This is a genomic window from Nonomuraea sp. NPDC049028, from assembly GCF_043197735.1.
In the GTDB taxonomy this organism is placed as follows: domain Bacteria; phylum Actinomycetota; class Actinomycetes; order Streptosporangiales; family Streptosporangiaceae; genus Nonomuraea.
This window is the reverse complement of sequence record NZ_JBICTR010000001.1, coordinates 1,087,458-1,309,520: the sequence shown is the minus strand read 5'-3', so window position 1 is coordinate 1,309,520 and position 222,063 is coordinate 1,087,458. Positions and strand designations below refer to the sequence as shown.

General features: G+C 69.6%; 215 protein-coding genes, 9 tRNA genes and 3 pseudogenes (2 of these 227 running past the window's edge). 117 read left to right on the top strand and 110 right to left on the bottom strand.

Going from position 1 to position 222,063, the window contains the following annotated elements:
• The 3 genes in view from ACGFJ2_RS05890 to ACGFJ2_RS05880 are tightly spaced (at most 18 nt apart) and all read left to right on the top strand, a layout consistent with a single transcriptional unit that may run on beyond the window.
• Positions 1–1,108 carry the 3' portion of a cytochrome P450 gene (locus tag ACGFJ2_RS05890; RefSeq protein ID WP_357955624.1) on the top strand. It extends 62 nt beyond the left edge of the window, so the window shows 1,108 of its 1,170 coding nt (coding positions 63–1,170); its start codon lies beyond the left edge, outside the window; its stop codon occupies positions 1,106–1,108.
• A gap of 18 nt (positions 1,109–1,126) precedes the next feature.
• A complete protein-coding gene (locus tag ACGFJ2_RS05885; RefSeq protein WP_393465116.1) occupies positions 1,127–1,879 on the top strand; it encodes an HAD family hydrolase in 753 nt (250 codons plus the stop codon).
• Complete coding sequence (locus tag ACGFJ2_RS05880) at positions 1,876–2,139, top strand: DUF4031 domain-containing protein (RefSeq protein ID WP_357955629.1); 264 nt, start codon at positions 1,876–1,878, stop codon at positions 2,137–2,139. Before ACGFJ2_RS05885 ends, ACGFJ2_RS05880 begins: the two co-directional genes overlap by 4 nt.
• Here ACGFJ2_RS05880 and ACGFJ2_RS05875 read toward each other — a convergent pair.
• Positions 2,089–2,724: a metal-dependent phosphohydrolase gene (locus ACGFJ2_RS05875; protein WP_393465113.1), complete on the bottom strand. Its 636-nt coding sequence runs from the start codon at positions 2,722–2,724 to the stop codon at positions 2,089–2,091. The two genes, ACGFJ2_RS05880 and ACGFJ2_RS05875, sit on opposite strands and share 51 nt — an antisense overlap.
• Before the next feature lie 142 nt (positions 2,725–2,866).
• Between ACGFJ2_RS05875 and ACGFJ2_RS05870 the strand changes: the two genes are divergently transcribed.
• From ACGFJ2_RS05870 to ACGFJ2_RS05830, 9 genes are all read left to right on the top strand, one after another.
• Positions 2,867–4,093 carry an alpha-hydroxy acid oxidase gene (locus ACGFJ2_RS05870; RefSeq protein ID WP_358187294.1) on the top strand — a complete coding sequence of 409 codons (1,227 nt, stop codon included), beginning with the start codon at positions 2,867–2,869 and terminating at the stop codon, positions 4,091–4,093.
• 105 nt (positions 4,094–4,198) lie between these two features.
• Positions 4,199–6,094 (top strand): glycoside hydrolase family 127 protein, encoded by a 1,896-nt coding sequence (locus tag ACGFJ2_RS05865; protein ID WP_393465110.1) that lies wholly within the window; start codon positions 4,199–4,201, stop codon positions 6,092–6,094.
• 36 nt (positions 6,095–6,130) lie between these two features.
• The gene (locus ACGFJ2_RS05860) at positions 6,131–7,822 is read left to right on the top strand and encodes an ABC transporter substrate-binding protein (RefSeq protein ID WP_393465107.1); all 1,692 of its coding nucleotides are present in this window, start codon (positions 6,131–6,133) and stop codon (positions 7,820–7,822) included.
• A 6-nt stretch (positions 7,823–7,828) separates the two neighbouring features.
• Positions 7,829–8,767 carry an ABC transporter permease gene (locus ACGFJ2_RS05855; protein ID WP_393465104.1) on the top strand — a complete coding sequence of 313 codons (939 nt, stop codon included), beginning with the start codon at positions 7,829–7,831 and terminating at the stop codon, positions 8,765–8,767.
• Positions 8,767–9,762, top strand: coding sequence for an ABC transporter permease (locus ACGFJ2_RS05850; protein ID WP_357955641.1), 996 nt, complete (start codon positions 8,767–8,769; stop codon positions 9,760–9,762). The genes ACGFJ2_RS05855 and ACGFJ2_RS05850 overlap by 1 nt, the downstream gene beginning before the upstream one ends.
• On the top strand, positions 9,759–10,571 hold the full coding sequence (locus tag ACGFJ2_RS05845; protein ID WP_357955643.1) for an ABC transporter ATP-binding protein: 813 nt from the start codon (positions 9,759–9,761) through the stop codon (positions 10,569–10,571). Before ACGFJ2_RS05850 ends, ACGFJ2_RS05845 begins: the two co-directional genes overlap by 4 nt.
• On the top strand, positions 10,568–11,392 hold the full coding sequence (locus tag ACGFJ2_RS05840) for an ABC transporter ATP-binding protein (RefSeq protein WP_393465100.1): 825 nt from the start codon (positions 10,568–10,570) through the stop codon (positions 11,390–11,392). Before ACGFJ2_RS05845 ends, ACGFJ2_RS05840 begins: the two co-directional genes overlap by 4 nt.
• On the top strand, positions 11,389–12,672 hold the full coding sequence (locus ACGFJ2_RS05835) for an alpha/beta fold hydrolase (protein WP_393465097.1): 1,284 nt from the start codon (positions 11,389–11,391) through the stop codon (positions 12,670–12,672). Before ACGFJ2_RS05840 ends, ACGFJ2_RS05835 begins: the two co-directional genes overlap by 4 nt.
• The gene (locus ACGFJ2_RS05830) at positions 12,665–13,978 is read left to right on the top strand and encodes an aminopeptidase P family protein (RefSeq protein WP_358187319.1); all 1,314 of its coding nucleotides are present in this window, start codon (positions 12,665–12,667) and stop codon (positions 13,976–13,978) included. The genes ACGFJ2_RS05835 and ACGFJ2_RS05830 overlap by 8 nt, the downstream gene beginning before the upstream one ends.
• A 21-nt stretch (positions 13,979–13,999) precedes the next feature.
• Here the strand turns inward: ACGFJ2_RS05830 and ACGFJ2_RS05825 are convergent, their stop codons facing one another.
• From ACGFJ2_RS05825 to ACGFJ2_RS05810, 4 genes are all read right to left on the bottom strand, one after another.
• Positions 14,000–15,649 (bottom strand): RecQ family ATP-dependent DNA helicase, encoded by a 1,650-nt coding sequence (locus tag ACGFJ2_RS05825; RefSeq protein ID WP_393465093.1) that lies wholly within the window; start codon positions 15,647–15,649, stop codon positions 14,000–14,002.
• 65 nt (positions 15,650–15,714) lie between these two features.
• Positions 15,715–16,170, bottom strand: coding sequence for a DUF6221 family protein (locus ACGFJ2_RS05820; RefSeq protein WP_357955653.1), 456 nt, complete (start codon positions 16,168–16,170; stop codon positions 15,715–15,717).
• Positions 16,171–16,179: 9 nt separating this feature from the next.
• Positions 16,180–16,587, bottom strand: coding sequence for a YchJ family protein (locus ACGFJ2_RS05815; RefSeq protein WP_393465090.1), 408 nt, complete (start codon positions 16,585–16,587; stop codon positions 16,180–16,182).
• A 20-nt stretch (positions 16,588–16,607) separates the two neighbouring features.
• On the bottom strand, positions 16,608–17,297 hold the full coding sequence (locus ACGFJ2_RS05810) for a sulfotransferase family protein (protein ID WP_393465087.1): 690 nt from the start codon (positions 17,295–17,297) through the stop codon (positions 16,608–16,610).
• A gap of 115 nt (positions 17,298–17,412) precedes the next feature.
• Here ACGFJ2_RS05810 and ACGFJ2_RS05805 point away from each other — a divergent pair, with 115 nt between their 5' ends.
• The 6 genes from ACGFJ2_RS05805 to ACGFJ2_RS05780 all read left to right on the top strand — a co-directional run bounded on the left by ACGFJ2_RS05805 (position 17,413) and on the right by ACGFJ2_RS05780 (position 25,446).
• Complete coding sequence (locus tag ACGFJ2_RS05805) at positions 17,413–18,897, top strand: class I adenylate-forming enzyme family protein (RefSeq protein WP_393465084.1); 1,485 nt, start codon at positions 17,413–17,415, stop codon at positions 18,895–18,897.
• Positions 18,898–19,001: 104 nt separating this feature from the next.
• Positions 19,002–20,570: an NAD(P)-binding domain-containing protein gene (locus ACGFJ2_RS05800; RefSeq protein ID WP_393465081.1), complete on the top strand. Its 1,569-nt coding sequence runs from the start codon at positions 19,002–19,004 to the stop codon at positions 20,568–20,570.
• Complete coding sequence (locus ACGFJ2_RS05795) at positions 20,570–21,640, top strand: alpha-hydroxy acid oxidase (protein ID WP_393465314.1); 1,071 nt, start codon at positions 20,570–20,572, stop codon at positions 21,638–21,640. The genes ACGFJ2_RS05800 and ACGFJ2_RS05795 overlap by 1 nt, the downstream gene beginning before the upstream one ends.
• Positions 21,637–23,142, top strand: coding sequence for a cytochrome P450 (locus ACGFJ2_RS05790; RefSeq protein ID WP_393465078.1), 1,506 nt, complete (start codon positions 21,637–21,639; stop codon positions 23,140–23,142). Before ACGFJ2_RS05795 ends, ACGFJ2_RS05790 begins: the two co-directional genes overlap by 4 nt.
• 277 nt (positions 23,143–23,419) lie before the next feature.
• Positions 23,420–24,109 carry a response regulator transcription factor gene (locus tag ACGFJ2_RS05785; protein ID WP_358187363.1) on the top strand — a complete coding sequence of 230 codons (690 nt, stop codon included), beginning with the start codon at positions 23,420–23,422 and terminating at the stop codon, positions 24,107–24,109.
• Positions 24,106–25,446 (top strand): sensor histidine kinase, encoded by a 1,341-nt coding sequence (locus tag ACGFJ2_RS05780; RefSeq protein ID WP_393465073.1) that lies wholly within the window; start codon positions 24,106–24,108, stop codon positions 25,444–25,446. The genes ACGFJ2_RS05785 and ACGFJ2_RS05780 overlap by 4 nt, the downstream gene beginning before the upstream one ends.
• A 47-nt stretch (positions 25,447–25,493) precedes the next feature.
• Here the strand turns inward: ACGFJ2_RS05780 and ACGFJ2_RS05775 are convergent, their stop codons facing one another.
• From ACGFJ2_RS05775 to ACGFJ2_RS05765, 3 genes are all read right to left on the bottom strand, one after another.
• Positions 25,494–27,152, bottom strand: coding sequence for a TROVE domain-containing protein (locus ACGFJ2_RS05775; protein WP_393465071.1), 1,659 nt, complete (start codon positions 27,150–27,152; stop codon positions 25,494–25,496).
• Positions 27,153–27,269: 117 nt separating this feature from the next.
• A tRNA-Leu gene (locus ACGFJ2_RS05770) sits at positions 27,270–27,414 on the bottom strand.
• 7 nt (positions 27,415–27,421) lie between these two features.
• Positions 27,422–27,522, bottom strand: a tRNA-Ser gene (locus ACGFJ2_RS05765).
• A 356-nt stretch (positions 27,523–27,878) separates the two neighbouring features.
• On the opposite strand from ACGFJ2_RS05765, the gene ACGFJ2_RS05760 reads away from it, so the two are divergent.
• The 6 genes from ACGFJ2_RS05760 to ACGFJ2_RS05735 all read left to right on the top strand — a co-directional run bounded on the left by ACGFJ2_RS05760 (position 27,879) and on the right by ACGFJ2_RS05735 (position 31,461).
• Complete coding sequence (locus tag ACGFJ2_RS05760) at positions 27,879–28,067, top strand: hypothetical protein (RefSeq protein ID WP_393465069.1); 189 nt, start codon at positions 27,879–27,881, stop codon at positions 28,065–28,067.
• On the top strand, positions 28,051–28,587 hold the full coding sequence (locus tag ACGFJ2_RS05755) for a DUF6879 family protein (protein ID WP_393465066.1): 537 nt from the start codon (positions 28,051–28,053) through the stop codon (positions 28,585–28,587). The genes ACGFJ2_RS05760 and ACGFJ2_RS05755 overlap by 17 nt, the downstream gene beginning before the upstream one ends.
• Positions 28,571–29,410: a helix-turn-helix domain-containing protein gene (locus tag ACGFJ2_RS05750; RefSeq protein WP_393465063.1), complete on the top strand. Its 840-nt coding sequence runs from the start codon at positions 28,571–28,573 to the stop codon at positions 29,408–29,410. The genes ACGFJ2_RS05755 and ACGFJ2_RS05750 overlap by 17 nt, the downstream gene beginning before the upstream one ends.
• A 108-nt stretch (positions 29,411–29,518) precedes the next feature.
• Positions 29,519–29,854 carry a hypothetical protein gene (locus tag ACGFJ2_RS05745; protein ID WP_393465060.1) on the top strand — a complete coding sequence of 112 codons (336 nt, stop codon included), beginning with the start codon at positions 29,519–29,521 and terminating at the stop codon, positions 29,852–29,854.
• 2 nt (positions 29,855–29,856) lie between these two features.
• Entirely contained in the window at positions 29,857–30,063 is a 207-nt protein-coding gene (locus ACGFJ2_RS05740) for a hypothetical protein (protein ID WP_357955667.1), read from the top strand.
• A gap of 168 nt (positions 30,064–30,231) precedes the next feature.
• Entirely contained in the window at positions 30,232–31,461 is a 1,230-nt protein-coding gene (locus ACGFJ2_RS05735) for an RNA-guided endonuclease InsQ/TnpB family protein (RefSeq protein WP_393465057.1), read from the top strand.
• Here the strand turns inward: ACGFJ2_RS05735 and ACGFJ2_RS05730 are convergent.
• Positions 31,444–31,605, bottom strand: coding sequence for a hypothetical protein (locus tag ACGFJ2_RS05730; RefSeq protein ID WP_357955670.1), 162 nt, complete (start codon positions 31,603–31,605; stop codon positions 31,444–31,446). The two genes, ACGFJ2_RS05735 and ACGFJ2_RS05730, sit on opposite strands and share 18 nt — an antisense overlap.
• A gap of 218 nt (positions 31,606–31,823) precedes the next feature.
• Here ACGFJ2_RS05730 and ACGFJ2_RS05725 point away from each other — a divergent pair, with 218 nt between their 5' ends.
• Entirely contained in the window at positions 31,824–33,995 is a 2,172-nt protein-coding gene (locus ACGFJ2_RS05725; RefSeq protein WP_393465054.1) for a hypothetical protein, read from the top strand.
• A 75-nt stretch (positions 33,996–34,070) separates the two neighbouring features.
• On the opposite strand, the gene ACGFJ2_RS05720 is transcribed toward ACGFJ2_RS05725, so the two are convergent.
• Entirely contained in the window at positions 34,071–34,898 is an 828-nt protein-coding gene (locus tag ACGFJ2_RS05720) for a hypothetical protein (RefSeq protein ID WP_393465051.1), read from the bottom strand.
• A gap of 246 nt (positions 34,899–35,144) precedes the next feature.
• On the opposite strand from ACGFJ2_RS05720, the gene ACGFJ2_RS05715 reads away from it, so the two are divergent.
• Positions 35,145–35,369: a hypothetical protein gene (locus tag ACGFJ2_RS05715; protein WP_357955675.1), complete on the top strand. Its 225-nt coding sequence runs from the start codon at positions 35,145–35,147 to the stop codon at positions 35,367–35,369.
• A 122-nt stretch (positions 35,370–35,491) separates the two neighbouring features.
• On the opposite strand, the gene ACGFJ2_RS05710 is transcribed toward ACGFJ2_RS05715, so the two are convergent.
• Positions 35,492–35,566: transfer RNA gene (locus ACGFJ2_RS05710), tRNA-Val, on the bottom strand.
• Between the two features lie 428 nt (positions 35,567–35,994).
• Here ACGFJ2_RS05710 and ACGFJ2_RS05705 point away from each other — a divergent pair.
• On the top strand, positions 35,995–36,411 hold the full coding sequence (locus tag ACGFJ2_RS05705; RefSeq protein ID WP_020547189.1) for an SsgA family sporulation/cell division regulator: 417 nt from the start codon (positions 35,995–35,997) through the stop codon (positions 36,409–36,411).
• A gap of 263 nt (positions 36,412–36,674) precedes the next feature.
• Here ACGFJ2_RS05705 and ACGFJ2_RS05700 read toward each other — a convergent pair whose 3' ends face one another.
• Positions 36,675–37,292 (bottom strand): DUF305 domain-containing protein, encoded by a 618-nt coding sequence (locus ACGFJ2_RS05700; protein WP_393465048.1) that lies wholly within the window; start codon positions 37,290–37,292, stop codon positions 36,675–36,677.
• Between the two features lie 78 nt (positions 37,293–37,370).
• On the opposite strand from ACGFJ2_RS05700, the gene ACGFJ2_RS05695 reads away from it, so the two are divergent.
• Positions 37,371–38,723 carry an LVIVD repeat-containing protein gene (locus ACGFJ2_RS05695; protein WP_393465045.1) on the top strand — a complete coding sequence of 451 codons (1,353 nt, stop codon included), beginning with the start codon at positions 37,371–37,373 and terminating at the stop codon, positions 38,721–38,723.
• Here ACGFJ2_RS05695 and ACGFJ2_RS05690 read toward each other — a convergent pair.
• Genes ACGFJ2_RS05690 through ACGFJ2_RS05675 form a run of 4 tightly spaced genes read right to left on the bottom strand, consistent with a single transcriptional unit; the run spans position 38,717 to position 43,131 of the window.
• On the bottom strand, positions 38,717–40,402 hold the full coding sequence (locus tag ACGFJ2_RS05690; RefSeq protein ID WP_393465042.1) for a serine/threonine-protein kinase: 1,686 nt from the start codon (positions 40,400–40,402) through the stop codon (positions 38,717–38,719). The two genes, ACGFJ2_RS05695 and ACGFJ2_RS05690, sit on opposite strands and share 7 nt — an antisense overlap.
• 4 nt (positions 40,403–40,406) lie before the next feature.
• Positions 40,407–41,237, bottom strand: coding sequence for an aminotransferase class IV (locus ACGFJ2_RS05685; protein WP_364003440.1), 831 nt, complete (start codon positions 41,235–41,237; stop codon positions 40,407–40,409).
• Entirely contained in the window at positions 41,234–42,247 is a 1,014-nt protein-coding gene (locus ACGFJ2_RS05680; RefSeq protein ID WP_393465038.1) for a chorismate-binding protein, read from the bottom strand. Before ACGFJ2_RS05680 ends, ACGFJ2_RS05685 begins: the two co-directional genes overlap by 4 nt.
• Positions 42,214–43,131: a LysR family transcriptional regulator gene (locus ACGFJ2_RS05675; protein WP_357955688.1), complete on the bottom strand. Its 918-nt coding sequence runs from the start codon at positions 43,129–43,131 to the stop codon at positions 42,214–42,216. The genes ACGFJ2_RS05680 and ACGFJ2_RS05675 overlap by 34 nt, the downstream gene beginning before the upstream one ends.
• A gap of 58 nt (positions 43,132–43,189) precedes the next feature.
• On the opposite strand from ACGFJ2_RS05675, the gene ACGFJ2_RS05670 reads away from it, so the two are divergent.
• The gene (locus ACGFJ2_RS05670; protein WP_393465034.1) at positions 43,190–44,344 is read left to right on the top strand and encodes a Rid family hydrolase; all 1,155 of its coding nucleotides are present in this window, start codon (positions 43,190–43,192) and stop codon (positions 44,342–44,344) included.
• Positions 44,345–44,415: 71 nt separating this feature from the next.
• Here the strand turns inward: ACGFJ2_RS05670 and hutH are convergent, their stop codons facing one another.
• Both hutH and ACGFJ2_RS05660 read right to left on the bottom strand, forming a co-directional pair.
• Positions 44,416–45,966 carry a histidine ammonia-lyase gene (gene hutH, locus ACGFJ2_RS05665; RefSeq protein WP_393465032.1) on the bottom strand — a complete coding sequence of 517 codons (1,551 nt, stop codon included), beginning with the start codon at positions 45,964–45,966 and terminating at the stop codon, positions 44,416–44,418.
• Between the two features lie 16 nt (positions 45,967–45,982).
• A complete protein-coding gene (locus ACGFJ2_RS05660; protein WP_393465029.1) occupies positions 45,983–46,753 on the bottom strand; it encodes an ArsR/SmtB family transcription factor in 771 nt (256 codons plus the stop codon).
• A 104-nt stretch (positions 46,754–46,857) separates the two neighbouring features.
• Between ACGFJ2_RS05660 and ACGFJ2_RS05655 the strand changes: the two genes are divergently transcribed.
• The 5 genes from ACGFJ2_RS05655 (at position 46,858) to ACGFJ2_RS05635 (ending at position 48,659) form a co-directional block, all read left to right on the top strand.
• On the top strand, positions 46,858–47,688 hold the full coding sequence (locus ACGFJ2_RS05655) for an SDR family NAD(P)-dependent oxidoreductase (protein ID WP_393465026.1): 831 nt from the start codon (positions 46,858–46,860) through the stop codon (positions 47,686–47,688).
• A 220-nt stretch (positions 47,689–47,908) separates the two neighbouring features.
• Entirely contained in the window at positions 47,909–48,388 is a 480-nt protein-coding gene (locus tag ACGFJ2_RS05650) for a hypothetical protein (RefSeq protein WP_393465023.1), read from the top strand.
• Between the two features lie 34 nt (positions 48,389–48,422).
• A tRNA-Gly gene (locus tag ACGFJ2_RS05645) sits at positions 48,423–48,494 on the top strand.
• A 15-nt stretch (positions 48,495–48,509) separates the two neighbouring features.
• Positions 48,510–48,580 (top strand) — tRNA-Cys (locus tag ACGFJ2_RS05640).
• Between the two features lie 4 nt (positions 48,581–48,584).
• Positions 48,585–48,659, top strand: a tRNA-Val gene (locus ACGFJ2_RS05635).
• 337 nt (positions 48,660–48,996) lie between these two features.
• Here ACGFJ2_RS05635 and ACGFJ2_RS05630 read toward each other — a convergent pair.
• From ACGFJ2_RS05630 to ACGFJ2_RS05615, 4 genes are all read right to left on the bottom strand, one after another.
• Positions 48,997–49,479: a GNAT family N-acetyltransferase gene (locus ACGFJ2_RS05630; protein ID WP_393465020.1), complete on the bottom strand. Its 483-nt coding sequence runs from the start codon at positions 49,477–49,479 to the stop codon at positions 48,997–48,999.
• An 807-nt stretch (positions 49,480–50,286) separates the two neighbouring features.
• Positions 50,287–51,741: a S1 family peptidase gene (locus tag ACGFJ2_RS05625; protein WP_393465017.1), complete on the bottom strand. Its 1,455-nt coding sequence runs from the start codon at positions 51,739–51,741 to the stop codon at positions 50,287–50,289.
• 172 nt (positions 51,742–51,913) lie between these two features.
• On the bottom strand, positions 51,914–52,108 hold the full coding sequence (locus ACGFJ2_RS05620; protein ID WP_393465014.1) for an AMP-binding protein: 195 nt from the start codon (positions 52,106–52,108) through the stop codon (positions 51,914–51,916).
• On the bottom strand, positions 52,105–52,254 hold the full coding sequence (locus ACGFJ2_RS05615; RefSeq protein WP_358187433.1) for a hypothetical protein: 150 nt from the start codon (positions 52,252–52,254) through the stop codon (positions 52,105–52,107). Before ACGFJ2_RS05615 ends, ACGFJ2_RS05620 begins: the two co-directional genes overlap by 4 nt.
• A 423-nt stretch (positions 52,255–52,677) precedes the next feature.
• Between ACGFJ2_RS05615 and ACGFJ2_RS05610 the strand changes: the two genes are divergently transcribed.
• Both ACGFJ2_RS05610 and ACGFJ2_RS05605 read left to right on the top strand, forming a co-directional pair.
• Positions 52,678–54,552 carry a glycoside hydrolase family 97 catalytic domain-containing protein gene (locus ACGFJ2_RS05610; protein WP_393465010.1) on the top strand — a complete coding sequence of 625 codons (1,875 nt, stop codon included), beginning with the start codon at positions 52,678–52,680 and terminating at the stop codon, positions 54,550–54,552.
• Between the two features lie 49 nt (positions 54,553–54,601).
• A complete protein-coding gene (locus tag ACGFJ2_RS05605) occupies positions 54,602–57,028 on the top strand; it encodes a glycoside hydrolase N-terminal domain-containing protein (protein WP_393465007.1) in 2,427 nt (808 codons plus the stop codon).
• On the opposite strand, the gene ACGFJ2_RS05600 is transcribed toward ACGFJ2_RS05605, so the two are convergent.
• Positions 57,015–57,857, bottom strand: a complete 843-nt coding sequence (locus ACGFJ2_RS05600; protein ID WP_357955713.1) for an SAM-dependent methyltransferase — start codon at positions 57,855–57,857, stop codon at positions 57,015–57,017. The genes ACGFJ2_RS05605 and ACGFJ2_RS05600 overlap by 14 nt on opposite strands.
• A gap of 190 nt (positions 57,858–58,047) precedes the next feature.
• Here ACGFJ2_RS05600 and ACGFJ2_RS05595 point away from each other — a divergent pair, with 190 nt between their 5' ends.
• Positions 58,048–59,643, top strand: coding sequence for a Coagulation factor 5/8 type domain-containing protein (locus ACGFJ2_RS05595; protein ID WP_393465004.1), 1,596 nt, complete (start codon positions 58,048–58,050; stop codon positions 59,641–59,643).
• Between the two features lie 5 nt (positions 59,644–59,648).
• Here the strand turns inward: ACGFJ2_RS05595 and ACGFJ2_RS05590 are convergent, their stop codons facing one another.
• From ACGFJ2_RS05590 to ACGFJ2_RS05580, 3 genes are all read right to left on the bottom strand, one after another.
• A complete protein-coding gene (locus ACGFJ2_RS05590; RefSeq protein ID WP_357955717.1) occupies positions 59,649–60,212 on the bottom strand; it encodes a dihydrofolate reductase family protein in 564 nt (187 codons plus the stop codon).
• Between the two features lie 108 nt (positions 60,213–60,320).
• Positions 60,321–60,947: a TetR/AcrR family transcriptional regulator gene (locus ACGFJ2_RS05585; protein ID WP_393465001.1), complete on the bottom strand. Its 627-nt coding sequence runs from the start codon at positions 60,945–60,947 to the stop codon at positions 60,321–60,323.
• A 240-nt stretch (positions 60,948–61,187) separates the two neighbouring features.
• Positions 61,188–64,436, bottom strand: a complete 3,249-nt coding sequence (locus tag ACGFJ2_RS05580) for a BTAD domain-containing putative transcriptional regulator (protein WP_393465311.1) — start codon at positions 64,434–64,436, stop codon at positions 61,188–61,190.
• Between the two features lie 101 nt (positions 64,437–64,537).
• Between ACGFJ2_RS05580 and ACGFJ2_RS05575 the strand changes: the two genes are divergently transcribed.
• Together ACGFJ2_RS05575 and ACGFJ2_RS05570 are read left to right on the top strand one after the other, a co-directional pair.
• Positions 64,538–65,851: a hemolysin family protein gene (locus tag ACGFJ2_RS05575; RefSeq protein WP_393464998.1), complete on the top strand. Its 1,314-nt coding sequence runs from the start codon at positions 64,538–64,540 to the stop codon at positions 65,849–65,851.
• Positions 65,848–66,867, top strand: a complete 1,020-nt coding sequence (locus tag ACGFJ2_RS05570) for a hemolysin family protein (protein ID WP_358187465.1) — start codon at positions 65,848–65,850, stop codon at positions 66,865–66,867. The genes ACGFJ2_RS05575 and ACGFJ2_RS05570 overlap by 4 nt, the downstream gene beginning before the upstream one ends.
• Before the next feature lie 6 nt (positions 66,868–66,873).
• Here the strand turns inward: ACGFJ2_RS05570 and ACGFJ2_RS05565 are convergent, their stop codons facing one another.
• The 6 genes from ACGFJ2_RS05565 to ACGFJ2_RS05540 all read right to left on the bottom strand — a co-directional run bounded on the left by ACGFJ2_RS05565 (position 66,874) and on the right by ACGFJ2_RS05540 (position 73,861).
• Positions 66,874–67,332, bottom strand: a complete 459-nt coding sequence (locus tag ACGFJ2_RS05565; RefSeq protein WP_357955724.1) for a hypothetical protein — start codon at positions 67,330–67,332, stop codon at positions 66,874–66,876.
• 159 nt (positions 67,333–67,491) lie between these two features.
• Positions 67,492–68,745 (bottom strand): amidohydrolase family protein, encoded by a 1,254-nt coding sequence (locus ACGFJ2_RS05560; protein WP_393464994.1) that lies wholly within the window; start codon positions 68,743–68,745, stop codon positions 67,492–67,494.
• Entirely contained in the window at positions 68,742–69,551 is an 810-nt protein-coding gene (locus tag ACGFJ2_RS05555; protein ID WP_393464991.1) for an ABC transporter ATP-binding protein, read from the bottom strand. Before ACGFJ2_RS05555 ends, ACGFJ2_RS05560 begins: the two co-directional genes overlap by 4 nt.
• The gene (locus ACGFJ2_RS05550; RefSeq protein ID WP_393464988.1) at positions 69,544–71,250 is read right to left on the bottom strand and encodes a dipeptide/oligopeptide/nickel ABC transporter permease/ATP-binding protein; all 1,707 of its coding nucleotides are present in this window, start codon (positions 71,248–71,250) and stop codon (positions 69,544–69,546) included. The genes ACGFJ2_RS05555 and ACGFJ2_RS05550 overlap by 8 nt, the downstream gene beginning before the upstream one ends.
• Positions 71,237–72,292 (bottom strand): ABC transporter permease, encoded by a 1,056-nt coding sequence (locus tag ACGFJ2_RS05545; protein ID WP_393464985.1) that lies wholly within the window; start codon positions 72,290–72,292, stop codon positions 71,237–71,239. Before ACGFJ2_RS05545 ends, ACGFJ2_RS05550 begins: the two co-directional genes overlap by 14 nt.
• 27 nt (positions 72,293–72,319) lie before the next feature.
• Positions 72,320–73,861 (bottom strand): ABC transporter substrate-binding protein, encoded by a 1,542-nt coding sequence (locus ACGFJ2_RS05540; RefSeq protein WP_358187490.1) that lies wholly within the window; start codon positions 73,859–73,861, stop codon positions 72,320–72,322.
• A gap of 251 nt (positions 73,862–74,112) precedes the next feature.
• On the opposite strand from ACGFJ2_RS05540, the pseudogene ACGFJ2_RS05535 reads away from it, so the two are divergent.
• The 4 genes and pseudogenes from ACGFJ2_RS05535 to ACGFJ2_RS05520 form a co-directional block, all read left to right on the top strand.
• Positions 74,113–74,226: pseudogene (locus ACGFJ2_RS05535) on the top strand (AsnC family protein); the annotation flags it as partial.
• 27 nt (positions 74,227–74,253) lie between these two features.
• Entirely contained in the window at positions 74,254–75,123 is an 870-nt protein-coding gene (locus ACGFJ2_RS05530; protein ID WP_357955871.1) for an Lrp/AsnC ligand binding domain-containing protein, read from the top strand.
• Between the two features lie 144 nt (positions 75,124–75,267).
• Positions 75,268–76,521: an amidohydrolase gene (locus ACGFJ2_RS05525; protein WP_358187494.1), complete on the top strand. Its 1,254-nt coding sequence runs from the start codon at positions 75,268–75,270 to the stop codon at positions 76,519–76,521.
• A 286-nt stretch (positions 76,522–76,807) separates the two neighbouring features.
• On the top strand, positions 76,808–77,629 hold the full coding sequence (locus ACGFJ2_RS05520; protein WP_357955739.1) for an SAM-dependent methyltransferase: 822 nt from the start codon (positions 76,808–76,810) through the stop codon (positions 77,627–77,629).
• 2 nt (positions 77,630–77,631) lie between these two features.
• Here the strand turns inward: ACGFJ2_RS05520 and ACGFJ2_RS05515 are convergent, their stop codons facing one another.
• The gene (locus ACGFJ2_RS05515) at positions 77,632–78,474 is read right to left on the bottom strand and encodes a helix-turn-helix domain-containing protein (RefSeq protein ID WP_393464980.1); all 843 of its coding nucleotides are present in this window, start codon (positions 78,472–78,474) and stop codon (positions 77,632–77,634) included.
• Positions 78,475–78,766: 292 nt separating this feature from the next.
• Here ACGFJ2_RS05515 and ACGFJ2_RS05510 point away from each other — a divergent pair, with 292 nt between their 5' ends.
• The 5 genes from ACGFJ2_RS05510 to ACGFJ2_RS05490 all read left to right on the top strand — a co-directional run bounded on the left by ACGFJ2_RS05510 (position 78,767) and on the right by ACGFJ2_RS05490 (position 83,187).
• Positions 78,767–79,423, top strand: coding sequence for an NAD-dependent epimerase/dehydratase family protein (locus tag ACGFJ2_RS05510; protein WP_393464977.1), 657 nt, complete (start codon positions 78,767–78,769; stop codon positions 79,421–79,423).
• Between the two features lie 76 nt (positions 79,424–79,499).
• On the top strand, positions 79,500–80,573 hold the full coding sequence (locus ACGFJ2_RS05505) for an LLM class flavin-dependent oxidoreductase (protein WP_357955873.1): 1,074 nt from the start codon (positions 79,500–79,502) through the stop codon (positions 80,571–80,573).
• A gap of 30 nt (positions 80,574–80,603) precedes the next feature.
• On the top strand, positions 80,604–81,290 hold the full coding sequence (locus ACGFJ2_RS05500; protein WP_393464974.1) for an FMN reductase: 687 nt from the start codon (positions 80,604–80,606) through the stop codon (positions 81,288–81,290).
• A 91-nt stretch (positions 81,291–81,381) separates the two neighbouring features.
• A complete protein-coding gene (locus ACGFJ2_RS05495; RefSeq protein ID WP_393464971.1) occupies positions 81,382–82,167 on the top strand; it encodes a chitosanase in 786 nt (261 codons plus the stop codon).
• A gap of 36 nt (positions 82,168–82,203) precedes the next feature.
• On the top strand, positions 82,204–83,187 hold the full coding sequence (locus ACGFJ2_RS05490; RefSeq protein WP_393464968.1) for an SDR family NAD(P)-dependent oxidoreductase: 984 nt from the start codon (positions 82,204–82,206) through the stop codon (positions 83,185–83,187).
• Positions 83,188–83,209: 22 nt separating this feature from the next.
• Here ACGFJ2_RS05490 and ACGFJ2_RS05485 read toward each other — a convergent pair whose 3' ends face one another.
• The gene (locus tag ACGFJ2_RS05485; protein WP_393464965.1) at positions 83,210–85,399 is read right to left on the bottom strand and encodes a glycogen debranching N-terminal domain-containing protein; all 2,190 of its coding nucleotides are present in this window, start codon (positions 85,397–85,399) and stop codon (positions 83,210–83,212) included.
• 123 nt (positions 85,400–85,522) lie between these two features.
• Between ACGFJ2_RS05485 and ACGFJ2_RS05480 the strand changes: the two genes are divergently transcribed.
• The 6 genes from ACGFJ2_RS05480 (at position 85,523) to ACGFJ2_RS05455 (ending at position 90,685) form a co-directional block, all read left to right on the top strand.
• Positions 85,523–86,551: a LacI family DNA-binding transcriptional regulator gene (locus ACGFJ2_RS05480; protein ID WP_393464962.1), complete on the top strand. Its 1,029-nt coding sequence runs from the start codon at positions 85,523–85,525 to the stop codon at positions 86,549–86,551.
• A gap of 11 nt (positions 86,552–86,562) precedes the next feature.
• Complete coding sequence (locus ACGFJ2_RS05475) at positions 86,563–87,789, top strand: extracellular solute-binding protein (RefSeq protein WP_393464959.1); 1,227 nt, start codon at positions 86,563–86,565, stop codon at positions 87,787–87,789.
• Positions 87,789–88,796, top strand: coding sequence for a carbohydrate ABC transporter permease (locus ACGFJ2_RS05470; RefSeq protein ID WP_393465307.1), 1,008 nt, complete (start codon positions 87,789–87,791; stop codon positions 88,794–88,796). Before ACGFJ2_RS05475 ends, ACGFJ2_RS05470 begins: the two co-directional genes overlap by 1 nt.
• Before the next feature lie 44 nt (positions 88,797–88,840).
• On the top strand, positions 88,841–89,671 hold the full coding sequence (locus ACGFJ2_RS05465; protein ID WP_358187531.1) for a carbohydrate ABC transporter permease: 831 nt from the start codon (positions 88,841–88,843) through the stop codon (positions 89,669–89,671).
• 202 nt (positions 89,672–89,873) lie between these two features.
• Positions 89,874–90,197, top strand: coding sequence for a PadR family transcriptional regulator (locus ACGFJ2_RS05460; RefSeq protein ID WP_357955760.1), 324 nt, complete (start codon positions 89,874–89,876; stop codon positions 90,195–90,197).
• Positions 90,194–90,685 (top strand): hypothetical protein, encoded by a 492-nt coding sequence (locus ACGFJ2_RS05455; protein WP_393464955.1) that lies wholly within the window; start codon positions 90,194–90,196, stop codon positions 90,683–90,685. The genes ACGFJ2_RS05460 and ACGFJ2_RS05455 overlap by 4 nt, the downstream gene beginning before the upstream one ends.
• 6 nt (positions 90,686–90,691) lie before the next feature.
• Here ACGFJ2_RS05455 and ACGFJ2_RS05450 read toward each other — a convergent pair whose 3' ends face one another.
• Genes ACGFJ2_RS05450 through ACGFJ2_RS05440 form a run of 3 tightly spaced genes read right to left on the bottom strand, consistent with a single transcriptional unit; the run spans position 90,692 to position 92,270 of the window.
• Positions 90,692–91,474 (bottom strand): DUF899 domain-containing protein, encoded by a 783-nt coding sequence (locus ACGFJ2_RS05450; RefSeq protein ID WP_393464952.1) that lies wholly within the window; start codon positions 91,472–91,474, stop codon positions 90,692–90,694.
• A gap of 42 nt (positions 91,475–91,516) precedes the next feature.
• On the bottom strand, positions 91,517–91,849 hold the full coding sequence (locus ACGFJ2_RS05445; protein ID WP_358187549.1) for a metalloregulator ArsR/SmtB family transcription factor: 333 nt from the start codon (positions 91,847–91,849) through the stop codon (positions 91,517–91,519).
• Positions 91,836–92,270 (bottom strand): SRPBCC domain-containing protein, encoded by a 435-nt coding sequence (locus ACGFJ2_RS05440; protein WP_393464948.1) that lies wholly within the window; start codon positions 92,268–92,270, stop codon positions 91,836–91,838. Before ACGFJ2_RS05440 ends, ACGFJ2_RS05445 begins: the two co-directional genes overlap by 14 nt.
• 126 nt (positions 92,271–92,396) lie before the next feature.
• Between ACGFJ2_RS05440 and ACGFJ2_RS05435 the strand changes: the two genes are divergently transcribed.
• Positions 92,397–93,851 carry a carboxylesterase/lipase family protein gene (locus tag ACGFJ2_RS05435; RefSeq protein WP_393464945.1) on the top strand — a complete coding sequence of 485 codons (1,455 nt, stop codon included), beginning with the start codon at positions 92,397–92,399 and terminating at the stop codon, positions 93,849–93,851.
• An 86-nt stretch (positions 93,852–93,937) separates the two neighbouring features.
• Here the strand turns inward: ACGFJ2_RS05435 and ACGFJ2_RS05430 are convergent, their stop codons facing one another.
• From ACGFJ2_RS05430 to ACGFJ2_RS05410, 5 genes are all read right to left on the bottom strand, one after another.
• Complete coding sequence (locus ACGFJ2_RS05430; protein WP_357955771.1) at positions 93,938–94,237, bottom strand: helix-turn-helix transcriptional regulator; 300 nt, start codon at positions 94,235–94,237, stop codon at positions 93,938–93,940.
• Position 94,238: 1 nt separating this feature from the next.
• Positions 94,239–94,586: a type II toxin-antitoxin system RelE/ParE family toxin gene (locus tag ACGFJ2_RS05425; protein ID WP_393464941.1), complete on the bottom strand. Its 348-nt coding sequence runs from the start codon at positions 94,584–94,586 to the stop codon at positions 94,239–94,241.
• A 127-nt stretch (positions 94,587–94,713) separates the two neighbouring features.
• Positions 94,714–95,418 (bottom strand): hypothetical protein, encoded by a 705-nt coding sequence (locus tag ACGFJ2_RS05420; RefSeq protein WP_393464938.1) that lies wholly within the window; start codon positions 95,416–95,418, stop codon positions 94,714–94,716.
• Between the two features lie 98 nt (positions 95,419–95,516).
• Positions 95,517–97,004 carry a hypothetical protein gene (locus ACGFJ2_RS05415; RefSeq protein WP_393464935.1) on the bottom strand — a complete coding sequence of 496 codons (1,488 nt, stop codon included), beginning with the start codon at positions 97,002–97,004 and terminating at the stop codon, positions 95,517–95,519.
• A 207-nt stretch (positions 97,005–97,211) separates the two neighbouring features.
• Positions 97,212–98,033 carry a helix-turn-helix domain-containing protein gene (locus tag ACGFJ2_RS05410; RefSeq protein WP_393464932.1) on the bottom strand — a complete coding sequence of 274 codons (822 nt, stop codon included), beginning with the start codon at positions 98,031–98,033 and terminating at the stop codon, positions 97,212–97,214.
• Positions 98,034–98,218: 185 nt separating this feature from the next.
• Between ACGFJ2_RS05410 and ACGFJ2_RS05405 the strand changes: the two genes are divergently transcribed.
• Positions 98,219–98,944 (top strand): alpha/beta fold hydrolase, encoded by a 726-nt coding sequence (locus tag ACGFJ2_RS05405; RefSeq protein ID WP_393464929.1) that lies wholly within the window; start codon positions 98,219–98,221, stop codon positions 98,942–98,944.
• 43 nt (positions 98,945–98,987) lie between these two features.
• On the opposite strand, the gene ACGFJ2_RS05400 is transcribed toward ACGFJ2_RS05405, so the two are convergent.
• Complete coding sequence (locus ACGFJ2_RS05400; protein ID WP_357955783.1) at positions 98,988–99,956, bottom strand: HD domain-containing protein; 969 nt, start codon at positions 99,954–99,956, stop codon at positions 98,988–98,990.
• Positions 99,953–100,282: a helix-turn-helix transcriptional regulator gene (locus ACGFJ2_RS05395; protein ID WP_357955785.1), complete on the bottom strand. Its 330-nt coding sequence runs from the start codon at positions 100,280–100,282 to the stop codon at positions 99,953–99,955. Before ACGFJ2_RS05395 ends, ACGFJ2_RS05400 begins: the two co-directional genes overlap by 4 nt.
• Positions 100,283–100,526: 244 nt before the next feature.
• Between ACGFJ2_RS05395 and ACGFJ2_RS05390 the strand changes: the two genes are divergently transcribed.
• The gene (locus ACGFJ2_RS05390; protein WP_393464925.1) at positions 100,527–101,093 is read left to right on the top strand and encodes a DoxX family protein; all 567 of its coding nucleotides are present in this window, start codon (positions 100,527–100,529) and stop codon (positions 101,091–101,093) included.
• Between the two features lie 21 nt (positions 101,094–101,114).
• On the opposite strand, the gene ACGFJ2_RS05385 is transcribed toward ACGFJ2_RS05390, so the two are convergent.
• A complete protein-coding gene (locus ACGFJ2_RS05385; RefSeq protein WP_393464922.1) occupies positions 101,115–101,912 on the bottom strand; it encodes an NAD(P)H-binding protein in 798 nt (265 codons plus the stop codon).
• A 77-nt stretch (positions 101,913–101,989) separates the two neighbouring features.
• On the opposite strand from ACGFJ2_RS05385, the gene ACGFJ2_RS05380 reads away from it, so the two are divergent.
• Positions 101,990–102,499, top strand: coding sequence for a TetR/AcrR family transcriptional regulator (locus tag ACGFJ2_RS05380; RefSeq protein ID WP_393464919.1), 510 nt, complete (start codon positions 101,990–101,992; stop codon positions 102,497–102,499).
• Here ACGFJ2_RS05380 and ACGFJ2_RS05375 read toward each other — a convergent pair.
• The gene (locus ACGFJ2_RS05375) at positions 102,496–102,882 is read right to left on the bottom strand and encodes a hypothetical protein (protein ID WP_393464916.1); all 387 of its coding nucleotides are present in this window, start codon (positions 102,880–102,882) and stop codon (positions 102,496–102,498) included. The genes ACGFJ2_RS05380 and ACGFJ2_RS05375 overlap by 4 nt on opposite strands.
• A 254-nt stretch (positions 102,883–103,136) precedes the next feature.
• Between ACGFJ2_RS05375 and ACGFJ2_RS05370 the strand changes: the two genes are divergently transcribed.
• Positions 103,137–105,209, top strand: coding sequence for a zinc ribbon domain-containing protein (locus ACGFJ2_RS05370; protein WP_393464913.1), 2,073 nt, complete (start codon positions 103,137–103,139; stop codon positions 105,207–105,209).
• On the opposite strand, the gene ACGFJ2_RS05365 is transcribed toward ACGFJ2_RS05370, so the two are convergent.
• The 3 genes from ACGFJ2_RS05365 to ACGFJ2_RS05355 all read right to left on the bottom strand — a co-directional run bounded on the left by ACGFJ2_RS05365 (position 105,109) and on the right by ACGFJ2_RS05355 (position 107,626).
• Positions 105,109–106,059 carry a hypothetical protein gene (locus ACGFJ2_RS05365; protein ID WP_393464910.1) on the bottom strand — a complete coding sequence of 317 codons (951 nt, stop codon included), beginning with the start codon at positions 106,057–106,059 and terminating at the stop codon, positions 105,109–105,111. The genes ACGFJ2_RS05370 and ACGFJ2_RS05365 overlap by 101 nt on opposite strands.
• Positions 106,060–106,175: 116 nt before the next feature.
• Positions 106,176–106,979, bottom strand: coding sequence for an SAM-dependent methyltransferase (locus ACGFJ2_RS05360; RefSeq protein WP_393464907.1), 804 nt, complete (start codon positions 106,977–106,979; stop codon positions 106,176–106,178).
• 302 nt (positions 106,980–107,281) lie between these two features.
• Positions 107,282–107,626, bottom strand: a complete 345-nt coding sequence (locus tag ACGFJ2_RS05355; RefSeq protein ID WP_393464904.1) for a hypothetical protein — start codon at positions 107,624–107,626, stop codon at positions 107,282–107,284.
• On the opposite strand from ACGFJ2_RS05355, the gene ACGFJ2_RS05350 reads away from it, so the two are divergent.
• Positions 107,625–107,912, top strand: coding sequence for a hypothetical protein (locus tag ACGFJ2_RS05350; RefSeq protein WP_393464901.1), 288 nt, complete (start codon positions 107,625–107,627; stop codon positions 107,910–107,912). The genes ACGFJ2_RS05355 and ACGFJ2_RS05350 overlap by 2 nt on opposite strands.
• A 64-nt stretch (positions 107,913–107,976) precedes the next feature.
• Positions 107,977–108,903 (top strand): 5'-nucleotidase, encoded by a 927-nt coding sequence (locus ACGFJ2_RS05345; RefSeq protein ID WP_357955804.1) that lies wholly within the window; start codon positions 107,977–107,979, stop codon positions 108,901–108,903.
• 41 nt (positions 108,904–108,944) lie between these two features.
• On the opposite strand, the gene ACGFJ2_RS05340 is transcribed toward ACGFJ2_RS05345, so the two are convergent.
• The 9 genes from ACGFJ2_RS05340 to ACGFJ2_RS05300 all read right to left on the bottom strand — a co-directional run bounded on the left by ACGFJ2_RS05340 (position 108,945) and on the right by ACGFJ2_RS05300 (position 119,730).
• Positions 108,945–109,913: an SMP-30/gluconolactonase/LRE family protein gene (locus ACGFJ2_RS05340; RefSeq protein WP_393464898.1), complete on the bottom strand. Its 969-nt coding sequence runs from the start codon at positions 109,911–109,913 to the stop codon at positions 108,945–108,947.
• 85 nt (positions 109,914–109,998) lie between these two features.
• On the bottom strand, positions 109,999–111,414 hold the full coding sequence (locus tag ACGFJ2_RS05335; protein WP_225297993.1) for an L-fucose/L-arabinose isomerase family protein: 1,416 nt from the start codon (positions 111,412–111,414) through the stop codon (positions 109,999–110,001).
• Positions 111,415–111,535: 121 nt separating this feature from the next.
• Positions 111,536–113,578 carry a bifunctional aldolase/short-chain dehydrogenase gene (locus ACGFJ2_RS05330; RefSeq protein WP_357955807.1) on the bottom strand — a complete coding sequence of 681 codons (2,043 nt, stop codon included), beginning with the start codon at positions 113,576–113,578 and terminating at the stop codon, positions 111,536–111,538.
• Positions 113,578–114,723, bottom strand: coding sequence for an L-rhamnose isomerase (rhaI, locus tag ACGFJ2_RS05325; RefSeq protein WP_357955808.1), 1,146 nt, complete (start codon positions 114,721–114,723; stop codon positions 113,578–113,580). The genes ACGFJ2_RS05330 and rhaI overlap by 1 nt, the downstream gene beginning before the upstream one ends.
• A 27-nt stretch (positions 114,724–114,750) precedes the next feature.
• On the bottom strand, positions 114,751–115,062 hold the full coding sequence (locus ACGFJ2_RS05320; RefSeq protein WP_357955810.1) for an L-rhamnose mutarotase: 312 nt from the start codon (positions 115,060–115,062) through the stop codon (positions 114,751–114,753).
• 98 nt (positions 115,063–115,160) lie between these two features.
• A complete protein-coding gene (gene rhaS / locus ACGFJ2_RS05315) occupies positions 115,161–116,234 on the bottom strand; it encodes a rhamnose ABC transporter substrate-binding protein (protein ID WP_357955812.1) in 1,074 nt (357 codons plus the stop codon).
• Complete coding sequence (locus ACGFJ2_RS05310; protein WP_357955813.1) at positions 116,231–117,187, bottom strand: ABC transporter permease; 957 nt, start codon at positions 117,185–117,187, stop codon at positions 116,231–116,233. The genes rhaS and ACGFJ2_RS05310 overlap by 4 nt, the downstream gene beginning before the upstream one ends.
• Positions 117,180–118,211, bottom strand: coding sequence for an ABC transporter permease (locus ACGFJ2_RS05305; protein ID WP_357955815.1), 1,032 nt, complete (start codon positions 118,209–118,211; stop codon positions 117,180–117,182). The genes ACGFJ2_RS05310 and ACGFJ2_RS05305 overlap by 8 nt, the downstream gene beginning before the upstream one ends.
• 22 nt (positions 118,212–118,233) lie before the next feature.
• Positions 118,234–119,730 carry a sugar ABC transporter ATP-binding protein gene (locus ACGFJ2_RS05300; protein ID WP_393464891.1) on the bottom strand — a complete coding sequence of 499 codons (1,497 nt, stop codon included), beginning with the start codon at positions 119,728–119,730 and terminating at the stop codon, positions 118,234–118,236.
• Between the two features lie 168 nt (positions 119,731–119,898).
• On the opposite strand from ACGFJ2_RS05300, the gene ACGFJ2_RS05295 reads away from it, so the two are divergent.
• From ACGFJ2_RS05295 to ACGFJ2_RS05265, 7 genes are all read left to right on the top strand, one after another.
• Positions 119,899–121,200: a rhamnulokinase family protein gene (locus ACGFJ2_RS05295; RefSeq protein WP_393465304.1), complete on the top strand. Its 1,302-nt coding sequence runs from the start codon at positions 119,899–119,901 to the stop codon at positions 121,198–121,200.
• A 45-nt stretch (positions 121,201–121,245) separates the two neighbouring features.
• A complete protein-coding gene (locus ACGFJ2_RS05290; protein ID WP_357955821.1) occupies positions 121,246–122,250 on the top strand; it encodes a LacI family DNA-binding transcriptional regulator in 1,005 nt (334 codons plus the stop codon).
• 32 nt (positions 122,251–122,282) lie between these two features.
• Positions 122,283–122,777, top strand: coding sequence for a hypothetical protein (locus tag ACGFJ2_RS05285; RefSeq protein ID WP_357955824.1), 495 nt, complete (start codon positions 122,283–122,285; stop codon positions 122,775–122,777).
• Positions 122,778–122,811: 34 nt separating this feature from the next.
• Entirely contained in the window at positions 122,812–123,420 is a 609-nt protein-coding gene (locus ACGFJ2_RS05280) for a cyclodeaminase/cyclohydrolase family protein (protein ID WP_357955827.1), read from the top strand.
• Between the two features lie 129 nt (positions 123,421–123,549).
• The gene (locus tag ACGFJ2_RS05275; protein WP_393464886.1) at positions 123,550–124,377 is read left to right on the top strand and encodes a bifunctional 5,10-methylenetetrahydrofolate dehydrogenase/5,10-methenyltetrahydrofolate cyclohydrolase; all 828 of its coding nucleotides are present in this window, start codon (positions 123,550–123,552) and stop codon (positions 124,375–124,377) included.
• A 164-nt stretch (positions 124,378–124,541) separates the two neighbouring features.
• The gene (locus ACGFJ2_RS05270) at positions 124,542–125,219 is read left to right on the top strand and encodes a type 1 glutamine amidotransferase (RefSeq protein WP_393464883.1); all 678 of its coding nucleotides are present in this window, start codon (positions 124,542–124,544) and stop codon (positions 125,217–125,219) included.
• The gene (locus tag ACGFJ2_RS05265) at positions 125,216–125,749 is read left to right on the top strand and encodes a 2'-5' RNA ligase family protein (RefSeq protein WP_393464880.1); all 534 of its coding nucleotides are present in this window, start codon (positions 125,216–125,218) and stop codon (positions 125,747–125,749) included. Before ACGFJ2_RS05270 ends, ACGFJ2_RS05265 begins: the two co-directional genes overlap by 4 nt.
• A gap of 123 nt (positions 125,750–125,872) precedes the next feature.
• Here ACGFJ2_RS05265 and ACGFJ2_RS05260 read toward each other — a convergent pair whose 3' ends face one another.
• The gene (locus tag ACGFJ2_RS05260) at positions 125,873–126,625 is read right to left on the bottom strand and encodes an SDR family NAD(P)-dependent oxidoreductase (RefSeq protein ID WP_393464877.1); all 753 of its coding nucleotides are present in this window, start codon (positions 126,623–126,625) and stop codon (positions 125,873–125,875) included.
• 122 nt (positions 126,626–126,747) lie between these two features.
• Here ACGFJ2_RS05260 and ACGFJ2_RS05255 point away from each other — a divergent pair, with 122 nt between their 5' ends.
• Positions 126,748–127,725, top strand: a complete 978-nt coding sequence (locus ACGFJ2_RS05255) for an AraC family transcriptional regulator (protein ID WP_393464874.1) — start codon at positions 126,748–126,750, stop codon at positions 127,723–127,725.
• Positions 127,712–127,819, top strand: a pseudogene (locus ACGFJ2_RS05250) (MerR family DNA-binding transcriptional regulator); the annotation flags it as partial. The gene ACGFJ2_RS05255 and the pseudogene ACGFJ2_RS05250, both read left to right, overlap by 14 nt.
• Before the next feature lie 374 nt (positions 127,820–128,193).
• On the opposite strand, the gene ACGFJ2_RS05245 reads toward ACGFJ2_RS05250, so the two are convergent.
• The 5 genes from ACGFJ2_RS05245 to ACGFJ2_RS05225 form a co-directional block, all read right to left on the bottom strand.
• Positions 128,194–128,997: a maleylpyruvate isomerase N-terminal domain-containing protein gene (locus tag ACGFJ2_RS05245; protein ID WP_393464871.1), complete on the bottom strand. Its 804-nt coding sequence runs from the start codon at positions 128,995–128,997 to the stop codon at positions 128,194–128,196.
• Positions 128,998–129,438: 441 nt separating this feature from the next.
• Positions 129,439–130,161 (bottom strand): pyridoxamine 5'-phosphate oxidase family protein, encoded by a 723-nt coding sequence (locus ACGFJ2_RS05240; RefSeq protein WP_393465301.1) that lies wholly within the window; start codon positions 130,159–130,161, stop codon positions 129,439–129,441.
• A gap of 98 nt (positions 130,162–130,259) precedes the next feature.
• Positions 130,260–131,411: a GDSL-type esterase/lipase family protein gene (locus ACGFJ2_RS05235; protein ID WP_393464868.1), complete on the bottom strand. Its 1,152-nt coding sequence runs from the start codon at positions 131,409–131,411 to the stop codon at positions 130,260–130,262.
• A gap of 30 nt (positions 131,412–131,441) precedes the next feature.
• Positions 131,442–131,663 carry a WHG domain-containing protein gene (locus tag ACGFJ2_RS05230; RefSeq protein WP_393464865.1) on the bottom strand — a complete coding sequence of 74 codons (222 nt, stop codon included), beginning with the start codon at positions 131,661–131,663 and terminating at the stop codon, positions 131,442–131,444.
• Positions 131,664–131,820: 157 nt separating this feature from the next.
• On the bottom strand, positions 131,821–132,729 hold the full coding sequence (locus ACGFJ2_RS05225; RefSeq protein WP_393464862.1) for an alpha/beta hydrolase: 909 nt from the start codon (positions 132,727–132,729) through the stop codon (positions 131,821–131,823).
• A 110-nt stretch (positions 132,730–132,839) separates the two neighbouring features.
• On the opposite strand from ACGFJ2_RS05225, the gene ACGFJ2_RS05220 reads away from it, so the two are divergent.
• Complete coding sequence (locus tag ACGFJ2_RS05220; RefSeq protein ID WP_393464859.1) at positions 132,840–133,256, top strand: MarR family winged helix-turn-helix transcriptional regulator; 417 nt, start codon at positions 132,840–132,842, stop codon at positions 133,254–133,256.
• A 650-nt stretch (positions 133,257–133,906) separates the two neighbouring features.
• Here the strand turns inward: ACGFJ2_RS05220 and ACGFJ2_RS05215 are convergent.
• The 7 genes from ACGFJ2_RS05215 to ACGFJ2_RS05185 form a co-directional block, all read right to left on the bottom strand.
• Positions 133,907–134,746 (bottom strand): alpha/beta fold hydrolase, encoded by an 840-nt coding sequence (locus ACGFJ2_RS05215; RefSeq protein ID WP_393464856.1) that lies wholly within the window; start codon positions 134,744–134,746, stop codon positions 133,907–133,909.
• Positions 134,728–135,084 carry a hypothetical protein gene (locus ACGFJ2_RS05210; RefSeq protein WP_393464853.1) on the bottom strand — a complete coding sequence of 119 codons (357 nt, stop codon included), beginning with the start codon at positions 135,082–135,084 and terminating at the stop codon, positions 134,728–134,730. Before ACGFJ2_RS05210 ends, ACGFJ2_RS05215 begins: the two co-directional genes overlap by 19 nt.
• A gap of 220 nt (positions 135,085–135,304) precedes the next feature.
• Positions 135,305–135,748: an alcohol dehydrogenase catalytic domain-containing protein gene (locus tag ACGFJ2_RS05205; RefSeq protein WP_393464850.1), complete on the bottom strand. Its 444-nt coding sequence runs from the start codon at positions 135,746–135,748 to the stop codon at positions 135,305–135,307.
• Positions 135,749–135,796: 48 nt separating this feature from the next.
• Positions 135,797–136,219, bottom strand: a complete 423-nt coding sequence (locus ACGFJ2_RS05200) for a (4Fe-4S)-binding protein (protein WP_393464847.1) — start codon at positions 136,217–136,219, stop codon at positions 135,797–135,799.
• A gap of 30 nt (positions 136,220–136,249) precedes the next feature.
• Positions 136,250–136,558 (bottom strand): GNAT family N-acetyltransferase, encoded by a 309-nt coding sequence (locus ACGFJ2_RS05195; RefSeq protein ID WP_393464844.1) that lies wholly within the window; start codon positions 136,556–136,558, stop codon positions 136,250–136,252.
• 258 nt (positions 136,559–136,816) lie between these two features.
• Positions 136,817–138,010 carry an amino acid ABC transporter substrate-binding protein gene (locus tag ACGFJ2_RS05190; protein ID WP_393464841.1) on the bottom strand — a complete coding sequence of 398 codons (1,194 nt, stop codon included), beginning with the start codon at positions 138,008–138,010 and terminating at the stop codon, positions 136,817–136,819.
• A 1-nt stretch (position 138,011) separates the two neighbouring features.
• Positions 138,012–138,323: a hypothetical protein gene (locus tag ACGFJ2_RS05185; protein WP_393464838.1), complete on the bottom strand. Its 312-nt coding sequence runs from the start codon at positions 138,321–138,323 to the stop codon at positions 138,012–138,014.
• A gap of 352 nt (positions 138,324–138,675) precedes the next feature.
• Here ACGFJ2_RS05185 and ACGFJ2_RS05180 point away from each other — a divergent pair, with 352 nt between their 5' ends.
• The 4 genes and pseudogenes from ACGFJ2_RS05180 (at position 138,676) to ACGFJ2_RS05165 (ending at position 143,440) form a co-directional block, all read left to right on the top strand.
• Positions 138,676–139,143 carry a MarR family winged helix-turn-helix transcriptional regulator gene (locus ACGFJ2_RS05180; protein ID WP_393464835.1) on the top strand — a complete coding sequence of 156 codons (468 nt, stop codon included), beginning with the start codon at positions 138,676–138,678 and terminating at the stop codon, positions 139,141–139,143.
• Between the two features lie 724 nt (positions 139,144–139,867).
• The gene (locus tag ACGFJ2_RS05175) at positions 139,868–140,998 is read left to right on the top strand and encodes a sensor histidine kinase (RefSeq protein WP_393464832.1); all 1,131 of its coding nucleotides are present in this window, start codon (positions 139,868–139,870) and stop codon (positions 140,996–140,998) included.
• An 8-nt stretch (positions 140,999–141,006) separates the two neighbouring features.
• Positions 141,007–141,216 (top strand): annotated as a pseudogene (locus tag ACGFJ2_RS05170) (DNA-binding response regulator); the annotation flags it as partial.
• Between the two features lie 763 nt (positions 141,217–141,979).
• Positions 141,980–143,440: an alpha/beta hydrolase gene (locus ACGFJ2_RS05165; protein ID WP_393464829.1), complete on the top strand. Its 1,461-nt coding sequence runs from the start codon at positions 141,980–141,982 to the stop codon at positions 143,438–143,440.
• 383 nt (positions 143,441–143,823) lie between these two features.
• On the opposite strand, the gene ACGFJ2_RS05160 is transcribed toward ACGFJ2_RS05165, so the two are convergent.
• Complete coding sequence (locus tag ACGFJ2_RS05160) at positions 143,824–144,288, bottom strand: MarR family winged helix-turn-helix transcriptional regulator (RefSeq protein ID WP_393464826.1); 465 nt, start codon at positions 144,286–144,288, stop codon at positions 143,824–143,826.
• Entirely contained in the window at positions 144,281–144,787 is a 507-nt protein-coding gene (locus tag ACGFJ2_RS05155; protein WP_393464823.1) for a hypothetical protein, read from the bottom strand. The genes ACGFJ2_RS05160 and ACGFJ2_RS05155 overlap by 8 nt, the downstream gene beginning before the upstream one ends.
• A gap of 583 nt (positions 144,788–145,370) precedes the next feature.
• On the opposite strand from ACGFJ2_RS05155, the gene ACGFJ2_RS05150 reads away from it, so the two are divergent.
• From ACGFJ2_RS05150 to ACGFJ2_RS05125, 6 genes are all read left to right on the top strand, one after another.
• On the top strand, positions 145,371–146,033 hold the full coding sequence (locus ACGFJ2_RS05150; RefSeq protein WP_393464820.1) for a hydrolase: 663 nt from the start codon (positions 145,371–145,373) through the stop codon (positions 146,031–146,033).
• Positions 146,034–146,164: 131 nt separating this feature from the next.
• A complete protein-coding gene (locus ACGFJ2_RS05145) occupies positions 146,165–147,202 on the top strand; it encodes an LLM class flavin-dependent oxidoreductase (RefSeq protein WP_364000958.1) in 1,038 nt (345 codons plus the stop codon).
• Positions 147,199–147,909: an NADPH-dependent F420 reductase gene (locus ACGFJ2_RS05140; RefSeq protein ID WP_393464816.1), complete on the top strand. Its 711-nt coding sequence runs from the start codon at positions 147,199–147,201 to the stop codon at positions 147,907–147,909. The genes ACGFJ2_RS05145 and ACGFJ2_RS05140 overlap by 4 nt, the downstream gene beginning before the upstream one ends.
• Before the next feature lie 198 nt (positions 147,910–148,107).
• Positions 148,108–148,833, top strand: coding sequence for a flavodoxin family protein (locus ACGFJ2_RS05135; protein ID WP_393464814.1), 726 nt, complete (start codon positions 148,108–148,110; stop codon positions 148,831–148,833).
• A 296-nt stretch (positions 148,834–149,129) separates the two neighbouring features.
• Positions 149,130–150,089 carry a DUF5996 family protein gene (locus ACGFJ2_RS05130; protein ID WP_393464811.1) on the top strand — a complete coding sequence of 320 codons (960 nt, stop codon included), beginning with the start codon at positions 149,130–149,132 and terminating at the stop codon, positions 150,087–150,089.
• Positions 150,090–150,407: 318 nt separating this feature from the next.
• Positions 150,408–151,283, top strand: a complete 876-nt coding sequence (locus ACGFJ2_RS05125) for an alpha/beta fold hydrolase (RefSeq protein WP_393464808.1) — start codon at positions 150,408–150,410, stop codon at positions 151,281–151,283.
• 500 nt (positions 151,284–151,783) lie between these two features.
• Here the strand turns inward: ACGFJ2_RS05125 and ACGFJ2_RS05120 are convergent, their stop codons facing one another.
• Both ACGFJ2_RS05120 and ACGFJ2_RS05115 read right to left on the bottom strand, forming a co-directional pair.
• The gene (locus ACGFJ2_RS05120; protein WP_393464805.1) at positions 151,784–152,503 is read right to left on the bottom strand and encodes an ABC transporter permease; all 720 of its coding nucleotides are present in this window, start codon (positions 152,501–152,503) and stop codon (positions 151,784–151,786) included.
• 23 nt (positions 152,504–152,526) lie between these two features.
• Positions 152,527–153,423: an ABC transporter ATP-binding protein gene (locus ACGFJ2_RS05115; RefSeq protein WP_393464802.1), complete on the bottom strand. Its 897-nt coding sequence runs from the start codon at positions 153,421–153,423 to the stop codon at positions 152,527–152,529.
• 547 nt (positions 153,424–153,970) lie between these two features.
• Between ACGFJ2_RS05115 and ACGFJ2_RS05110 the strand changes: the two genes are divergently transcribed.
• The 4 genes from ACGFJ2_RS05110 (at position 153,971) to ACGFJ2_RS05095 (ending at position 156,935) form a co-directional block, all read left to right on the top strand.
• Positions 153,971–154,573 carry a DNA-binding response regulator gene (locus ACGFJ2_RS05110; protein WP_393464799.1) on the top strand — a complete coding sequence of 201 codons (603 nt, stop codon included), beginning with the start codon at positions 153,971–153,973 and terminating at the stop codon, positions 154,571–154,573.
• A 484-nt stretch (positions 154,574–155,057) separates the two neighbouring features.
• On the top strand, positions 155,058–155,882 hold the full coding sequence (locus ACGFJ2_RS05105; RefSeq protein ID WP_393464796.1) for a CPBP family intramembrane glutamic endopeptidase: 825 nt from the start codon (positions 155,058–155,060) through the stop codon (positions 155,880–155,882).
• Positions 155,883–155,913: 31 nt separating this feature from the next.
• Entirely contained in the window at positions 155,914–156,645 is a 732-nt protein-coding gene (locus ACGFJ2_RS05100; protein ID WP_393464794.1) for a MerR family transcriptional regulator, read from the top strand.
• Positions 156,642–156,935: a hypothetical protein gene (locus tag ACGFJ2_RS05095; protein ID WP_393464791.1), complete on the top strand. Its 294-nt coding sequence runs from the start codon at positions 156,642–156,644 to the stop codon at positions 156,933–156,935. Before ACGFJ2_RS05100 ends, ACGFJ2_RS05095 begins: the two co-directional genes overlap by 4 nt.
• Here the strand turns inward: ACGFJ2_RS05095 and ACGFJ2_RS05090 are convergent.
• Positions 156,881–157,858, bottom strand: a complete 978-nt coding sequence (locus ACGFJ2_RS05090) for a hypothetical protein (RefSeq protein WP_393464788.1) — start codon at positions 157,856–157,858, stop codon at positions 156,881–156,883. The genes ACGFJ2_RS05095 and ACGFJ2_RS05090 overlap by 55 nt on opposite strands.
• 515 nt (positions 157,859–158,373) lie before the next feature.
• On the opposite strand from ACGFJ2_RS05090, the gene ACGFJ2_RS05085 reads away from it, so the two are divergent.
• A complete protein-coding gene (locus tag ACGFJ2_RS05085; RefSeq protein WP_364000910.1) occupies positions 158,374–158,670 on the top strand; it encodes a hypothetical protein in 297 nt (98 codons plus the stop codon).
• A 625-nt stretch (positions 158,671–159,295) separates the two neighbouring features.
• Positions 159,296–160,783, top strand: coding sequence for an ATP-binding protein (locus tag ACGFJ2_RS05080; protein ID WP_393464785.1), 1,488 nt, complete (start codon positions 159,296–159,298; stop codon positions 160,781–160,783).
• A 50-nt stretch (positions 160,784–160,833) separates the two neighbouring features.
• On the opposite strand, the gene ACGFJ2_RS05075 is transcribed toward ACGFJ2_RS05080, so the two are convergent.
• From ACGFJ2_RS05075 to ACGFJ2_RS05060, 4 genes are all read right to left on the bottom strand, one after another.
• Entirely contained in the window at positions 160,834–161,574 is a 741-nt protein-coding gene (locus ACGFJ2_RS05075; protein WP_357959534.1) for a sulfite exporter TauE/SafE family protein, read from the bottom strand.
• Positions 161,575–161,673: 99 nt separating this feature from the next.
• Positions 161,674–163,281: an AMP-binding protein gene (locus tag ACGFJ2_RS05070; RefSeq protein WP_357959588.1), complete on the bottom strand. Its 1,608-nt coding sequence runs from the start codon at positions 163,279–163,281 to the stop codon at positions 161,674–161,676.
• Between the two features lie 119 nt (positions 163,282–163,400).
• A complete protein-coding gene (locus ACGFJ2_RS05065) occupies positions 163,401–163,775 on the bottom strand; it encodes a hypothetical protein (protein WP_393464782.1) in 375 nt (124 codons plus the stop codon).
• A 52-nt stretch (positions 163,776–163,827) separates the two neighbouring features.
• Positions 163,828–164,244 carry a hypothetical protein gene (locus ACGFJ2_RS05060; RefSeq protein ID WP_393464779.1) on the bottom strand — a complete coding sequence of 139 codons (417 nt, stop codon included), beginning with the start codon at positions 164,242–164,244 and terminating at the stop codon, positions 163,828–163,830.
• Positions 164,245–164,486: 242 nt separating this feature from the next.
• Between ACGFJ2_RS05060 and ACGFJ2_RS05055 the strand changes: the two genes are divergently transcribed.
• Positions 164,487–165,467: a hypothetical protein gene (locus ACGFJ2_RS05055; RefSeq protein WP_393464776.1), complete on the top strand. Its 981-nt coding sequence runs from the start codon at positions 164,487–164,489 to the stop codon at positions 165,465–165,467.
• 8 nt (positions 165,468–165,475) lie between these two features.
• Here the strand turns inward: ACGFJ2_RS05055 and ACGFJ2_RS05050 are convergent, their stop codons facing one another.
• Positions 165,476–166,561 carry an alpha/beta hydrolase gene (locus tag ACGFJ2_RS05050; RefSeq protein WP_393464773.1) on the bottom strand — a complete coding sequence of 362 codons (1,086 nt, stop codon included), beginning with the start codon at positions 166,559–166,561 and terminating at the stop codon, positions 165,476–165,478.
• A 170-nt stretch (positions 166,562–166,731) separates the two neighbouring features.
• Positions 166,732–167,001, bottom strand: coding sequence for a helix-turn-helix transcriptional regulator (locus tag ACGFJ2_RS05045; protein WP_357959521.1), 270 nt, complete (start codon positions 166,999–167,001; stop codon positions 166,732–166,734).
• Positions 167,002–167,089: 88 nt separating this feature from the next.
• Here ACGFJ2_RS05045 and map point away from each other — a divergent pair, with 88 nt between their 5' ends.
• Together map and ACGFJ2_RS05035 are read left to right on the top strand one after the other, a co-directional pair.
• Positions 167,090–167,869, top strand: a complete 780-nt coding sequence (gene map, locus ACGFJ2_RS05040) for a type I methionyl aminopeptidase (RefSeq protein ID WP_358201436.1) — start codon at positions 167,090–167,092, stop codon at positions 167,867–167,869.
• 87 nt (positions 167,870–167,956) lie between these two features.
• Positions 167,957–168,655, top strand: coding sequence for an endonuclease V (locus tag ACGFJ2_RS05035; protein WP_358201432.1), 699 nt, complete (start codon positions 167,957–167,959; stop codon positions 168,653–168,655).
• Positions 168,656–168,677: 22 nt separating this feature from the next.
• Here the strand turns inward: ACGFJ2_RS05035 and ACGFJ2_RS05030 are convergent, their stop codons facing one another.
• Complete coding sequence (locus tag ACGFJ2_RS05030) at positions 168,678–169,049, bottom strand: hypothetical protein (protein WP_393464770.1); 372 nt, start codon at positions 169,047–169,049, stop codon at positions 168,678–168,680.
• Positions 169,050–169,318: 269 nt separating this feature from the next.
• Here ACGFJ2_RS05030 and ACGFJ2_RS05025 point away from each other — a divergent pair, with 269 nt between their 5' ends.
• The gene (locus ACGFJ2_RS05025; protein ID WP_393464767.1) at positions 169,319–171,553 is read left to right on the top strand and encodes a hypothetical protein; all 2,235 of its coding nucleotides are present in this window, start codon (positions 169,319–169,321) and stop codon (positions 171,551–171,553) included.
• Between the two features lie 92 nt (positions 171,554–171,645).
• Here ACGFJ2_RS05025 and ACGFJ2_RS05020 read toward each other — a convergent pair whose 3' ends face one another.
• Positions 171,646–172,443: an HAD-IIB family hydrolase gene (locus ACGFJ2_RS05020; RefSeq protein ID WP_358201415.1), complete on the bottom strand. Its 798-nt coding sequence runs from the start codon at positions 172,441–172,443 to the stop codon at positions 171,646–171,648.
• Positions 172,444–172,509: 66 nt separating this feature from the next.
• Here ACGFJ2_RS05020 and ACGFJ2_RS05015 point away from each other — a divergent pair, with 66 nt between their 5' ends.
• The gene (locus ACGFJ2_RS05015; RefSeq protein WP_393464764.1) at positions 172,510–173,523 is read left to right on the top strand and encodes a LacI family DNA-binding transcriptional regulator; all 1,014 of its coding nucleotides are present in this window, start codon (positions 172,510–172,512) and stop codon (positions 173,521–173,523) included.
• 13 nt (positions 173,524–173,536) lie between these two features.
• On the opposite strand, the gene ACGFJ2_RS05010 is transcribed toward ACGFJ2_RS05015, so the two are convergent.
• Positions 173,537–174,013, bottom strand: a complete 477-nt coding sequence (locus ACGFJ2_RS05010) for a DUF2283 domain-containing protein (RefSeq protein WP_357959500.1) — start codon at positions 174,011–174,013, stop codon at positions 173,537–173,539.
• 136 nt (positions 174,014–174,149) lie between these two features.
• On the opposite strand from ACGFJ2_RS05010, the gene pyrF reads away from it, so the two are divergent.
• The gene (gene pyrF / locus ACGFJ2_RS05005) at positions 174,150–174,956 is read left to right on the top strand and encodes an orotidine-5'-phosphate decarboxylase (RefSeq protein WP_358201402.1); all 807 of its coding nucleotides are present in this window, start codon (positions 174,150–174,152) and stop codon (positions 174,954–174,956) included.
• A 146-nt stretch (positions 174,957–175,102) separates the two neighbouring features.
• Complete coding sequence (locus ACGFJ2_RS05000) at positions 175,103–176,002, top strand: hypothetical protein (protein ID WP_358201395.1); 900 nt, start codon at positions 175,103–175,105, stop codon at positions 176,000–176,002.
• On the opposite strand, the gene leuA is transcribed toward ACGFJ2_RS05000, so the two are convergent.
• A complete protein-coding gene (gene leuA, locus ACGFJ2_RS04995; protein WP_393465298.1) occupies positions 175,999–177,675 on the bottom strand; it encodes a 2-isopropylmalate synthase in 1,677 nt (558 codons plus the stop codon). The two genes, ACGFJ2_RS05000 and leuA, sit on opposite strands and share 4 nt — an antisense overlap.
• Before the next feature lie 207 nt (positions 177,676–177,882).
• Between leuA and ACGFJ2_RS04990 the strand changes: the two genes are divergently transcribed.
• Positions 177,883–178,578, top strand: a complete 696-nt coding sequence (locus tag ACGFJ2_RS04990; protein ID WP_393464759.1) for a FadR/GntR family transcriptional regulator — start codon at positions 177,883–177,885, stop codon at positions 178,576–178,578.
• 169 nt (positions 178,579–178,747) lie between these two features.
• Positions 178,748–180,019 (top strand): esterase-like activity of phytase family protein, encoded by a 1,272-nt coding sequence (locus tag ACGFJ2_RS04985; RefSeq protein ID WP_393464756.1) that lies wholly within the window; start codon positions 178,748–178,750, stop codon positions 180,017–180,019.
• 45 nt (positions 180,020–180,064) lie between these two features.
• On the opposite strand, the gene ACGFJ2_RS04980 is transcribed toward ACGFJ2_RS04985, so the two are convergent.
• Together ACGFJ2_RS04980 and ACGFJ2_RS04975 are read right to left on the bottom strand one after the other, a co-directional pair.
• On the bottom strand, positions 180,065–180,289 hold the full coding sequence (locus ACGFJ2_RS04980; protein WP_393464753.1) for a DUF397 domain-containing protein: 225 nt from the start codon (positions 180,287–180,289) through the stop codon (positions 180,065–180,067).
• A complete protein-coding gene (locus ACGFJ2_RS04975; RefSeq protein ID WP_393464750.1) occupies positions 180,276–181,097 on the bottom strand; it encodes a Scr1 family TA system antitoxin-like transcriptional regulator in 822 nt (273 codons plus the stop codon). The genes ACGFJ2_RS04980 and ACGFJ2_RS04975 overlap by 14 nt, the downstream gene beginning before the upstream one ends.
• A gap of 238 nt (positions 181,098–181,335) precedes the next feature.
• On the opposite strand from ACGFJ2_RS04975, the gene ACGFJ2_RS04970 reads away from it, so the two are divergent.
• The gene (locus ACGFJ2_RS04970; RefSeq protein WP_393464747.1) at positions 181,336–181,746 is read left to right on the top strand and encodes a hypothetical protein; all 411 of its coding nucleotides are present in this window, start codon (positions 181,336–181,338) and stop codon (positions 181,744–181,746) included.
• 53 nt (positions 181,747–181,799) lie between these two features.
• Here the strand turns inward: ACGFJ2_RS04970 and ACGFJ2_RS04965 are convergent, their stop codons facing one another.
• The 11 genes from ACGFJ2_RS04965 to ACGFJ2_RS04915 form a co-directional block, all read right to left on the bottom strand.
• Entirely contained in the window at positions 181,800–182,075 is a 276-nt protein-coding gene (locus ACGFJ2_RS04965; RefSeq protein ID WP_357959476.1) for a hypothetical protein, read from the bottom strand.
• A gap of 19 nt (positions 182,076–182,094) precedes the next feature.
• Positions 182,095–182,979, bottom strand: coding sequence for a ribokinase (rbsK, locus tag ACGFJ2_RS04960; protein WP_393464744.1), 885 nt, complete (start codon positions 182,977–182,979; stop codon positions 182,095–182,097).
• Positions 182,976–184,310 (bottom strand): ADP-ribosylglycohydrolase family protein, encoded by a 1,335-nt coding sequence (locus ACGFJ2_RS04955; RefSeq protein WP_393464741.1) that lies wholly within the window; start codon positions 184,308–184,310, stop codon positions 182,976–182,978. The genes rbsK and ACGFJ2_RS04955 overlap by 4 nt, the downstream gene beginning before the upstream one ends.
• A gap of 40 nt (positions 184,311–184,350) precedes the next feature.
• The gene (locus ACGFJ2_RS04950) at positions 184,351–185,490 is read right to left on the bottom strand and encodes an ADP-ribosylglycohydrolase family protein (protein ID WP_357959468.1); all 1,140 of its coding nucleotides are present in this window, start codon (positions 185,488–185,490) and stop codon (positions 184,351–184,353) included.
• The gene (locus ACGFJ2_RS04945) at positions 185,487–186,455 is read right to left on the bottom strand and encodes an ADP-ribosylglycohydrolase family protein (RefSeq protein ID WP_357959465.1); all 969 of its coding nucleotides are present in this window, start codon (positions 186,453–186,455) and stop codon (positions 185,487–185,489) included. Before ACGFJ2_RS04945 ends, ACGFJ2_RS04950 begins: the two co-directional genes overlap by 4 nt.
• Before the next feature lie 6 nt (positions 186,456–186,461).
• Positions 186,462–187,424, bottom strand: coding sequence for an ADP-ribosylglycohydrolase family protein (locus ACGFJ2_RS04940; protein ID WP_393464737.1), 963 nt, complete (start codon positions 187,422–187,424; stop codon positions 186,462–186,464).
• Positions 187,421–188,734 carry an ABC transporter substrate-binding protein gene (locus ACGFJ2_RS04935; protein ID WP_393464734.1) on the bottom strand — a complete coding sequence of 438 codons (1,314 nt, stop codon included), beginning with the start codon at positions 188,732–188,734 and terminating at the stop codon, positions 187,421–187,423. The genes ACGFJ2_RS04940 and ACGFJ2_RS04935 overlap by 4 nt, the downstream gene beginning before the upstream one ends.
• Positions 188,735–188,743: 9 nt before the next feature.
• Positions 188,744–189,562, bottom strand: coding sequence for a carbohydrate ABC transporter permease (locus tag ACGFJ2_RS04930; RefSeq protein WP_357656572.1), 819 nt, complete (start codon positions 189,560–189,562; stop codon positions 188,744–188,746).
• Entirely contained in the window at positions 189,559–190,467 is a 909-nt protein-coding gene (locus tag ACGFJ2_RS04925) for a sugar ABC transporter permease (RefSeq protein ID WP_357959456.1), read from the bottom strand. The genes ACGFJ2_RS04930 and ACGFJ2_RS04925 overlap by 4 nt, the downstream gene beginning before the upstream one ends.
• Entirely contained in the window at positions 190,464–191,492 is a 1,029-nt protein-coding gene (locus ACGFJ2_RS04920) for a LacI family DNA-binding transcriptional regulator (protein ID WP_393464730.1), read from the bottom strand. Before ACGFJ2_RS04920 ends, ACGFJ2_RS04925 begins: the two co-directional genes overlap by 4 nt.
• Positions 191,493–191,717: 225 nt before the next feature.
• The gene (locus ACGFJ2_RS04915) at positions 191,718–192,923 is read right to left on the bottom strand and encodes an MFS transporter (RefSeq protein ID WP_357959450.1); all 1,206 of its coding nucleotides are present in this window, start codon (positions 192,921–192,923) and stop codon (positions 191,718–191,720) included.
• 41 nt (positions 192,924–192,964) lie between these two features.
• Between ACGFJ2_RS04915 and ACGFJ2_RS04910 the strand changes: the two genes are divergently transcribed.
• The 3 genes from ACGFJ2_RS04910 to mihF all read left to right on the top strand — a co-directional run bounded on the left by ACGFJ2_RS04910 (position 192,965) and on the right by mihF (position 195,183).
• Positions 192,965–194,266, top strand: coding sequence for an ROK family protein (locus ACGFJ2_RS04910; protein WP_393464727.1), 1,302 nt, complete (start codon positions 192,965–192,967; stop codon positions 194,264–194,266).
• Between the two features lie 250 nt (positions 194,267–194,516).
• Positions 194,517–194,774 carry a hypothetical protein gene (locus ACGFJ2_RS04905; protein WP_357959444.1) on the top strand — a complete coding sequence of 86 codons (258 nt, stop codon included), beginning with the start codon at positions 194,517–194,519 and terminating at the stop codon, positions 194,772–194,774.
• Between the two features lie 103 nt (positions 194,775–194,877).
• The gene (mihF, locus tag ACGFJ2_RS04900) at positions 194,878–195,183 is read left to right on the top strand and encodes an integration host factor, actinobacterial type (protein WP_225301079.1); all 306 of its coding nucleotides are present in this window, start codon (positions 194,878–194,880) and stop codon (positions 195,181–195,183) included.
• Between the two features lie 128 nt (positions 195,184–195,311).
• Here mihF and ACGFJ2_RS04895 read toward each other — a convergent pair whose 3' ends face one another.
• A complete protein-coding gene (locus tag ACGFJ2_RS04895; protein WP_357959441.1) occupies positions 195,312–195,959 on the bottom strand; it encodes a response regulator transcription factor in 648 nt (215 codons plus the stop codon).
• A complete protein-coding gene (locus tag ACGFJ2_RS04890) occupies positions 195,950–197,185 on the bottom strand; it encodes a sensor domain-containing protein (RefSeq protein WP_357959439.1) in 1,236 nt (411 codons plus the stop codon). The genes ACGFJ2_RS04895 and ACGFJ2_RS04890 overlap by 10 nt, the downstream gene beginning before the upstream one ends.
• Before the next feature lie 208 nt (positions 197,186–197,393).
• On the opposite strand from ACGFJ2_RS04890, the gene ACGFJ2_RS04885 reads away from it, so the two are divergent.
• The 4 genes from ACGFJ2_RS04885 to ACGFJ2_RS04870 all read left to right on the top strand — a co-directional run bounded on the left by ACGFJ2_RS04885 (position 197,394) and on the right by ACGFJ2_RS04870 (position 202,475).
• On the top strand, positions 197,394–198,677 hold the full coding sequence (locus ACGFJ2_RS04885) for an acyltransferase (RefSeq protein ID WP_393464722.1): 1,284 nt from the start codon (positions 197,394–197,396) through the stop codon (positions 198,675–198,677).
• 59 nt (positions 198,678–198,736) lie between these two features.
• The gene (locus ACGFJ2_RS04880) at positions 198,737–199,237 is read left to right on the top strand and encodes a GNAT family N-acetyltransferase (protein ID WP_393464719.1); all 501 of its coding nucleotides are present in this window, start codon (positions 198,737–198,739) and stop codon (positions 199,235–199,237) included.
• Positions 199,238–199,299: 62 nt separating this feature from the next.
• Entirely contained in the window at positions 199,300–201,807 is a 2,508-nt protein-coding gene (locus tag ACGFJ2_RS04875; RefSeq protein WP_393465295.1) for a DEAD/DEAH box helicase, read from the top strand.
• Between the two features lie 170 nt (positions 201,808–201,977).
• Positions 201,978–202,475, top strand: a complete 498-nt coding sequence (locus tag ACGFJ2_RS04870) for a DUF2087 domain-containing protein (protein WP_358201309.1) — start codon at positions 201,978–201,980, stop codon at positions 202,473–202,475.
• On the opposite strand, the gene ACGFJ2_RS04865 is transcribed toward ACGFJ2_RS04870, so the two are convergent.
• Genes ACGFJ2_RS04865 through ACGFJ2_RS04835 form a run of 7 tightly spaced genes read right to left on the bottom strand, consistent with a single transcriptional unit; the run spans position 202,472 to position 211,910 of the window.
• The gene (locus ACGFJ2_RS04865) at positions 202,472–204,076 is read right to left on the bottom strand and encodes a beta-N-acetylhexosaminidase (RefSeq protein ID WP_393464716.1); all 1,605 of its coding nucleotides are present in this window, start codon (positions 204,074–204,076) and stop codon (positions 202,472–202,474) included. The genes ACGFJ2_RS04870 and ACGFJ2_RS04865 overlap by 4 nt on opposite strands.
• An 11-nt stretch (positions 204,077–204,087) precedes the next feature.
• On the bottom strand, positions 204,088–206,025 hold the full coding sequence (locus ACGFJ2_RS04860) for an NPCBM/NEW2 domain-containing protein (RefSeq protein WP_393464713.1): 1,938 nt from the start codon (positions 206,023–206,025) through the stop codon (positions 204,088–204,090).
• Between the two features lie 10 nt (positions 206,026–206,035).
• The gene (locus tag ACGFJ2_RS04855; protein WP_393464710.1) at positions 206,036–207,580 is read right to left on the bottom strand and encodes an alkaline phosphatase D family protein; all 1,545 of its coding nucleotides are present in this window, start codon (positions 207,578–207,580) and stop codon (positions 206,036–206,038) included.
• Complete coding sequence (locus ACGFJ2_RS04850; protein WP_393464707.1) at positions 207,577–208,905, bottom strand: ABC transporter substrate-binding protein; 1,329 nt, start codon at positions 208,903–208,905, stop codon at positions 207,577–207,579. The genes ACGFJ2_RS04855 and ACGFJ2_RS04850 overlap by 4 nt, the downstream gene beginning before the upstream one ends.
• A 10-nt stretch (positions 208,906–208,915) precedes the next feature.
• Positions 208,916–209,725: a carbohydrate ABC transporter permease gene (locus tag ACGFJ2_RS04845; RefSeq protein WP_393464704.1), complete on the bottom strand. Its 810-nt coding sequence runs from the start codon at positions 209,723–209,725 to the stop codon at positions 208,916–208,918.
• A gap of 8 nt (positions 209,726–209,733) precedes the next feature.
• Positions 209,734–210,615, bottom strand: coding sequence for a sugar ABC transporter permease (locus ACGFJ2_RS04840; RefSeq protein ID WP_357959414.1), 882 nt, complete (start codon positions 210,613–210,615; stop codon positions 209,734–209,736).
• Positions 210,612–211,910 carry a glycoside hydrolase family 36 protein gene (locus ACGFJ2_RS04835; RefSeq protein ID WP_393464701.1) on the bottom strand — a complete coding sequence of 433 codons (1,299 nt, stop codon included), beginning with the start codon at positions 211,908–211,910 and terminating at the stop codon, positions 210,612–210,614. The genes ACGFJ2_RS04840 and ACGFJ2_RS04835 overlap by 4 nt, the downstream gene beginning before the upstream one ends.
• Positions 211,911–212,076: 166 nt before the next feature.
• On the opposite strand from ACGFJ2_RS04835, the gene ACGFJ2_RS04830 reads away from it, so the two are divergent.
• On the top strand, positions 212,077–213,228 hold the full coding sequence (locus tag ACGFJ2_RS04830; protein ID WP_393464698.1) for an ROK family protein: 1,152 nt from the start codon (positions 212,077–212,079) through the stop codon (positions 213,226–213,228).
• Between the two features lie 21 nt (positions 213,229–213,249).
• Here ACGFJ2_RS04830 and ACGFJ2_RS04825 read toward each other — a convergent pair whose 3' ends face one another.
• Entirely contained in the window at positions 213,250–214,227 is a 978-nt protein-coding gene (locus ACGFJ2_RS04825; protein WP_393465292.1) for a helix-turn-helix domain-containing protein, read from the bottom strand.
• A gap of 34 nt (positions 214,228–214,261) precedes the next feature.
• Between ACGFJ2_RS04825 and ACGFJ2_RS04820 the strand changes: the two genes are divergently transcribed.
• Entirely contained in the window at positions 214,262–215,041 is a 780-nt protein-coding gene (locus tag ACGFJ2_RS04820; RefSeq protein ID WP_393464695.1) for a phytanoyl-CoA dioxygenase family protein, read from the top strand.
• 9 nt (positions 215,042–215,050) lie between these two features.
• Here the strand turns inward: ACGFJ2_RS04820 and dusB are convergent, their stop codons facing one another.
• Positions 215,051–216,160, bottom strand: a complete 1,110-nt coding sequence (gene dusB, locus ACGFJ2_RS04815; RefSeq protein WP_357959401.1) for a tRNA dihydrouridine synthase DusB — start codon at positions 216,158–216,160, stop codon at positions 215,051–215,053.
• Positions 216,161–216,241: 81 nt separating this feature from the next.
• On the opposite strand from dusB, the gene ACGFJ2_RS04810 reads away from it, so the two are divergent.
• From ACGFJ2_RS04810 to ACGFJ2_RS04760, 11 genes are all read left to right on the top strand, one after another.
• Positions 216,242–216,877: an ACT domain-containing protein gene (locus ACGFJ2_RS04810; RefSeq protein WP_357959398.1), complete on the top strand. Its 636-nt coding sequence runs from the start codon at positions 216,242–216,244 to the stop codon at positions 216,875–216,877.
• A 38-nt stretch (positions 216,878–216,915) separates the two neighbouring features.
• Positions 216,916–216,987: transfer RNA gene (locus ACGFJ2_RS04805), tRNA-Gly, on the top strand.
• Between the two features lie 14 nt (positions 216,988–217,001).
• Positions 217,002–217,075: transfer RNA gene (locus ACGFJ2_RS04800), tRNA-Cys, on the top strand.
• 1 nt (position 217,076) lies between these two features.
• A tRNA-Val gene (locus ACGFJ2_RS04795) sits at positions 217,077–217,151 on the top strand.
• Positions 217,152–217,382: 231 nt separating this feature from the next.
• Positions 217,383–217,658 (top strand): hypothetical protein, encoded by a 276-nt coding sequence (locus tag ACGFJ2_RS04790; protein ID WP_364000756.1) that lies wholly within the window; start codon positions 217,383–217,385, stop codon positions 217,656–217,658.
• Entirely contained in the window at positions 217,627–218,145 is a 519-nt protein-coding gene (locus tag ACGFJ2_RS04785; protein WP_393464690.1) for a DUF6879 family protein, read from the top strand. The genes ACGFJ2_RS04790 and ACGFJ2_RS04785 overlap by 32 nt, the downstream gene beginning before the upstream one ends.
• Positions 218,146–218,158: 13 nt before the next feature.
• Positions 218,159–219,016, top strand: coding sequence for a helix-turn-helix domain-containing protein (locus ACGFJ2_RS04780; protein WP_393464687.1), 858 nt, complete (start codon positions 218,159–218,161; stop codon positions 219,014–219,016).
• A gap of 33 nt (positions 219,017–219,049) precedes the next feature.
• A complete protein-coding gene (locus ACGFJ2_RS04775) occupies positions 219,050–219,430 on the top strand; it encodes a hypothetical protein (RefSeq protein ID WP_393464684.1) in 381 nt (126 codons plus the stop codon).
• Positions 219,427–220,050, top strand: coding sequence for a hypothetical protein (locus ACGFJ2_RS04770; protein ID WP_393464681.1), 624 nt, complete (start codon positions 219,427–219,429; stop codon positions 220,048–220,050). The genes ACGFJ2_RS04775 and ACGFJ2_RS04770 overlap by 4 nt, the downstream gene beginning before the upstream one ends.
• A gap of 235 nt (positions 220,051–220,285) precedes the next feature.
• Complete coding sequence (locus tag ACGFJ2_RS04765) at positions 220,286–220,681, top strand: hypothetical protein (RefSeq protein WP_393464678.1); 396 nt, start codon at positions 220,286–220,288, stop codon at positions 220,679–220,681.
• A gap of 397 nt (positions 220,682–221,078) precedes the next feature.
• Positions 221,079–222,063 carry the 5' end (the start) of a DEAD/DEAH box helicase gene (locus ACGFJ2_RS04760; protein ID WP_393464675.1) on the top strand. Its footprint extends 4,145 nt past the window's final position, so the window shows 985 of its 5,130 coding nt (coding positions 1–985); its start codon is at positions 221,079–221,081; its stop codon lies beyond the right edge, outside the window.

Genomic DNA, 222,063 nt, shown 5'->3' with positions numbered 1-222,063 from the left:
GCTCGGCCGCATCCGCACCGAGCAGCCGGTGTTCCCGATGTCGATCCCGGGAGACCAGACGGTCTATCTGGTCACCCGCTACGACGACGTGCGCAGCGTGCTCGCCGACCATGAACGGTTCAGCAACGACTTCGGCAACGTGATCGGTCTGGGCACCAACCAGGAGGATCCGGGCGGCCTCGGCTTCCGCGACCCGCCTGAGCACACCAGACTGCGCAAGTACCTGACGCCGGAGTTCACCATGCACCGCCTGCGCAGGCTGGTGCCGCGCATCGAGGCCCTGGTCGAGGAGTGCCTGGACCGGATGGCGGCCAACGGGTCGCCCGCTGATCTGGTGGAGGCGTTCGCGCTGCCGATCCCCTCTCTGGTCGTGTGCGAACTGCTGGGTGTGCCGTACGAGGAACGGTCCGAATTCCTGAAGATCAGCACGAACCGCTTCGACCTCACCGCCGGGCCCGAGGCGTCCCTCCAGGCGATCAACGACGCGATGGCGTACCTGACGGACCTGGTCGCCCGCGAACGGCTGAACCCCGGCGAGGGCCTGCTCGGGGAGTTGCTGCGCGAGCACGGCGACGACCTCGACGACCGGACGCTGGCCAGCATGGCCGACGGCCTGCTCACCGGCGGCCACGACACCAGCACGAGCATGCTCGCGCTGGGCACGCTCTGGCTGCTGGAGAACCCCGAGCAGGCCGCCCGGGTACGCGAGGACGACCGCTACGCCGAGCAGATGGTCGAGGAGCTGCTGCGCTACATGACCGTGGTGCAGGTGGCCTTCCCCCGCTTCGCCCGCGAGGACCTGGAGCTGTTCGGCCACTCGATCAAGAAGGGCGAGATGGTGCTCTGCTCGCTCACGGCGGCCAACCGCGACCCCCACCTCGGCGAGGGGATCGAGGAGGTCCGGCCGGAGCGCCCGACGGCGGGCTCGCACCTGGCCTTCGGGCACGGCATCCACCGCTGCGTCGGGGCGCCCCTGGCGCAGATGGAGATGCGGATCGCCTTCCCCGCGCTGCTGCGGCGTTTCCCGGGGCTCCGGGTGGCGGGTGAGGTGCCGTTCAGAAAGCTCGCCATCGTCTATGGCGTGGAGAAGCTACCCGTAGCGTGGTAGAGCGGTTACGTTCACAGAGTGAACGAGCCCGTCATCGACCTGGCCGCGATCAGTGCCGTCGTGTTCGACACCGACGGCGTGGTCACCGACACCGCTCGGGGGCACGCGGCCGCCTGGAAGCACGTCTTCGACGCGTTCCTGCGCGGCCGCTCGGCGCCTTTCGACATCCGCGACGACTACCTGCGGCATGTCGACGGCCGTCCGCGTCTGGACGGCGTCCGCACCTTCCTCGCCTCACGCGGCATCACACTGCCGGAGGGCGCCCCCGACGACGAGGCGGGGGCGCTCACCGTGCACGGCCTGGGCCTGGCCAAGGACCGGCTGTTCATGTCGCAAGTCGACAAGTACGGGGTGGCCGCCTTCCCCTCGACCGTGGCGCTGCTGCACGAGCTGCGCCAGCGGGGCGCGCGCACGGCGGCCGTCTCCGCCAGCCTGCACGGCCGCCGGCTGGTCGGCTCGGCGGGTGTGCTGCACCTGTTCGACGTGCTGGTCGACGGCAACGACGCGGCCCTGATGAACCTGCCGGGCAAGCCGGACCCCGCGCTGTTCCTGGAGGCGGTGCGCCGTCTGGCGCTGCCAGCGCCCAAGGCGGCCCTGGTGGAGGCCACCCTGCTGGGGATCGAGGCGGGCCGCAAGGGCGGCTTCGGGCTCGTCGTCGCCGTCGACCGGCACGGCGAGACCACCGAGCTGAGCGCGCAGGGCGCCGACGTGGTGGTGAAGGACCTCGCCGAGCTGGCCGTGCGCGGCAGGGTCCTACCCTTTACTTCGTGACGGTGCTCATCGATCCCCCCGCCTGGCCGGGGCCGCGCGGCCTCATGTGGTCGCATCTGGTCAGCGACAGCTCCCTGGAGGAGCTGCACGCCTTCGCGCTCCGGCTCGGCGTGCCGGAGCGGGCCTTCGACCGGGACCACTACGACGTGCCGGAGACCGTGCACGCCCGTGCCGTGGAGCTGGGCGCGGAGGCGGTCAGCTCGCGCGAGCTACTGCGCCGCCTCATCGCCGGCGGCCTGCGCCGCCGCAAGCGCCACTAGCTCGGCGCTCATGTTGGCCCGTGCGCGCGCCTCCCACAGCGCGTACGCCTCGTCCGTGCGATAGAGCCGGGGTACGGCCAGGAGCCTGCGCAGGACCGCGGCCCGCCCCTGGCGGAAGAGCTCGTCGGGCACGTGCGCGTACTCCTGACGGATCCGCGTCGTGTAGGGCTCGTAGTCCGGACCGCCCAGGACCGCCAGGTCGGCGTCGCACAGGACGGCGCCGTCGCGGTCGCCCTCGGCCAGCGTGTCGTGCGCGGCCGTCAGCCGCACCAGCCTGGCCACCTCGGCGACCCGGTCGGCGGGCACCCCGCAGCGGGGCAGCCGCGCCTGGGCCAGCTGAGCGCTGCGCTCCTCGTCCCAGCCCGGCCGCCCGTCGTAGACGGCGTCGTGGAACCAGGCGGCCAGCCGTACCGCGACGGGGTCGGCGGCGGCGTCGGCGAGCCGGTCGATGGCGGCGAGCACGGCGGCGAGATGGGCGAGCGTGTGGTAGCGGCGGTGCGGCTCGGCCCAGCGGGCGACCAGCTCCGCGCCGGTGGCCCTGGCCGCCGCGGAGTCCGCCACCAGGGTGAGCCAGTCCTCGCGCATGGAGACCACCGTAGATCACCCCATCCGGCTACTCGCGAGCGCGGTGCCGCGCGGGAGGCCGGCGAGCGGGGGCGCGCACTCATTGGGAGCACGTGTGTGCGGGCTGTATACCGAGATATACCGGCTTGATAGCGTTCTTGACATGGAGCCGACGGCGAGGGATCCCCGGCGCCTGCCCCGTTGGCAGGACCTGCGTGCCGTACTCCCGCCCCGGCCACGGCCGTTCCCGTCGCGGGAGCGCCGGCTGGCGGCGGTGGCCGATCTGGCGGACATGCGGCGGCTGGCGTGGCGGCGCGCCCCACGGGTGGTGTTCGACTACGTCGACGGCGCGGCCGAGGCGGAGCGGTCGCTGGCCAGGTCGGTCGCGGCCTTCGCGCGGGCCGAGCTGCGGCCACGGGTGCTGCGGGACGTCTCCGAGGCGCCCACGGCGGTGGAGGTGCTCGGCAAGCGGATCTCGATGCCGGTCGTGCTCGCGCCCACCGGGTTCACCCGGATGATGCACCGCGAGGGCGAGCGGGCCGTGGCCAGGGCGGCGGCGCGGGCGGCGGTGCCGTACACGCTGTCCACGATGGGGACCACCACGCCCGAGGAGGTGGTGGCGGCGGCGCCGGACGGCTGGAACTGGTTCCAGCTCTACGTCGTGCGCGACCGGGGGCGCAGCCAGGAGACGCTCGACCGGGCCCGTGAGGCGGGCATGGACGTGCTGGTCGTCACCGTGGACGTGCCGGTGGCGGGGGCGCGGCTGCGTGACGTGCGGCACGGCATGACGATGCCGCCCGCTCTGCGCTGGCGTGGCGTCCTGCAGGCGCTGAGCCGTCCGGCCTGGTGGTTCGACTTCATCACCAGCGAGCCGCTGCGCTTCGCCACGGTCGACGGCGCGCCGGACGACCTGGCGGGGATCACGAACCTGATGTTCGATCCGACGGTGACGCTGCGAGACCTGGAGTGGATCCGATCGGTCTGGCCGGGCCGGCTGCTGGTCAAGGGCGTGCAGCGGGTGGACGACGCCAAGGATCTGGCGGCCGTGGGAGTGGACGGGCTGGTCGTCTCCAACCACGGCGGGCGCCAGCTGGACCGCGCCCCCACCCCGCTGGAGCTGCTGCCCGAGGTGGTGGCCGCGGTCGGCGACCGCACGGAGGTGTTCCTGGACGGCGGGGTACGCAGCGGCGCGGACATCGCCATCGCGGTGGCGCTGGGCGCGCGGGCCTGCTTCGTCGGCCGGGCCTACCTGTACGGGCTGATGGCGGGCGGTGAGCCCGGCGTGGACCGGGTGCTGGCCATGCTGCGCGCCGAGCTGGTCCGCACGCTGCAACTGCTGGGTGTGGGCGGCGTCGAGGGGCTCGACCCCGACTGCGTACGCCTGCGGTAAGCAACGCGGACAGACCCTTTCCCGGTTTACGGTCTGGTTACGGCGAATGAATTCCTCGCCGTAACCCTTGGCAGTCAACCCGCCAGACACCTATCGTTCAGTGCAATGCCACACATTACTGATGAAGAGCTGGTGTCCGAGCACGTCAAGCCGGTCGCCGTCCGCATCGTGGGCGGCCTGCTGCATGCCTGGCAGCTCAGGAACAGCGCGGCCACGGTCCCCCACGCCATCGAGCGGCTGCGCGCCGCCGGGAACGTGGACAACCTCAGCCGCCTGCTGATGGACGACCCGCCCCCGTACCGGGGCCGCTACCCGTTCCTCGACACCGACCTGTACAAGACGCTCGAGGGGCTGGCGTACGAGCTGGCCACGGGCACCGCGGCCGAGCCCGTACGGGAGTTCTACGAGGAGGTCGTCGGCCTGCTGGAGCGGGTCCAGGCGGACGACGGCTACCTGAACTCCTTCTTCCAGGACCCGGCCGCCGCCAAGAAGCCATGGGAGGACCTGGCCTGGGGGCACGAGCTGTACAACCTGGGCCACCTCATCCAGGCCGCCGTCGCCGCCGCCCGGCACCTGGGCGACCGGCGGTTGCTCGCGGTGGCGGTCAAGTTCGCCGACCTGGTCGTGTCCCGCTACGGCGAGGGCCGCGAGGAGGCCGTCTGCGGTCATCCGGAAGTGGAGATGGCGCTGGTCGAGCTGTTCAGGGAGACGGGTGAGCGCGCCTACCTCACCCAGGCCCGGCTGTTCGTCGACCGGCGCGGCCACGGGCACCTGAAGCACAGCATCTTTACCGCCGAGTACTTCCAGGACCATCTGCCCTTCCGCGACCTGCCCTCGGTGACCGGCCACGCCGTGCGCATGGCCTACCTGGCCGCCGGCGCGACCGACGTGTACCTCGAGACGGGGGACCGCTCCCTGTTCGAGGCGCTGGAGCGGCTGTGGGACGACATGGTGGCCACCAAGCTCTACATCACCGGCGGGCTGGGCAGCCGTCACTCCGACGAGGCCATCGGCGACCGGTACGAACTGCCGTCCGAACGCGCCTACAGCGAGACCTGCGCGGCCATCGGCACCATGCAGTGGGCGTGGCGGATGTTCCTGGCCACCGGCGGCGCCAAGTACCTCGACGTGTTCGAGCGGATCCAGTACAACGCCTACGCCGTGGGGCTGTCGGCCGAGGGCACCGCGTTCTTCTACGACAACCCGCTCCAGCGCCGCCCCGACCACGAGCAGCGCAGCGGCGCGGAGGACGGCGGCGACCCGCTGCGCCGGCCGTGGTTCGGCTGCCCCTGCTGCCCGCCGAACATCGTGCGCTGGATGACCCAGCTCGGCGACCACATGGCCGCCGAACGCGAGGGCGCGCTGCTGATCGCCGCCTACGCCGGGGCCAGGATCGACACCGAGGCGCTCGGGCTGACGATAGAGAGCGACTATCCGTGGGACGGCGACGTGCGCCTGGTCCTGGACCGGGCGCCTGACGGGCCGTACACGATCATGCTGCGCGTGCCGGGCTGGGCCAAGAACGTGACGGTCACCGTCAACGGCGCGGCGGCCGACGCCACCGCGCGGGACGGGTGGCTGAGCGTCGAGCGGGTCTGGCAGGCGGGCGACGAGGTACGCCTGAGCCTGCCGATGCCGGTCAGGGCGCACGGCTCGCATCCCCACCTCGACGCCACCCGGGGCGCGGCCAGCCTGGCGCGCGGCCCGCTGGTGTACTGCGTCGAACAGCAGGACTGCCCTGTGGACGTGGACGACCTGGTCCTACCACGGCTTGTTAACGCCAACATCGCCAAATCCACCGCCGACATCGCCACCTCGGAAGGCGCGGTCGTCCTCCAGGTGGAGGCGGCCACGGCACCGCCGCCGTCCGCGGAGCTCTACCCCGAGCTGCCGCAGGAGCCGGCGTTCCCGGAGACGACGGTCACCACGACCTTCGTCCCGTACTTCATGTGGGGCAACCGTAGCCCCATGGCCATGCGGGTGTGGGTCCGCAATGCGTGACGCCCACCCAATGGATTGATTCAGAAAGAAGGCGACATGAGGAGATCGGCTGCGCTTTCGGGCGTCGCGGTGAGCGCCATGCTGGCGCTCGCGGCCTGCGGGGGCGGCGGCGCCGCCCCCTCCAACTCCACCGGATCCGGCTCGTCCGGCTCGTCCGCGAAGCCCGCCACCGGTGGCACTGTGCACTTCCTGACGAAGGCGGACTTCTCCCACCTGGATCCCGCCCGCGGCTGGGACGGCGGCGTCAACAACTTCTACCGGCTCATCTACCGGAACCTGACCACCTTCGGCGCGGCCCCCGGCGCGGAGAGCACGAAGATCGTGCCCGACCTCGCCACCGACACGGGCAAACCGTCCGACGGCGCCAAGACCTGGACCTTCACCCTCAAGGACAACCTGTTCTTCGAGGACGGCACGCCGATCAACAGCGAGGCGGTGAAGTTCGGCGCCACGCGCGGCTTCGACCCCGAGGCCGGGATCGGCTCACCGTACGCCAAGCTGCTCCTCGACGCGCCCAAGGACTACAAGGGCCCGTACGTCTCCGGCGACCTCGACACGATCGAGACCCCTGACGCCAAGACCATCGTCTTCCACCTCAAGAAGCCCTTCGCCGACTTCCCCAGCGCCCTGGCCATGGCCAACTTCATCCCCTTCCCCAAGGGCACCGGCGCCGCGGCCGCGTTCGACACCAAGCCGATCGCGTCGGGGCCGTACAAGGTGGCCAGTTACAACCGCGGCTCCTCGCTCAAGCTGGTGCGCAACCCGCAGTGGAAGGCCGAGACCGACAGCGTCAGGTCGGCCAAGCCGGACGCCTGGGAGTGGACGTTCGGGCTGGACCCGGCCACCATCGACGAGCGCATGCTGGCCGGTCAGGGCGCCGACGCCGACGCCGTCGCGGGCACGATCCAGGCGGCGACCGTGGCGCGGGTGCAGACTCCGCAGCTCAAGGCGCGCTCGCTGAGCGGGCTCAACGGCTGCACCACCTACATGGGCCTGAACACCACCAAGAAGCCGCTCGACGACGTGCGGGTGCGCCAGGCGATCAACTACGCCATCAACAAGGACACCGTGGTGGCCGGGATGGGCGGTTCGAGCCTGGCGGCCAAGGGCACCTCCATCCAGCCGCCGACGGTCGCCGGCCGGGTCGACTACGACCCCTATCCCACCGACGTCGAGGCGGCCCGCAAGCTGCTCGCCGAGGCGGGCCAGGCCAACGGCTTCACCCTCACCCTCGACACCCGGCCGGACCCGAAGATGGCGGCGGTCGCCGTGGCCATCCAGGAGGCGCTCAAGGCGGTGAAGATCGACGTCAAGATCAACAACATCGACACCTCCACTTACTACGAGGTGATCGGCACACCCGCGCAGCAGCACGACGCCGCCGTCACCGGCTGGTGCCCCGACTGGGCGTCCGGCGCGACGTTCCTGCCGCCGCTGTTCGACGGCCGCAACATCACCGCCAAGGGCAACGCGAACCTCGCCCAGATCAACGACAAGGCGATCAACAAGCGCATCGACGAGATCGCCGCGATGCCCGACGTCACGGCCGCGAACGCCGCCTACGGGGAACTGGACAAGGAGATCATGAAGCTGGCGCCGATCGTGCCGCTGGCCTATGAGAAGTACGTCATCGTCTATGGCGCCAACATCGCCGGCGCGTACCAGTCCGCCTCGTTCTCCGGGGGTATCGACCTGGTATCCGTCGGGCTGGCCAAGCCGGGCAAGTAGCCGAAGATGACCACCACCACTGCCCTCCCACCGGCGGGTGCCCCCGTGGCGCCCGCCACCTCGGCCCGGCGGGTCGCCGGCGCGCTGCTGCACGACTGGGCGGCCGTGCTCAGCACGGCCTTCCTCGTGCTGGTCCTGCTGATGGCGATCTGCGCGCCGCTGATCTCCGCGATCACCGGCCACGGGCCGAACGACTTCGACAGCGCCGCCATCGACACCGACCTCGGCGGGCTGCCGCGCGGCTCGCTGGGCGGGATCGGCGCCGACCACCTGCTCGGCGTGGAGCCGCAGAACGGCCGCGACATCCTGGCGCGCATCGCGTACGGCGCGCGCGTCTCGCTGCTGATCGCGGCCGCCGCCACCGTGCTCACCACCCTGCTCGGGGTGGTGCTCGGCATGCTGGCCGGCTTCTACCACGGCTGGGTCGACCAGGTGATCTGCCGGATCATGGACTTCCTGATGGCCTTCCCCGCCCTCATCTTCATGATCGCGATCCTGTCCTCGCTGCCGACGGGCAACCGGTCGGTGCTGCTGGTGGTGGTGATCAGCGTCTTCGGCTGGCCGTACCTCGCCCGTGTGGTGCGCGGCCAGACGCTGACGCTGGTGAACAGGGAGTTCGTCGAGGCCGCCCGAGTGTCGGGCGCCTCGACGGGCGTCCTGGTGTTCAGGGAGATCCTGCCGAACCTGCGCAGCTCGCTGATCGTGATGACCACGCTGGCCGTGCCCGGCTACGTCGGCACCGAAGCGGGGCTGTCGTTCCTGGGCGTCGGCGTGGCCCCGCCGACACCGTCCTGGGGGCAGATGATCTCCAGCTCGGTCGGCTGGTACGCCGTGGACCCGATGTACTTCGCGGTGCCCGGCGCCTTCCTGTTCTGCACCGTGCTGTCCCTGACCGTGCTCGGGGACCGTCTACGTGCCGCCTTCGACGCCGGGGAGGCCTCCTGATGGCGCGTTATGTCGCCGGGCGGTTCGCCGGCATCGTGGTGATCCTGTTCCTGGTCTGCCTGTTCACCTTCATCATCTTCTTCACGCTGTCGCCGGATCCGGCGCTGATGATCTGCGGGAAGACGTGCACGCCCGAGCGGATCGACCAGATCCGCGGGGTGCTCGGGCTCGACCAGCCGTTCTTCACCCAGTTCTGGACGTTCCTGGCGGCCATCTTCGTCGGCCGGGACTACGGCTCGGGGGCCAACCTGATCCACTGCGCGGCCCCGTGCCTGGGCTACAGCTTCCAGACCAATCAGTCGGTCTGGGAGATGGTCGTGGACCGGCTGCCGGTCAGCGCCACCGTCGCGATCGGCGCCGCGGTGCTCTGGCTGCTGATCGGCATCCTGGCCGGGCTGCTCAGCGCGGTGAAGGAGGGCACCTGGTGGGACCGTACCGCGATGGGGCTGGCCCTCGGCGGGTCGAGCATCCCCAACTACGTGCTGGCGCTGGCGCTGCAGTACGTGCTGGTGGTGTGGCTGCAGATCCTGCCCTTCCCGTCGGCGGTCTCCTTCTCCGACGGGCCGGTGCTGTGGTTCCAGTCGTACCTGATGCCCTGGGTCGTGCTGGCCACCGGCTACGCCTGCCTCTACGCGCGGCTGACCAGGGCCAACGTGATCGACACGCTGGCGGAGAACTTCATGCGCACGGCGCGGGCCAAGGGCCTGCCGCCCATGCTCACCATGCGGCGGCACGCGCTGCGGCCCGCGCTCACCCCGATCGCCACCATCTTCGGCATGGACTTCGCGGCCCTGCTGGGCGGCGCGCTCATCACCGAGACGGTCTTCGGCCTCAACGGGGTGGGCAAGATGGCCGCCGACTCGATCGCCAAGAACGACCAGCCGGTGATCATGGCGGTGACGCTTCTCGCCGCGTTCTTCGTGGTGGTGGGCAACCTGGTGGTCGATCTCGTCTACACCACGCTGGACCCGAGAGTGAGGATCACCGCGAAATGAGTGACCTGCTTGTCGTGGAGGACCTCACCGTCACCTTCCCCACCACGCGGGGGCCGGTGGACGTCGTCAAGGACGTCTGCTTCACCGTCGGGAGCGACGAGACCGTCGGCATCGTCGGCGAGTCCGGTTCGGGCAAGTCGATGACCAGCCTCGCGATCATGGGGCTGCTGCCCCGGGGGGCGGTGACCCGGGGCAGCATCCGGCTGGACGGCACCGAGCTGCTCGGCCGCACCGACAAGGACATGCGCCGGATCAGGGGGGACCGGATCTCGATGGTCTTCCAGGACCCGCTGTCGTCGCTGAACCCGTACTACACCGTGGGCCTGCAGATCGAGGAGGTCTACCGGGCCCATCGGGGCCGCTCGCGCAAGGCCGCGCGCAAGGTCGCGATCGAGGCGCTGGAGCAGGTGGGCCTCCCCGACCCGGAGCGGCGGGTGGACTACTACCCGCACCAGTTCTCCGGCGGGCAGCGGCAGCGCGTCATGATCGCGATGGCGCTGGTCTGCTCCCCCGCCCTGCTCATCGCCGACGAGCCGACCACCGCGCTCGACGTGACCGTCCAGGCGCAGATCCTGCGCCTGCTCGCCGACCTGCGGCGGCAGAGCGGCACCGGGATGGTGTTCATCACGCACGACCTCGCGGTGATCAGCTCGATCGCCACGCGCGTCCTGGTGATGTGCCGGGGCGAGCAGGTCGAGTACGACACCGCCGAGCAGGTCTTCTCCGATCCGCGGCACGACTACACCCGCATGCTGCTGGACAGCGTCCCGCGCATCGACGACTCCCCCATCGACGAGGTGATGTCATGAGCGAGCCCCTGCTGCGGGCGAACGAGCTGACCAAGCGGTTCGTCACCCGCGGGCCGCTGGGCGCCAAGGCCGAGTTCGTCGCGGTCGACGGCGTCAGTTTCGACGTACGGCCGGGCGAGACGCTGGCCGTGGTGGGCGAGTCGGGCAGCGGCAAGTCGACGACCGCCCGCATGGTGGCCAGGCTGACGGAGCCGAGCGCGGGCACCCTGGAGTTCGAGGGCGAGGACATCACCGTCGCCAAGGGGGCCGCACTGGCCCGCTACCGCGCCAACGTACAGGTCGTCTTCCAGGACCCGTTCTCCTCGCTCAACCCCCGCCACACGGTCGAACGCATCCTGATGGCGCCCCTGGTGTACCAGGGGATCCCCCCGACGGGCGGGAAGCGGGCGCACGCCAGGGAGCTGATGGAGCGGGTCGGGCTGAACCCGGACCACTCCCAGCGCTACCCCGCGCAGTTCTCCGGCGGTCAGGCGCAGCGGATCGGCATCGCCCGCGCGCTGGCCGTGCACCCCAAGCTGGTCATCTGCGACGAGGCGGTGTCCGCCCTGGACGTCTCCGTGCAGGCCCAGGTCATCGAGCTGCTGCGGCGGCTGCAGGCGGAGAGCGGCTTCAGCTACATCTTCATCGCCCACGACCTGGCCGTCGTCCGGCAGATCGCCCATCGGGTGGCGGTCATGAGCAAGGGCAGGATCGTCGAGCAGGGCCCGGTCGAGAGCGTCTTCGGCGACCCCCAGGACCCGTACACCCGTACGCTCCTGGCCGCCATCCCCCGCATCAACCCCGAATGGGACCGCAGGCGCCGTGAAGGGAGCCCCCGTTGACCACGTACACGATTCCCGGGATGCGCGTGCGCGACCACGTGGTGGAGGTGCCGCTCGACTGGTCCGCGCCCGATGGGGACACGATCACGGTGTTCGCCCGGGAACTGGCCGATCCGGTGCGGGCGACCGAGGACCTGCCGTGCCTGCTCTATCTACAGGGCGGTCCCGGCGGCAAGGGCCCGCGCCCGGTCGGCACGAACGGCTGGCTCGGCCAGGCGCTCAAGACGCACCGGGTGATCCTGCTCGACCAGCGCGGCACCGGCCGCAGCTCGCGGATCGACGGGCGGGTCATGAGCTCGTTCGGGAGCGCGCGAGAGGCCGCTGACTACCTCACCCACTTCCGCGCCGACTCGATCGTCGCCGACGCCGAGCACCTGCGTACGACCGTCTTCGGCGGCCGTCGCTGGGAGACGCTGGGCCAGAGCTACGGCGGGTTCCTCACGCTGACGTACCTGTCGCGGGCTCCACAGGGGCTGCGCGCCTGCTACGTCACCGGAGGGCTGCCCGGCCTGGACCCGGACGCGGCGGAGGTCTACCGGCGCACCTATCCCCGCGTCGCGGCCAAGAACGCCGAGTTCTACCGCCGCTACCCGCACCACGTGGAGACCGTCGGCCGCCTGGCCGACCGGCTGGCCGCGCAGGACGTCCGGCTGCCCGACGGCGACGTGCTCACGGTACGGCGGCTGCAGTCGCTCGGCATCGACTTCGGCATGAAGCCGGGCTACGAGCGCATGCACTGGCTGCTCGACGAGGCGCTCGACGGCGAGCACGTGACGGACACCTTCCTGCAGCAGGTGCTGGCCCGCTCCTCGTACAGCGACAACCCGCTGTTCGCCGCGCTCCAGGAGAGCATCTACGGCTCGGGCCCCGGAGCCACCGGCTGGGCGGCCGAGCGCGAGCGGGCCCATCACCCGGCCTTCGCCGAGTCGGCCCGGCCGCTGCTGTTCACCGGGGAGATGATGTACCCCTGGATGTTCGCGGAGATCCGGGTGTTGCGCCCGTTCCGCGCGGCCGTGGAGCTGCTGGCCGAGCGGGCGGACTGGCCGCCGCTCTATGACCCGGTACGCCTGGCCGCCAACGAGGTTCCGCTGGCCGCCGCCGTGTATTACGACGACATGTACGTAGATTCCGGCCTGCAACTGGACACCGCCGCTCGTATCGGCAACGCCCAGGCGTGGGTCACCAACGAGTACGAGCACGACGGCCTGGGCGAGGAGCGCGTCTTCGCCCGGCTGACCGAACTGGTGCGTGACATCGGAGGAGGCATCACAGGTGACTGACGGCAGGCCCCCGAAACTGCTGGACATTCCCGCGTTCACTGACTACATCGGCAAAGGCTGGGACATCCCCGACCGCACCCCGACCGTGGTCGCCGGTGCCGCCGAGGCCGCCGCCGCGCACCGGGCCCGGCTCGGCGCGGCGCTCCCCGGCCGGACCGTCGTGGTGGCGGCCGGCCAGGCGCCGGTGCGCAGCAACGACACCTCCTACGACTTCCGTCCCGGCAGCGACTTCTACTGGCTGACCGGCTGCGTGGCCGAGGACGCCGTGGCGGTGATCAGGGACGGCGACGCGGTCGTCTACCTGCCCGTCCCCGCCTATCCCGGCGAGCCGGGCTTCTTCGCCGACGCCGCCCACGGGGAGCTGTGGGTGGGCGCCGCCCCCGGACTGGCCGAGTGGTCGGCGGCGCTGGGCGTGCCGGTCAGGCCACTGACCGACTTCGACGGCACGGTCTCCACCGACGACGAGCTCGCCCGGGTGCTGGCCGAGCTGCGCATGATCAAGGACGACTGGGAGATCGGCCAGCTGCGGGAGGCCGTGGACCGGACGGTCGAGGGGTTCGCCGCCGTGCTCGCCGAGATCCCGACCGCCGTGGCCGGGCCGGGTGAGCGCTGGCTGCAGGGCACCTTCGACCGGTACGCCAGGGCGTACGGCAACGGCCCCGGCTACGCCTCGATCGTGGGCAGCGGCCCGCACGCCCCGACCCTGCACTGGGTGCGCTGCGACGGCCCGGTGCTGCCGGACGAGCTGCTGCTGCTCGACATGGGCGTGGAGGTACGCAGCCACTACACCGCAGACGTCACCCGCACCTTCCCCGCCTCCGGCACCTTCTCCCCCGCCCAGCGCCAGGTGCACGACCTGGTGGAGCGGGCGCACCGGGCGGCGCTGGCGCAGGTCGCCCCCGGCCGCCGCTTCACCGACTTCCACCACGCCGCGATGGAGGTCATCGCGCGCGGGCTGGACGACTGGGGGATGCTGCCGGTCTCGGTGGACGAGGCACTGTCGGAGCGCGGCCAGCACCACCGCCGCTACCTGATCTGCGGCATCGGCCACCACCTCGGCCTGGACGTGCACGACTGCGCCAAGGCCGCGCCCGAGGCCTACCAGGGGGCGCTCATCGAGCCGGGCATGGTGTTCACCGTGGAGCCCGGCCTGTACTTCCACGCCCACGACCTGACCGTGCCGCCCGAGCTGCGCGGGATCGGCGCGCGCATCGAGGACGACCTGCTGGTGACGGCGGACGGCATCGACGTGCTCTCGGCGCAGCTGCCCTTGTCGGCGAGCGGCCTGGAGGACTGGATGAAGTGACCCTGACCTACGACCCCTGACCTACGACGCGTCGTCCGCGCGTCGCAGAACGCCCTCCACGGCGGCCAGGGCGAGTGTCTTGTAGCCCACCGAGTCGAACAGGACCGTGATCCGGTCCGGCTCGCGGCGCATGACCGTGCCCCGCCCCCATGCCTGGTGCTCGACCTTGGCGTGCAGCGGGTACGGTCCCTCCCCGGTCGCGATGGGCTCCTGGCCGTCCTGGCAGGTGTCGCAGGTCCGGCAGGCCGTGTCGTACGGCTCGCCGAAGTACTCCAGCAGAAAGCGGCGGCGGCATCCGGTCGTCTCCGCGTAGCCGCGCATCATGTCGATGCGCGAGTCGTCGACGCGGTGCCGGATCTCGTCGAGTTCCACCGCCCGCGCGGCGGCCTGCTCCGGCGGCGGGCCGCCCGGCGCGTAGCGCAGGTCGCCGGAGTCGGTGACGGTCAGCGCCTCGGCCTGCTCCAGCAGGTTGACCAGGCTCGTCAGCTGGGAGGCGCCCACCTCCAGCAGGGCCCGCAGCTCGGTGACGGGCACGGTGCCGCCGTGCTCCTTCACCAGGGTCGCCACCCGCAGCAACGCCTCGGCGTCCGCCCGGCCGCTGGCGAAGAAGCGGCGCAGGCCCAGATCCTCCGGCCGGTAGAACAGCACGGCGCGGGCGGGCCCGCCGTCCCGGCCCGCCCGGCCGATCTCCTGGTAGTAGGCGTCGGGCGACTCCGGCGGCGACGCGTGCAGCACGTAGCGGACATCGGGCCGGTCGATCCCCATCCCGAACGCCGACGTGGCCACCACCGTGTCCACCTCGCCCGCCGTGAAGAGCGCGTGCACACGCGTCCGCTCGGCCGCCCGCATCCCGGCGTGGTACGGCTCCGCGTGGCGGCCCATCCCGGTCAGCAGCGCGGCGTACTCCTCGGCCTCGCGCCGGGTGGCGACATAGACCAGGCCGAGCCCGTCGAGGGAGGCGGCGTGCTCGGCCAGGGCCCGGCTCTTGTCGTCGTCGCCGACGAACCGGCGTACCTCCAGCCGGATGTTGGGCCGGTCGAACCCGCGGACGATCTGCACCGGGTCCTTCAACCCGAGGGAGCGGACGATCTCCTCCCGGACGTTCGGCGCCGCTGTGGCGGTCATCGCCACCACCGGCGGATGCCCCAGGCGCTCGATCACCTTGCCCAGCCGCAGGTAGTCGGGGCGGAAGTCATGCCCCCATGACGAGACGCAGTGGGCCTCGTCGACCGCGATGAGCGACGGCTCGGCCTTGGCCAGCTGGGTGACGACGTCGGGCTTGGCCAGCTGCTCGGGCGACAGGAACACGAACTCCGCCTCCCCCGCCGTGACCTTCTCCAGCCCCGCCTTGACCGAGGAGGTGGAGTTGACCGCGACGGCCCCGCCCGCGTCGGCCTTCTCCAGGCCGAGCACCTGGTCGCGCTGCAGCGCGATGAGCGGCGAGACGACCACGGTGGGGCCGTCACGCAGCTGCGCGGGCACCTGGTAGACCGCCGACTTGCCGGCGCCGGTCGGCATGACCAGCAGCACGTCGCGCCCGTCGAGCAGGTGTTCCATCGCCTCCTGCTGGCCCGGCCGCAGGTCCTTCCAGTCGAAGGTCTGCCGGGCCGTTGCCCGCAGCCGCCGTCCCTTCCGCCCGAACCGGCTGTTGAGCCTCGCCCGTAATCCCATACGCCCCTCCTGGTAGTGGGCGGCCAGTACCCGCTGCCGCGCTCACCGAACGCCGGCCGTCGAACTCAGCGTGGCGCCCACTCGGGCAGCCAGCCGGGACGATGGCGGTAGCCGTAGGCGAGGAGCCGCAGTGTGTCGCAGGGCCCCTCGTCTGCGTGCCCTTCTCCGTCCGCGCGCCCGGCTTCGTCTCCGTCCCCGGCGCCGTGTCCGTGCGCGGCGATCAGGCGCAGCTCGGCGGCGCAGCGGGCCATGACGTCACGGGGATCGTGGCGGGCGATGTGCACGGCGTCCCTCATGGACGGCGCGTGACCGGCGTCGCCGGTGATGCAGACCGCGCCACGGAAGGCCGACGGGTCGCCGAAGCCGACGAACTCCTGCCCGTTGGTCATGGTGACGAAGTCGTCGCCGTCGTACCACTCCCTGGTGGGGTCGTAGGACCACGGGCCGGGAGTCGCCGCCTCGGCCGTCGCGTTGTCGCCCTCGATCGTGGCGCGCAGCCAGGACAACAGGTCGTAGGTCAACGCTCTCCCTCAGTCGGCCCCGGCATAGGTCCAGGCGCCCTCGTGCCGGACGAAGCGGCTGTGCTCTTCCATGCAGCCCGCCTCGCCGTTGTCGGTGTAGTGGGCCCGGAAGCGGACGGTGCCCTCGGTGGAGACGACGCTGCCCCCGGTGGTCTCCAGGATCTCCAGCCGGGTCCAGCGTGTCCCCCGCTCGAGGTCGAGCCGGGCCGGGCGGGCCGCCGGGTGCCAGGTGCGCAGCAGATATCCGGCGTCGCCGACACTGAAGGCGCTGAACCGGGACCGCATGAGCGCCTCGGCCGTGGGCGCGGCGGCGAGGCCGCGATGCAGCCGCCCGCAGCACTCCCGGTAGGTCGCCGGCAGCCCGCACGGGCATGGGGCTGAGGCGGATTTCGAGTCACGTCGCGGCACGCCTCTCATTCTGCCCGGTGCGGGGACCGTCAGCGCCCGCGCAGGATCAGGCGCAGCTGCCTGCCGGTCCGCTTGCGCCGGAACGCCTCGCGTTCGTTGACCTGAGCGAAGGGCTCGTCCGGTACGGGCGTCCCAAGGAAGGCGCACAGCGGCTCCCATCCCTCCCGCACGTCGAAGACCAGCAGCCGCGCGGCCGGGATCGTCGCCTGGACCTCGGCGAGGTGCCGTTCGTAGACCTTCATGACGTACGCGGGATCGTCGACGCGGCCGTCGAAGATCCGGTCCATGACCGTCGCCCTGGCCATGCGCGGGTAGAGGGCGAAGTCCGGTGCCCGGCGCGCGACCAGCCACCGGATGATGCGGCGGCGGATCGGCATCGGGCGGCGTTCGGCCAGGGCGCCGGCGAAGATGGTCTCGCTGACGCTGTCGTACCACCGGCGCGGGTCGCGGACGGTGAGGATGACCTTCGCGTCGGGATAGTGCTCGGCCAGCTCCCGCCAGTAGGAGGCGGCGGGCCAGTCCACCGCCGATGGGAAGCCGGTGAACACCTCGTCCCAGTCGCGGGCGCGGCCCTCCCCGACGTCGAGCCACTGGCGGACCCGGTACGGCTCCGCTATGACCGTCGACATGTGGTAGCAGGGGCCGTACCCCAGCAGTTCCAGCGCCGCCTTCAGCGACCCCGTCCCCGTTCTGCCGAACCCCGCGCCGATCACCTTCACCTCGCGCTCCCTCCCGCCTCTGATCGGCCTCTGATCCGCGATCCCTAACGTGACAACTGGGTTATATGACCAGATACATGTCGCAGCCGACCGCCGCAATGGTGAGGAGCCGACCATGCTGTTCCCGCTTCCCCTTCTCGACGCGCTGCGGGACTCGCCCGGCGGCGTGGCATTCGAGCACGGGTCCCGGACCGTCTCACGGGGTGAGCTGCTGGAGATGATCCGGCGGCTGGCCGGCGCGCTGGCCGATGCCGGGCTCGGGCCCGGCCGGGGTGTCGCCATCCGGACCGCCGTCTCGCCGGAGGCGTTCGCGGCGCACATGGCCGCGCACGCGCTGGGCTGCCGCGTCGTGGGCGTCCGGCCCGGCTACCCGGCCGCGCAACTCGCCCACGTGCTCGCGATGGGGGTCGACGCCCTGCTGGTCGACCGGTCGAGCGCGGTGCCTGAGGGGCCGCTTCCCGTGCTGTCCTTGGCGGAGCTGCTGGCGCGCGCCGACGACGGCCGCCCCCTCGCCGTCACGGCGCGGCCCGACGGCGTGGCCGCCCTGACCTTCACCAGCGGCAGCACCGGGCGGCCCAAGGGCTGCGCGATCACCTACCGCGCGCTGAGCGAGCACTGGGCGTGGCAGCCCCGCGTCTGGGGTCCGGTCGCGGCGGCGCTCGCCGAGTCGTTCGGGCGCTACCTGCTGTTCGGCACCCTGGCCAGCATGGTCGTCATGGAGTTCCTGGCGCCGTGCCTGCTGGGCGGCGGGACGGCGGTGATCCCGGAGGACGACGGGCGGCCGGTCTTCCCGTACGCGATCGAGCGCCACCGGATCACCGGCTCCATCATCACCGTGCCCCGGCTGTACCAGATGCTCCGTCTGCTCAAGGACGACCCGGTCGACGTCGGCAGCCTGCGCGCGCTGATGGTCTCCGGCTCCCCGCTCAGCCCGTCCCGGCTGGCGGCGGCGGTGGAACGGCTCGGCCCGGTCGTCTACCAGGGCTACGGCCAGACCGAGGCGGGCAACATCGCGATGCTCACGCCCGCCGACATCGCCCGGGGCAACGTGGCCTCGGTGGGCCGTCCGCATCCGGGGGTCGAGATCAGCGTCCGGGACGAGGCGGACCGGGAGGTGGCCGCGGGAGAGACCGGCGAGATCCACGTACGCAGCCCGTACCTGATGTCCGGCTACTGGGGGCAGCCGGAGGAGAGCCGCGACACGCTGCGGGACGGCCGGCTGCGCACCCGCGACCTGGGCTACGTGGACGAGGACGGCTTCCTGTACCTGGTCGGCCGGACCCGGGATGTGATCATGGTCAACGCGGTGGTGGTGTACGCGGGTCCGATCGAGCGGGTGCTGGCCGCTCATTCCGACGTGGACGAGGCGTACGTGGCCGGGGCGCCGGACGAGCTGACCGGCGAGGCCGTACACGCGTTCGTGGTGCCCGCCGCCGGGCGGACCCCGGACCGCGACGCGCTGACCGCCCTGGTACGCGCCGAACTCGGCGACGACAGCGTGCCCCGGACGATCACGGTGGTGTCGGCCGTCCCGGTCGCCGCCAGCGGCAAACCGGACAAGCGCGCCCTGCTGGACCAGCCCGGCGGGCGGATGCTCTGAGCATTCTCTGAGAATCGCCCGCCAACACTGAGGTCGTCCGTTTCATGACATCGCTCGTTTCATGACATCGCTCGTTTCATGACATCGCTGTGACGGAGGCCTACGTGCCGGACAACGCCCTCGACTACCTGGTGATCGGCGCCGGCCCGGCGGGGCTGCAACTCGGATATTTCCTCGAAAAAGCGGGCCGGTCGTACCTGATCCTGGAAGCCGGTCCCACGCCGGGCATGTTCTTCCGCACCTTCCCGCGCCATCGCACGCTCATCTCGATCAACAAGAGGTACAACGGAACCTCCGACCCGGAGCTCAACCTCCGGATGGACTGGAACTCCCTGCTGTCGGACGACCCGGACCTGCTGTTCACCCGCTACAGCGACCGCTACTTCCCCGCCGCCGACGACATGGTCCGCTACCTCGCCGACTACGCCGCCGCGTGCGGCCTGCGGATCGTCCACGACGCCCGCGCCGTCCACATCACCCGCGCGCCCGGCATGGGCCCCTTCCGGGTGACCGACGAGCGCGGCCGGACGTACGAGGCGAAGCGCCTGATCGTGGCGACCGGGGTCAGCCAGCCCAACATCCCGGAGATACCGGGCATCGAGACCGCCGAGCTCTACGGCACGGCCGCCACCGACCCATCTGATTACGTGAACCAGCGGGTGCTCGTCATCGGCAAGGGCAACTCGGCCTTCGAGACGGCGGACAACCTGGTCGAGACCGCCGCGGTGATCCACGTCGCGGGCCCGAACTCCGTACGCATGGCGTGGCGCACCCACTTCGTCGGCCACCTGCGCGCGGTCAACAACAACTTCCTCGACACCTACCAGCTCAAATCGCAGAACGCGGTGCTGGACGGCTCGGTCAAGCGGATCGAGCAGCAAGCCGACGACTCGTACCTGGTGACGGTGAGCTTCGCCCGCGCCGACGAGGTCACCAAGGACATCCCGTACGACCGGGTGATCGTCTGCACCGGCTTCCGGTTCGACGCCTCGATCTTCGACGACGGGTGCCGTCCTGAGCTGATGATCCAGGACCGGTTCCCGGCGCTCACCCCCGCCTACGAGTCGGTCAATGTGCCCGGCCTCTACTTCGCCGGGACGCTGACGCAGTCCCGGGACTTCAAGCGCGGCACCAGCGGGTTCATCCACGGCTTCAGGTACGGCACGCGCTCGCTGCACCGCGTCCTGGAGCACAGGTACCACGGCGTCCCGTGGCTCTGCCGCGAGCTCGCGGCAGAGCCGGAGGCCATGGCGGCGGCGGTGCTCGACCGGGTCAACCGCTCCTCGGCGCTGTGGCAGCAGTTCGGGCTGCTGGCCGACGTCATCGTCCCCGACGGCCAGGGTGGGGCCCGCTACCTGGAGGAGCTGCCGGTCGATCTGGAGGACCCGCCGATCGGCGACGCCGGCCATTTCGCGATCACCCTGGAGTACGGGCCGGAACACGACACGGTCGACCCCTTCGACATCGCCGTCGGCCGGATCCGGCAGAGCGACTCCGCGCGCGCCCACGAGGGCCACTACCTGCACCCGGTGGTACGGCATCACCGGCCCGGCGCGCCGGCCGCCGTCCACCACATCACCGAGAACCTGGAGAACGACTGGACCTCCCCGGAGGTGCACGTCGCGCCGCTGCGAGCCTTCTTCGCCCGCCAGGCCGCCTCGGTGCCGGCGTGATGGACCCGCTGGGCGAGTTCGAGACCGGCGAGATGGACACGCTCGGCGGGTTCGAGGCCGCCGCCCGCGCGCGTCTCGACCCCGCGCACTACGACTACTTCGCCGGCGGGACCGGTGACGAGGTCACGCTGCGGGCCAACGAGGCGGCGTTCGACCGGCTGGCGCTGGTGCCGCGGGTGCTGCGCGGCGCCGGGAAGCTCCAGCTCGGCGTCACCCTGCTGGGCAGCCGCGCGGCCATGCCCGTGCTGGTGGCGCCGACCGCGTTCCACCGGCTGGCCGACCCCGAGGGCGAGCGGGCCACGGCCCGGGCCGCCGCCACCGCCGAGACGATCATGATCGTCTCGATGGCGTCCACGGTCGCCGTCGAGGACGTGGCCGCGGCGGCGCCTGGGGCCAAGCTCTGGTTCCAGCTCTACATCCAGCCGGACCTGGCCTTCACCGAGACCATCGTCCGGCGCGCCGAGGCGGCCGGCTGCACGGCGCTGGTCGTCACGGTGGACTCCCCCACCCTGGGAGCGCGGCCCCGGGACCGGCGCAACGGCTTCAACGACCTGCCCGAGGGCCTGCGCTGCGAGAACCTGCGCGACGGCGCGCGGGTGCGGCCGATCGTCATGTCACCGGAGATCTCCTGGGCGCACCTCGACCGGCTCAGGGAGATGACGGCGCTGCCGATCGCGCTCAAGGGCGTCGCCCATCCCGCCGACGTACGCCTGGCGCTCGACCACGGCGTCTCGGCGCTGGTGGTCTCCAACCACGGCGGCCGGCAGCTCGACACGGTCCCGGCCGCCGTGGAACTGCTGCCGGACATCGTGGCCGCCGTCGGCGGAACCGTCCCGGTGCTGCTGGACGGGGGTGTGCGGCGCGGCACCGACGTGCTGAAGGCGCTGGCGCTGGGCGCCGCCGCGGTCGCGGTGGGCCGCCCGGTGATCTGGGGGCTGGCGGCGGACGGGGAGCGGGGCGCGGGCCGGGTGCTCAGCCTCTTGCGTACCGAGGTCGAGCGGGCGCTCACCCTGTGCGGCTGCGCGTCGATCGACGAGCTCGAACCGGGGATGGTGCGACGGCCGTGGTGACCGGAGCTTTGACCGCAGTGGCCACGGCGCTCGCCGTCGTCGCGGTGCTGAGCCTGCCGTGGTGGCTGCCGGGCCGGGTCGTGGCGCTGCGTGTACGGGTCTTCAACCGGGTCAACGGGGACGAGGGCATCCCGGTGCCCGGCGATCTGGTGGGGATCGAGCGGTTCAAGGAGGTCTACTCCCATCCGGCGGCCGGCGGCCGGAGCAAGGGCGCCGCCCTGTCGGACCTGTTCTGGTACTGGCTGGCGCCCGGCCCCGAGATGCACCAGGAGCACCTGGAGGCGGGCGAACGGTATGACGCCGTCGCCCGGGCCACGCGCGGCTTTCTGTCCATCCCGCGTACGGAAGCGGAGGAGCTGACCCGCCGCTGCGTCACCCGCACGCTGCGGGAGGCGGGCGGGCTGGTCCGGCTGCGCGACCTGATGATGCCGCTCTGGGCGGAGTTCTCGTACGAGCTGGTCTTCGGCAGGCCATGCCCGCGCACGGCCCGCGACCTGATCGCCGGCAACGCGAACGACGTCGTCACCTCGCTCAAGTGCTGCGGGCTGCGGCACATGGACCGGCGCGACCGGCTGACCCGGTATCTCATGGACCGGCTGCCCCTGGTGCGGCAGCCGCTCCCCGAGGGGTTGTCGGCCAGGGAACAGGCGCTCTATCTGCAAGGGGCCTTCTTCAACACCGCGGTCGTCCAGCTGTCGGAGGCCATGGCCCACCTGCTGATGGTCCTCGCGCAGCACCCGGACGTACAGGCCAGGGCGTTGACGGGCGGTCCGCGCTACCTGGACCAGGTGATCGCGGAGACGCTGCGGCTCTACCCGCTCTTCGGCATCGCCCACCGCGTCACCACCGGCGACATCCCGCTGGACGAGCACACGGTGATCCCGGCGGGCTCGGTGCTGTGCTTCAACTACCCGGAGTTCCACCGCGCGGGCTTCACCGACCCCGACCACTTCGACCCCAGCCGCTTCGGCCCCGACCGGTCCGACCCGGCTCGCCTCCACCCCGACCGCCTCGACCCGGTCCAATCCCAGCCTGACCACTTCAGCCCGGCCCAATCCCACCCTGACCACTTCGACCCGGGCCGCTCCCACGCCGACCGGTTCGACCAGGCCCACCCCCGCCCTCACCGAACGGCGGTCCGTGAGCTCAACCACATCCCGTTCGGCGTCGCCGCGAACCGGCCGTGCCCGGCCTGGCGGCTGGCGCCGATCGCCATGCGGGTCGCGGCGGAGGAGATCCTGCGCCTGTACGCCCTGGACTCCACCGCCTCCCACACCCGGTCCCTGCCCAACCGGGGGCCGTGCCTGCTCACCCCGCGCTACGCCCGCAGGAGTGCCGCCCGCCGGCCGCTGCTGCTGTTCGTGCGATTCAGGGACCGCTGGGAGGACGTCTGGCGCAGCCTGGTCCAGCTCGTCCTCGGCACGTACATGGTCTGGGACGCGCGCAGGCAGCGGCTGTGCGAGCGCCACTTCGCGGATGACGGCCAGCCGGTCGCCCACTGACCATCCCGCCCAGCCGATCACCCGCTGATCGTCCCAGCCGACCGGTCACCCAACCGATTGTGCTGATTGTCTGGATTGCGAGCGGAGGAATGGTATGCCGACGATGGCGCTGGTCGCCGCCGGTGACCCGAACGCCTCGAGCAGGCCGGGAGAACCGACCCCGAACAGCCCCGCCCTCTGGAGAAGCAGACAGCCGCCGCCCAGCCCACCATTTCCTGAAATGTCAACACTTGTCGGGACCCTGGTAATTCTGCGGCGGTGATGCAACGGTTGATCCGTGGCTGGGACATCGAGTACAGCCGGCGCCCCCGCCCGTCGGCTGCTGCTCGTGGAGGATGACCGCGAGCTCGGGGGCATGTTGGTGGACCTGTTCACCGACGAGGGCTACACGGTCGACCTGGCCCTGGAGGGGCAGCGTGGCCTGCACCTGGGCCTGAGCCGCGCCTACGACGCCATGATCGTCGACCGGGGCCTGCCGGTGGTCGACGGCATCGACCTGCTGCGGCGGCTGCGCAGGCAGGCCGTCACTGTGCCGGTACTCGTCCTCAGCGCCTTCGGCACGGTCGCCGACCGGGTCACCGGGCTCGACGCGGGCGCCGAGGACTACCTGGTCAAGCCGTTCGAGATCGACGAGCTGCTGGCCAGGGTACGGGCGCTGCACCGCAGGAACCTGGACCAGGCAGGGCTGCTGCCCGTCGGCGCCGGCTGGCTGGATCCGGAGGCCCACACCGTACGGCTGCCGACCGGCGAACAGGTGACCCTGTCCGGCCAGGAGGCGCGGCTGCTGCACGCGCTGGCGATCCGGCCGCGGCAGGTGCACACACGCGCCTCGCTGCGGCAGCGGGTCTTCGACGGCGCCCGCACCGATGCGATCGTGGACACCTACGTCTACTACCTGCGCGGCAAGCTGGGGGCGGGCATCGTCAGCACCGTACGAGGCGTGGGCTACCGCCTGGGTGAGCTGTGAGGGGGCAACTGGCCGCCGATCCGGATCGGCGTCTGCTGAACCGGGCCCGCCGGCGGGTCACCGTGCAGGTGGCGGGCGCGATCTCGGTGGTGCTCGCGCTCTTCGGGGTGATGGTCTACTGCGTCACCGTGAGCGACCAGAGCGCCTCCGCACGGCGTGACCTGGCCGCCGCGACCCAGCACGGCTCCGTCGCTCACCCTCCCCCCTGCATGTGGCTGTTCGAACTACGCGACGGCACCGTACAGGCCTCTCCCGGCGCACCGGCGGCGCTCCCCCTGCGCACCGCGCTGTACCTGGCCGCCGCCGGCGGCGGCCCGCAGGTCACCCAGGCCGAGCTGGCCGGGCAGAGCTATCTCGTACGCACCGAGCGGCGCGGTGACGTGGCGACTCAGGCGGTGATCGACCTTCGCTACCAGGCCGCCGAACGGCAACGCCTGCTGCGCACGATCGCCGCCGCCGAGCTCGCCGGGCTGCTGGCCGCGCTGCTGATCGGCCAGGTCCTCGCCCGCCGGGCGATCGCGCCGCTGGGCGAGGCCCTGGCCCGCCAGCGCAGGTTCGCCGCCGACGTCAGCCACGAGCTACGGACCCCGCTGACCCGCCTGCACACCCGCGCCCAGCTCGTGGCCCGCCAGCTGCGGCGCGGCACCGACCCGATCCTGGTCATCGACGAGGCCGACCAGCTGGTCACCGGCAGCCGCCAGCTGGGCGAGGTGGTCGAGGACCTGCTGGTGTCGGCCCAGTTCAGGCAGCTTCGCCGGCCGTTCGTCCCCGTCGACCTGGCGGCGCTGGCCGAGGAACTGGCCGTCGCCGAGGCGGCCCGCGCCGCCGCGCACGGCGTGACGATCGAGGTACACCGCCAGGGCCTCGACGCCCACACCGTGCGCGGGGCGCAGTCGGCACTCCGCCGGGTGATCTCCGCCCTGCTGGACAACGCGCTCGGCCACACGAGTGCGGGCGGGCACATCTGGATGACGATCGTCGGCGGCCCGGAGGTGGTGGAGCTCACGGTGCGGGACGACGGGGTGGGCCTGGATCCGGCCGACTCCGAGCGGCTGTTCACCCGGTTCGTCGGCCAGGGCTTCGGGCTGGGGCTGGCCCTCGTACGGGAGGTGGTGGACGGGCACGGCGGCACGATCACGGCGGACGGGCGGCTGGGCGCGGGCGCGGTGTTCACCGTCCGCCTCCCGGCGGATCCCACCGCCGCCCCGCACCGCCCGCCCCCCGGAGATGAGCCCGCCGAACCCACCGAACCCGCCGACCACTCCGACCGTTCCGGCCACTCCGACCGCCTCGACGGCTCTGGCCGCTCCGACCGCGAACCTGAGCGGCGATTCTGACCCGCGCTCTCAGGATCCGGTCAGCGGTACGAAGCTTTCAGGATCGGTCAGCGTACAAAGCCGTTGACGATCAGCGGCAGAGACGCGTCCAACCCGGCGACGTTGAGCACACCCGCGTCCCCGGGCTCGCCGATCGAGTAACCGGCGGCGGTCATCGCCACGACCACCACGCGGGCGTCCCGGTTGACCCGCCGGCGGTAGCCGTCGAGCGCCTGCGTCGGGTGGGAGCGGCCGGCCCATGTCTCGTTGTCGGTCAAAACGATGATCCCGTCCACGTTCATCCGCTCCTTGGCGGCCCAGGTGAACGGCAGCGACAGGTCGGTGCCCCCACCCGACGGCTCCCAGGAGGCGAGCTCCCGCAGGTTGGTGCGCGGCGTCACCTTGGAGGCGTGCACGGCGGTGTCCACGTCGATGACGTGCACGTCCTCCTCCATGCGAGCCAGCATGACGGCCATCGCGCACCCGACCTCGTACGGCGACCCGACCGGCGACCCGCCAACGGTGACGCGGTTGGCCCAGCTCATCGACCCGGACGAGTCCACGGCGACCAGCAGCCGCTTCCCGGTCGGTTCGACGTTGCCGAAGGACAGCTCGTACGTCTGCTCCAACGCGTCCAGGATCGCCGGGACCGGCGTCCACGTCTGGACGTCGGCGCGTGGGTTGGGCTGGGCCCGGCCGGAGGCGTAGACGCGCATGGCGAGCCAGGCGTCCATCGGGTGGATGCGGGCACGCAGCAGCGCCGCCCGGTCGGTCAGCCGGGCCACGGCGCACCGGGTGGCCTCGCCGAGCGGCGTCAGCGTGCCGAGACGGGTCATGCGGGCCAGGTTGCGGATGAGCGCGGTCATGCCGATCGTGTCGATCAGGGCTTCCCACACCTTCGGCTCACGCAGCATCGCGTCCGGCAGGAACTCCCACGGCACCCGCGACTCGTTCACCACCCGGATCGCCTCGTCGGCGCCGGTGACCGCCTTCGCCGTGAGGAACCGGTCCACGGCGGGCAGCACCTCGCGAGCCCGCTCGTCGGCGACGTTCCCGGCGATCCACCCGAACAACGTCTTGCGCTGCTCGTCGTCGGCGACCGGATGGGCCACCCGCAGCACATCGCGCAGGCTGAACGCCTCACCCTGCGGCGTCCGGCGCTGGGCGGCCTTGCACGCCTTGAACGCGACGTCGTCGGCGCTCCCGGTGAGGAACCAGGAGCCGAGCGCCGTCCGCAGCGACCGGCCCACCACAGGCGAGGTGCCACGCCCGGTCGTCTTGCCGCCCAGGTTCTTGTAGTAGCCGAAGAACTGGGCCAGATGGTCGGTCGTGCGCGCGACCTTCGCGAGCGCCGTCTTCGCCGCCTGCCTGGTGTCAGGGTCGCCCTTCGCGTAGGCCGCGGCCAGAGCGAACAGTACGGGCCGCTGCTTCGGCGCGCGCGGCGGCCGGGCGGTCGAGATCGCGGTGAGCAGGGCGACGACGCGCGGGCCGTCCTCGGCGATCGCCTGGAACAGCACGTCGGCGTTCTCCGCCGTCAGCTTGCTCTCGCCGACGTAATAGGTGCCGCCCGTGGTGCCGAGGATCAGGAAGTCCTCCAGCTTGTTCCACAGGTCCTTGTCGAAGACGTAGCCGCCGGCGGCGTTGGGCACCTGGTCGGTGCGGCCGGGGATGCGCCGCGACTGCGGAGTGGCGATCGCGGAGACCGCGGCGAGGGGATCACGGGCCATGGTGCGCTCCTTCCGTTCGACCCGCCCGAAGGCGGATATGCGAAAGGGGAGCGGATGTGGTGATGATCGCCGGGTTAAGACAGATGCGCTATCCGGACCGCGCCACCTCCCGACCAGCCGGGAGGGCAGGATTTGAACCTGCGACCTTCTGTGCCCGATAACCGACGACCTTCGACCCGCTCCCCTTGCTCATCAGGTCTGGAACCGGCACGGATGTGGGGATGCCCACCGGTGTTCAGGTGCTCTACCAGCTGAGCTACCGAAGCCGAAGCCCCGGGCAGGACTCGAACCTGCGACAACCCCATTATGAGTGGATAACCGACAGGACTTCGATCCGTGCCGGCACCAGACCTGACCAGTTCACCGGGCCGGGAGACGACGCGGATGTGGAGACGGGCACCGGTGTGATCTGGTTCGAAGAGATGACCGACGCCCTTCGACCCGTGTCCTCTCCAGGTCCGATGAACTGGTTCCCACGCTACCGATCAACGTGCCGCGCCACACCCGATTATCGGGACGGGTGGCGGAGCGGAACTGCCCATCGCGGAGCTCAGGAGGTTCCGCCCCGGCCCGTGAGCAGTCGCTCGATCTCCAAGGCACGTGGCAGATTCTCCGCGGCATGATGTGCCGCCCCGGTATTCCAACTCACGAATATTCCGGATCACATTGACCGCGAGGAATCCTCGACTTAGTTTTTGAGTGATCAGTCGAACACAAGGGGTCACCATGGAGCTGGTAAAGATCGCGGGCGGCGATTGCGGCCGGGATGACTGCCCGACCGTCTTCGCGACGCCCGACAGCGGCGTGGTGGCCGTTCAGGGCTACACCGTCGATCGGGCGACACCCGAAGGAGAGTCGATCGTGAGTATTCCGACCACGGTCCTCCTGGAGGCCGCACGTGCGCTTGGAGGGTGACGCCTGGCGCGAGTTCTTCGACGGCTTCCAGACCTCGGCCTGGCGGTTGGAGACTCGGGCGCTGTACTCCATGCCTGGCGAGCGGGAGGAGTTCACCTCCTTTCTGGCCACGGGACGACTGCACATCCCGGACGACGACGCGTGGCTGGCCCGAGTGCGTGACTTCAAGGCTTCAGGACGCACGATAGGTAGAGTCCACGCTCTCACCCGACCGCTCTCCGATTACCTGCGTTATGAGTTCGCGGTGTACAGCCACACATCACGAGCCGGCGAAGATGTCAGAATTGCGGACCTCACTGACACTCCCCATCCAGGAATACCGGATTTCGATTTCTGGATGTTCGACGAAAAGCATGTGGTTCTCATGGAGTACGACCCGGACGGTGTCCAGGTGGGGCGTGAACTATTGGACCGTCCAGACATCGCCCGTTTCATCGAATACCGAGATATGGCCATGTGCCACTCGGTGCCTTTCCATCAGTATCAGGCTGGGCTGAGGAGCGGTGTTCGAGCCGAGTGAACTGGGCCTGCGGCGCGACGATTTGGCCACCGCGCTACGCGAACTGCGGAGAGCATCGGGCCTGACCGGAGATCGACTGGCCGCTCGAAGCGGCATCAGCCAGAGCAAGATCTCCAAGATCGAGACAGGCAAAGTCCTGCCCTCCGCAGTCGACGTCGAGCGCATCCTGCGCGCCCTGAACGCTTCACCTGAGATGATCGAGGAGATCACCTCTCTCACGCGACTGGCGAACACGCAGTTCCAAGACTGGCGCTCTACCCTTCGGCGCGGCCTACATCATCGTCAGCGCGAGTTGGCCGCCATCGAAGCGGACTCGACCGAACTGCGCTACTTCCTACCGACCATGATCACTGGCCTCCTGCACACGCCTGAGTACGCTCGGGCCAGCCTGGCCGGCAACCCCGGCGACCTCACCCAGGCGATCGCCAAGCGCCTGGAGCGGCAGGCCGTCCTGTACGACCGGAGCAAGAGCTTCACCTTCATCCTCACCGAGGCGGCAGTGCGCTGGCCTCTGTGCCCGGCGGATGTCATGGCGGTCCAACTTGGTCGTCTTGCGTCGCTGGCGGTCCTTCCCAACATCCGGTTAGGCGTCATCCCCGTGGCTCAACCGCACCTGCCAGAGGGGCCGCTGAGCACGTTCACGGTCTACGACAGTCGACTGGCCACTGCGGAGGTGTTCTCCGGAGCGATAATCATGCGCGACCCCCGGGATATCGCCTACCACCGGGAGCTGTTCTCGCTGTTCGTGAGTTATGCGCGGTTCGGAGACGAAGCCATCGCACTACTCACCCAATGGGCCGAAGAATTCCGCCACGGAAGCTAGCGGTTATTCCAACTCGCGATTTATTCCACGACTCGAATATGCTGCCCACCCCCAGTTTTTCTTCATAGTGTGGAGGCACCTTCGAACCTGCGGACAAAGGAATGCATCGTGGCGACACGCGCACCGCAACTCGCCGGCGTTTCGCCGATCGTCGCGGCTGACCATCTACGGCAGGCACTCGCGCAAGAGGGCATCGCCGCCGATGTGCACGGCGGGTACGGCTTGGCGCTGGTTTCCGTATGGGTTGACCTGGTGGTCTGGTCGGACGGGCTTCGCTTTTGGTGGCGTGTCGGCTGGAACGGAGAACATCCGAGACCCGTCTACGCGTGGCATCCATCGGCGGACCCGACGCGCGCCGGCCGCCGCGTGGCGCTCCGCTATGCGGACCTTCGCGCCACGCACCCGCCTTCCGAGGCGACCCCCGGTGCGTATCCATGGGTGTGAACTTGCGCGAATTGATCAGCGCGTTCCCCGGCTGGGACATCTCAGACGCGGCCGGCGGGGGCTGGTACGCGGTCCGCATCGCCACGGTCCCCGCACACAGCGGGCTCTCCAATGTCCGGTGTGGAGCCACCTTGGACGAGCTGCGTAAGCACCTGGAGCTGGAAGCTCAACGCGCGCGCCGCCCTGCCCGGCTGCGAGGTGCGGCCTGACCTGCCGCCCCGTCTATCAGGGACGCTTCATCTGAATTGTGGCGTGGAGACCCGGTCCTTCAGGGCCGGGAGGAAGCGCCACCCCTCCTCTCGAAAACAGTGTGGAAAGACTCGGTCACGTTCGGTAATATGTGCGGTGGGTGAGGCCGGAGTGACAGGAGGTGCGTGATGGCGATCCGCCGCTCCGCCACCAAACGCCACGGCCTGCCCACGGTCGTGCAACTGCGGCTCACACCCGCACCGGCCCAAGCCGACGCCCTGGCCGCAGCGGTGCTGCTGTGCAATCAGGCGGCCACCGTCGTCTCCCGCCTGGCCTGGCAGCACCGTGTCTTCGCTGTGGTGGAGTTGCATCGGCTGGCCTATTACGAGGTGCGGGCGCAGGTGGCCGGGCTGGGCGCGCAAGCGGCCGTGCGGGCCATCGCCCGGGTCGCCGGCGCCTACGCCAACCGGCGCGCCACCAAGAAACGCGCCCACATCTTCCGCCCGCACGGCGCCGTCCCCTACGACGCCCGGCTGATGAGCTTCAACCGGGACGCCCGCACCGTGTCGCTGTGGACCTCCAGCGGCCGCATCACCCTCCCCTACACCGGCCGTACGGAAGACCTCAAAGCCGTGGACACGCTGCCGCTCGGCGAGGCAGACCTGATCTGCCGACGCGGCGTGTGGCTGCTGCAGGTCGCCCTCACCCTGCCCAAGCCGGCGGTGCGCGAGCCGGTTCACGGCTTTGTGGGGGTTGATCAAGAGGTGGCCAACCTGGCGGTCACCTCCGACCGGGCAGTGCTGCCCGGCCCCGCCCTGCCGGGGCCGATCGGCGGCAACGACCACGTCCGCACCCTGCGCGAGCGACGCCATCGCCAACGCCGACGGCTGCAGAAGAAAGGCACGTCTGCGGCGCGGCGGGTACTGCGCCGCCTGTCCGGCCGTGAACACCGGATGATGACCGACCTCAACCACCAAATCAGCAAATACGTGGTGCGCGAAGCCGAACGCACCGGCCGCGGCATAGCCCTGGAAGACCTTCAGGGCATCCGCGGCCGGGTAAGGGCTCACCGGCTCCAGCGGCGCACCCTGCACAACTGGGCCTTCGCCCAGCAGATCACCCTCACCTGCTACAAGGCCGCCCGCGCCGGGATCGCCTTCCTGCTGGTCGACCCCGCCTACACCTCCCAGGCCTGCCTGGAATGCGGGCACGTCAGCAGGGCGAACCGTCCGGCGCGGGGCCGGTTCGTCTGCGAAAGGTGTGGCCTCGCTGGGCACGCCGATCACATCGCGGCCCGCAACATCGCCGTACGCGGCGTTGCGGGCTGGGCTGCCATCAACCAGCCACACGCTACCGGCCTCCCTTCACCCAGACGGGACCGTGAGAGCAAACCACCGGCTTCAGTCGGTGGTAGTTGATTCTTGCCTGCTCTCCGCACTGAGCAGCAGACCGAAAAGCGCGCCTTGCGCGGTTTGAGTACGGAACGCGTCCAGCGGCGGGTTCGATCCGATGCCGAAGAGGTCTTCGGCATCCTTCACGGACGGCGCGGAATCTAGGCTCACGGCCATCCCCTGTCCTGCTGGAGGCCTCCATGTCCGGGCCTGATCAACTGTTCGCCAAGCTGCGGGCCAGGCCGGCGCGGGCCCGCGTCTGGGTGCAGACGCTGATTCTGCTCGTACGCCCTGGATCTTCGGGTCGCGGGGGTGGGAGCGAAACATCTCCTCACAGAGCCCGCCCAGGATCGGTTTCACCTGCGGCGGCGGAACAGGCAACGAGCCGGTTGACCGGTGAGCGCCCCGAGGGCGATAGTGCGGACGGGCGCCGCCGGCACGCCCGGGACGAGTTACGGCGGGGCGGCGTCGTCTGGCTGGCCTATGCCACCGCGGTGCGGCACCTGATCCGGCTCGCGGTGCCCGCCGCGGCGGTATTCCTGCCGATCGGCCTGCTTGCGGCGTCGGCGCTGGTCTTGCTCGCGGACGGGTCCGCGGCGGTGGTCAACGGCGACTTCGAGCTGATCGGCACGCCTGATACGTCCTTGCTGGCGTGGTCGGCGGCGGTGCTGGTCGTCTTGGGGGCCGGACAGGCGGTGGCGCTGCCCGCGACGGTGATGCTCGCCACCGGGCGGCTGGTCGGCAAGGACGTCTCGGCCTCCGACGCGATGCGGGCCGCGGCCCGGCGCTGGCCCGCGATGGCGCTACTCGTCCTGGTCGGCGTGTTGGCGTTCACGGCTGCTCTGGTGGCCGGGCTCGGCATTCTCATGTGGACCGGGGCGCAGGTCACGGCTTACGCCGTCATGACGGTCCTGGCCCTGTCCGCGATGCCGTGCCTGCTGGCCGTGGCGCCCATGGTCCTGGAGGGCCGGTCCGCGAGGGGCTCGCTCGCTCGCGCCTACCGACTGACGGCCGGCGCCTCCTGGGCAACAACGCTCACGCTGGCCTTCGGCGTCGTGCTCTTGCCCGCGCTGGCCGCGCAGGCGGTGAACTGGGCGGTGTCCGGGCTGCCCATCGTGCCGGCCGTGGCCGGCTCCGTACTGGCGCTGGTCACCGTGCCGTTCCAGGCGGCCGTGATCGCCCGCCTGTTCCTGCACCGCTTGGACATCAAGGGGACGATCGCTGAGTTCAAGGAGGTCGTCGACGGTCTGCCGGCGAGCACGCCACGCCCGGTCAGGCGCGTGCCGGTGCTCGCGGCGCTGCTCCTGCCCGGCCTGCTGTACGGCGGCGCGGTGCTGATCAACCCGCTCGGCTGGCTGGAGGTCTCCGAGACGGCCGTCACAGAGAACTGGTCACGCGAGTCGGACTCCGAGGTTTCTGAGGAGGACGGGCGTCCAAAGCCGCAACTCCATGCGTCGGACTTGCAAGCCCTGCACGCGGGGCAGGGCGGGCGCATGGTCATGCTCCTCGACGACTCCGCCGAGGCGAAGCTGCTGACCTGCATGGACAGCAGCTGCACTCAAACCCGGTTCACCTGGGCCGAACCGGTCGGCGTCGTCGGCGGGTACACAGCGGCCAGCGCCCGGCTGGCGGACGGCCGTCTCGTCGTGTCGACGTGGACGCAGGAGGGCGCGGACGAAGACGGGCTGATCCTGGACTACGACAAATGGCGCGCCCGGCTCGGGCTGCTGATCTGCGACGCGACGGCCTGCGTCCCGGCCCCTGGCGGCAAGACCATCACGGAGGTGACATCGTCCACGCAGGACAGGGCGGTCGCTCTCGCGGCACGGCCTGGCGGCGGTCTGCTGGTCGCCCAGCTCCACCAGCTCCCGTTGAGTGAAAGTGACATCGCCGAGGAAGGGCTCTCGATCACCACCTGCGACGATCCGGCCTGCACCCATCCACGCACCAAGCAGATCGCCAAGCTTCCCGTCCACAGATACCGGGACAACGATCGCGGCCTCATCGCCGGCGTAGGCCCCGACGACCGGCCCGTTGTGCTGCGGTTCGACCGCGAAACCGGCTCGGTCTTCGTGATCTCCTGCGACGACCCCGCCTGCGCCCGGGCACGCACGGGGCAGCCCGTCCAAGATTCGACCGATTACTCCGACGGCCAAGCCGGCGCTGCCATGCTGGTCCGGGCCAACGGCCGGCCGCTGATCGCCTACCGGGATGTGACCGACGGCGCGATCAAACTGCTCGACTGCCACACCCGCGAATGCTCAAAGGCCGGCACCATCACGCTGTCCGAACCCGGTCACAACACGGCGCCGGCGACGGTGCTGTCCCGGGACGGGCGGGCTCTGGTGGCCTATCAAGACCTCGACCGCAAACGGGTCGTCATCGCCGCCTGCACGGGAACGCACTGCACGCGCACTCCGATCACGACGATCCGGCGCCGCGGTAGTGATGGCCTGGCCATGGCGTTGAACGGCCAGGGCCGACCCATGATCGCCTGGATGGACGTCGGGGGATGGCACGACTGGGACCTTGTCGTCACCACGCCGCTCAACCTGCCCTGACCCAACTGGTTCCCGCGCTACCGATCAACGTGCCGCGCCACACCTGATCATCGGGCACGAGCGCTCGCAAGGAGCTCAAGGCGTTCCGTCCAAGCCCGCGAGCAATCGCTCGATCTCCGAGGCATCAGGCAGACTCTCCACCACCGGCGGTAGAACCGGAACGGCGTCTCGCTCATCGACTGCCGCAAGGTGTGCGACACCAGGCGGCACCACGGAGCGGATCGCCTCTACGCAGCGGGTTTCGGCCTCAGCGCGGATGCTGATCGCCTTCAGGGCGGAGCGTTTGGCCTCCTGCCGTTCTTCTTCCCACTCGCGGGCCTCTCGGGCGACCTCGACGGATCGTTCTCTCCTGTACGGATCGGACAGATCGCGGATGAGCTCTTCCGCCATGAACTCGTCCAAGGCGCGCCAGTCACCGCCCGGCGCATCCGGCGCCGAAGCCAGGATACGGAAGCTCCGGACGGCCCGGCTGTGCGCCTCTCGCGCGTTCTCCGCCCAGGACCGCGCGCCGGATGCCTGTGTCCTGGCCAACTCCACGCTGTCGGCGAAGTCCGACAGCGCCTCGGCGCAGGCACGATAGGCGATCGCGAGTCTGGTCGTCTCCGCGTGGATCTCCGTCATGATCTCATGGAAGTCGGCATCATCACCGTCTCGCACCCGGGCGCCGCCGACCGGCCGGGCGTAGTCGGTGGACATCGAGGAGAACCAGCCCTGTCGATGGGCCGAGTGCTTGGCCGCCCGCTCCAGCAGCACCCGCTCACGGCGCGACACGCTCCCGTCCAAGGCCCGCAGCACCAGGTCGGCCACGTCCTCGGGCCGGTAGCGACGATCCAGCGAGCCGTGCAGCTCCACCAGGGCTTCCCTGCGGGCTGGAACGCGGCCGTCCGCCTCGCGGAACTCCATGCCCCCATCATTCACGTCCGCGCCATCGCGCCTCAAACGATTTGCCGGCGCGGGCCGAACCCGATGTCCGCCAAGCCCTGACCGTGTGACCGGAGGTCGTCCGCCACCGGTTCCAGCGATTCGGCAAGCCACTCTCATGACCAGGAAAGGTGACCGGGTCGTTCCAGGGCGGATCACGACAAGGCTGAAAACCTCCCTGTGGGAGATGCGGTGACCCGCAGTCCGATCACCACACGGAGGTGCGCCATGACGATCAACGCCAATCTCGACAAGCTGCTCGACAAGGCATTCGAGAAGTACGAGCTGGAGAAGCTGCCCGCCGCCCCGGTGAGCGCGCTCGCCGGGGTGAGCGACGCCGACGCCGAGTCGCTGGCCAAGGCGTTCAACATCAAGACCATCGGCGATCTCGGCCGCAACAAGCACTTCCGCGCCGCGGTGGCCATCGTCAACCTCGTCGACGCCGCCAAGTAGCAGCGCACCGCTAAGACGCCCTGTCCATCGTGGGCGCGGGCGGGGCGTCTCGGCAGCGACGCACGCATGAGAAGAGGCCCGTTCCTCATGACGAGTAACGAGCCTCTGACCTGCGACGAGCGTGGTGGGCGATACTGGGATCGAACCAGTGACCTCTTCGGTGTGAACGAAGCGCTCTCCCGCTGAGCTAATCGCCCGCCCTGCGGCCCCTTGCGGCGCCGACGGGAAAACCATACCGCACTCCGGGACCAGGTGGCGAAGCGGCGGGAGGCGCGGAGGGTGATTCGGGGAAAGGGTGCGGTTGCCCATCGGCGTGACGGCTCGTTGGCATACCATCGTCGTGTTCCGGTAGGTGCCGATCGTGATCTTTTCTCAAGGAACGTTCTTGGTGGGCTCCCCGGAACAGGCTCCACGAACACGCAAAACCCTTGTAAATACGACCCGATTGATGCCGTTTAGCCAGGTAGATGCCTAAATGTCCAGCTGTGATGTGCGTTACAGAAGGGCCTAGGAGCGGAATCTTTCCTACAGGTTTCTTCGTTCCGCGTGATAGCTCAGGACGAAGTCCCGTCAGAGCAGTGATAGCCCCGAAGAGGGGACCTTCGACGAAAAGGTTTGGCTGACGATGAACAGCACCACCGTCTCCGCCGAGCTTGGCCTTCGGCTTGTGGTCCCCGACCGTACTACCGTCCCCCTGCTCGCCGGACTGAGTTACACGGCCGACGACCCGTACGCCATCCGCATGGCCTTCCACGTAGGGAACGACGAACCGGTCGAGTGGATCTTTGCCCGTGAGTTGCTGACAGTTGGCATCGTGAGACGCGTCGGCGACGGCGACGTGCAGGTATGGCCCGCACGCGCCGACGGCGAACGCACCCTGCACATCAGTTTGACCTCGCCGTTCGGCCAGGCACTGTTCGAGGTGCCGCTGGCGCCGCTGACCGAGTTCCTCCACCGCACCTACGAGAAGGTGCCCGCCGGCCGCGAGACCGACTTCATGGACCTCGACGCCGAACTCACCAATATGCTCTGGCCGAGCTGACCTCTTTTCGATCTTTTACGGCAGAGCACGGTGAGCCCCAGACGCCGCACAGGGCTGGGGTCTGTCCAGGGACACGCTCCTCCGGTGGAGGTGGCCGGGCGCCGTGACGTGCGCATTCTTGACCCCGGTCCGGGGATTGGGCCGGGGTCTCATGATTTGCGCGGGACCGCCCGGGGTCTGATCATTAGGCCGGGGTCCCGGTGAACGCGTGCCCGAGGTCCGCGCCATAGACGGTATGTCGGGTTCCTGATGGTTTGCTGAGATTATTGGTTGATCTCGGTCAGAGCCGCTTTCATTCTCGTAATCTCGATGCTCTGGCCCGAGTAGACGTCTCTCGCCATGCGCCTCATCGGCTGGTCCGTGCCGGCGGCGAGCTCTTCGCCGGCCATCTTCAGGGCGCCCCCGTGGTGTCTGACCATGAGTTGCAGGAACAGGCGGTCGAAGGCGGCCGCGCGGGCCGCCCGCAGGGCGTTCATCTCCTCCAGGGTGGCCATGCCGTAGCCCTCGGGGCCGTGCGAGTGGTCGCCGGGGACCGGGCGGCCGAGGGAGGCGAGCCAGGAGGACATGACGGTGATCTCGGGACGCTGCGCACTGGCGATCTGCTCGGCGAAGCGGCGTACGGCCGGTGTCGTCGTACGGTCCTTGACCAGGCCGGTCATCTCCAGCGCCTGCCGGTGGTGCGGGATCATGCCTTCGGCGAAGCGCACGTCGGCGGCGGCCGGGGCGGGCGGCGGCTGGCCGAGACGTTCGCCGGGCGTGGCCGTGCGGGCGGGGCTGCCCGGGCCCTGTGGGACGATCACCGGAGCGTCGGTGCCGATCGCGGACGGCCGCTCCGCCTCCTGGGCGCACGCCGACAGCACGGGCAGCACGAGTGCCGCCAAGACTGCGGGAATGAGCGCACGCGATCGGGACCTTTCTGACATAGCTTCCATAGTGACCCAGGAACGAGAGGGAAGTGCGTGATCTTCGGAAAGGTACGGGTGGCGGCGGCGTGCGCGGCACTCCTGCTGATGGCCGCGTGCAGCGCCGGTTCGCGAGGGGAGGATCCCTCCGGAGACGGGGGTGAGCCCCTCACCACCGCCCAGCCGACCGGTGACGCGAAGACGAGCCCGAACGTCAAGCGGGTCGCCCACGTGCCCCGCACGGCTCCGCTCAACGGCGCCATGGATTGGAACACCGACCTGGCCTTCCAGGGCGACTACGCGTACGTGGGCAACTTCGGCGGGTTCTCGATCTACGACATCAGCGACCCGACCAAGCCCAAGACCGTCAGCCAGGTCGCCTGCCCGGCGCAGCAGAACGACGTCTCGATCTACGGCGACCTGCTGATCCTGTCGATCGACGAGCCGCGCAGCGACGAGAGCTGCGCCTCCACGACGAAGAGCCAGGCCTGGGAAGGGCTGCGGATCTTCGACGTCAGCGACAAGAAGAACCCGAAGTACGTCTCGGCCGTCGCGACCGACTGCGGATCGCACACGCACACGATGATCCCCGACGGGGAGACGCTGTACGTGTACGTGTCGTCGCCCGGCCCAGAGCCGGAGTCGGACACGTGCCCGCCGCCGCACGAACTCCTCCAGGTCGTGGAGATCCCCACCAAGGATCCCAAGGCCGCCAAGGTCGTGGCAAGGCCGAACTTCTTCCCGGACCGCGAGGAGACGGGCGCCGGGTGCCACGACATCACGGCGTTCCCGGAGAAGAAGCTGGCCGCGGCCGCCTGCTTCGGTGACGGCGTGCTGCTCGACATCTCCGACCCGGTCAACCCGAAGCTGCTCCAGCGGATACGGGACGAGGAGAACTTCCAGCTCTGGCATTCGGCGACGTTCAACAACGACGCGACCAAGGTGGTGTTCAGCGACGAGCTGGGCGGCGGCTCCGCGCCGACCTGCGACCGGAACACGCCGCGGACCAAGGGCGCGGACGCGATCTACGACCTCACGAACGGGCAGCTGGAGCGGCGCGGCTACTTCAAGATCCCGCGCGAGCAGGAGCAGGACGAGAACTGCGTAGCCCACAACGGCTCGCTCCTCCCGGTGCCGGGCAAGGACATCATGGTCCAGTCGTGGTATCAGGGCGGCGTGTCGATCTGGGACTTCACCGACTCCGCCAACGCCAAGGAGATCGGCTACTTCGATCCGCCCCCGTTCGACGGCGTCGCGGGGTCCTGGTCCGCCTACTACTACAACGGCTACATCTACTCCAGTGACATCCGGGGCGGCCTGGACGTCATCGAGATCAAGGATCCGCTGACGGACCCGGCCAAGCAGGTCAAGATGGACGACTTCAACGTCCAGACCCAGAAGTCCTACTGAGGTGCCGTGATGGTCCCCGCCCGCCAGTTGCTGTAGGTGGTGGCGAAGGAGGAGGCCAGCCGGATGTTGGCGTTGAGCGCGCGCCAGGACAGGTCGAAGAAGACCGGCCTGTCGCGCGGGTCCAGCTTGAGCTTCCAGGTGAGCTGGGTGTCGGCGAGGTCGTCGGCGGTCCACCCGCCGGTGATCTCCGAGATCTTGTCCTGGAGCGCCCGCGGGCCCTTGCTGGTCACCAGGGAGCCGGAGTAGGACCGTCCCTCCGCGCTGATCCGCGGCGTCAGGCTGATCACGTCGAGCAGGGCGCCGATCCCCGCGGTCACGGGAAGCATCTCGGCGAAGTAGAGCGACGCCGACGCCTCCTTGCCCTTCACCGGCTTGCCGTCCAGGTAGACCGTCGGCGTGTCGGAGCTCTCTATGACGACCACCTGGCGGCTGTCGCCGACCGACTCGACCCGCATGTCGAAGTCCGTGGTGGTGTCGTCGCTCGCGCCGAACACGAGCCGGCCCCGGGCCTGGCCGGCGTACGCGCTCTCGCTCAGGCCGCCCGAGTAGGTGAAGTCGGCCAGCGGCGTCACGATGGTCGCCGCCTCCACGGCCGCGACCAGCTCCGCGCGCTTGGCCGGCGGCGGGGGGACCACGGACTCGGCCGCGCCGGTGGTCGTCGATGACGGTGTACCGGTGGCGGCGGCCGATGTGATGGGTGCGCGGCCGGCCGCCCGCTCCCAGAGCAGCACCCCGCTGACCAGCAGCGCCGTCGCCGCGAGGCCCGCCCCGGCGAGCATCTTCCTGCGCGCCAGCAGCGCCCGCACGGGGTGGATGGGCGGCAGCGGCCCGGCCACCAAGGTGTCGGCCGCCGCCAGCGCGCCCTGTTCGAGCACGTCGGCCTCTTCCGAGCGCCGGTCCTCACCGAGCAGTTCCAGCAGGACGCCGCGCGCCGTGGGACGGGCCGCGGGGTCCTTGGCCAGGCAGCGGGCCACGATCCCGCGCAGCGGCTCGGCCAGATCGCCCAGGTCGGGCTCGCCCTGCAGGATCCGGTAGGCGACCGCGGCGATCGTGTCCCCGCCGAACGGCGCCTGCCCGGTGGCCGCGTACGCCATCGTGGAGCCCCAGGCGAACACGTCGGCCGGCGGCCCGACGGGCCCGTCGCCGAACTGCTCGGGCGCCATGTAGCGCGGTGTCCCGGCCAGCCCGCTCTTGGTCGCGGTGAGCCCCGAGAGCCGGGCGATGCCGAAGTCGATGACCCGCGGCCCGTCCTGGGCCATCAGCACGTTGCCCGGCTTGAAGTCGCGGTGCACCACGCCCGCCCGATGGATGGCGGTCAGCGCGGTGACCGTACCGATGGCCAGGCGGGTGAGAGACGTGCCGCGCAGGGGTGCGACCTCCTCCAGAGAGGGGCCGTCGATGTACTCGCTCACGACGTAGGGCGGGTCGTGGTCGAGGTCGGCGGTGATCACCCGGGCCGTGCAGAACTCGGCGACCTGCCTGGCGGCGGCGAGCTCCCGCTGCGCCGTGCGATCGACGCCGCCCGCCACGCCGCCCGCCATCAGCTTGATCGCCACTCGCTCGCCACCCGGCTTCTCGGCCAGGTAGACCACGCCCTGCCCGCCCTGACCGAGCCGGCCCAGGATCAGATAGCCGCCGAGCCGCAGCGGGTCGCCCGGCCGGGGTGTATCGACGGCCATCTGCTCAGGGGTTGAGGTCGGCGGCGGCGTGCTCGGCGAAGATCCGCATCGCCTTCGCGGTGATCGGCCCCGGGGCCACCGGCAACTCGGTCTCGTCGACGAGCCTGATCGGCTGGATGTCGCGGGTGGTGGAGGTCAGGAACGCCTCCTCGGCGGTGTAGAGGGCGGACAGCGGTACGTCGGCCTCCTCGCCGCCGCACCATTGGAGCACCAGCGCCCTGGTGACGCCGGCCAGGCAGCCCGACTCGAGGGTCGGGGTGAGCAGCCGCCCGTCGCGGACGATGAAGATGTTGGAGCCGGTGCCCTCGCACAGGTTGCCGGCGAGGTTGCCGAAGATGGCCTCGCCGCCGCCGCGCGCCTTGGCGTGGGCCAGGGCCTTGGCGTTGTCGCCGTAGGAGGTGCTCTTGACGCCGGCCAGGGCGCCGTTCTCGTTGCGCGGCCAGGGGACGACGGTGACGTTGGCGGTGCCGGGGAACGGCTTCTGCTCGTCGACGATCACGATCGAGGTGGTGCCCTGGTCGCCGCGGTCGGAGCCGAGAGGGCCCGGGCCGCTGGTGTAGGTGATGCGGATGCGGCCGAGCGGCCAGTCGGGGGCGGCGGCCAGGCACTTGCCGACGCCGTCTTCGATGGCCCCGAGGTCGGGCTCGGGCAGGTCCATGCGCTGGGCCGACAGCGCGAGCCGGTCGAGGTGCCTGGTGAGCGCGAACGCCTCGCCGTGCACGATCTTGATGGTCTCGAAGACTCCGTCGCCGACCATCAGCCCATGGTCGAACACCGAGACGGTCGCCTGCGCGGGGTCGATCAGTTCCCCGTTGACCCAGACAGGGATGGTCATCTATTTCCTCCTGAGGATGCCAGTGCGATGAGCCTGGACGCCTTCAGCTCGGTCTCGAGCCATTCACGCCGGGGATCGCTGCCCCAGGTTATGCCCGCGCCCGTGCCGAAGCGGATCTCGCCTGCTTCGATCCAGAACGTACGGATGCCCACAGCCAGCGCCGCCCGTCGACGGTCGGCGTCGACCCAGCCCACGGCCCCACAGTACGGCCCGCGCGGCTCCGGTTCGAGCTCATTGATGATGCGCAACGCGGACGACTTGGGCGCGCCGGTGACCGAGCCGGGCGGGAAGGTCGCCGCGAACAGCTCCGGCCAGCCCGCTCCGGGCGCCAGCCTGGCCCGTACGGTCGACACGAGGTGGACCAGCCCGGGATGCTCCTCGACGGCGCAGAGCGACGGCACCTCGACGGAGCCGACGGCGGCGATCCGGCCGAGGTCGTTGCGGACCAAGTCGACGATCATGACATTCTCAGCGTAGTCCTTCTCCAGCAGGTCGTCCGCCGTGGCGCCGGTGCCCTTGATCGGTCTTGACTCGATCAGGTCCCCTTCGCGCGACAAATACAGCTCGGGCGAGGCCGACACCACGCTCAGTCCGGGCACCTGGACGACGGCCGCGTAAGGGGCCGGGTTGCCGGTGGCCAGGCGGGCGGCCAGGGCCAGCGGGTCGGCGTCGTGGGGCAGCGGCGCGGTCAGGACGCGGCAGAGGTTGGCCTGGTAGACCTCGCCCCGCTCGATGTAGTCGCGGATGGCCTGGACGCCGCGCTCGTAGGCGGCCTGGTCGAGGGAGCTGTGCCACCGGTCGGGGGCTGGGCCGTGCCACGGGCTCCTGGGGGTGGGCAGGGGCGCCTGGCGTACGTGGTCGAAGCGGGCGCACGTCACCTTGCCTTCGTAGTCGACCACCACCGCCCACCAGCCGTCGCCGTCGAGCGCGGCCAGGTCGGTCGTCAGGTCGCGCAGGCCGGTGGCGAGGAGGTTGCCTACGGAGGCGAAGCCGTCGTACACACCTGCCATTCTCCCAGCAATCGGACGAACTCCCGCGCGGACGGCAGCGGCACTTCGGGCAGGGCCGCGTACACCTTGCGTGCAGGGACCAACCCCCTCAGGGGCCGCAACACCAGATCGGCGGGTACGGCCCGCGCCGCGAGCTCCGGCACCAGCGTCACCCCGAGCCCGGCGGCGACGCAGCCGAACTTGCCCGTCCATTCGGCCACCCGCAGCCCGCTGCGCGGCGTGAACCCGGCCGCGGCGCAGGCGGTGACGAGCAATGTCGGCTGTCCGCGCGGCGCGGCCTCGATCCACGTCTCGTCGGCCAGGTCGCGCAGGTCCACGTCGGGTTCGGCGGCCAGCCGGTGCGCCCGCGGCAGCGCCACCAGCAGCCGGTCCTCGCGCAGCGGCACGATCCGGCCGCCGTCGGCGGGCAGCCCGGCGGGATAGTCGCTGATCACCGCGACGTCCAGCGCGCCCGCCTGCAGCCGCTCCATCAGCCGCGTCGTCAGCCCCTCGACCAGCCGCAGCCCGACCTCCGGCCGGCGCTCGGCGAACCGCTTGAGCGTCACGGGCACGAGATCGACGTTGGCCGTGGCGAACGCGCCCACCCGCAGCGTGCCGCCGCTGCCGCCGTGGATCGCGGTCAGCTCCTCGCACGCGCGGTCGAGCCGGTCGAGCACGGCGACGGCGTGCCGGTGCAGCGCCACTCCCGCCGGTGTCAGACGTACGCCCCTGGCCAGCCGCTCGAACAGCGGCCCGCCGGTGGCCCGCTCAAGGGCGGCGATCCGCCGCGAGACGGCCGACTGGGTGTATCCGAGCAACTCGGCGGCGGCGGTGAACGAGCCGCTCTTGGCCACCTCGTCGAAGAGGCGGAGCGCGACGGTGTCGAAGGTATTCGTGTCTGTCATGGCTGACATGCAATCTAGTCGGTGGTGGAATGCCTCGCATGTCAGTTAACTGGGGAACGTGATTGCATTTCTCGGACAGGGACGCATGGGCGTCCCCATGGCCCGGCGGCTCAGCGAGGCCGGGCATCAGGTGACGACATGGCGGCGCGGGACCGGTGTCCCGGTCGCCGAGGCGGTCGACGGGGCGGATCTGGTTCTCACGATGCTGCGGGACCCGGCCGCTGTGCGTGAGGTACTGACGGGCGCCCTGCCGGGGCTGCGGCCCGGCGCGACGGTGGTGGAGATGTCCACGATCGGGCCGGAGGCGGTGCGGGAGCTGCGCGCGCTGCTGCCCGCCTCCGTGAAGCTGGTGGACGCGCCCGTCCTGGGCAGCGTCGGTCCCGCGGCCGAGGGCACGCTGACCGTGTTGGCGGGCGGGGATCTTGCGGGGGTGCGTGACGTGCTGTCGGTGTTCGGCACGGTGCGCGAGTGCGGGCCGGTGGGGGCGGGCGCGGCGATGAAGCTCGCCGTCATGAGCGCCCTGGTGCCGGCCCAGGTGCTGCTGGCGGAGACGTACGCGTACGGGGAGGCGCACGGGGTGGACCGCGACGCCCTGGCCGAGGTGCTGTCGGGCACCCCGCTGGGCGTCCTGGCCGAACGCCTGCGCACGCCCGCCCCCGAGACCCGCTACGCGCTCGGCCTGGCGGCCAAGGACCTGACGCTGGCGGCCTGGCCGGGTGCCACCCTGGCCACCGCGGCCCGCGCGCGCCTGCAGGAGGCCGAGGCGGCCGGGCTCGGCGACCACGACGTGACGGCCATCGCCGCCCACGTCGGCGGGCGGCCCGCGCACCGGGCCGTGCCGATCAACCCCGCGACCGTGCCGGCCACGAACGGCTTCTACTCCCATGCCGTACGAGTGGGCGACATGCTGTACGTCTCCGGGCAGGCGGCCTTCGACTCGAACGGGCAACTCGTCGGGGAGGGGGACATGGCGGCTCAGGCCGAGCACGTGTTCCAGTGTCTGGGGCGGATTCTCGCCGATCAGGGGGCGGGGTTCGAGGACGTGGCGTTCCTCCGGACGTACCTGACGAACATGGACGATCGGGTGGCGTACGGGCAGGTGCGCCGCAAGTACTTCCCGGGGACGCCGCCCGCGAGCACCACCGTGGAGGTGTCGAAGCTGTTCATGCCGGGGCTGCTGCTGGAGATGGACGCGATCGTCGCGCTGCCGTAGCGCGGGCGGGGCCCGCGCCACGACGGCACCGGACGGCTGGCGGCCGAAATATGGCGAAAAATGCCGAAAAATTACGCCAGGCGGCCCGTGACGGACTCGGCGGCGGCGACCACGCCGCCGTCGGCGACCAGGCGGACGGCGTACTCGATCTCCGGCGCCAGGAAGCGGTCGGGGCCGGGCCCCGGGACGGTCTCGCGCAGCGCCTTGACCACCGCGCCGGTGGCGGGCGCCGGCTCCAGCGGGGCGCGCAGGTCGAGGGCGCGGGCGGCGGTGAGCACCTCGACGGCCAGCACCCGGGTGAGGCCGTCGACCGACTTGCGCAGCTTGCGGGCCGCCGACCAGCCCATGGAGACGTGGTCCTCCTGCATGGCGGAGCTGGGGATCGAGTCCACGCTGGCGGGCGCGGCGAGCCGCTTGAGCTCGGAGACGATGGCCGCCTGGGTGTACTGGGCGATCATGTGGCCGGAGTCCACGCCGGGGTCGTCGGCCAGGAACGCGGGCAGGCCGTGGTTGCGCGCCACGTCCAGGAAGCGGTCGGTGCGGCGTTCGGACATCGAGGCCAGGTCGGCGGCGACGATGGCCAGGAAGTCCAGTACGTAGGCGACGGGGGCGCCGTGGAAGTTGCCGTTGGACTCGACGCGGCCGTCGGAGAGCACGGCGGGGTTGTCCACGGCGCTTGCCAGCTCCCAGGTGGCGACGTTCGCGGCGTGGGCGATCGTGTCGCGGGCGGCGCCGGCCACCTGGGGGGCGCAGCGCAGGGAGTAGGCGTCCTGGACGCGGGTGCAGGCGGCCGGGTCGCGGTGGCTCGCCATGATGCCCGATTGATCCAGAATTTTCGTCATATTGGCGGCGGAGAGCGCCTGGCCGGGCTGCGGTCGGAGCGCCTGCAGTTCGGGGGCGAAGACGCGGTCGGTGCCCAGCAGCCCCTCGACGCTCATCGCGGCGCTCACGTCGGCGGTCCTGACGAGCATGGTCAGGTCGTCGATGGCCAGGATGAGCATGCCGAGCATGCCGTCCGTGCCGTTGATGAGCGCGAGGCCCTCCTTGGCGGCCAGCTCGACGGGCTCGATGCCCGCCTGCTTGAGCGCCTCTTCCGCTGCGGTGATATTTCCGGACTCATCCCGTACGACGCCCTCGCCCATCAGCGTGAGCGCCACGTGCGCCAGCGGCGCCAGATCGCCCGAGCAGCCGAGGCTGCCATACTCGTGCACGACCGGCGTGATGCCCGCGCTGATGAGCGCGGCCAGCGTCTTCGCGGTGGTCGGCCGGATGCCGGTGTGCCCGGTGGCCAGCGTGTGCAGGCGCAGCAGCATGAGCGCGCGCACCACCTCGGTCTCGACCTCGGGACCGTTGCCCGCGGCGTGGCTGCGGACCAGCGAGCGCTGGAGCTGGGCGCGCAGAGCCGGGTCGATGTGCCGCGTGGCCAGGGCCCCGAACCCGGTCGAGATCCCATAGGCGGGCACCGGGCTCTCGGCCAGCTCGTCGACCAGCTGCCGAGCCGCGGAGATGGCGGCGATGGCGTCGTCCGTGAGCCGTACGGCGGCGCCGTGACGGGCCACCCGGATGACGTCGTCGAAGGTGAGGGGCTCTGGACCGACGTTCACGACTCCGTTGTCGCGCATGATGTGACTCTCCCGCTTAGGTAACCGGCGTATGTGATGTTAGCTCCTTACCGGAGAACGAGGTGGCCCGCCCTTCCCTGGCCTCATCACTGGAGAACAGGGCATCACCGGAGAACAGGGCGGCCAGCCCTTCTCTGCCCTCATCCGTCAACACCACCGCCCGGGGAACGGGGCTCTGCCGGTACCAGCCGCGCTCGAGCAGCGCCCCGGTCACCGCCGCGCCGAGAGCCCCGCCGAGGTGGGCCCGGCGCTCGGTCCAGTCCAGGCATTCCGGGGCGAACCGCCGCCTGGCCTTCCGTACCCCCGCGACGTCCACCCCGAGCCCCGCCAGCAGCCGCTCCCCCTTGTCCGTGACCTCCTGGTTCACCAGGAAACCGCCCTGGACCAGCTGGTCGAACAGCGCCACACCGGCCCGCCCGGCCAGGTGGTCGTAGCACGTACGCGCCTCCTCCAGTTGCCTGGCCTGGCGCGACTGGCGCAGGGACCGGATGGGCGGCCGGGTGCTCACCCTGGCGAGCACCTCCAGCACCTCGGCGACCTCGTGACCGGCCAGGCGGTAGTAGCGGTGGCGGCCTTGCCGTACGACGTCGACGAGCCGCCCGTCGAGCAGGCGGGACAGGTGCGCGCTCGCCGTGGCGGCGCTCACGCCGGAGAGCCTGGCCAGCTCCCCGGCGGCCAGCGCGCGACCGCCCAGCAGCGCGGTGAGGATGGCCGCCCTGGTGGGATCGGCTATGAGCGCCGCGACGGGCGCGATGTCGGAGTCGTGGGCGATGTATTCGGCGGCCATACTTGACGCTACCCCACGGACATTTCGCCGCCCGCCGAAGCATGGCCTCTTCGCCGCGCCCGGCGCCCGGTTAGGCTGCGGGTGAGCCTAACCAGGGAGTTCCGTTGGCAGTCCCGTCGACCCCGTCGACCCCGTCGACAGCAGGAACCGGCGTCTCGACAGGAGAAGCCGACGCCTCGGCCGCCTCGGCCGCAGGAGCCGGCGTCGCGCTCGTCACCGGAGCGTCCCGCGGCCTGGGCGCCGTGATCGCCCGCAGGTTAGGCGCCGACGGCCGCACCGTGGCCGTCAATTATCACTCCGACCACGAGAACGCCCACCGGGTGGCCGCCGACATCCGCGCCGCCGGTGGATCCGCCGAGGCGTTCGCGGGGGACGTCACCGACGAGGCCGCGACGGCCGAACTGGTCGCCCAGGTCACCGACCGGCTGGGCCCCGTAGAGGCGCTGGTCCTCAACGCGACCGGCTCCCAGCCGAAGGTCGCGTTCGAGGATCTCACCTGGCAGACGCACCTGGACCAGCTCCACTTCTTCGTGAAGAGCCCCACGCTCCTCATCCAGGCGGCCCTGCCGGGCATGAAGGCACGGGGCCGGGGCCGCGTGATCCAGATCGGCTCGGACATCGTGGACCGCGCCCTACCCGGCATGTCCGCCTACATCGCCGCAAAGGCCGCCCAGCACGAGCTCACCCGGGCATGGGCACGCGAGCTGGGACCGTACGGCGTCACGGTGAACCTCGTCGCGCCCGGCTTCATCCCCGTCGAACGGCACGCCGAGATCGGCGCTGAGGACCTGGCGGCGTACCGGGCGCATGTCCCACTCGGCCGGATGGGCACGCCTGACGACGTGGCGGGCGCGGTGTCCTTCCTGGCCTCGGAGGCGGCGGCGTTCGTTACGGGAGAACGCATCACCGTCAACGGCGGCCACACCATCGGCTGACCCGAAACCCGAGACTCGGAGACAGCGGCGCCCGGAAACAGCGGTGTCCTGAGACGGCGGCGCCCAGAAACAGTGATGCCCGGAGACGGCGGCGCCCGATGACAGCGGCGAGCCCCACGGCTCGGCTCCCATGCGCCGGGCCGTCGCGACCTCGCGACGGCCCGACCACGCGACCACGCTTAGACGCCGCCCCAACCATTCCACGGCCACGATCGACCCCATGACAGACAACGCCACCAACCCCGCACTCCTCGTCGCCGAAGCCGTCGACCGGTGCCTCACCATCGCCGAGACCTGGCTCGCCTGGGACGGCACCCCCATCGTGACCGACGGGGCCAACCTGTGGACCCCGGCGAAAGCCGTACGCCGCATCCAGGACCACCTCATCGACCACCTCGCCGAAGTCGAGGCGCTCCTGGCCGGCGCCACCCCGCAGGACGACCACTGGCACGGCCGGATGGTGACGCTGGAGGCCGACTGGGCCCGCTTCACGGAGCTGGACCTGGCGGAGGCCCGCTCCCGCTGGACCCGCCTGGGCCAGTCCTACGTGAACCGCTACACCACCGCTCCGGACGCCTGGGATCTGCCGCGCTCCCCCAACTGGACCCTGCGCGGGATCGCCGAGCACGTGTCCGAGATCACCTGGTACGCCGAACAGGTGGGAACCCTCCGGTTTGGGGACTCGGCCAGGATTCGCTAGAGTTCTCTCGTCACCGCACACCAGCGGAGACAACGCGGAAGTGGCTCAGTGGTAGAGCATCACCTTGCCAAGGTGAGGGTCGCGGGTTCGAATCCCGTCTTCCGCTCGGAGCTTCCGGCTCGGTGGAGTGGCCGAGAGGCGAGGCAACGGCCTGCAAAGCCGTCTACACGGGTTCAAATCCCGTCTCCACCTCCCAGGACGATTAGCTCAGCGGGAGAGCACTTCCCTGACACGGAAGGGGTCACTGGTTCAATCCCAGTATCGTCCACCACATTTCAGGTCAAGCAGGAGTTATAGCCCCAGCTCACGGCACATGCCGGGAGTCTGGGGCTTCTTGTTGTTCCCGGCCGCGACCGTCAACCCGTGGGTGATGGTGTGGCGCACCCCGCAGGCCGAACGGCTGGGACTTCGAGCTTGGACGGTGGAAACGAAGCCTGCTGCCGAACTTGACCACCTGGCCAGCTGTCCGTCTTCCTCAGCAGAACCAACCCGGCTGGCCGTGCCTATCCCTGGCGACGCCGTCTCCGGATGACGTCCATGCCGGCAACCGGCCTCGCCACAGACTGTGCCGCCGTTGACGTACCGGCTCACGAGGGTGACCTACACCGCTACAACGGCTGTTCCAACCAATGCCGCATGGGCGCGAGACCTGAGGCTCCGAAGAAGGCCAACGCGCGCTTGTTGAAGTCCCACACGTCGGTGAGAAGGCTTGAACAGCCCGCTTCCTTGCCGGCCACGCGAACTGACTCGACCAAGGCGGAACCCACTCCAGTACGAGCCATGGCAGGGTCGACGGCGATGTGTTCCACGAAGACAAAGCTCCGGGGCTGCGTGAGCGCGTCACCTGGGCGCTTGTGCATGGTCGCCATGACATAGCCGACAGGACCTTCCGAAGAGTCTGCGATGAACGCAAGAGCGTTCTCGCGCGCCAGGAAGGAGCTGAAGAGGGACACTAACTCTTCAGCCGATGAGGGCGGGCGGAAGATATCAGGTCGCTCGTTGACGTGAAGGGTATGAACGAAGTCGTTCAGCTGCGTCAACGTGGCCGCGTCATCTGGCGTCGCGGGGCGGACCCGTACTGATTTGGTCATGGAGGGGATAGTGGCCTCGATCCACACGGAGCGCCAACCGGCCGGCAAGCTCACTGACACCGGCTTGGTCGGGACGCTCCCGGAGATCGAGTTTCTGAGACCCGCCTGCGAAGCCGTGGCATCACAGCCGAGGTGAGGCCCGATGTCGTCGTGTAGGGAAGGAGTCGTCTCGGGCCGATTTGCTACACCCTTGCGCCGCTCCCTTTCGCTCAGGACCGGACCGTAATGCCTGAGGGGTCGATAGCGAAGAACCCATCATGCGCGCCGCAGTTTCCGGGTGGCGGCCCGGCTTGAGAGTAGGCGGGATGCGTTTGGGGAAGCGGAGTCCCGCCCCCGCTGAAGGTGCGCCCGTCGAATATCTTTCCCACGCCGGGGATCGCGACTCCGCGTCTCCCGTCCCGGGCCCGGAGCGGTGATGTGCCTTTCGGCCACAGGGGAATGAGCACCTTGGATCCGTGGGTGCGCACCAGGGCAAGGCACGATTCCTTCTCGATCCATGTGAGCCGGGCGGTCAGGAACATCAGATCGCTCCACCCTTGATCGTGCACGAGAATGGCGGGATCGGTACCAACCGTCCAGTGGCAGACGGCTGTTGAGCAGGACGTCGGGGCGGGTGCACGGGTGGCGGCAGTTTGAGCGCTGGGACGCGCAGACGTGCAGCCTTGCAGGCCGAATATCCCGATCAGCATGACGACGACGGCTACTCGCCTCATGAGGAGCGCACCTCCGTGAAGGCGGAACCAGGATCGAGGCTGGGCCGCCGTGGGCACTTCAGTACGTGCGTGCCATCGGCGACCCAGCGAAAGCCTAGCGAGTCCAGACGTAGTATTTCGCTCCGTTGTAAAATCGGTTTACCGGCGTGAAGGCGCAGAATGAACCTTCCACCAGCGTCGCAGCGCCCTTAAGGACGCCATATGCCTCTGCGTCGCGATAGAAGGGCCCACCGCTGTCCCCGAACCAGCATGTCGTGTCCGTGGCACGAATGGTGGTCACGACCTGGCCGCCGACATCGCCGATGGTGTGGTTGAGTTTGGTAACGGTACCGCAGTCCCGTCCGGTTGCCTGCCCATACTTGCAAACAGCGTCGCCTATGGCCGGGCCGGCGGATCGGGCGTCAGCGTAGCGTTTGGCGCCGTCGTCCCAGTAGAACGTCCGGGTCGCGGTCATCGCGCCGTGGTCGTACATGCCGATGTCACCGCCGGAACCGATGTACACCCACTTCGCGACTACGACACTGCTGCCGCCATCAGCCACGTCGTTGTGGTAGACCGCTTCTCCCTCCTCCACACAGTGCCCTGCCGTACCGTGCCGCTTGGTGGCTCCGCTCTCGGAGATCAGATTGAAGTTCGAGGTGCAGAACCCGTCGGCATATCCCAGTCTTCCTCCGCCCCGGATGTAGTTGTCATAATCGGCGCCCAACGGCCCTTCGCCGATGGACACCTTGACCTGGATGTTCGGATCAGCCACCGCTGGAACAGCGGCCTCACGCAGCTTGTCGGCCGTCAGCGTGGCTCTCGCACGTGAGGATGGCACCACCAGGGCTTCCACGGCGCCGAGCCGAGGGTCGTACCAAGTTGCGATGTCTGCCACGTCGGGATTGCCGCGTAGCGCCTTGTGCAACTGCTTCTGCGCGACAGGCAGATCGGCTTCGGTGTAGCCAAGGTTGCCACGCAGCTCGACCTGTACGGGAAGCGTCTTGGCAAGCGCGATGGCTCGGGGCGGGATCGCGCCCTTGAAGCCGATCCAGACGCTACCGTCGTCTTCGTTCGCGAACCCTGAAAGCTCTTTGGGGAAATTCGCCGACAGTTTGTGGGCCATGGGTGAGGTGTACTTCTGATAGCCGTACCGTTCGATCGCATCCTCCAGCGAGGTCTGCTTGGCCTCAGCCATTCCCTGCAGGTCGATGAGCTGTACAGCCGACAAATCGTCGATCATGACGTCAGGGGTTGAGACAGGACCATCGGGCCAGTTGGCGGTCGCGGCGGGATCTGTTCTGGCGATGTTCGCGACGTAATCCGCGATGACATCCTTCAGCGGGATGCCCTTCGACGCGGCCGTCGCCTTGAGGCGATTTAGCTTAGGGCGCTGTACCTTCGGTTGTTTCTGGGCGGTCAGCGTGACGATCGTCGGATCGGCGGCGTTGGCTGTGGGGGTCGAGGCAGTCGCAGGCGCTGCCATGATCCCGCCCGGCAAGCCCAAGATGGGCAAGGCGAGCAGAGCAAGCGTTTTCCCGCGTTTGGTGTGACCGATAGGTAAGTGCACCCGTTTCCTCCGATGGCCGTAAGGATCACTGCTTACGGTTGCAGTCAAGCCTCGCAATGCCGTACGGCAAAGGCGCGGAGGCAATCTGTGTCAGCCTCGTTATCTGGTAACGCTGCCGTCTCCCTCACCACAGCAATTCACCGCTCGAAAATAAGGCCATAAACATTTCGGGTCATCCCGAGCAGCGGGGTAGGTGAGGCGGCCGCCGAAGGTCTCCTGGGCTGCGCTCGGGTTTGCGCCAGTAGCCGCGCGCCACATTGGGGCCGTGCAGCCAGATCTCGCCGATCCGGTCATCGGGTAGTTCCGCGCAGGTCTCGGGGTCGACGATGACGACGTACTGGCCGGCGGGGCTGCCGCACGAGATCATCCCGACGGCGCGGCGGACCGGCGCAGCCGGGCGGCCGTCGAGGACGCTCGCGCGTGTGTCTCGGCCCAGGTCAACGTGGTTTTGCGGCCATCACGGTGGCTGCCGTAGTCGACGAAGGTGTACGCCGGCGTGTCGGGCCGCTCCACGGCCCACCTGAGAACCAGATCGGCCAGTGGTTCCCCGTCTAATGCCTCGGTTGAGCGATCACCCAGAGCCATTCCACTCCCCCGCCAATGGGCCGGCGCGACCGTGTCGGCTAATTGCATTTACCTAGTCGCCGATTAATAGCGCCATTCGAGAGGATAGGCTCACCTCGGCTCGCTCCATGGACATATTTTCCATCCCTATCTATATATGGTATTAAACTGGACATTTCTTATGCCGGGAGCAGCGGGCGATTTCTATCTCGGTCCTTTTTATCTGCTTTCCGGATATAAGGGATTGGCTTTCCGGCTGAATCGCGGGATCTGACACGCGGGAGACAGGTCCGATCTTGGCCCTGGTCAAACGGATCTGCACGGGTTACCATCCGGGAACACATCCGATGTATGTGGCCCTCAGGAGCTGTCATGCCGACCGCCACACCGATACGTCTGTGCGCCGCCCTCCTCCTGTGCCTCTTCCTCCTGCCCGCCCTGCCCGCCTCTGCCGCCTCGGCCACAAGCTGGACGATCTCCGCCTTACCCGGCGGTCCGGCGGCGGAGCTCTCGCTCGACCCCCAGGCGGGTACCCTCACCTTCGCCGCGACGCGCCGCGGCGTCCGGGTCCTGGAGCCGAGCCCGGTCGGCATCGTCACCGAACGGGCCGACCTGTCCCAGGGATTGCGCTTCCTGCATCGCCGCGACCGTCTGGTGACCGAGCACTACACCACCACGGTGGGCAAGCGGCTCAAGCGGTCGGCGCTCATGCGCGAGGCGACGTTCACCTTCGCGAACGCCACCGGCGCCCGGCTCGACCTGGTCGTCAGGGTCGCGCGGGACGGCGTCGCCTACAGGTACCGGCTGCCGGCCGACTACGGTCCCGTCCTGCGCGAGACGTCCGCGTACACGCCGCCCCAGAACGCCACCGCCTGGCTGGCCCTGCACCGGCGCGACTACGAGAACCCGTTCGTCCAGTACACGGCCCTGACCGCGCCCACGGGCGACTACATGGTGCCCGCGCTGTTCGAGACCGGCGGCGACTACCTCCTGATCACCGAGTCCGGCCTCGACGGCGGCTACTCCGGGCCGCGACTGGCGCACGAGGAGGGCACCGGCACCTACAGCCTGCGGCTATGGGATGAAAAAGTGCAGGCCGGCGAGACCCCATGGCGGGTGCTGATCGCCGGGGATCTGGCCACGGTCACCGAGTCCACGCTGGTGGACGACCTCGCGCCCGATTCCCGGGTCCGCGACACCTCCTGGATCGCGCCGGGCCAGGTGCTGTGGACGTGGCTCGCGGGCGGCAGGGAGGCGGGGCAGAGCCTGGAGAAGCAGCAGGCGTTCGTCGACTACGCCTCGGCGCGCGGCTGGCCGTACGTGGCGGTGGACGCCGGGTGGTATTTCCTCAAGGACCAATGGGACGTCACCGATCCGAACTGGCCGACCACCAGCTGGATGCCGAAGCTCGTGGAGTACGGGCGGGCCAAGGGCGTGGGGATCATCGTCTGGATCCACTTCCGCGACCTGGACACGCCGGAGGAACGCGCCCTGTGGCTGCCCACCCTGAGCCGCTGGGGCGTGCGCGGCGTCAAGATCGACTTCATGGACTCCGAGTCGCAGGAGCGGCTGCGCTGGTACGACGAGATCCTCCCGGCGACCGCGGCGAACCGGCTCCTGGTCAACTTCCACGGCTCGACCATCCCCAAGGGCATCCACCGCACCTGGCCGCACGTAATGACCATGGAGGGCGTGCACGGCGGCGAGAAGCGCACGCTCACCACCGCCCACATCACCACCCTGCCCTTCACCAGGAACGTCGTCGGCTCGATGGACCACACGCCCATGGCCTTCCACCGGGCGGGCCGGCCCACCTCCGACGCGCACGAACTGGGCCTGGCGGTGACGTACGAGTCCGGCCTGCAGGATCTGGCCGGCACCGTCGAGTCCTACCAGGCCAGGCCGGAGGCTGAACGCTTCCTCGAGCAGGTGCCCACCGCCTGGGACGAGACGCGATTGCTGTCCGGCCGCCCGGCCGACCACGTGGTGCTGGCCCGGCGCAGCGGCGACCGCTGGTTCGTGGGGGCCGGGATCTCGGGCGCGGCGCGCACGCTCGACGTGCCGCTGAGCATGCTGCGCGGCCGATGGCTGGTCGAGGTCGTCCGTGACGGCCCGACCGGCCTGGTACGCGAGAGCCACGTGGTCGACGGGCCCCGTGGCCGGCTGTCGGTGCCGGTGCCGGACGAGGGCGGATACGCCGCCATCGCCTGCCGCTGGCATCCCCGGATCACGACCTGCGACCGCTAGACCTCCGATCAGCGCTCCACCCACACCTCCGATGTATAGGTGCATTTTGATGAGAAGACGGTTTCTGGCAGGGCCGATTGTCCTGGTTCTCGGCGCGGCGCTGACCGTGGTCCCGGCCGTACAGGCGCAGGCTCGTGAGCCCGCCGCAATGCCGTACACGCTGTGGTACGACGAGCCCGCCCCCGACACGAACGAGGGCTGGGAGACGCGGTCGCTGCCGATCGGCAACGGGGCCATGGGCGCGACCGTGTTCGGCGGGGTGAGAGCGGAGCGGCTGCAGTTCAACGACAAGACCCTGTGGACCGGCGGCCCCGGTGTGGCCGACTACAACTTCGGCAATTGGGACGCCCCGCGGCCCGGCGCGCTGGAGGGCATCAGGGAGCGGATCTGGAAGGAGGGCGGTATCCCGCCCGAGGACGTCCTGGCCGCGCTCGGGCTGAAGTCGGACACGCCGCGCCAGCGCCGGTTCGGCGCGTACCAGAGCTTCGGCGATCTGCGTCTGGCCTTCCCCGGCCTGCCCGAGCAGACCGGCGACTACCGCAGGCGGCTCGACCTCGCACGCGGCGTGGCGGGCGTGTCGTTCACGGCCGGCGACGTCCGCCACAGCCGCGAGTACTTCGCGTCCGCGCCCGCGGGCGTGATCGTGGCCCGGCTCGCCACCGACCGGCCCGGCGGCGTGACCTTCACCGCCGGCATCGCCGTGCCGGCCAACCGCACGGTGAGCGCCACGGCCGAGCGCGGCAGGCTGACCGTCAAGGGGGCGCTGACCAGCAACGGGATGGCGTACGAGGCCCAGCTGCGGGTGCTCAACCAAGGCGGGAGCCGGACCGACAACCCCGACGGCACCATCACCGTGACCGGCGCGGACTCGGTGGTCCTCATCCTCGGCACCGGCACCGACTACGCCGCCGACTACCCCACCTACAAGGGCGAGGACCCGCACGCCAAGCTCACGGCGCGGGTCGACGCCGCCGCGCGCCAGGGGTACGCCAGGCTGCTGGCCGCGCACCGGGCCGACCACGCCGCGCTGTTCGACCGGGTACGGCTGGATCTGGGGGGAAGCCTGCCCGCCATCCCCACCGACGAGCTGCTCGCCCAGTACGGCAACGGCGCGTCCCCGGCCGCCGACCGGGCGCTGGAGCAGCTCTTCTACCAGTACGGGCGCTACCTGCTCATCGCCTCCTCCCGCCCCGGTTCGCTGCCCGCCAACCTCCAGGGCGTGTGGAACCTCCAGGAGGCCCCGCCGTGGCAGTCGGACTACCACCTCAACATCAACCTGCAGATGAACTACTGGCCCGCCGAGATGACCAACCTGGCCGAGCTGGCCCGGCCGCTGCACGACTACGTGAACGGGCTGCGCGAACCAGGCCGGGTCACCGCCAAGCAGATGTACGGGGCGCGCGGCTGGGTCGCCCACCACGCCTCGAACATCTTCGGCCAGACCGGCGCCTGGGACCACCCCGCCTACTTCTTCCCCGAATCGGGGGCCTGGCTGTCCGAGCAGCTCTACGACCACTACCGCTTCACGCTGGACGAGCGCTTCCTGAAGCGGACCGCGTACCCGATCATGAAGGAGACCGCCCAGTTCTGGCTCGACTTCCTGCGGACCGACCCCAGAGACGGCAAGCTCGTCGCCGTCCCCAGCCGCTCCCCCGAGCTCGGCCCGGCCACCGCCGGAGCGTCGATGTCGCAGGAGATCCTCTTCCAGCTGTTCACCGACCTGCGTGAAGCCGCGGGGCTGGTGGGCGACCGGCAGCAGGCGGCCGCGGCCGCCGACGTGCTGGCCAAGCTGGATCCCGGCCTGCGGGTCGGCCGGTGGGGGCAGCTCCAGGAGTGGAAGGAGGACATCGACGACCCGGCGGAGACCCACCGGCACGTCTCCCACCTGTTCGCGGTGCATCCGGGGCGGCAGATCTCCCCGCGTACGACGCCGGAGCTCGCGGCGGCGGCCAAGGTCTCACTCAACGCCCGTACCGACGTGGGCACCGGCTGGAGCAAGGCGTGGAAGATCAACTTCTGGGCCCGGCTGCTCGACGGCGACCGCGCGCACAAACTGCTGCGCGACCAGCTCCAGACCAGCACACTGGCCAACCTGTGGGACACCCACCCGCCGTTCCAGATCGACGGGAACTTCGGCGCGACCTCCGGCATGACGGAGATGCTGCTGCAGAGCCACCTGGGAGCGATCGACCTGCTCCCTGCGCTGCCCGCCGCGTGGGCGGCCGGCCGGGTGACGGGCCTGCGCGCCCGCGGCGCCCACACGGTGGGGCTGACCTGGGCGTCCGGGCGGCTGTCGGAGGCCCGCCTGACCTCCGACCAGGGCGGCGAGGTCAAGCTCCGTAACGACGCGTTCCGGGGCGGGGTGCGGGTCACGGCGGGGCACGGTCGTCCGGTCGCGTACAGGGTGGACGGAGACACGGTGACGTTCCGGGCGCGGGCCGGTGATGACTACCGAATCGGCGTCATCGGCCGATAACGGGCTCCAGGGGCGGGGGCCCGGCCTTGCGGCCGACGCCGACCATCACCCACGCCTTCTCCGGTCTCTCGGACTGGAAAGGGCTGTCGGGCCGCCACTCCCGGACGTACACCAGCCCGGGTTCGACCAGTTCGAGCCCGTCGAAGAAGGGCAGCACCGTCTCGCGCGTACGGGCGCCGCCTTCGGCGTGGCCCAGCATCCTCCGGTAGAGGGCGACGATCGGCTCCGCCACCTCCGGGCGGGAGTCGAAGACGACGTGCGTGATGACGATGTGGCTGCCGGCCGGCAACGCGTCACGCAGTTCGGCCACGTGCCGGAAGGGCTCGTGGCCGTCCGGGATGTACTGCAGGACGCCTAACAGCAGCACCGCCACCGGCTGGTCGAGGTCGATGACCGCCCGCAGGTCGGGGTCGGCCAGCAGCTCGGCGGGATGCAGGATGTCGCCCTTGACGACGCCGGTCCCGGCGCCCCGGGCCAGGATCGCGCGGGCGTGCGCGAGCACCACCGGGTCGTTGTCCACGTAGGCCACGCGGGCGTCGGGGGCGAGGGATCGGGCCAGTTCGTGGGTGTTGGCCTCGCTGGGGAGCCCCGAGCCCAGGGTGATGAACTGGGTGATGCCCTGCTCCACGAGAAACGGGATCACCCGTCCCTGGAACGCCTGGTGCTCCTGCGCCATGACCCGGACCTCCGGCGCGGTGGCCAGCACGGCCTCGGCCGCCTCCCGGTCCACGGCGAAGTTGTCCTTGCCCCCGATGAAGTAATCGTGCATCCGGGCGAGGTTCGGTGTGCTGGAGTCGATTCCTGCGATCCACCGGGCCTCGTCACTCATGCGGCGTCTCCTCCACGTGTCGAATAGCTCTTTGATTATGCCCAACGACAGCAAGCTACGCCCAACCCGTAAAGACCGGACATAGCGCATCTAACAGCGGTGATGAGATGGGCTCACGTTTGGGCCTTGTTGGAGTGGCGCGGGCGGCGGATGCTGACGGCAGGCCCCCCAGCCGTGTGAGGTGTCCGTGATGCGCCGCCGATCCATCGCCATCGTCCTCCTCCTTCTGACCGCCTTACTGGCGCCGCCGGGGGGCCGGTCGTCGGCGGTCGCGGCGGAAAGCAGGTCGGCGGCGGCCTCCGATGTGCGTGGGTTCGTCGACGCGCACAGCCACCTGTTCTCCTACGAGGCGTTCGGCGGCATGCTGCTGTGCGGGAAGCCGTTCGACCCCGGCGGCATCTCCCGCGCCCTGGCGGACTGCCCCGATCACTATCCCCATGGCGAGCTGGCCTGGTTCGAGAACTTCACCCGCACCGGCTCAGCGACCGGCACCCACGACCCGGTGGGCTGGCCCACGTTCCGCGACTGGCCGGCGCACGACTCGCTGACCCACCAGCAGGCGTACTACACGTGGGTGGAGCGGGCCTGGCGCGGCGGGCTCCGGATCATGGTCAACGACCTGGTGGCCAACCGCCAGCTGTGCGCGATCTACCCGCTGAAGAAGAACTCCTGCGACGAGATGACCACGATCAGGCTGGAGGCGCAGCGGGCCCGAGAGCTGCAGGACTACATCGACACCCAGTACGGCGGGCCCGGACGAGGCTGGTTCAGGATCGTGCTCGACCCGGCCGAGGCCAGGCGGACGGTCGAGGCGGGCAAACTCGCCGTCGTTCTGGGCATCGAGACCTCCGAGCCGTTCGGCTGCCGCCAGATCCTCGTCATCCCGCAGTGCACCCAGGGGCAGATCGACCGCGGGCTGGACGAGATGTACGCGCTCGGCGTACGGAGCATGTTCGTCTGCCACAAGTACGACAACGCCCTGTGCGGCGTGCGCTTCGACTCCGGCACCCAGGGCGCCATCGTCAACCTGGGCAACCTGCTCAGCACCGGCTCCTTCTGGCAGGCGCGTACCTGCACCGGGCCCGAGCACGACAATCCGATCGATCCCGGCGGAGTCCTGCCCGACCAGCTGGCCGCGCTGCTGCCACCGGGCGTCTCCCTGCCGATCTATCCCCCGGCGCCGCACTGCAACACCAGGGGGCTGACCGCCCTGGGCGAGTACATGGTCAAGGGGATGATCCGCCGGGGCATGCTGGTGGAGCTCGACCACATGAGCGCGAAGGCCGCCGGCAGTACGCTCGCCATCCTCGAGGCGGCCGGCTACCCGGGCGTGATCTCCTCCCACAGCTGGGCCGATCCGAGCTACTTCGACCGGATCTACGCCCTTGGCGGGATGATCACGCAGTACGGGCACGACGCGCGGGACTTCGTCGCCGAGTGGCGGCGTACCCAGCCGCTCAGGCAGGCGCACCAGATCCCCGGCTACGGCTACGGCCTGGACGTCAACGGCCTGGGCCGGCTGCCCGCGCCTCGTACCGGCAACGCCGCGAACCCGGTGACGTACCCCTTCACGTCCTTCGACGGAAGCGTGTCCCTGGACCGGCTGCGTACCGGCGATCGGGTCTGGGACGTCAACACGGACGGCGTCGCCAACTACGGCCTGGTGCCCGACTGGATCGAGGACATGCGGATCATCGCCGGACCGGACATCGTGCGGGACATGGCCGCGGGCGCCGAGTCCTACCTGCGCACCTGGACGGCCGCCGCGGCCCGCCGCATCCCCTAGCCCTGTTACCGGGTGCGGTCGTAGCGCATCACCACCACGCGGGAGTCGCAGGTGCGCGAGTCGGCGAGCCGCAGGTTGATCCGGTCCTCGCGGGGCACGAACAGCGGCTTGCCGCCGCCCAGCACGACGGGATGCACCGCGACGTGGTACTCGTCGATCAGGCCGTGGTCGGTCAGGGCGGCGGCCAGGCGGGAGCCGCCGGTCAGCAGCAGGTCCTTGCCGGGCTGCCGCTTGAGCTCGGCGACCTCCTCAGCGAGGTTCTCGCCGATGACCCTGGTGGCCCATTCGGTCTCCTTCAGCGTGGTCGAGAAGACGATCTTCGGGGTGTCCCGCCAGATGGGCGCGAACCTGAGGACGTGCGGGTGGTCCGACATCGACTCGGCGTTCGGCCAGAAGCTCGCCATCCCCTCCCACACGCCACGCCCGTACAGGAAGGTGTCGGATCTGTCGGTCAGCGCGTCGGAGTACGCCGACAGCTCCTCGCCCATCTCGGGCCAGTCGAACTCGCCCTTCGGCCCGTCGATGTGGCCGTCGATCGACGCGTGCACCCAGTAGATGATCTTGCGCATGTCCCGCTCCTTCACTCGGCGTTCTTCGCTTTCGTGGTGGAGTCGGAGCCGCGCCGCCGTTCTCTACATCCGGCCGGAAGTTTTTCCTGAATTCTGCGAGCCAGGGCTTCAGGCCAGGAGTTCGCGGGCCAGGGCCTCGCTCCACCACTGCTGGACCCGATCCGGCGCCCAGCCGCGTTCGATCGTGAGCGTGGTGTAGACGTCGATGGTGCACAGGGCCGCGTAGATGTCGACGGCCGACCGCACGTCCAGCCCGTCCCGCAGCACCCCGGCCGGCCAGGAGGAGAACACCTGGACCCGGGTCTCGTCGCCCCGCCGGCGGGCGTCGCGGTAGGCCGCGGCCAGTTCGGGCTCGGTGCGGCCGGCCTCGCGCACCAGCGTGATGACATCGCCCGCGCGCTCGAACAGCCGCCGGTCGTAGGCGGCCATCGCCGCCAGTTGCCGCCGGGGGTCCGTCGCCGCGGCTTCCAGCTCGGCGAGCTCCTGAGCGACGTCGGCCGACAGGTCGGCGGCGTCGGCGAGGGCCTGGGTCAGCCCCGCCTTGTTCCCGTACACCGCGTAGACCGTCGGTACGGAGACTCCCGCCTCGCGTGCCACGTCGCGGACGGTCGTCGCCGCCCACCCTTGGGAGACGAAGAGCCGGCGAGCGGCCCCGGCGATCTCGGCCCGCGTCTCCCGCGCCTGCGTCGCCCGGCGCAACGAGTCGTAGCGGCGCGGTCCCGGCTCTGCACTCATGATTCCCCCGACTTTCCGCTGTTCATAATGAATATATGACACGAATCGCGAAGGACAGCGTGGCGAGGCACCTCGTGGCAGAGGTCCCCAGGAGGGAGACGGTCCGTCACAGCAGGGCCCCTGCGGGGACACCCCTCCAGAGGGAGAGGTCCCCAGGAAGGAGACGGTCTGTCACGGCAGGGGTTCCTGCGGGGACACCCCCTCCGCGGGGAGAGGCGGCGAACGGTCGCGGACATCGCGCTAGTGGCCGCGTACGGCCTGGATCGCGGCGTCACGTGTGAGTGCGGCGCCGCGGTCGTAGGCCGTGGTGAAGGCCGCCTCGCCGAGCAGGGCGCGGGCGCGTTCGGTGGGTCGCAGCAGGTTGTCGAAGCCGCTCAGGTCCGTCGTCCCCCGTAGCGCGGTCGCCAGGCCGAGCAGGTGGGCGGCGCGCGTGGGCTCGGCGTCGGCCAGGGCGAGCGCGGCGCGCAGGTGTGCCGCGCCGGCCAGGGTCGGCATGTCCACCGCGTCGGCGGCCAGCTCGATCGCGGTGTCGAGCAGCGGCCGGGCGCCGTCGGCGTCGCCGTCGAGCAGGGCGGCCATGGCCCGGTAGCAGCCGGCCGACGCCCGAACCGGAGAGTGGAGAGCCATGGCCTCCACCGCATCGAGCTCGCGCCGGGCAGCCGCCCGATCGCCGCTTCTGAGCAGGACCTCGGCCCGCGCCAGCCGGATGTACTCGATGCCTTCCTGCTTGCGCAGCTGCTCGGCGAAGTCCCAGGCCGCGAGCATGTCGCTCTGTGCCTGGTCGAGCTCGCCCAGCCGCGCGCGGGTGATCGCGAGGCCGGCCAGGATGGCCGCCTGATCTTCGAGGATGCCGAGCTCGCCGGCCAGGCGGAGCGCCTCCAGCCGCGCGTCGATCGTGGCGCTCAGGTCGCCCTGGCGGGCGTGGTGCTCGGCCAGTACGCGTAACGCCGAGGACAGGGCCCAGCGTTCGCCGAGGGCCTCCAGTTCTCGGCGGGCCTCGTCCAGGAGGGTAAAGGCGTGAGCGACCTCGCCCTCGTACTCCGCCACGATCGACTGCGTCATCAGCGTCGTCGCGCGCTCCCAGCCGGTGAGGCGCGGCAGCAGCCGATCGGCCGAACGCGCGGCGCCTGCGGGATCGCCCAGCCAGATCGGCGCGAAGAGCAGCAGAACCCACCCGGACACCCCATCGCCCAGCCGGTCGCGCAGCTCCAGGCCGGTGTTCATCGCCTGCCGGGCCGCCTCGACCGCACCGAGCCCGTGGTGGGCGAACGCCTCCAGCACCAGCCGCACCGGGCGCTGGGCCTCGGGCAGCTCGCCGGGCAGGTCGAGGACGCCGCGCGCCCAGTGCATGCCCTCGAGGGACCTGCCCTCCAGGTACCAGAACCACCAGACTGCCGCGAGGAGCCGTACGCCCAGCTCCGCGTCCCCGACCTCGGCCGCGAGCCTCATCGCGGCCAGGAGATTGTCGTCCTCGGCCCGCAGCCGCGCCAGCCAGTGGAGCTGGTCCGCCTTGCGCAGCTCGGGGTCGGCGGTCTCGGCGAACCGGAGGAAGTAGCGGGCGTGCCGGTCACGGACGGCCCGGTCCTGCCCGGCCTCGGTCAGCCGCGCCATCCCGTACGACCGGACGGTCTCCTGCATGCGGTAGCGCTCACCGGACGGCTCGACCAGGGACTTGTCCACCAGGGCAGTGAGGACGGCCAGCACGTCGGCGGCATGCGGTCCGCTGGCCCCTTGGGGGGTGTCGGCGGCATGTCCGCCAACCGTTTCGAGCGCGTCGAGGGTGGCGCCGCCGGGGAAGGCGGCCAGGAGCATCGCGAGTTCGCGTTCGCGGCCGGACAGCAGGTCCCAGCTCCAGTCCACGACCGCCTGCAAGGTCTGATGCCGGGGCAGCGCCGTACGGCTGCCGCTGCTGAGCAGGCGGAACCGGTCGTCGAGCTTGGCGGCGATCTGCTCGACGCTCAACGCGCGCATCCGCGCGGCGGCCAGCTCGATGGCCAGTGGCATCCCGTCGAGCCGTCCGCAGATCTCGACGACCGTACTGGTGTTGTTCTCGTTCAGTACGAAGCCGGGGCGGACCAAGGCCGCGCGTTCGACGAAGAGCCGCACGGCCGGATAGGACTGCGGATCGCGCACCGCGGCCGCCGGCCACTCCAGGGGCGGGATGGGATAGAGACTCTCCCCCGCGATGGCCATCGACTCCCGGCTCGTCGCCAGGACGCGCAGGTCGGGACAGGCACCGAGCAGCCGGTCGGCCAAGTGCGCGACGGCCCACACGACGTGCTCGCAGTTGTCCAGGACGAGCAGCACCCGCCGGCCGTCCAACTCCTCGGACAGCCGGTCCAGCGCCTCTGCCAGCCGGTCCATGACGTCACGAGCCGGGGCGTCGCGGTCCGGGGCGTCAGGGTCCAGGGCGTCGCGGTCCGGGGTGTCACGTACCAGGGCGTCACGGTCCGGGGCGTCGCGAGCCGCGATGCCGCGAGCCGGGGTGCCGTCGGCGGGCGCGGGCTCGAACCAGCCGGAGTCTCTGGCGCCGATCGCCGTGAGCACGGCGTGGGCGACGTCGAGCGGCTCCGTCACCGCCGCCAGCTCGACCAGCCAGACGCCGTCGGGGGCGAGCTCGGCGGAACGCTGGGCGACCTCGATGGCCAGCCGGGTCTTGCCCGCGCCGCCCGGCCCGACGACGGTGACCAGGCGGGCGGCTTCCAGCGCCTTGGCCAGCTGCGCCAGCTCCTCCTCCCGGCCGACGAAGCTGGTCACCTGAGCGCGCAGATTGGTCCGCCGGGTCCGGCGCCGGGGCTGGTGCCGAGGGTCGTGCCGGAGAAGGCTCAGGTGGACCTCGGCCAGCTCCGCCGACGGGTCGACACCCAGCTCGTCGGCCAGCGTGCGCCGGGTCCGCTCGTAGGCGTCCAGCGCGTCCGCCTGCCGGCCGGCCGCGTAGAGCGCGCGCATCAGCAGGCCCTGCAGGCGCTCGCGCAAGGGATGGGCGGCGGCCAGTGGGCGCAGCTCGGCGAGGACGTCGGCGCCTTCGGCGAGTTCGAGCTCCAGGCGTTGTTCGGCGGCCGACAGGCGCAGCTCGGCCAGGCGTACTCCCTCGTGAGCGGCGAACGGCAGGTCGGCGAACTCCGCGAACGCGGGCCCGCGCCACAGGCGTTCGGCCGCGCGCAGCGCCGCGAGGTCGCCGACGCTCACCAGCTTCTCGAAGCGCGTGACGTCGACCTCGGCGGGCTCGATCGCCAGCCGGTAGCCGGGCGGCTGCGACTCGATCGTCGCGGCGCCGACCAACCGGCGAGTGCGGGAGACCAGGGCCTGCAGAGCGTTGGCGCTGCCCGCCGGCGGCTCATCGCCCCAGATGGCCGCGATGAGAACCTCCACCGGCACGACCCGGCCCGCCTCCAGCGCGAGCCTGGCCAGCAGCGCGCGCAACTTCGTGCCCGGGATCTCGATCGGCCGGCCGTCGTCGGCCCGCGTCTCGAACGGACCCAGCAGCATCACACGCACGCCCCAAGCTTCCCACCCGCCGGCTTACGCCGGTGCCGGTCGTCGCGCCGCGTTGGCTTCCACCAGTCCTTCGCCGGTGCTAGCTTTCGCCCGTGATCCTGAATATGGTCTTCCTGCTCGGGGCGCTGGCCTTGATCGTGGCCAACGGGATCTTCGTCGCGGCGGAGTTCTCCCTGGTGACGGTCGAGCGCGTACGGGTCCATCAGCTGGCGGAGTCCGGAGACCGGGGCGCGCAGGGGATCGAGGCCGCGGTGCGGCGGCTGTCGTTCCACCTGTCCGGGGCGCAGCTGGGCATCACCGTCACGTCGCTGCTGCTCGGCGTCGTGTCCGAGCCCGCCATCGCCGGCCTGCTGGAGCCGCTTCTGGGTAGCGTCCCCGCCGCTCCCGGCGTCGCCGTCGCCCTGGCGATCGTCATCTCCACGGTGGCGCAGATGGTCCTGGGCGAGCTGGTGCCCAAGAACGCCGCCCTGTCGAGGCCGATGGCCGTGGCCAGGGTGGCGACGCCGCCGCAGCGGGTGTTCTCCGCCGCGTTCGGGCCGCTGATCAAGCTGTGCAACGCGGTGGCCAACGGCATCGTCCGGTGGCTGGGGGCCGAGCCGCAGGAGGAGCTCGCCTCGGCCCGCTCCCCCGAGGAGCTGAGCCTGCTCGTACGCCTGTCGGCGGAGGCGGGGGCGCTCCAGCCGAGCACCGCCGCCATGCTCCAGCGGGCCCTGCGCTTCGGCGGCAAGAACGCGGCGGAGGCGATGACCCCTCGTACGGACTGCGTGACCATAGCCGGATCCACCAGCGTCGCCGAGTTCCTCAGGCTGGCCCGCCGCACCCGGCATCTGCGCATCCCCGTATGCGGCACGGAACTGGACGACATCCTGGGCGTGGCGAGCGTGCCGCGCGCGTGCGCCGTGCCGGAGCAGGAGCGGGAGCGGACGCCGGTGTCCGCGATCGTCCGGCCGGCGGTCCAGGTGCCCGAGTCGGTGAGCCTGGAGGTGGTCCAGGAACGGCTCAGCTCGACGGGCGTCGAGATGGCCGTGGTGATCGACGAGTACGGCGGCTTCGCGGGCGTCGTCACCGCGGAGGACCTGGTGGAGGAGCTGATCGGCGACATCGCCGACGAGTACGACCTGCCGGAGGAGGAGTCGGCGGAGCCCAAGGCCGCGCTGCTCGCGCCGGGCGCCTCGGTGAGCGTGCCGGCCGTGCTGACGGCGGACGAGGTCGAGGAACGTACCGGCTTCCGCATGCCTGAAGGGCCCTACGAGACGCTCGCGGGGCTGGTGCTGGCCCGGCTCGGCCGCATCCCCGATCCAGGCGACGAGGTGGAGGTGGGCGGGTGGAGGCTCCGGGTGGAGGCCATGCGTAGCCGGCGCGTCGAGCAGGTCACTCTCACCGCGCCGAGGCGGGAGCATCCGTGACCATCGGCGACGGCTTGGCCCTGGTGCTGCTTCTGGCGGTCAACGGGTTCTTCGTGGGCGCCGAGTTCGCCCTCATCTCGGCGCGCCATACCCAGGTCGAGCCGCAGGCGCGGGCGGGTTCGCGCCGGGCGCAGGCGGTGCTCGCCGCCATGAACACGGTGCCCAAGATGCTCGCCGCGGCCCAGCTGGGCGTGACGCTGGCCTCGCTGATGCTCGGCGCGTTCGGCGAACCCGTGGTTTCGCGGGCGGTGGAGCCGCTGTTCGCGGCCGTGGGACTGCCCGAGGAGATGGTGCATCCGGTCGCCTTCACGCTGGCGCTGCTCCTGGTGGTGTCCGCGCACGTGATCATCGGCGAGATGGTGCCGAAGAACCTGGCGCTGTCCGGCCCGGACACGGCGGCGCTGTGGCTGGTGCCCCCGTTGTTCGTTCTGGCCCGGGCGATCGGCCCGGTGCTCACGTTGATCCAGGCCATGGCGGGCGCGGCGCTGCGGTTGCTGCGGATCCCGCCGGCCGACGAGATCCACACCGTCTACACCTCGGCGGAGCTGCCGGTGCTGATCGAGGAGTCCCGCCGGCACAAACTGCTGCGGCAGGACGAGCGGGACCGGATGATCGCCACGCTCGCGCTGCACGCCCGGCCGGTCCGGACGGTCATGGTGCCCATCGGCGAGGTGGTGAGCGTCCCCGCGACGATCGACAGCCTCGGACTGCAGGAATACTCGGGCCGCCACGGGCACTCCCGCTTCCCCGTGCACGGTGACAGTCCCGCCGAGCTGCGGGGCTACCTGCACGTCCTGGACGCGCTCAACGGGCACGGAACCCGTCAGCCGCTGCCGATCCGCGCCCTGCCGCTGATCGCCGGCACGGCGACGCTCGCGGACGTCCTGGCGACCATGCGTCAGCGCCGCGCCCAGCTCGCCGCCGTGACCGGCGACAAGGGGCAGGTGCTCGGCGTGGTCACCCTGGACGACGTGCTCAGCGGGATAGTTCGCCAGCCTTCCAGAGGCCCTTCATGACGGTATTCAGGGCATCTTGTACTCCGCGGCCTTGCCGCAGTAGCTGACCCCGATCGGCGAACTGCTGAACCGGCACACCTGTACGACCACGCGATCGATGGCGGCGACCCCCGCCGGATCCGACAGCGAGAAGGAGAGCGGGACCTGGGCGTCGTCCGCCTTGTAGGTCTCCGAGTCGACGAGGGTGGTGCCGTTGTAGGCGTTGAAGACGGCGCTGGAGTACATGCCGTCCCGAGAGCAGGGCGAGAGGGCGGCGTCATCGGACAGGTACCCGTCGACCTTGACGGTCGGCCGGATCACCGGCCCCGCCGTCCAGTCCAGCGTCCCTTCGGTGATCCCGCGAAAGCATGAGTCGCCGGAGTCGGCGTGGAACCTCACCGCCGCCTGGGCCGACGCCACGGACTGGACCGTCAGCAGAGCGGCGGCGACCAGGGCGCCCAGCGCCAGGTGAACAGGTAAACGCATGCGATTTGACCCTTCCCTGTCATGGTGATCCGAGCCCTCATCGTGAACGACGGATCCGGGCTGCGCCACCCCTGACGGTGGAACCCCAGCTCGCCGAGCTCAAAGCGCACCCCTTGCCGTTGGATGACCCGTCCGGCCCCCGACTTCCACTCGGCGGAGTCAGCCGGCCGTCCCGAGCTTATTCATGACGTCGTCCTTCATGACGACGCCCGCCTGCATCACGATCTCGATGTGCGCGGGATCGGCCAGCGCGTGGATGTCGCGCAGCGGATCGGCGTCGGTGACCACGAGGTCGGCGAGCTTGCCCGTCTCCAGCGTGCCCACCTCGTCGGAGATGCCGAGCGCCTCGGCCCCGGTCCGGGTGCCGGCGACGAGGGCGTCCATCGGGGACATGCCGAGCTCGACGAGATGGCCGAGCTCGCGCAGGTTCTGGCCGTGCGGGCACACCCCCGCATCCGTGCCCAAGGCGATCTTGGCCTTGCGCGCGATCGCGTGACCGATGTTCTTCTTGGTGATCTCGGACCACTTCACCTTCTTGGCGTAGTGGTAGGGCTGCATCTTCTCCTTGTCGATCGCGAACACGGTCGACAGGGTCGGGACGAGGAAGGCGCCGCGCTCCTCCAGGAGATCGAGTCCTTCGTCGTCGATGCCGTACCCGTGCTCGACGCTGGTCACCCCGCCCCGCAGGGCGGTCAGGATCCCCACGCGCCCCTGCGCGTGGGCGGCGATCGGCTTGCCGCCGTGCCGGTCGAGCTCGTCGACGATCGCCCGTACCTCGTCCAGGCGCAGGCCCTCGTCGTCGGGATGGTCGTGCCTGCTGCCCATGCCACCGCTGGTGCAGATCTTGACGAGGTCGGCCCCCTGGCGGAGTACCCGGCGCGTCGCCCGGCGGGCCTCCTCCACGGTGTCGGCCAGCTCGATCAGCTCGGGGACGGTGTAGGCGACCTCTCCGCCGGGCACATGGAAGTCCCCGTGGCCCGCGGTGTGACTGATCGGGCTCACCGCCAGCTTCAGCCGGGGTCCGGCGATCAGCCCGCGCTCGATCGCCTCGCGGAAGCCCATGGACAGCCCGCCGAGATCGCGCGCGCTGGTGATGCCCGCCTCGAGCGTCTCCCGGATCCGCGCGGCGGACTCCAGGTGGATCAGGGCCGGGTCGTTCTGGAGGCGGTGATACGGCCCGTTCGCCAGGGCGAACCCCAGATGCACATGACAGTCGACGAATCCGGGCAGAAGCGTCCGGCCCCGCAGATCGCGTACGTCCGCGTCGCGGCCGTCCGGGGCCTCGGCCGCCCTGCCGACGAACCCGATGACGCCGTCCGAGGTCACCTCCAGCACGCCGTCCTCGATGGGCGGGCCTCCGGTGCCGTCGATGATCCTGACGTTGGTGAGCCGAAGTTTTCGCTGCAGCCTCAAGAGGCGTCCTTCCGTGGCCTGGGCCGGATGTCGAAGCCTGGTGCGCCCGGCACCGAGTCGAGCAGGGTGCGCGTGTACTCGTGCCGCGGGCGCTGATAAAGATCCGCCGCCGGGGCCTGTTCGACGATGTCGCCGTGGTAGAGCACCACGACCTCGTCGCTCACGTGCCGGATGACGGCGAGGTTGTGCGAGATGAACACCATGGTCAGATCGAGTTCGCGGCGCAGGCTCGCGAGGAGGTTGAGGATCTCCGCCTGGACCGAGACGTCGAGCGCGGAGGTGATCTCGTCGGCGATCACCACCTCGGGCCGGATCATCAGGCCGCGGGCGATGGCGACCCGTTGCCGCTGTCCTCCGGAGCACTCGTGGGGATAGCGGTCGATGGTGTCGGCCGGCATCCTGACGGTCTCGAGCCAGTGGACGATCTCGTCCCGGTGCGTCTTCACCTTCGCCCGGCGCGGGTCCACGGCCTCGGCGAGTGCCTCGCCGATCGTGCGGCGGGGATCAAGTGAGGAGTAGGGGTCCTGCGGGATCATCTGGACCTTCCGCCGCATCGCCCGGCGGTCCGCGCCGCGTGCGGAGGACACGTGCACGCCGCCGACCTTGACGCTGCCCGCCGACGGCCGGACGAGCCCGACCAGCGCCTTGGCCAGCGTCGACTTGCCCGATCCTGACTCTCCGACGATGCCGACCGTACGGCCCCTGGGGACGTCCATCGTGATGCCGTGCAGGATGCGCGTCGCGTTGCCGCCCCAGCCGTAGCCCACCTCGAGGTCGCGCACCTCGACGGCGATCGCCTCATCCATGCGAGTGCTCCTTCGCGTGCTCCGGGTCGCTGGGCCGGCCGCCCACGGGGCCGTCGATGTCGGGTGCGGCTTCCAGGAGTTTCTTCGTGTACGGGTGGCGGACGGTCTCCACGGCGAGGTCCACCGCGGCGATCTCCTCCACGATCTCCCCGTGGTACATCACGAGGACGCGGTCGCACAGCGCGCGTACCACCCCGATGTCGTGCGAGATGAACACGATCGAGGCGCCGAACTCGCTGTTGACCCGCTTGAGCTCGCGCAGGATCTCGGCCTGGACGGTCACGTCCAGGGCCGTCGTCGGCTCGTCGGCGATGATCAGGCGCGGCTCGACGGCCAGCGCGGTCGCGATCATCGCGCGCTGCCGCATGCCGCCGGAGAGCTCGTGCGGGTGCTGCTTCATGCGGTGTTCCGGCCTGGTCATCTGGACCACCTTGAGCGCGTCGAGCACGCGCTGCCTGGCCGCCTGCGCGCCGAGGCCCTTGTGGGTACGCAGCACCTCGGTGAGCTGACCGCCCATGCGGAGCGCGGGATTGAACGTCGAGCCCGGATCCTGGTAGATCAGGCTGACCGCCTCCGCCATGAGCGCCGGCGCGACGGGCCGGCGCAGGTCCAGATCGCCGATGGCCATGCGGCCGGCCGTCGAGGTCAGGCCGTCCGGCAGCAGCTGTGCGAGCGACATCGCGGTGAGGGTCTTGCCCGAGCCGCTCTCGCCCACGATGCCGACGATCTCTCCCCGCCTGATGCCGAAGGAGATGCCCTTGACCAGCGGTTGGTCGCCCGAGTGGATCCACAGGTCGCGGACGTCGGCGAGGTGGTCGCTCTCCGGCACCGCCTCGTCCTGGCGGGCGGGAGGTGCTGTGCTCCGGCTCGCTGCCGTGCGCCCCCGAGGGTTCGCCGCCGCCGCGAGCCCGTCGCCGATCAGGACCGCGCCCAGCCCGGTCAGGATGACCAGGGCCGCCGAGCCCGCCATCTGGAAGGGCCGGCCCGCCAGGAGCGACGGCAGGGCCTCGTTCAGCAGCTTGCCCCAGTCGTAGGAGGGCGACTGGACGCCGAGGCCCACGAACGACAGCGCGGAGATCGCCGTGAGCGTGGCCGCGAACGTCGAGGCCGACAGCACGAGCAGCGGCTCGGCCATGTTGGGCAGCATGTGACGGATCGCGATCCGGCCGTGGCTCACGCCCAGGAGGCGGGCGGTCGAGACGTACTCCTGCTGGGAGACCTTCGCGGCGAGGTTCGCGGTCAGGCGCGCGAAGTAGGGGATGCCGGACAGGCCGATGGCGATCACCGCGGAGGAGCCGCCCGCGCCGAGCACGGCCGCCACGACGAGCGCGAGCAGGAGCCCGGGGAAGGCCACCATCGCGTCGATCACCCGCAGGCAGATCTCCCTGACCCGGGGCGGTACGAGCCAGACGCCCGTACCCAGGACGACACCGAGGACGACCGCTATGGCCGTCGCGCCGACCGTCATCAGCAGGGTGAGGCGGGTGGCGACCAGGCTGCGCAGCAGGACGTCGTGGCCGGCCGCGTCGGTGCCGAGCGGGTGATCCGACGAGGGCGCGGCGAACCGCGGGCCCAGCGCGTTCGCCTGGCCGGCGAAAAGGATCGGGGCCAGTACGGCGATCAGCACGACGCAGCCCAGCACGCCCAGGCCGAGCACGAGCCCGGGGTTCCAGCGGCGCGAACGGCTACGCGGAGACATGTGACCCCCCGAGGGTCCGTGGGTCGATCAGTCCGAGCAGGACGTCTACGAGGAGGTTGATGATCGCGGTGATCATGCCGATGACGAGGACCATGCCTTGGATGACCGGATAGTCGCGGTCGAGGATGGCCTTGATGATGCCGCTGCCGAGGCCCGGCAGCGCGAACACCGATTCGATGATGATCGCGCCGCCGACCATGCCGGTCAGGATCAGCCCGCTCAGGGTGAGCGTGGTGGTGAGCAGGTTCGGCAGCGCCCAGCGGACGTGACGCCGCAGGGCCGGCAGCCGCCAGCCACGGGCCGTCCGCATGTAGTCGGTCTCCAGCACGACCGCCATCTCGCGACGGACGACACGGGAGATGGTGCAGATCGGGCCGATCGCGATGGCCACCACCGGGAGCACGAACGACGCGGCCCCGAAGCGGGGCGTGTAGGCCGGAGGGAACAGCGGCACCAGCCCGATGCCGAGCGCGAACGTCACGACCAGGAACGAGGCCATGATGTAGCCGGGAATCGAATCCAGGAAACCGGTGACCATACCGAAGGCCACGTCCAGCCACTTGCGCCGGCCGCCGCGCGTGAGCACCCCGATGACCATGCCCAGCGGGACCGAGATCACCAGGACCAGGACGATGCCGGTCACCGCGATGGTCGCGGTGAAGGGCAGGCGGTTCACGATGAGTGACGACACCGGCTGCCGGTACATGAAGGACGTACCGAGGTCCCCGGTGAAGACACCGCCCACGTGGTCGAGGAATCGCTCCCAGATCGGGCGATCGAGTCCCAGCTCTCCCCTGATGCGCTGGATGTCGGCGAGGTCGGCGTTGGCGCCGGCGATGCCGACCGCCGGATCACCGGGGATGAGCTGGACGATCAGGAACGACACGACCAGCAGCGCGACGAAGATCACCACCAGGCTGGCGAGCCGCCGCACGGCGAATCGGAGCCAGGCGGAGGAGATCCGCGCCGGACGCTGCCGCGCTCCGGTCAGGGGGTCCGGTGGGGGGACCCCCAGAGCACGCGTGGAATCGAGAGAAGCCATGACTGACGCGCCTTCCGGCTATTGGAGCTACTTGACGATGCGGAGCGTGGCGGGGTCGAGGTAGTCGTCGAAGGTCCGGATGTCGAACCCGGCGGCGGCGACCGTGGTGGCGGGCAGGGTCGCCAGCGGAATCGCGTCCACCCGCTCCAGGAACGACTTCTGCGCGGACTGGAGGGCCGAGCACTGCGCGTTGCGGTCGATCTCACTCATCGCCTTGGTGACGAAGCCGTACCCCTCCTTGTTGAGCTCGCCCGTCTTGTTGCGGCCGCCGTCCTCGGTGGCCGGGCCCATCACCCGCAGCAGGGAGGAGGTGAGGACGCCCAGCTGGTTGTTGTCGCCCTGGACGTTGATGTCCCAGTCCTTGCCGCCGGCCGTGGTCAGCGTGGCCCAGTTGGCGTTGTCGAGCGAGTCGACGGTCACGGTGGCGCCGGCGTTGCGCAGCGCCTCGGCGATGTAGTCGTTGCCGCCCTGCAGCAGGGTGGTGCCGACGATGCGGAAGCGGAGCCCGGTCAGCTTCTTGGTGGCGGCGGCGAGATCCTGGGCGACCAGCAGCGACTTGTCGGTGTTGACACAGGCCAGCTTGGCCGACCCGACCGACAGGGTCGTGCTGCCGCGCTTGCCGCTGATGATGTCGCTGAAGGCCTTCGCGTCGATGGCCTGGGCCACCGCGGTGCGCAGCTCCGGCTTGTCCGCGAACACCGTCCCGGGACGCTCGTTGAACAGCAGGTACGTCGTGGTGTTCGAGGCGACCGACGAGGTGAACCCCTTGTTGCCGTCGAAGCGGGCCACGTTCTCGTCGCTGATCGTCCCGACGTCCAGGCTGCCGGCCAGCAGCTGGGTGGCGATCGTCGCGTAGTCGGTGATCGGCGTGAGGGTCACCTGCTTGGCGGCCACGCCCGTCAGCGGCTTGGCGAACTTCGGCCAGGCCGCATAACCCTCGCGCAGCGACAGCTGGTAGGACACCGCGGGCTGCGAGGCGGTCAGGGAGTAGGGGCCGGAGAACGCCCCGGCGACCTTGCCCGCCGCGAGTCCCTTGGTGTCCTTCAGGCCCGCCGGGCACACGATCCCGGCCTGCGGCAGGGTCAGCCCGGTGAGGAAGTCGGACCACGGAGCCGACAACTCGGCTTTCACCGTGCCCGCCTTGTCATCGGGCGTGAACGTCGCGGTGGCCCCGCCCAGGGCCAGCGTACGGCCCGAGGAACCCGTCTCCTTGGCCGCGAACCGCGTCAGTGAGGCCGCCACCACGGTCGGCGTGATCGGCGTACCGTCCGAGCAGTTCAGTCCGTTGCGGATGGTGAGCGTGTAGTGCGCGGCGTCCTCGGCGGTCCACGAGGACGCGACCCCACCCGCGAGGGTGTTGCCCGCGTCCTTGCGCACCACCGTGTCGAACAGCAGTCGCGCCACGGTGAAGTCGTCGCCGCCCTTGGCGAGCGCCGGGTCGAAGGTCGCCGGATCGGTGTTCAGCGACATATTGATGGTGTCGGTGGTTCCCCCACCGGCACCACAGCCGACCGCGCCCAGCGCGACCGCGGCCGTCACCGACAGCGCAAGAATCGATTTGCGATACACCAATCCTCCAGGTCCAACCGCGAAAGGAATGGCGTGAGCTTAGGTTCTGCGTGCTACCTGGCGGGTTTTCCCGACCCACTTTGCACGGAATTGCGGGATAAGGCGGGTCGGGTGCACGATCCTTCCGGAAAGGCTGCCTACCGCAGGTTTCCCGCATGTTACCGGCACACGACGCTTAATTGATCTTGTGGTGACATCTGCGCAGGTGCCCGATTGCGGGGAGGACCTGGCCTTTCCTGCATGATGGACGGATGGTGGACGGGCTGGACTTTCAGATCATCAACGCGCTCCAGATCCACCCTCGGGTCACTTGGGCGCAACTAGGGAGGATTCTTAGGGTTGATCCTTCGACGATTTCTCGTCGCTGGTCGGCACTCACCCACGAGCGGCAGGTGTGGACGAGTTGCTTCGAGGCCGACGGGCAGCGGTCCCATGGGCGAGAGATCTCGGCTCTGGTCGAGATCCGGTGCGCTCCCGGCCGACGCGTCGACGTGATCGCCGAACTCGGCCGGCAGGGACCCATTTTCAGCGTGCACTGCACCTCTGGTCCCCGCGATCTCTACATCATGGTCTCGACGCACACTCTGCTGTCCATGGACCGCTACATCGACGAGCACATCGCGGTGATCCCCGGCATCGTCGGCACCCAGACGCACTATCTGCGGCGCATCTTTCTCGAAGGATCGGGCTGGCGGCTCAACGCGCTGTCCGACCAGCAGGTCGAGGCGTTGCGCCTGCTCCGGCCGTCCGAACCCCCCGAACACCGCAAACCCACCCACCGCGAGGTGATCACCGCGCTCAGCACGGACGTGCGCCGGACGGCCGCCGACATGCAGCGAGAGCTGGGCCGCTCGATCTCGGTGATCTCCCGGGACATCGACGCGCTGCTCGCGGCGGACTGGGTCAGATGGCGCGTCGACTTCGCGCACACCCTCATGGGCTGGTCGGCCGCGGCGGTGCTGTGGCTCGACGTCCAGCACTCCGAGATGGAACGCCTCGTCTCCATGCTCCGGTCGCTGGAGAATGTACGGATGTGCGCGTCGGTGACCGGCGCCACCAATCTGGCGGTCTTCCTCTGGTTGCGCGATCTCCAGGAGCTGGACGAGATCGAGGGCAAGCTGGCCTCGCTGTTCCCGAAGGCGCCGATCAAGGACCGATGGATCGTGCCAAGGATCGCCAAGCGCACCGGCTACATCCTCGACCTCGACAGCCGGCGCCTGCGTTACGTGCCGGTCGGCGGTCAGCCGGTATTCGAGGACTAGCTCGACGCGACTTCGTGCGGACCATGCTCGGAAATTTGGTGTTTCGTGCAGAATCGCGCGCGATCGACCCCGCTCCGCGGTGCCTTCCCTAGCCTGAGCGAGGCGGCCGCCCGGCCGTCGATCATCGTGGTGAGAAGGAGTCTTGTGGACTTCGAGCAGCTCAGGGCGCTTCGGCGAGAAGTGCACCGCAATCCGGAACCCGCGTTCGTGGAGATCGGGACAGCGGCCCGGATCAAACAGGCCATCGACGGCCTGCCGGTGCGGGTCCTGACCGGGAAGGACGCCCACGACCTCTCCCCCGTCGTGAACTACCCGTCACCGCAAACGCTCGACGAGTGGGAGGCTCGCGCGGTCGCGTCCGGCGTTCCCGCCGAAAGTGCCAGGTACTTCCGGGAGAACGGCACCGCGATGGTCGTCGATCTGGCCGGCGACCGGCCGGGCCCGCGATGGGGCCTGCGGATCGACATCGACGCGCTGCCGATGCGCGAATCAGACGATCCCGCTCACTTCCCGGTCGCGAACGGCTTCGCCGCGACGAACGGCGCGATGCACGCGTGCGGCCATGACGCGAACGTCGCCATGGGCGTGGGCCTGCTGCACCGTCTCGCCGACCGCGACTTCGCGGGCTCGCTGCGGATCCTGTTCCAGCCCGCGGAAGAGGGCGTACGGGGCGCGCAGACGATGATCGACGCCGGGGTCGCGGACCCGATCGACACCATGCTCGCCGTGCACATGGCGGGCGACTTGGCCGTCGGCTCGGTCGTGGGCAGTTTCACCGGCGGCATGGCCACCCGCAAGCTGAAGGTCGACTTCACCGGCAAGGCCTCCCACGCCGCCGGTTCGCCGGAGACGGGTCGCAACGCGCTGCTCGCCGCCGCCATGGCCGCGCTGGGGATCATGGCGATCCCGCGCTTCAGCTCCGCGGACACCCGGCTCAACGTCGGCACGCTCGTCGCCGGTGACGGAGTGAACATCGTGCCGTCCGCGGCGGTGCTGACCTGCGAGGCGCGCGCCACGGATGACGAGGTCGTCGATGAGTTGGTGGACCGGATCCGGGCCATCGTGGAGGGAGCCGCCCGCACACAGGGCGTCGAGGTGGCGCTCGCCGTGATGGGCCAGTCCTCGACCGTGTCCCCTGACGACGAGGTGATCGACCGCATCGTCGAGGTGGCCGGCGCGCTGCCCGAGGTGGCGGAGGTCATCAGGACGCAGGCGTTCGCCGGGAGCGACGACGCCAACCTGCTCATCCGGCACGTGCAGCGGCGCAACGGTAAGGGCGCGTACCTGATGATCGGCGGCGCCAGCCCCGGGCCGCACCACAGCGCGAACTTCGACGTGGTGGAGGAGGCGATCCCGATCGGCATCGACATCCTCGCCTCGCTGATCCGCCAGAATTGAGCGTCGCCTCCCTGACGTACGGGTTGTGCCGTCTGGCCCGCGGGCCCGGCGGCACCTGACTGAGTGCCTCGCGCGGCGTGTAACAGTTGCGCCAACCCCCGGGAATCAGTCAAGATCAGTTCATCTGCGCACGGTTCTGGGCAGAAAGCGCCAACCAGACATCCGTCTTAAGCGGCAATTTTTTATCTGGAAGGTTAGGAGATCCCGCTTTAAGGCGTGACAGCGCGACGAGACGCCAGGACACTCAGCTTAGAGCCATATATGCGATAAAAGAGGAGACGATGTCGTGGCGGATGAATCCTTCGACAACGATCCCGCACTCCCCTCCAAGATCGACGCCAGCAAGCCGCATCAGGCCCGGGTGTGGAACTATTGGCTGGGCGGAAAGGACAACTACCCGGTAGATCGCGAACACGCCGAGCAACTCCGGCAGATCTATCCGGGAATGGAGGATATCGCCCGCCACGCCCGCGCGTTCCTGGGCCGCGCCGTCCGCTATCTGGCGGAGGACGCCGGCATCCGGCAATTCCTGGACATCGGCACCGGACTGCCGACGGTCGACAACACCCATGAGGTCGCTCAGCGGGTGGACCCGTCCTGCCGCGTCGTCTATGTCGACAACGATCCCCTGGTGCTGGTACACGCCCAGGCTCTCCTGGCCAGCGACCCTCGGGGGGCCTGCGACTACATCGAGGCCGATGTACGCGAGCCGGCCGCCATCCTGGAGTTCGCGGCCAAGACGCTGGACTTCAGCCGGCCGACCGCCCTCATGCTCCTCGGCGTGATGGGCACGATCTTCGACGACGACCAGGCGCACGCGCTGACGCGGCAACTGCTGGACGCTCTGCCGTCGGGCAGCTACCTGGTGTTCGAAGACGGTACGAACACCATCAAGCCCGACGCGGCCGCGGAGGCCGGACGGCTCCACGACGAGGAGCAGTCGTACTCCTACCGCCTGCGCACCCCGGACGAGATCGCCCGGTTCTTCGACGGCCTGGAACTGGTGGATCCGGGCGTCGTCTCCGTCTCCCGGTGGCGGGTGGAGTCCTCGGTGTTCGGCGTGCCCGACGAGGTGGACGCCTTCTGCGCCGTGGCCCGCAAACCGTAGCCCTACGGGGTGCCGTCGATCTCCTCGTCGATCTCGTCGATGATCTTGTTGATGATCGCCGGAGTCGCGGCCGACGGCTGCGCGTGGATGCCCAGCTCGTCCATCAGGTGCTGGTACGGGTGCACGTCGGAGGCCCTGGTGAGATACTGCGCGCTGGCGATCTGCTCGAGGTAGACCACGTCGTCGAGCTCGGCCTGGGCGAAGCGCAGCATGGTGATGGGGCCGACCCCGCCGATGTGGCCGCAGTAGCTGAACGGAAGCACCTGGATGGTGACGTGCGGCAGCTTCGCCATCTCCTTGAGGTGCTCGAGTTGCCCGCGCATCGTGGGGCCGTCGCCGACCCGGCGGCGCAGGGCCGCCTCGTCCAGCACCACCCAGAGCTTGGGCGCCATGGGCCGCGTGAGGATCCGCCGGCGGCGCATCCGGAGCGCGAGCCGGCGCTCGATCGCCTCGGGCGGGCAGCCATGGTGTCCGCAGGTGATCACCGCGCGGGCGTAGTCCTCGGTCTGGAGCAGGCCAGGGATGTATTGGACCTCGTACGTACGGATCATCGCCGCGTCCTGCTCCAGCCCGAGGTAGTCCTCGAACCAGTCGGGCACCACCTCGCGGTATTCGTGCCACCAGCCGGGCGCGTTGGCCTGCTTGGTCAGCGAGAGCACGGCCTCGCGCTCGGCCTCCTCGACCACGCCGTAGAGGGTGAGCAGGTCGGCCACGTCGCGCAGCTTGAAACTGGTCCGCCCGCATTCCAGGCGGCTGATTTTGGAATGCGAACCCCGGATGGCGTATCCCGCGGCTTCACGCGTGATCTCCCGCGACTCACGCAGCCGGCGTAGTTGCCTCCCCACCAATATCCGCAGCGCTGTCGGCCCGGACTGACGAGTCTCCCAACCTGGAATTTCGGTCAGGTCGTCAATATTCCGAGCATTCGGCATATACGCTCCTAGGTCGGAAACTGTGGCAGTCTGACGCGCAGACAATCCTGCCACGCTAGCCAGCTCCGCCGCCACGAGCCAGGTTAATAGCGGAAATACCAGGTCACGGGATGGGCACAGCGCTTGACCGCCGCTTGACCACCGTCTGACTGCTTCCGATCTGGCTCCGATCTGCTGCCGATCGGGCGATAACATTTGGGTTGGCATGAAAGTCATCATCTTCGGCGCCACCGGCATGGTCGGGCAGGGCGTACTCCGGGAATGCCTGGCCGACGACCGGGTGACGGCCGTGCTCACGGTCGGCCGCACCCCCACCGGGCGTACCCATGACAAGCTGCGCGAGCTCGCGCACCCGGATCTGCTCGACCTCACACCGATCGAGGCCGAGCTGTCCGGCTACGACGCGTGCTTCTTCTGCCTCGGTGTCTCCTCGGCGGGCATGAGCGAGAAGGACTACCGGCGCGTCACGTACGACTTCACGCTGGCGGCCGGCGAGACGCTGGCCAGGCTCAACCCCGGCTCGACGTTCGTCTACGTGTCCGGGGTGGGCACCGACGAGCACGGGCGGGCGATGTGGGCCCGGGTCAAGGGCCAGACCGAGAACGCGCTGCTGGCCCTGCCGTTGGAGGCGTACATGTTCCGGCCCGGCTACATCCAGCCCATGCACGGCGTCACCTCGCGGACGACCTGGTATCGGCTGGCGTACGTGGTGACGGCGCCTTTCTACCCGATACTGCGGCTGCTCTTCCCCACGGCGGTGACCACGACGGAGCGGATCGGCCAGGCCATGATCACCGTGGCGGACCGCGGCGCGCCCAAGCGGATCCTCGGACCGCTGGAGATCAACGCCCTCCAAGGCTGACCCGCGCGGAATAACCTCGGACCGTTCGCTGCTTGGGTGGTCGTTGAACTTTCAATAGTAAGAGGTGATGAACGATATGCAGTTCGGGATCTTCAGTGTGGGCGACGTGACCACGGACCCCACCACCGGCAGGACTCCGACGGAGCATGAGCGCATCAAGGCGATGGTGGCCATCGCGGTCAAGGCCGAGGAGGTGGGGCTGGACGTGTTCGCGACCGGCGAGCATCACAACCCGCCGTTCGTGCCGTCCTCCCCCACCACCATGCTGGGCTACATCGCGGCCAAGACCGAGCGGCTCACGCTGTCCACGGCCACGACGCTGATCACGACCAACGACCCGGTCAAGATCGCCGAAGACTTCGCGATGCTGCAGCATCTGGCCGACGGCCGGGTCGACCTGATGCTGGGCCGGGGCAACACCGGGCCCGTCTACCCGTGGTTCGGGCAGGACATCCGGCAGGGCATCCCGCTGGCCGTCGAGAACTACGCGCTGCTCCACCGGCTCTGGCGCGAGGACGTCGTCGACTGGGAGGGCCGTTTCCGCACGCCGCTGCAGGGCTTCACCGCCACGCCCCGGCCGCTGAACGGAGTGCCGCCCTTCGTGTGGCACGGCTCGATCCGCAGCCCGGAGATCGCCGAGCAGGCCGCCTACTACGGTGACGGGTTCTTCGCCAACAACATCTTCTGGCCGAAGGAGCACTTCATCCGGCTGATCACCCTCTACCGCCAGCGGTACGCCCATTACGGGCACGGCACGCCCGAGCAGGCCATCGTGGGGCTCGGCGGGCAGGTGTTCATGCGGAAGAACTCGCAGGACGCGGTGCGCGAGTTCCGTCCGTACTTCGACAACGCCCCCGTGTACGGGCACGGCCCGTCGCTGGAGGAGTTCACCGAGGAGACGCCGCTGACGGTGGGCAGCCCGCAGCAGGTCATCGACCGGACGCTGACGTTCCGGGAGTCGTTCGGCGACTACCAGCGGCAGTTGTTCCTGATGGACCACGCGGGGCTGCCGCTGAAGACGGTCCTGGAGCAGCTGGACATCCTCGGGGAGGAGGTTGTGCCGGTGCTGCGCCGGGAGTTCGCGGCGAACCGGCCGGCCGACGTGCCCGACGGTCCTGTCCACACCACCCGCGACCGTCTGACCGCCTGACCGCTGCACATGGAGTTCGGAGGAGTGTTCATGAAGCTCGTCGTCGTCACGGCGGGTCTGACCCAGCCGTCGTCCACCCGCCTGCTCGCCGACCGCCTGACGGAGGCGACCGTGCGGCGGCTCACCGACCGGCCGACCGAGGTGACTGTGCGGGTGATCGAGTTGCGCGATCTCGCCGTCGACATCGCGAACAACTTCGTCACCGGCTTCCCCGGCGCCCGGCTGCGCGCGGCGATCGAGGCGGTGACGGAGGCCGACGGCCTGATCGCGGTCACGCCCGTCTTCAGCGCCTCCTACAGCGGCCTGTTCAAGTCGTTCTTCGACGTCGTGGAGCCCACCGCGCTGGCGGGCAAGCCGACGCTCATCGCGGCGACCGGCGGCACGCCACGGCACTCGCTGGCATTGGAGCACGCGCTGCGGCCGCTGTTCGCGTACCTGAGGGCCATGGTGGCGCCGACCGCCGTCTACGCGGCGTCGGAGGACTGGGGCGGCGGGGGTGACGGCTTCGCGGACGGCCTGGCGGAGCGGATCGACCGCGCCGCGACCGAACTGGCCGACCTGCTGCGCGGCCGTACTCCGGCGCCCGCTGAGGCCGGGCTCGGAGACGCGGCCGGCAGCAGGCCGGGCCGAGAGCCGGGCCGCCAGCCGGAGCTGGAGCCGGAGCCGGAGCTGGATGTCGTGCCGTTCGAGCAGCAACTCGCCGCACTACGCCGGTAAGGGGCCCAATTTCACAACAAAAGCCCCGAACGTTGACTCCTGTGAGTATGGTTCGTTAGGAAGCTTTCCTAACGAAGAGCAGGAGATCACGTTGCTCCGAACCACTCTCGTCTCACTGGTCGCCTTAGCCACCACTCTCGCGCTCACGGGCACCAGCCAGGCCGCGGTCGACCTCACCGATCCGCACAAGAAGGACATCGCCATGCAGCTGGTGTCCAGTGCCGAGAACTCCACACTCGACTGGAAGTCCCAGTACGGCTACATCGAGGACATCGACGACGGCCGCGGCTACACGGCCGGGATCATCGGCTTCTGCTCCGGCACCAGCGACATGCTGGCGCTCGTCGAGCTCTACACCAGCCGCAAGCCGGGCAACGTCCTGGCCAAATACCTGCCCGCGCTCCGCAAGGTCAACGGCAGCGACTCGCACGCGGGCCTCGACCCGAACTTCACCAAGGACTGGAAGACCGCCGCCAAGGACACCGTCTTCCAGACGGCGCAGAACGACGAGCGCGACCGCGTCTACTTCAACCCGTCGGTCAGCCAGGCCAAGACGGACGGACTGCGGGCGCTGGGCCAGTTCATCTACTACGACGCGATCGTCATGCACGGCCCCGGCACCGACAAGCTCAGCTTCGGCGGCATCAGGAAGACCGCGATGTCCAAGGCCAAGACCCCCGCGCAGGGCGGCAACGAGACGACGTACCTCAACGCGTTCCTGGACGCCCGCAAGGCCGCGATGAAGGCCGAGGAGGCGCACGAGGACACCACCCGCGTCGACACCGAGCAGCGGGTCTTCCTCAAGAACGGCAACCTCGACCTGAACCCGCCGCTGACCTGGAAGGTGTACGGCGACAGCTACACGATCAAGAGCTAATAGACGTACGGCCCGCGCCTCTGCCACGCTCTGATCATGACCCGTGCTGGGACGATCTTATTGACAGGGGCGACGGGCGGCATCGGCTCGGCCATCGCCACGACGCTGCTGGACGCGGGCTACCGGGTCCTGGCCCTGGTCCGCGACCCGGCCCGCCTGAGCGAACTCGCCGCCTCAGGCGGGCTCGCCACATCGGGTGAACTCGCCACGCCGGGCGGGGTCGCCACGTCCGGCGGGCTCGCCACCGTGGACCGACCGGTCGGGCCCGGTGCCATGGATGGGATCGCCGGGCTGGGCGAGATCACCCCGGTCGCGGCGAATCTCCCGTGGCCGGAGATCATGACTCCGGCCGTACCGTCCGCCGCCGTCGCCGCGGCCGGTAGCGCCCCCGCAGCGGCCATACCCACGGTCACGCCCGCCGAAGTCAGGCCCACCACCGTCACGCACCTCGATGTGACGCCCGCCGGTTTCACGCCCGGCAGTGTGATCGCCATCGTGGCGGACCTGGCCCGGCCGGAGACGCTGGCCGCCGCGCTGCCGCCCATCGGGGAGTTAGACGCGTTCGTACACTGCGCGGCCATCGCCGAGGTGACCACGACCGCGGACAGCACGGTGGAGCTGTGGCGCGACACGTTGAATGTCAACGTCGCCTCGGCCGCCGAGCTGCTGCGCCTCCTCCTGCCCGCCCTGCGCAGAAGCCGCGGCCGGGTGATCCTCATCAACGCCGCGCCCGGCCTGAGCCCCCAGGGCTGGCCCGCCTACGCGGCCAGCAAGGCCGCACTGCGCGAGCTGGGCGACGCCGTACGGGACGAGGAACAACCCCATGGCATCCGGGTCACCACGATCTACCCGGGCGCCACGGCCACCGAACTGCTGCGCAAGGTCCGGACCGGCTTCGGCTCGCCGTACAACCCCGACAGGTGCCTACCCCCGGCCGCGGTCGCCTCCATGGTCCTGACGGCCCTCACCGCCCCACCGCAAGCCCACCTCGCAGAGCTCTCCGTCCTCCCGGCCCCCTGACCTCCCCGGGCCCGCTGATCTCTCACAGCCCCCCGACCGGCAGGCCGGGCTCGGTGACTTCGACCGGCAGGTCGGGGTCGGCCACCTCGACCGACAGGCCAGGTGGGAGGCCCGTCACCTGGACTCCGCCCGACCGGTCGATCGACACGGTGACGTCGGCGCCCGCCACCCGCAGGCCGCGTACCGTGACCGCGCCGAGCGGGGCTCCCGCCAGAGGACGCACCAGGACCTTGCCGCCCGGTACGTCCGGATACAGGCCCACAGCCGTGTGCAGTAGCGTCACGGCGGCGGCGGCCGACCACGCCTGGGGACGGCAGGCGGCCGGGTAGGCCACCGGGCGCCCGACCGTGTCCCGGTCGTCGCCCGCGTGCAGCTCGGGCAGGCGGTAGTCGAAGCCCTCCGCCGCCGTCAGCAGGCCCCGCGCCAGCTCCGCCGCCAGGCGGCCATGACCGGTCCTGGCGAGTCCGGCGATGACGATGGCGGTGTCGTGCGACCAGACGGACCCGCAGTGGTAGGACAGCGGGCTGAACGCGCCGTCGTCCGCCGACATCGTCCGCAGCCCGAAGGCACCGGACATCGCCGGGGTGCCCAGCAGCTCCGCCACCCTCGCCTCCTCCCCCTGCGACAGCAGTCCCGTGCCGAGGAGGTGGCCGATGTTGCTGGTCAGCGAGTCGACCGGCCGCTTGTCGCGGTCAAGGGCCAGCGCCGGAAAACCGCTCTCCCGATCGGTGACCGGTGCGGGATGGGTGACCCAGAAGCGGGCGCGGAAGCGGTCGGCCATCGTGCCCGCGTAGTCCAGCCACCGCTCAGCCCCCTCCCGCCCGAACGCCGCAAGCAGAGCGGCCCCCTGGTGGGCGGCGGCGCAGGCGTACCCCTGGACCTCAGCCAGCGCGATGGGCGGCTCCGCCTGGCGGCCGTCGCGGAAGCGGACCGCGTCGCCCGAGTCCTTCCACCCCTGGTTGGCCAGGCCGTGGCCGGTGGAGTCGATGTACTCCAGGAAGCCGTCCCCGTCCGGGTCCGCGTGGTCGCCGAGCCAGCCGAGCGCCGCCTCCAGGGCGGGGAGCAGGGGCTCGATCTGGGCGGCGGGCATGCCCCAGCGCCAGGCGTCGTGCAGCAGCCCGATCCAGAGGGGGGTGGCGTCGATGGTGCCGTAGTAGGCGGCGGGCAGTCGCAGGTCGCCGCCGCTGTGCTCGTGACGGCGCAACTCGTGCATGATCTTGCCGGGCGCCTCACCGGTGGCCGGGTCGACGTGGGTGCCCTGTCGTCTGGCCAGTACGCGCAGAGTGCTCGCCGCCAGGTCGGTGCCCAGAGGCAGGAGCATCCTGGCGGCCCAGAGGCTGTCCCGCCCGAACAGCGTCAGGAACCACGGCACCCCCGCCCCCAGGAACGTGTCCCCCGGCTCACCGGTCTCGGCCAGCCGGAGGGAGCGCAGGTCCTCGAGCGAGCGGGCCGCCAGCCGTACGAGGCGGGCGTCGTCGGCCGTCACCTGCGGGACGCTCCACTCCAGCGGCTTGGCCGGCGCGGTCACCACCGCCTCGGGGTCGTCGATCACGACGGCCCACCGCAGTGTGACGCGCTCGCCGGGCGCCAGCGCGACATCCCACCGAAACCGCCCTGCGGTCTCCGGCTCGACCGCCACATTCTCGCCGGCCACCCGCACGGGGTGCCCCACGAGCTCGGCCGTGGCGTTCTCGGCGGTCGCCCGTACGCGGATGCGGCCGGACCGCCACTCCAGGCATGCGCCATCGGTGGACGAGCCGGGCGTGACGGCGGCCGGAGAGGCGCTGCCACCGGACTTCACCAGCTCGATCGGGGCGAAGTCGCAGCTCAGGTCGAGGGTGACGGTGGCCGTCACCGGGCGGGTGGCGGTGGAGGTGATCTCGATGAGCTCCGCCATCCGTCCGGGCGCGACCTCCCGCGTACGGTCGACGCGGACCGTGGGGTCCGCGATCGGGTCGCCCAGCCAGCGGACCAGCGACACGAACCTGGTACGGCCGGCGGCCTGCACGGCGTGCCCCACCGCCTCCGGTTCCCTGCCGTCCACGGCCAGCTTCACCTGCGACAACGCTCGCGCGTCCGCGTGGAAGAGGCCCTGCACCCCGGCCGCCCTGATCTGCCCGTCGGTCCCGCTCAGCGCGGTCGTCGGTGCCAGGACGGTGCTGACGAGGTCGTGCAACAGCGGTTGCAGGCGGTGCGTGGCTTGGTCGAGCACGAGCGGCCCCCAAAATCTTGACAGGCGAATCATCCAAGGGAGATAGTGCGTAACACTCCGTTTACTTGAACGATCCAATCCTGCCATACCTCCGTTTGAACGTTCAAACCCTTAGAAAGCGACATGATGCCCGAAAAGGTGACGATCGCCGACGTCGCGCGGCGTGCCAGCGTCTCCCGGCAGACCGTCTCGAACGTCCTGAACTCCCCCGACCTCGTCCGCGAGGAGACGCGTGAGCGCGTACGGCAGGCGGTCGAGGAGCTCGGCTACCGGGTGAACCAGGCGGCGCGCCGCATGCGGACCGGCCGGTCACGGCTCCTGGCCGTACGGATCGAGCAGACCCAGGATGGCATGAACGTGTTCGACCGGTTCCTGCACGGGCTGACCGAGTCGGCGGCCAAGGCGGGGTACCGGGTGATCCTCTACTCGGCCGACGACGACCAATCGGAGATCGCCACCTTCGACGACCTGCTCGGGGCGTACGAACCGGATGCGTTCGTCCTGACCGGCACCCATTACGGCGATGTGCGCACCTCGTGGCTGGCCGAGCGGGAGCTGGCATTCGTCACGTTCGGGCGGCCGTGGGGCATGCCGGAGGGCGGCGACCATCCATGGGTGGACGTGGACGGCGCGGCCGGTACGGCCGCCGCCACCCGGCACCTGCTCGACGCGGGTCACCGGCGGATCGGGTTCATCGGCTGGCCCGAGGGCTCCGGCGTCGGCGACGACCGCAGGAGCGGCTGGGTCAGGACGCTCGAAGCCGCGGGCCTGACGCCGCGCGCGAAAAACGGCGAAGCTCGCACGAATGACGCCGAAGGCGGCGAGGCGGGTGCGCTTGAGCGGCGGACCGATGGGTCGGCGGCCGAGGGTGAGGCCGCGGCGCGGGAGCTGATCGCCGCCGGCGCCACCGCCCTGGTGTGCGTGAGCGACTCCGTCGCCCTGGGCGCCATGCAGGCCGGGCCGGTGCCCGTGATCGGGTTCGACGACACGCCCGTGGCGGCCGCGATCGGCCTGACCAGTCTGAGCCAGCCGCTGTCGGACGCCGCCGTGCGCTGTGTCCGGGTGCTGACCCGGCTGCTCGAAGACGACAGCCCGGACAAGCCGGATCACGTACTGCTTCAACCCTCCCTGGTCATCCGGCGTACAGCGTGAAAGGAAACGTGATGAAACACCTCCCCCTGGCGGCGCTCTCCGTACTGGCGCTGGCCGCGACCGCGTGCGGCAGCGGCTTCGAGGACAAGCCGTCGGCCGCGCCGCAGAGCAGCGGCCCGGCCTCGCTGCGGATTCTCATCGCCTCCTCCGGCGACCCGGAGACGACGGCGGTCAAGCAGGCCGCGGACGCGTGGGCGAAGGCGAGCGGCAACCAGGCCACGGTCACCCCGGCGCAGGACATCCACCAGCAGCTCGGCCAGGCGTTCGCGGGCGGCACCCCGCCCGACGTCTTCTACGTGGACGCCTCGCGGTTCGCCGACTACGCCAGCGTCGGCGCGCTGGAGCCGTACGGGGACAAGATCTCGAACCCGGACGACTTCTACCCGAGCCTGCGCACCACCTTCACCCGCGACGGCAAGTTCTACTGCGCGCCGAAGGACTTCTCCACGCTGGCGCTGATCGTCAACGACGGCCTGTGGAAGAAGGCGGGCCTGACGGCGGACGACGTACCGACCACGTGGGAGCAGCTCACCGCGACGGCCGGCAAGCTCAAGGCCAAGGGCATCACGCCGCTGGCGATCGGCGACACCCGCGACCGGATCGGCGCGTTCATGGTGCAGGCGGGCGGCTGGATCACCAGCGCCGACGGCAAGCAGGCCACCGGCGACAGCCCCGAGAACCTCAAGGCCCTGGAGTACGTCAAGACCCTGGTCAAGGACAAGCTGGCCCAGTACCCCAAGCAGCTCGGCGCGGAGTGGGCCGGTGAGGCGTTCGGCAAGGGCAAGGCCGCGATGACGATCGAGGGCAACTGGATCAAGGGCGCGCTGAAGGCCGACTACCCCGACATCCAGTACACGGCCCACCCGCTGCCCGCCGGGGCCAAGCAGGGCACGCTGTCGTTCACGAACTGCTGGGGCATCGCGGCCAAGAGCGCCAACAAGACGGCGGCGATCGCCTTCGTCGAGGCGATGACCAAGGCCGACCAGCAGCTCACGTTCGCCAAGGCGTTCGGGGTCATGCCGTCGCGGCAGTCGGCCAAGGACGCCTACGTCAAGGAGTTCCCCGCGGACACGGCGTTCGTGGACGGCGCCGCCTACGCCCAGGGCCCGGTGAACGCCGCCAAGATGGACAGCGTCCTGTCCGACTTCGACGCCGGGCTCCAGCAGCTCACCTCGCAGGACCCGAAGGCGCTGCTGGCCAGGCTGCAGAAGAACACGCAGTCCGCGCTGGGCGAGTGATGCGCCGCAGCCGGGCCAGGGACGACGTGACGGGGTGGCTGTTCGTCGCGCCGGTCGTGGTCATCCTCGGGGTGTTCCTGCTGCTGCCGATCCTGATGGCGATGTGGGTCAGCCTCACCTCGTGGAACGGCCAGGGCAGCCCGTTCAAGAGCGGCGTGCCGTTCGTCGGGCTGGAGAACTACGGCCGGCTGTTCACCCGTGACGACCTGGCCCGCGAGAACTTCATGATCAGCGTCCGGAACAACGCCTACTACGTGGCGATCGTCGTACCCCTGCAGACGGCACTGGCGCTGGGCCTGGCCCTGATCGTGAACAGCCGCCTGCTCAAGGGCAAGTCGTTCTTCAGGAGCGCGTTCTACTTCCCGTCGGTCACCAGCTCGGTGGCGATCAGCGTGGTGTTCCTGTTCATCTTCAGCAACTCCGGGGCGCTCACGCAGCTGCTGGGCTTCTTCGGCATCCAGGGGCCGCAGTGGTTCTCCGACGCCAGAGGCGTCATCCACCTGCTGCTCGGCATGGACACGCCGCCGTCGGCACTCGCCGGGGCGGGGCCGTTCGGCCTGTCGTGGTGGGAGTGGCTGTCCGGGCCGAGCGTGGCGATGTGCGCGATCATCGCGCTGGTCGTGTGGACGACGTCGGGCACGTTCATGCTGATGTTCCTGGCGGCGTTGCAGGACATCCCGGTGACGCTGGAGGAGGCGGCCGTGCTCGACGGGGCGGGGCGGTGGCAGCGCTTCCGGTACGTGACGCTGCCCATGCTCAGGCCGACGATGTTCCTGGTGCTGACGCTCGGGATGATCGGGAGCTGGCAGGTGTTCGACCAGATCTACGTCATGAGCAAGGGCGCTCCGGCCAAGACCACGCTGACTCCGGCGTTCCTGTCGTACCAGACGGCGTTCCGGGACTTCGACTATGGGGCGGGGACGGCGATCTCGTTCGTGCTGTTCCTCATCATCGTGCTGCTGACGCTGTTCCAGCGGCGCGTGATGCGGGAGAGGAGGAGCTCGTGACGCACCCGACGCTCTCAACGCGGGACAGGACGGCGGGAGGTGGGGTGCGCAGGCTCGCGAGCACCTTCACCGGCTACGCCATCCTGATCTTCTTCGCGCTGGTGTTCATCTACCCGTTCGTCATCCAGGTCGCGAACTCGTTCAAGACCGAGCCGGACGCGGCCGCCTCACCGCTCTCGCCCATCCCGCAGCCGGGGACGCTGGCGGGGTTCGAGCGGGTGTTCAGCGGGACCGACATGCCGCTGTGGCTGGGCAACTCGCTGCTGGTGACGCTTGTGCTGACGGCCGGGCGGGTCTTCCTCGACTCGCTGGCCGGGTACGCGCTGTCCAGGCTGCGCTTCCGCGGGCGGTCGGCGCTGTTCGGGGCGGTCATCGCGGTGATGGCCGTGCCGGGCGTAGTCCTCTTTATCCCGAAATTTCTGGTCCTCAATCAGTTGGGGATGTATGACAGCTATCTGGCGTTGATCCTGCCGGTCCTCGTGGACGCGGCGGGGGTGTTCATCATGAAGCAGTTCTTCGACTCGATCCCGGCGGGGGTGGAGGAGGCGGCCCGGATCGACGGGGCGGGCGCGTTCCGTACGTTCTGGTCGGTAGTGCTGCCGATGGCGCGGCCGGCGCTGATCACGCTGACGATCATCTCGTTCCAGAGCGCGTGGAACGAGTTCCCGCACACGCTGGTGGCCGTCCAGAGCCCGGCGCTGTTCACGCTGCCCCGGGGGCTGGCCGACCTGGTCAGCGGGTCGCTGGGGGGTGGCACGCAGTACCCGCTCAAGCTGGGGGCGGCGCTGCTCGCGACGATCCCGGTGGCGGTGATCTTCGTGATATTCCAGCGCAGGTTCGTCCGCGGCGCCAACGAGGGCAGCGACAAGGGGTGATCAATTTTCTTGTACGGCACAGCCGCCCCCACCGCCACCCGCCGCACGGGGCTCAGGACCTCCAGGAATACGGCCGCTGAACCCGCACGGAGCCGGGCGCCGTTACGCGCGCACGGGCACCGTCTGGGTGGGTTGTCCGCACCCCTTCACATACTTCGCCGTCCGATATATCGTCGCCCGTATGGTTAAAAGATCGCCAGTGATGAGCGAGCCCACGTACTTCGTACTGACCGCGTTACTCGATGGGCCTTCGCACGGCTACGGGATCATTAAGCGCGCCGAGGAGCAGTCCGATGGGCGGGTGCGGCTCGCCGTCGGCACCCTTTACGGCGCGCTGGACCGGTTGGCGGGCGACGGGCTGATCGCCGTGGACCGCGAGGAGACCGTCCAGGGCCGCCCCCGCCGCTACTACCGGCTGACCGAGGACGGCCGTGCGGCTGTCATCAAGGAGGCGGCGCGGATGGAGCAGGCCGCCCGGGTCGTCACGGGACGGATCGCCCCGGCGTTGGGGACGGCACGGGCATGAGCGAGGCGTTCACCGAAAGCTGGTACCGGCTGTTCCTGCGGGCCTTCCCGTCCGGCCACCGTGCCGAATACGGCGCCGAGATCCTCGGCACGCTGATGAACGACTCGCCGCGCCGTGTCCCCTCGCCGCGGGAGACGGCCGCCCTCGTCACGGCGGGCTTCGCCGCCAGAGCCCGTAAGGCCGCCGAGGGACCCGCACCGTGGTGGGCCGACGGCCTACATCTCGGCCTCCTGACGCTGGCCCTGGCGAATCTGTCGTACAACATCGCCGACCACGCCTCCCCCTGGTGGCTGGCCGCTTCGGCGGCGCTGGTGGTCGCGCTGCTGCGCGGCTGGGCGCTGGCGGCGGCGATCTACGTCCTGCCGGGCTTGGCGTCCGCGCTCACCAACCCACCGGCGAGCCTGCGGTACACAGCCTACTGGGCGACTCTTGCGGCGCTCCTGCTGATCATGGCCGCGACGGGCTGGAGGCGCGCGGCCAAAGACTGAGAGTGATCACTGGCTGTCGTACTCGTCGTGGCGGCGCCACCAGAAGCCGGTCTCGTTGCGGCCGAGCGGCGCGCGGTCGAGCCACTGGAACATGCCCCAGAGCCCGTCCACCCCACGCTCGTACGTCGAGTAGGTGTGATAAACGACGTCATCCTCATCCTCGTCAACCTCGAGCGCGAACGCGCTCATGCCGGGCCCTTGCTGCCGGTACGTCGGCCAGTCCGTGCCCACGCTCGACGCGAACTCGACGAGGACGGGATTCTCCTCACCCGACTCCGGCGGCCGGACGTCCATCGAGCGGAAGTTGTACTCGACGACTCCCGACTGCCACTCCTCCTTGGTGTGCGTCACCCGGAAGTCGTAGTTGAAATCGCTTCCGAACGATGAGGCCCAGGGGAAGCTCCAGCCCATCCGCCGCTTGTACGCCTGCAGTTTGGCGAGCGGGGCCTGCGACACCGCGCAGAGCGTGACGTCGTGGTTGGCGAGGTGGACGACGGAGCCGTTGAAGCCGTCGGCGATCGCCGAGCAGGACGGACATCCCGCCTCGTAGTCAGGCCCGAACATGAAGTGGTAGATGAGCAGCTGCGAGCGTCCCTCGAAGAGGTCGGCGAGGGACGCGGTGCCCTCGTCGGTCTCGAAGCGGTATTCCTTGTCGACGCGGACCCAGGGCAGCTCCTGCCGCTGCCGCGCCACTCGGTCGCCCTGCCGCGTCAGGGCCTTCTCGGCCTCGAGCAGCTCCAGCCGGGCCGCGAGCCACTCTTCACGCGTTCCGGTCTTGTGATCGATCATTGTCTTCTCCTTGTCGTATTAGGTCACGACTCCCCCTGCCCCTCACGTACCCAGATGCCGCCTGAGGGCGTCGAGACTGGAGTCCCAGTCACGGGCCAGCGCGGCGAGGAACTGCTGCGCGACCTGGATGGGGGCCGACTGGAGCCGGTAGCGGACGCGACGCCGCTCGCCGGGCTCGGCGATGACCAGCCCGGCCTCGGCGAGCAAGCCGAGGTGCTTGGCGATCGCCTGCCGGGTGATCGGCAGGCCGGCCGCCAGGTCCGTCGCCGTGGCCGGCCCGCGGGACGCGAGCGCGGCCAGGATGCTCCGCCGGCTGGGATCGGCCAGCGCGGCGAAGACCTCTTCCGCGACGGCCTCCGGCTCACGCTCGGGCATCGAGGTATTCGACGAGCTCGTCCAGCTCGCTCTGCCATCCCTTGACGTTGCCGCCGTACGCGCCGGAGTAGAGGTCGTCGGGCAGTTGCGCGAAGCCGGATTCGACCACGGTGAGCCGGGTCCCTCCGGCCTCCGGCTCAAGGGTGAACTCGACGTAGGTACGGCGCGTATCGTCGGCCGGCAGGCCGTTGATGCCCCAGGTGTAGCCGAACACGTGCGGCGGCTCGAGGCGCTCGATGCGCAGGTAGGCGTTATGCCCGCCCTCGAAGGTCAGTTGGGCGAGGCCGCCGACACGCAGGTCGACGGTCGCCTTGTGACCGAACCACGTGCCCAATCCCTCAGCCGTCGTGATCGCTTCCCACACCTTCGCGGGCGGGTGGGCGACGCTGATGCTGCGCTCGATGCGATCGGGAAAACCCATGACACACCTCCATCTGTTGCAACCATTCGGTTGCCACAACACTATGGCAACCATTCGGTTGCGTCAACCGGTCGGTAGGGTGGGCCGACCTCCGGCGGTCCTTCGTGGGCTGCTATGAAGGTCGCCGTGACCCTTGTTGAGACTCGTGCTGGTACGGTCCGTGGCGTCGATCTCGGCGATGTGCTCGTCTGGCAGGGAATCCCCTATGCCGCTCCCCCTGTGGGCAAGCTCCGATTGCGCCCGCCGCAGCCGCCGGCGCCCTGGCAGGGGGTGCGGGAAGCCACCGCGCCGGGGAACGCGGCCATGCAGTCCGTCCTGCCCGGCCTACCGGCCCCGGCCATGGACGAGGACTGCCTGTACGCGAACGTGGCGGCGCCTCCCCCGGACGGCCGGTTGAGGCCGGTGCTGGTGTGGATACACGGAGGTGGCTATCTCACTGGCAGCGGCACCGACATGTACGGCGACGGGGCGCTCTTCGCCCGCACCCATGATCTGGTCGTGGTCAGCTTCAACTACCGGCTGGGCAGCCTGGGCTTCCTCGACATCGGCGACTCATCAGGCGTCTCAGGACTGCTTGACCAAGTTCAGGCGTTGCGCTGGGTGCGGGAGAACATCGCGGCGTTCGGCGGAGATCCGAAGCGGGTCACCCTGTACGGTCTGTCCGCCGGCGCCAAGAGCGTGGCCAACCTGCTGGCCACCCCGCTCACCCGAGGACTGATCCACCGGGCCGCGTCCAGCAGCGGCGGCGGTGACCACGTCGCCACCCCGGCGCAGGCCAAGGCCGTGACCGTACGGTTCCTTCGGGAGCTCGGCGTGAGCGCCGACCGGGTGCGCGAAGTGCCCGCCGCCGAGATGCTCGCGGCACAGGACGCCATCGCCACCGGCGCGAAGGCCCTCTGGATCTGGCGGCCCGTCATCGACGGGACCGTGCTGTCCGGCAGGCCCATCGACGCCATCGCCGCGGGTGCCGCCGCCGGTATCCCACTGCTCGCCCAGACCTGCGGGAACGAGGGCGGCACCTTCCAAATGCTGGACGCCAGTACGGCCGCACAGGCGCCGAGGGTGCTGGCCGAACTGTTCGGCACGGCCGAGGCGGACACGATACTGGCCGCGTACCGCGAGAGCCGACCCGAACTCGACGACACCGCGCTCGGCCTGGCCGTCCTGAGTGACGAGCGGTACGGCATCCCCACAACCCGGCTGGCCGAAGCACAGGCACGACACGCCCCGGTGTGGCGATCCTGCTACGACGGCCCCTTTCCCGGGGTACCCGCCACGACTCCCCTGGGCAGGCTGCTACGGGGTGGGCACAGCGCGGACGGGCCGATGATCTGGCAGTCGACCCCACTCACCGAGCCCGCCGACCGGGCGCTGTCGGCAGAACTGCACGACACCTGGGGACACTTCGCCCGGGGTGCCGCGCCCAGTTGGGCACCCTACGACACCGAACACCGCCAGACCATGATCTTCGACGCCGGCCAGAGCCGAGTCGAACCCGATCCCCGACCGCTCGAGCGCCGCGCCTGGAACGGCCGCACCTGGCCCTCAGGCACCTGGTGGCACCTCGACGGCCTCACCTGAGACGGCCTTCACCTGAACAGCCCGGCCAGGCGGCGGCAGAGCAGACCCGATCAGGTCAGTAGCGGCGTGGCGTACCTCAAGAAGGCTCAGCTGGCTTCGCGAAGGGGTTGGAACTGGACGGTGAGACGTAGGCCGAGGGCTTCGGCGAAGCGTTCCAGCATGGGGATTGTCGGCATGGTGCCGCCGGCTTCGAACCGGGCCACCGCCGGCTGCTGAAGACCTGCGCGCTCGGCCAGCTCCAACTGGGTCAAGCCAAGCTCTTCGCGGCGCAGCCGTACGGCCTCACCCAGCTCGAAGCGGATCCGAGCGGCTTCGTAAGCGGCTCCGGCTCCCGGACGGCTCATGATTTCGGCGCGCTTGTCGGTCCATGCCTTGCGCTCGCTCATGTCACTCATCCTCATCCGCCGTGTGAGCCTCGGCGATGCACCGGTTCATAGCTCGCACAGCTCGTTTGACCTCGGCCGTCTCGCGCATCCGCTGCTTGCAGAACACCGTCAGCAGAATGATCCGTCTGCCTGATGCGATCCAGTATGTAACGCGCACAGCCTCTTGAGAGAGATAGAACCGAAGCTCCCTGAGCTTGCCATGCAGTTGCCTGGTGTACGGCTCGTCGAGCAGCACTCCACGCCACGCCAGCAAATCGACATAGAAGACCACCGTTTCCTGATCCTCCTGGCTGAGCGAGTCGAACCACTTGTCGATCTCAGGCTCCAACTCCACCTCTCCCCAATTCATAACACGGACGTTATAGCGCAGGCAAGCGCGGTGTCCCTGAAATGAGAAATAAGCCCAGGTCACCGGCTACGCTCGCCTATTTTGGCGGAGCGATCTCATCCGACCCAGCGCCAATGGACGACGCCTGTCAGCGGCCGTACTCGGTGGACCAGTTGCTCGGGACTCCATGGGCCCGCAGGCGCGCGGGCGCGTGCCGGACCAGCCAGGCGGACAGTGTGGCGCGCTTGTTCTCCCCGTCGTCCCAGGCATCCCAAGGGAGCCGGTCGGCCAGCAAGTCGGACTCCCAGTGGGCCACCGCTTCAGACAGGCGCTGGTCGGCGACGGGGTGGGCCACCGCCTCCCAAGCGGCCAGCCACGGATCGAGCGTGCCAGACGCCTCGGTGCACAGCACGAGCACCTCATGCGCGGGCACGGCGATCTCGGATGTGGTGAGGCTGTACGTCCACCACGCGTGCAGGAATGCCCAGATCTCCGATACCTGCTCCGCGGGCCAATCCCGCCACTGACCACGAACGAATGAGCGACCAATCTCCTCCATGCCGGACAAATTCTCCACGTAACCGTCGACGAGGTCGGACGCCAGCTGGGGCAGGATGCGGCGCAGCACCGATCCGTGGTCATCCCAGTCGGTGGCCCTCAAGGTGCGCCCCAGAAGGTCGAGGCTCAGCCACACGTCCGGCACCTTCAGACGAGCGAGGTCTTCCGCGCTGCCCCAATGGCACTCGCAGTTGCGCTCGTCGGGGCGGGCGGTCATGCCACGGAAGGTGGTGGCCACGCCCTTCAGCGCTGCGTCGAGACGAAGACCGGTGAGCGTCTGGGAGAGGTGCTTCATGGGCGTACGCCTTTGAGGGCTCCGGAAGCATGAGCCAGCCGAAGATCCCTACCTTACTCTCCCGACAAGAGCCGCTCTCGGACGGCCCTTCGTCGGATTCAGAGGAGGAACGGATCCGCCCGCCAGGCGTAGTCGTCGGGTAGGTGGAAGTCGGTCAAGGGGATCACTCGGCTGGTGGGCGAGGTGCCGCGCGAGGTGACCGGTCTCAGCCGTTTCTGGCACAGCGCGGTCGGGGGTTGCCTGAGGACGAGGCTGGTGTAGCCCTCTTTCCGCAGTTCGAAGCAGAGCGCCTTGATCAGCCGAGCGGACAGCTCCGCATGGCGGGGCTCGACCAGGTGGATATAGCGGAGTTCGCAGGCGTCAGGGGTCGGATGCCCCAGAACGGCGCCGATGACACCGAACAGCTCGCGCCGATGGTCCTGATCGAGGACCAGCAGGAGGCGCTGCTTGCCGGTGCCGGTGTTCTGGAAGATTTGATGGCGTAGTTCAGCCACGCTGCGCAAGCCGGTCAGCTCGGTCACCAACGGTTCGTCGTAGGGCTCGTAGTCGCGGACGCGGTCTGCCCAGCGCAGGTGGAGATCCAGGTACTCCTCGTGCGCGCAGGGCATCATCCACCCGTGCTTACGCGTGCAGCCGGGGTCCCAGTGGTAGGCGTAGTGGATAAGAGAGGCGGCCAGGTCGGGGTGGGCACTAGCCCAGATGTCGTCGAAGATGTACCAGGGCCGATGGCCGTTGAAGTCCGTGTGAAGGGCCATCTGCGCCAGGTGCTCGCCGACCTGGATGAGTGTCCGCTCGGGCAGACGACCGTTGTCGGGGGTGAAGCTGCGCAGGTGTTCCAGCGCCGTCTGGTGCGCCTGGTCGTGCGGCTCAGGGAAATCTCTGGCTTCGCCGGCGAAACGGTTGAGACGTTCGAGGGCAGGTGCGATGCCGTCTTCGTCCGGGGCTACCAATGCTCTGAGATCGAGGAGGTGGCCGGGCCAGGTGTCCAGATTCTGGATGGGCCGGCGCAGTGCGGCGCCGAGTTGAGGCAGTCGCACACCGGGAAAGGCGTAAGTCCGATCCCAGCCAAGGGTGTCGTGCCTGGCATTTAGAGCAGTGAACAGCAAGTAGGTGGTGCCAACATCGCCGGCTGTTGAGGTGGCGAGCTCCGCGCAGGGGAAGGGCGCGACGAACGGCGTCGGGCCGGGAGCAACGGCGTCGGGCAGCGGCCAAGAGGGGTGGACGGGGTAGGCCCAGCGGTCCGGCTGCTCAGCGACACGGGCGTCGTCGACGAAGTAGAACGCTTCTTCCAGATTCGTGCCCATACTGCTGATGCGGATGCTGTGGGCATCGATGTGCAGCTCATTGTCGGCCCACAGCTGCATCCGAATCCGGCGGCGTAGTTCGACCATGTCCTCAGGAGGAGTGTCGCCGCATTCCCTCAGCCGTTCCAACTCGTAGGGTGCGTCGTTCAGGTCGGAGTGCGCCCGATCGAGGCCGTCCGGCTCCCACAAGCGGCGAAACCACTCAAGGACGGTGAGGCCGGGCACGTGCCGGACTCTCTTGCACAGCGGCCCAGCTTCCCAGTCGCGATGGATGAAGTACATCAGATGTGGACCCCTGAGGTGATGACGCCGTGGCTGGCCATGTCACTACCGTCGCGCACACGAGTACGGAGCAGGACGCACGGTAGCGCAGAAAACATCGGACAAACTGATGCTTAACCGTCCTCTGCCCAGATTCCCGGAATCCCAGGACGTCCGTGCGGAAAGTGGCATCACCTGCGCCCGGCCGAGCGGCTGGGCATGGGCGGGTCATGGCCGCATGACGGACGCGAGGAGCGCCAGCTTGTCGGCGCTGTCGGTGCCGGGGTCCGGGTGGAGGACGACTAGTGTCTGGCCTGTCGCGCCGCTGACGGCCAGTCTCTCCCGGTTCAGCCACAGGCCACCGAGCTGGGGGTGGTCGATGTGCTTGGGTGTGCCTTCGCACGTGTTCACGTCATGGCGGGCCCAGAGCCTGCTGAAGCGAGGGCTGGCGAGGGAGAGCTCGCCGACGAGTTCGATGAATCGGGGGTCGTCCGTGTCGGTGCCGACGGACTCGCGGAAGCCGGCGACCATGCCCTGCGCGGCGTCCTCCCAGTCTGGGTAGAGGGCCTGCTCGGCGGGGTCGAGGAACACGTCCCGCAGGCGGTTGCCCCCCGCCACGAGTCGCGGCGACAGAGCGGTCGCCAGTGCGTTGGCGGCGAGGACGTCGAAGTAGCGGCCCTCCACGTACGCGGGGAGCGCAAGCGTGACGACGAGCTTGGCGACGCCCGGAGGGACGGTCTCCTTCCGGGAGCGCCGCCGACGCCGCCGGGGCTTGTCCGCCCCGAGGCGTAGCAGGTAGGCCGTCGCGTCGTCGTCGAGTTGCAGCACGCGGGCGAGCGACTCGAGGACCTGCGTGGAGGGGTTGCGGTCGCGGCCCTGCTCCAGGCGCAGGTAGTAGTCGGCGCTGATGCCGGCGAGCATCGCGACCTCCTCCCGGCGCAGGCCCGACACGCGCCGTACGCCCACCGAGGGGATGCCGGCCTGTTCAGGAGTGACGAGCTCTCGGCGGGCGCGTACGTAATCGCCAAGAAGGTTGGATTCGTCGCTCATGTCCCCACGGTAGTTCGCGCACCTTCGTGCGTGCCTGGTCCTGTCACCCCCAGGATCGCGGGGGCGATGGCTCCGTCAGCGGATGAGCGGAAATCTCACTTCCGGCACGAACACCGGATCTCACCTCCGGCACGAACACCGGCGATCTCGGCCGGTGGTCCCTTTCGCGAGCAAGGAGCTACACCATGTCAACATATTTGCTGGTACACGGGGCCTGGCACAGCGGGCAATGCTGGGAGCGGGTGGTCCCGTTGCTGGCATCGGCCGGGCATCGGGTGGTCGCGCCGTCGCTGACCGGCTTCGGCGACAAGGCGCATCTGCTCGGCCCCGAGGTGGGGCTGGACACGCACGTCGACGACATCGTCAGGCTGATCGTCGAGGAGGGCCTCACCGACGTGATCCTGGTGGGCCACAGCTACGCCGGGCTGGTCATCTCGTCCGCCGCCAATCGGATCCCGGATCGGATCACCCATCTGGTCTATCTCGACGCGATGGTCCCGGAGGACGGCGAGAGCGCGCTGGATGTGCATCCCATGACCCAGACCCTCATCGACCGCGCCGCGGAGTCCGGTGTCGGGTGGCGGATCCCGCCGATGCCCGAGTTGCCGCCGCCCCTGGGTCTGTTCGGGGTCACCGAACCGGCGGACGTGGCGTGGCTGCGGACGATGTTGTCGGATCAGCCGGTGCTCTGCTTCCGGCAACGGGTCCGGCTGGACAATCCGGCCGTACGCACGATCGCGCGGACGCACATTCACTGCGTCGCCCGCGCACCGGAGGGCATCAAGCGGCGGCCCGTCCCAGCGATCCAGCCCAACGGCAGCCCGGCACAGGTGTGGGAACTGGAGACGGGCCACGACTGCATGATCACCATGCCGGCCGAGCTCACCGAACTGCTGCTCAAGCTCGGCTGACCCGCCCCGCAGACGGTAGACGCGGGCAGAGCGATAACCGCCCTCAGGTGGGCTCGGCTGGTTGATCAAGACCGAGCTTCGTGCGTAGGCGGGTGACGCCGGCGTGGAGGGCGGGAGGCACCGTGATCAGGATGGCTATGGCGGCGCCGAGGCTGTTCCGGACGGTTTCCACGATCATCCAGCCGAGCAAGACGGTCAGTGGGGTCCAGGTGCGCAGGTCCGTCCGTAGGATCCAACGGAGAACGGACAGCAGATGATCGGCCGGCATGTGCCGTATGGGGCGGCGCAGGGTCAGAGCCAGAGCGGGCATGCCGAGAGCCAGCCTGAGCGCGAAGCGGGTGCGGGCCCGCGGGTCCCCCAGCACGTCGAGCTCGCCGAGCCATTCGTCCACATAGCTCGCTCTCACCGCCGCCGGGAGAAGCAGCGCGCTGAGGACGAGCACCTGGTACCTCGCGCCGGTGTCCCCGAGCAGGTGGGTCAGGCGGCCGCGGGCGATCGATTCGAGTTCGTCCGCGATGGCGCGCAGGCCGAGGTGCCCGGCGAGCGGTGCGATGATGTCCAGCGTCTGCTTGCTCTTCAGCCGCTGTTTGTCCTGGTCGAGGTGCTGGATGGTGCGCATGTTGTGCAGCCGGTCGAGCACCTTCAGGGCGAGGACGCGGTTGTCCGCGGCGTCGATGGCCGCCTGATCGTGCCTGTGGTCGAGCTCGGTCATGCTCTGGACCAGCGTGGTGATCTCGTCGCCGAACTCCGCGCGGAGCTGTGCGGCGTCACATCCGGTGTCCTCGATGACATCGTGGAGCAGGGCGGCGCAGACAGTGGCGCAGTCCAGACCGGCGTCGATCGCGATCTCCGCCACGGCGACGGGGTGGGTGATGTACGGGTCACCGCTCTTGCGCACCTGGCCCTCATGGCAACGGGCGGCGAACTCGTAAGCACGCTGAATCCGGCCACGCTCCACAGCCGTCGATTCGGCGGGCAGCCGAGCCAGCAGCGGCTCCAGCAAGCCGGTCATGACGTCACCGGCCGGAGGTTCACGGCGGGTCCGCGGGACCGCTCGGCTCGCTCGAGGGCGGCGCGAGCCCGGAGAGCGCCCTCCTCGGTCAGCGTGTAGTAGTAGCGGGCGCGGCGGCCCTGCGCCAGGTGCTCGGCCGCGGACTCCTTGTGGCGCTCGATCCAGCCGAATTCGCGCTCCAGCCTGGCCAGGATCGGGTAGATGGTGCCGCTGGGCTGAGCGGTCTTCTCACACAGTTCCAGCCCGTAGCGGCGCTTGGTCGGGTCGGACAGCATCTCTTCCAGCACGAGCATCGTCTGCAGGGTCATCCGCGGACCATTCGTCATGTGTAGAACTCTAGATATCCAGCACGGACTGTGACATTACCTCGCGGGTGACAACCATGTACCGCGCGCCACGAGAGCCGTCCCAGCCCGCGGCCACGGCACAAATTCCTGTTTTCGCAGCTGGACCGCATCTCGCGTGTCCCACCGTGTCCCACGGACGCCGCGCGCGACCTTGCCGCGGTGGTCGGATGAGTCCTGTCACCACGTACCAGCACCAACCCGATGAGAAAGGCAGTGACAGGACATGGGCCAGCACGTAAGCGACAGCGTCAAGGACATTCAGCAGCAACCCAAGGGGCGCGGAATGAGGTTCACGCTCAACGGCGCACTCTGGTCGCTTCAAGCGTTGTTCGGCTTCTTCTTCGCCGGCAGCGGTTTCGGCAAAGTGCTGCTGTACGACGGAGCCCTGTATGCGGCGGCGCCCCGGGCCGTGGCTTGGTACGCCGCCGTGCCGCAGCCCCTGATCGTCTTCATCGGGGTCTGTGAGGTACTGGGCGGCGTCGGCCTGATCCTGCCGGCGATGACGGGAGTCAAACCGAAGCTGACGCCGCTCGCCGCCGCGGGCCTGGCACTGACGATGATCCTCGCGGCTGGTTTTCACATCAGCCGCGGCGAATACGCATTGGTGCCGGCGAATGTCTTGCTGGGCGGCGTCGCGGCGTTCATCGCGGTCGGACGGTGGAAGCTGAGGCCCATCGCGCCCGCGACCATCACCACCTCACGCGTACTCAAGTCGTCGGCGGTCCTCGGCGTGCTGGCCCTGCTGGCTTTCGCTCCGACGTGGTACACGATGACCAACGTCCAGTTCTGATCACTCCGCCGGCGCGCACGGCTACCCGAGGAACTCCCGGAGCGAACGCGGTTCGCGGCCCAGGATGTCGGCCACGGTCGTGGTCGTGCTCGCCCAGCGCCCGTCCCCGATCTGGGCCATGAGTTCGGCCAGGTCACGGGCCGCTTGGGCGGGCATGCCGCGCTTCTCCAGGTGAACGGCGGCGTCCTCGACCAACTGGTCCACGTAACGTACGGTCCGGCCGAGTGCCCGGGTGAGCTCGGCGGCGATCTCGTCGTGCGTAGGCGCCACCGGGCCGGTGAGCTCGTACGTGGCGTCGGCGCCGACGGGACGCGTGAGCAACACGGCCGCCACCGCCGCGATGTCCCGCGCGTCGATGTAGCCGACCCTGCCTCTGCCGTACGAGCCGAAGATCCGCCCCTCCTGGTCGACGTCGCCCGCGAGATTCTGCATGAAGCCGACGGGCGCCAGGATCGACCACGGCACCCCCGACGCCTTAAGATGCTCGTCGACCTGCCCGTGCATGCCGAACCCGAGCAGGCTGCTCGACGTCACGCCGCGCACGGACACGGTCACCACCTGCGCCACTCCCGTGGCCGCCGCGTGATCGACGACCGCCTTGTGCGCTGCCACGAAGCCCGGCCACAGCGCGCTGTTGAGGAAGAGCCTGTCACCCGGCTCGATCGGGATGCTCTCCGGCCGTTCCAGGTCGCCGACCACGTACTCGCATCTCAGTTCCTCGCCCTGTTCCGCGCGCCGCACGACGGCTCGCACCGCACCGCCGAGTTCCTCGACCAACGCGCGCCCGATCGTGCCCGTCGCACCCGTCACCACGATCACCGCAACCTCCTAAGTGGAATATCAGCTTCCGGTTGTATACTAAGCGGAAGCCTGCCGTCCACTTCAATGGGAGTTCAATGCGCGCCGATGCCCGCCGCAACCGGGACAGAATCCTGGAGGCGGCCCGCGACGCTGTGGCCGAGCGCGGCGCGGACGCGCCGATGGAGCTGATCGCCCGCCGGGCCGGGGTCGGCGTCGGCACGCTCTACCGCCGCTTCCCCGACCGCGGCGCGCTCCTCGCGGCCCTGGCGGAGCAGTATGTTCACGAGCTCATGGACGCCCTCGACCGCGCCGTGGCAGCCGAGCCTGACGCGTGGTCGGCCATTCGCACCTTCGTCGTCTACAGCGTGGAGAAGGGCCGCGGCGCCATCGCGGCCGCGCTGGCCGGGACCACCGCGCCGCAGGCGAGGCAGGCGCTGGTGCGTCGGCTTGATGAGCTGGTACGGCTGGCGCAGGCGGACGGCGCGCTGCGGTCAGATGTCGGTACGGACGACCTCATGGAGCTGCTCACCGTGTTCGCCTGCCACCCGGATGTCATCCCGAAGCGCTTCCTCCCGCTCATGCTCGACGGCCTCGACCGGCGTTAGCCTTGCCGCCGCGGTTGGCGATCGGGGGCGGCGACGCGGGTCGTGAGTGCGAAGATCTTGACGTTCGGCGCCACGGGGCTGGTGAACGAGACCGCCTCGCGGATCGCGTCGGCGGCTACCGACACCCGCCAGATGGTCACCTTGCGGCCGTTGACGTTGTAGCGGGTGTCGGCCGTGAGTGCCGCCTCCTCGCCGAAGTGGGGTGCGGCGCCGGCCCAGTCGGTCACCTTGAGCGGGGCCGTGGAGGTTGTGCCGTCCGCGTAGGTGATCGTGAGCTCGATCTGCTGGTCGCCGTTCACGGCCGTGACCAGCAGGTCGAGGGCCTGGTAGCGGCCTGGCGTGAGGTAGGTGCGCTGGCCGCGCAGTGTTGAACCGTTCTTCATATTCGCTGCGAAAGCCTGGGATTCTGTTCTGGGTTCGTGGTCCGTGCTGTGTGCGTGGAATGTGATCCGCGGGATGGATCGGCATCCGGCGGGCGTGTATCGCTCAAGTGTTCTACCCAAAGTCGTCAACTCTTGGTAGCGTTACGGTCACATATTGTGGCGGCGGGGGGTGGGCGGGGTGCAGGTTGGGCTCCAGGTAGTGCGGTACACGCGTCGATGCCGCCTGGTCACCCCTGTCCTGATGGGGGCGGTGGGTGAGTAGGCTCACCGCGACCGCTCCCTGCACCGTCCGTGCCGCCGTGGTGGAGGCGAGTGGTGAGGTCGTCGCGCAGGCGCTGCTGGTGCGGCGGGCGGCCTGGCTGGCCGCTCTGGCATGCGATGTGACCGCCCGTTTGGTGGTGGCCCGGTGGAATGCGGCTGATCTGGACTCTTTGGGGTCCGGGGTGGGGCTGGACGGGCGGGTGTTGCCATCGAAGGGCTGGATGGCTGTTCGGCGGCTGGGCTGGGGTGTGGGCCCGCCCTTGGGCGTGTACGTCGGTGATCGGGTGCTGCGGTGCGCCCAGGAGCAGGCCGCTCGCTTGTTGCGGCTGGCGCTGCACCGGCGCCGTCTGGTGGCGGCGATCGTGGCCACCTGGCCGCACGACCCGGGTGCACGTACGGGCGTCGAATGGGACGCGTTGCGTGCGCTGCTGCCGGACGGGGTGACGGCGGCCGACATCCGGAACCGGACCCGGCAGGTTCGCGCCTACCTCGACGCGCATGGCGCGTTCCCAGCCGATCTGACCGAACTGGAGGAGCCGCCGAACGTTGCGGCGCAGGTCGTGCTGGCGGCGGCCGACCGGCAACTGCTCACCCTGGAGCGCACCGACGGCCGCAGCGCCCGGCTGTGGGTGCGGCTTCCGCTGGTCGAGTTCCCCGCCTCCGGTCGGGACTGGGCGTGGCATGTGCTGCCGGTCGCGCTGCCGCCGACCGTCCCGGCGGAGGCTTCGTTGTGCGCTCCCACCGTGCGGGTGAGCAAGGGCCGGGTGCGCGTCGATCTGCCGTTCCAGATCCCGGTCGGCTTCGCGCCCGCTACCGGTCATCGGGTCGGGTGCGGCTTCGACTGGGGCCTCAACGGGCTGCTGGTCGGCGTGACGGGGCGTCTGGCCGACGGCCGAGTGATCAGTGATGGGCGGCCGCTGGTCTACGATGCGAGCGGTGTGTCGGCCAAGCTGCACCGGCTGCGCGGCGAGCGTGAACACCTGGCCGCCAAGCACCGGCACCTGCAAAGGCTCCTAGCCGGGATCACGCCCGCCGATCCCCGCTACGCCGCGTCGCGTACGGCCTGCCAGAGCCTCAATGTCGAGCATGAGCGGCTGTGCGCCCGTATCCGCAATCTGAACAAGGCACTGGCCTGGTCGGCGGCGCGGTGGGCGGTCGATCAGGCCGCCGCCGCGGGGGCGACGGTCATTTATGTGGAGGATCTGGCCACCTTGGAGGCGCGCGGGTGCCGGGCCAGGGTGAACGCGCGCCTGTCGGGGCAGGTGCGCGGGCGGATCGTCGAGGCGATCCGGCATCTGGCGGCCAAGTACGCCATCGCGGTGGTCACGGTCGCGGCGCGTGGGACTTCCCGGTACTGCCCCCGGTGCGGGGAGGGCACGTCGGTGCTCCGGCATTGCCCGGCTCCGGACCGACTCGGCGAGCGGGGCTGGAGGTGGGCTTACTGCCCGGCCTGTGGCCTGTCGTGTGATCGGGACTGGGCAGCGGCCGAGCGGATCGTCTCCCGTGGCCTGCTCGGCCAGAAGGCTACCCGCACCCACCGTTCCACCGGGGTGCGCACCATCCACGCCATCGTGGAGGGCAACGTGGCCCGCGCCCGCCGAACGCGCAGGCCCACCCGGGCGGCCCGCCGCGCCCGCCGCACCCGAACCGATCTGCACCCCCGACCGGCAGCGCGGGACAGAGCCAAGAGGCGTCCCACCCCGAAACGGCCCACCCGCGCCTCAGCCACCGCACGAAACAACTCGATGACGTCCAGCCGTGTGCCCGACCGGCGCACGGTGCCCGCCCCACCGCCCATCGGCGGTGGACAGCGTCCGGCGGGCCATGCACCCAAGCCGGGACGGCACCAGCCGTACCGGACAGGTCATGTCAGGAATTCTCACCATCGGACCGGCTTCCACCACGCTAAAGCCACCCCCGTGCTCATGCACATCGAGCACGGGAACGGCCCAGGCCAGGCCACGCCTATCCGAGTTGCCGGATTCCTCCAGGGAACCACAGAGAATTCAAGACGCTGGTGTAGGAGATGCCGATCTTCATGCGGACATCGGCGTCGGCGAAGGTGACGTACCCGCCGGAGCCGCGGCCGGCCCGGTCGGCGCCGGTGGCGTAGCCCTCGCCGCCGGCGGCCGTCGTGGTGCCGGGGCGCAGGTCGCCGTTCACCCAGGTGCCGGTGCCGGAGAAGGCGCGGTCGAAGGAGGCCGCGAAGTGCAGCCGGTAGTAGCTCTTGCGGTTGTTGACGCCGCCGTTGGCCCTGCGGCCGCAGAAGGCGCCGGTCAGCACCGAGCCGGTGACCGCACGGGTGGCGGGGTCGATCGTGATCTCGGCGTTCTCGCTGCCGTTGTGTGAGTTGGACACCCGGAACAGCAGGCTGGCGGGTGAGCCTTTGGGGAAGGTGAACTCGCCCATACCCGCGCGGGTGGTGACCGCGAGGTCGGTCTTGACGCCGGAGTCCAGCGTGACCGTGTATCGGCCGGGCCGTGCGCTCTCGTTGTCGTGGCTGAAGGTGCTCGCGTAGATCGCGTCTGTCGTGTCCGCGGTCGGTGAGGACGTGATCGGGCCGGCGAACGGCATGATCGGGACGTCGCCCGCGGCCCCCGGATGGCACCCCGCGCCGTTGACGTGGGTGAGTGCGAAGCCTCTCACGCGGGGGGTGTTGTAGGAGTAGCCGTTGGCGCCTGCGGCGTTGGTCTGGTCGCCCGCCGTGTTGGTCGGGCTCCACGAGATCATCCCGAACGGCAGGACGGCGCCGGGGTAGGTGTTGCCGCCGTTGGCCGATCCGATCAGCGGATCGACGTGGCGTACGGGATCGGTGACCTTGGCGGGAGAGGAGGTTGCGCCGGCCGGGACGGCGATGGCCGTACTGAGCACGGCGCCGATGAGCGCGGCGGCTAGCCACGAACGGGGAGAGAACACCTCGTGATCACACCGGCTCACACTAACCGAGCCATGAACGCTCACGTAAGCCTAGAAGTCCGGACAGATAATCCCGGGGCGGAAGCACGGTGATGCGCTCAGGCCGCGATCACGGGTTACGGCTTGCGGCCGACGCCCCCATAGAGCCATCGCGTGGCCTCGGGGGCCAGGTCGTCCGGGTCGGGGTGCCAGGTGTCGATGGTGACCAGGCCGGGAGGCACCAGCTCGAATCCCTCGAAGAAGCGTGCGACCTCCGCGTGCTCACGGAAGTAGATCGGCGTCGGCGTGGCCGCGTAAACAGCCTCGATCGCGGCCACCGCATCCGCCAGGTGACCGTCGCGGGTGACGTGGGTCATCGTGAGATAGCTGCCGGACGGCAGGGAGTCGCGCAGCTGGGTCATGACCGCGTCCCGCTCGTCCATGGTCAGGAAGTGCACCATAGCGATCATCAGGACGCCTATCGGCTGGCTGAAGTCGAGGAGCTTGACGGTATGCGGGTGTTCGAGGACCTCGGCGGGGCGCCGCATGTCGGCGGCGGCCACGGTGGTGTTCTGGTCGGTCGCGAGCAGGGCGCGGCCGTGTTGCAGCACGACGGGGTCGTTGTCGACGTAGACGACACGGGCGTCGGGGATGATCTCCTGGGCGATCTCGTGCGTGTTGCCGACCGTGGGCAGGCCGGACCCGATGTCGATGAACTGCCGAATACCCTGCCTTGCCATGTGGCGTACCGCACGGCGCAGGAACGCCCGGTTCTCCAGGGCCAGCTGGCGGACCTCTGGCATGGCCTTCTCGACCCGGCGTACGGCTTCCCGGTCGATCTCGAAGTTGTCCTTGCCCCCTAAGTAGTAGTCGTACATCCGGGCGACGCTCGGCCTGGTGACGTCGATGCCGCTAGGTCCGCTTGCGCCGTGCTCCGTCATGAACGGCCTCCATCTCCTAGATCATTTCCCTGAAATTAGCGCAAACATCGACAGAGCGCGCCAAGCGCTGGTCGACCGGCGAGTCCACCGAAGCATATCGATCTTCTCGACCAGGACGCATAGGACATTGACCAATATCTTTACACGGCACACGCGAATCTAGTCAGAAGCTTCAGCCGTCTCGCTGAGATCGCCAGGTCGATCCCACCCGCCGCCCGCCGCCCGGGCGCCGTCGGCAGAACCGTCGAGACGGCCCGCTGTCCATTTCAGCGGCGTTCCGCTGTTCCAGAACGCGTCTGCCATCAGGGAAGATCTGAGCGCTGTCGTTGACCACGAAGTCTCTCCAGCGCGGCCGCGACCTCCCGAACCTGCTCAGGCTGCCGGGTGCACCAATCGGAGACATCATCGAACCATCGGTTCCAAATGGAGCTGACAGCATCAGCGGTGATCTTCTCTCCACCACGCACGAGAGCGGCGAGATCACCCACCTCGGGGTCGTATTCGTCTTCAGGCGCCCCCATGCCCAGCAGTCCTTCGGGGTCGTATCGATTGATCAAAGCACGGACAGCCGCAGCCACCTGATCACCAGTCATGACCCCAGCATGTCCCAGCACGGCCGAACTTCGGCTGCGATCACCGTCGGTCATGTCTCCACTCGATGACTCCACCGGTGAGGCAGCGGCCGCCATCGGGGACATCGCCACTTGGGGGCTGGCGCGCGAGAATGATCTCGATATAGTGTTCGATTTAATGGCTGATCGCATCCACAAGTGTGTCGGTTTCGTGCCTGGTAGGGAAAGTGTGCTCGACTCCCATGTCGGCTTCGACATCCTCAACCGCCTTCGCGTGACGGCGCCCGGCCATCGTGATTCTGCGAAGGCGTGGACGATCAAGCCCGCGACACATGTCGCTTGTCCGCTACGAAGATCATGAGAAGGGAATGCCTGTGGGTTTATGGACTTCGGCAGGACGTCGTCTCGGGGGGCTGGTGGCCGTCGTGGCTCTGGTTCTCGGCGTCCTCGCCACGGGGGCACCAGCCGCCTCGGCCGCCACGACGAACGTGGTGAGCAAGCTGGACATCGTCTTCGAGCGCACCACCGCGTCGAAGTGCCCGGTCACCTTCGACGTCCACGGCTACTTCGAGGGGCTGCCCGCGGGCGCGCAGACGATCGAGTATCGCCTCGTCGGCGCCCAGGAGTGGAAGACGCTCGTCATACCCGCCGAACGCGGCGCCGTCTACCAGGCCGTGCTGGAGACCGTCACGTGGGAATGGGCGCCGGACTCGCGTGACTACGCGGTCCAGATCGAGATCAACCAGCCTGACGGCCTGCGGTCCAACGCCCTCTACTACTTCAAGTGCGGCACTCCGCCAGACGGGGAGACGTTCGGCGTCGCCGCCGAGGACATCACCCGCACGGCGAGCGGCGGCCCGCTGGCCGAACTGGCGGCCGACGCGCAGCTCGAGTCGGTGCGGGCCAGGTCCGGCGCGCAGGTCGCGCTCGTCAACAGGTACGTCGTCAAAGCGGACCTGCCCGCCGGACCGATCGGCTTCGAGCAGTTGTGGAACGCGCAACCCGCCGGGCTGGCCATCAACGTGCAGACGATGACCGGCGGCCAGCTCAAGAAGCTGCTGGCCACACCCAACCCGGCGGGCACCGTGCTGACCCCGTCGGCCGGGCTGCGCTACACCCTCGGTAGCGGGAAGGTCCTGTCGATGACGCTCGACGGGGTTCCGGTGACCGCCACGCAGGAGATCAAGGTCGCGGGCGGCTGGAGCCTCATCGCCGGCTTCGACGGCTGGCCGCGCTGGGAGGGGACGACCACGTACACGAGCGGTGCCGACGACACCGGGGCGCTCGCGTCCTACCTGGTCGCCCATTCGCCGGTGACGGCGCCACTGGGCGACCGCGTCACCGTCCGCTAGCCAGGAGGCCTGGCCGTGCACCGGCAGCGCGCACGGCCAGGTCAGTGGTTGCGTGGGGCCGTGATCGCGTTCACCGTGTACGTCGTGTCGGGGGCGGGAGTCGTGGTGAAGCGGGCGTTGGGCAGGTAGAGCCGGTTGCCGAACGACGCCACGGTGCTGGGGACGTCGAAGCGCGGGTCCGTCAGCCGGTTCACGACCTGGCCGGACGAGCCGTCGGCGGTCAGGCGGATGACGGTGACCGTGTTGAGCCGATTCTGCACCACGTACAGTGTCCGGCCGTCCAGCAGCAGGCCGTCGCCGTTGACCAGGGACTCGCCGCCCAGGTTCACCTCCGTGGTGACGCCGGTGGCGGGGTCGGTCTTGAAGAGCTTGCCGACGTTGGACTGGACGATGAGCAGGCTCTCGCGGTCGGGGGTCGGGGCTATGCCGTTGGCGTTGTTGCCGGTCGTGTACTGGATGGCGCCCGTGAGCGGCACCGATACCGCCTGGTCGGGCAGTGCGCCGTGCCGGCCGAGCGGCACCTTGTACAGGACGGGGTTGGTGGAGTCGGTGAACCAGGCCGCGTCCCGCGTGAGCACGACGTCGTTGACGAACGACGCCCCGGTGGCCAGCGGGTACGACTTGAGCACCGCTCCGGTACGGACGTCGATCACCCGGGCGTTCCCGGCGGTGCCACCGGAGACGAACAGGCGGTTACGCGAGTCGAGCTTGAGCCCGACCGAAGGGGTGCCGGGGCCCTTGCTGACGACGGCGCCCTGGCCGGTGCGCAGGTCGGCGCGGTAGATGTCGCCGTTCGCCAGGGAGCCGAGGTAGGCCACGGGCCGACTGCCGATCGCTATCCCCTCAGGCCGGAAGCCGTTGGGGAGCGCGATCGTGTCAGGCAGCGTCATAGCGTCAGGCCGTGTGGCCGCCTGCGCCATCGCGCCGGGCGGCGTGGCCGCCGACGCGGGCGTGCCGGGCAAGGTGGCGAGCAGGGCGCAGAGCGCGGTCGTGAGGATCGCTGATCTCATGCGGCCCACGATGCCCTCGCCCCCCAGCCCGGCAAAGGCCCAAAGAGCCGGTTCACAGCTATTTCTGAGGAAATAGTGCGAAATGTCAGACTTCGACTACTTCCACGCCCATGAGGTCGGCCAGAGCACGCAGTTCGGCGGCGCGGTGGCCAGTACCGAGGGACCAGTGGTGGGAGATGCCGGTGGCGCTCCAGTCGTCCGTCCACTCCCCCGGATCGCGGCCGAAGTCGACGCGCGACGTGGTGTTGCCGATCTTGAGGTGCGGCCCGTCCACGGTCTCACCCTCCGACACGGCGAAGCCGAACCGCCCGTCACGCCGCTGGAGCAGCCCGAACGCCGTCACCGGCCCATGCGCGACGTCGAACTCGACCGACACGCCCCACCCGCGCTTGCCATGGAAGACGCCCAGGCCGCGCAGCAGCGGCTTGCGCGAGCTGATCGCCAGGTGGGCGGGCCCGTCGTGGCCCATCTCGACATGACCGCGCAGGAAGTCGAGCGCCTGCAGCTCGGTGAACGAGCCGCCGCCGCCCAGCCGGTCCATGATCAGCATGGCCAGCGAGGTCCGCAGCTCGTACTCCCCCGCCGCCGGGACGCCCCGCGCGGTGAGCAGTGAGGAGCCGAGGATCATGCCCGCGCCAAGCCGTTCGTGGATCTCGCCGTCGAGCCCGCGGTGGTAGTAGGCGAGGCTGTCCAGCTCGAAGTCGGCCACCAGCTGGTCCAGCCCGGCCGAGACGCGGGCCGCCCACTCGAAGTCCTCGGGCACGACCGTGTCGGCCAGCTCGAACACCTCCCGCGCGAGCTCCATCCGCTCCTTGACCTGGGTGTCGGTGACCTTCTCGACGCGTACGCGCAGGTCGTCGAACTCCAGCACCTCCACGTGCCCGCCCAGATTGACCGGCACCAGCGTCAGGTCGGTGGCGACGTCGAGCATGCCCGGGTAGAGGTGGCCCATCAGCCCGTGCCGCCCGTCGCGCAGCGTGGCCCGTACGCCCGCCGCCTTCACCCACCGCTCGATCCGCGCCCAGGCCCGCTCGTCCTCCAGGTAGCCGGACACCGATCGGAACGGGATCCCGGCCCTGGTGAAGGTGTTGGCCATCTCCGGCAGCGGGCACGCGCCGCAGTAGGCCAGCCACTGCCCGGTGTCGAACGTCTCGTGGTCCATCGACTCCGACGGCTGCAGGTTGATCAGCAGCACCGGAGCGCCGCTGCGCTGGGCGATCGGCAGCAGCATGGTGGCGGTCATGTAGGTGGTGAGGAAGCCGACGATCAGGTCGCAGCCCGCCTCCCGCAGCCGTTCGGCCGCGGCCGCGCCCTGCTGGGCGTCGGAGATGAAGCCGACGTCGACCACTTCGCAGCCGAGCGTGCCCATGCGCTCGGAGACGCGCGCGGACGAGCGCTCCAGCTGGGGCAGGAGGTCGGGGAACTGCGGCCAGTACGCGCCGAGCCCGCCCGCCACGAGCCCGACCTTGGTGGGCCGCGCGGGGATCCGTTCGAGCGTCATGTCTTCTTGATCTCCTCTTCCGGTCTTTCGGTCGTGGGCGGGGTATGCCGCCGTGACAGGTCGGGGCTTCGGCGGGAACGCGCCCCCAGAGCGGAGGGGGCGCATTCCCGGCGTACGAGCGTCAGCGCAGGAAGGCGGCGGCCACTCCCGCGTCGACCGGGATGTGCAGCCCGGTCGTCAGCGACAGTTCCCCGCCCGTGAGCGCGAACACCGCCGCGGCCACGTGCTCCGGCAGTACCTCCTGCTTGAGCAGCGTGCGCTGGGCGTAGAACTCGCCCAGGCGCTCCTCCTCGACCCCGTAGACGGCCGCCCGGTTGGCGCCCCAGCCGGAGGCGAAGATCCCCGAGCCGCGTACGACGCCGTCGGGGTTGACGCCGTTGACCCGGATGCCGTGCGGGCCCAGCTCGGCCGCGAGCAGGCGTACCTGGTGGGCCTGGTCGGCCTTGGCCGCGCCGTAGGCGACGTTGTTCGGCCCGGCGAAGACGGCGTTCTTGGAGGAGATGTAGACGATGTCGCCGCCCATGCCCTGGCTCAGCAGGACCCGCGCGGCCTCCCTGGAGACCAGGAACGAGCCGCGGGCCATCACGTCGTGCTGCAGGTTCCAGTCGTCGAGCGTGGTCTCCAGCAGCGAGCGCGACAAGGACAGGCCCGCGTTGTTGACCACCAGGTCGACGCCGCCGAAGGCGAGGACCGCCTGGCGTACCGCCTCGGCGATCTGCTCCTCGGACGTCACGTCCACGCCCACGGCGATCGCGACGTCCTGCGGCCGGTAGGCGGCGCCGCCGAGCTCGGCGGCCACCTTGTCCGCGGCGCCCAGGTCGCGGTCGGCGACCACCACGCACGCGCCCTCGGCCGCCAGCCGCCTGGCGGTGGCGGCGCCGATGCCGGAGCCGCCGCCGGTCACGAACGCGACGCGCCCGGCCAGCCGCTTGGGCGCGGGCAGGCGGCGCAGCTTGGCCTCTTCCAGCTCCCAGTACTCGATGCGGAACTTCTCCGACTCCTCGATCGGCTGGTAGCTGGACAGCGCCTCGGCGCCGCGCATCACGTTGATCGCGTTGACGTAGAACTCCCCGGCCACCCGGGCGGTCTGCTTGTCCTTGCCGAAGCTGAACATGCCGACCCCGGGCACCAGCACGATCGCCGGGTCGGCGCCGCGCATCGGGGGCGAGTCGGGGGCCGCGTGGCGCTGGTAGTAGGCGGCGTAGTCCGCGCGGTACTGGGTGTGCAGCTCGCCCAGCCGGGTCAGGACGTCCGCGAGCGGCGCGTCCGGCGGCAGGTCCACGACGAGGGGGGCGACCTTGGTGCGCAGGAAGTGGTCGGGGCAGGAGGTGCCGAGCGCGGCGAGCCTCGGGTGCTCGGCGCGGGCCAGGAAGTCGAGCACCTCGGGCGAGTCGGTGTAGTGGCCGACCTGGCGGGCGTCGGTGCTGGCCAGGCCGCGGATCGCGGGGAAGAGCTCGGCCGCGCGCCGGTGCCTGGCCTCCTCCGGCAGGGGTTCGTGGACGACGGCGCCGAACGGGTCCGGGCGGCCGTGGTCGGCGATGTACTGCTCGGCGGTACGGATGATCTCCAGGGAGTTCGCCTGGCACTCGGCGCTCGTCTCGCCCCAGGCGGTGATGCCGTGGCCGCCCAGGATGCAGCCGATGGCCTGCGGGTTGGCGGCCTTGATCGCGGAGATGTCGAGGCCGAGCTGGAAGCCGGGCCGCCGCCACGGCACCCAGACGACCCGGTCGCCGAAGATGCGCGCGGTCAGCTCGGGGCCGTCGGCGGCGGTGGCGATCGCGATGCCGGAGTCGGGGTGGAGGTGGTCGACGTGGGCGGAGTCGACCAGGGCGTGCATGGCGGTGTCGATCGACGGTGCGGCGCCGCCCTTGCCGTGCAGGCAGAAGTCGAAGGCCGCCACCATCTCGTCCTCGCGCTCCTCGCCCGGGTAGACGCCGGTCAGCGCCCTGAACCGGTCCAGGCGCAGGACGGCCAGGCCGCCGGCGGTGAGCGTGCCCAGGTCGCCGCCGGAGCCCTTCACCCAGAGCAGCTCCACGTCCTGGCCCGTGACCGGGTCGTTCTCGGTGCCCTTGGCGGAGGCGTTGCCGCCGGCGAAGTTGGTGTTGCGCGGATCGGAGCCGAGCGTGTGCGCTCTTTCGAGCAGTTCGTTCATGGCGTCAGACATCAGGCCCCCCAGCCTGCCTGGTTACCGCCGACACGGTCGGCGGCGATCTTCTCGAAGTATCCGGACTTGGCGTAAGCGGCCATCGGGTCGGGCGCGAGCCCCATCTCCTCCCGCAGCTCACCGAGCAGCGGGCGGACATCGGTGTTGTAGGCGTCCATGAGCACGGCGTTGGCGCCCAGCACGTCACCTTCCCGCTGGGCGGCGGCCAGCGCGTCGCGGTCGACGAGCAGCGCCTTGGCGGTGGCCTCCTGGACGTTCATCACCGAGCGGATCTGGCCGGGGATCTTGGGCTCGATGTTGTGGCACTGGTCGAGCATGAACGCGGTCTCGTTGGTGTACCCACCACCGCCGATGACCTCGAACATGATGCGGAACAACTGGAACGGGTCCGCCGCGCCGACCATCAGATCGTCGTCGGCGTAGAAGCGCGAGTTGAAGTCGAAGCCGCCGAGCTTGCCCTCACGCAGCAGGAACGCCACGATGAACTCGATGTTGGTGCCGGGCGCGTGGTGCCCGGTGTCGACCACGACCTGCGCCTTGTCTCCGAGCTTGAGGCAGTGCGCGTAGGCGGTGCCCCAGTCGGGCAGATCGGTCATGTAGAAGGCGGGCTCGAACAGCTTGTACTCCAGCAGGAAGCGCTGCTCCTCACCGAGCCGCTCGTAGACCGCGGCAAGGGCTTCGGCGAGCCGGTCCTGACGGGCCCTGATGTCGTCCTGGCCCGGGTAGTTGGTGCCGTCGGAGAACCACAGCTTGAGCGTGTCGGACCCGGTGGCGTCCATGATGTCGACGCAGTCGAGCAGGTGCTGGAGCGCCTTGCGCCGTACCGCCGGGTCGGGGTGGGTGACGCTGCCGAGCTTGTAGTCGTCGTCCTGGAAGACGTTGGAATTGATGGCCCCGATGGTCACCCCCTGCTCGGTCGCGTGCCGGGCGAGGTCGGCGTAGTCGTCGACCTTGTCCCACGGGATGTGCAGCGCCACGGTCGGCGCGACGCCGGTGTAGCGGTGCACCTGGGCCGCGTCGGCCAGCTTCTCGTACGGGTCGCGCGGCACGCCCTGCTGGGCGAACACCTTGAACCTCGTGCCGGAGTTGCCGTACGCCCAGGACGGCGTCTCGATGCGCTGCTGCCGCAGCTGATCCTTGATCATCTTTTTCCCCAGATTTCGAGCAAGATTTCAAGCCAGGTGGAAAACTTCGGCCAGCGTGAGCAGCCCCTCGTCGGGCCGTCCGGCCTCGAAGAAGGGAGCCATCTCCGCCTGCCAGCGCGCGTTGACACCGGTCTCGGCCATCGCCTGCTGAGCCGCCTTGAAGTCGTCGGTCTCCAGATAGCCCACCAGCAGTCCGTCGTCGCTCAGGAACAACGAGTAGTTACGCCACCCGGCCTTCGTCAGCGCTTCGAGCATCTCCGGCCAGACGGCCTGGTGCCGCTCGGTGTATTCGTCGAGCCGCTCGGGCCGGACTCTCAACACAAAACAAACCCGCTCCATAACCAACCTCCTCTCATATCCACCCCGCACGGACCCTCGCGGCGCCGGGGGGTCCGGCGCCCAGGACGGCGCCGGACCTACTAGGAATCAAAAATCCGTCAGTAGTCGAACTGGTCGATGTTCGCCGCGTCGAACGTGAACGGCGGGCCCAGGATGACCTCGCCCTGCTTGCCGATCGTCCGCTCGCCCAGCTTGCCCGCCTTGAACGTCTCCCCCTCGGCCCCGGTGATCTGCCCCGACACCAGCGCGGCGGCGGCGTAGGAGGCCAGGTAGCCGAGGTCCTTCGGGTTCCACAGCGCGAACTTCTCCACGGTCTTGTCCTTGACGAACTGCCGCATCTGGTTCGGCGTCCCGAGCCCCGTGAGCACGACCTTGCCCTTGTACTTGGAGCCGGAGATGTACCGGGCCGCGGCCGAGATGCCGACTGTGGTCGGGGAGATGATCCCCTTCAGGTTCGGGTACGCCTGCAGCAGGCCCTGCGTCTGGGTGAACGACTTCTGGTCGTCGTCGTCGCCGTAGGCCACCTTGACCAGCTTCATGTCCTTGTACTCGGGCTTGCCGAGCTCGTCCTTCATGAACTTGATCCAGGTGTTCTGGTTCGTGGCGTTCGCGGTGGCCGACAGGATGGCGATGTCGCCCTTGTTGCCGATCATCCCGGCGAGTAGTTTGACCTGGCTACGGCCGACCTCCTCCGAGCTGGCCTGGTTGATGAACAGGTCACGGCACTCCGGGGCGGCGTCCGAGTCGTACGCGACGATCTTGATGCCCTTGGCGCGGGCCTGCTGGAGCGGCCCGCAGACGGCGTTGGCGTCGTTGGCGGCGATGAGGATCGCGTCATGGCCCTGCTGGGTGAGCGTGTTGATGTAGGAGATCTGTGACGAGGCGGAGGCGTCGGACGGGCCGACCTCCTTGGCCTCGCCCTGATACTCCTTGGCCGCCTCGATGCCGGCGTTGTCGACGATCGTCTCGTAGGGGTTGTTGATCGCCTTGGGCAGGAAGGCGAGCTTCAGTCCCTGCTTGATCGGGGCGTTCGGGTCGGCCTTGGCGGCGGCGGAAGAGGAGGCGGGCGCCGGCGCGGGCGCGGAGGTCACGTTCGACTTGGTCGTACCGCTGCAAGCCGCCACGCCAAGAGCAAGCAGCGCGGTCACAGCGGTCAGGCGCATCGGGGTCATGGGGATCCTTTCAGAGCTGGCCTGACGAGCGAGACGAGACGGGGGGTGAGCACCGAGACGATGAGCAGCAGTCCGGTGACGATCGACTGGATCTCGGTCGAGACGTCGCCGAGCATGAGCAGATTGCGCAGCAACCCGATGAGCAGCACACCGGCGATGACGCCGCCGAGCGTGCCCTTGCCGCCGTCGAAGTCGACGCCGCCCAGGAGGACGGCCGCGATGACGGCGAGTTCGATGCCCACGCCGTTGTCGGCGCGGGCGGAGCCGTACCTGAGCGTGAAGACGACGCCGGCGAAGGCGGCGACGGTGCCGGAGATGACGAAGAGCAGCAGTTTGATGCGCTTGACGCGGATCCCGGCGAAGAACGCGGCCTGCTCCTGGGCGCCGATCGCGTACAGCGCCCGGCCGAAGCCGGTGGCGTGCAGGACCACGCCCACGATCGCGGCCAGCAGGACGAACACCGCTATCGGATAGGGAATGGGCGTTCCGGGCACGTCGTCGACGGCGAGCGCGGTGTAGCTCGGCGGGAACTGGGCGACCGCCCGGTCCCCGAGCACGACGTAGGCGAGGCCGCGGTAGAGGGCGAGCGTGCCGATCGTGACGGCCAGCGACGGCAGCCCGAGCCGGGTCACCAGCAGGCCGTTGACCAGCCCGCATACGGCCCCGGTCAGTACGGCGATCGGGATGATCACTTCGATGGCCATGCCGCCGTCCCACAGCGAGCCGACCAGCGCGCTGGAGAGCCCGAGCACCGAGGCGACCGACAGGTCCACCTCGGCGGCCACCACCAGCATGGTCATGGCCAGCGCGATGAGCGCGATCTCGCCCAGGTCCCCGAGCGCGAACGACAGGTTGTCGACGGTCGCGAAGCCGGGCGAGGTGAGCGAACCGGCCGCGAACACGGCGATCAGCAGCGCGCCGACCAGCACGTCCCAGCGCAAGACCTTAGCCATGACGGCTCCTGTTCCTGAGCAGGCGGGCCAGTCTGAGGGCGAGCACCCGGTCGACGCTGATCGCCAGCAGGAGCAGCGCGCCGGTGATGGCCTGCTGCCAGAACGGGTTGACCCGGAGCACGACCAGCGCGCTGCCGATCGTGGTGAGCAGGAGCGCGCCGAGCGCCGCGCCGTACACGCTGCCGACGCCGCCGGTGATCGCGACGCCGCCGACCACGACCGCGCTGACCACCAGCAGCTCCCAGCCGTGCGCGGAGTCGGCGATGACCGTGCCGAACCTGGCCAGCCAGAGCACCCCCGCCAGTCCCGCGAGGCAGCCGCTGACCAGGTAGGCGAGCAGGATCCGCCGCCTGACGGGCACGCCCGCGAGCCGGGCGGCCTCCGGGCTGGAGCCGATCGCGTAGAACTCCCGGCCGCTCGGGTAGGACCGCAGGTAGTAACCGATCAACACCATGATCACCAGCGTGATGAGCGGCAGGTACGGCACCCCGAGCACCGAGCCGTTGCCCAGCGACAGCAGCCCCGGCGGCAGGTTGACCGCGTTGATCTGCCGCCCGTGGGCGATGTAGTGGTCGATGCCCTGGATCACGTAGAGGGTGCCGAGCGTCACCACCAGGGCGGGGACCCGGCAGAAGCTGACCAGCAGGCCGTTGATCAGCCCGCAGGCCGCGCCGATCGCCACCCCGAGCAGGACGGCGGGCAGGATGCCCATGCCGCCGGCCAGCTGGTCGCCGGTCACGAAGGCGACCAGCCCCACCACCGAGCCGACGGACAGGTCGAGGTTGCGGGTGATCACCACCATGGACTGGCCGACGGCCAGCAGCGCGAGGGTGGCGGTGTTGAGCAGGATGTCCTCGATGCCCTGCCCGGACAGGAAGTTGCCGTTGACGCTGGCCGTGACGCCGACCAGCGCGGCCAGCGCGATGACCAGGCTCAGCTCGCGGGCGCGGAACACCAGGTCGACGAGGCCGCGGGCGCTGCGCGCGGGCGTCGTCTGCTCGGGTGGCGCGGTGGCGGTCGTCACGCGGCCCTCCCCATGATGGCCGTCATGCGGCCCTCCCGGTGGCGGCGTTCATCACGCTCTCCTCGGTCGCGTCGGCGCGCGAGAGCTCGGCGGTCAGCCGTCCCTCGTGCATGACCAGCACGCGGTCGGCCATGCCCAGTACCTCCGGCAGGTCGGAGGAGATCATGAGCACCGCGATGCCCTGCCCGGCCAGCTCCGACAGCAGCCGGTGCACCTCCGCCTTGGTGCCGACGTCGATGCCGCGGGTCGGCTCGTCCACGATCAGCACGGACGGCTTCGTGGCCAGCCACTTGGCCAGCACGACCTTCTGCTGGTTGCCCCCGGACAGCACGCCCACCCCGTCGCTCAGCCGGGCGAACTTCAGCCGCAGCCGCACCGCCCAGTCCTTGGCCCGGTCGCGCTCGGCCGTACGGGAGATCGTCAGTCCCCTGCGCAGCGAGCCCAGCCCGGTCAGGCCGATGTTGCGCTCGATCGACAGCTCCATGACCAGCCCCTGCTGGCGGCGGTCCTCCGGCACCAGGGCCAGGCCCGCGCCCATCGCCGCGGTGGGGCTCCCGGTGGGCAACGGCCGGCCGTCCACCGAGACGGAGCCCGCGTCCCAGCGGTCCACCCCGAACACCGCCCTGGCCACCTCGCTGCGCCCGGCGCCCACGAGTCCGGCGAGCGCGACGATCTCGCCCCGCCGTACCTGGAAGGAGACGTCGGTGAAGACGCCTTCGCGGGTCAGCCGGTCCACCTGGAGGGCGACCTCGCCGAGGGCGGCCTCCTCCTTGGGGTAGAGCGTGCCGAGTTCGCGGCCCACCATGCGCCGTACCAGGTCGTCGTGGGTGAGTCCGGCGACCGGCTCGCTGGCGATCCACGCGCCGTCGCGCAGCGTCGTGACCCGCTGGCAGAGCGAGAAGATCTCGTCCAGCCGGTGCGAGATGAACAGGATCGCGCAGCCGTGCTCGCGCAGCGCCTCGACCACCGAGAACAGCCGCGCCACCTCGTTGCCGGACAGCGCGGCGGTCGGCTCGTCCATCACCAGGACGCGGGCCTCGCGGGACAGGGCCTTGGCGATCTCGACGAGCTGCTGGTCGGCGATGGACAGGCCGCGCGAGGGCTGCTCGGGGTCGAGCGCGACGCCCAGCCGTTCGAACAGCCGCCGTGCCTGGCCGTGCATCTCCTTGCGGTCGATGCGGCCCAGGGTGCGGCGGGGCTGGCGGCCCATGAAGATGTTCTCGGCCACGGACAGGTCGGGGAAGAGCGTGGGCTCCTGGTAGATGACCGCCACGCCGGCCTGCTGGGCGTCGGCCGGTCCGGCGAAGACGACCGGCTCGCCGTTGAGCAGGACCTGGCCGGTGTCGGGCCGGTGGACGCCGGCGAGCGTCTTGACCAGGGTGGACTTGCCCGCGCCGTTCTCGCCCGCGAGCGCGTGCGCTTCGCCGGCGAACAGTTCGAGTGAGACGTCGCGCAGCGCTCTGACGGCTCCGAACGACTTGCTGACGTTCGCGAGCGCGAGGGTGGGGGCACCACTCATGCATCCTCCGGACAACAAACGTTTTAATCGCGACGAACCCGGAATCTAAGCGCTGGACCAGCAGGCGTCAATGCCTTCACTCGTCTTCTGGCGTCTTTGTGATTGTTACGTTTTAATCGGGGGGTGCGATTCACTGCAGTGGACCTTGGCGCCTCCAGCGGGCGGGTCATGAGTGCCGACGTCTCGGCCGACAGCGTGCGGCTCGTAGAGGAACACCGTTTCGTCAACCGGCCCGTACGCGTGGCCGGGACGCTGCACTGGGACATCCTCTCCCTCTACCAGGGGGTGCTCGACGGGCTGCGCAGGGCCGGCCCCGCCGAGTCGGTCGGCATCGACGCGTGGGCCATCGACTACGGCCTGCTCGACCGTGACGGAGCGCTGATCGGCAACCCGGTGCACTACCGCGACGGGCGCACCGAGAAGGTGACCGAGCGGGTCGACCCGTACGAGGTGACCGGGCTGCAGTTCCTCCGGTTCAACACGATCAACCAGCTCGCCTGCGACCGGCTGGACCGGGCCGAGACGATGCTGCTGATCCCCGACCTCCTGGGCTACTGGCTGACCGGCGAACGCGGCGCCGAGCGCACCAACGCCTCGACGACCGGCCTGTACGACGTCACCAAGCGGGACTGGGCCTGGGACCTGATCGACCGCCTCGGCCTCCCCAGCCGGATATTTCCCGAAATTTCGGATGGCGGTGTCGCGGAGCTGCGGCCCGACGTGGCCGCCGAGATCGGCTACACCACCTCCCTGGCCCGGGTGGGCTCGCACGACACCGCCTCGGCCGTGGTCGGCGTGCCCGCCACCGGTGACCGCTTCGCCTACATCTCCTGCGGCACCTGGTCCCTGGTCGGCGTGGAGCTGCCCGGCCCGGTGCTCACGGAGGAGAGCCGCCTGGCCAACTTCACCAACGAGGCCGGCATCGACGGCACCACCCGCTACCTGCGCAACGTCATGGGCCTGTGGATCCTGCAGGAGTGCCTGCGCGTGTGGGGCGACCCCGCGCTGGAACCGTTGCTCGCCGCCGCCGCCGAGGCCAGGACCGAGGCGGTCATCGATCCGGACGATCCGTCGTTCCTGCCACCGGGCGACATGCCCGCCCGGATCGCGGACTACTGCGCGCGTACCGGGCAGGCGGCGCCGGAGGATCGGGCGCAGGCCGTACGATGCATCCTGCAGAGCCTCGCCCTCGCCTACCAGCGGGCCGTCGCCGACGCCGTCCGGTTGAGCGGGCGGCCGGTCGAGGTCGTCCACCTGGTGGGCGGCGGATCGCGCAACGCGTTGCTGTGCCAGCTCACCGCCGACGCCACCGGCCTGCCGGTCGTCGCGGGGCCCGTCGAGGCGGCCGCCCTGGGGAACGCGCTGGTCCAGGCGCGGGCGCGCGACCTGGTCGGCGACCTGGCCGACATGCGGGCTCTGGTACGACGAAGTGAGAGCCTGCGCACCTACGAGCCACGGGGGCACCCATGACCGAGCCTGCCGAGGTCATCTCATGAGACGGATGGAGGAGGGGTCGTGACCACGGTGAGCATCAAGGACGTCGCGGCCCGGGCGGGCGTGTCGCCCGGCACGGTGTCCAACGTGCTCAACCGTCCGGAGAAAGTGGCCGACTCCACCCGGATCCGGGTCGAGTCGACCATCAGAGAGCTCGGCTTCGTCAGGCACGGCTCCGCCTCGACACTGCGGGCCGGCCACAGCCGCACGGTCGGCCTGTCCGTGATCGACATCGGCAACCCGTTCTTCACCGACGTGGCCGCCGGGGTGGAGGACGTGGCGAGCGAGCGCGGCTACGCCGTCATCCTCGGCAACTCCTCGGGCAGCCGGATGAAGGAGGAGCGCAACCTGCTGGTGTTCGCCGAGCAGCGGGTGCGCGGGGTGCTCATCACGCCGTCGGACGAGGACCCCGGCCGGCTCGACCAGCTGCGGGGACGCGGCATCTGCGTGGTGCTCGTCGACCATCCGGCCGAGCGCTCCGACCAGTGCGCGGTCGCCGTGAACGACGTGACCGGCGGCTCGATGGCCGTCGCCCACCTGCTGGAGGGCGGCGCGGGCAGCCTCGGCTACGTCACCGGGCCCCCCGTGATCCGCCAGTGCCAGGACCGCAAGCGCGGCGCCGAGCAGGCGATGGCGGCGGCCGGCCGCGAGCCGCGCGAGCTGCTGGAGGTCTCGATGCCCGCGATGACGGCGAAGGCGGGCCAGCAGGCGGCCGAGACCCTGCTCGCCGAGGGGACGCTTCCGGACGCGCTGTTCTGCGCCAACGACCTGCTCGCGCTCGGCATGCTGCGCGGCCTGCTCCAGGCGGGCGTACGGGTGCCTCAGGACGTGTCGCTGATCGGCTACGACGACATCGACTTCGCCTCGGCCTCCACGGTGTCGCTGACCTCGGTCCGGCAGCCCACGTACCAGCTCGGCCGGGTGGCCACCGAACTGCTGCTCGACGAGTGCGACAACCCGGGGACGCACGCGCACCAGCAGATCATGTTCCAACCGGATCTCGTCGTCAGGGAGTCCACGCGGTAGGTTGTGGCGCAAACCGACAAACGGGGTTGATCATGTCAAATGGTGCCCGTCATGCGCTCGGGCTGGTCGCGGGACTGCTCCTCCCTCCGCTGATCGCCGTCGGACTCTTCTACGGCGTCGGTGAGTTCAGCCGCAGCTTCCAGCAGTTCGTCATCTCCTGGGCCGGGATCGGCGCGGTCGTCGTCTCGGGAATCCTGCTCGCGCCGCTGCTCGCCTCGCGGCTGTCGCCCGTCGCCTCGCTGGTGGGCGGGCTGGAGTTCACCGCGTTCGGGCTCCTGCCGATTCTGGACGTCAGCGGCCTCCACCTGATGCCCGAGCGGATCTTCCCCGAGGCCATCTGGAGCGGGTTCCTGACCCTGGCCTACTCCGGGATGCTGCTGATGATCGGCGTACTGCTGCTGGTGGGCTCGGCCTTCCCGTCGCGCTGGCGGTCGACGCCGCAGCCCCTTCCGGCCGGGCCCACCTACGGCGTGATCCCGCCGTACCGGGGACCGGAGGACGCGACGCGGCCGATCCACCGCGAGTGAGCGGTACGGGGTCGTGGCCTGGCAGAATGCCGCCATGCGCGACTCCAGGATCATCGACTTCCTCGCCCAGCTCGCCGCACACGTGCCCGCGCCGGGAGGGGGCGCCACGGCGGCCCTGCACGCGGCGCAGGCCGCCGCGCTGCTCGGCATGGTCGCCCGCTACACCACCGGGGAGAAGTACACCGACCACGCCGAGACCATCGTCGCGCTGATCGCCGAGACCGACACGATGCGCGCGCGGGCGCTGCGCCTGCTGGAGGAGGACGCGGCGGCCTTCACCGCCGTCACGGACGCCTACCGGCTGCCGAAGGGCCCCGAGCGCAGCGCGGCCATCGCCGCGGCCCTCGTCGGCGCGGCCGAGCCACCCGCCCGGGTCGTCGAGACGGCCACGCGACTGGTCGACCTCTGCGAACAACTGCTGCCGATCGGCAACCCCAACGTGGTCACGGACGTGGCCGCGGCGGCCGAGGCGGCACGCGCCGCGCTCACGACCGCGCGGGTGAACGTCGAGGTCAACCTGGGCGGCATCAAGGACGAGAAGGCCCTCCATAGGCTCCGGGCCCGGCTGGCCGACGTGGACGCGACGGTCGCCAGAGCGGAGTGGGTGACGGCCAGGGTCCGCGAGGGCCTCACCGCCACGTGACGCTACCCGGCTCCCTGCCGCACATCGCCTCCCCTTGGGGGGGCGCACCCCGTCCGGCCCAGGCCGTTCTGGCGCGCTGTGGCGGGGGGATGGTCATGTGGTCGGCGGGCCGTGCGAGAGGATCTATGGGTGAAGACGCTCACGGGTAAGGAACTGGCCGCCGCCATCAGGGCGGAGACGGCGGCGCGGGTGGCCGCCGGGCCGCAGCCGAAGCTGGCCGTCGTCGTCGCGACCGCCGACGAGGCGAGCCTCTGGTACGTACGCTCGATCGCCAAGGCCGCCGCAGGCGTGGGCATCGCCTTCGACCTCGCCGACCTCGGCCCCGAAGCCACGGCCACCGGCATCCGCGAGACGCTCGAACGGCTCAGCGCCGACCCCGATGTGCACGGCGTCATACTGCAGACCCCGCTCCCCCAGGGCGCGTCGGCGCAGGAGTTGGCCGCCGCCATCGACCCGGCCAAGGACGTGGACGGCGCCAACCCGCTGTCCCTGGGCCGGCTGGCCGCCGGGCTGCCCGCGTTCGCCCCGGCCACGGCGGCCGCCGTGCTGGCCCTCCTCGACCACTACGGAGTCGAGCTGGCGGGTCGCCGGGCCGTGGTCGTCGGCCGTTCGACCGTGGTCGGCAAGCCCCTGGCACACCTGCTGCTCGACCGGAACGCGACGGTGACCGTCTGCCACTCGCGCACCCGCGACCTGCCGGCCGTCACGTCCACGGCCGAGGTGCTGGTCGCGGCCGTGGGCCGGGCCGGGCTGATCGGGGCGGAGCACGTGGCGCCCGGCGCGGTCGTCATCGACGTCGGCACCAACCCGACCGAGGACGGCGGCCTGGCCGGCGACGTGGACTTCTCTGCGGTCGCGGACCGGGCCGGGGCGCTGACTCCGGTGCCGGGCGGCGTAGGCCCGGTGACGACCGCACTCCTGCTGCGGCACACCGCGCAGTCGGCGGGCCTGATGTGAGCACGTCGACGACCGGAATCGAGGATGCCGGGCGCATCGCGTGCTGAGTCACCGAGCTGGCAATGCCGGTGGGCGTCGCGTGCTGAATGACTGAGATGGCAATGCCGGTGGGCGTCGATGCATGACGTACTGGATGACCGAGATCGCGACGCTGGAGGGTGTCGATGCGTGACGTGCTGATCGTGCAGAACAGCAGGAGTGGCGGCCCCGGCCGCCTCGGCGGCTGGCTGGAGGAGGCCGGGCTGCGGCTGGACGTCGTACCCGCCTATGACGGCGCCCCACTCCCTGCCAGGCTGTCGCACGACGCCATGATCATGCTGGGCGGCGGCTTCCTGCCGAGCGACGACGACCGTGCGCCATGGCTGGCCACGGCCAGGAGCCTGTTCGCGCAGGCGCTGGACGAGGGCGTGCCGCTGTTCGGCATCTGCCTGGGCGGTCAGATGCTGGCCGAGGTCGCGGGCGGCGAGGTGACCCCTGACGCGGGCGCTCCGGAGAACGGCAGCCTCCCCGTGACGCTGCGGCCCGAAGCCGCCTACGACGCGCTCTTCCACAGCCTGCCCGAGGTGGTGCCCGCCATCGAGCACCACGTCGACGCGGTCACCGCTTTGCCGCCGGGGGCGGTCTGGCTGGCGCAGACCACGGCCTGCCCGTACCAGGCGTTCCGGGTCGGGGAGCAGGCGTGGGGGGTGCAGTTCCATCCCGAGGTGCTGCCGGCGCGTATCCGCGAGTGGCGGGTCGACGGCTTCGACCCGGACGAGGTCTATGCGCGGGCGGTGGCCGACGAGCCGGTGTCGACGCCGATCTGGCGCGAGGTGGCCACCCGCTTCGCCAAGCTCATATGACCGGCCGCTACCCGGCCGGACTCACGGCACTGGTGGTGCCGATCCCGGAGGCCGAGCCGGTCGTGGGCCGGTGGCGGACCGCGCTCGACCCGTCGGCGGCGTACGGGGTGCCGGCGCATGTGACGGTGATGTACCCGTTCCTGCCGCTCGACGCGGTCGACCGGGAGGCGCTGGCTGGGCTCTTCGCCGGGCATGCGCCTTTCGAGGTGGTGTTCGCCAGGTGTGGGCGGCTGCCCGAGTTGCTGTATCTGGAGCCGGCACCCGGCGAGCCGTTCGTCCGGCTCACGCACGCGGTGACCGCGCGCTGGCCCGAGGCCCGGCCGTACGGGGGCAAGTACGAAACGGTAATGTCGCACCTTTCGGTCGGGTACGAGAGCGACGGCGCCGCCCTCGACGAGGCGGGGACGGCGATCGAGCGAGGGCTGCCGGTCACGGCGCGTGTGGCGGCGGTCCAACTGGTGGCCTACGACGGCACGGTCTGGCAGGTGGTCGAGGACTTCCCATTAACGGCGGCGGGCTCGCCTCCCTAGCCACACACCATGAAGGCCGCGATCGTGTCGCCCCGCCGTGGCTAGCCAGCCGGGACGCCGAGTGGCGGGTGCATCCGTACGACCGTGGGACGCTTCAGATGCCACCCACCGTGTGGTGCCTGCTCAGATCTGGTTCGTGCCACCGTCGACGTAGATGTTCGCGCCGACGACGTAGCTGCTCTGTTCCGAGGCCAGGAAGGCCACGACTGCGGCGGCCTCCTCAGGCTGACCCATGCGGCCCTTGGCCACGGTCGCGGCGACATTCTCCTTGACGGCCCGGGCGGTCTCCTCGTCGCCGAAAGCGGCGGTGCCCCCGGGAGTCTCGATCCATGCCGGCGAGACCACGTTGACCCGGATGCCGCGGTCCTTGAGCTCGTTGGACCACGTCCGCGCGAAGGACCGGACGGCCGCCTTCGACGCCGCGTACGCGCCGAACGCCTCTACTCCACGGTCGCCGGCCGTCGAACCGACCAGGACGATCGAGGCACCATCGTTGAGCAGCGGCAACGCCTTCTGCACGGTGAACAGCGTGCCTCGGACGTTGACCGCGAAGGTCTGATCGAAGTGCTCCTCGGTGGTCTGCTCCAGCGTCACGAACGCACCGACCGCCGCGTTCGCCACGAGCACGTCCAAACCCTTGCCTCGCGCCCGGACCGCCTCGTAGAGCCGGTCCAGGTCCTCCGGCTTCGAGATGTCGCCGACGACCGCGGTGGCCCGGTCTGCTCCGATGGTCTTGACTGCGGCCTCCAGTTCGGACTCGCGTCGGCCGGTGACGAACACGTACGCGCCCTCGTCCGCCAGCCGTACGGCGGTGGCCAGACCGATACCGGTGCTGCCCCCGGTGACTACCGACGTCTTGCCTTCCAGCTGTCCCATATGGGTGTCTCCATCACTCTCTCGATGTCGATCCGTTCGATATCGATACTGCGGGAGATCGGGGATACTATCCATGATGCAGAGTCCGGTGTTCTTTACGTATCGTCCAGAAGGAGGGCTCGGTGCTCGGCTTTCGGGATCCAGTGGCTGACGCGATCGGCCTGCTCCGGCCCCGCACGGTGATCGGACCCAGCCTCCGGGCCGTGGGAGAGTGGGCTTTGCGCTTCGACACGTTCCTGCACGTGCGGATCGGGGGCCTCGTGCGCGGTACGTGCTGGTTGATCCTCGACGGGCACGAGCCGGTGCTCCTGCAGGAGGGTGACACCTTCATGCTGGGCAACCCGCCGCCTTACGTGCTGGCCAGCACGCTCGACGCAAGCCCGCGCCCTGCGGAGCCGGTGTGGGCGGGTGCCGAAGACGGGTTCGTGCGGATCGGCCCGGAGTCCGAGGAGGACCTCTACCTCTGCGTCGGGCACATCGCGTTCGACGACAGGAACGCGGCCCTCCTGACCGATCTTCTGCCGCCGCTCGTGATCGTCCGCGTGGCCGATCCTCAAGGCAGGCGGCTCGCGCAGCTGATCGATCTCCTGGCCACCGAGGTCGGAATCGCCGCCGCCGGCGGCCCGCTGGTGCAGAACCACCTCGCACAGATCCTGCTCGTGCACATGCTGCGTGCTCACGCCGGTCAGACGGACCGGCCCACCGGCTGGCTGGGCGCCCTGAACGAGGACGGCATCGGTGCCGCCCTGCGTGCCGTGCACGCGGACGTGGCGCACTCCTGGAGCCTCAAGGAACTCGCCGAGATCAGCCACATGTCGCGTTCCGCGTTCGCCCAGGCCTTCAAGAGCCACGTCGGGGTCCCGCCGTTGGAGTACCTGATCCAATGGCGCATGAGCCTCGCGCGCGACGCCCTCACCCGCGACACTCTGTCGATCTCCGAGCTCGCACGGGCCACGGGCTACCTGTCCGAGAGCGCGTTCAGCACCGCGTTCCGCCGCGTGGTCGGCTCATCGCCCGCACAGTTCCGGAACCAGGCACGGCAAGCCACCGCACCCGGCCGCGAACGGAAGCTGGAGGAGGCGTCCTGTGCTCAGCAGTGAGCTCGCCGAGCTGCCCGGCGTGACCGTCCGGACGTTGCGCCATTACCACCAGATCGGGCTGCTGCCCGAACCACGGCGGGCATCCGGGGGTTACTGGATCACCCGGCGGCAGCCATTCCACAGCCACACCCCGGCCAGCCCGAACAACAGCACCGCCTCCTGACCGTCTCCAGGCTCATCCGCACCCGTCTGCCCGATGACGCCGGACACCGCCCGAGGCGGCGCCGCCGGGCGGCCTTGTCCTTTTAGGATTGCGTCGGCGGCCATGACCCAGACGATGAATACCGCCTGTCAGAAGCAACCCCTCATCTCGACCGCGCTACTGTCCGAACAGGGCCCCACTCGGGTCCGCGCGACCAGCTCCAAAGTATCTCTCTATAATCGCCACTACGTTCTGTCAGCGGCTTTGGCTCTCAGCAGCCTTCTGCGCTCGCCTGGCCTCGCGGTGTGTCATCGTGGCGGTGCCGGTCAGCCGCTGACATGGGCGGTGTTGTCGAGCCAGTGCTGGGCGAGGTCGGTGTCGCCGTCGACGCTGATGTTGGTGGTATCGCGGTCGGTGAGAGGGAGTCGCCGGGTCAAGGCCAGCAGCAGCGATCGCGCCGAGCCGGTCACCGTCACATCGGCCTGCTTGGTCGCGGGCTGCCACGTCACCCCGTCAGGCCGCCGTTCGACGAACCAAGCGCCCGCGTCGTCGGTGGTGTCGGTGGCCAGCCACTGCAGGGTCTGCCCGGTGCCCCGGATGGCTTGGGCGGACTTCGGCCGCTGCATCGCCCACGTGGGGGAGGTCAGCATCGCGAAGTGGTTGCTGATGAGCGCGGCTGCAATGTCGGCGTCAACGTCGGCCGGTCGGTCCGCCGCGGCGGCTGCGTCAAAACCGTGGACGACCGCCTCGTTGAGCATGCTGGACATCCAGAATCGCGTCCCGGGCCGCTCGTCCCCCGCGGGGTTGAACACCGGCGCGTCGAGCGCGTCATCGGAGCAGGCGCCCGCGACCCGCTGCGCGGAATCCGACAGCCACCCCTGCCACTCGCGGGGGTCGGTGGGGAGTACGGCCATCTCCGTGGGCAACTGTGTCGGGTCGGTGATGCGCCGCTCGATGATCTCCGCGACCCAGTGCTGGGTCTGGCCCACGTGCTCGACCAGGTCAGTGATGGCCCACTCCGGGGCTGTCGGCACGGCGGCGTCAGGTCCAGCCGCGGCGGCTGATTCCGCCAGACGTCGGGTGTGTTCGACGATCGCTCGCCGGGCAAGTTCCGCGTTCAGCTCAGTCATTGGATTGTCCTTTCCGTAGGTTCGTTGTGCTGTGTATGACTCGGCGTGCCGGTCGAACTCATCGGTGACCTGTGGTCGGCGTGTCAGGCAACTTGCTGATCGCGTCGTGCCGTGGGAGACGGTCACCAGCCCCAAGGGAGAGCGGGCCTGGACGGCCGGGCAGCTCCGGGCGGCGCTGGCCGACCTGCCCGACAGACGGGCAGCCTCCCTGGGAGAAGGGGCCGCTGCCCCTTTCAGGCCAGTACTGCCCCCTCGCACTACGTGCAGGACATGGTTATCTGCCGCTGTCTATCACGTGATTCCCGCGGAGGAGCGATGCATGTTCAGCGGGTGCTGTTACCCGACATCCGGCGGACGGGGCACGCGCCGGCGGCCTGCATCTACAGAGTCCGCAACGCCTCAAGCCGGCGCGGAGCGGACGTCTTGACGATGTCTGGCTGTTCAGGCGGAGAAGCGGTTCACCACCTCTGGGTGAACGACAATGCGCACCACGCCCCTGACAAGCCACTCGTCGAGGAACTTCTGGTACTTCGGGTCGCTCATGTCCCAGTATCGTTGGGCGAGACGAGCCGCGAGTTCGGCGCCACCCTGATCGTGGAGAGTGACTGAGCCCTCCACCGCTACCCAATGTTCGGGCTCACCAGACGGAGCCGCGACGACGACGGAAGCACGGGGGTGCTCCCGGAGACGGTCGAGCTTCGGCGCGTCCGGGAGGGAGAACATGTGCAGGTCGCCGTCGTCGGCTACCTCGAACCACACCGGGCGCGGCGCGGGCCAGCGTTCACCGCGTGGTGCAACGGTGAGGAAGGCGTAGAGCGGCCGTGTGAGCAGGGCAAGATCCTCATCTCGGAACATGACAGCTAACCTACGTCTCGCCGCTCTCGATTCGATTGCCCCCTCCGCTGCGCTGCCCATGAAGACCCGCCGGCTCGTTGAAGACGCCGTCGGCTTCGGCCCGGCGGCGATCATCGAACTGTAGACAAGGGGGGCCACACCACTGTGCTGGGCGGCCTCGGCCACGGCTGTGCCGTAGCGGACCTCGTCGTCGTGACTCAGTCCGGCGCCCGCCTGACCCGAGCTCGGCTGAACGCTGAAGACGCCGTGAAAACCGGCGAACGCCGTCTCGCGTTGTTGGCCAACGAGGGCATCCGCGCCGCGGGAGATCAGGTCCTGTCATGCGGTGACGCGCATGGGGCAGTCACCGGCGTCAAGGGCGAACGCGATCGGGGGCAGGATTCGCCACCGCGCCGTTGCCGAAGCCTTCATGAACTCGTGAACGGTCCCTTCTCGGTGAAGGCGTACCGGGCGAACCGCTCGCCGATCAGGCGGTGGGTGGCGGTGTCCGGGTGCAGGGCGTCGGGCAGCGGGTGCTCGGCGGCGTCGTCCTGGCCGTAGAGCGTGGTGCCGTCCAGGTAGTGCAGATTCGGGTCGTCCGACCGTTGCCCGGCGATCTCGGCCAGCGCGTCGCGGATCACCCGGAGGGTCAACTTGCCCTGCGCCTGCTCCTCGCTGCGGCCGGTGGCGACGAACCGGACGTGGTCGGTGCCGAGCGTGTCCGGGTCCACCGCGCCCGGCCCCGGAGTGTCCTCGTGGATGCCGCAGAAGATCGGCGAGGCCAGGACGAGCGGAGTGGTCGGGTGGCCGTCGCGGATCGTGTCGAGGAAGCCGTGCACGGCCGGCACGAAGGTGCGCAGCCGCATCCCGTCGAGGTTGACGACGTTGATGCCGAGCTTGAGGCTGATCAGGTCGGCCTGCGAGTCGCGGATGACACGGGCGAGGAACGGGTCGAGCAGCGCGCTGCCGCCCAATCCGAGGTTGCGCAGGTCGACGTCGCCGAGCCGGGCCGCGACGGCGGGCCAGATCCGGGTGGGCGCGCTCGCGTTCGACCCGTGGCTGATGGAGCTGCCGTGGTGCAGCCAGACGCGTCGTGCCGGCTCCACTGGGGCGACGGGCGCGTCCGACCGGAGCTCGATCAGCTCGACCGACTCGTTGTGGGGCAGCCAGATCTCGACGAGCTTGTCGCCGCTCGGCAGGTCGCTGAACGTCGTGGTGTGTGATGGGCCGGGGCGCAGCTCGGTGGCGCCCGTGCGCAGGTCGGCCTCGATGACGTCGCCGCCGTCGAGCACGCTGCTGACAACGGGTTCGCCGTCGACCACCAGGTCGATGGCGCCCCGTGGCCGGTCCGCGCCCCGGTAGGCCACCCGCAGGGGGTGGGTCACGAGCGAGATGGTGCGGGCGGCGGTGGTCACCACCACGCGGACGCCCGAGGGCTGGCCCTCGACCATCAGAAGCTGCGGGTCCGGGAACCGTTCCCGGACCCAGCCGGGAAGGCGGTGGGGGCGCAGGCCGCGCGCGGTGCGTTCGAGCTCGGCGGCGCCGTGCACGAACGGCGCGGTCAGGGACGTGCTGGGCATGATGTTCTCTTCCTTCTTCTCCATGAGTGCCTACGGGGCGGCGGCCGGGGCGGTCGGCCATGCCCGCAGGAGGGCGTCCGTGAGCGCGACGACCGTCCGGGCGGCGTCGGAACCGACGACCGCGGGCCCCGCCCGGCGCTGGAGCGCCTGCCATCGGCCGGGACGATCACGGGCGAACGACCGGTGCGCCTGAGCAAGCCCTTCGAGCGCGGGGCGACCCGCCCGGCCGGCGACGGCCTCGGCGATGCGCACGGCCAGCTCCCCCAGCGCGATGGTGCTGATCCCGTCCAGCAGTGCGGCAGGGACGGTCTCACCACGGGCACGGGGCAGGATCTACCCCGGTCCGGCGGCTCGGCCTGACGGCGAAGAAACTCGGACGGCGCCGGCCCCGCCCGGGCGACCCTCCGACCTACAGGTTGTCCGAGTAAAAGCCGACGAGCCGGTCTACCGCCGCATCGACGTACTCCGGCTCGTCGTACATCTCGTAGTGGCCGGCGCCCTCGATGACCATGAGGTCTACCGGGTTGGGCGCCAGGTCCCACAGCCGCATGCCCGACTCGTACGAGCCCGTGGTGCCGCGTCGTCCGGCGAGGACGACCTGGAGGGGTTGGGTCATGAGCTGATCGACCAGGTGAAAGGCGTCGAAGCCGAGCAGCAGCGCATCGCTCCGGGTGAGGCGGCGGTTCGTCGAGTGCTCGTTGCCGCCCCGCTCCGTGCGGTAGTAGGTGATCGCCTGGAGCGTGTCGACGTCGGTCACGCCGAGCGCCTCGGCATCCGCCAGAGTATCGGGCAGCCAGGCCACGCGCGCCGGCTCGCCGGTGCGGGCCTCCTCAGCGCGGGACTCGGCCAGGCCGTCGAGGGCGGCTGCCGGGCCGTCCGGCTGGAAGCCGCGGAACGCCGCCCCGATGTCGCTCGGGACGACGGTGCCGACCGCCCTGATGCGGTGGTCCGTGCGGGCGGTGTGCACCGCGTAGCTTCCACCGGCGCAGATGCCCAGGACGCCGATACGCCCCGAGTCGATGCCCGGGACGGCGCCAAGGGCGTCGATCGCGTACGAGATGTCCTCGGAGCGGCGGTACGGGTCCTCGAGGTCGCGCGGCTCGCCGCCGCTGCGGCCCTGGTGCGCGGGGTCGAACACGAGCGCCGCGATTCCCCGGGCCGCGAGACGAGCGGCGTAGTTCGCGCCGATCTGCTCCTTCACGCTGCTGCCCGGTGTCGACAGCACGACGGCGCGCCGCGGCGCGGCGTCGTCGTCGGGGAGGTGGAGGTCGGCGGCGAGCTCGATCGGTCCGCGCGGGATGGTTATGTGCTGGAGCACCTGACGGGTCCCTTCGCGTAGGGTTCGTGCGATAGCCGGTCAGTTCAATACAGTCCGTAGTACGATATCAAACTAATACGAGACTGTATCATCTGAAGAAAGGGGCGCGTGTGTCGATTGACGCCGCACAGCTGTGGACGCTGAACCATCGCCTGCTGACCGTCGTGCTGGACGCCTGCAGCGCCGACCTGGCCGAGCTCGGGCTGGAATCGAAGGAGTTCTTCGTGCTCGCCGAGGTGGCGGCGTCGCCGTACCCGGCAGAGCTGGCGGCGAAGCTGGTAATTCCGAAGGCGAGCGTGACGGTCTATGTGCGCAACCTCGTCGCCAAGGGGTTCGTGCGGCGCGAGATCGACGATGCGGACCTGCGGCGGCATCGGCTCGTACTGACCGACGAGGGCGAAGCGGCGCGGGACCGCGCGCTCGCATCGCTCGCGACCGAGTTCGACCGCAGGCTGGCGACGATCGCGCCTCGCGATCGCGCCGAGCTGCACCGGATTCTCCTGGCCTTGCTAGAACCCGCGCAATAGCTCGGCCCCTGCCACCTCGCGGAAAGCACCTGCCGCAAACTCAGCCCTGGACCGCTGCCGAGCTGGACCAGCTCTACCGTGTGCCACTGATCCGCATCGCGGGAGCACGCACCGACGGGCGACGGTTCGCAGTGGCCTTCATCCCCGGCCTCGGGCGTGAAGCGGAGGTCGACCAGGCCCTGCGTTGGCGTTACGGCAACGACTCCGGTGTCCGCCAGATGACCCGCTCACCAGCACGCGAAGCGACACTCCGAGTGGTCCCTCTCGCATGAGCGGGCCGCTCCACGCGATCCTCGTCGGCGGATCATGCCGGCCCAGCACCGGCCACTTCTCCTCCAGCACCACCGTGCCGCTCAAGCCATCTCCCAGTTCCGTGGTCAGGACCGCGGAGACCTGATCACCTCCACGGCCAGATTCCACGTGACTTTTAATCAAACGGATGATGTACGGGCGAGCCAACTCCGACCTGCTCCGCGTCCGTGTGCCGCACGGCTACTGATCACGGAAAGTGGGCCAGACCACTTTTAAATGGCCACGGACACCCGGCTACCCCCGTTCTCATTGGAAGCGGGGGTAGCCGTTCTCGCATGAAGACGGCACCTCAGTAGCCAACGGGCCGACGACGAATGCGTTCCGGTCTCGTCGCGGATCTAGCCGAGGAAGGAGCGCAGGGCTGAATTAACCTCATCTGCGTGCGTCCAGAGCAACCCATGTGGGGCGCCCTCAATCTCCACATACTGCGCCTCGGGCAAGTCCCGTCGAAAGCGGCGGGCGGTAGCGTCGATGGGTAGGATCTTGTCGGCTGTACCGTGCAAGATCAGAGCTGGCTTGCCACTGTCGCGGACCGCTTCGATGTCGGTGCGGAAGTCTTCGATCCAAGCGGAAACGACCGCGTAGGCCGCCACGGGGGCACTTGACGTCGCCACGTTCCAGCTCGCGGTGACGGCCTCCTGGCTGATCCGACTACCAAGGTTCTCCTCAAGATTGTAGAAGTCCGAGAAGAATTGCGTGTACCAGGCGTATCGATCACCTTTCGCCGCTGCCTCGATTCCGTCGAAGACCTCCTGCGGCACGCCCTCGGGGTTGTCGTCCCGGGCGACCAGGAAAGGCTCCATCGAGGCCAGGAACGCGAGCTTGGCGACCCTTTCATGTCCGAATTTTGCGACGTAACGGGCGACCTCGCCCGTACCCATCGAGAAGCCCACCAGAACGACGTCGTGAAGGTCGAGCGTCTCTAGCACGGTGTTCAGGTCTGCGGCGAAGGTGTCGTAGTCATACCCGGAGTTCACCTTTGACGACTTGCCGAAGCCCCGACGGTCGTAGGTGATGACGCGGTATCCGGCGGCTAGAAGATTTCGCGTCTGGCGCTCCCAGCTGTGACCGTTCAGTGGATATCCGTGGATGAGGACGACGGGCTGACCCGCGCCCTGATCCTCGTAGTAGAGCTCAACCGGCGTGCTGTTTTCATTCCCTACGGTGATGTACCCCATTTACTCTTCCCTTCTTGAGTCGCTGTGGGCGTCGAGGCCCGCAGGATCAGATCCCATATTTTGCATGGCGCATATCCGCTACGCTCCTGCCTGCCTGGTGTCAGACCATCGGATTGCCGCTGATTGTCGCGTCGGGAGAGGTGAGGTCCTGGATGACGTCCCAGTGTTCGACGATACGGCCGTTTTCCAGCCGGTACGGTCTCCGCGTGACCATCGGGCGCGAGCCCGCCGCCCTCCTCGACGACGAAGCTGCCCTGCGTCTGCGAGTCGAAGATGAACCACACCTTCAGTGCGCCCAGGTTGAACTTGCAGCTTTTACCTACTAGCTGCTCGATCATGACGCTCTCCCATCTTGTTTCCGGACCTCCGACTCTTTAGTTGAACTCGCAAATGGTTGCGTTCATCCCCAGATGTCCCGAAGCATTTGGCGAGTCCGCGGGCGGGTTCATGAAGACCCGGCGCCCGGAGACAGGCAGGCACACCGCGCGCCGTAAAATGCTTCGCTGTATCCGCCACACAGTCAGGACCGAACCGGCTGTGTGTTTTTAGGTACCTGGCTTACCTAGGTGCCAAAGCGCGGGGGCGACGATCGACCACAATCTCGCCCTCCTCGGCAGCCACGTCATCGACGTGAGTCCGAAGGCCGAGGCCAACGGCCGCATTGAAGCCACCCGGCACCCGCAGTGACTCGACCAGCCCCTTGCCGTAGGTGACCAGTTTCACTCCGAGGAAGCGGAGCACCTCGTCGCCCACGCTGAAGGCGGTCACGCCCTTGCCTACCTGGTCGACCACACCGGCCACGTCGGATCCGAGCCCACCCGGGAGGTCGAGGGGCATCACCTGGCTCATGTAGCCATGCAGGATCTTCCAGTCGATCGGGTTGACACCTGCGGCCCGCACCGCGAGCCGCACCTGTCCAGGCCCCGCGGTGGGCGGCGGAACGTCGACGACACGCAGCACGTCAGGGGTGCCGTACTCGGAGAACCGCACTCCGAGGGACATCTGCTCGACTCCTGGTTCTTCTGGGGCACTTACGTGTGAGGGGGCGGGTCAGCCCGACGCTGTCTGACCGCATGGCCCCACGTGGTCGCAGTACGGCTGGAGACGGCTCTGCCCGCAACCACACAGAATGACCCTGGTCTCCGCGCGCGGGCCTGCCGCCGTGTCCATGCTCAACTCGCCGCGCGCGATCAACTGTCCGGCGGAGTTGCGCGTGATCTGCGTGGGCCGGTCCGGAATCTCCGCCCCTCCGTCCACGAGTTCGTACTGCAGCGCACCCGAGGGACAGCGCCGCACCACTTCGGCCAGGCGCTCGGCCTCGGCGCCGTCCGGCCGGATCCACGGGCGCTCACCCGGGTGGAAGACCTCCGGCAAACCGTGGACGCATTCGGCGGCGTGCAGGCAGCGCCTGGCCTCGAATGTCACGGTGATCGACTGGCCCTCGTACGCCTTCTTCTCGGTTCCGCTGCTCATACCGGCCTCCGTCGCTGCCATGCCCGGTGTTCAGTCGCTGACTCTGCTGCGGGACTGATACAGCAGGTCCTGGTACTCGGGGTGCCGGGCGATCCACCCCGCGATGAACGGACAGGTCGCCAGCACCCGCAGGTTCGCGGCGCGCGCCTCGTCGAGGGCGGTGCGAGCCAGCGCTGCCCCAACCCCCCTGCCCTCGTACTCCGGCGAGACCTCGGTATGCACGAACGCGACGAGTTCTGTCGTACGGATGTACTCCGCGACGCCCGCGACCTTGGACTCACCCTCGACCCGGGCCTCGTACCGCTTGGCCTCGGGAACGTCACTTACTTTTACTGACATGTGTCCTCCATACGCCTTCCGCGTGGGCCTTGTTCCACGCTGATCCAATCAAGTTGATGCATCAATTTGTAAATTAGCGAGCGTTTCCACATACACTTGCCGCAATTTCAGCGCCCCGCCTTGAGACGAGCGCTCACCGGGAGCCTGCGCACCAGAGCGCTTCCGAGAAGCTGGAGAACGTCCCAGTGCTGAGCAATTCGTATACGGGTCGGCGCAATATCCGGCGAGCCGTATTCGAAAGGCTTTGGTCGGCCTCCGTCACTCGGCGGCGAAAGCTTCCGCGTAGGGGAAGATCAGCTCTCCGGAGGACGATTCCGGTGGGGACACGACGGTCTGCCGCGATCCGTTCTGGAATTGGCCGACCTCATGGCCGGAAACTCCCTGGAACTGGACCTGCAGGACACGCGGCTCCGACCACTCGCCCTTGGCTCCGAACCTGACATCACCCATGACGGTCGGGAAGGCCTCCTTCCGTGCGTACGCCGAGAGGCTTGCGTCGTCGAAACCGCCGGTCGCTTCGACAGCCTGGGCAACCACCTGCATCTGGGCGTAGGCAAGGGGAACCATGTAGTGCCCCAGGAAGTCGACACCGGCTTCACCGGCCCGTTCCTGATAGGCGTTCAGCAGTTCCGCAACGCCCGGGACCATCATCTTGGGCACCGGCGCCCAATACTCGTAGTTCACGACACCGTTGAGCAACGGGCCGAGCTCCGTCCGCACCGCTGTGTTCTGCGGACCGATCATGGCACCGCCGACCATCTTCGGCCGAAATTCATGAGAACGAAGCGCCCGCACCAAACCTATCGAGTCGGCCGGATAGGAACACAGGAACAACACATCGCTGCCGCTTTCGGCGACCGCGTCGATGACGGGTGCAAAATCCTCGGTCGACAACGGATACGCTGCCTCATGGGCCACCTTCATGCCGTACTTCTCAGCATTCGCCTTGGCACCGATAATGGGATTGCGCGAGAACTCGGAGTCGGCAGACACGAGCGCCACGGTTTCCGGCAGGGGGCTCTGCTCTGCCGCGAGAGCGAAGAATCCCTCCGTGAGTGCGGCATTCGGATCCGGCCCGGTAGGGATCATGGCGAAGTAGTTCGGATACAGGAGCGCGTTGTTGACGCCGAGACCCATGAGTCCGACGAAAAACCGCTCCCGCTCCACGATCAACGGCATGGCCGGGAGCACCGTGCTGGTGCCGTATCCGCCGATGACGAGATCCACCTCGTCCTCGTCGATCAGCCGCTCGTAGATCCCGGGAACGAGGTCGGCGTCTCCTTGGTCGTCGTAGCGGACGAACTCGACAGGGCGGCCGAGAAGCCCGCCTCGGCTGTTGACGTCCTCGCGCCAGATTTCATGGGCGAGGCGGGCCGACCGGCTGTTGTCCGCGAGGGAACCGGTCAGCGACAGGCAGTACCCGATACGGATGGGAGCCGGCGCGGTAGTCATGTCAGGCGCCGCTTCCGGCGCGCTCGTCCTCCCAGCTGTTGATGAAGGTCCTGTTGATCGGCTTCTGCTCCGGGAACACGTCCTGCAGACCCTGGACGAGAAGGCCGCCGCGCTCCTCCAGAACGGTCGTCAAAATGGTCGGGACGTCGAACACCTCGGCGGCCTTGGCGAGTCCGATGACGTTGTTGACGACCATCGTCGGCTCGTGGCTGTTCAGGTTGGCGAACTGGAACGGCTGGTGGTCGATCAGTACGAGGACGCTCTCCTCGGGCGTCAGCAGCGCGTTGAGTCCGGCTTTGTTCTCAGTGCTCATGGGATTCCCCTTCTGGAGCTTCGCGTCCGCGGGCCTCAGGCGGTGCACCGACATCTCGATGCCTGCAGCGAGCCGAGTACGGGCTGGCCGGCTGACGGCCCCACCCATTTTGTTGACGCGTCACCTACGTTAGACACCAGTCGTTGAATCGTCAACTGACGACCGAGCCGTCGACCGGTCGAGTTGCGTGGGTACCTGACCCAAGTCGCCCCCACTGGAGCGTCCACCTAGAGCGCCGGGTGCTGCGGGGAGCGGGCATGGCGCGGCGGCTCCGGACGTTCTGGGCATTGATTCCGAATCGGCCGCGCCTGGGGGATGGATGAGCTGTCGACGGTCTCGCTACGCTCCCTCCATGGACGCAACGCCTGGTCGGCTGACCTCGGAGCAGGCGGCCGCCTGGGACAGTTTCATCCGCATGCAGGAAAAGCTCATCGGACGGCTTTCCCGCCGAGTGCAGGCTGACTCCGGGATGTCCGCCTCCGACTACATCGTGTTGGCCAAACTCACCGAAACCAGCGGCGGGCGGATGCGCTTCATGGACCTGGTGAAGCTGGTGGAGTGGGAGAAGAGCCGCATGTCCCACCAGGTCGGGCGGATGACGAAACGCGGACTGGTGGCCAAGGAGGAATGTCCCGACGACGGACGAGGAGCGTTCATCGTCGCCACCACGGCCGGCTACAAGGCGATCGAAGACGCCGCGCCCGTACACGTCGAACACGTCCGCCGACTGTTCATCAACGCCCTCACCCACGAAGAACTCGACACGCTCGCCCGGATCTCGAACCGCGTCCTCGCACATATGGAGAAACAGCCCGACTGACGGGTCAGACAGCAGGCCGCTTCCGACGAGGTGGAATGGAACCTCGGCGCCGTGAAAGCCACGCTCGACGGCGAGGCCGATCCTGTCGACTCCGCCATTGTCCGTGCCCACCGGCACGCCGCCAGGCGCACGGCCACCCGGCCCTGCGAGGGGAAACGGGTTGACCATCGGACTCGAGCCCGCGTCGCGGTGGAAGTCGTAGAAGCCACGCAGCACGCTCTCACTGTGGCCGTGGGTAGTCGCCGCGTACTTGCGGCCCGGCTTTGCCTTGCCCGCCACCGGATTCGGTGGGGCCGCCGCCACGCCGCCGGAGCGCGCGGACTCACACCGACCGGCAAATGGATCACTTCAGGCGTCGGGCGGTGGGGCGGTGGTCCCAGCGCCCCACCACCATCGCCTGCATATCGCTCAGATACACCGCGACCGGCACCGCAGGAGGCTTCAACCACCGGTTTCTCTCGTTCCGCAGGCGAAATCATGACGTGGTGTCACTGGTGGACTCGGAGAGGTGGAAGCACACTGAGGCGTGCCTCTGGCGCCTGGTCACGGAGAGCATCCCTATGGGGGTAGGGTCTTCGCCCATATCCAAGAGGGCCGCCGTGTCGTCCGTTTGCACGGGGCCTCTCCTCCGTGGCTCGGGCCGCCGCCTCTCCTCCAACAGCCGAAGCCCGGGATGGAGGACTGTATGTGGTGGCTGTGGACACGAGCCTGGAAGGGACGCGCGTTGACCTCCGAGCAGACCGAGCAGACGCAGGGCCAGCTACGCAAACTCAACGTTGGCATCGTGTCCGGCTCGATCTCCGCCGTTGGATCGCTGCTGGTGGCGACCGACACCGACTCCTGGTGGGACGCGCTCCTCATGGGCGTGGGCGTGTCCGCGGCTCTGGTGGTCGTCAATCGGTGGACCGTGGGCCGTTCCTCGTGCGTCGCGCTTCCTGGCCTGATCGTCACCGCGACCGTATGGCTCGTCGGAGTGCTGGCGGCGGACGCCTCGGCGCCATCGTACGGCTTCGCCATCGTGGCCACCATCACCATTCTGGAGCTGCCGCGCCACCGGTGGGCGGCGATCGCGGCACTCGCCGCCTTCGCTGTCGCCGTGGTGGCGACGAAACTGGTGGTGGCGCGCGCGGACGTGGTCGACGTTCTGGTCCAGTACGTCCTCCTCTCCTCATGCGTCGCCCTGGGAGGAGTCGTCCTCACGGTCCTCCTCGCCCAGATCCACGGCCTCATCGGAGAGTTGGAGAAGGCACGGGAACGCGAAGCGGAGGTGGCCGTCATGCGGGAGCGCGTACGTTTCGCCAGCGACCTGCACGACATTCAGGGCCATACGCTCCATGCGGTGAAGTTGAAGGTCTCGCTGGCCCAGAAGCTGCTGCACAGTGACATCGGGCGGGTGGAGCAGGAGCTGGAAGAGGTGCGCGCCCTGGTCGGCGACACCATCACGCAGACCAGGGAGCTCGCCCACGCGCAGCGGCGGCTCAACCTGTCTGCGGAGCTGGAGAACGCCAAAAACCTCTTCGAGGCCGCGGGCATCCACGTGCGCGTCGACCGCGGGGCCGAGGTGGACGTCCGTGTCGGTGAGCTGCTCGGCCAGGTCCTCCGGGAGACGACGACCAACATCCTGCGCCATGCCGAGGCCGAGCAGGTGTGGATCACCCTTTCGGAGACGGGCATCTCCATCGCCAACGACGGCGCACGCGAGGCGGGGCCTCCCAGGCTCAGCGGACTCGCCGCCCTCCGGGACCGCTTGGCAACCCAGGAAGGCGAGCTGACGGTGGAGCGGAAGGACGGGTTGTTCCGCACGACCGCGACATTCCCCCACCGACGTTGCGACGCTGCTTTGGCGACGCGGTAGGGCGACCGATGACCACCGCGGTGTTTGCCGACGACGAGGCTCTTCTGCGGTCGGCGCCGGCGTCGCCGCTTCCCCTCGAAGGGGATGTCACCGTGCTCGCGGAGGCCGAGGAGGGAGAAGGGGCGCGGCGTGCTCCGCAAGGCCCTGAACTTGGCGTTCGGGGCTTCATCAGTAAGTCCGCCGAACCGGCACACATCACCGCGGTCTTCGGCGTCATCGGCACCCCTCGCTCGTGACCTGGACACCTGTTCGTCTGGTACATCCCCTGTGTCACCGAGGCTCGGACCGTGCAGTACGGATTCCTCGCCCACCCGGTCACTGTCATCGGCGATCGGTCGTCTGCGACATTGACCACCGCATCTGGTTCGGCCTTCTCCGATCTGCGAGAGCGGCACACCCAGCTCGGCAAGACGTCGGATCCACAGGAGGCGGCCAAGGGTGTGGTCGGGTGCGCGCGACGTTGCTCAGGGCTGCCGGCGCTCGGCGTCCGGAGATGGGTGCGCCAGTTGTCCGTGGCCGTGCAAAAAGACGCATTCGGCCGTTGACACCGGTCCGATGGTGCGGCCAGATCGCTCCGGGGTTCACCAGTGACGCCGCGTCATGGACTTCACCTGCGAAATGTCATGGCGAGGTGGTGACGTGGCTGCACTGCCGGAAGAGCGCCGCAACGGCTGTAATCGACCCACATGAAGCACTTACGCCCGGCCGCCGGCGAGCTGCTCGACACGCTGGATCGGCAGGCAACCGCAGAGATCGAGCGGCTCACCAGCTGGCAGGCGACGATCGCCGACTTCCCGACATCGAAGTCGGCCTCGACGTGCCCTCGATGCTCGCGGCCTACGGCGAGCACCTGCTCAACGACCAGCAGCGCCGCGTGAACCGGCTGTTCCAGGCGCTCATGACCAACCTGGACGAGCGCTGATCACGCCTCCCGACGGCCCGTCCACGCCCATGCCCATCTCGTTCGTAGAAAGTGATCAGATGCGAAAAGCCCTGACAGCCCTGACCGTCGCCGCCGTGGCGACGACCCTCTTGCCGGGAGTGCCCGCCGCGGCAACAGCCACGCCGAGCGCGGCGCGGTGGGGGCCCTGCCCGGAGAACGTCGCCGCGTCCGGTCTGGAGTGCTCGACGCTCAAGGTTCCGCTGGACTACCGCAAGCCGGACGGGCGGACGATCGACATCGCGATCTCCCGCCTGGCGAGCAAGGACCCGACGCGGCGGCGCGGCGTGCTGCTACTCAACCCGGGCGGCCCGGGCGCGGCGGGCCTGCGATTCCCGGTCGATCTCGTGGCCGCCGGTATGCCGCGGAGCGTGCTGGACACCTACGACGTGATCGGGTTCGACCCGCGCGGCGTCGGCCACAGTACGCCGGTGACCTGCGCTCTGACACCGGAGCAGCAACTGCGGGGCAACGTCCCGCCGTACGCGCCCACCGCGGCCTACGTCGCGAAGCAGGCAGAGGAGGCCGAGGCAATCGCCAGGCAGTGCGCCACGTCGAAGACGGGGTTCATGCTGCCGTACGTCACCACCGCCAACACCGCCCGCGACATGGACCGCATCCGACAGGCACTGGGCGAGCCGAAGCTCTCCTACCTCGGTTACTCCTACGGCAGCCACCTCGGCGCGGTGTACACCACGCTGTTCCCGCAGCGCGGCGACCGGATCGTGATCGACAGCAACCTGCCCCCTGGCGGCATCAACTACGAGGACAGGACTCTGTTCGCCCGAGGCGTCGAGGACCGGCTCCCCGACTTCGCCGAGTACGCCGCCGCCCACCCCGGGTACGGGCTGGGCAGCACACCGGAGCAGGTGACCGAGAAGTACTTCGAGCTCGCCGAACGGTTGGACAGGACACCGGTCCAGGAAACAGACGGTGCGCTGTTCCGGATGCTCACGTTCGCCATGTTCTTCCGCGACGCGAGTTTCCCTGCTCTGGCCGGGCTCTGGCAGTCCATCGACACCGGCCAGGCGCCGTCGGCGGGGGCGGCGGATGATCCCGTACTGAACTCGGACAACTCGATGTCCAGTCACCAGTACGTGGTCTGCGGCGACTCGCGCTGGCCCCGGTCGATCCATACGTACCAGCGCGCCGTCGAGGCCGACCGGAAGCGGTACCCGATGTTCGGCGCGGCGGCGGCCAACATCCGGCCGTGCGCGTTCTGGCCGTCCGACCCCATCGAGGCGCCGGTGCGCGTCAATGACCGGGGCCCGTCGAACGTCCTCATGGTGCAATTCCTCCGCGACGCGGGGACACCGCTGGCCGGCGCCAGGAAGATGCAGCGGGCGCTCGGCGACCGGGCCCGGATGGTGACCGTCGAGCAAGGCGGCCATGGTGTTTACCTGCTCGGCAAGAACACGTGCGCGGACACCGCGGTGACGACGTTCCTGACCACGGGGAAACGCCCGGTGCGCGAGCTGACCTGCGCGGCAGAGCCCGCCTGATCCGAGTCGCCGCGTTGGCCTGCTCGACGAACCGGCTCACAGGCCCAACAAGTACAAGAAGTACAGGGTGTCGCATCTGCTGTGCCTGCTCCAGATCCGGCGTGTGAGGGACCTCGGGATACTGGTGCCCCTGCGAGGTGCCAGAACGGCGAATACCGTTGCTGAACTGGGCGTTCGCAGGGCGATCAGGCTGCTCTCCGGTACTCGCTGATCAGTCCGGTGACGGTCCTTCCACGGTGGATCCGGGAGGCCATGTCGATCACCTCACCAGGTTCGTGCAACGGCAGGCGAAGCGAACGTCCCTGATGCGGGCGATGGTGGTTGAAATGGCGAACTCGCCGGGGGCCCAGCCGGTCGGACACGACCCCATCGAGGAGGCGGTGTCATCCGTCGTCCTCGGGGAGCCGGTCGAGGACCCGTTCGAGCGCGGGTCCGATGACATCCAGCTCGGCGTCGGTGAGCGCGCCGATGAAGTGCCGCCGGACGGCGGCGACGTGTGCGGGAGCGGCGGCGACGATGGCCGCCCGGCCTGCGTCGGTGAGCCGGACCATCGACCCGCGCGCGTCCTCGCTGCACTCCTCACGGGCGACCAGGCCGCGCTTCTCCATCCGGGTGACCTGGTGGGAGATCCGGCTGCGCTCCCAGCCGACCATCCGGCCGAGGTCACGCGCCCGCAACACACCGCCCGGAGCCTCCGACAGCGGCACCAACAGGGTGTACTCCGCCCCGGACAGCCCCGCATCCTGGACCAACTGACGCTCCAGCACCGCGGTCAGCCGCTGCAGCACGCCGATCATCCCGCGCCACACGCGCGCCTCCCGCTCGTCGAGCCAGCGCGCCTCACCCATTGGTAGTCAGGGGCGCCGGTACCGCTGCGCGGCCCGGTTTCCCCATCCCCCTTTCAATCCCTACGTGCGGTTTTCCCGTATACGGCTTACCGATGATCTTCTGGACATACCGTGGGGAGATCACCCCGCCCTGCGGGGTCCCAGCGACTGTCCGCTCCAGCACCCCGTCCAACATCACACCCGCCTGCAGCCACTGGCGGATCAGCTTGAGCACCCGCCGATCCGACACCCGCTTGCCCACATCGGCCGACAACCGGCCATGATCACTCTCGCCGAAGAAGTTACGGATGCCGAACCCTCCGACATTGGCGATACCGTCGATAAACCCGACCCGCAGTCGTTCCATCGCCTGGGCCGCCGACCGCCGGGGCCGATACCCGTACGACACCGACACAAAGTCGGCCTCGAAGATCGGTTCCAACACCAGCTCCGACCGCCGCCCAGCATCGTCGGGTTCAGGTTGCCCGCCGAGGTTGTTGGACCGGGCAGCCCCGGTCATGCCCTGACGCTTACCCCCACCACCAGCATGGTCAAAGTCGGGGTCCTTCCCTCCCACCGGAGACCTCCCGGCGATCCGCGGTGCTACGACCCCGTCGGACTCCCGCTGCGCTCCGGCCGACTTCACCATCGGCTTATACGACCGGTCTTCGCTGACGAGGCTGCAGGCCTCGCGCCTGATGACACTACGGCCCGCCCGCTTGCTCCCTCCGAAGAGGCTCCCGACGCCCCGCTCGGCCCGCTCCCTCTCGACGACGAACCGGGGCCTGCTGCCGGGCTGGCCGGCGACTACCCGGACGGGACTCACGCCCGCTGGCTTCGTCCGGCTTCCAGGTCGCGGCATGCGCAGAGTCTACCAGCGATGTTGACACGTCACTAGAATTCGCGTAGATGTAGACACGTCAACAAAACGGGCTTGATCGTCATGCCGCTATCAGGGTCGACAACCCGCTCGTCCGGCCCCGCCGCAGGGAAGCCCCGCCGTCGCGATGACCGTCGTGTTGATCGTGCCGACCGGCGCCGTGGCCTGGGACCGCTTCCGCCCGACCCGTTCACCTGATCGACACGATGGAAGGAGATATGCCATGAGCACCAAAAAGGCTGGACTCGATGCGTTGTTAACTCCGGAGGAGAGCGTCCTCCTGCTGATCGACCACCAGCCGTTCCAGTTCGCCAATCTCAACAGCCACGAACCGACGCTGGTCGTCAACAACGTCGTCGGGCTCGCGAAGACCGCCAAGGCATTCGGCATCCCCACGATCCTGACCACCGTCCTGGAAGAGCGCGGCGGCCACCTGATCCAAGGACTGCAGGACGTCTTCCCCGACCAGAAGCCGATCAACCGGACGTTCATCAACACCTGGGAAGACAGCCGCGTGGTGGACGCCGTCGAGGCGACCGGGCGCAAGAAGCTGATCATCGCCGGTCTCTGGACGGAGATCTGCGTGGCCATGCCGGCGATTCAGGCCCTCGACGACGACTACGCCGTCTACGTCGTGACGGACGCCTCCGGCGGGGTGTCGGCCGAAGCGCACGACATGGCCGTACGACGCATGGTCCAGGCGGGCGTAGTGCCGATAACCTGGGTCGCCGTGCAGGGCGAGCTGCAGCGTGACTGGGCCCGCGAAGCGACCATCCCGGCGCTCACGGAGGTCGGCGCACAGCACGGCGGCGCCACCGGAGTGGCATTCGCCTGGGAGACGCAACTGCTCAACACTCCCACTCCCACCACCGGCACCCGCGCATAGCATCGCCGGCGACCGGCACAGCGCACGGGGCCGGCGCAGAGCGGCGCCGGCCCCGCCACATTTTGTTGACATATCATCTTCTTTGGCGAGACTCGAAGTCTCAAGTGCGATGAACATCCAGGAGCAGCCCGATGAGCGACCTCGTGCTCGGCCTCGACACCTTCGGTGACGTGCCCGAAGACGACTCCGGCGCCCTCGTCTCCCACGCCGAGGCGATCCGCCAGGTCGTCACGGAGGCGACCCTCGCCGACGAACTCGGCGTCGACGCCATCGCGCTCGGCGAGCACCACCGACCCGAGTACGCGATCTCCACACCCGAGACGGTGCTCGCCGGCATCGCCGCCCGCACCTCCCACATCCGCCTCGGCTCCGGCGTCACCGTGCTCAGCTCCGACGACCCCGTGCGTGTTTTCCAGCGCTTCTCCACCCTCGACGCAATCTCCTCGGGCCGCGCCGAGGTGATCCTCGGGCGCGGCTCGTTCACCGAGTCGTTCCCCCTGTTCGGCTACGACCTCGCCGACTACGAGGTGCTATTCGAGGAGAAGCTCGAGCTGTTCGTCCAACTCCTCGACGAGAAACCGGTCACGTGGACCGGCACCGTGCGCACCCCACTCGAGCACGTCGACGTGTACCCCAAGACCGACTCCGGACGCCTGACCACCTGGGTCGGCGTCGGCGGTTCACCGCAGTCGATCATCCGCACCGCCCGCCACGGCCTGCCGCTCATGCTCGCCATCATCGGCGGCCCGCCCGAGCGGTTCACCCCGCTCATCGAGCTCTACCGCCGCGCCACCGAGCGGCTCGCCACCCCCGCATGGCCGATCGGCCTTCACTCACCCGGCTTCATCGCCGACACCGACGAACAGGCCAAACAGCTCCACTACCCCCGCTACAAGGTCATCCGCGACCGCATCGGCGCCCAACGCGGCTGGCCACCGCTGCGCCGGGAGGAGTACGACGCCGATCTCGAGCACGGCTCGCTGTACGTCGGCTCCCCGGAAACCGTCGCCCGCAAGATCGCCCGCACCGTCCGCACACTCGACGCCGGCCGGTTCGACCTGGTGTACACCAGCGGCTCGCAGCCGATGAGCGCCCGCCTGCGGGCCGTCGAGCTCTACGGCACCAAGGTCATCCCCATGGTCCGCGACATCCTCGCCGAGACGACATGAACGCCACCATCGCGATCCTGGGCGCCGGCAAGGTCGGCACCGTGCTCGCCCGGCTCGCCGTCGCCGCAGGCTACCGCGTGCTCGTGGCCGGCTCCGGCGACCCGGCGAAGATCGCGCTCATCATCGAGGTCGTCACGCCCGGCGCGACCGCCACGACCGCCACCGAGGCAGCCGGCCAAGCCGACACCGTCGTCCTTGCCCTCCCACTCGGCAAGTACCGCACCATCCCCGCCGACGCGCTGCGCGGCAAGCTCGTCGTCGACGCGATGAACTACTGGTGGGAGACCGACGGCATCCGCGACGACCTCACCGACCCGCGCACCACCTCCAGCGAGATTGTGCAGTCCTTCCTGCGCGAAGCCCGCGTGGTCAAGGCGTTCAACCACATGGGCTACCACGACCTCGAGGACGAAGCCCGCCCAGCCGCAACACCCGGACGCAAGGCGCTCGCCATCGCAGGCGATGACGCCGCCGACATCACCGCCGTCGCCCAGCTCGTCGACGCGCTCGGCTTCGACCCCGTCATCGCAGGCCCGCTCGCCGAAGGCGTCCGCTTCGAGCCCGGCACCGAGCTGTTCGGCGCGGACGTCGACGCCGAAGAGGTCCGCGCAATGCTCGAGCGTTTCCCCCGCTCCCCACGCGGCCGTACCGTCGCTCGAGCCCGCTCGGCCAGGTCCGACGAAGCCGCCCGAGGAACCATCACATGAGCAACACCGAAACGGTCCCGGTCGAACTCACCTGCCCTGGCGGCGCGCCCGGCACCGGCGGGGTCGAGGTCCTGTCCGCACGGGAGGTGCCGCTCGGTGGCCCCCGGGCGATGACGGTCTGGCGCACGCTGCCGCAGCGCAAGCGCCCAGTAACCGGAACACCCGTCAATGTCCGTCCTCGGACCGGAAAGGACCCACATGACCGCATCGATGAGCGAGAAGCCCGACTTCACCGGGCTGCGCGCGATGTACATCAACTGCACCCTCAACCGCTCCCCCGGCCGCAGCCACACGCAGGGGGTGATCGACCGCAGCGTGGCGATCATGGAGGCGAACGGGGTCAGCGTGGACCAGATCCGCGCCGTCGATCACGACATCGCCACCGGTGTCCGCACGGACATGACCGAGCACGGGTGGGATACCGACGAATGGCCCGCGCTGCTGGATCGGGTCCTGGCTGCCGACATCCTGGTCATCGCCGGACCGATCTGGCTCGGCGACAACAGCTCAGTGACCCGCCGGGTGATCGAGCGGCTCTACGGCTACTCCGGCGTGCTTAACGAGCACGGCCAGTACGCCTACTACGGGCGCGTCGGTGGCTGCCTGCTCACCGGCAACGAGGACGGTCTCAAGCACTGCGCGATGAGCATCCTCTTCAGTCTGCAGCACATCGGGTTCACCGTCCCGCCCCAGTCCGACGCGGGCTGGCTCGGTGAGGTCGGCCCCGGCCCCTCCTACCTCGACGAGGGCTCCGGAGGCCCGGACAACGACTTCACCAACCGCAACATCACATTCATGACCTACAACCTGCTCCATCTCGCGTCGATGATCCGACGCGCCGGCGGGATCCCGGCCTACGGCAACCAGCGCACGGCCTGGGACGCCGGCTTTCACCCTGACAACCCCAATCCCGAATACCGCTGATCACCTCCGACAGGCACCGAGACGACGGAGCCCCAGCGCGCGTCAGTTCCGGCCGGGCCGGAACGGAGAACCGACATCAGAGAGATCACGCAGGAAGGGGGACCAGATGGCCGATCAGCAAATCGGCGCCACCCGATCAGGAGGAAGGGTCGGAGTCGTCGGTGCCGCCGCCCAGCGCTGTCGTACGAGGGCGCGCAGCTCACCAACGCCCGCGACCGGGCCCGAGGAGCCCGCCCGCAGAACATGACCACCACGGCCACCACCACCTCCCGGCACCACCAAGGATGTGAGAATCGATGACCAGCCCCACGACAACGAGCTGGCCGAGCCTACGAGTCTCGGACTGGACCCCCACCCGCGAGACCCTGCACATGTGGACCCAGATCGTGGGCAAGATCCGCATGGCCCACGCTCCGCTGCTCAACCACTGGTGGCAGGTGACCCTGTACGTCAGCCCGCGCGGGTTGACGACGTCGACCATCCCGTACCGCACGGGGGCCTTCGAGATCGAGTTCGACTTCGTCGGCCACCAGCTCGAGGTCCGCAGCAGCAACGGCGGCGTGCGGAGCCTCCCGCTCCGGCCGATGCCGGTCGCCGAGTTCTACACCCGGATCCTGGACATGCTCGACCAGCTCGGGATCGAGGCCCCGATCCGGCCGCACCCCAACGAGGTCGAGCCGGCGATCCCCTTCGCCGAGGACCACACCCACGCCTCCTACGACGGCGAGGCGGCCGCCCTGTTCTGGCGACAGCTGCTGCAGGCGAACCGGGTGATCGGCGAGTTCCGGTCGCACTTCGTCGGCAAGGTCAGTCCGGTGCACTTCTTCTGGGGAGGTATGGATCTCGCCTGCACCCGCTTCTCCGGGCGGTCAGCTCCGCCACATCCGGGCGGAGTGCCCAACTGCGGGGACTGGGTCATGGTCGAGGGCTACTCCCGGGAACTGTCCAGCTGCGGATTCTGGCCCGGCGGTGGAGAAGAAGGCGCCTTCTACTCCTACTCCTACCCCGAACCCGTCGGGTTCGCCGATCAACCGATCGGCCCTGAAGGGGCGTACTTCAGCACTGAGTTCCAGCAGTTCCTGCTGCCCTACGAGGCCGCCCGCGCCGCGCCCGACCCTGACCGCGCGGTCGCCGAGTTCCTCCACACCACCTACGAAGCGGCCGCGGACCACGGACAGTGGGACCGCTCCGCGCTGGAAGACGACCCCTTCCGGTGGCACGGAACCTCTGCGCCTCGAGGAAACACCGATACCTGACCGGGCCAGCCTGCCGACCACACCGAGGGCCTGGTGCTGAGCCGTACTTCCTTACCGCTCGCGATGGGACGAACTCACGCGGCTTCCACACCGACGTGCTGGGCGGCAGGATCGTGCCGTCGGAGAATCCCCGCAGTCAAACCATAAATCTGGAGCCCGGCCCGGTTTCAAGAACACCCTCGGTGTGGTGATCATGTTGCGGACTGTGTGCCATGTCGACGGTGAAGGAATGCGGCAGGGAGAACCGACCACACAAACAGCTTTCCACTTGACTGCTCGAAAGTGGACGAAGTCTCTATCAATCGGAAGGACTAAGGCATGCTGCTGGCGCGGTTACCGGACGGCCGAGAATTCGAATACGAATCGTTGGGTCCGGAGTCGGCTCCGGTCATCCTGTTTCATCATGGGATGCCCGGTTCTGCGGTGCCCATGCACACAGTGCTCGCTCCCATGCTCGAGCGAGGGTTCCGGGTGATCACCTACTCCCGGTCGGGCTACGGCCGGTCCACCCCGGTCCCGAGCCGAACCGTGGCCGATACGGGGACGGACTGCGCTCACCTGATCGATCACTTGGGTATCGAACGCTACTGCAGTTTCGGTTGGTCCGGCGGGGGCCCCCATGCGCTGGCCAGCGCCGCGGTGGACAGTCACCGCGTCTCCGGTGTCCTGATCAGTGCGTCGTTCGCTCCCCCCACCGCGGCAGGTCTCGACTTCGTTGCCGGCATGGGCAAGCAGAACGACATCCAGTTCAGAAGCCTGCAGGAGGGTGATCAGGCTGCACGCGCGGCCGTGAGCCAGATGGCGGCTGCGGTCCGTGGGAACCGACCCGAGCACGTAACCGCGCAACTGTCCTCTCTCTTTGCGGAGGTCGACGTCTCCGTGATGATGAGCGGCTTCGGCGCGGACAACGCCGCGAACATGGACCACGCCCTGGAGGCGGGGGACCAAGGGTGGCTCGCCGACCTGAAGGCGCTGGGCAGTGACTGGGGCTTCGACCTCGCCGATGTCGTTGCCCCCGTCGAACTGTGGCATGGAGAGCTGGATCGAATGGTCCCGGTCGCGCACGGCGAGTGGCTCTCTCACAACCTGACCGACGTCCGAGCCCACCTGGAACCCGACCACGGTCACGTCTCACTCACTGTTCAGAAGGCCGGATCGATGCTGGACTCCCTGACGCGTCGCCTGAACCGATGACGCGAGCAGCAGCGTCTCCTCCAGCTGCCAAGTGATCGCCCCGATGACGGCGAAGACTGGACAGGGTGCCGCATCGGCGCCCGCGCCGGAAGGCGAACCCATCGACCCCAAGCACCCGCGGGGTCCGCCCGTTGACCTGCTCGACGAAGGTACGGCGCCGGCACGACGGCCGATCGCAGAAGAACCGCCGCACCCGCAGCCGGACGATCAACTGCTGCCCGCCGAGCGGGCGTTCGGCCAGTCCACGCTGGTACGCCGAGTGCACCCTCCTCGCCCGTCCCCGACGGCTTGGACACCGAGGCGGCGGACCACAGGCGGACTTGCGGGCACCTTGTCGAATGCAGGAAGTCCGCGACATTTGCCCCAGTTCAAGGTGTCCGAGGCCGTCACCGCCGACGCTCCCGCCGGGGTCGACGCCGCCATCACCGCGGCGGCGAGAACGGTCACGATGGATTTCCGCATCCTGTCTCTCCTCAGCTGGTCGGGGACGAACCCCGGCGTCATCGGCGCGGCTCCCAGCGGAAGATCCGGGAAGCCAGCGCGACGGCGACGACGACCCAGCTCAGCGTGGGTGCCAGCAGAATCAGAGAGTCAGCGATCGGTACGCCGCCGTTCCAGGCGTTGACGACCAGTTCGGCGGCCGAGCCGCCGGGAAGCAACCGCTTGAGCAGCGTGAGATCCTCGGTGCCGGCGATCCCCACCCAACTGGCCACGACGATGGTGCCGATGGCGATGGGCAACGTGGTCACCTGGGCGTGCTCCGGGGAGTTCGTCACTCCAGCGGTGGCCAGTGCCAGCCCCAGCATCATGATCATCGTCGCGACGACAGCCGCTGCCAGGAGAAGTACATTGTCCGGCGCACCGGTGACCACGGCCAGCACGGTCATGATCACGGCGGCCTGGGCCAGCGAGATGACGGTGACCGGGAGCAGCAGCCCGAAGAGGATGCCGGTGTCGCCCGCCGCGGTGGAGCGCAGCCGCTTGAGGAAGAGGTTCTGCCGGCGCGCGGCCAGCGTGGTCACCGTAGTGGTGTAGAGCGTGAACGCCGCCACCGTGAACATCACCACCGCCGCGACGTATCCGAGACTGCCCAGAGCCGCGAACACCTCGTGCCGATAGATGAAGAACGCGCTGACCGCCGCGGGCATGACGAGGCAGGTGACCAGAACCAGCCGGTTCCGGAAGATCTGCACCAGCTCACTGAGAGCGATCGAGAGCATGGCGAAGGTCCTTTCTTGGGGATTCAGGGAGTGAGCTGGTCGCTGCCGAGCGCGCGGAAGACGTCGTCGAGCCGGGTCGGTCCGGCTTGGAGGTCCCGCAGTTCCACCGCCTGGTCCTGGGCCCAGCGGAGCAGGGTGTGCAGGTCCTTCTGCAGGCCGAAGGTCTCGATGAGGTACTTCCCGTCACCCTCGCGCCTGGCCTGCAGCGGTAGCGCGGGTGCGGGGACCGGCAGGGAGAAGCGGATGGTGGCGGGCAGAGTGCGCGTCAGTTCGGAGACGGTCCCTTCCCGGTGGAAGGTGCCTTTGTGCATGAGCCCGATGCGGTCGGCGCGCTGCTGAGCCTCTTCCAGGTAGTGCGTGGTGAGAACGATGGTGGATCCGTCTTCACGCAGCCGGTCCACCGCGTCCCACAGATCGTCCCGGGACTGGATGTCCAAGCCGGTGGTGGGCTCGTCCAGGAAGATCAGCTCAGGCGCTCCGTACACGGCGGTGGCGAAGTCCAGACGCCGCTTCTCGCCGCCGGAGAGCTGGGACACCTTGGTGCCGGCCTTGCGGGTGAGGTCGACGATGCCGAGCACGCGCTCGACCGTGTCGATGCGCTGGGTGAGATTTCCGATCAGGCGGAGCGATTCGCGCACCGTCAGGTCCGGCGAGAATCCGCTCTCCTGCAGCATGATGCCCATCCGGGGTCGCACCGCCCGCCGGTCGCGCGGACTCTGCCCGAAGACCCGTACGGTGCCCGAGGTGGGTGTGCGGTGGCCTTCGATGGTCTCCAGGGTCGAGGTCTTCCCCGCCCCGTTCGTGCCGAGCAGAGCGTAGAACTCCCCGCGCCGCACCTGGAAGGACAGGTCCTGCACGGCGCGGAAGTCGCCGTAGGTGAGGTTCAGACGGTCGACGTCGATGACTGGTGTCGAGGACATATCGTCGATCTCAGCCGTCGCCGCGCGTATCTGCCAGTGCGGCCACGTCATGACCTCGCCTTGACATCCTTGGCGTGAACGCATGACGTGGTGTCACTGGTGCCGCCACGGGACGGGAAGAATACTGGCGGACTCTGCTGTTTGATCCCGGAGAGCCCACACATGGACACCAGACCCCAGCGCATTCTGCCGGAGGCCGACATGACCGCTCAGCCCCGACACACAGCACCCAGCTGAGGACCGATGAGCCCGTCCGGCGGAGAGCCGCCCGTGATGCATGAGCGCGCTACCGGCATGGCAGGGGCTGCGACCGGCCTCATGTTCGGCAACCAACAGTTCTACAACCTCATCGCGGAGCTGGAGGAATCACGCAAATGCGAAGGGGAACCGGCCGTGGTCCGCGAGCGCATGCGGTTCGCCAGCGATCTCCACGACATCCAAGGCCACACGCTGTACGCGGCTCAACCTCTCCGCCGGGCTGGAGAACGCGAAGAACCTCTTCGAGGCCGCCGGCATCCGCGTACGCGTCGACAGCACAGGAGAACCGATGACCACCGTGCTACTCGCCGACGACGAAGCCCTCCTCCGCAAGGCGCTGGCGTCACTGCTCCCGCTCGAGGGCGAGATCACCGTGCTCGCCGAAGCGGGAGACGGCGAGGCGGCCGTGCGGGCCACACTGCTGCACCGGCCCGACGTGCTCGTCATCGATCTGGAGATGCCCGGGGTGGACGGGCTCGGCGCCGTCGCGGAGATCCGTCAGGCGCGGCCGGACCAAAGAATCCTCATGCTGACCCGCCATGCCAGGCCCGGTGTGCTCCGCAAGGCGCTCAAGCTCGGCGTCCAGGGCTTCGTCAGCAAATCCGCGGAACCGGCGCACATCGTTTCGGTCATCAAGACCCTGCACGAGGGCAAGCGATGGATCGACCCGGATGTCTCCGCCCTCGCCGTCGTCGACGACTGCCCGCTCACCGACCGGGAGACCGACGTACTGCGGGCGACCCGCGAAGGCTACTCGGTCGCCGACATCGCCGCCCAACTCCATCTGGCGGAGGGCACAGTGCGCAACTATCTCTCGAACGCGATGCAGAAAACCCAGACTCGGACCCGGCACGAGGCGGCGCGGTACGCACGCGAACACGACTGGCTGTAGAAGGCCGTGAGTGCCTCGATCACCTGCTCATCCATGGCGAGCGGCACCTGCGCAAGGTCCTGACCGAGTACGAGCACCATTTCAACCATCATCGCCCGCATCAGGGCCGTTCCCTCCGCCCTCCCTTGCACAACCCCAGCCAGATGATCGACATGACCCTCCCGGATCCACCGCCGAAGGACCGTCACAGGACTGATCAATGAGTACCACAGAGCAGCCTGATCACCCGGCAAAGGCCCAGCTCAGCAGCAGTATCCGCGTTCTGGCACCGCACACGCTTGAGTGTGCCCCCAGGGCACGGTGTTCGCTGGTGCGTGAAACAACCATCTCGACCCCGGAGGACCGCCCGATGTCCGTACCAGGACCCGGCCAGACCCCAAACACGGCAGCGCGCCCGAGCTCACCGCACCAGGCCGACGACCCGACATCCGGACGTCGCGAGCCGGGTGTAGACGGCTCCCGGCCGTTCGGTGCCCACGTCCGCATGAGCTGGTGGAGGCCGCTGGTCGTCCTCGTCGTGCCGCCGGTCGTGATGCTGCTCCTGCAGATCCTGCTGTACCAGGTCGTGGGCGTCATCGAGGGCAGCGACGACCCGATGTCCGCCACCTTCACCCCGCTGAAGCTCCTGGCCGTCAACCTGAGCGTGGGCATCTCGGGCGTGGTGGCGATCCTGCTGCTGGCACGGCTGGCGAAGGTGCCGTGGCGCAGCCTGATCAGCTCGCCACGGGCGTTCGACGGTCGACGCCTGGCGCAGTACCTGCTCGGCGCGGCCCTGCTGGTGGGCGCCGGCATCGGCGTGGTGGCGCTGGTCGCCCCCGAGTCCCCAGGCTGGGTCGCGTTCGGTGTCTCCGGGACGACGATCCTCATGCTGGTGATCACCGTGCTGAGCACCCCGCTCCAGTCCGTCGGCGAGGAGCTGATGTTCCGCAGCGCCGTGCTGCCCGCCGCCGCGTCCTGGGTGCGCGCGGTTCGCCCGGCCCTTGCCGTCGGTCTGGTGGTCTCCAGCCTGGCCTTCGCGGTCGTTCACGGCTCCGGCGACCCCTGGCTGTTCGGCTACTACACCTTTATCGGCGTTGCCACGGGACTGATGGCGATCATCAGCCGCGGCATCGAGGCGCCGGCCGCGTTCCACATCGCCAACAACGTCCTATTCTCAAGCGTGAACACGCTGATGGCAGACGGCGAGGGCTACACCATCGACCGGTCCACCGACACCGGTGACGCGGCCCTCCTGATCCTCGCCGCCGTCAACATCGCCATGGTCGTCCTCGTCTGGGTGCGCGAGCGACGTACACGGATCACGACCTAGAACCGGCACCGGACGACGAGGTGAGGATCCCATGGCCTGGAGCACACGCCAGATCGCCGACCTGGCGGGCATCACGGTGAAGACGGTGCGCTACTACCACCAGGTCGGGCTGCTCGACGAGCCCGACCGCGAGCCCAACGGCTACAAGCGCTACGAGGTGCACCACCTGACGCGGCTCCTGCAGATCAAGCGCCTGACCGGACTCGGTGTGCCGCTCGCGCAGGTGGCCGAGATGGGCACGAGCGGCGAAGGGCAGGCCTCCGTCTTCCGGACCGTCGACGCCGAGCTCGAGGCGACGGTCCGGCGGCTGGAGAGCATCCGGCGAGAGCTGGCCATCCTGGCCCAGCCGGGTGCGTCACCGGAGGTGCCGACCAGCTTCAGCGGCCTCGTCCAGGACCTGCGCGACAACGACCGCGCCCTGCTGACGATCTACGCCCAGCTTTTCTCGGACGAGTCGATGGAGGCGCTGCGCAGCACGCTCGAGGCACACCCGAACGACGATCTCGACGAGGCGTTCCGCAACCTGCCCGAAGACGCCGACGATGCCACCCGGCAGGCCCTCGCCGAGCAGCTCGCGCCCTTCATCGTCCCGGACGCCACCGAGCACGGCGTGACGCTGGAGCCGCGGGCCGGCACGCCAGGCCAGGCCGAGGCGGCGCGGCGCGCCGTCGGTCACGCCCTCAGGGCGCTCTACAACCCCGCGCAGGTCGACGTGCTCCGTCGAGCGCACCTGCTCCACGAGGCCGACGACGATACGACATGACCGCCGCCGAGAACATCGGACTCGGTGACCTACCGGCTCTGGGCGACGCGGCCCGCCTCAAGGAGGCGGCCGTCCGCGCCGGCGTGCACGAGACGCTCTTCGAGCTTCCACGCGGGTACGACACCCTGCTCACGCGCATCTTTTTCGCCGAGGCCGACAAGGGCAACACGAAGATCAAGCCTGGATCAGTCGATGCCGAGACCGACAACGCGCTCTTGCTCAGGGCCAACGGCTGTCAGACCGCCCGGGCGATGCAGATGCGTGCGTTCAGTCGTGGTCCCGCCTCGTAGAACATGTACTCCACACCGTCCTGGGTGCCGAACGACGGCGCCGCCACCCTGCCGTTGTCCGAGGGGATCGGGGAGTGGAAGACGCCGAGGTGCGTCTCCCTGTCGAAGGCGTTGCCGACCTCGGTGATCCGCATCCTGCCGTCGTTGCCGTGATAGGCCACGTAGGTGGTTCCGTTGCGCTTGACGAGGGTGGCGCCGGAGATGTCGGTCACGCCGTCGGGCTCGGGGTTCACCAGCGGGGTCGCGCTGAACTGCCAGCCGTCCCAGCCATTGGGCGACCAACCGTAGAAGATGCGACGGCCGTTGCGCAGCCCCATGAAGATCATCACGTACTTGTTGTTCCGGCCGGGCAGCTGATGCTCGAAGACCCGCGCGTAGGAGGTCTCGGAGGTACCGGGCACCAGGCGGGTGCTCAGGATCGGGGTCTCGTTGGTGAAGGTGACGCCGTCGGTGGAGCAGGCCACGCGCGTGGTGAAGTTCTCGCCATGGAAGTAGCAGAAGAACTGCCGGGTGGCGGCGTCCCAGGTCACGTGAGGTGAGGACACGTGTGAGACCGTGGTGGTCGGCAGGCGGTTGTCGATGAGCGGGTTGCCCGAGTAGTCGTCGAAGGGGCCTGCCAGGGAATTGGCGAAGGCCACACAGATGCCGCCCGGATTCTCGTGAGGGGCGTAGTAGAGGTAGTAGCGCGCTCGGGGATTGCTGAGCTTGTCGTATACCCCTCTGATGCAGGGGAAGATGAACTCCCCCGTCGGGTTGTGGCTGAACGGCAGGGCCAGCGCGTCGCGCAGGTACCGGTAGGTCGGCATCCCGGCCGGGCCCGCCGCCGCGCTCGCGGCCGGTCCGAGACCCAGGCCCGCGCCCACGCCCGCCGCCGCGCCCAGCAACACGGTCCGCCGTCGGATCAATGGGTGGGGGATGTCCAACTTCGGCTCCTTCACGCCTCTTGGTGCGGATTCACACGCTCGCTCCCAGCGGAAGGCTGCGTCAAGACGCTAATACGAATTAGCACTACGGTCTCGGCATCGACCTGCTGCCCACCCGACGCGAACCACCCCGGACCGTGCCGCGTGTGCTGCTCGTTCCGGAACCCCAGTCATTGGTGATACGCGAACGCCGTCGGCGTTCCTGATGCCCTGACGAGGAAGCGCGGGGCGCCGACTGCTCGGGGTGTTCTGAGTCGCGCACGCGAACACCGCATTCAACTTGGGGTTTCTCGGTTCTCGCCAGCCGTCGGCCGATGGTTGCCAAGAACTTGGCCACCCTATGCGACCTGCGTGTACTCGTGGATCAGCCCGCCGAGGCGGTCACGTCGGATCCCGAGGCCGATCCCATCGTCGCCCATTGAGCCGTTCGCGGTCTTGACGACATGGGGAAGGCCAGGCATTTTTCTTTAAGAAGCTTTCCTAAAGTGCACTGCTAACCCGCTGGAGGACAGCGAATGCGCACGAGAAAGCCTGCGGCTCTGGCCGCCACAGCCCTCCTCACCGCCGCCCTCGTCGGCATCGCCACCCCCGCTCACGCCGCGCCCACCGACTGCACCACCGGCCGGGACGGCAAGACCGTCTGGGTTTACTGCAGCGGCGGCTACGGCCAATACCGCGTGAGCATCTACGTCATCAACCCCCCGACCGGCTCCTGGCCCGAGTACGGCCCCTGCGTGTACCCCGGGCAGCGCTCGGAGTACACCCCCTACCACAACTACTCCTTCCTCGGGCCGGCGGTCGCCTACTGCTGACAGGGCCAGGGCCGCTCAGTGTGGCGTTCGATGGCCGGCACCCATCGATGAGGACAACTCCTTTGTGCCCAGCAGGAGCGATCAGCTGGGGCCATGGTGAGAGCCGGTAAGCGGACCGCCGGGGGGTGACCTGACGCTATCGCGGCGGCTCGTACGCCCTGCTCGCGAACGTGCTGCGGTGCCATGACCTCTACCGGCGACCTGGCTGACCGCCAAGCCATACTGTTCCGGCTCACCCAGGCTGAGACGACCGGGCCGTCCGAAACGAGCGTGCGTGATCGCCGGGTCGCCCGATGGTTCGTGGTGCTGTACGTCGCGGGGATCGCGGGCATGGTCTGGATATTCGTCACGGGCGTGCTCCGCTGCCGGCTCTGCGCGAGCGCCGTCTGCGCCGGGCCGGCGAACTCCTCTGAGGTGCGGCCCCGTCGCAGGTGTTCCGCTCTCTGCTTCCCTCGCGAGATCCGGGATGGCCTTCACGCAGACGCCCGAACCAAGATGATGGCAGACTGTGATCGTGCGACCACCCCGAGCGAAATTCTTTAACACCACTGGCCCGTGCGATCCACGACGCCACTACATACTGCCCCCCGTACCGAGGCTCCCAGAAGCGCGGACACTCATCGAAATGGACCGCTACTTCGTCCTGCACGCCCCCCGGCAGACTGGGAAAACCACCGTCCTGGACGCTCTGGCCTCCGGCCTGACCGCCGAGGGCGACACCGCCGCCCTGATGATCTCCTGCGAGCGCGCCAAGTCGGCCGGCGACGATGTCGGCTGGGCGGAGTCGCTTCTGCTGGACTCCCTCCGCGAGGCCGCCGATCTGTCGGGCTGGCCGAAGAAGCTGCTACCGCCGGATTCCTGGCCGCAGGTCACGCCGGGTAGCCGGTTCGGTGCGGCGCTGCGGGAGTGGTGCCGACGCTGCCCGCGCCGGGTGGTGCTGTTCCTCGACGAGATCGACGCCCTGCAGGGCAACAGCCTTGTCAGCATCCTCAGCCAACTCCGCGACGGGCACAACAAGCGATCGAAGGGCTATCCGTTCCCCGCGTCGGTGGTGCTGTGTGGGCTGCGCGACCTGCGCGACTACAAGGCGGCCTCCGGCGGCGACCCCGGCCGGTCCAACCCGGCCAGCCCGTTCAACATCATCGCCGACTCACTGCGCCTCGGCGACTTCACCACCGACCAGATCGCCGAACTCTACGACCAGCACACACAAGCGACCAGCCAGGAGTTCACCAAGGACGCGGTGGACCGGGTCTTCGAGCTCACCCAGGGACAACCCTGGCTGGTCAACGCCCTCGCCCACGAGATCACCTTCAAGATGGGGGTGACCGGGACAATCGGCGACGGGCAGGTGGAAGACGCCAAGGAGCGGCTGATCCGGGCCCGCGCCACCCACCTGGACTCCCTGGCGGCCCGGCTGCACGAGCCCCGGGTCAAGCGGGTGATGGAACCGATCGTGAGCGGAGACTTCCCCCATACCGAGCTCACCTTCTCCGACGACCTGTCCTACGTCCGCGATCTGGGCCTGATCAAGCAGAAGCCTCCGATGGAGGTGGCCAACCCGATCTACCGGGAAGTCATCCTGCGCGTGCTCGGCGACGTGTCGGAACAGTACGTGCGCGCCGACCCGCACAGCTTCGTACTGCCCGACGGCCGGTTCGACCTACCCCGCCTGCTGCAGGAGTTCGTCGTGTTCTGGCGCGAACACGGCGAAGTCCTCATCCAGCAGGAGGGATACCACGAGGCCGCCTGCCAGATCATCCTCATGGCCTTCCTGCACCGCCTCGTCAACGGTGGCGGCTACCTCGACCGCGAATACGCCGCCGGAACCAAACGCCTCAACGTCTTCGTTCGCTGGCCGTACAGGGGCCCCGACGGCGAAGGGCTGATGCAACGCGAGGCCATGGAACTGAAGGTGTGGCGACCCGGCGCAGACGACCCCAAATCCGAGGGTCTGGCCCAGCTCGACCGCTACCTCGACCGACTCACCCTCACCACCGGCGTCCTGGTCATCTTCGACCGGCGCCCCGAGGCCCCACCCTGGAAAGAACGCGGCGGATTCGAGCAGGCGACCACACCGTCCGGCCGCCAGGTCACCCTTCTGCGTGTCTAACACTGCCTTGGTTTCTGCTGGGCCGGCAGCATGCCGCGTACTCGCGATCGTCAGCCCACGTACGAGTCGTAGCCGAGTTTGATCGCGACCGCCACCCCGCACGCCGCGGCTACATACCGCAGGCTCTGGCCGGGCATCCGGCGGACGATCTTCGGTCCGAGCCACCCGCCCAGCAGGAACCCGGCCGCCAGCGGCACCGCCGCCCCCCAGTCCACCGGTCCGAACAGCGCGAACCCCAGCCCGGCCACCGCGTTCGCCAGCCCGGACAGCATGTTCTTCGCGGCGTTCAGCCGGGCCGGCGACTGGTCGAGAAAGCCCGCCAGCACCGCGAACATCAGGATCCCGCCCGCCGCCCCGAAATACCCCACATAGATCGACACGACGAACAGCGCCACCCGCAGCAACACCCCGTGCTCACCGCCCGGCTTGACGGTCGGCCGCCGGACCAGCAGCAGCGAGGCGCCCGCGATCAACCACGGAGCGATCAGCTCGAACGCCCGCGCCGGGGTCACCAGCAGCAGCAACGCGCCCGTCGCCCCGCCGAGCGCGGTCACCCAGCCCAGTCGCAGCACCCGGGCGCCCTGCCCCACCAGCTCCGGCCGCGACCCGACCGCCGCGCCCACACTGGTGAACATCAGCGCGACGGTGTTCGTGACGTTCGCGGTCAGCGGTGGCAGGCCGAACGCGAGCAGCGCCGGGTAGGAGACGATCGACGCCAGGCTCACCACCGTACTCACCACGCCGGCGGCTACACCTACCCCGAGCAGGCCGAGCACATCACCGACGATCACCCGACCATGCTAGGCCGTGCCCGTTTTATCCAAACAAGCCGGGTATGCGCCGCCCGATGCCAGGCGTGCGCCGCGCCCCTGTAGTCAGGGCATCTGTGGTCAGGGCACCGTTTCGCCGTCGCCCAGCCCGAGCAGGTCGACCGACCGCCTGCGCATCTCCACCTTGCGGATCTTCCCGGTGACGGTCATCGGGAAGGCGTCCGCGACGTGGACGTACCGCGGGATCTTGAAGTGCGACAGCCGCCCCGCGCAGAACTCCCTGACCGCCCCGGCCGTCAGCGGCTCGGCGCCCTCCCGCATGATGACCCAGGCCATCAGCTCCTCGCCGTACTTCTCGTCGGGCACCCCGATCACCTGCACGTCCGCGACGTCCGGATGCCGGTACAGGAACTCCTCGACCTCTCGCGGGTAGACGTTCTCCCCGCCGCGGATGACCATGTCCTTGATCCGCCCGACCACGTTGACGTAGCCGTCGTCGTCCATGGTGGCCAGGTCACCGGTGTGCATCCAGCGGGCGGCGTCGATAGCCTCGGCGGTCTTGTCCGGCTCGTCCCAGTATCCGAGCATGACCGAATACCCGCGCGTACACAGCTCACCCGGCTCGCCGCGCGCCACGGTCAGCCCGGTCTCCGGGTGCACGATCTTCACCTCGACGTGCGGCAGCACCCGGCCGACGGTCTCGGTCCTGCGGGCCAGGTCGTCGTCGGACCTGGTCATCGTGGACACCGGGGACGTCTCGGTCATGCCGTAGCAGATGGCGACCTCGCGCATGTTCATCTCGCTGACGACGCGCTTCATCACCTCGACCGGGCAGGGCGACCCGGCCATGATGCCGGTCCGGAGCGTGCTCAGGTCGTACCCCTTCGCCACCCCCAGCTCGGCGATGAACATGGTCGGCACGCCGTACAGCGACGTGCATCTCTCGTCCTGTACGGCCCGCAGCGTCGCCTCGGGCTCGAAGCTGGGCGCGGGGATCACCACGCAGGCCCCGTGCGAGGTGGCGCCGAGGTTGCCCATGACCATGCCGAAGCAGTGGTAGAACGGCACCGGCAGGCAGACCCGGTCGGCCTCGGTGTAGTGGATCAGCTCACCGACGAAGTAGCCGTTGTTGAGGATGTTGTGGTGCGACAGAGTCGCGCCCTTGGGGAAGCCGGTGGTGCCGGAGGTGTACTGGATGTTGATCGGGTCGTCGCACGACAACTCCGACATGCGAGCCCGCAGCCGGTCCTCCGCGACGGTCTCGGCCAGGAGCGCGTCCCAGCCCGGATCGTCCAGGTAGATGGCGTTCGCGAAGCCGATCTCCTCGACCATCGCGCGATAGTCGCTGGTCTTGTGCGTCTGGGCGCTGATCAGCAGCCGCATGCCCGACTGCTTGACGACGTACTCCAGCTCGTGGCTCCGGTAGGCCGGGTTGACGTTGACCAGGATCGCGCCGATCTTCGCCGTGGCGTACTGCACGAGCACCCACTCCGCGCGGTTGGGCGCCCAGATGCCCACCCGGTCGCCCTTCGCGATGCCCTTGGCCAGCAGGGCGAGCGCGAGGCGGTTCACGTCGGCGTCGAGCTCGGTGTAGGTCCATCGGCGTCCGGTGGGGACATCGACCAGGGCCTCTCGGTCGCCGAAGGCCGCGACGGTCCGTTCGAGGTTCTCGCCGATCGTCTCGCCCAGGAGGGGGGTCGGCGCGGTGGCGCTGGAGTACGACTGCATGTCCACAGTGTCGGTCTCCTCCCGTCGTACGCACCAGACCCACCCGCGCACCACCACGGCGGCGGTTACGTCGCCGTCGCCGTGGTGGTGCGGGGTCTACCGATTCAGGTGGATCGGGTTCAGCACCTGCGCAGGCCGTACTTGCCGGGGTCGGCGTCGAAGGCGCTCGGTGTGTGCACCACGGAGGCCGGTACGTACCCGAAGTTGCCGAACCTGTCGCCGACGGTTCCGTACCAGGTGGTGTTGCCCCCTGGATGGAGCTCTCCCTGTGTCCAGCAGGTGAACCAGCTCTGCGTGGTGTCGAGGAAGTCCACGGCGTCGACGGGCCGGGGCTCGTGGAACACGGGGAGTCCGCCCTCGTCGTTGGTGCAGTGCAACCTGCCGTCGTGCGGGTCGACCCCGCAGGCGTCGGCGGAGGCGGCGGGTGAGGCCAGCCCGAACAGCGCGAATGCCGTGGTGGCGATGGTCGTGGCGATGACCTGACGCTTGTTCATCTTTGTGTCTCCTTCGGTGTCGTTCTCTTGGCGGGTCCGGACCTCGGCGGCGTCACGGTCCGATGAGGTCGTAGTCGGCCAAGGTGCACTCGCGCAGGCCCGGCGCGGGGTCATGGTCGGTGGCCACATGCACGGCGGGCAGGAAGCCCCAGCCGCGGTAGGGCGGCACCGCCTTGTCGCCCGCGGCGAGGTACCAGATGCTGTTGCCGCCGGCATGCGGGCCGCCCTCGACCCAGCACTGGAACCAGCTGAAACTGCTCGTCAGTACGCCGGTCTCCGCGGTCTGGTACGAGGCGTCGTACGACAGGGTGACGTTCGGGGTGTTTCCGCAGTAGAGCTTGCCGTCGCTCCGGACCCCGCACTCCGCGGCCGCGGCCGCCGCCGGGGCCGGGGTGGCGGCGGCCCCCGGGAGGGCACCGAACAGGGCCGCGGTCAGGAGGGCGCTGGCCGTGACATTGCGGATCATCATGGTGGTGGTCTGCCTTTCTGCTCCGTCAGGTGCGGCGGGTTCGCCGCGTCGAGAGCCAGCGAAGCCGCCCAGCCCAGGTGTCCAACAGGAGCTCGGACGGACTCGGACGGAATCGGGCCACCCGATGGCCAGGCCCGGACGGCAGGTCGCCACTGCCGCCATCCATCGGACACACTCAGTAAGCGCTCGTACACTTTGCGGTACGGAGGAGCCGAAGGCCGGGAGGGCGGGGGTTCGAGGCGATGAGCGAGGGTGGCGAGGAGTCCCAGGTCGTCAGGCAGGCGTCCCGATCCGGGGTGGAGTCGGTGACCTGCCACGAGGATCTGGTGAGGTTGCTGGCCGAGCAGTTCGCCCGGGCCGATACGTCACTGCGGGAGCTGCAGCTGCGGGCGGACAAGGCGGGCGGGACCCGGCTGCCACGGGCGACCTGTGCGGACATGCTGGCCGGCCGGCGCTTCCCCAAGAAGGCGTTGATGATGGCCTTCCTGCGGGCGTGCCGGGTGCCCGAGCAGCAGCTCCCGGCGTGGGAAAGGGCATGGGAGCGGGTACGAGTCGCCCGGCTGCCCGCCGGGCCGGACGAGGCAGGGCCGGCCCCTGTCCCCCGCCGAAGCTGGCGCCAAGCCGCCGTGTCGGCCGCGTTGGCCGCGCTGGCGACCGCAGGCGCCCTGAGCGTCATCTTCGATCAGCGGGGTGCGTCACAAAGCGTCGTGTCCGACGGTTTCGGCGGCCCTGTGGCTACCGGCCGCATCGTCAGCGATGACGGCCGTGCGTTCAGCGCCGGCGGGTCGAGCCGGTTCACCGCGACCGTCGATCCCGCCAACAGCGGAGTGCGGCTGATCCGCCGCCTGGACGCGGGCGTCGCCCGGCAGTACGCCACCATCACCGTCAACGGGAATCCGGCCGGGTCGTGGCGGCAGCTGCCCGGCGACAGCACCTACAAATGGCGGGAGCAGATCGTCGAAATCCCGCGAACCCTGACCGCGGGTCGCCGCTCTCTCACCATCGTCAACACGTTCGTGTCCTCATCCCTGGGCTACAACGAGTTCCTCTACGTCATCGAGCAGAAGATCAACGGGGCCTGGGCAACTGCCGACACGGTCGACATCGGCCCTGACCACACCGCCAGTGAAGCCGCGCACGGCTATCACATCGTCGCCGAGGGCTGGGCTGGTACCCAGACATTCACCTATCCACCGCGCGAGGAGGATCGGCGAGTCGAGTGAAGTTCGGGTTATCGGAGGGCATCGGTGATGGCGAGGGCGGTGGTGCGCCAAATCGGGGCATGCGGGTCAATCACCGCGAAGTGGTCGCCGGACATTTCCAGATACGTCACGTCATCTCCGGCCTCCCGGGCGGCCCTGGCGTAGCGGCGCGCGAAGTCCACCAGGTCCAGCTCGTCCCCGGACCCTTGGACGATCAGCTGGCGCACCCGCAACGGCAACCTGAGCAGCGGACTCGCCGTACCGACCTCGAGGCCGGTACTGGAGGCTGTGCCGAGGGCGGCGGCGACCGCGCCGGAGCCGAGCCAGCGCCTGTCGGCCTCGGCGAGGTCGAGCATCCCCGCCAGCGACACGGCCAGCGAAACCCGCGCCCCGTCGGCCACCGCGCGGAAGGCCAGCTGCGCCCCGGCGGAGTGACCGACGACGGCGACCCGGCCGAGGTCGAGCGGCGCGTCCACGGTCGACAACGCGGCCAGCCCAGCGGCCGCATCCGCGGTGGTCGCCCGCCACCCGTACAGGTCGGGACGCCGGTATTCGAGGTTCCACACGGCGAGCCCTCGGCCGACGAGGTCGAGGCAGAGCGCGTCCATGAGATCGGCCGCCCAGTTCGACCGCCAGTTCCCGCCATGAACGAGCACCACGACAGCCGGCCTGTCCACCGCCCCCTCGGGAAGGTACAGCTCACCCCACTGATCGCGATGCGCCCCGTACGCGATCCGCATCCGCGGATGCCGCAGACGGTGTACGGCATGCCGAATCGCCCAGATCAACCCCTCGACGCCACGCCCGTGAACGTGCGTGGCCCCCTCCCCCACCTCAGCCCCGTCCACCCGGGGGAGATCCAGCCACACCAGAGGCCCAAGGCACTGCCCCATGAGCCGTCGCACCTCATCCACCGGCCCCGGAACCACCACGACGGCCGCGGCGGGCAACTCACCGTCGCCGCCCGCCATACACACCATGACTTCGGCCGCGTCACGAGCGTGCACGAGCGCGCCAGAGACCCCGAGGGCGGCGAACTCGCGTTCGGCGATCTCGCTGAGCAACGCGGCGTCGGCGACCAGCCCTGGGCCGACGACCACCAGGACATCCCTCACGATTCCCGACACTACAGAACCTGCCGCCACTGGTCCGCTCTTCGACCTCGCATCGTCGGGATGAGGATGCTGGGCGATACGTCCCGATTCCAGGCGGAGGCCATCGACAACGGCACCCAGCATCGGGAGCCTCGGTGCCGCCGGTGTTCCGTGGGCCGGCGCGACAGCGGCTACGAGACGGCTTCCAGCGGTAGGTCGTTGCCGAGCCAGATAGCTGCCAACGCCTGAACCGGCACGTTGAGTGCCTCGCCGAGGCAGACGATCGTGCCGAATCCGGGAGAGGGCAGTCGTCCGGTCTCGATCTTGCGCAGGGTCTCCGGCGAGATGCCGGCCGCGTGCGCGACTTCCGCCAGGTCGCGTCCGGCTCGTGCGTGACGCAGCAGGGCGCCGAGACGCCTGCCGGCTTCGATCTGCTCAGGTGTGAGCGGTTGACGGACCATGCTCCCAAGATAGGGCTGGTATTACTATACCGGCAAGCTGTTAAGGTGCCGGTATAGTAATACCAGCATCCTGTGACGCGAGGTAATCATGATCGAACTGAAGACGCCTGCGGAGATCCAACGCATGCACGTGGCCGGGCGCTTCGTCGCCGAGGTGCTCTCCGAGGTCGGCCGGCTCGCCGACGTGGGCGTCAACCTCCTGGACCTGGAGCACCACGTGCGCGGCATGATCAAACGGTCCGGGGCGGAGTCGTGCTACTGGGACTACGCGCCGTCCTTCGGACGCGGCCCGTTCCGCAACGTCATCTGCCTGTCGGTCAACGACGCCGTCCTGCACGGAATACCCCACGACTACACGCTGCGTGACGGCGACGTACTCAGCGCGGACCTCGCGGTCAGCGTCGACGGCTGGGTGGCCGACTCGGCGCGCACGGTCGTCGTCGGGACCGCCGCCGAGGAGGACCTGCGCATTATCCGCGCCACCGAGGAAGCGTTGGAGGCGGCGATCGAGGTGGCGCGTCCGGGCAATCGCCTGGGTGACATCTCGGCGGCCATCTGGGCGGTAGCCCACGACTACGGCTACCCGGTCAACACCGAGTTCGGTGGCCACGGCATTGGCCGCACCATGCACGAGGGGCCCCACGTTTCGAACAAGGGCCGGGCAGGGCGCGGCCTTACGCTCCGGCCGGGCCTGACCCTCGCGCTCGAACCCTGGTTCGCCCGCACGACCGACCGGATCGTCTACGACGCCGACGGCTGGACCATTCGGTCGGCGGACGGCTCGCGCACGGCCCACTCCGAGCACACGGTAGCCATCACCGAGGACGCCCCCTTGGTGCTCACCCGCCGCATAGCGGAGTGCGGGTAGACGTGCAGAGGTTCCTGCTGACGCGGCTGGATGAGGGTTGTCGGTGACAGTGACGCCCCGGGAGCCGACGGGCATAGGTTGAACCATGTGCGGGTAAACCAGCTTCACCCCTGGCCGACGAGTACCGCGGAGGCGGAGGCGATCCAGGAGCGCCTCCGGCTTCACCTCGAGCTGACCGGCCCGACCTCGTTCACGTTGGTGGCGGGACTTGACGTGCACTACCACGGCGAGGACGAGGTGGCCGCCGCCGTGGTGGTGCTCTCCACGACCGCCGCCACGGACGACCACGCACAGGGCATGGCGGGCGATCTCGTGGTGGTCGAGCAAGTGGTGGTTCGTGGCAAGGCGCGGTTTCCGTACGTGCCGGGGCTCTTCGCCTTTCGCGAGTTGCCCGCGCTGGTGGAGGCGCTCGAACGGCTCACCGTCACCCCTGACCTGCTCGTCTGCGACGGGTACGGCCTCGCGCACCCACGCGGGTTCGGACTGGCCTGCCACCTGGGCGTGCTCACCGGACTCCCTGCGATCGGCGTGGGCAAGACCCACTTCGTCGGCACCCACGACGCCCCGGACTCCGCTCGGGGCGCATGGACGCCGATCGAGCTGGACGGCTCGACCGTGGGCCGCGCCCTGCGTACGCAGCGGAACGTCAAGCCGGTGTACGTGTCGCAGGGCCACCGCATCACCCTCGACACGGCCTGCGCCGAAGTCCTGCGGCTCTCGCCGTACCACCGCCTGCCGGAGCCCATCCGCAAGGCCGACCACCTGGCCAGACACGGCGACCGGTAACCGTCGATCACCCGTGACCGACTCAGCGGCGCCAAGCCCAGACCAGCAGCCACACGCTCAGCCCGAAGACCGCCATCCCGAGCGGCACGTGCACGGTCAGCACACCCGCCCCGCCCACCGCCGACTGTACGAACCCGAGCAGCAGAATCGCCAGCCCGACCAGCGCGGGCCAGCCCGCCCCACGCCCCGGCCGCCACACCAGCACGGCCGCGACGAGCAGCACCAGCCCCAGCACGTGTACGGCCAAGGCCCCCATACCGTGCGACCCTGCCGACGCCCCGCTGAGCAACTGGCCGGCCGTCACGGCCTGGAAGAGCACCGCCAGCGCGTTCAGTACGACAATGATCTTGAACGTGGTCAGATATCCGCTCCCCTTGGCGGCCTGAGTTACCACTCGCTTCTCCTTTGACCTCGTGAGGTCTCAAGGATCTTGCGGTCACGACAGCGCGGCATCCGACGCCCGTCGTCATCCTCTGTACGCCAGAAGGCGTACACGGCGAGGCCCGCCCCTTCACTGACGTCCGGGCCCTGCCGATGCGGACGCCGCCGTGAACGGGGCAGCGAGCAGAGCAGCCGCCCCGGGGCTCGTTACCCAACCGATTCTTGATCAACTCGGCGGCGGCTCGTTAGGGTTGGGCGCCTTCGCCCCCCAGGAGTAGCCTCATGCGCCGCCACCGTTTCGGCCGGATCGCGGCCGTCTTCGCCATGATCTACCTGGCCGCCGTGGTCGTCCTCGCCGTCGTCGTCGAGGCCACCGGCGACATCACCCCCCTCTGGGTGGTCGTCGCGGACCGGAGTGGCTTCGCGGCCGACGACCTCCGGCCGTGGTGGTGGCTCGTGGTCCTGCTGGTCCTGATCGCGACGGTGCAGGCCTGGGCGTACTGGCAGGTGCTCCGAGGACCTGAGCGCGGCCAGCCGGCGCGGCACGGCAGGGAGGTCCGCCTGCTCCGGGCCACGCTCTATGTCAGCGTCGGACACGACCTGCTCCTGCTGCTGCCCATCCCGTACACCTGGTGGATGGAGCTGATCCCCGGAGCGATCCAGCTGCTGACGGCCTGGCTGTTCTTCCGTGTGCTGCGCGGCACCACTCTTCGATGGTTGCGGCGCATCGTCCTCGTGACGGGGATGCTCCACGCGGTGAACGGCCTGGCCACCGCCGCCACATGGAGCCTGGGCGCCGGCTCCCCCGCCTGGATGGCCGGTCTGTTCGGGGTAGGGGAACTCATCTGGCCGGCGTGGGCGATATCGGTGCTGGTGGCGCAGGCGCGGGATCCGCGCTGGAGCCGGACGACCGTGCGGATCGGCGTGGTCGCGTTGGTCATATCGCTCCTCCGGCCCAGCTCGCTGCTGACGTTCAGCTACGCGAGCGAGGTGCCCTGGGACCAGCTGGTCTACGTACTCCTCGGCGCGCTGTCCGTCTTCGGGCTGGTCTGGTGGGCCCGATCCGCGCACGACCTGGGCAGCCTCATGCCCCCGGCGCCCCGGCCGCGGTCCGTGCGAGCGCCCGCCAGACGATGGCCGCTCCCCGTAGTGGCGATCGTGCTCCCGCTGCTCCCGGCGGCCGTCAATCTCGCGCACGGAATGCCGTTCTGGCTCGGGCCGACGAACGCGTTGTGGAGCATCGTGCAGGAGCACGGCAGCTCCGAACTCCTCATCACCTGGTACGCACTCGACCTCCTCGTAGGCGTCGGCCTCCCGTCACTGCTCATCTTGGCCGCCGTCCGGCGCCGCACCCAGCGCCTCATGCGGGCCACGACGTTGTCGCTGTTCTCCCTGGCCGCCGTCGCCGCCGTGAGCGCGTTCACTGAGACGGCCTCCGGCCCCCTCTTCGGGGAGCTGCCGCTCTACCCCGCCGGCTTGTTCGTCAAGGACGGCGCGCTGGTCTCCACCGGCATCTCCCCGCTGTGGTACGGCCTCGCGCTCACCGCGTCCGCCCTCATCCTGACGTTCCTGTACGCCGCCCCGCCCGCCCACCGCGGCCGACGCCACGTGCTCGTGGCGGGCATCGCCTCAGCTGCGGCGCTCTGCCTTCTCCCCGCGGCGGACCAGGCCCGCGGACCCGCCACCACGGCCGAGGAATGCCATCCGCCCCCGTACTGGGAACAGGAACAACCGGAGCCGCCCCCCGAGCTGACCGCCGAGCAGCAGTTCGTCTGCGCCCTCCGCGGTCAGGGCACCGGCCTGGCGCGGTTCACCGCCACCACACCCGACCAGGCCGTGCTCGCCTACGGACGCCGGCTGTGCGAACTCCACACGCGTAACGACCCGCGCGAGCTGGCCCGCTGGAAGATCGACCGCAACACCCTGACTTACATGATCGCCGAAATCTGCCCCAGCGCCGCCGCCATCGTCAAGGCCGGGCGCGCCAAGCAGGACCAGGAGATCGCGGAGATGCGGGCGGAGGCTCAACGCATGTGCGACGCGACGCCACGCCACCATCCGCGCATCAAGCCGGCCACGGCGATCCGGATAAAGGAGCCCCAGATGACCGACTACGGCGTCCTGCAGACGTACGAGAGCGAGGACGGGGACCCGAACCTGGACCCTGGCAACGGGCTGGTCTCCTCCGAACCCGGCGCTCTGGCCGTCATCACGAACCCCGAATTCGATCTCTGCGTCACCGTCGAGACCTACCCGCGCCGCCCACCCGTGGAGACCAAGGGCTGGGACACGGTCGTCGAGGTCGGCTACCGCAGTCCCATGGGAGAGATCGTGCTCTCGGACAATGTCAGCGGCACCGAACTGCCGGACCTGTCACTCAACGGCCGCGCGGGCCACTACCGGATCCGTGTGCACTACGCCTGGTTCCCGTGGAAGGGCGAAGATCAGGGCGGCCAGCGGCTGCTGATCATGGCGTACCCGGCTCCCGGCGACAAGGAGGTCGTCTACCGCAAGTGAACGTCCTTCCGGCGGACGCATGCCCGACATCGTCCACATGCACGGCAAACCGTTCTCGCCGCGGTGATACAACCTGCGGAGTGACAACGGGGTCACAAGCGGTACAGGCGTTCCAGGACCGCGGCCACCCCGTGATCGTCGTTGGACAAGGTGCGCCGCTCGACGGCCGCCATCACCATGTGGTGCGCGTTCGCCATCGCGTACCCCGCCCCGGCGAAGGCGAGGACCGCGAGGTCGTTGGGCATGTCGCCGAACGCCACCACCTCGGCCGCGTCCACCCCCCGCTCCTCGCACAGCCGGGCCAGCGTGCCGGCCTTCGTCACCCCGGGAGCGCTGATCTCCAGCAGCCCGCTGCCGCCCGAGTGCGTCACCTCGGCCTGGCCCTCGACGGCCGCGACGGCGGCGGTGAACATCTCGTCCACCGCGTGCGTCGCCGACCAGGCCAGCAGCTTGACGACCGGCTCACCTTCCTCGCAGGCGTCCACGACCTCGCGGGTGAAGGGCAGGTCCGGGAGGATGCGCCTGGTGTAGCCGGGCTCGACCAGGACGTGCCGGCCCGTCTCCACCGCGAAGGCGACACCGGGCAGGGCCTCGCGGAGCGTCTCCATCAGCTTCCTCGCGGCGGCCAGGTCGAGCGCGTACGTGCTGGTGATCTCGCGGGTGTCCAGGTCGTAGACGATGGCGCCGTTGCTGCAGACCGCGGTGCCGGTGACGTCCGCCATCGCGGCGATCGGGTCCACGCCGCGTGGCGGCCGGGCGGTGACGAACACGATGTCGGCGCCGGCGTCGCGGGCGCGCCCCAGGGCGCGGCGGGTGCGCGGGGACACTTGGCCGGTGGAGTCGAGGAGGGTTCCGTCAAGGTCTGTTGCCACGATACGGGGTGCGATCACCCCACCATTAAATCCGCTGCGGCTGAGCGACCCGTTGGGGTATATGTCGGCGTTAGGGAGGAATTCATGGCGAGCAGTCCCAGGCGTACCACGCTGGCCACCGTCGCCGCTTCGGCCGGCGTGTCCGTGGCCACCGTGTCCAAGGTGCTCAACGGCCGCCGCGAAGTCGCGCCTGACACCCGTACGCTGGTGCAGTCCCTGCTGCTGGAACACGGCTACGTCCCGCGCTCCTCACCCCGGGACCTGGCCGATGGGTCGGCCACGGTCGAGATGTGGGTGGACGAGATGTGCGCCTACTCCACCGAGATCATCAAGGGCACGATCGACGCCGGCGCCGAGTCGGGCGTGGCGGTCGTCGTCAGCGGTACGAAGGGCATGGCCGGCGGCGGCACCGCCTGGGCTCGCGACCTGGTCGCCGCCGGGCGGCGGGCGATGATCACCCTTACCAACGCGCCGACCAAGGCCCAGCTGGCCGCACTGTCGCGAGTACGTTTACCCGTGGTCGTCATCGACCCCCTGAACCTGCCGGACGCCCCCGTGACCAGCGTCGGCTGCACCAACTTCGCCGGCGGCCTGTCCGCCACCCAGCATCTGCTCGCCCTCGGCCACCGCCGCATCGCCTACCTCGGCGGTCCCGCGACCGCGGCCGTCAACCAGGCACGCATGCATGGCTTCCGCGCCGCCATGGAAGCCGCGGGCGTGCCCGTACCTCCGGAATATGTCCGTACTGCGGGCTTCTGCTATTCCCACGGGGTGCAAGAAGGAGCCGCCGTGCTCGACCTGCGCCCCGCGCCGACCGCCATCTTCGCCGCCGGCGACGAGAGCGCCCTCGGCGCCATCCAGGCCGCCAGGGCGCGTGGCCTGCGTGTCCCCGAAGACCTCAGCGTCGTCGGCTTCGACGACACCGAGATCGCCACCATGACCTCGCCGCAGCTGACCACCGTACGCCAGCCGCTGCGCGAGATGGGCGCCGTCGCCCTGCGCACCGCCCTGCGTCTGGCCGCGGGCGAGAAAATCGACTCCCGCCACGTCGAACTCGCCACCGAACTCGTCATACGCGGCTCCACCCTTGCCGCCTGACCGCTCAGAACACTCAGAGGCGCATCTCTGACGGCATCGTCGTGGCCGCGTTGAGGAGTTCTACGCCGAGCAGTTCTCCCGACTCCGCGTAGTCGAGCACGACATCCTCCGACAGGGTCTGCCGTACCGCCTCTCCTGGCACTATTTCGTGCTTCATCGCGATATAGGCGACGTCGTGCTCCTTCTCCCACCGGACGTACACCGTGTGCTCGCGTCCGTCGGTGGGCTCCTCGTCCCAGCTCAGCAACCCTTCCTTGGCCTCGTGCGAGCCGGCGAGCGCGGCCCGCACCATGGTCATGGCGAGTTCGAGCGCCTGGAGCGAGTCGACGCCGGTGACCTTGCGATCGTGCTCCCACCCGGCGAGCCCGTCGATCCGGTAAGGGCACGACCACTCCCCCGTCGGCTCCTCGATCGGCAGCCCGATCGTGACGACGACCTCGCGTAGCGGCTCGGTGCGCAGCGTCAGCGTGCGGTGGGCGATCTCGTACATGTCAGCTGATCTACCCCGGAGGCGAACTCTGGAAGACTGGAGGCGAGAAGAGGCAGCCCATACCGCCATGGTCGAAAGCCTTTCCCGCATCAGAGCGGCGCCGTTAGTCTGCGTACGTCGCGAGGGGAGTCCAGTGGTGAATGAGTCGTTCGGGACACGGTTGCGGTCCAGGCTCGACAAGTACGGCCCACTCTGCGTAGGCATCGACCCCAGCCCCGCGCTGCTCGACGCGTGGGGGCTCGACGACTCCCCGGCCGGGCTGGAGCGGTTCAGCCGTACGGTGGTCGACGCGATCGGCGACGTGGCGGCGGTGGTCAAGCCGCAGTCCGCGTTCTACGAGCGCTGGGGCAGCCGGGGCATCGCCGTGCTGGAGAGCGTCATCGCCGACCTGCGTGAGGCGGGCACGGTGGTGATCCTCGACGTCAAGCGGGGCGACATCGGCAGCACGATGGCCGCCTACGCCGAGGCGTACCTCGACCGGGGCAGCCCGCTCGCGGTCGACGCCGTGACGCTCAGCCCCTACCTCGGGTTCGGTTCGCTGGCGGGCGCGATCACGTCGGCCATCGCCAACGACGCCGGCGTCTTCGTCCTGGCGCGCACCTCCAACCCGGAGGCCGTGGCGCTGCAGACGGCGGTCGCGGGCGAGATCTTCGCGGGCGCCGCGGCGGCGAACGCGGGCCGCGCCCCCCTGGGTCCGGTCGGCGTCGTGATTGGCGCCACCCTGCCGTCGCTGGAGCATCCGCTGGAGCAGCTCAACGGCCCCATCCTGGCGCCGGGCCTGGGCGCGCAGGGCGCCGCTCCGGCCGACCTGGCCCGGCTGTTCGGTCCGGTACGGCAGGCGGTCGTCCCGTCGGTGTCGCGGGCCGTGCTCGCCGACCCGGAGCGGATCCGCGAGCTGGTTCAGCGCTACCGCGACGACTGCGCCCGCCACCTGTCCTCCTGACGGGCTCGCTCCCGGACTAGGGACATCCCTAGGTTCCGTCCTGACGCGGCTCGTGCTCCGGCGTACTGATCATTGAGGTTCTGCCGCGGTGACCTCAGCCCCGCAGGTCCTGGGCTGATCAGAACGGCCGGAGCCGAGGAGCCTTCATGTCCGCTTTCCCATACGCCGACGATCTCGCCGAAGAGCTGGCCTCGATGGCCGGGGAGGTGCCCGCCACGGTGAGCGTGCTGGGGCTCGCCGTGCCCGAGCCGAGCGCGGTCCAGCGCCGCCTGGAGGAGCTGGTCCTGGCCGTCGCCGGTCCGCGCGACGGCATCTCCTTCGAGACGGTGACCCACCAGGATCGGACCACGGTGTGGCTGCCGGGCCGGTTGCGGGCCGTGGGGTTCCACGCGTCGGGCTCGATGACCGTCCATCTCGACCTGCCGCCGTCCGAGGACCTCTTCGAGAACGACCCCGGTGACGCGGAGCTGACCGGCATGCTGCGCGCCGCCGGGGATCGGATCGGGCTGCCGTCCCTCGTACCGGCTGAGGACGAGTTGGCGTTCGAGCGCCTCTGGCGGGTCAAGGCGGCGGCCGGGGAGCGCTGGACCGAGCCCAGCCTGTGCCGGGCGCTCGGCTCGTTCCGGCATTACGTACGTGATCTTCCGGTGTACGGCAGGGCGTCGTCCACCGTGGAGCTGGGCGCGAGCGGCGGCGTGACGTCGCTGAGCGTGTCGACCCGCCGCTTCGCCGGTGACGGGGGCGGCGCGACGGTCGCGGAGCCCGGGGTGCGGACGCCGATCCAGGCGGCGCGGGAGGTCGCCGCCCGGGTGGCGGAGTCCTTCGCCGGTATGGAGGACACCCGGCTGACGCCGCAGTGGTTCCGTTTCGGCTACCTGAGTCTCGGTCGCAGGCGGCCGCAGACATTGCTCACGCCGTTCTACATCGCGAGCATCAGGGTCCAGAGTGAGACGGAGGTCTCCGCGCACGTGACCGCGGTGCCGGGCTGCGACGGACGGTTCTCCCCGACCCTGAACCTGGTCCCCAAGCCGCGCCGCGTGGCTTAGGCGACTGGAACCGCTCGGTTGACGGCGGCGAGGAGGGCGCGGACGGAGGCGGTCAGCACCGAAGTGTCACGGCCCGCTCCCCACCGGACCGTCTCCCCCACCCGCGCCTCCACGTACGCGACGGCCTGGCTGTCCTGGCCCGGCCCGGTGGCATGCTGCGCGTAGTGGAGGATGTCGACCCCGCCCAGCGCCCCGGCCAGCGCCGACAGCGGGCCGTTGCCGGTCCCCCGCAGCTCGCCGCCGCCATCACGCCGGGTGCCGGCGAACTCGTGGACCCCCGGCCCGGTCTCCGCGGTGCTCCAGTCGGCGAGCGCGTACGGCCCGTCGTCCGCCGGTTCCAGGTAGGCGGCCTGGAAGAGCCGCCACAGCTCCGCGGCCGTCATCTCCGCCCCGCTGCCGTCCGTGGCCCGCTGGACGACCGCCGAGAAGTCGATCTGCAGCCGTCGCGGCAGGTCGAGCCCCTGGTGGGTGCTGAGCAGGTAGGCGATGCCGCCCTTGCCCGACTGGCTGTTGACGCGGATCACGGCCTGGTAGTCGCGGCCCACGTCGGCGGGGTCGATCGGCAGGTACGGCACCTCCCAGGGCGCCTGCTCCACGGGCACGCCCAGCTCGGCGGCCCGTTTGGCGTGGTGGGCCAGGCCCTTGCCGATGGCGTCCTGGTGGGTGCCGGAGAAGGCGGTGTAGACCAGGTCACCGGCGTACGGGTGGCGATCAGGGACGGGCAGACGGTTGCAGTGCTCGACCGTACGGCGGATCGCGTCGATGTCGGAGAGGTCCAGCATCGGGTCCACGCCCTGCGAGTGCAGGTTGAGCGCCAGCGTGACCAGGTCGACGTTGCCGGTGCGCTCGCCGTTGCCGAACAGGCAGCCTTCGACCCGCTGCGCCCCGGCCAGCAGCGCCAGCTCCGCGCAGGCGACGCCGGTGCCGCGGTCGTTGTGCGGGTGCACCGAGAGGATCACCGAGTCGCGGCGGGCCAGGTGGCGGTGCATGTACTCGATCTGGTCGGCGTAGACGTTCGGGGTGGCGGTCTCGACCGTGGCGGGCAGGTTGTGGATGACCGGGCGGTCCGGGCTCGCCTCCCACAGGGCCGTCAGGTCGTCGCACACCTCCAGTACGTAGTCGGGCTCGGTGAGGTTGAACACCTCGGGCGAGAACTCGTACCTGATCGGCGGCCCGGGACGGGCGTCGGCCAGGCGGGCCACATGCGCGGCCGCGTCCTTGATGAGGGCGCGCAACGCCTGCCTGTCGTGGCCGAGCACCACGTCACGCCAGACGGGAGCGGTCGCCGTGTAGAGGTGGACGACGACGCGCGGCAGTCCCTCGACGGAGGCGAAGGTCCGCTCGATCAGGTCGCGCCGGGCGGCCGTGAACACGACGATCGTCACGTCCTCCGGCACCGCCCCCGGCACGGCCAGGTCGCGGACGAAGTCGAAGTCCGTCTGGCTGGCCGACGGGTAGCCGACCTCGATCTCCTTGAAGCCCATGGCCACCAGCAGCTCGAACATCCGCCGCTTGCGCGCCGGGTCCATCGGCTCGGCCAGCGCCTGGTTGCCGTCGCGCAGGTCCACGGGCACCCAGAGCGGCGCCCGCTCGATGCGCCGCGCGGGCCAGCCGCGCTCGGTCAGCGGCACCTCGACGCGGCGGTGGGCGGGCTGGTAGCGGTGGTACGGCATGGCGCTGGGGCGTTGCCGGTTCCAGTCGTGCACGGGGTTTCCTTCCCGGTCGTTCACTGAGGTTCGACCGGCATTGCGGAGCCACCGCGGCGGGGTGCCGGTCGATTCAGGCCCCGCCGCGGCGGCCGAGAAGGAGACCACGTGACGTCATGCCGGGTACACTAACCACAACACAGGTCCTCAGACAACCTGAGAGGTTCATCCGCGATGCCGCTCGGCACCCTCCGTCCCAGCCCTCTGGTCGAACAGGCCACCGAGCACCTGCGCGAGCAGATCACCGGCGGCCACTGGCCGGTCGGCACCCGGCTCCCCGGCGAGAACGCCCTGGCCAAGACCCTCGGCGTGGGCCGCTCCACGGTCCGCGAGGCGCTGCGCGCGCTGGCGGGCGCCGGGCTGGTGCAGGCCCGCCAGGGCAGCGGCGTGTTCGTCATCGCCACCGAACCGGCCGCCGACTGGCCCACCCGCCTGCGCCGGGCCGCGATCACCGACGTCTACGAGGTGCGGATGATGGTCGAGACCCAGGCCGCCCGCCTGGCCGCGACCCGCCGTACCGACGAGGACCTCGCCTCGCTGGAGGCGGCCCTGCAGGCACGGCGGGCGGCGGCCGGGGGCGGTGACGCGGGGTTCGTGGACGCGGACATCGCGCTGCACGCGGCGGTCGTGGCGGCGGCGCGCAACCCGGTGCTCGACGACCTGTTCGCCGAGTTCGCCCCGGCGCTGCGGGGCCGGCTGGTGGACGTGGTGGAGCTGCTCGGCCTGCGGGAGACCGAGCCCAATCCCGGCGACGACGCGCATGCCGCGCTGGTGGCCGCCATCCGGGAGGGGGACGGGCAGGCGGCGAGCGACATCCTCCAGGCGGAGCTGGAACAGACGCTGGCCATGCTCCATCGCAACGCCGTCTGACAATCGGCTCGGTCCATCGGGAGTGTCAACCAACAGGACAAACGGTGCTGCCGCTGTGCGGCGGCCCGTCGCGACTTCGGGTGGGCCTGTTCATCGGCGCTTCAGCAAATGGACGTTTGACGTCATTAGGGTCAGGACGCTCGTATTCGCCGGTGTGAAAGGCCGTGCCATGTTCCGTCCCGTACTCGTGGGTCTGGCGCTCGTCGTGGGCCCGGCGGTCACCGCCGCCCCCTCCTTGGCCGAGGCCGCGCCGCGGCCCGTGGTGGTCAAGGACGTGAGCATCCCGCCCGTACCCCTCAAGGACCTGCAGCGGTCCATCACCGACGATCGCGGAGTCAAGCTGGGCGGGGTCGGCAGCGGGCTGTTCCCGGCCGGGCGGCGCGGGGACTACTGGATGGTCACCGACCGCGGCCCCAACGGGCAGGTGGGCGCGGACAAGCGGCGCACGTTCCCCATCCCGGAGTTCGCCCCCGCGATCGTGCAGGTGGCCACCCGGTTCGGCGTCGAGATCAAGAAGTACGTCCCCCTGGTCGGCACCTCCGGCAAGCCGATCACCGGGCTGAGCAACCAGGCCGGCCACGACGAGGTGCCCTACACCTGGGACGGCCAGACCGCGCTGCCGTACAACCCGAGCGGGGTGGACACCGAGGACCTGGTGCGGACCACGCGCGGCGACTTCTGGCTGGTCGACGAGTACGGGCCGTCGCTGCTGCACGTCTCCGAGCGGGGGCGGGTGCTGGCCCGGTATGTCCCCAAGGGGCTCAACCTCACCGGCGCCGACTACCCGGTCAAGGAGACGCTGCCGGCCATCCTCGCCTCCCGCCAGCAGAACCGCGGGTTCGAAGGGCTGGCGATCGACGGCGACACCTTGTACCTCGCGGTGCAGAGCCCGCTGGCCAATCCGGACAAGAAGACCGGCAAATCCTCCCGCGTCGGCCGGATCCTCACCTTCAGCATCCGCGCGGCGCGGGTGACCGGAGAGTACGCCTACCGCTTCGAGGACGTCACGACCTTCGACCCGAAGGTGAACGGCGACCAGAGCGAGATGAAGGTCTCCGGCCTGGCGTACGTGGGCGGCCGCCGGCTGCTGGTGGACGAGCGGACCGACAATGTCGCCCGGATCTACCAGATCGACCTGGCCAAGGCCACGAACCTGCTGGGCGGGCGGTACGACGACCCGGCCACCGCGCCGTCGCTGGAGGCGCTGGCCGACCTGGGGGATGTCAAGGTCGCGGCCAAGTCGCTCGTCGCCGACCTGTCCGAGGTCGCCCCCACTCTGCCTGGCAAGGTCGAGGGCATCGCCCTGCTCGACCCGCGGACGCTCGTGGTCGCCAATGACAACGACTTCGGGCTCGGCGAGTTCGGAGCGGACGGGCGGCTGGTGGACAGCGGCGTTCCCAGCCGGATCCTCACCATCCGCCTGCCTCGCCCGGTGCGCTGAAGGATGTGCGGGCCCCGGCGATTACCGGGGCCTTCACTTGGGAGGTCAGATGTCGAACTCGCCCAGTTTCGCACCGCCCACGAAGGCGCGGAAAACGCCACCTCGCAAGATCAGCGGCTCGACGTCGGGCTGCTCAGAGTCTCTGAGCGCGTACCGGTCGCCGCTCAGTTTGGCCGCGTAGAGGCAGTCGCCCCCATTTGATCCGGAGAGTGTTGATTTCTTCCACGCAGCGGCCTCTAGTTCGGCGCGCAGCTCATCACTGATCTTCATACCTTGCCGCCACCTCACGCACTAGTCGCTCGCTCACATGTATGGGATGCGCCCATTTGTGAATCGCGTCGTATCTGAGATTAACCGCTCGCACCGTCTCCTCGCGATCGGATACGGAGCCCTGTGCGGCGTTGTCGAGATAGATATGGTCCGGCATACCGTCGCCTTGAGCCAGGGAGAAGCCGCCCAGCAGGCCCGGCGTAGCCCCCACTCCGAGAGGGACGATCTGTATCGAGACGAAGGGGGTGACCATCATCTTCAGCAAGTGCTCAAGCTGCTCCCGCATGACCTCGGCGCCCCCGATGGGGCGGATCAGAGCGCACTCGTCGAGCAGCGCCCAGTACATCGGCGGCTTGTCGCGGTCGAACACCGCCTGACGCTGAAGCCGGGTCGCGACGGCCTCCTCGATCCAGTCCTGGGTGACTCCTGGCTCGGCGGAGAGGATCGCTCGCGCGTACGCGGCCGTCTGCAGCAGGCCCGGAACGACAAGAGGCTGCCAGGTTCGGATGGTGTGGGCGTTTTCTTCTACCTTTGGCCACTCTCTGAACCACTTCGGCCCCGACATCCTGCTGATGGGCAGCAGCCGAAGCAATTCCCCATTCAGGTCCAGGGCCGTCTCGGCCGCGAGGGTGAATTGCCGGGTCGGATTACGCTTGCCGCGCTCGATCAGGCCGATCAAGCTCTCGCTGCACGGGATCAGCGCCCCCATGGCCATCTGAGAGAGGCCGACCGCCATTCGGGCTTCCTTGAGGACCGCACCGTAGGAGTTCTGCTCGTCTGGGGATAGGGCCTGTTCATCCACGGACATGCCACGCTCCTCGAAATGCTCCGGACCGTTCTTCCCGACATCGCACACACAAAGACGCACCGCGACTGTCTGGATACGAACAGTTGCTTGCTGAATACAAAGCTAGCCGGGAAGCGGCACTCTGGCGATGTTTCTCGGAGCACAGACAGGCCCTCCGGACATGTCCGCTGCATCCTGTCTGGTTAATAAACCGGATAAGCCCGCCGCATTCCGGACAGAACATGGACGGTGACAGGGAATGACTCGCGAACCGCTGGGGAAAACGACCGAACCCTCAGAACCTCATCCACGCCATTCGCCGATCAGCGAAAGTGCCGCGGCCGAGCATGACCAGGCCCTGGCCGAGCTGCGCGAACTGCTGACCAGGCGCGGGATACACAGCTACGTCGTCGAGTGGCTCAAGCTCACGCTCCGCTCCGCGCCCTTTCCCGCCGACGCGCTCAGCAGCCTGGATCGGTATCCCCCGGAACTCGTGGTCTTCGCTCCCCAAGGGTGGCGGGTCGCCACGGTCCGCATAGCCGCCAACCGGTCAGCGGCGTATGTCGTTGAAGTGGCGCGAATCGGAGCAAATAACGGCTTGATGCCGGACATTCGCTATATCGTCCCGTCGGGAAAACCGGCAAAAGCCGCCGCTTTGATCCCCGGCTGATCCCCGCCGTCGGTCCTGGCCTTTTTGACGGCGGGGTGCGGCAAGGGTTGCCGTCAGCCGGTGGGACCCGCTTCGGGCCGCACCTCCTTTTCGGCGCCGTCGCCAGCCTCTTCGCCGGTTTCTGCACGCCTTTCGGCGTCAACTGTGGCCTCGGCCTCAGTCTCGGGGGCGGTTATCTCGGGCGTGGGGATCGCGGGGTTCGTGTCGGTGTCGGGCCAATCGGCGGGTACGGGGCGAGGCGCCCTCGGGGTGCCGGCCCCTGACCGCTCCGCCACCACGTCGCTCTCGCCACCATCCCGGTTCACCGCATCAGGCAGGTCTTCATTCATGACCCCCACCTGCCCAGCATCAGGCGAGCGAGTCGTCGATCTCCGCGCGGCTGGGCATCGACGTGCTCGCGCCCTCGCGCTGCACCGACAGCGCCGCCGCCACCGAGGCGAAGCGGAGGGCGGGGGCGGCGGGAAGGCCCTCGGCGCGGGCGACCGCGAGCGCGCCGACGAAGGTGTCGCCCGCCGCCGTGGTGTCCACCGCCTTCACCTTCACGGCGGGTACGCGCAGCCGCTCGCCCGACCGTGAGCCGTACAGCGCCCCCTCGGAACCCAGCGTGATGACGGCCTCCGGGACCCGCGCGAGCAGCGCCTCCAACGCCGCCTCGGCGGAGTCGGTCCCGGTGATGTCGGCGGCCTCATGCTCGTTCGGGACGATCAGCGTGACCGCGTCGAGCAGCGCGTCCGGCAGCGGCTGGGCGGGCGCGGGGGTGAGGATCACCGGTACGTCCGACACCTGCCCGGCCTGCGCGGCGGCGACCACCGCGGCCATGGGCAGCTCCAGCTGGAGCAGCAGCGCCCGCGAACCGGCGATCACCGCGACGTCGTCCTCGGTGGGCCCGGTGACGGTGCCGTTGGCGCCGGGCACCACGATGATCGAGTTGCCGCCCTCGTCGTCGACCACGATGTGCGCGATGCCGCTCGGACCGGGCACCTGCCGCAGCTGGGCGACCTCCACTCCGGCCGCGGCCAGGGTGGTGCGCATCTCGGTGCCGAAGCCGTCGTCGCCCACCGCCCCCAGGAACGCCACCACGGCGCCCGCGCGGGCCGCCGCGATCGCCTGGTTGGCGCCCTTGCCGCCGGGGATGGTACGGAATCCGCGCCCGGTGACCGTCTCGCCCCGCTTGGGAGCCTGGGACACGTAGGCGACGAGGTCCATGTTCGCGCTGCCGAAGACCGAGATCATGCCCTCATCATCTCCTGTGTACGGCGCGCCAAATCGCCCAGCCCCACCCCATCGAAGCCGGTCAGGCTGCTGGCCAGGGCGTCGCGCATCCTCCACCGCTCCGGAACCCCGCCGTTCAGCGCGCCCGCGACGGACCCGGCCGTGGCGCCCGCCGAGTCGGTGTCCCAGCCGCCGGCGACCGCTCCGGCGATGGTGGCGGTGAAGTCGCCCCGGCCGTGGATCAGCGTGGCGGCGACCAGGGCGGCGTTGTTGATCGTGTGCACCCAGTGCAGAGCGCCGTGCCGCTCGTGCAGCCGGTCGACGACCCGCTCGAAGTCACTCTCCGCCGAGGCCTCCTCTGCCGCCTGCCGTACCGCCTGGTGGAGCCGTGATCGCGGCGGGACGACGGACAGCCCGGCCGCGACCACCTCGGCGGCGGAGGCGGCGACCAGGGAGCTCGCGCACATGGCGGCGGCGAACATGGCGCCGTAGATCCCGTTCGCGGTGTGGGTGAGTCGGGCGTCGCGCCAGGCGTATTCGGCCGCGGTGGCCGGATCGCCGGGATTGACCCATCCGTACACGTCGGTCCTGATCATCGCGCCGATCCACTCGCGGAACGGGTTGCGGTACGTCGCCGTCTCCGGCACCTCCACCCCGGCCAGCAGGTTGCGGTAGGCGACGCGTTCGGCCGTGAACGTACGGCCGGCGGGCAGCTCGTCGAGCCACAGCTTGGCCACGTCGTCGGTAGTGAAGCCGCGGCCGTGCCGTTCCAGGACGGACAGGGCGAGCAGCGGGTAGTTCAGGTCGTCGTCCTCGGGGACGCCGTCGATGTTCTCGGCCAGCGAGTTGACGGCGCTGCGCCGGTTCCACGGCCAGCGTTCGGCGATGTCGCCGGGCAGGCCCTTGGCGGTGAACCAGCCGGTGATAGGCCAGTTGCCGGTGGCCTCGGCGATCTCCCTGATGCCCGCGCGGGGGATCTTCTCGACCGGCTTGCCGAGCACGCAACCGGCCGCCCGGCCCTGCCAGGCCCCCAGCACGCGGGTCACATCGACCTGCCGGGGAGCAGTGGGCGCGGGCCAGTTCGGGCAGGCGGCGATGATGGCGGGCAGGTCGGACGGCTCGTCGGAATCGAGCGGCGACGGGGTGGCGGCCAACTCGTCCAGCAGGTCCTCGGCGAGCGGCCGCAGCCTGAGCGCGCCGGGCTCGGAGGCCCCGGCACGCGGCGGGGCGTCGTGGCCGCCCGCGGCGTGCCACCGCTCGGCGATGTCACGCACGTCCCTGCCGTCCTCGGCGGCCTGGCGCAGCTCATGACCCACCAGGTCCTCGGGCTGCACCCAGGTCAGGCGGATCATCGGCCCACCGGCCCTTCCGACCGCGCTCGGCTGAGGCGGATCATTGGCTGTCGAGGGCGGCGAAGGCGGATTCGACGGCGCGGCGGCGGGCCGCGTCGTCGGCGTGCACCCGGCGGGCGACCTCGGCGATCACCCGGCCGGGCGCCTCCAGGTCGGTACGGCTCGCCTCGGCCACCTGTGAGACCCACTCGCCCGGAATCGAGCCGAGCCCGCCCAGCGCGCCGGCGATGGCACCGCCCATGGAGGCGATCGAGTCGGCGTCGCGGCCGTAGTTGACGCCGCCGAGCACGGTGTCGCGGTAGTCGCCCTTGGCCACCACGAGGAAGCCCAGCGCCAGCGGCAGCTCCTCGATGCTGTGCACCCGGCTCGGCCGCCGCGCGCCGAGCCCCTGGTCGCGGTAGGTGTCGGCGACCGTGTCGAACGGCCGCATGGCCGCCCGCAGCGTCTCGAACGACCCGTCCCAGTGGCCGAGCCCAGAGGCCGCCTCACAGACCGCCTCGATGGCGGCTCTGGTGCCGTCCTTGGCCAGCCGCAGGCAGGTGGCCACCACGGAGTCGAAGGTCGCGCCGGGCCGCATGGCCTCGGCGACGGCCGCCGCCATGACGCCGGCCGCCTCCCGGCCGTAGCTCGACTGGTGGGCGCCGGTCAGGTCGATGGCCTCGGCGTAGGCGGCGTCGGGGTCGGCGGCGTTGACGATGCCGACCGGCGCCACGTACATGGCCGCGCCGCAGTTGACGATGTTGCCGACACCGGCCTCGCGCGGGTCCACGTGGCCGTAGTGCAGCCGGGCGACGATCCACTTCTCGGCCAGGAAGATCCGCTGGAGCGGCAGCGCCTCGGCCTCCAGCTCGGGGATCCACCGGCGCTCACCCATGAGCTCGGGTACGAAGTGCTCGGCCATCGAGTACGCCCCGAGGTGACCCGCGACCTTCTCGTAGACGCGGATGAGCGCGTGCGTCATGAGGGTGTCGTCGGTGATGTGGCCGTCGCCCTTGTGGTAGGGGGCGATGGGCCGGGCGTTGCGCCAGTCCTCGTTGTACGGGGGCACGATGCCCTCCACGTGCCCGCCGTACCTGGTGGTGATCTGTTCGGGGGTCCAGCCCTCGGTGGCGCCGCCCAGCGCGTCACCGACCGCCGCCCCCGCCACGCAGCCGGTCGCCCTGTCCTCAAGCGGCGTCATGCGAGTTCCTCCAAGAGTTCGATGAGATCTTTTCCTGCCAGTTCCGGCAGACAGCAGCCTGCCAGTGTGCGCGCCGACGCGGTCCACCCCTCCGGGATCGCGTCGAGCCCGCCGCACGCGCCGGTGAGCGCCCCGGTGAGCGCGGGCGCCGAGTCGGCCAGCGTGGCCAGGCACGCGGCGGCGGGTACGGCCGAGCTCAGGACACCGCCCGCCACCTCGGCCAGCGCCAGCGCCACGGGCACCGTCTGCGCGGCGCCCACCCCGTAGCTGTAGACGTGGTCGAGCAGCGCGGCGTCGAGCGCGGGCACGGCGGCGAACGCGTCGCCCGCCTTCCGCGCCACGTCCAGCGCCAGCCGGGCGTTGTGCCCGATAGCGCTGTCAGGCGGCAGTACGGCCAGCGCCGCCTCGGCCGCCGCGGTGGCGGAGCCCGTCGCCACCGCCTCGGCCACCGCGGCCGCCATGGCCAGGGCCCCGAGCAACCCGTCACCGGCGTTGGTCACCTGGGCGTCCTCGGCCGGATCACGGCCGAGCGCGCCGAAGGCGACGGCCCTGACGGCGGCGGCGTCGTCGAAATGGTGTGGGTTGTCGTGGCCGCTGGCCGGGGGCTCGACGCCCTTGGCCAGGTTGCCGAGCGCGGTGGCCACCGAGATGCGCGCCCGGATGTCGTCGCGGCCCACCAGCTCGCCGAACGCCTCGGCGCGCGGCCGGTCGATGGTACGCACCGTCCAGGCCAGCCATTCGGCGTCGTCGGACGGGCCGACGGCCAGCGGCGCCACGGGCTGGTTCAGCGCGAACGGCACCGGCAACGTGGTCACCCGGTGCTCCTCCGCGAACGTGTCGAGCTCGCGCAGCAGCCGCCTGCTCCATGGCGCGTGCAGCGCCGACCGGTGCCTGGTGGCGGGCCAGCCCACGGCGTCTCCCACGGCGAGCCCGACGAAGGCTCCCGCGATCCTGTCCCCCGACATGAGTTCCTACAGTCCTTCCGCCAGTTCGTCGGCGACGTCCAGCACGTGCCTGCCGGCCACGACGGGCAGGCATTTGCCCGTCACGGGGCCAATCTTGCTCGCCCAGCGTTCCGGTACGCCGTCCCGCCCCTGCCCGGCACCCGCGATGGCGCCGGCGATGGCGCCGATGGTGTCGGCGTCGCGGCCGAGACTCACCCCGAAGGTGACGGTCGCCTCGACGTCGCCGCCGCCCGCCAGGTAGGCGGCGAGGGCGAGCGCCACGGCCTCGGGCGCAACGTCGGTCCAGGGGTAGTGCTGGACCACCACGGCTTGGTGAAGCGCTTCGACGATATGCGGCTCGTCTTGGCCCGAAGTGATCACGTCGCGTGCCCGGACGATGTCGCGGGCCGTCCACGAGTCCGCGGGGATCACCGACAGCGCTGCGGCCACCACCTCGTGCGGCGCGGCCCCGGTCATCGCGGCGGCCACCGCCCCGGCGACGGCCCGGCCGCCCAGCACGCCTTCACCCGACTGGCTGACCCGCCCGTCCTCCTCGACGAGCCGGGCGGCCTCCGCCGGATCGCCGGGGCAGAACACGCCGTACGGCGCCGCCCGCATGGCCAGCCCGTCGGACCAGCCATGCTGGTGCACGAGCCCGGTCAGCGGCGGTTCGAGTCCGCGCCTGAGCGCCTCGACGGTGCCGAGCTCGGAGAACCCGGCCCCGCGCATCGGCCCGGTCACCCGGGGGATGATCTCCGTACGGTAGGCGTGGGCCACGTCGCCCGAGGTCAGCGCGTGCCCGTGCCGTACCAGCAGCGAGGAGGCGAAGATCGCGTACTCGGTGTCGTCCGTGCCCCCGCCCTCGATCTCGGTGAGCCGGCCCCACCGCCGGCGGATCTCCGCCGGCGTGAGGTTCTCCGCGGGCGCCCCGAGGGCGTCGCCGGCCGCCAGGCCGAGCAGACACCCCCGGGCCCTGTCCCGATAAGTCACCGCTGGTACCGCTCCAACACCTTGTTGCCGTCCGCCACCAGCTTCGCCGCCGCGTCGTCGATCGAGATCTTGTTGGCGAAGTACTGCTGCAGGACCGGCGTGGCGACCTTGCTCTTCCACTCGTCGAACCCGTTGACCTTGAGGAACGGCGCCACGACGAGGTTCTTGGCGGAGGCGGTGGCCACGTCCCAGCCGTTCTCCTTGGTGGTCATCGCCGGGTCGGCGGCGGCCTTGACGGAGGTGGGCAGCAGCCAGTCGCCCTTGGCGAGCTTGGCCTGGTTGGTGCCGTTGAGGAAGAAGGAGATGAACTTCAGCGACTCCTCCGCGTGCTTGCTGTCGGCGGCGACGGACAGGGTCTGCGAGACCGCGCCCTGGTCGCTGGTGGTGCCCTTCAGCGGCGGGAGGGTGACCCAGTCGAAGCCCTTGGGGGCCTGCTCGACGACCTGCTGGCGCAGGTAGACGCCGACCGGCAGCATCGCGTACTTGCCGGCGAAGAAGCCGGGCAGCGGGTCGGCGGTGCCCATGCCGAGCGCCGAGGTGTCGGCGGACTTGTCCTTGTAGAGCTGGTCGTGGATGCGCTGGAGGACCTGCTTCTCCTCCGGGCCCACCTTGACGGTCGTCTTGCCGTCGGTGGTCTGGAAGAAGGTGCCGCCGAAGTTGAGCGCCAGGTTCAGCGTCTTGTTGACCGGCGACTTCATGGGCCAGGCCACGCCGAAGGAGCCGCCCTTGGTGAGCTTCTTGCTGACCTCGGCGAACTCGTCCCACGTCCACGGGTTGTCGGAGGTGGGGATGCGCACGCCGGCGCCGTCGAGCAGCTTCTTGTTGGCGATGATGACCTGCGACTCCTGCAGGAACGGCACGCCGTACACGCCCTGGTTGCCCTTGCCGTCGTCGAAGGTGACGGTGTCCCAGGCGGGCTGCGGGATGTCGCTCTTGAGGTCGGCGGGCACCTTGTCCTTGATGTCGAGCAGGTAGCCCTTGGAGGCGAAGCCCGACAGGGCCGGGGAGTCGTCGTGGATGACGTCCGGCGGGTCGCCGCCCTCGAAGGAGGTGACGAGCTGGTCGTTGACGTTGTCCCAGCTGCCCTGGACGTAGGTGACCTGGATGGTCGGGTTGGCCTTGTTCCACTCGTCGACGAGCTGCTTGTTGGCCGCCACCGACTCCTTCTGCCAGGCGAGGCTGAGGAAGTTGAGCTTGACCGGCTCCCCGGGCTTGGCGGACTCGCCGGAGCCGGCGTCGCCACCGCCCCCACCGCACCCGGCGGCCAGCGCGACGATCGCCGCCGCCGCCAACGCGGATTTGATACGCATAAGAGCCTCCTAGCCCTTCACAGCGCCGGCCATCAGGCCGGACCTCAGCCGTCGCTGGATGATTGCGAAAAAGATCAGGCTCGGGATCGTCGCCATGAGCGACGCCGCGGCCAGCGGGCCGAGCCTCGACACTCCCTCAGGGCCGGTGAACCTCACCAGCGTCAGCGGCAGCGTCATCACATCGGGGTCCTTGAGGACCACGAGCGCGAACAGGAACTCGTTCCACGAGGAGATGAACGAGAACAGCAGCGTCGCCACCACGCCCGGCGCGAGCAGCGGCGCGACGATGCTGACGATCGAGCGCAGGCGGGTCGCGCCGTCCATGGCCGCGGCCTCCTCCAGCTCGCGCGGCACGGAGCGCACGTACCCCTGGAGCATCCACAGCGCGAACGGCAGCGTGAACGTCACGTGCACGACCACCAGGCCGAACAGCGTGTTCACCAGATCGAGCTGCTTGAGCACCATGAACAGCGGGATGATGATCAGGATGAACGGGAACACCTGGCTGACCAGCACCCACCCGAGCGCCACCCGCTTGAGCACGCCCTTGTAGCGGGCCAGGGCGTAGGAGGCGGGCAGCGAGACGGCGACCGTCAGCACGGAGCTGGACAGGGCCACGATCAGGCTGCGCAGCCCGGCTCCCACCAGGTCCTGCTCACCGAAGGCGTCGCTGAAGTTGGCCAGCGTCGGCCGGTCCGGGATCCACGTCGGGTGCAGGTTGGCCATCTCCTGCGGCGTCTTGAGCGCCGTGGACAGCAGCCACACCAGCGGGAAGGCCAGAAAGACCATGTAGGCCAGCAGTGCCGCGTACTGCGGGATCTTCTTCATGACGTCTCCCGCATCTGCCGCCAGAGATAGAAGCCGAGCAGGGCCAGCACGACGATCACGATGGTGACGCCCATGGTCGCCGCGTAGCCGAAGAAGCCGTAGCGGAACGCCTCCTCGTAGGCGAACAGCATCGGCAGCCTGGTCCGCCCGCCGGGCCCGCCCTGCGTCAGCACGTAGACGAGGGTGAACTGGTTGACGTTCCACACGAAGTCGAGCGAGGTGATGGTGACGATCACGGGCCGCAGCTGCGGCAGCGTGATGCTCCAGAACTTCCGCCAGGTGGCCGCCCCGTCGACCTCGCCCGCCTCGTAGAGCTCCTTGGGGATGCCCTGCAGACCGGCCAGCAGGACGACCGTGGTCTGCGGCATGCCGCTCCAGACGCCCATGACGATGATGGCGGGCAGGGCCCAGGAGAAGTCGGCGAGCCAGTTGATGTCGGTGCCGAACGTGGTGTTCACGATCCCGGCGTCGGGGTGGTAGACCAGCCGCCACATCAGGCCGATGACCACGGGCGGCATCGCCCACGGCACCACCGCCAGCACCCGCGCCAGCCCTCTGAACCACAGCTTCTGGTTGAGCAGCAGCGCCAGCCCCAGGGAGGCCAGGAACTGCAGCACGGTCACCGACACGGCCCAGATCAGGCCGATCCTGATCGACGCCCAGAAGTCCTCGTCGGCCAGCAGCGTGCCGAAGTTCTCCAGGCCCACGAAGCTGGTGACGTGGTTGCGGCCAGACTCGGCGTCGGTGAAGGCCAGGCCGATGCCGTAGAGCAGCGGGCCCACGCTGAACAGCAGGACCGGCACCAGCGCGGGCAGCATGAGCACCCACATCTCGCGGGTCTGCCGCGAGACGCCGCTGGGTCGCCTGCGCCGCGTCTGCGGGGGCCTGGTCGCGGTCGCCGTCATGAAGACCTTCCTCCCTCGGACGCCTCGCCCGCCGTGGACGCGCGGACCGCCAGGCGGGGCAGGACGGTGACCAGGCGGGGCTCGCGATCGCCGTTCTGCAGCCGGTCGAGCAGCAGCTCGGCGGCGGCCTTGCCGCGTTCGGCGGAGCCCAGCGAGACGCTGGTGAGCGACGGCCAGGAGGCGGCGGCCAGGTCGGTGTCGTCCATGCCGACCACCGCGACGTCCTGCGGCACCCGCTTGCCCGCCGCGCGCAGCACGTCGAGCGCGCCCAGCGCGATCAGGTCGTTGGCGCACATCAGCGCGTCGAGGTCGGGCGCCCGCCGCAGCAGCGTCGCCACCGCGCGGCGGCCCTCCTCGCGGTAGAAGTCGCCGATCTCCACCAGCTTCTCCTCGTACGGCAGGCCGACCGCCGCCAGCGCCTCCCGGTACGCGGCGCCGCGGGCGGCACCCGGCACGGTGTCGAGCGGGCCGTTGACCATGCCGATCCGGCGGCGGCCGAGCATGTGCAGGTGGTCGATGGCGAGCCTGACGCCGGTACGTGAGTCCGCGCGTACGTTGTCGACCGGCGTCCCGTCGGGCACCGAGCCGATGATCACGACGGGCGCCCGGGCGGTGGCGAGCATCCGCAGGTGCGCCTCGGTGACGCGCAGCGGGCTCATGATCAGCCCGTCGACGTAGCGCTCGCCGAGGCTGTGCAGCACGTCGATCTCGTCGGCGGCGACGGCGTCGGTCGAGTGCAGGACCAGCCGGTAGCCCGCCGCCTTGAGCACGGGCTGGATCTCGCGCAGCATGGCCAGGTAGGCCGGGTTGCCGATGTCGGCCATGGCGAAGGCGACCTGGTGCGTGCGGCGTGACTTGAGCGACCTGGCCACGGCGTTGCGCACGTAACCGAGCTCGTCGGCGGCGGCCATCACCTTGCGCACGGTCTCCTGCCTGGTCGGCAGGCCGTTCAGCACCCGCGAGACCGAGGCGATGGAGACGCCCGCGCGCTCGGCGATCGTGGTGATCGTGGGTCCGTCGGCCAAGGCTGTCCCTCCATGCGCGTCGAACGAATCCGTAAAATCGCTGTAAACGTTTACGGCGTGTGGGACATGAAACATGCACGTTACGCATGGGGTCAAGTCACGATCACATAACGCGAGGTCAACGAGCGCCGCCTGGCTCCGGGGCGGAACCAGGCGGCGCTCGTAGCGAGGTGAGGCCGGGACGGAGGCGGGGACTCCAGCCGCGGAAGCCCGTACCCGATCAGGTCAGCGCGAGTCGGCCGGGACCGGTACGGGGACGCGGCTCAGGGCGCGGATGGCCGGCGCGCCCGCGAGGGCGACGGCAGCGGCCAGCAGGGCCGGGACGATCAGCGCGAACCGCAACGTCCAGGACTCCGCGAGATAGCCGAGCAGCGCGGGCCCCACCAACAGCCCGCTGTAGCCGAACGCCGTCACCAGCGCCAGCGCGCGGCCGACCCGGTTGCCCGCCGCGCCCACCGCGCTGAAGATCACCGGTACGACGGTGGCCAGCCCGACGCCCACGAGCGCCCAGCCGGACCACGCGCACACCACCTGGAGCGCGTCGGCGGTGAGCGGAGCGACGAGGACGAGCACGTAGCCGCAGGTGGCGAGCACGCCGGCGAGCTGGATCGTGCGCACCGAGCCCAGACGGGCCCGGATCGGGTCGCCCAGCAGCCGTACCGTCGTCATGGCCACCGCGAAGATCGTGTAGGCGATCGGCGCGGCGGCCGGGTCGGTGTGCAGCACCCAGCGGGCGTGCAGGGCGGCCCAGTCGATGGCGGCGCCCTCACTCAGGTGCCCGGCGAACGCGGCCAGGCCCAGCAGGGCCACCAGGCCCCAGCGCAGCGGGCTGCTCCCGGTCGCGCTCTCCTCCCGGGTGACGTGCTGGGGCGGGTCCGGCAGCAGCATCCGCGCCGCCGGAACGTACAGGAACGGCACCACGATCGCCGCCCCGACCAGCAGCGCCTGCGGGTCCACGCCGACCTTCAGCGCCCCGGCGGTCAGCGCGCCGCCGACGGCGCCGCCCAGGCTCCACGTGCCGTGGAAGGCCGAGATGATCGGCCGGCCGTAGACACGTTCGACCTCGACCGAGTGGGAGTTCATGGCCACCTCGGCCACCCCCAGGCCGATCCCGAGCAGCACGGCGAGAACGGCCAGCGCCGGGTAGGAGGGGGCCAAGGCGGGACCGAGCAGGACGGCCGCCGACAGCGGGCCGCCGACCCAGCAGACGACCCTGCTCGACCACTTGTCCACCAGCGGCCCCGCCACCAGCATCGACACCAGCGCGCCACCCGAGACCAGCAGCAGGACGCTGCCGAGCCGGGCCGGTCCGAGATCCAGGCGGTCGTTGAGCGACGGCAACCCCGCCGCCCACAGGCCCATCACGAACCCACTGAGAAAGAAGAAGGAGAAGACTGCGATACGGGCGCGCTTGGCGTCACTTTTGTTCACGGCTAGAGCATAATAACCCGGATGAGGCTTCGACAATGGTGATGAATGGGGCAACGACGAGTGCCGGTCTGCGCGCGTACAACCGGGTGCGGCTGCTGCGGGCCGTGCACGACTGCGGCGCGACCCGTACGCGCTCCCGTCTGACCCAGGACCTGGCGCTGGCCCGAGGCACCGCCTCGGTGCTGGTCAGCGGCCTGGCCGACGACCGGCTGCTGCACGAGGAGCCGTCCGCGGCGCACGGCAGAGGACGCCCTACGCAGGTGCCCGGCCCGCATCCCGAGGGGCCGCTGGCGCTGGCCGTGGACCTCCGGGAGGACTCGTGGGAGGTCGCCGCCTGCGAGCTGGGCGGACGCGTCTCCGTCCTGGACGTACGGCGCCACGACGGCACGCCTGAAGGAGCCCTGGGACCGCTCGGTGAGGTGCTGCGCGGGCAGCTCGGACGCCTCGGGTCCCGGGTGGTCGGGGTGGGCGTCGCGGTGGCGGGGCCGGTGCGCGACGGCGGCCTGGTGGACGTGGCCCACCTGCGCTGGCGCTCGGTGAACGTACCCGCCCTGCTCGGTCTGGGCGCCGCGGGGCCGGGTGGCGGGCCGCGGGTGGGCAACGACACGGCCTTCGCGGCCTTGGCGGAGGCGCGGCGGGGACGTTTGCGCGGGATCGGGGTGGGGCTGCACGTCCACGTGGACTTCGACCTCGGCGGCGTGCTCGTGGTGGACGGACGCCCGCTGGAAGGGGCCGGCGGGATGGGCGCGGAGTTCGGGCACATGCCGCTCACGGGCGGCGACGCGCCTTGCATGTGCGGCGCGCACGGCTGCTGGGGGCTGGAGGTGGGGGCGAACGCGCTCCTGCGCCACATGGGCCTGGCGTACGGCGGCGGCCAGGGCCGCGACGACGCCCGCCGCATCCTCGCCACCGCCGACGCAGGCAGCGGCACGGGCGACGTGACGGACGACGCGGCGGGCGGCCGCACCAGAGGCGGCGGCACCAGTGGTGGTACGGGCGGCGGCCAGGTTCCGAGCCCGCACGACCACACGGGCGGCGGGGCGGCATTGCGCGCGGTCAGGACGAACGCGCAGGCGCTGGGCCGGGGACTGGCGGCACTGGTGAACGCGCACGATCCGGCGGTCGTGACCCTGTCCGGCCTGGGCGTCGACCTGTACGACCGGGCCCTGCCCACCCTCATGGAGTCGTTCGGCCGCGGCCTGATGACGATCCGCCACGAACGGCCGCCCGTGATCGCCCCCTCGGCCCTGGGCTGGCAGGGTCCGCTGGTCGGCGCCATGGAGTCGGTGTTCGACATGTTCCTCACCGTCTCCGGCGTCGAATCCTGGCGCGGCAGCACGTGATAGGGACCGGCTGATCGAGCCTCGGCGAACAGGGCGCCGGCGAATAGAGCGCGGGGAAGCCTTGATCCCGCATCCTGCTCCTTCCCCCGAAGAGCACCTCCATTCCGACATGGTACGCGCGCATACCCCCTGACCTGCAACAACCCGGCTTCGCCGGAGCGTTGCCGGGTCGATCGAGGCCCTCGCGACACGCCCGAACGCCGAATGTGACGGATACCACGCGCAAGGGCGGAAACCACCCACACGAGTCGTGATCTTGCCGAGCAGGCATCCCGAGAGGGACGGCACCGCACGCCGACCTGCGGCTCCGCCGACCCGGCGGAATCCCGCCGGAGAGCTCTATGACCTGGTCAGAGACCGTTTCGCGGGCCGCGAAGGCGATGTCGGCCGGTGGGCGGGCTACGGTGAGGAGAACCTCGTGGTCGGCGGCATGGGCGTCAGCGGAGGCACGCTCGCGCGGGAGGTGGCGGGCGCCGAGACGGCCGTTTCGGCGTGGCGCACACGCTGAGCGGGCGCTTTTCGCAACACGAACCGCTGGTATCCGCCATGATTAGCCACTGCACTACGGGTTACAGGAATCCCCGACCCCAAACTCCCCTAGGAGAACCGAGATGGCACTTCCGACTCTCACCCCCGAGCAGCGCAAGGCGGCTCTGGAGAAGGCCGCGGAGGCACGCGCGGCCCGCACCGCCCTGCTGGGCAAGGTCAAGGCCGGTGAGCTGACCTTCGCGCAGCTGCTGGAGCGCGACGACGACATCGCCAAGAAGATCAAGGTGTCGCAGGCCCTGCGCGCCGTCAAGGGCGTCGGCCCGGCCAAGGCCACCGCGCTCATGGAGGAGGCCGGCGTCGACGAGAAGCGCCGCCTCGGCGGCCTGGGCGCCCAGCAGCGCAAGAAGCTGGTCGACGCGCTCGGCTGACCACCGGGCGGCCAGGTCCGCGCGGAACGCCGCGCGGACCGGCCGGCGCCCTGGACGTACCGGGTGTGTCAGGATCCGCTTGGACGTACAGCGTGTGTGTCAGGACCCGCTTGGGTGTACAGGGTGGGTCAGGATCGCAGATAGGCGAGGACGGCCAGCACGCGCCGATGCTGATCGCTGTCGTCGGCGTAAAGCCCGAGCTTGCTGAAGATGCTCCTGATGTGCTTCTCAACGGCCCCGTCGCTGATGACCAGCTGCCGGCCGATGGCCGGATTGGACTTGCCCTCGGCCATCAGCCCGAGCACTTCCCGCTCCCGCGGCGTCAACTGCGCCAACGGGTCGTCCCTGCGCCTGCGCACCATCAATTGGGACACCACCTGAGGGTCGAACACGGTCCCGCCGGCGGCGACCCGCCGCAGGCCCTCCATGAACTCGTCCACGTCCACGACCCGGTCCTTCAGCAGGTAGCCCACCGCGCCTCGGGCATCGGCCAGCAGGTCGTCGGCGTAGGAGACCTCGACGTACTGCGAGAGGATCAGCACCGGCGCCCCCGGAACCCGGCGGCGCGCCTCCACGGCGGCCCTGAGCCCCTCGTCGGTGAACGACGGCGGCATCCGCACGTCGACCACGGACACGTCCGGCCGGTGCTCGGCCACCGCCTTGACGAGGCCGTCGCCGTCACCCGCCGTCGCGACCACCTCGCAGCCGAACTCCTCCAACAACCTGACCAGGCCCTCCCTGATCAGAACCGCGTCATCGGCCACGACTACCCGCACGGAACCTCCGCCACGATCACCGTCGGCCCGCCGTCCGGCGACTGCACGGCCAGCTCCCCGTCGACCGCGCGGAGCCGGTCGGCCAGACCGGCGAGACCATGTCCCTTGGCGACGTGCGCGCCGCCGACCCCATCATCCCCGATGGTGAGCATGAGAATGTCACCGATGTGGACCAGCTGGATCGTGCAGACGGTGGCGCGGCTGTGCTTGGCGACGTTCGTGAGCGTCTCGGCGACGACGTAGTAGATGGCGTTCTCGACGGAGGCCTGGTAGCGCCGGACGGTCTGCACGTCGAGATCGACCGGGATGGTGCAGCGTCCGGCCAAGGCGGCCAGGGCCGGGGCGAGGCCGCGGTCGGACAGGATGGGCGGCGCGATGCCGCGTGACAGGGCGCGCAGCTCGTCGAGCGTCTCGCGGGTGGCGGTGATCGCCGAGCTGATCGTGGCCTGCGCGGCCTCGGGGTCCCGCTGCATCTGCCGCTGCGCCCTGGACAGCTCCATGGCCAGCGAGACCAGCCGCTGCTGCGGGCCGTCGTGGATGTCGCGCTCCAGCTTGCGCAGCGCGTTGGCCTCGGCGGAGACGGCCGCGGCCCGGCCTTCGGCCAGGTCGTCGATGCGCTCCTGCAGCTCGGCGACCCCGGTCAGCAACGCCCGGCCGACCCCGGCGCGCAGCAACGCGGCGGCGCGCACCATGAACGGCAGGATGAGCATGCCGAGCAGGCCGAGCACGACGTAGAAGGCCGAGTTGACCCAGTAGTTCTGCTCGAACCCGAGCAGCTGGGGCAGCTCTTCGTTGCCGGGGATGCGCGAGGTGATGACGCCCCACAGGGGGTAGCTCAGCCCGGCGACCGGCACCGCCCAGAACACCACGGTCAGCACGAACGACACGATGGCGAGGGGGAAGTTGAAGATCCCGTGCAGCAGGTCGAGCCATGACTGCCCGCTGGTCAGCGGGTTCACCAGCCGGCGGAACCGGCCCGCGCCCGCCGGCGCGGGCTTGTAGCGGGGGCGCACCGGAGGGCGCTTGAGCACGTCGGAGAGCCAGCCGCGCTCCGCGTCCGCGAACCCCCTGGCGATCATGAGCGTCCCCGCGAGAAGGGGCACGCCGATCCATATGACCGTCGTGCCCACGCCGGCGGCCATGCCCACGACCAGCAGCACGAAGGCGATGACGGCCGTGGGGAAGCCGACCAGCGTGTAGCGCGTGTCCAGGAGGACACGTCTCATGAGGGAGCGCATGGCGTTCACGGTACGACTGTGCCATGCCCGCATCGACCCTGTGCGCCGGTATATGGCGGTAGGGCCTGCCCTACCTTCCATGGTGGTGTGATCTTCCCGGAAGAGGGCGGCTCACGGCACTGTGCCGGGCCGCCCGCGACGGAAGTCTTGAGGCCTCAAGGTTCGCGATGAACGTCCACCACGAAACGAGGCCCCCATGACCGCGTTGCTCGACCATCCGGCGGCCCTGCCCGAGGCCGCCGCACCGGTCCGCCCCGCACCGGCGGCGCGGGCGACGGTCAGGGACCCGTTCATCGACCTGCTGCGGGTGTTCGGCATGGCGCTCGTGGTGCTGCAGCACTGGACGATCCCGGTGCTCGCCTTCGACGGCACCCGCCTGACCACCGGCAACGCCCTGTCGACGCCGGGCGTCTGGGTGGTGACCTGGATCAGCCAGGTGATGCCGCTGGTGTTCTTCGCGGGCGGCGCCGCCAACGCGATCAGCTTCGGCCGGGCGGCGCACGGCGGGCCGCAGTGGCTGGCCACCCGGCTGCGCCGGCTGGCCTGGCCGCTCCTGCCACTGGCCGCGGTCTGGATCCCGCTCCCCCAGTTGCTGCTCACGCTGGGCGTGCCCGCGCAGCCGCTGCAGGTGGGCGCGCAGCTCACCGGGCAGCTCCTGTGGTTCCTGGCCGTCTACCTGATCGCGGTCACGGCCACGCCGTACATGATGAGCCTGCACGAAAGGTACGGCCTGCGCGTCCCCGCCGTGCTGGCGGCCGGGGCGGTGCTGACGGACGTGCTGCGGTTCTCGACGGGGGTCGACGCGCTGGGCTACCTCAACATCGTGTTCGTCTGGCTGGCGGTGCACCAGCTCGGTTTCCGCTACGCGAAGGGACGGCTGACCCGCCCCGGCCTGATGGCGGTCGGCGGCTTCGGGGCCGCGGCGCTGCTCGTGGCGTTCGGCCCGTACCCGGGCAGCATGATCGGCCTGCCCGGCGCCGAGGTGTCGAACATGGCCCCGCCCACGCTGGCCATGCTGGCCGTCTCGATCGGCCAGATCGGGCTGGCCACGCTGCTGCGGCCGTGGATCCTGCGGCTGCGGACCGAGAAGCTGCTCGCCTGGGCCGGGCCGCGCATCATGACCGCCTATCTGTGGCACATGCCGGCGCTGTTCGCGGTCACCGGTGTGGTCGTCGTCGGTCTCGGCATCGACACGCCGGCGCCGGGCGGCCTGGCGTGGTTCGCCGGGTGGCCGATCTGGTTCGGGATGCTCTGCCTGGTGATGTGGCCGCTGCTGAAGGGCTTCTCCCGGTTCGAGGAGCCGCCCGCCCTGCCGTACGGGAAGGCCACCTGGCGCAGCGCGCTCACGTCGGCGGGGCTGGTCGGCGGCGGGCTGCTGGGGCTGACCGTGGCGGGGTTCGCGCCCGGCAACACGCCGTTCCTGGCGGCCCTGGCGATCCTGGGCGGCCTGCTGCTCACCGGCCCGAAGGCCCGGGTGTGACGCGCGGGTGAGGATGCGGAAACATGATGGTCACGCGAATCGTCTAAGAATGCAGTTCTATGACGCTCATCCAGCCGGTGTCCGAGACCGACCTGCCCGCCGTCGCCGAGATCTACGCGCACTATGTGACGGAGTCGGTGGCGACCTTCGACGAGACGCCCCTCGACATCGAGGCGTGGCGGCTGAAGGCGGCGGCGATCGCCGAAGCGGGCCTGCCGTTCCTGGTGGCCAAGGAGGAGGACGGCCGGGTGCTGGGATTCGCCTACTGCGGGCGCTACCGCCCCAAGCCCGCCTACCGGCACACAGTGGAGGACACGATCTACCTCTCGCCGGGGGCGACCGGACGCGGGCTGGGACGGCTGCTGCTCGGCGAGCTGATCGCCCGCACCGGTGAGACCGGCGTCCGGCAGATGATCGCGGTGATCGCCGACGGCGGTGACCCGGCCTCGCTGAAGCTGCACGCGGCGTTCGGATTCGCGGAGGCGGGCCGGCTCAAGTCGGTCGGTTTCAAGCACGGGCGGTGGATCGACACCATCCTCTACCAGCTCGAACTCCCCTAAGTCACGGGGATCGGGCGCCGTCGCGCCGGCTCGGGTTCGAGCATTCGGCAAACTTCGGCAGGATAGAGGGTGTGAGCCTTCTCGTTGACCGCCTGCCAGAAGAGATCGACGCCGACCCGGACGCCATTTTCGACGCGTTCGTCTCCTGGAACTCCGAACGGGGGCTCACGCTCTATCCCGCCCAGGAGGAGGCGCTCATCGAGGTCGTCTCCGGGAGCAACGTGATCCTGTCCACCCCGACGGGCTCCGGCAAGAGCCTGGTCGCGGCGGGCGCCCACTTCGCCGCGCTGACCAGGGACGTACGCACCTTCTACACCGCGCCGATCAAGGCGCTGGTGTCGGAGAAGTTCTTCGACCTGGTCTCGGTCTTCGGCACCGAGAACGTCGGCATGATGACCGGCGACGCCAGCGTCAACCCGGGCGCCCCGATCATCTGCTGCACGGCCGAGATCCTGGCCAACGTCGCGCTGCGCGACGGCGCGGCGGCCGACATCGGCCAGGTCGTCATGGACGAGTTCCACTTCTACGCCGAGCCCGACCGGGGCTGGGCGTGGCAGGTGCCGCTGCTGGAGCTGCCGAACGTCCAGTTCATCCTGATGTCGGCCACGCTCGGCGACGTCTCGATGTTCGAGCGCGACCTGACGAGGCGCACCGGCCGGCCCACCTCGGTCGTCAAGCACACCGAGCGGCCGGTGCCGCTGATCTACTCCTACCGGATGACGCCGCTCCACGAGACGCTGGAGGAGATGCTCCGCACCGGCCAGGCGCCGGTCTACGTCGTGCACTTCACCCAGGCCGCCGCCATGGAGCGGGCGCAGTCCCTGATGTCCATCAACATGTCGACGAAGGCCGAGAAGGAGGCCATCGCGACGCTGATCGGCGGCTTCCGCTTCACCACCCGGTTCGGCCGCGCCCTGTCCCGCCTCGTACGCCACGGCATCGGCGTCCATCACGCCGGGATGCTGCCCAAATACCGGCGCCTGGTGGAGCGGCTGGCCCAGGCCGGCCTGCTGAAGGTCATCTGCGGCACCGACACCCTCGGCGTCGGCGTCAACGTGCCGATCCGGACCGTGCTGTTCACCGCGCTGTCCAAGTACGACGGCAACAAGGTGCGCCGCCTGCGCGCCCGCGAGTTCCACCAGATCGCCGGCCGGGCCGGGCGGGCCGGCTTCGACACCATCGGCTACGTCGCCTGCCAGGCGCCCGAGCATGACATCGAGAACGCCAAGGCGCTGGCGAAGATCGGCGACGACCCGAAGCGGCGGCGCGGCTACGCCCGCAAGAAGCCGCCGGAGGGCTTCGTCGGCTGGAGCGAGGAGACCTTCGAGAAGCTGCAGACCGCCGAGCCGGAGCCGCTCAACTCCCGGTTCAAGGTCACCAACGCCATGCTGCTCGCGGTCATCAACCGGCCCGGCGACTGCTTCCAGGCGATGAAGCACCTGCTCACCGACAACCACGAGGACCGCAAGTGGCAGCGGCGGCACATCAGCCAGGCCATCGCCATCTACCGGTCGCTGCTCGCGGGCGGCATTGTGGAGCAGCTCACGGAGGCCGACGAGCAGGGCAGGCGGGCCAGGCTGACGATCGACCTGCAAGAAGACTTCGCGCTCAACCAGGCGCTGTCCACCTTCGCGCTGGCCGCCTTCGACCTGCTCGACCACGACTCGCCGAGCTACGCCCTCGACATGGCGTCGATCGTGGAGTCCATCCTCGACGACCCGCGCCAGATCCTGTCGGCCCAGCTGAAGAAGGCCAGGGGCGAGGCGGTCGCGCAGATGAAGGCCGACGGCATCGAGTACGAGGAGCGGATGGAGCAGCTGGCCGAGGTCATGTACCCGATGCCGCTGGACGATCTGCTGCTCGGGGCCTATGAGACATACCGCCACGGGCATCCGTGGGTGGGCGACTACACGGTCAGCCCGAAGAGCGTGGTGCGCGACATGTACGAGCGGGCGATGACGTTCGCCGACTACATCCAGTTCTACGAGCTGGCCAGGTCGGAGGGCACGGTGCTGCGCTACCTGGCCGACGCCTACCGGACGCTGTCGCGCACGGTCCCCGAGCACCTCAAGACCGAGGACCTGATCGACCTGATCGAGTGGCTGGGCGAGCTGGTCAGGCAGGTCGACTCGTCACTGATCGACGAGTGGGAGCAGCTGGCCAACCCGGAGGAGGCGCTGGAGCGCCAGGAGCAGCTGGAGGCCAAGGTCCGGCCGGTCACCGCCAACACGCGGGCCTTCCGGGTGCTGGTGCGCAACGCGATGTTCCGCCTGGTCGAGCTCTGTGCCATCGAGAAGGAGGACGAGCTGGCGGAGCTGGCGCCCGACGTCGACTGGGGCGCGGCGCTCGACGCCTACTACGCCGAGCACGAGGAGATCTTCACCGACGCCGACGCGCGGGGGCCCGCGCTGCTGCGCATCGAGGAGGAGAGCGGACTGTGGAAGGTGCGCCAGACCGTCAAGGACCCGGCGGGTGACGGTGACTGGGGCATCGACGCGCAGATCGACCTGGCCGCCTCCGACGAGGAGGGCCGCGCGGTGGTGCACGTACAGGGTCTCAACAGATTGTGATAAAGCCGTGTGCCGGAGCGGACTGGCAAGGGCGCTCCGGCACACGCGCGTTCCTTTAGTCTCCGACAGCTAAGTTCGTCATAAGGTCATGACAATGTCTCAAGATCGGGACATTTGGTGGGAGTCCCGCCGCAGGCGTCGATCCGGCGATCATGGGACAAAATAACCGAATGAGCGATGAAGAGAACAGGCGCGTGCTCGGGCTGCTCGCCCAGGACGACACGCTCCGGGCGTTCGCCTCTCTGGTGCTCGGTGTCACCGACGGGCTGTCGCCGAAGGTCCTCGCCCGGCTGGCCGCCGGTGGGCTGGCCGTGCGGGGCGAGGACGGCGCGTGGCGGGCGGCGCCGGAGAAGTTCCGTGAGCTGCTCCGGGCACGAGCCGCCGAGCCCTCGGACGAGGTCGGCGCCGAGGAGCGGCTGCTCCGGACGTTCCTGGTGGACGGGCGGCTGACGACCATGCCCACGAAGCGGGACAAGAAGCTCGTGGTGCTGCGTTACATCTCGCGGGTGTTCGAGCCGGGCGTGCGGTATTCGGAGAAGGACGTGAACGTGGCGCTGCGGGCCTTCCACGATGACTACGCGGCGTTGCGCCGCTATCTGGTGGACGAGGACCTGCTGTCGAGGCACGACAACGTCTACTGGCGCAGCGGCGGGCCGGTCGAGCTCTAGCTCCGGAGGTTGCTGGTCCAGGCGTCGATCTTGGCCTGCCACCGCGCGCGGTCCTCCGGGCGGCCGGGGACACCGGGGCGGGTCTGCCAGGGCAGCGGCCCCGACTCCGGCCGGTACTCCACCCCGATCGCGGCCAGCCGGGGCAGGTGGGCCGCCAGCCGTACGCGGAAGTCGGCCAGATCACGGGCGGGCGGGCTCCACACCGTCTCCGCGAACGCCGCCACCCTCGGGAAGGCCATGTAGTCCATGTGCCGGTTGGAGTCGATCAGCTCACTCCACAGGCCGCACTGCGACCCGAGGACCCGCGCCTCTGCCGGATCGTCGCGCAACTCCTCCGGAACCGGGTCGAAGGCATACACCTCCTCCAGCGTCAGCACGGTCCCGAACGGCACCGGCTCGTTCTCCCCCGGCCCCTGCCGGTAGTCGAAGTAGACAGAGGTGTTGGGGCAGGTGATCACGTCGTGCCCGGCGCGGGCCGCCGACACCGCCCCCAGGTCGCCGCGCCAGGAGGCCACCACGGCGCCCGGCGCGAGACCGCCTTCCAGGATCTCGTCCCACCCCACCAGCCGGCGGCCGCGCTCGGCCAGGTAGTCGTCGAAGCGGCGGATGAACCAGCTCTGCAGTTCCTCCTCGTCCCGCAGCCCGAGCTCGCGGATGCGGCGCCGCGCGGCGGGGCTGTCGCGCCACTGGTCCTTGCGGCACTCGTCGCCGCCGACGCACACGTACGGGCTCGGGAACAGCTCCAGCACCTCGTCGAAGACGTTCTGGAAGAAGGCGATCGTGCTCTCCTCGACGTTCAGCACGTTCACCCCGACGCCCCAGGTGGTGCGCACCTCCAGCGGGGTGTCGAGGTTGCCCAGCTCGGGGTAGGCGGCGATGGCGGCCTGCGTGTGGCCGGGCAGGTCGATCTCGGGCACGACGGTGACATGCCGGCGCGCCGCGTAGGCCACGATCTCCCGGATGTCGTCCTGCGTGTAGTAGCCGCCGTGCGGGCGGCCGTCCATGGCGCCGTTCCAGCCGGTCTGGCTCTCCTTGCGCCAGCCGCCGACCTCGGTCAGCCGGGGGTAGCGCTTGATCTCGACGCGCCAGCCCTGGTCGTCGGTGAGGTGCAGATGCAGCACGTTGAGCTTGTGCAGGGCCATCAGGTCGATGAAGCGCAGCACGTCCTGCTTGACCATGAAATGCCGGGCGACGTCGAGGATGCAGCCGCGCCACCCGAACCTCGGCTCGTCCTCGATCAGGACGGCCGGCAGCACCAGCGGCCCGCCCGCCGACGCCTTCCTGAACGCGGCGGGCGGGAGCAGCTGCCGCAGGCTCTGCGCGCCGTAGAACACCCCCGCCGGGCCGCCGCCCTCGATCACCACGCCGTCGTCGGCCACGCTCAACCGGTACGCCTCGGGCGGCAGATCGTCGCGTAGCCCGAGCGTGATCGTTCCCGAGCCCGGCCCCGGCAGCAGCTCCCCGCCGACGACCGGGCTCAGCTCGCCCCGCAACCAGGAGGCGACCTCGCCCAGCGGCGGCGACGCCGTCACCGAGGTCTCCCGATCGAGGACGAACCGCCCCTGCCGGATCTCGTACCGGACGGGCTTGGGAACGATCATGAGCTCTCTTTCTACTGGCAGGTGATAGAGGCGTCGGCGAAGTCGGCGTGGTCCGACGTCGCGTTGTCGCCGCCGTTGGTCGCGACCAGCCGGACGTACGTGGCGCCCTTCACGGACGCGGTGACCTTCCTGGCGGGTTGCGCGCCGGTGACGATGCCCGAGTGGGCGACCCGGCCGCCGTCGGCCCAGACCTCGAGGTCGGCCGAGCCCGCCTGGCCCACCTCGTCGTCGATTCCGGCCTGGAACTCGACGGTCGAGCAGCGGCCGGCGGTGTAGAACTCGATGTCGGCGGGCGCGTGGGCACCGAGCCCCTTCACGTACGTGACCCCCTCGATGGTGATCGGCTTGCCGTCTCCGGCGGCCTTCTCGCCGTTGCTGGTGTCCTTCTCGACCGGGCCGAAGTAGTTGGCGACGCGGGTCCAGGGCAGGTCGCTCAGGTACGTCCGGCCGGAGCCGGGCGCCCGCGCGACCTTGACGACGGCGGTGGCCGCGGACTTGGCGGCGGTGGCCGAGAGCTCGTAGTCCTTGAGCTCGGCTCCGGCGGGCGGTGTGACCGCCCACTTCACGGTGAGGCTCTCGCCGCCGTCCAGCCGCCCGGTCCTGGTGGCCGTGCGCGCCCTGGCCCGCCACCCTTCAGGTACGGCCAGCGCCACCTCGACGTCCCGCAGCCGGTCCGTAGCCCCGGTGTTGGTGACCCTGGTGACGACCTCCCGCTCCTTGCCCGGCTCCAGCACGGACGGGTGATCGTCGCCCAGGAGTCCCGGGTCCACCTCCACCAGCACGGCGGGCGGCGCCTTCTCCCGGCTCTGGCTCACCCGGTAGAGCACCGACCCGTGGGCGGGCACCTGGGCCGCCAGGTCGCCCTCCGTGGTCGTGACCGCGCCGGTCCACAGCTCCTCGACGCGGTAGCGGGCGGGCTTCAGCTTGGTGGAGATCGTCGCCGCCCGGTCGCTCTCGTTGAACAGCAGGATCGCCTGATCCCCGTTCGCCAGGGGCTTGGACAGCACGTGGTACCAGCCGTCGGAGGTCACCAACCGGCCCGGCACGCCCAGCGCGTCCTGGTCGACGGCGATCACCTTGGGGTTGGCGACGATCGCCGGCGGCGCCTTGGCCGGGTCGGCCTGGAGGATGAGCGGAGCGGCGCCGACGGCCCAGAGGCTGACCTGGGTGCGGTACTCGGCGTCGGTCATGCCGCCCCGGCCCGCCTGGACCAGGTCGGGGTCCGCCCAGCTGCCCGGACCCGCGTACTGGACCCTGAGCTGGTTGGTCTCCCAGACGTCGACCATGGTCGCGTAGCTGTCGGGCAGGGGCTTGTTGTAGACGTTGGTCCGCCAGGTGGTGGCCTTCGCCTCCTTGCCCCACAGCCACGGCACGGTGCTGCCGTCCTCATTGTTCATCGCGAACTCGATCGCGTCGCCGAGCGCCTGACGCATGCGCGGGTAGAGGGTCTGGGCGATCTGCTGGACGTTCTGGCCGGGGAAGTCGGCGGCGGGGACGTTGCACCAGTCGTACTTGACGTAGTCGACGCCCCAGCCCTTGACCTGCTCGGCGTCGGCGGCCTCGCTCTTGTAGGAGCCGGCGCCGCCGCCGGAGCACGCCTTGGTGCCCGCCGACAGGCTCAGGCCGAGCTTGAGCCCCTTGCCGTGCAGGTAGTCGGCCAGCGCCTTGACGCCGGAGGGGAAGCGGGTGGCGTCGGGGGCCAGGGCGCCGCTCGTACGCTGGGCGGCCAGCCAGCAGTCGTCCAGGATGACGTGGTCGTAGCCGGCCGGGGCGAGCGCGGCCAGGGCGTCGGCCGCCTGCCGTACGGACGCCTCCGAGACCGAGCAGCCGAGCGTCCGGCTGCTCCAGCCCATCGGCGGCCCTTGCGGGGCGGCGTCGGCATTGCCGGGTAACGGGACGAAGGGCAGGGCGATGAGGGCCGCCGCGAGGGCGGCCGTGGTTGTGCGCATGGGAGTCCCGTCAGGCTGGGTGGAGCGCCGGGTCGCCGGGCTCGATGACGAAGGAGCCGGAGGTGTAGGCGGGGGCGTAGGGCTCGGTGACGCGGGACAGCGAGCGGAAGTCGACCTTCATCTCCCGCTCGGTGAGCTTGGCCCGCACGTAGCCGCGGCGGCCGTTGAAGAACTTGACGTGCGGGTTCTCCTCGAGCAGGACCTGCGTGTTCGGGTACTCGTCCAGGCCGTTGCCGGCGCTGGTGACCGAGGTGGTGACGAGTTCGACGGCGACCGACTTGGAGGCGGGGTCCTGGTAGTCGCGCTTGATCTCGCCCGCCCAGTGAGAGTGCACGTCGCCGGTGAGCACGACGCCGTTGCGCTTGTAGTCGTCGATGGCGGCGGCCAGACGGTTGCGGGAGGCGACGTAGCCGTCCCAGCCCTCGTTGGAGTAGCCCTTGCCCTCGCCGTTGGTCCAGTCCATCTCCATGAAAAAGACCTGCTGGCCGAGCAGGTCCCAGGTGGCCTTCGAGCCGCGCAGTTCCCCGTCGAGCCAGGATTCCTGGGCGGCGCCGAGGATGGTCCGGTTGGGGGCGAACCGCTCCAGGCAGTCGGCGCCGACGGTGCCGCTCTTGCCGGTGCAGGGGTAGATGTCGCGATATTGGCGGGTGTCTAACAGGTGCAGGTTGGCGATCGCACCCCAGCGGATGCTCCGGTACAGCTTGAGCGCCGCCCCGTCCGGCTTCTGGGCGCGGCGCAGCGGCATGTTCTCGTAGTACGCCTGGAAGGCGGCCGCCCGGCGGGCGAGGAAGGGCGGGTCGGGCTGCTCGGGCACGTCGCCGGCCCAGGCGTTCTCGATGTCGTGGTCGTCCCACACCACCACCCAGGGAGCGATGGCGTGGGCCATCTGGGACTCCGGGTCGGCCTTGTGCTGGGCGTGCCTGAGCCGGTATCCGGCCAGGTCGAAGCACTCTCCCCCGGCCTGGTCGCGCACCGGGTACTTGTAGTCGCCGTACTCGTAGATGTAGTCGCCGAGGAAGGCGATCAGGTCGGGCTGGTCCTCGGCCATCCTCCGGTACGGGGTGAACCAGCCGGTCTGGTAATCGGCGCAGGAGGTGAACGACAGGTTGAGCGCACGGCTGCGCGTGCCACGGGCGGGGCTGGTCAGGGTGCGGCCGATCTGGGAGATCTCACCGGCGGCCTTGAAGCGGTAGAAGTACTCGGTGCCGGGGTTCAGGCCGTCGAGCTCGACGTGGACGCTGTGGGCCGCCTCGGGCCGGGCGAGGTCGGCGCCGCGCCGTACGACATGGCGGAAGTTCTCGTCCTTGGCGAGCTGCCATTCGACCGGTACGGGCCGCGATGGCATGCCGCCGAGCCCGTCGAGGGCGACGGGGTCCATGGCCAGGCGGGTCCACAGGACCACGCCGTCGGGGGCCGGCTCGCCGGAGGCGACGCCGAGCTGGAAGGGGTCGGAGATCGGGGCACGGCGGGCCGCCGCGCGCACGGGTGAGGCACCCAGTGCGGCGGTCAGTCCCAGTCCGGCGCCCCCAGCGAGGAGTGAGCGCCGGCTGATCATTTGACGGTCGCGTTCCCTTCCGTGACGGCCTGGTCGGCGGCCTGCTTGGGGTCGAGCTTGCCGAGGTACATCTCGTTGAAGATCTGGTTGAGCTTGGTCTCGAAGCCGGTGAACCCGGTGGTGACGGGCAGCGGGAACGTGGTGCCCTTCGACTCCTCGACGAACGGCGAGACGTCGATCTTCTTCTTCTGCCAGTAGTCGACGTAGCCCTGGGTGAGGCCGTTGAGCGCGGGGAGGATGTAGCCGTCGGCGGCCATCAGTTTCTGCGGCTCCTCGCTGCCGAGGTAGGCGGCCAGCTTCATGGCCTCCTGGGGGTGCTTGCTCTTGGCGTACACGGCCTCCGACAGGCCGTTGAGGTTGACCGCGCGGCCGGCCGGGCCCTCGGGCATGAGGGCGACGCCCATCTCGAAGTTCGCCTCCGGCGCGACGTAGGGCAGCAGCGCGTTGTTGGCCGGGAACATCGCCACCTCGCCCGCCTTGAACATGTCGGTGGCCTTGCCGGTCGGCGGGTTCGTCTGGGTCGCGGGCGGCGAGACGTGATACTTGTTCACCAGGTCGACGCCGAACCGCAGGGCCTGCACGGAGGCGTCGTCGTTGAAGGCGTACTTGCCGAACGGCTGGTCGAGCAGCTTGCCGCCGTTGGAGTTGACCCAGTTCATCCACTGGGTCTGGTAGTGGTTCCAGGAGGCGAAGCCGTAGGTCTTGACCTTGGCCGGGTCGAAGCCGGGGTCCTCGGGGTGCTTGCCCGCCTCGTCCACGGTCAGCTTGCGGGCGATCTCCAGGAACGTGCCGGAGCCGTCGGGCTTCCAGGTGAGGCTGGCCGGCATCTCGACACCGGCCTTCTTGAACAGATCCTTGTTGTAGAGCAGGCCGACGATGCCCCAGTCCTTGGGCACCCCGTACAGCTTGTCCTGGTAGGTAAACGACCCGACCACCGTTGGATGAAATTTCGTGGCATCGAGCTTGAGGGGCGACATGTCGGCCAGGACACCCTTGGTGACGAACTCGGGGAACTGCGACGGCGTCATCCAGAAGACGTCCGGCGCCGTGCCGGCCACCGCGTCGGCGGTGAGCTTGGTCCAGTACTCGTCGTACGGCATCAGCTCGATCTTGACGTCGATGTTGGGGTTGGCCTTCTCGAAGGCCGCCATGACCTTGTCGTAGCCCACCTTCTGCTGGTCGTCCCAGAGCCGGTAGGTCAACGTGACCTTGCCGTCTCCGCCGGTTTCACCGCCGCCGCCCGAACCGCAGGCGGTCAGGGTGAGCGTGGCGGCGGCCAGCAGTGTCACGGCATGGCGGAGCTCGCGTATGCGGGGGGATCGCATATGACCTCTCTTACTTGAGGCCGGTGAGGACCACCGACCGGACGATGTACTTCTGGAAGAAGATGAAGATCGCGATCATCGGCACCAGCGCGATCAGGCCGCCGGCCATGATCAGGTTGTAGTCCACGCCGATGCCGGAGTTGAGGGTGGCGAGGGCGACCGTCATGACCTTGGTGTCGTCACCACTGGTGATGATCAGCGGCCAGATGAAGCTGTTCCACGACGAGATCACCGTGATGATCGTCAGCGTGCCGATCGCGGGGCGGCAGAGCGGCAGCAGGATTCGGGTGAGGATCCTCAGCGGGCCCGCCCCGTCGATCCGCGCCGCCTCTTCGAGCCCGGCGGGCAGGCCGCGGAAGAACTGCCGCATCAGGAAGATCCCGTACGGCGTGCCCAGAATGTACGGCGCGAGCAGGCCGTACCACGTGTTGACCAGGCCGAGCTCCCGCATGATCAGGAACAGCGGGATCATCGTGACGGCGCTGGGCACCATCATCGTGGCCACGTACAGCCAGAAGAGCACCTCGCGCCCGCGAAAGCGCAGCCGCGCGAACGCGTAGGCGGCGAACGTGGTGAACACCAGCTGGCCCAGCGTGAGCAGCGCGGTCATCACCACCGTGTTGAGCAGGTAGCGGGGGAACTCGCCCCCGAGGAGCTTGGTCAGGTTGGCGGTGGTGGGCGGCAGGCCGGGCACCCACGGCTCGGTCGAGTTGAGCTGGCCCTGGGTCTTGAAGGCGGTCAGCACCACGAGCAGATAGGGGAAGACGGCGACGAAGGCGCCCAGGGTGAGCGTGGCGTAGAGCAGGATGCGCTTGGTCATGACGTCCTTCAGCTCATGTCGTAGGTGGTGCGCTTGCCGAAGAACCTGACCTGCACCAGCGTCACGGCCAGGATGACCGCGAAGAGCAGCATCGACAGCGTCGAGGCGTAGCCGAAGTCGAACTCCCTGAACGCGGTGCCGAAGATCTTGAAGTTGATGACCTCGGTGCTCTGGCTGGGCCCGCCGTTGGTCATCACGAAGACGGTGTCGAAGACCTGGAAGGCGCCGATCAGGTTCGTCACCATGACGAAGAACATCGTGGGGTTGAGCAGCGGCAGCGTCACCCGCCAGAACCGCTGACGCGGGGTGGCGCCGTCGGTGGCGGCCGCGTCGTAGAGCTCCCTCGGGATGCCCTGCAGCCCGGCCAGGAAGAACAGCATGTTGTAGCCGGTGTACTGCCAGACGTTGACCAGCGCGACGGCGGGCAGGGCCCAGGTGGGGTCCGACAGCCAGTCGGGGCCGGTGACGCCGATCACGGCCAGGGCGCTGTTGATCGCGCCGTCACGCGGGTCGAAGATCCAGTTCCAGACCAGGCCCATGACGATCGGGGTGGCCATCCATGGCACCACGAACAGCGAGCGGAACACCCTGACGCCCTTGATCCGCTGGTTGAGCAGCAGGGCCAGCACCAGCGCCAGGACCGTCTGCAGGGGGATGCAGAGCAGCACATAGACGACGGTGATCCCGAGGGAGTGCCAGGAGTCTCCGTCGCCGGCCAGGCGGCGGTAGTTGTCCAGTCCGGCGAAGGTCGGGGGCGACAGGAGCTCCCAGTGGAAGAAGCTCAGCACGAAGACGATGACCATCGGCAGCAGCAGGAAGGCGAGCACACCCAGCAGGCTCGGGCCGATGAACAGGTAGGCGTGCCAGTCGCGCCTCCTCCTCACTCTCATGACGGCTCCGTCGTGGTGGGGACCATCAGGCGCCGGGTGGTCTCCAGGCCCCAGTCGTCGAGCGCCGCGATCGGGTCGCTGGAGCCGCGCAGGCCGCCGGTCGCCTCGATGTGCGCGGCCCATTCCTGCCTGGCCTCCACCTCGGGGCGCAGGATGATGCAGTCGGGGTCGTTCACCCACCAGCGGGCGTGCAGGAACTCGCGGGCCGCGCCGGTCAGCCGGGCGCCCAGCTGGGACGGCTGGCTGATGTCGCCCGACTTCGGGTGCAGCGTGGGCGCGATGTCCGGGCTGACCCGCATGATGTCGACCAGGCCGAGGCTGGGCAGCATGGGCGCGCCGCAGCCGTGCAGGGTGGCGTCCGGGCCGGCGCCCTCGCGGATCAGCTCCAGCCCGCGCCGGTAGGCGGCGATCGGGTCGAGGTCCTCGTGCCTGCGGCCCGCCAGCGCCCCGGCATAGATGAAGTCGAGCTTGAAGTGGGTGATGCCGTACGCGGCGAAGGTCCTGAACACCTCGACCAAGTGGGCGGCGGCATCCGGGTGAGTGACGTCGAGCACCGCCAGGTCCTGGTCCCACATGCGGCCCGCGTGGGCGCCGCCGACCAGCCAGTCGGGGTGCTCGCGGAAGATCCGGCTGCGGTGGCCGACCAGGAAGGGCGCGGTCCAGACGCCGGTACGCCGGCCCGCCTCTCCCAGGGCTTCCGCCACCTTTCGCAGCGAGCCGAAGCCGGGGCGCGGGTCCAGCCAGTCACCGATCTCGGCCTCGTAGCCGTCGTCGACGAGGAACATGTCGGCGCCCAGCCCGTGCCGCTCCGACAGGCGGAGGTTGTCCAGGACGTCGTCCTCGGTGACCTTGCCCCAGTAGCCGTACCAGGTGCACCACATGGGGGGCACGGCCGGAAACGTCCTGGGCGCGTAGCCCTCGGCCATGCCCGCTGCCCAGGTTTCCAGCGACTCGCCGGTCAGGTGGCGTACGGGCCCGTTCGCGCTCACGATCAGACGCCCGCCCTCCTGACGCGCCCGGATGGAGGGCACCTCCACGGGGCTCGGCGCGGACCACAGCTCCAGCGGCGCGCCGCCGCCGGGGTCGATCGCGAGCAGCCCCTCACCCTGGAACACCCCGGCGGGCACCGGCGTCTCCGGGCGGTAGCAGAGGATCTGGATGTTGTCGTCCGCGGGCCTGGGCGGGGTCTCGCCGAGGCGGTAGGCGCCGGTCGGGCTCCACGACTGCCACCCGTGCTCGAAGACCCGGGCCTGCCCTGGCTGATGGACGACCTCGCCCACGTCTGCGAACGACATCAGACCCTCAATTCCTGTTGATCTACTTACGAAGGAGCGCTTCATTAGTAGCACCAGGTCTTGCGGAGGGTCAATGCCCGATTCTGCGCGGAATTGCTGGTGTTGAAGCAGAAGCGAACGCTGGCATAATGACGAGTTACAGAGGACACCTACGTTAGGGGCGGCGATGGCGAACCTGCGCGGCGGCGACCTGTCCCGGCTCAGGCAGCTCAACTCGCTGACCGCGATACGGGCGCTGCGCGGCGCCGGACCGCTCACCCTCTCGGCGCTGGCCGAGCGGACGGGGCTGTCGCGGCCCTCCATGAAGGAGGTCGCCGACGAGCTCATGGAGCTGGGCTGGGTGGAGGAAGTACCGCCTTCGCCGGGCACGATGGGCCGGCCGGCCCGCCGCTACCGGTTCCGCGCTGACAGCGGCTGCCTGGTCGGGGTGGACATAGGCGGGCACAACGTACGGGCCGCGCTGTCCGACCTCGACGGCGAGATCCTGGCCGAGACCCGGCAGCCCGTCCTTCCGGACGCGCCCCTTGAGGAGCGCCTGGCCGCCATAGACCGCGCGGTCTCCGGCTGCCTGGCGCTCAGCGGCAGGTCGGCCGCGGACCTCTGGACGGTGGCCGTCGGCACCACGGGCGTGCTCACGCCAGAGGGCCGCATCGCGTTCTCGGCCGCGATCCCCGTCTGGACGGGCCTCGACCTGGCGGCCAAGCTGCGCGAGATGTTCCCGTGCCAGGTGCTGATCGAGAACGACAGCCGCCTGGCCGCACTCGCCGAAGCCCGCCGGGGCGCCGCGCAGGGCGCTCGGGACGTGGTGTTCCTGCACGTCGGACGGCGCATGGGCACCGGCCTCATCATCGACGGCAAGGTGCACCGGGGCTTCGGCGCCGCCGCCGGCGAGATCGTCATGCTGCCGGAGGCCCGCTGGTACGACGCTCCCGAGCACCTCAACGGCTGCGAGGTCGTGCCGGACGGCACCGCGCCCGAGGACGCGGCGGGCTACACGCTGGCGGCGGCCCGCGACGGCCACCCCATCGCCCTGGCCGCGGTCAACCGCTACGTGGACGACCTCGCGGTGGGGACGGCGGCCATGGTGCTCGTTCTGGACCCGCAGATGGTGGTGCTGGGCGGCGGCTTCTCCCGCTCGGCCGACGTCCTGCTGGCGCCGCTGCGGGAGCGGCTGGAGCGGGCCTGCATGCGGATGCCGGAGGTACGCGCGTCCACGCTGGGGGACGAATGCGTGGTGATGGGGGCCATCGACTACGCCGCCGACCACCTGGACAGCGAACTGTTCACCTCCGACGCACCGCTGACGCCGCTGCGCTGATCATCAGGTGTTTGACCGGCATCAGGCATTTGATCGGCGGAGACGGGAGCGGAAGTCGCGGGGCGGCATGCCGTACTCGTGGCTGAAGGCCCGGCTGAAGTGGAACGGGCTGACGAAGCCCGACGCCGCCGCGACCTGGCCGACGTCCATGTCCGTGACCTCCAGCAGCCGGGCCGCGTGCCGGATCCGCGCCCTCCGTACGGCCCGCATGGGCGGGTGGCCCGTCTCGGTCGTGAACAGGTGCGCGAACCGGGAGGGCGACAGGGCGACGGCCCTGGCCAGGGAGGCGACCGAGTGGGGCGCGCCCGGTTCGGCGGCGATGAGGGCCAGCGCCCGGTGGACCCGCGCGTCACCGGGCTCCTCGGCACGCCGGGCGTCGCCGACCGGCCGCGCGGCGGCGGTGGCCAGCACGATCACCTCCTCGACCGCGTTCAGCACCAGCTCACGGGCGGGGCCGGAGACGGCGACGGCGGGCGCGTACTCGCGCGCGAGGCGGGCAGTGGGCGCCTGCGCGGCGCGGGCGGCGGGCGCCTGCGCTGGGTGGTCGGCGGGCATGGGCTCGCCCAAAGAACGGACGGCGGGCGGGAGCCAGCGGGCGTTTCTGGCTGCGCGGCCGAATGCCTCGTCGATCTGGGCGCGGGTCGGCTCGGGCACGCCTTCGACCAGGTGGCAGCCCGGAGCCCGGGCGTGCTCGGCGAGCCAGCCCAGCCAGGCCGGGCGCGGCTGGAAGTGCGCCCACCAGAAGCGCCACCGCTCCGCCCCCGGCGCGACCCGGTAGTGCTGCGCGGCGTCGGCCCCGAGCACCACCAGATCCCCCGGCCCGGCCGTGAACGACACTCCCGCCTGCTCGACCAGTCCCGCCCCGTCCTGGGTCCACATGAGCAGCCAGCTCGGCGACCCGCTGACGCGCCGCGTGGCGTAGCCGGGCCGGTTGTCGAAGTGGCCCACGATCGTCAGCTCCGCAGCAGGAACAGACATCTCCTCAGCGGTCACAGGCATACCGTTCACCGGTCCGGCTCCTTAGCGTGAAGGTATGAGGCTGACAGATTTCCATGATCGAGGGTTCGTCCTGGTGCCCGGTCTTCTGGCCGCGGATGAGGTGGTGGAGCTGCGGGAGGAGTTCATGGCGCTGCACGCCCGGGGCCCGATCCCGGGTCACTTCTCCCCCAAGCCGCAGGACCCCGGCCAACCGTACGACATCCTGCGCGACTACCCGCGCGTCATGCACCCCCACCAGGTGAACGACGTCGCGCTACGGTACCTCCTCGACGCCCGGATCGCCGCCGTGCTCCGCGACCTGCTCGGGGAGGAGCCGATAGCAGCCCAGAGCATGTTCTACTTCAAGCCGCCCGGCGCGCGCGGGCAGGCGCTGCATCAGGACAACTTCTACTTGCGGGTCGAGCCGGGCACGTGTGTGGCCGCCTGGGTGGCGCTGGACCGCGTCGACCGGGCCAACGGCGGCCTGGAGGTGGTGCCCGGCACGCACCTGATGGACCTGTTCTGTCCCGAGGAGGCCGACAACAACGTCTCCTTCACCAAGGACTACGTCCCGCCACCGCCGGGCCTCGAGCGGGTGCCGGTGGACATGGATCCGGGCGACGTGCTGTTCTTCAACGGCAGCCTGGTCCACGGCTCCGAGCCGAACAGCACGGCCGACCGGTTCAGGCGCAGCTTCATCTGCCATTACGCGGGCCGCTCGGCCGAACGCATCTCCGCGTACTACCCGACGCTCACGATGTCGGGCGACCCGGTCCAGCTCCAGCCCGCCACCGGCGGCGGCCCCTGCGGCACAGAGGCGGTCGGCCCGCACTAGATAGACAGCTCAGCCGCCGGATATATCCGACTCAGCGTCCGACGGCACGACACAATCCCACGGGTCGTCCAGCCAGCCGTCCGGCAGCAGCACCTTGCCGCGCTCGCCCGACTTGCCGCGCGGGGTGTCGGTGTTGGGCGGCCACGGCTGGTCGTGCTCCAGCTTGGCCAGCCCCTCCCGCAGCCCGTCGAGCGAATCGGCGGTGGCCAGCTCACGCCGCAGCTCGCCGCCGACCGTGAACCCCTTCAGATACCAGCCGACATGCTTGCGGAAGTCGGCGATCGCGTAACGCTCGATGTCGAAGCACTCGGTGAGCCCTTCGGCGTGCCTGGCCATCATCCCGGCCACCTCGCCGAGGCTCGGCCGTACCCGCTCCGGACTGCCGTTGAACGCGTTCTCCAGATCCCTGAACAGCCACGGCCGCCCCAGGCACCCGCGCCCGACGACCACCCCGTCGCAACCGGTCCGCGCCACCATGCGCAGCGCGTCGTCGGCGCACCAGATGTCGCCGTTGCCCAGCACCGGAACCTCCGGCACCGCCTCCTTCAGCCTGGCGATCGCGTCCCAGTCGGCCACGCCGCCGTAGTGCTGCTTGGCCGTACGCGCGTGCAGGGCGATCGCCGCGACCCCCTCCTCGACGGCGATCCGGCCGGCGTCGAGGTAGGTGAGGTGATCGTCGTCGATGCCCTTGCGCATCTTCATCGTGACGGGCAGCGGGCCGGCGTTCGCCACCGCCGCACGCAGGATCCGCCGCAGCAGATTCCTCTTGTACGGCAGCGCGGAGCCGCCGCCGCGCCTGGTGACCTTGGGCACGGGGCAGCCGAAGTTCAGGTCGATGTGGTCGGCCAGGTCCTCTTCGGCGATCATCTTGGCCGCGCGGCCCACGGTGTCGGGGTCGACGCCGTACAGCTGGATGCTCCTGGGCCGCTCCGACTCCGCGAACCTGATCATCCTGAACGTCTTGGGGTTGCGCTCCACCAGCGCCCGCGTGGTGATCATCTCGCACACGAACAACCCGGCGCCCTGCTCACGGCAGAGCACCCTGAACGCCGCGTTGGTGATGCCCGCCATCGGCGCCAGCACGACCGGCGGCCACACCCCTATCGGTCCAATCTTCACCCAGTCAGTTGTAGCGCAGGTCAGGCCGTGACGGGTATTCGCGGATAGGCTGTGAACTGGCATCTAGTGGGGAGGGGACGGATGCTTCTGCGAGTACGCATCGCACTGCCCGACCGGCCGGGTTCGCTGGCACAGATCACCCGGGTCCTCGGCACGGTCGGAGCCGACATCACCCAGTTCACCGTTCTCGACAGGGGCGCCGGCCGCGCCGTGGACGACATCACCGTCTTCTGCCCCGACGGCACCCCCAAGCAGACCCTGCTCAAGAGCCTGCAGAGCGTCGCCGACGTGGCAGTCGAAGGCATCTGGACCACCCGGGAGGCCCCGGGCACCTACCCGGAGCTGGAGATCCTCAAATACATCACCACGGCGGGCGACAGGGCGCTGACCACCCTGGTCGACTCGCTGCCGGTGCTGTTCAGCGCCGACTGGGCCGCCACCGCCGCCGAGCGCGGCGTCATCTACGCCAGCTGGCGCGCGCCGCAGCAGGTGACGCTGCCGAAGGACGTACCATCTCGGCCCATGGCCCTCACGCTCGACGACGGCCTGCACGTCATCCACGCCCCGCTCCCGCCGCTGGCCCTCACCCTGCTCCTGGCCAGGAGCGACGGCCCGGCCTTCCACCGCATCGAGGTGCACCGCCTCACCCGCATCCTGGAGATCTTCCTCAGCCTGCCCGCGACGGAACGGAGCGTGGCCCGCCAGCTCCGCAAGTGAGCATCCGGTCAGAAAACCCGCTAGAGTTATGGGGCAACGCGGAAGTGGCTCAGTGGTAGAGCATCACCTTGCCAAGGTGAGGGTCGCGGGTTCGAATCCCGTCTTCCGCTCGGATGGGCGACTCGGTGGAGTGGCCGAGAGGCGAGGCAGCGGCCTGCAAAGCCGTCCACACGGGTTCAAATCCCGTCTCCACCTCCAAGGACGATTAGCTCAGCGGGAGAGCACTTCCCTGACACGGAAGGGGTCACTGGTTCAATCCCAGTATCGTCCACCAGACCCGTTCAACAGGAGTCACAGCCCCAGCTCGCGGCACATGCCGGGAGTCTGGGGCTTCTTCCTGTTCGGGGCTGTTTGTGGCTGACATCAGCATGGGTGCCGACTTGCTGATGACCCATCCCAGTACGCTAGATGGCCAGGTCAGCTCACGAGCAAGAAGCTCTTGACTCTGTGTGTCCGTCGCGCGACTCTTGGTGCTCACGGCATTAGACCAGGAGGGCGAAATCTCGTGCAATCCTACGGTGATGCAGATGATCTCTCTCTAACCTTCTACTGCAAGGACCCCGATTCCAATCAGGACAACGAGTGCGAGACGTTCTACCGGACAGATCGAGGGTCTTGGCTCGTACAGGTCAAGAAGCGCGGCTCCAGGGTAGGGGCGCAGCTCATCGGCCTCGGGGAAGACGAGACGTTCGGGGAACTCTCCGACCGCACCATGAACGCGTTCGTCCGCAAGTACGTGAGGGAGCATTATGGAGTTGATCTCTCCGAAGGAACGAGCTGATCTGGTCAACAACATCAGCCGGGAAGCACTCCACGTCGAGATGCGGGACAACTACGGCATAGACGCTGATCTGTTCGCCAACTGGCAGGCAGGCGACCGGGAGGAAGTCCCTCGCGTTCTCAAGCCGTGGTGTGATCGGGTCAAGGCTGGGGTTGCGGAGGGCAAGACATACCGTCGCGTGTGCGTGGTGTCAGAACCTCTTTCCGCGTACCAGCGGTGGTGCTTCGAGGCGACGAATGGCCTCAAGGTCGAGGCTGGGGAGGACCTGCGTTGGGTGCCACGACGGCTGACCTCAACGTTGAGCCTGTCAGGGAATGACTTCTGGTTGCTCGACGGTGAGACGGTCGTGTTCAACGTCTTCGACGGGACGGACAAGCGCGCCGAGATTCAGCTCTACCGAGACCCCGCCACCCTGAAGCACTGCGCTGACGTATTCTCGGCTCTGTGGGACCTGGCCATCCCGCACCGCGACTACCGGCCCGCCTGACAGCGTTCCGCCCTTGTCTGAACAAGACCAAGTACAAGCTGCCCGAAAGGCGTTCGGGCAGAGGCTTCGCGCCCTACGCCTGGACGCCAATCTCAACGGCCGCCAACTCTCAGCTCGATCCGGCATGCGCGACTCCAAGATTTCCCGGATCGAGCTGGGACGGCAGAATCCCACGGAAGACGACATACGGGTTTGGTGCCGTGCGTGCGCTGCAGAGGACCAGGTCCCCGAACTGATAGCCGCGCACCGGCAGATCGATGAGATGTGGGAGGAGCACCGGCAAGCGATGCGTGCCGGGCTCAAGCAGCAGAGCGAGCGAATCAAGCCGCTCTACGAACAGACCAAGCTGATACGTGCCTACGAGCCTCAGACCGTTCCCGGCTTTCTGCAGAGGCCGGGATACACACGGGCTGTCATCGAGGATGTGTCCCGATTCCATGGGCTAACCGATGACATAGACCAAGCCGTCGAGGGACGGATGAACCGCCTGCGCGTCCTTGAGTCCGGCAGGTGCATGTTCTCGTTGGTGGTTGAGGCAGGGGCGCTCTACGCCCAACGCGGCAGCCTCGCTGTGATGTTGGACCAGCTTGACTACGTCGAACGTGCGGCCAGATTCGCGAATGTGGCGCTAGGCGTCATCCCTCTTGGCCGACTCCGAACCATCTGGCCGGGAGAAGGGTTCTACGTCTATGACGAGTCGCTGGTTCGCAGCGAGCACTGGACCGGGGGCTACCGCACCAAACGTCCCAGCGAGATAGAAACATACCTACGGATCTTCAAGCTGTTGCAGTCCCAAGCCGTCTACGGCGAGGCCGCACGAGCGGAGATAGACGCCGCACGCAGGCTGCTGCAATCTCGGGAAATCTCCTAGTCCCTGATCCGGCCGGATTCCTATGGTCGATGCATGCCGCCGGGACACTCTTCTCCCCCTGACCAGGCCCCGCACAACAGGGTATCTGCCGCGACCGCCGATCAGCTCTACGAGGCTCTGGAACCCGTACAGCAGGCGTTGAGACGACGGCATATCCCGTGCCTGCGGGTAACGCTGATTAGCCTGGAACTGCGGGAACAACAGCCGAATCGGTCGTTTCCGCAGTACCACATGCCCGCCCTGGAGATCTGGAACCGGCTGGGGAAAATCGTGGCAGCGGTAACCGTGAGCGTGGACTTGCGCCACTTTCAGGTGGCCGTCCCCTCCCAGCAGGAGGAGCCCTACACCGTGCCCACCGAGACTCCGGAGCTGGTGGCGGCGTTCATCCCCGGCTATGGCCGGGAAGTGTCGTGACCCTGATCACAAAGGTGTCGGAGACGGGCTTCCGCTACCCGTACGTGATCGGGTGGACGGGTGAGGCCCAGCAGCACGCGTTGCGGTGGAGGCGACACCGGGACGGCGACACACTGGCCTATCTCGATCACCGCGCGTCCGATTACGCCTATGGAGTGCTGCGGCTGCGGCAGGGTCAGCAGATGACGGGCAAGCCCAACTTCAAGACGGTCAACACCCGCCGCCAGTGGCGCTGCATGGACAAGCGACTGTGCCAGGTGTGCGCCCAACCGGCGGTGGACCCGGACACCGGCCGGATCTGGTGGCTGCTGTCCTCCGGCTACGGCGACGGGGGAGACGGCTACACCAACGCACCCCCGACATGCCCGGCCTGCGTCCCGCAAGCGATCTCGCAATGTGCGCACTTGCGACGCAACGCCGCCGTCTTCACCGTGGCCGACTGCTCACCGTACGGAGTACGGTCGGATCTGTTCGCTCCCCACCTACCGCCGCTAATGCCGTACGAGTGGAACGCCATCGTGGCCTTCGACGACCACGACGTCCGTCATGTGCTGGCTCGTGAACTGCTGATGCGGCTACATGACGTGCGGCCGGCCGTGACAGGAGCTGATGCGCCGTAGACGCTCTCCTGGCTGTCCTTACGCTGGCGCGCTGGGGCATGACACGTGGGACGGTGAAGTTCTGGAAGGCCGAGAAAGGCTGGGGAGCGATCTCCTCCACCGATCTACCCGCCGGGCGTAGCGCCGATCTGCAGGAGCGGCCTCGGTATCAAATCAGCGACTCTGCCTGATGGATGGGGCGTGCGGGTGTTGGGTGTGGTCTACGGATCGGGCTCAGCATGGCCGGGAGGCCGGTGTGCGACGGGTGGCGAGGATCGTCAGGTACATCTGCGCGGCGCTGGCGCTCACCTCGGCGCTCGTGGCCGCCGCGGTGGCATCCAACCAGATCCTCAACGACGACAAGTGGGTACTGGGCTGGGCGGCGTGGGCCTTCGGTCTCACCCTGCTGGGGCTGTTGCTGACCCTGGCCTGGGAACACACCGCGGCTGCCGGGGACCAGTCAGCCGGCAACCGGGCCAGCGGGATCGGGAAGATGTCGCGTCGTCGCTACCGGCGAGCTTCGAACGTAATCTGTGCGACGCGACGGTCTGTGTCCTGGCCGCAATCAACCGGATCAACCAGGCCCGCCAGGATGCTTCGCACCCATACCTGTGCCTGGCCCATGCGCTCGGCGGAGTGCTCGCCGCACTGATCGCCCTCACCCCTCATGAAGAGCAGTACCGGCCAAGCGCCGAACCGCTCCCGGGCGTCACCCTGGTTCGTGCCTGACACGGTCGCCGCTGGGGGGACAGGCGGCGGAGCCGCATGAGCCAGCCGAGGTTGCGTCCGCCACCCCAACAGCGAGACACGGATGCGGAACACGAGGCAGACCCCGAACCATCTATTGAGCGTGCCACTTGAAGCCCCCACCGGTGATCAACCTCTTACTTCAGAGAAAGGTGTATTGGGGCGAGTAACACCCAGTGATGCAGCTGGGATAGATGAGAGGGCGAATCCCGCAGGTCCGTGTCAGCACGGTGTCGCGGGGTGCCGGCGCTGACCGGTAGCGTGCTCCTCCAGGAGTTGGAAGATCGCAGAATACGGGCGGAATGGACGTCTTCAAGGTTCATGAGCAGTTGATCGCCGACTATGCGGCGTTCACGTCAGGCTTTACCGAGATCGAGGACGCCCGCATCAAAGAGCACGTCCAGAAGCGGCTCTCCGAAGGAGAGCAGTGGCCCGATCCTTACCTGTCGCTGAACCCGAATTTCGCCTCCGGCGGGTCCATCGCCGATCTCGTACGGCAGCGCCTCCTCGTCAAAGAGTGTGAGCGCATCTTCCGCGTCGGTAAGGACGACGGCGCGGAAGGGCATGTGCTCAATCTGCACCGCCACCAACGCGAGGCGGTGGAAATCGCGCGGACCGGTGCGAGCTACGTTCTCACCACCGGCACAGGATCTGGAAAGAGCCTCAGCTACATCGTGCCGATCGTGGACTGGGTGCTTCGCCAGAAGGAGAGCGGAACCTACCAGCCGGGTGTGAAGGCGATCATCGTCTATCCGATGAACGCCCTGGCCAATAGCCAGGTCCACGAGCTCGACAAGTTCCTCAAGCAGGGCTACGGCACAGGCCGGGAGCCGGTCACGTTCCGACGTTACACGGGCCAGGAGACCGGGAATGAGCGCCAGCAGATCCTGGCCGACCCGCCGGACATCCTGCTGACCAACTACGTGATGCTCGACCTGGTCCTCACCCGGCCGGGCGAACGCGACAGCCTCATCACCGCGGCGCGCGGCCTGCGCTGGCTGGTCCTGGACGAGTTGCACACCTATCGCGGCCGTCAAGGTGCGGATGTGGCCATGCTGGTCCGTCGGGTCCGGGACGCCTGCGAGGCCACCGAGATCCAGTGTGTCGGCACCTCCGCGACGATGACGACCGAGGGCAGCGACCAGGATCGGCGCAAGAAGGTGGCCGATACGGCGGCCCGCCTGTTCGGCGTACCGGTGGCGCAGGCGCACGTCATCGGAGAGACCTTGGAGCGTGCCACGACGGCCGATCCGGACGTGGTGACGAGCCTCAGGATCCCGGAGGACT

Coding starts and splice junctions, on each gene's coding strand:
- ACGFJ2_RS05410 (WP_393464932.1), bottom strand. CDS start 98,033: ATGAGCGACGAATCCAACCTTCTTGGCGATTACGTACGCGCCCGCCGA.
- ACGFJ2_RS05430 (WP_357955771.1), bottom strand. CDS start 94,237: ATGAGCGAGCGCAAGGCATGGACCGACAAGCGCGCCGAAATCATGAGC.
- ACGFJ2_RS05470 (WP_393465307.1), top strand. CDS start 87,789: ATGCGCCGCAGCCGGGCCAGGGACGACGTGACGGGGTGGCTGTTCGTC.
- ACGFJ2_RS04930 (WP_357656572.1), bottom strand. CDS start 189,562: ATGAAGAAGATCCCGCAGTACGCGGCACTGCTGGCCTACATGGTCTTT.
- ACGFJ2_RS05195 (WP_393464844.1), bottom strand. CDS start 136,558: ATGTCAGTAAAAGTAAGTGACGTTCCCGAGGCCAAGCGGTACGAGGCC.
- ACGFJ2_RS04935 (WP_393464734.1), bottom strand. CDS start 188,734: ATGCGTATCAAATCCGCGTTGGCGGCGGCGGCGATCGTCGCGCTGGCC.
- ACGFJ2_RS05260 (WP_393464877.1), bottom strand. CDS start 126,625: ATGGGACAGCTGGAAGGCAAGACGTCGGTAGTCACCGGGGGCAGCACC.
- leuA (WP_393465298.1), bottom strand. CDS start 177,675: ATGCCGTACCACCGCTACCAGCCCGCCCACCGCCGCGTCGAGGTGCCG.
- ACGFJ2_RS05360 (WP_393464907.1), bottom strand. CDS start 106,979: ATGACGGAGCACGGCGCAAGCGGACCTAGCGGCATCGACGTCACCAGG.
- ACGFJ2_RS05135 (WP_393464814.1), top strand. CDS start 148,108: ATGACCGCATCGATGAGCGAGAAGCCCGACTTCACCGGGCTGCGCGCG.
- ACGFJ2_RS05480 (WP_393464962.1), top strand. CDS start 85,523: ATGATGCCCGAAAAGGTGACGATCGCCGACGTCGCGCGGCGTGCCAGC.
- ACGFJ2_RS05320 (WP_357955810.1), bottom strand. CDS start 115,062: ATGGAGCGGGTTTGTTTTGTGTTGAGAGTCCGGCCCGAGCGGCTCGAC.
- ACGFJ2_RS05660 (WP_393465029.1), bottom strand. CDS start 46,753: ATGGCCGCCGAATACATCGCCCACGACTCCGACATCGCGCCCGTCGCG.
- ACGFJ2_RS05150 (WP_393464820.1), top strand. CDS start 145,371: ATGAGCACCAAAAAGGCTGGACTCGATGCGTTGTTAACTCCGGAGGAG.
- ACGFJ2_RS05155 (WP_393464823.1), bottom strand. CDS start 144,787: ATGACCGGGGCTGCCCGGTCCAACAACCTCGGCGGGCAACCTGAACCC.
- ACGFJ2_RS04965 (WP_357959476.1), bottom strand. CDS start 182,075: ATGAATGAAGACCTGCCTGATGCGGTGAACCGGGATGGTGGCGAGAGC.
- ACGFJ2_RS05340 (WP_393464898.1), bottom strand. CDS start 109,913: ATGAGATCAGCGATCCTCACGACCGCGCTCTGCGCCCTGCTCGCCACC.
- ACGFJ2_RS05760 (WP_393465069.1), top strand. CDS start 27,879: ATGGAGCTGGTAAAGATCGCGGGCGGCGATTGCGGCCGGGATGACTGC.
- ACGFJ2_RS05510 (WP_393464977.1), top strand. CDS start 78,767: ATGAAAGTCATCATCTTCGGCGCCACCGGCATGGTCGGGCAGGGCGTA.
- ACGFJ2_RS05825 (WP_393465093.1), bottom strand. CDS start 15,649: ATGGGATTACGGGCGAGGCTCAACAGCCGGTTCGGGCGGAAGGGACGG.
- ACGFJ2_RS05585 (WP_393465001.1), bottom strand. CDS start 60,947: ATGAGTGCAGAGCCGGGACCGCGCCGCTACGACTCGTTGCGCCGGGCG.
- ACGFJ2_RS05415 (WP_393464935.1), bottom strand. CDS start 97,004: ATGTACTTCATCCATCGCGACTGGGAAGCTGGGCCGCTGTGCAAGAGA.
- ACGFJ2_RS05285 (WP_357955824.1), top strand. CDS start 122,283: ATGTCAAATGGTGCCCGTCATGCGCTCGGGCTGGTCGCGGGACTGCTC.
- ACGFJ2_RS05605 (WP_393465007.1), top strand. CDS start 54,602: ATGAGAAGACGGTTTCTGGCAGGGCCGATTGTCCTGGTTCTCGGCGCG.
- ACGFJ2_RS05650 (WP_393465023.1), top strand. CDS start 47,909: ATGACAGACAACGCCACCAACCCCGCACTCCTCGTCGCCGAAGCCGTC.
- ACGFJ2_RS05140 (WP_393464816.1), top strand. CDS start 147,199: ATGAACGCCACCATCGCGATCCTGGGCGCCGGCAAGGTCGGCACCGTG.
- ACGFJ2_RS05550 (WP_393464988.1), bottom strand. CDS start 71,250: ATGTCTCCGCGTAGCCGTTCGCGCCGCTGGAACCCCGGGCTCGTGCTC.
- ACGFJ2_RS05500 (WP_393464974.1), top strand. CDS start 80,604: ATGAAGCTCGTCGTCGTCACGGCGGGTCTGACCCAGCCGTCGTCCACC.
- ACGFJ2_RS05205 (WP_393464850.1), bottom strand. CDS start 135,748: ATGTCCCTCGGAGTGCGGTTCTCCGAGTACGGCACCCCTGACGTGCTG.
- ACGFJ2_RS05405 (WP_393464929.1), top strand. CDS start 98,219: ATGTCAACATATTTGCTGGTACACGGGGCCTGGCACAGCGGGCAATGC.
- ACGFJ2_RS05600 (WP_357955713.1), bottom strand. CDS start 57,857: ATGAGTGACGAGGCCCGGTGGATCGCAGGAATCGACTCCAGCACACCG.
- ACGFJ2_RS05190 (WP_393464841.1), bottom strand. CDS start 138,010: ATGACTACCGCGCCGGCTCCCATCCGTATCGGGTACTGCCTGTCGCTG.
- ACGFJ2_RS05330 (WP_357955807.1), bottom strand. CDS start 113,578: ATGTCTGACGCCATGAACGAACTGCTCGAAAGAGCGCACACGCTCGGC.
- ACGFJ2_RS05310 (WP_357955813.1), bottom strand. CDS start 117,187: ATGGCTAAGGTCTTGCGCTGGGACGTGCTGGTCGGCGCGCTGCTGATC.
- ACGFJ2_RS05815 (WP_393465090.1), bottom strand. CDS start 16,587: ATGAGAGGCGTGCCGCGACGTGACTCGAAATCCGCCTCAGCCCCATGC.
- ACGFJ2_RS04785 (WP_393464690.1), top strand. CDS start 217,627: ATGGAGTTGATCTCTCCGAAGGAACGAGCTGATCTGGTCAACAACATC.
- ACGFJ2_RS05025 (WP_393464767.1), top strand. CDS start 169,319: ATGCGCCGCCACCGTTTCGGCCGGATCGCGGCCGTCTTCGCCATGATC.
- ACGFJ2_RS04840 (WP_357959414.1), bottom strand. CDS start 210,615: ATGAGAGTGAGGAGGAGGCGCGACTGGCACGCCTACCTGTTCATCGGC.
- ACGFJ2_RS05855 (WP_393465104.1), top strand. CDS start 7,829: ATGACCACCACCACTGCCCTCCCACCGGCGGGTGCCCCCGTGGCGCCC.
- ACGFJ2_RS04830 (WP_393464698.1), top strand. CDS start 212,077: ATGGCGAACCTGCGCGGCGGCGACCTGTCCCGGCTCAGGCAGCTCAAC.
- ACGFJ2_RS04975 (WP_393464750.1), bottom strand. CDS start 181,097: ATGTCCGTGGATGAACAGGCCCTATCCCCAGACGAGCAGAACTCCTAC.
- ACGFJ2_RS05145 (WP_364000958.1), top strand. CDS start 146,165: ATGAGCGACCTCGTGCTCGGCCTCGACACCTTCGGTGACGTGCCCGAA.
- ACGFJ2_RS05235 (WP_393464868.1), bottom strand. CDS start 131,411: ATGCCCAGCACGTCCCTGACCGCGCCGTTCGTGCACGGCGCCGCCGAG.
- rhaI (WP_357955808.1), bottom strand. CDS start 114,723: ATGATCAAGGATCAGCTGCGGCAGCAGCGCATCGAGACGCCGTCCTGG.
- ACGFJ2_RS05690 (WP_393465042.1), bottom strand. CDS start 40,402: ATGGCCGTCGATACACCCCGGCCGGGCGACCCGCTGCGGCTCGGCGGC.
- rhaS (WP_357955812.1), bottom strand. CDS start 116,234: ATGACCCCGATGCGCCTGACCGCTGTGACCGCGCTGCTTGCTCTTGGC.
- ACGFJ2_RS04880 (WP_393464719.1), top strand. CDS start 198,737: ATGACGCTCATCCAGCCGGTGTCCGAGACCGACCTGCCCGCCGTCGCC.
- ACGFJ2_RS04955 (WP_393464741.1), bottom strand. CDS start 184,310: ATGATCCGCCTGACCTGGGTGCAGCCCGAGGACCTGGTGGGTCATGAG.
- ACGFJ2_RS05440 (WP_393464948.1), bottom strand. CDS start 92,270: ATGGGTTTTCCCGATCGCATCGAGCGCAGCATCAGCGTCGCCCACCCG.
- ACGFJ2_RS05630 (WP_393465020.1), bottom strand. CDS start 49,479: ATGACCAAATCAGTACGGGTCCGCCCCGCGACGCCAGATGACGCGGCC.
- ACGFJ2_RS04825 (WP_393465292.1), bottom strand. CDS start 214,227: ATGCCTGTGACCGCTGAGGAGATGTCTGTTCCTGCTGCGGAGCTGACG.
- ACGFJ2_RS05875 (WP_393465113.1), bottom strand. CDS start 2,724: ATGCGCGAGGACTGGCTCACCCTGGTGGCGGACTCCGCGGCGGCCAGG.
- ACGFJ2_RS05000 (WP_358201395.1), top strand. CDS start 175,103: ATGTCCGCTTTCCCATACGCCGACGATCTCGCCGAAGAGCTGGCCTCG.
- ACGFJ2_RS05775 (WP_393465071.1), bottom strand. CDS start 27,152: ATGGCCCGTGATCCCCTCGCCGCGGTCTCCGCGATCGCCACTCCGCAG.
- ACGFJ2_RS05715 (WP_357955675.1), top strand. CDS start 35,145: ATGACGATCAACGCCAATCTCGACAAGCTGCTCGACAAGGCATTCGAG.
- ACGFJ2_RS04820 (WP_393464695.1), top strand. CDS start 214,262: ATGAGGCTGACAGATTTCCATGATCGAGGGTTCGTCCTGGTGCCCGGT.
- ACGFJ2_RS05115 (WP_393464802.1), bottom strand. CDS start 153,423: ATGTCCTCGACACCAGTCATCGACGTCGACCGTCTGAACCTCACCTAC.
- ACGFJ2_RS04885 (WP_393464722.1), top strand. CDS start 197,394: ATGACCGCGTTGCTCGACCATCCGGCGGCCCTGCCCGAGGCCGCCGCA.
- ACGFJ2_RS05045 (WP_357959521.1), bottom strand. CDS start 167,001: ATGGTCCGTCAACCGCTCACACCTGAGCAGATCGAAGCCGGCAGGCGT.
- ACGFJ2_RS05085 (WP_364000910.1), top strand. CDS start 158,374: ATGCGCACGAGAAAGCCTGCGGCTCTGGCCGCCACAGCCCTCCTCACC.
- ACGFJ2_RS05565 (WP_357955724.1), bottom strand. CDS start 67,332: ATGCGTTTACCTGTTCACCTGGCGCTGGGCGCCCTGGTCGCCGCCGCT.
- ACGFJ2_RS05425 (WP_393464941.1), bottom strand. CDS start 94,586: ATGAATTGGGGAGAGGTGGAGTTGGAGCCTGAGATCGACAAGTGGTTC.
- ACGFJ2_RS05720 (WP_393465051.1), bottom strand. CDS start 34,898: ATGGAGTTCCGCGAGGCGGACGGCCGCGTTCCAGCCCGCAGGGAAGCC.
- ACGFJ2_RS05420 (WP_393464938.1), bottom strand. CDS start 95,418: ATGAAGCACCTCTCCCAGACGCTCACCGGTCTTCGTCTCGACGCAGCG.
- ACGFJ2_RS05335 (WP_225297993.1), bottom strand. CDS start 111,414: ATGACGCTCGAACGGATCCCCGCGCGGCCCACCAAGGTCGGGCTCGTG.
- ACGFJ2_RS05595 (WP_393465004.1), top strand. CDS start 58,048: ATGCGCCGCCGATCCATCGCCATCGTCCTCCTCCTTCTGACCGCCTTA.
- ACGFJ2_RS05100 (WP_393464794.1), top strand. CDS start 155,914: ATGGCCTGGAGCACACGCCAGATCGCCGACCTGGCGGGCATCACGGTG.
- ACGFJ2_RS05295 (WP_393465304.1), top strand. CDS start 119,899: ATGAGTGCCGACGTCTCGGCCGACAGCGTGCGGCTCGTAGAGGAACAC.
- ACGFJ2_RS05475 (WP_393464959.1), top strand. CDS start 86,563: ATGAAACACCTCCCCCTGGCGGCGCTCTCCGTACTGGCGCTGGCCGCG.
- ACGFJ2_RS05450 (WP_393464952.1), bottom strand. CDS start 91,474: ATGATCGATCACAAGACCGGAACGCGTGAAGAGTGGCTCGCGGCCCGG.
- ACGFJ2_RS05735 (WP_393465057.1), top strand. CDS start 30,232: ATGGCGATCCGCCGCTCCGCCACCAAACGCCACGGCCTGCCCACGGTC.
- ACGFJ2_RS04835 (WP_393464701.1), bottom strand. CDS start 211,910: ATGTCGTTCGCAGACGTGGGCGAGGTCGTCCATCAGCCAGGGCAGGCC.
- ACGFJ2_RS05380 (WP_393464919.1), top strand. CDS start 101,990: ATGCGCGCCGATGCCCGCCGCAACCGGGACAGAATCCTGGAGGCGGCC.
- ACGFJ2_RS05555 (WP_393464991.1), bottom strand. CDS start 69,551: ATGGATGAGGCGATCGCCGTCGAGGTGCGCGACCTCGAGGTGGGCTAC.
- ACGFJ2_RS05160 (WP_393464826.1), bottom strand. CDS start 144,288: ATGGGTGAGGCGCGCTGGCTCGACGAGCGGGAGGCGCGCGTGTGGCGC.
- ACGFJ2_RS05445 (WP_358187549.1), bottom strand. CDS start 91,849: ATGCCCGAGCGTGAGCCGGAGGCCGTCGCGGAAGAGGTCTTCGCCGCG.
- ACGFJ2_RS05060 (WP_393464779.1), bottom strand. CDS start 164,244: ATGATGATCCGCAATGTCACGGCCAGCGCCCTCCTGACCGCGGCCCTG.
- ACGFJ2_RS05265 (WP_393464880.1), top strand. CDS start 125,216: ATGACCGGCCGCTACCCGGCCGGACTCACGGCACTGGTGGTGCCGATC.
- ACGFJ2_RS05180 (WP_393464835.1), top strand. CDS start 138,676: ATGGACGCAACGCCTGGTCGGCTGACCTCGGAGCAGGCGGCCGCCTGG.
- ACGFJ2_RS05840 (WP_393465100.1), top strand. CDS start 10,568: ATGAGCGAGCCCCTGCTGCGGGCGAACGAGCTGACCAAGCGGTTCGTC.
- ACGFJ2_RS04845 (WP_393464704.1), bottom strand. CDS start 209,725: ATGACCAAGCGCATCCTGCTCTACGCCACGCTCACCCTGGGCGCCTTC.
- ACGFJ2_RS05850 (WP_357955641.1), top strand. CDS start 8,767: ATGGCGCGTTATGTCGCCGGGCGGTTCGCCGGCATCGTGGTGATCCTG.
- ACGFJ2_RS04870 (WP_358201309.1), top strand. CDS start 201,978: ATGAGCGATGAAGAGAACAGGCGCGTGCTCGGGCTGCTCGCCCAGGAC.
- ACGFJ2_RS04860 (WP_393464713.1), bottom strand. CDS start 206,025: ATGCGCACAACCACGGCCGCCCTCGCGGCGGCCCTCATCGCCCTGCCC.
- ACGFJ2_RS05545 (WP_393464985.1), bottom strand. CDS start 72,292: ATGGCTTCTCTCGATTCCACGCGTGCTCTGGGGGTCCCCCCACCGGAC.
- ACGFJ2_RS05390 (WP_393464925.1), top strand. CDS start 100,527: ATGGGCCAGCACGTAAGCGACAGCGTCAAGGACATTCAGCAGCAACCC.
- ACGFJ2_RS05805 (WP_393465084.1), top strand. CDS start 17,413: ATGCTGTTCCCGCTTCCCCTTCTCGACGCGCTGCGGGACTCGCCCGGC.
- map (WP_358201436.1), top strand. CDS start 167,090: ATGATCGAACTGAAGACGCCTGCGGAGATCCAACGCATGCACGTGGCC.
- ACGFJ2_RS04810 (WP_357959398.1), top strand. CDS start 216,242: ATGCTTCTGCGAGTACGCATCGCACTGCCCGACCGGCCGGGTTCGCTG.
- ACGFJ2_RS05120 (WP_393464805.1), bottom strand. CDS start 152,503: ATGCTCTCGATCGCTCTCAGTGAGCTGGTGCAGATCTTCCGGAACCGG.
- ACGFJ2_RS05200 (WP_393464847.1), bottom strand. CDS start 136,219: ATGAGCAGCGGAACCGAGAAGAAGGCGTACGAGGGCCAGTCGATCACC.
- ACGFJ2_RS05675 (WP_357955688.1), bottom strand. CDS start 43,131: ATGACAGACACGAATACCTTCGACACCGTCGCGCTCCGCCTCTTCGAC.
- ACGFJ2_RS05280 (WP_357955827.1), top strand. CDS start 122,812: ATGCGCGACTCCAGGATCATCGACTTCCTCGCCCAGCTCGCCGCACAC.
- ACGFJ2_RS05110 (WP_393464799.1), top strand. CDS start 153,971: ATGACCACCGTGCTACTCGCCGACGACGAAGCCCTCCTCCGCAAGGCG.
- ACGFJ2_RS05350 (WP_393464901.1), top strand. CDS start 107,625: ATGTCTCCACTCGATGACTCCACCGGTGAGGCAGCGGCCGCCATCGGG.
- ACGFJ2_RS05300 (WP_393464891.1), bottom strand. CDS start 119,730: ATGAGTGGTGCCCCCACCCTCGCGCTCGCGAACGTCAGCAAGTCGTTC.
- ACGFJ2_RS04970 (WP_393464747.1), top strand. CDS start 181,336: ATGACTCGCGAACCGCTGGGGAAAACGACCGAACCCTCAGAACCTCAT.
- ACGFJ2_RS05375 (WP_393464916.1), bottom strand. CDS start 102,882: ATGAAGAACGGTTCAACACTGCGCGGCCAGCGCACCTACCTCACGCCA.
- ACGFJ2_RS05355 (WP_393464904.1), bottom strand. CDS start 107,626: ATGACCGACGGTGATCGCAGCCGAAGTTCGGCCGTGCTGGGACATGCT.
- ACGFJ2_RS05705 (WP_020547189.1), top strand. CDS start 35,995: ATGAACAGCACCACCGTCTCCGCCGAGCTTGGCCTTCGGCTTGTGGTC.
- ACGFJ2_RS05270 (WP_393464883.1), top strand. CDS start 124,542: ATGCGTGACGTGCTGATCGTGCAGAACAGCAGGAGTGGCGGCCCCGGC.
- ACGFJ2_RS05395 (WP_357955785.1), bottom strand. CDS start 100,282: ATGACGAATGGTCCGCGGATGACCCTGCAGACGATGCTCGTGCTGGAA.
- ACGFJ2_RS05580 (WP_393465311.1), bottom strand. CDS start 64,436: ATGCTGCTGGGTCCGTTCGAGACGCGGGCCGACGACGGCCGGCCGATC.
- ACGFJ2_RS05095 (WP_393464791.1), top strand. CDS start 156,642: ATGACCGCCGCCGAGAACATCGGACTCGGTGACCTACCGGCTCTGGGC.
- ACGFJ2_RS05015 (WP_393464764.1), top strand. CDS start 172,510: ATGGCGAGCAGTCCCAGGCGTACCACGCTGGCCACCGTCGCCGCTTCG.
- ACGFJ2_RS05845 (WP_357955643.1), top strand. CDS start 9,759: ATGAGTGACCTGCTTGTCGTGGAGGACCTCACCGTCACCTTCCCCACC.
- ACGFJ2_RS04985 (WP_393464756.1), top strand. CDS start 178,748: ATGTTCCGTCCCGTACTCGTGGGTCTGGCGCTCGTCGTGGGCCCGGCG.
- ACGFJ2_RS04865 (WP_393464716.1), bottom strand. CDS start 204,076: ATGATCGTTCCCAAGCCCGTCCGGTACGAGATCCGGCAGGGGCGGTTC.
- ACGFJ2_RS04980 (WP_393464753.1), bottom strand. CDS start 180,289: ATGAAGATCAGTGATGAGCTGCGCGCCGAACTAGAGGCCGCTGCGTGG.
- ACGFJ2_RS04990 (WP_393464759.1), top strand. CDS start 177,883: ATGCCGCTCGGCACCCTCCGTCCCAGCCCTCTGGTCGAACAGGCCACC.
- ACGFJ2_RS05400 (WP_357955783.1), bottom strand. CDS start 99,956: ATGACCGGCTTGCTGGAGCCGCTGCTGGCTCGGCTGCCCGCCGAATCG.
- ACGFJ2_RS05210 (WP_393464853.1), bottom strand. CDS start 135,084: ATGATCGAGCAGCTAGTAGGTAAAAGCTGCAAGTTCAACCTGGGCGCA.
- mihF (WP_225301079.1), top strand. CDS start 194,878: ATGGCACTTCCGACTCTCACCCCCGAGCAGCGCAAGGCGGCTCTGGAG.
- ACGFJ2_RS05490 (WP_393464968.1), top strand. CDS start 82,204: ATGACCCGTGCTGGGACGATCTTATTGACAGGGGCGACGGGCGGCATC.
- ACGFJ2_RS05505 (WP_357955873.1), top strand. CDS start 79,500: ATGCAGTTCGGGATCTTCAGTGTGGGCGACGTGACCACGGACCCCACC.
- ACGFJ2_RS05460 (WP_357955760.1), top strand. CDS start 89,874: ATGAGCGAGCCCACGTACTTCGTACTGACCGCGTTACTCGATGGGCCT.
- ACGFJ2_RS04945 (WP_357959465.1), bottom strand. CDS start 186,455: ATGTCGGGGGACAGGATCGCGGGAGCCTTCGTCGGGCTCGCCGTGGGA.
- rbsK (WP_393464744.1), bottom strand. CDS start 182,979: ATGATCTCGGTCTTCGGCAGCGCGAACATGGACCTCGTCGCCTACGTG.
- ACGFJ2_RS05680 (WP_393465038.1), bottom strand. CDS start 42,247: ATGGCAGGTGTGTACGACGGCTTCGCCTCCGTAGGCAACCTCCTCGCC.
- ACGFJ2_RS04925 (WP_357959456.1), bottom strand. CDS start 190,467: ATGACGGCGACCGCGACCAGGCCCCCGCAGACGCGGCGCAGGCGACCC.
- ACGFJ2_RS04890 (WP_357959439.1), bottom strand. CDS start 197,185: ATGAGACGTGTCCTCCTGGACACGCGCTACACGCTGGTCGGCTTCCCC.
- ACGFJ2_RS05065 (WP_393464782.1), bottom strand. CDS start 163,775: ATGAACAAGCGTCAGGTCATCGCCACGACCATCGCCACCACGGCATTC.
- ACGFJ2_RS05125 (WP_393464808.1), top strand. CDS start 150,408: ATGCTGCTGGCGCGGTTACCGGACGGCCGAGAATTCGAATACGAATCG.
- ACGFJ2_RS05245 (WP_393464871.1), bottom strand. CDS start 128,997: ATGACTGAGCTGAACGCGGAACTTGCCCGGCGAGCGATCGTCGAACAC.
- ACGFJ2_RS05165 (WP_393464829.1), top strand. CDS start 141,980: ATGCGAAAAGCCCTGACAGCCCTGACCGTCGCCGCCGTGGCGACGACC.
- ACGFJ2_RS05860 (WP_393465107.1), top strand. CDS start 6,131: ATGAGGAGATCGGCTGCGCTTTCGGGCGTCGCGGTGAGCGCCATGCTG.
- ACGFJ2_RS04910 (WP_393464727.1), top strand. CDS start 192,965: ATGAATGGGGCAACGACGAGTGCCGGTCTGCGCGCGTACAACCGGGTG.
- ACGFJ2_RS05055 (WP_393464776.1), top strand. CDS start 164,487: ATGAGCGAGGGTGGCGAGGAGTCCCAGGTCGTCAGGCAGGCGTCCCGA.
- ACGFJ2_RS04775 (WP_393464684.1), top strand. CDS start 219,050: ATGCCGCCGGGACACTCTTCTCCCCCTGACCAGGCCCCGCACAACAGG.
- ACGFJ2_RS05685 (WP_364003440.1), bottom strand. CDS start 41,237: ATGACCATCCCTGTCTGGGTCAACGGGGAACTGATCGACCCCGCGCAG.
- ACGFJ2_RS05865 (WP_393465110.1), top strand. CDS start 4,199: ATGCCACACATTACTGATGAAGAGCTGGTGTCCGAGCACGTCAAGCCG.
- ACGFJ2_RS05130 (WP_393464811.1), top strand. CDS start 149,130: ATGACCAGCCCCACGACAACGAGCTGGCCGAGCCTACGAGTCTCGGAC.
- ACGFJ2_RS05185 (WP_393464838.1), bottom strand. CDS start 138,323: ATGAGCACTGAGAACAAAGCCGGACTCAACGCGCTGCTGACGCCCGAG.
- ACGFJ2_RS05620 (WP_393465014.1), bottom strand. CDS start 52,108: ATGATCTCGTGCGGCAGCCCCGCCGGCCAGTACGTCGTCATCGTCGAC.
- ACGFJ2_RS05590 (WP_357955717.1), bottom strand. CDS start 60,212: ATGCGCAAGATCATCTACTGGGTGCACGCGTCGATCGACGGCCACATC.
- ACGFJ2_RS04950 (WP_357959468.1), bottom strand. CDS start 185,490: ATGACGCCGCTTGAGGACAGGGCGACCGGCTGCGTGGCGGGGGCGGCG.
- ACGFJ2_RS05070 (WP_357959588.1), bottom strand. CDS start 163,281: ATGCAGTCGTACTCCAGCGCCACCGCGCCGACCCCCCTCCTGGGCGAG.
- ACGFJ2_RS05010 (WP_357959500.1), bottom strand. CDS start 174,013: ATGTACGAGATCGCCCACCGCACGCTGACGCTGCGCACCGAGCCGCTA.
- ACGFJ2_RS05610 (WP_393465010.1), top strand. CDS start 52,678: ATGCCGACCGCCACACCGATACGTCTGTGCGCCGCCCTCCTCCTGTGC.
- ACGFJ2_RS05105 (WP_393464796.1), top strand. CDS start 155,058: ATGAGCTGGTGGAGGCCGCTGGTCGTCCTCGTCGTGCCGCCGGTCGTG.
- ACGFJ2_RS05080 (WP_393464785.1), top strand. CDS start 159,296: ATGGACCGCTACTTCGTCCTGCACGCCCCCCGGCAGACTGGGAAAACC.
- ACGFJ2_RS04855 (WP_393464710.1), bottom strand. CDS start 207,580: ATGATCAGCCGGCGCTCACTCCTCGCTGGGGGCGCCGGACTGGGACTG.
- ACGFJ2_RS05795 (WP_393465314.1), top strand. CDS start 20,570: ATGGACCCGCTGGGCGAGTTCGAGACCGGCGAGATGGACACGCTCGGC.
- ACGFJ2_RS04850 (WP_393464707.1), bottom strand. CDS start 208,905: ATGCGATCCCCCCGCATACGCGAGCTCCGCCATGCCGTGACACTGCTG.
- ACGFJ2_RS05870 (WP_358187294.1), top strand. CDS start 2,867: ATGGAGCCGACGGCGAGGGATCCCCGGCGCCTGCCCCGTTGGCAGGAC.
- ACGFJ2_RS05215 (WP_393464856.1), bottom strand. CDS start 134,746: ATGGGGTACATCACCGTAGGGAATGAAAACAGCACGCCGGTTGAGCTC.
- hutH (WP_393465032.1), bottom strand. CDS start 45,966: ATGCGCGACAACGGAGTCGTGAACGTCGGTCCAGAGCCCCTCACCTTC.
- ACGFJ2_RS05455 (WP_393464955.1), top strand. CDS start 90,194: ATGAGCGAGGCGTTCACCGAAAGCTGGTACCGGCTGTTCCTGCGGGCC.